The organism is Cohnella sp. CFH 77786, assembly GCF_019400745.1.
GTDB lineage: Bacteria > Bacillota > Bacilli > Paenibacillales > Paenibacillaceae > Cohnella.
The window spans coordinates 57,054-287,739 of sequence record NZ_WJIB01000003.1; the positions used below are offsets into that span (position 1 = coordinate 57,054).

At 58.3% G+C, this 230,686-nt stretch carries 195 protein-coding genes, 3 pseudogenes and 4 riboswitches (1 of these 202 running past the window's edge); of the genes and pseudogenes, 153 read left to right on the plus strand and 45 right to left on the minus strand.

Annotated elements, in window-relative coordinates:
• Positions 1–34 carry the end of a YcdB/YcdC domain-containing protein gene (locus GE107_RS05475; protein ID WP_219638640.1) on the plus strand. The gene continues 1,544 nt to the left of window position 1, outside the view, so the window shows 34 of its 1,578 coding nt (coding positions 1,545–1,578); the start codon falls outside the window, past its left edge; it ends in the stop codon at positions 32–34.
• Between the two features lie 151 nt (positions 35–185).
• Here GE107_RS05475 and GE107_RS05480 read toward each other — a convergent pair whose 3' ends face one another.
• Positions 186–647, minus strand: a complete 462-nt coding sequence (locus GE107_RS05480) for an MEKHLA domain-containing protein (protein WP_219638642.1) — start codon at positions 645–647, stop codon at positions 186–188.
• A 207-nt stretch (positions 648–854) separates the two neighbouring features.
• Here GE107_RS05480 and GE107_RS05485 point away from each other — a divergent pair, with 207 nt between their 5' ends.
• Positions 855–1,181: a hypothetical protein gene (locus GE107_RS05485; protein WP_219638644.1), complete on the plus strand. Its 327-nt coding sequence runs from the start codon at positions 855–857 to the stop codon at positions 1,179–1,181.
• Between the two features lie 123 nt (positions 1,182–1,304).
• Positions 1,305–1,991, plus strand: coding sequence for a class I adenylate-forming enzyme family protein (locus tag GE107_RS05490; protein ID WP_219638645.1), 687 nt, complete (start codon positions 1,305–1,307; stop codon positions 1,989–1,991).
• Positions 1,992–2,077: 86 nt separating this feature from the next.
• Here GE107_RS05490 and GE107_RS05495 read toward each other — a convergent pair whose 3' ends face one another.
• Positions 2,078–3,271: an acyltransferase gene (locus GE107_RS05495; protein ID WP_255570243.1), complete on the minus strand. Its 1,194-nt coding sequence runs from the start codon at positions 3,269–3,271 to the stop codon at positions 2,078–2,080.
• Between the two features lie 143 nt (positions 3,272–3,414).
• On the opposite strand from GE107_RS05495, the gene GE107_RS05500 reads away from it, so the two are divergent.
• Entirely contained in the window at positions 3,415–3,708 is a 294-nt protein-coding gene (locus tag GE107_RS05500) for a hypothetical protein (RefSeq protein ID WP_219638647.1), read from the plus strand.
• 122 nt (positions 3,709–3,830) lie between these two features.
• Here GE107_RS05500 and GE107_RS05505 read toward each other — a convergent pair whose 3' ends face one another.
• Genes GE107_RS05505 through GE107_RS05520 form a run of 4 tightly spaced genes read right to left on the minus strand, consistent with a single transcriptional unit; the run spans position 3,831 to position 6,523 of the window.
• Complete coding sequence (locus tag GE107_RS05505; protein ID WP_219638649.1) at positions 3,831–5,042, minus strand: glycosyltransferase family 39 protein; 1,212 nt, start codon at positions 5,040–5,042, stop codon at positions 3,831–3,833.
• Between the two features lie 25 nt (positions 5,043–5,067).
• On the minus strand, positions 5,068–5,412 hold the full coding sequence (locus GE107_RS05510; RefSeq protein ID WP_219638651.1) for an EamA family transporter: 345 nt from the start codon (positions 5,410–5,412) through the stop codon (positions 5,068–5,070).
• 3 nt (positions 5,413–5,415) lie between these two features.
• Complete coding sequence (locus tag GE107_RS05515; protein WP_370636269.1) at positions 5,416–5,772, minus strand: DUF2304 domain-containing protein; 357 nt, start codon at positions 5,770–5,772, stop codon at positions 5,416–5,418.
• Positions 5,773–5,821: 49 nt separating this feature from the next.
• Positions 5,822–6,523: a glycosyltransferase family 2 protein gene (locus GE107_RS05520; protein ID WP_255570244.1), complete on the minus strand. Its 702-nt coding sequence runs from the start codon at positions 6,521–6,523 to the stop codon at positions 5,822–5,824.
• Positions 6,524–7,026: 503 nt separating this feature from the next.
• On the opposite strand from GE107_RS05520, the gene GE107_RS05525 reads away from it, so the two are divergent.
• The 13 genes from GE107_RS05525 (at position 7,027) to ald (ending at position 22,292) form a co-directional block, all read left to right on the plus strand.
• Positions 7,027–8,325 (plus strand): PQQ-dependent sugar dehydrogenase, encoded by a 1,299-nt coding sequence (locus GE107_RS05525; protein WP_219638654.1) that lies wholly within the window; start codon positions 7,027–7,029, stop codon positions 8,323–8,325.
• A 97-nt stretch (positions 8,326–8,422) separates the two neighbouring features.
• Positions 8,423–9,427 carry a LacI family DNA-binding transcriptional regulator gene (locus GE107_RS05530; RefSeq protein ID WP_219638657.1) on the plus strand — a complete coding sequence of 335 codons (1,005 nt, stop codon included), beginning with the start codon at positions 8,423–8,425 and terminating at the stop codon, positions 9,425–9,427.
• Positions 9,428–9,717: 290 nt separating this feature from the next.
• Complete coding sequence (locus GE107_RS05535; RefSeq protein WP_219638659.1) at positions 9,718–11,115, plus strand: ABC transporter substrate-binding protein; 1,398 nt, start codon at positions 9,718–9,720, stop codon at positions 11,113–11,115.
• A 125-nt stretch (positions 11,116–11,240) separates the two neighbouring features.
• On the plus strand, positions 11,241–12,326 hold the full coding sequence (locus GE107_RS05540) for a carbohydrate ABC transporter permease (RefSeq protein ID WP_219638965.1): 1,086 nt from the start codon (positions 11,241–11,243) through the stop codon (positions 12,324–12,326).
• 1 nt (position 12,327) lies between these two features.
• Positions 12,328–13,422 (plus strand): carbohydrate ABC transporter permease, encoded by a 1,095-nt coding sequence (locus GE107_RS05545; RefSeq protein ID WP_219638661.1) that lies wholly within the window; start codon positions 12,328–12,330, stop codon positions 13,420–13,422.
• Between the two features lie 202 nt (positions 13,423–13,624).
• Positions 13,625–14,407, plus strand: coding sequence for an ABC transporter ATP-binding protein (locus tag GE107_RS05550; RefSeq protein WP_219638663.1), 783 nt, complete (start codon positions 13,625–13,627; stop codon positions 14,405–14,407).
• Between the two features lie 3 nt (positions 14,408–14,410).
• Positions 14,411–15,220 carry an ABC transporter permease gene (locus GE107_RS05555; protein WP_219638665.1) on the plus strand — a complete coding sequence of 270 codons (810 nt, stop codon included), beginning with the start codon at positions 14,411–14,413 and terminating at the stop codon, positions 15,218–15,220.
• A complete protein-coding gene (locus tag GE107_RS05560; protein WP_219638669.1) occupies positions 15,217–16,074 on the plus strand; it encodes an ABC transporter permease in 858 nt (285 codons plus the stop codon). Before GE107_RS05555 ends, GE107_RS05560 begins: the two co-directional genes overlap by 4 nt.
• A 133-nt stretch (positions 16,075–16,207) precedes the next feature.
• Complete coding sequence (locus tag GE107_RS05565) at positions 16,208–17,314, plus strand: ABC transporter substrate-binding protein (protein ID WP_255570246.1); 1,107 nt, start codon at positions 16,208–16,210, stop codon at positions 17,312–17,314.
• Positions 17,315–17,390: 76 nt separating this feature from the next.
• Positions 17,391–18,272 (plus strand): nitrilase-related carbon-nitrogen hydrolase, encoded by an 882-nt coding sequence (locus GE107_RS05570; protein ID WP_219638670.1) that lies wholly within the window; start codon positions 17,391–17,393, stop codon positions 18,270–18,272.
• A gap of 45 nt (positions 18,273–18,317) precedes the next feature.
• Positions 18,318–19,775, plus strand: coding sequence for a CoA-acylating methylmalonate-semialdehyde dehydrogenase (locus GE107_RS05575; RefSeq protein ID WP_304516584.1), 1,458 nt, complete (start codon positions 18,318–18,320; stop codon positions 19,773–19,775).
• Between the two features lie 19 nt (positions 19,776–19,794).
• The gene (locus GE107_RS05580) at positions 19,795–21,177 is read left to right on the plus strand and encodes an aspartate aminotransferase family protein (RefSeq protein WP_219638671.1); all 1,383 of its coding nucleotides are present in this window, start codon (positions 19,795–19,797) and stop codon (positions 21,175–21,177) included.
• On the plus strand, positions 21,174–22,292 hold the full coding sequence (ald, locus tag GE107_RS05585; protein ID WP_219638672.1) for an alanine dehydrogenase: 1,119 nt from the start codon (positions 21,174–21,176) through the stop codon (positions 22,290–22,292). The genes GE107_RS05580 and ald overlap by 4 nt, the downstream gene beginning before the upstream one ends.
• A gap of 29 nt (positions 22,293–22,321) precedes the next feature.
• Here the strand turns inward: ald and GE107_RS05590 are convergent, their stop codons facing one another.
• Positions 22,322–24,019, minus strand: a complete 1,698-nt coding sequence (locus GE107_RS05590; RefSeq protein WP_219638673.1) for a PucR family transcriptional regulator — start codon at positions 24,017–24,019, stop codon at positions 22,322–22,324.
• A 271-nt stretch (positions 24,020–24,290) separates the two neighbouring features.
• On the opposite strand from GE107_RS05590, the gene GE107_RS05595 reads away from it, so the two are divergent.
• From GE107_RS05595 to GE107_RS05615, 5 genes are read left to right on the plus strand one after another with little or no spacing between them, the layout of a single operon-like run.
• The gene (locus GE107_RS05595) at positions 24,291–25,556 is read left to right on the plus strand and encodes a M20 family metallo-hydrolase (RefSeq protein WP_219638675.1); all 1,266 of its coding nucleotides are present in this window, start codon (positions 24,291–24,293) and stop codon (positions 25,554–25,556) included.
• Positions 25,557–25,559: 3 nt separating this feature from the next.
• Positions 25,560–26,945, plus strand: a complete 1,386-nt coding sequence (locus tag GE107_RS05600) for an NAD(P)-dependent oxidoreductase (protein ID WP_219638677.1) — start codon at positions 25,560–25,562, stop codon at positions 26,943–26,945.
• 24 nt (positions 26,946–26,969) lie between these two features.
• The gene (preA, locus tag GE107_RS05605) at positions 26,970–28,259 is read left to right on the plus strand and encodes an NAD-dependent dihydropyrimidine dehydrogenase subunit PreA (RefSeq protein WP_219638679.1); all 1,290 of its coding nucleotides are present in this window, start codon (positions 26,970–26,972) and stop codon (positions 28,257–28,259) included.
• 3 nt (positions 28,260–28,262) lie between these two features.
• Positions 28,263–29,690: a dihydropyrimidinase gene (hydA, locus tag GE107_RS05610; RefSeq protein WP_219638681.1), complete on the plus strand. Its 1,428-nt coding sequence runs from the start codon at positions 28,263–28,265 to the stop codon at positions 29,688–29,690.
• Positions 29,690–29,920, plus strand: a complete 231-nt coding sequence (locus GE107_RS05615) for a hypothetical protein (RefSeq protein ID WP_219638683.1) — start codon at positions 29,690–29,692, stop codon at positions 29,918–29,920. The genes hydA and GE107_RS05615 overlap by 1 nt, the downstream gene beginning before the upstream one ends.
• Positions 29,921–30,400: 480 nt before the next feature.
• Here the strand turns inward: GE107_RS05615 and GE107_RS05620 are convergent, their stop codons facing one another.
• The 3 genes from GE107_RS05620 to GE107_RS05630 all read right to left on the minus strand — a co-directional run bounded on the left by GE107_RS05620 (position 30,401) and on the right by GE107_RS05630 (position 34,495).
• Positions 30,401–31,267: a hypothetical protein gene (locus GE107_RS05620; RefSeq protein WP_219638685.1), complete on the minus strand. Its 867-nt coding sequence runs from the start codon at positions 31,265–31,267 to the stop codon at positions 30,401–30,403.
• 605 nt (positions 31,268–31,872) lie between these two features.
• Positions 31,873–32,856: an RluA family pseudouridine synthase gene (locus GE107_RS05625; RefSeq protein WP_219638968.1), complete on the minus strand. Its 984-nt coding sequence runs from the start codon at positions 32,854–32,856 to the stop codon at positions 31,873–31,875.
• Between the two features lie 121 nt (positions 32,857–32,977).
• Positions 32,978–34,495 (minus strand): S-layer homology domain-containing protein, encoded by a 1,518-nt coding sequence (locus tag GE107_RS05630; protein ID WP_219638688.1) that lies wholly within the window; start codon positions 34,493–34,495, stop codon positions 32,978–32,980.
• Between the two features lie 216 nt (positions 34,496–34,711).
• Between GE107_RS05630 and GE107_RS05635 the strand changes: the two genes are divergently transcribed.
• From GE107_RS05635 to GE107_RS05655, 5 genes are read left to right on the plus strand one after another with little or no spacing between them, the layout of a single operon-like run.
• Positions 34,712–35,437: a hypothetical protein gene (locus GE107_RS05635; protein ID WP_219638690.1), complete on the plus strand. Its 726-nt coding sequence runs from the start codon at positions 34,712–34,714 to the stop codon at positions 35,435–35,437.
• 53 nt (positions 35,438–35,490) lie between these two features.
• Positions 35,491–35,901, plus strand: a complete 411-nt coding sequence (locus GE107_RS05640; protein WP_219638696.1) for a GntR family transcriptional regulator — start codon at positions 35,491–35,493, stop codon at positions 35,899–35,901.
• Complete coding sequence (locus tag GE107_RS05645) at positions 35,894–36,826, plus strand: ATP-binding cassette domain-containing protein (RefSeq protein WP_219638698.1); 933 nt, start codon at positions 35,894–35,896, stop codon at positions 36,824–36,826. The genes GE107_RS05640 and GE107_RS05645 overlap by 8 nt, the downstream gene beginning before the upstream one ends.
• Positions 36,813–37,715, plus strand: coding sequence for an ABC transporter ATP-binding protein (locus GE107_RS05650; RefSeq protein ID WP_219638700.1), 903 nt, complete (start codon positions 36,813–36,815; stop codon positions 37,713–37,715). The genes GE107_RS05645 and GE107_RS05650 overlap by 14 nt, the downstream gene beginning before the upstream one ends.
• On the plus strand, positions 37,708–38,964 hold the full coding sequence (locus GE107_RS05655; protein WP_219638702.1) for an ABC transporter permease: 1,257 nt from the start codon (positions 37,708–37,710) through the stop codon (positions 38,962–38,964). The genes GE107_RS05650 and GE107_RS05655 overlap by 8 nt, the downstream gene beginning before the upstream one ends.
• 25 nt (positions 38,965–38,989) lie before the next feature.
• Here the strand turns inward: GE107_RS05655 and GE107_RS05660 are convergent, their stop codons facing one another.
• Together GE107_RS05660 and GE107_RS05665 are read right to left on the minus strand one after the other, a co-directional pair.
• Complete coding sequence (locus GE107_RS05660) at positions 38,990–39,412, minus strand: hypothetical protein (RefSeq protein WP_219638704.1); 423 nt, start codon at positions 39,410–39,412, stop codon at positions 38,990–38,992.
• A gap of 220 nt (positions 39,413–39,632) precedes the next feature.
• The gene (locus GE107_RS05665; protein WP_219638706.1) at positions 39,633–40,580 is read right to left on the minus strand and encodes an aldo/keto reductase; all 948 of its coding nucleotides are present in this window, start codon (positions 40,578–40,580) and stop codon (positions 39,633–39,635) included.
• A 162-nt stretch (positions 40,581–40,742) separates the two neighbouring features.
• Here GE107_RS05665 and GE107_RS05670 point away from each other — a divergent pair, with 162 nt between their 5' ends.
• The 25 genes and pseudogenes from GE107_RS05670 (at position 40,743) to GE107_RS05790 (ending at position 75,571) form a co-directional block, all read left to right on the plus strand.
• The gene (locus GE107_RS05670; RefSeq protein ID WP_255570248.1) at positions 40,743–41,414 is read left to right on the plus strand and encodes a TetR/AcrR family transcriptional regulator; all 672 of its coding nucleotides are present in this window, start codon (positions 40,743–40,745) and stop codon (positions 41,412–41,414) included.
• A 725-nt stretch (positions 41,415–42,139) separates the two neighbouring features.
• Entirely contained in the window at positions 42,140–43,468 is a 1,329-nt protein-coding gene (locus GE107_RS05675; RefSeq protein WP_370636270.1) for an ABC transporter substrate-binding protein, read from the plus strand.
• A gap of 75 nt (positions 43,469–43,543) precedes the next feature.
• Entirely contained in the window at positions 43,544–44,470 is a 927-nt protein-coding gene (locus GE107_RS05680; protein WP_219638708.1) for a carbohydrate ABC transporter permease, read from the plus strand.
• Complete coding sequence (locus tag GE107_RS05685) at positions 44,470–45,282, plus strand: carbohydrate ABC transporter permease (RefSeq protein ID WP_219638710.1); 813 nt, start codon at positions 44,470–44,472, stop codon at positions 45,280–45,282. Before GE107_RS05680 ends, GE107_RS05685 begins: the two co-directional genes overlap by 1 nt.
• Positions 45,283–45,411: 129 nt before the next feature.
• Positions 45,412–47,139: a cache domain-containing sensor histidine kinase gene (locus tag GE107_RS05690; protein ID WP_219638712.1), complete on the plus strand. Its 1,728-nt coding sequence runs from the start codon at positions 45,412–45,414 to the stop codon at positions 47,137–47,139.
• Positions 47,136–48,632: a response regulator transcription factor gene (locus GE107_RS05695; RefSeq protein ID WP_219638714.1), complete on the plus strand. Its 1,497-nt coding sequence runs from the start codon at positions 47,136–47,138 to the stop codon at positions 48,630–48,632. Before GE107_RS05690 ends, GE107_RS05695 begins: the two co-directional genes overlap by 4 nt.
• 259 nt (positions 48,633–48,891) lie before the next feature.
• Positions 48,892–49,890 carry a LacI family DNA-binding transcriptional regulator gene (locus tag GE107_RS05700; protein WP_219638715.1) on the plus strand — a complete coding sequence of 333 codons (999 nt, stop codon included), beginning with the start codon at positions 48,892–48,894 and terminating at the stop codon, positions 49,888–49,890.
• Positions 49,891–50,053: 163 nt separating this feature from the next.
• A complete protein-coding gene (gene iolD / locus GE107_RS05705; protein WP_219638716.1) occupies positions 50,054–51,919 on the plus strand; it encodes a 3D-(3,5/4)-trihydroxycyclohexane-1,2-dione acylhydrolase (decyclizing) in 1,866 nt (621 codons plus the stop codon).
• A 21-nt stretch (positions 51,920–51,940) separates the two neighbouring features.
• A complete protein-coding gene (gene iolE / locus GE107_RS05710; protein ID WP_219638717.1) occupies positions 51,941–52,852 on the plus strand; it encodes a myo-inosose-2 dehydratase in 912 nt (303 codons plus the stop codon).
• 1 nt (position 52,853) lies between these two features.
• Positions 52,854–53,864 (plus strand): 5-dehydro-2-deoxygluconokinase, encoded by a 1,011-nt coding sequence (gene iolC / locus GE107_RS05715; protein WP_219638718.1) that lies wholly within the window; start codon positions 52,854–52,856, stop codon positions 53,862–53,864.
• 57 nt (positions 53,865–53,921) lie between these two features.
• Positions 53,922–55,367 (plus strand): CoA-acylating methylmalonate-semialdehyde dehydrogenase, encoded by a 1,446-nt coding sequence (locus GE107_RS05720; protein ID WP_219638719.1) that lies wholly within the window; start codon positions 53,922–53,924, stop codon positions 55,365–55,367.
• 48 nt (positions 55,368–55,415) lie between these two features.
• The gene (gene fba / locus GE107_RS05725; RefSeq protein ID WP_219638720.1) at positions 55,416–56,300 is read left to right on the plus strand and encodes a class II fructose-1,6-bisphosphate aldolase; all 885 of its coding nucleotides are present in this window, start codon (positions 55,416–55,418) and stop codon (positions 56,298–56,300) included.
• Positions 56,290–57,315 (plus strand): inositol 2-dehydrogenase, encoded by a 1,026-nt coding sequence (iolG, locus tag GE107_RS05730; RefSeq protein ID WP_219638721.1) that lies wholly within the window; start codon positions 56,290–56,292, stop codon positions 57,313–57,315. The genes fba (GE107_RS05725) and iolG overlap by 11 nt, the downstream gene beginning before the upstream one ends.
• 55 nt (positions 57,316–57,370) lie before the next feature.
• Positions 57,371–58,189, plus strand: coding sequence for a 5-deoxy-glucuronate isomerase (gene iolB / locus GE107_RS05735; protein WP_219638722.1), 819 nt, complete (start codon positions 57,371–57,373; stop codon positions 58,187–58,189).
• Between the two features lie 323 nt (positions 58,190–58,512).
• Positions 58,513–58,992, plus strand: a complete 480-nt coding sequence (locus GE107_RS05740; protein WP_219638723.1) for a DUF6530 family protein — start codon at positions 58,513–58,515, stop codon at positions 58,990–58,992.
• Between the two features lie 91 nt (positions 58,993–59,083).
• Positions 59,084–59,446 (plus strand): GIY-YIG nuclease family protein, encoded by a 363-nt coding sequence (locus tag GE107_RS05745; protein WP_219638724.1) that lies wholly within the window; start codon positions 59,084–59,086, stop codon positions 59,444–59,446.
• A 1,050-nt stretch (positions 59,447–60,496) separates the two neighbouring features.
• A complete protein-coding gene (locus tag GE107_RS05750; RefSeq protein ID WP_219638725.1) occupies positions 60,497–61,501 on the plus strand; it encodes a LacI family DNA-binding transcriptional regulator in 1,005 nt (334 codons plus the stop codon).
• 361 nt (positions 61,502–61,862) lie between these two features.
• Positions 61,863–62,822, plus strand: coding sequence for an ABC transporter permease (locus GE107_RS05755; protein WP_219638726.1), 960 nt, complete (start codon positions 61,863–61,865; stop codon positions 62,820–62,822).
• 16 nt (positions 62,823–62,838) lie between these two features.
• Positions 62,839–63,728: pseudogene (locus GE107_RS05760) on the plus strand (carbohydrate ABC transporter permease).
• A gap of 119 nt (positions 63,729–63,847) precedes the next feature.
• Positions 63,848–65,512, plus strand: a complete 1,665-nt coding sequence (locus GE107_RS05765; RefSeq protein ID WP_219638727.1) for an extracellular solute-binding protein — start codon at positions 63,848–63,850, stop codon at positions 65,510–65,512.
• 107 nt (positions 65,513–65,619) lie between these two features.
• Positions 65,620–67,881: a GH32 C-terminal domain-containing protein gene (locus tag GE107_RS05770; RefSeq protein WP_370636272.1), complete on the plus strand. Its 2,262-nt coding sequence runs from the start codon at positions 65,620–65,622 to the stop codon at positions 67,879–67,881.
• Positions 67,882–67,937: 56 nt separating this feature from the next.
• On the plus strand, positions 67,938–70,460 hold the full coding sequence (locus GE107_RS05775) for a PfkB family carbohydrate kinase (RefSeq protein ID WP_219638728.1): 2,523 nt from the start codon (positions 67,938–67,940) through the stop codon (positions 70,458–70,460).
• A gap of 74 nt (positions 70,461–70,534) precedes the next feature.
• Positions 70,535–70,855, plus strand: coding sequence for a hypothetical protein (locus GE107_RS05780; protein WP_219638729.1), 321 nt, complete (start codon positions 70,535–70,537; stop codon positions 70,853–70,855).
• Positions 70,856–70,949: 94 nt separating this feature from the next.
• Positions 70,950–71,399 (plus strand): hypothetical protein, encoded by a 450-nt coding sequence (locus GE107_RS05785; RefSeq protein WP_219638730.1) that lies wholly within the window; start codon positions 70,950–70,952, stop codon positions 71,397–71,399.
• Positions 71,400–71,616: 217 nt separating this feature from the next.
• Positions 71,617–75,571: pseudogene (locus tag GE107_RS05790) on the plus strand (GH32 C-terminal domain-containing protein).
• A 155-nt stretch (positions 75,572–75,726) separates the two neighbouring features.
• On the opposite strand, the gene GE107_RS05795 reads toward GE107_RS05790, so the two are convergent.
• Together GE107_RS05795 and GE107_RS05800 are read right to left on the minus strand one after the other, a co-directional pair.
• Positions 75,727–76,431, minus strand: coding sequence for a class I SAM-dependent methyltransferase (locus tag GE107_RS05795; protein WP_219638731.1), 705 nt, complete (start codon positions 76,429–76,431; stop codon positions 75,727–75,729).
• Between the two features lie 186 nt (positions 76,432–76,617).
• Positions 76,618–77,178 (minus strand): hypothetical protein, encoded by a 561-nt coding sequence (locus tag GE107_RS05800; RefSeq protein WP_219638732.1) that lies wholly within the window; start codon positions 77,176–77,178, stop codon positions 76,618–76,620.
• A 171-nt stretch (positions 77,179–77,349) separates the two neighbouring features.
• Here GE107_RS05800 and GE107_RS05805 point away from each other — a divergent pair, with 171 nt between their 5' ends.
• From GE107_RS05805 to GE107_RS05830, 6 genes are all read left to right on the plus strand, one after another.
• Entirely contained in the window at positions 77,350–79,491 is a 2,142-nt protein-coding gene (locus tag GE107_RS05805; protein ID WP_219638733.1) for a GAF domain-containing sensor histidine kinase, read from the plus strand.
• On the plus strand, positions 79,472–80,134 hold the full coding sequence (locus tag GE107_RS05810; protein ID WP_219638734.1) for a response regulator transcription factor: 663 nt from the start codon (positions 79,472–79,474) through the stop codon (positions 80,132–80,134). The genes GE107_RS05805 and GE107_RS05810 overlap by 20 nt, the downstream gene beginning before the upstream one ends.
• A 154-nt stretch (positions 80,135–80,288) precedes the next feature.
• Positions 80,289–81,416, plus strand: coding sequence for a Gfo/Idh/MocA family protein (locus GE107_RS05815; protein WP_219638735.1), 1,128 nt, complete (start codon positions 80,289–80,291; stop codon positions 81,414–81,416).
• A complete protein-coding gene (locus tag GE107_RS05820) occupies positions 81,413–82,501 on the plus strand; it encodes a Gfo/Idh/MocA family protein (RefSeq protein WP_219638736.1) in 1,089 nt (362 codons plus the stop codon). Before GE107_RS05815 ends, GE107_RS05820 begins: the two co-directional genes overlap by 4 nt.
• Positions 82,502–82,506: 5 nt before the next feature.
• On the plus strand, positions 82,507–83,370 hold the full coding sequence (locus GE107_RS05825) for a sugar phosphate isomerase/epimerase family protein (protein ID WP_219638972.1): 864 nt from the start codon (positions 82,507–82,509) through the stop codon (positions 83,368–83,370).
• Between the two features lie 37 nt (positions 83,371–83,407).
• Positions 83,408–84,256 (plus strand): helix-turn-helix transcriptional regulator, encoded by an 849-nt coding sequence (locus tag GE107_RS05830; RefSeq protein ID WP_219638737.1) that lies wholly within the window; start codon positions 83,408–83,410, stop codon positions 84,254–84,256.
• A 60-nt stretch (positions 84,257–84,316) separates the two neighbouring features.
• Here GE107_RS05830 and fabF read toward each other — a convergent pair whose 3' ends face one another.
• Positions 84,317–85,552 (minus strand): beta-ketoacyl-ACP synthase II, encoded by a 1,236-nt coding sequence (gene fabF, locus GE107_RS05835; RefSeq protein WP_219638738.1) that lies wholly within the window; start codon positions 85,550–85,552, stop codon positions 84,317–84,319.
• A gap of 136 nt (positions 85,553–85,688) precedes the next feature.
• Here fabF and GE107_RS05840 point away from each other — a divergent pair, with 136 nt between their 5' ends.
• Positions 85,689–86,525, plus strand: coding sequence for a helix-turn-helix transcriptional regulator (locus tag GE107_RS05840; RefSeq protein WP_219638739.1), 837 nt, complete (start codon positions 85,689–85,691; stop codon positions 86,523–86,525).
• A gap of 104 nt (positions 86,526–86,629) precedes the next feature.
• Here GE107_RS05840 and GE107_RS05845 read toward each other — a convergent pair whose 3' ends face one another.
• Positions 86,630–89,425, minus strand: coding sequence for an Ig-like domain-containing protein (locus GE107_RS05845; RefSeq protein ID WP_219638740.1), 2,796 nt, complete (start codon positions 89,423–89,425; stop codon positions 86,630–86,632).
• Positions 89,426–89,566: 141 nt separating this feature from the next.
• Positions 89,567–90,469 carry an aldo/keto reductase gene (locus GE107_RS05850; protein ID WP_219638741.1) on the minus strand — a complete coding sequence of 301 codons (903 nt, stop codon included), beginning with the start codon at positions 90,467–90,469 and terminating at the stop codon, positions 89,567–89,569.
• Positions 90,470–90,634: 165 nt separating this feature from the next.
• Here GE107_RS05850 and GE107_RS05855 point away from each other — a divergent pair, with 165 nt between their 5' ends.
• Positions 90,635–92,110 carry an amidase gene (locus GE107_RS05855; protein ID WP_219638973.1) on the plus strand — a complete coding sequence of 492 codons (1,476 nt, stop codon included), beginning with the start codon at positions 90,635–90,637 and terminating at the stop codon, positions 92,108–92,110.
• Between the two features lie 638 nt (positions 92,111–92,748).
• A complete protein-coding gene (locus GE107_RS05860; RefSeq protein WP_219638742.1) occupies positions 92,749–94,200 on the plus strand; it encodes a nicotinate phosphoribosyltransferase in 1,452 nt (483 codons plus the stop codon).
• A gap of 76 nt (positions 94,201–94,276) precedes the next feature.
• On the opposite strand, the gene GE107_RS05865 is transcribed toward GE107_RS05860, so the two are convergent.
• From GE107_RS05865 to GE107_RS05880, 4 genes are read right to left on the minus strand one after another with little or no spacing between them, the layout of a single operon-like run.
• Positions 94,277–95,038 carry a DeoR/GlpR family DNA-binding transcription regulator gene (locus GE107_RS05865; protein ID WP_370636294.1) on the minus strand — a complete coding sequence of 254 codons (762 nt, stop codon included), beginning with the start codon at positions 95,036–95,038 and terminating at the stop codon, positions 94,277–94,279.
• Between the two features lie 49 nt (positions 95,039–95,087).
• A complete protein-coding gene (locus tag GE107_RS05870) occupies positions 95,088–96,044 on the minus strand; it encodes a 1-phosphofructokinase family hexose kinase (RefSeq protein WP_219638744.1) in 957 nt (318 codons plus the stop codon).
• Positions 96,041–96,907 carry a class II fructose-1,6-bisphosphate aldolase gene (fba, locus tag GE107_RS05875; RefSeq protein ID WP_219638745.1) on the minus strand — a complete coding sequence of 289 codons (867 nt, stop codon included), beginning with the start codon at positions 96,905–96,907 and terminating at the stop codon, positions 96,041–96,043. Before fba (GE107_RS05875) ends, GE107_RS05870 begins: the two co-directional genes overlap by 4 nt.
• Before the next feature lie 25 nt (positions 96,908–96,932).
• On the minus strand, positions 96,933–97,991 hold the full coding sequence (locus GE107_RS05880) for an SIS domain-containing protein (protein ID WP_219638746.1): 1,059 nt from the start codon (positions 97,989–97,991) through the stop codon (positions 96,933–96,935).
• 205 nt (positions 97,992–98,196) lie between these two features.
• On the opposite strand from GE107_RS05880, the gene GE107_RS05885 reads away from it, so the two are divergent.
• The 5 genes from GE107_RS05885 (at position 98,197) to GE107_RS05905 (ending at position 104,122) form a co-directional block, all read left to right on the plus strand.
• Entirely contained in the window at positions 98,197–99,171 is a 975-nt protein-coding gene (locus GE107_RS05885) for an ROK family protein (RefSeq protein ID WP_219638747.1), read from the plus strand.
• Positions 99,172–99,316: 145 nt separating this feature from the next.
• A complete protein-coding gene (locus GE107_RS05890) occupies positions 99,317–100,714 on the plus strand; it encodes an MDR family MFS transporter (protein ID WP_370636275.1) in 1,398 nt (465 codons plus the stop codon).
• Positions 100,715–101,235: 521 nt separating this feature from the next.
• Entirely contained in the window at positions 101,236–102,273 is a 1,038-nt protein-coding gene (locus tag GE107_RS05895) for a LacI family DNA-binding transcriptional regulator (RefSeq protein WP_219638748.1), read from the plus strand.
• A 3-nt stretch (positions 102,274–102,276) separates the two neighbouring features.
• Positions 102,277–102,954, plus strand: a complete 678-nt coding sequence (locus GE107_RS05900; protein WP_219638749.1) for a ThuA domain-containing protein — start codon at positions 102,277–102,279, stop codon at positions 102,952–102,954.
• A 67-nt stretch (positions 102,955–103,021) separates the two neighbouring features.
• Entirely contained in the window at positions 103,022–104,122 is a 1,101-nt protein-coding gene (locus GE107_RS05905) for a Gfo/Idh/MocA family protein (RefSeq protein WP_219638750.1), read from the plus strand.
• Between the two features lie 62 nt (positions 104,123–104,184).
• Here GE107_RS05905 and GE107_RS05910 read toward each other — a convergent pair whose 3' ends face one another.
• Both GE107_RS05910 and GE107_RS05915 read right to left on the minus strand, forming a co-directional pair.
• Positions 104,185–106,194, minus strand: a complete 2,010-nt coding sequence (locus tag GE107_RS05910; RefSeq protein ID WP_219638751.1) for a glycoside hydrolase family 31 protein — start codon at positions 106,192–106,194, stop codon at positions 104,185–104,187.
• Between the two features lie 216 nt (positions 106,195–106,410).
• Entirely contained in the window at positions 106,411–107,481 is a 1,071-nt protein-coding gene (locus GE107_RS05915) for an HD-GYP domain-containing protein (protein ID WP_219638752.1), read from the minus strand.
• Positions 107,482–107,641: 160 nt separating this feature from the next.
• Positions 107,642–107,728: riboswitch (cyclic di-GMP riboswitch) on the minus strand.
• A 141-nt stretch (positions 107,729–107,869) separates the two neighbouring features.
• Positions 107,870–107,913, plus strand: a riboswitch (PreQ1 riboswitch).
• A gap of 144 nt (positions 107,914–108,057) precedes the next feature.
• On the opposite strand from GE107_RS05915, the gene queF reads away from it, so the two are divergent.
• From queF to GE107_RS05930, 3 genes are all read left to right on the plus strand, one after another.
• Complete coding sequence (gene queF, locus GE107_RS05920; RefSeq protein ID WP_219638753.1) at positions 108,058–108,561, plus strand: preQ(1) synthase; 504 nt, start codon at positions 108,058–108,060, stop codon at positions 108,559–108,561.
• A gap of 13 nt (positions 108,562–108,574) precedes the next feature.
• Complete coding sequence (locus GE107_RS05925; RefSeq protein ID WP_370636276.1) at positions 108,575–109,114, plus strand: VUT family protein; 540 nt, start codon at positions 108,575–108,577, stop codon at positions 109,112–109,114.
• A 237-nt stretch (positions 109,115–109,351) separates the two neighbouring features.
• A complete protein-coding gene (locus GE107_RS05930) occupies positions 109,352–110,281 on the plus strand; it encodes a DMT family transporter (protein WP_219638754.1) in 930 nt (309 codons plus the stop codon).
• Between the two features lie 428 nt (positions 110,282–110,709).
• Here GE107_RS05930 and GE107_RS05935 read toward each other — a convergent pair whose 3' ends face one another.
• Positions 110,710–111,963: a WD40/YVTN/BNR-like repeat-containing protein gene (locus GE107_RS05935; RefSeq protein ID WP_219638755.1), complete on the minus strand. Its 1,254-nt coding sequence runs from the start codon at positions 111,961–111,963 to the stop codon at positions 110,710–110,712.
• A 149-nt stretch (positions 111,964–112,112) separates the two neighbouring features.
• Here GE107_RS05935 and GE107_RS05940 point away from each other — a divergent pair, with 149 nt between their 5' ends.
• From GE107_RS05940 to GE107_RS05970, 7 genes are all read left to right on the plus strand, one after another.
• Positions 112,113–112,484 (plus strand): GntR family transcriptional regulator, encoded by a 372-nt coding sequence (locus GE107_RS05940; RefSeq protein WP_219638756.1) that lies wholly within the window; start codon positions 112,113–112,115, stop codon positions 112,482–112,484.
• Positions 112,481–113,377, plus strand: coding sequence for an ABC transporter ATP-binding protein (locus GE107_RS05945; RefSeq protein ID WP_219638757.1), 897 nt, complete (start codon positions 112,481–112,483; stop codon positions 113,375–113,377). Before GE107_RS05940 ends, GE107_RS05945 begins: the two co-directional genes overlap by 4 nt.
• Positions 113,374–114,069, plus strand: coding sequence for a hypothetical protein (locus GE107_RS05950; protein ID WP_219638758.1), 696 nt, complete (start codon positions 113,374–113,376; stop codon positions 114,067–114,069). The genes GE107_RS05945 and GE107_RS05950 overlap by 4 nt, the downstream gene beginning before the upstream one ends.
• 28 nt (positions 114,070–114,097) lie before the next feature.
• On the plus strand, positions 114,098–115,051 hold the full coding sequence (locus GE107_RS05955) for an ROK family protein (RefSeq protein WP_219638759.1): 954 nt from the start codon (positions 114,098–114,100) through the stop codon (positions 115,049–115,051).
• Between the two features lie 425 nt (positions 115,052–115,476).
• Complete coding sequence (locus GE107_RS05960; RefSeq protein WP_255570252.1) at positions 115,477–116,721, plus strand: MFS transporter; 1,245 nt, start codon at positions 115,477–115,479, stop codon at positions 116,719–116,721.
• Between the two features lie 97 nt (positions 116,722–116,818).
• Positions 116,819–117,784, plus strand: a complete 966-nt coding sequence (locus GE107_RS05965) for a DUF5667 domain-containing protein (protein WP_219638760.1) — start codon at positions 116,819–116,821, stop codon at positions 117,782–117,784.
• 1,072 nt (positions 117,785–118,856) lie between these two features.
• Complete coding sequence (locus GE107_RS05970) at positions 118,857–119,615, plus strand: hypothetical protein (RefSeq protein ID WP_219638761.1); 759 nt, start codon at positions 118,857–118,859, stop codon at positions 119,613–119,615.
• A 505-nt stretch (positions 119,616–120,120) separates the two neighbouring features.
• On the opposite strand, the gene GE107_RS05975 is transcribed toward GE107_RS05970, so the two are convergent.
• The 3 genes from GE107_RS05975 to GE107_RS05985 all read right to left on the minus strand — a co-directional run bounded on the left by GE107_RS05975 (position 120,121) and on the right by GE107_RS05985 (position 122,222).
• On the minus strand, positions 120,121–120,447 hold the full coding sequence (locus GE107_RS05975; protein WP_219638762.1) for an ArsR/SmtB family transcription factor: 327 nt from the start codon (positions 120,445–120,447) through the stop codon (positions 120,121–120,123).
• Positions 120,448–120,589: 142 nt separating this feature from the next.
• Positions 120,590–121,753, minus strand: a complete 1,164-nt coding sequence (locus tag GE107_RS05980; RefSeq protein WP_219638763.1) for an ROK family transcriptional regulator — start codon at positions 121,751–121,753, stop codon at positions 120,590–120,592.
• A gap of 232 nt (positions 121,754–121,985) precedes the next feature.
• A complete protein-coding gene (locus GE107_RS05985; RefSeq protein ID WP_219638977.1) occupies positions 121,986–122,222 on the minus strand; it encodes a PLD nuclease N-terminal domain-containing protein in 237 nt (78 codons plus the stop codon).
• 223 nt (positions 122,223–122,445) lie between these two features.
• On the opposite strand from GE107_RS05985, the gene xylA reads away from it, so the two are divergent.
• The 4 genes from xylA to GE107_RS06005 all read left to right on the plus strand — a co-directional run bounded on the left by xylA (position 122,446) and on the right by GE107_RS06005 (position 126,876).
• Complete coding sequence (gene xylA, locus GE107_RS05990) at positions 122,446–123,762, plus strand: xylose isomerase (protein ID WP_219638764.1); 1,317 nt, start codon at positions 122,446–122,448, stop codon at positions 123,760–123,762.
• 22 nt (positions 123,763–123,784) lie between these two features.
• Positions 123,785–125,281 carry a xylulokinase gene (gene xylB / locus GE107_RS05995; protein ID WP_219638765.1) on the plus strand — a complete coding sequence of 499 codons (1,497 nt, stop codon included), beginning with the start codon at positions 123,785–123,787 and terminating at the stop codon, positions 125,279–125,281.
• Between the two features lie 101 nt (positions 125,282–125,382).
• Positions 125,383–126,288 (plus strand): SDR family NAD(P)-dependent oxidoreductase, encoded by a 906-nt coding sequence (locus GE107_RS06000; protein ID WP_255570253.1) that lies wholly within the window; start codon positions 125,383–125,385, stop codon positions 126,286–126,288.
• A gap of 213 nt (positions 126,289–126,501) precedes the next feature.
• Complete coding sequence (locus GE107_RS06005) at positions 126,502–126,876, plus strand: hypothetical protein (RefSeq protein ID WP_219638766.1); 375 nt, start codon at positions 126,502–126,504, stop codon at positions 126,874–126,876.
• Between the two features lie 160 nt (positions 126,877–127,036).
• Here GE107_RS06005 and GE107_RS06010 read toward each other — a convergent pair whose 3' ends face one another.
• On the minus strand, positions 127,037–128,350 hold the full coding sequence (locus GE107_RS06010) for a BaiN/RdsA family NAD(P)/FAD-dependent oxidoreductase (RefSeq protein WP_219638767.1): 1,314 nt from the start codon (positions 128,348–128,350) through the stop codon (positions 127,037–127,039).
• A gap of 166 nt (positions 128,351–128,516) precedes the next feature.
• On the opposite strand from GE107_RS06010, the gene GE107_RS27035 reads away from it, so the two are divergent.
• The 8 genes from GE107_RS27035 (at position 128,517) to mutY (ending at position 134,869) form a co-directional block, all read left to right on the plus strand.
• Entirely contained in the window at positions 128,517–130,169 is a 1,653-nt protein-coding gene (locus GE107_RS27035) for an ATP-binding protein (RefSeq protein ID WP_219638768.1), read from the plus strand.
• Between the two features lie 102 nt (positions 130,170–130,271).
• Positions 130,272–130,400, plus strand: coding sequence for a hypothetical protein (locus tag GE107_RS26445; protein ID WP_255570254.1), 129 nt, complete (start codon positions 130,272–130,274; stop codon positions 130,398–130,400).
• 24 nt (positions 130,401–130,424) lie between these two features.
• Positions 130,425–130,877, plus strand: coding sequence for a DUF3905 domain-containing protein (locus GE107_RS06020; RefSeq protein ID WP_219638769.1), 453 nt, complete (start codon positions 130,425–130,427; stop codon positions 130,875–130,877).
• 104 nt (positions 130,878–130,981) lie between these two features.
• On the plus strand, positions 130,982–131,416 hold the full coding sequence (locus GE107_RS06025; RefSeq protein WP_219638770.1) for a BrxA/BrxB family bacilliredoxin: 435 nt from the start codon (positions 130,982–130,984) through the stop codon (positions 131,414–131,416).
• Between the two features lie 153 nt (positions 131,417–131,569).
• A complete protein-coding gene (gene nadE, locus GE107_RS06030; protein WP_219638771.1) occupies positions 131,570–132,379 on the plus strand; it encodes an ammonia-dependent NAD(+) synthetase in 810 nt (269 codons plus the stop codon).
• 12 nt (positions 132,380–132,391) lie between these two features.
• Positions 132,392–132,802, plus strand: a complete 411-nt coding sequence (gene acpS, locus GE107_RS06035) for a holo-ACP synthase (protein WP_219638772.1) — start codon at positions 132,392–132,394, stop codon at positions 132,800–132,802.
• A gap of 49 nt (positions 132,803–132,851) precedes the next feature.
• Entirely contained in the window at positions 132,852–133,739 is an 888-nt protein-coding gene (locus tag GE107_RS06040) for a helix-turn-helix domain-containing protein (RefSeq protein WP_219638773.1), read from the plus strand.
• Positions 133,739–134,869: an A/G-specific adenine glycosylase gene (mutY, locus tag GE107_RS06045; protein WP_219638774.1), complete on the plus strand. Its 1,131-nt coding sequence runs from the start codon at positions 133,739–133,741 to the stop codon at positions 134,867–134,869. The genes GE107_RS06040 and mutY overlap by 1 nt, the downstream gene beginning before the upstream one ends.
• A 102-nt stretch (positions 134,870–134,971) precedes the next feature.
• On the opposite strand, the gene GE107_RS06050 is transcribed toward mutY, so the two are convergent.
• Complete coding sequence (locus tag GE107_RS06050) at positions 134,972–135,583, minus strand: superoxide dismutase (protein ID WP_219638775.1); 612 nt, start codon at positions 135,581–135,583, stop codon at positions 134,972–134,974.
• A 340-nt stretch (positions 135,584–135,923) separates the two neighbouring features.
• On the opposite strand from GE107_RS06050, the gene GE107_RS06055 reads away from it, so the two are divergent.
• The 8 genes from GE107_RS06055 (at position 135,924) to GE107_RS06090 (ending at position 142,232) form a co-directional block, all read left to right on the plus strand.
• The gene (locus tag GE107_RS06055; protein ID WP_219638776.1) at positions 135,924–136,346 is read left to right on the plus strand and encodes a GNAT family N-acetyltransferase; all 423 of its coding nucleotides are present in this window, start codon (positions 135,924–135,926) and stop codon (positions 136,344–136,346) included.
• Positions 136,347–136,466: 120 nt separating this feature from the next.
• Complete coding sequence (locus GE107_RS06060; RefSeq protein WP_219638777.1) at positions 136,467–137,054, plus strand: DUF402 domain-containing protein; 588 nt, start codon at positions 136,467–136,469, stop codon at positions 137,052–137,054.
• Positions 137,051–137,647 (plus strand): signal peptidase I, encoded by a 597-nt coding sequence (gene lepB / locus GE107_RS06065; RefSeq protein ID WP_219638778.1) that lies wholly within the window; start codon positions 137,051–137,053, stop codon positions 137,645–137,647. The genes GE107_RS06060 and lepB overlap by 4 nt, the downstream gene beginning before the upstream one ends.
• Positions 137,648–137,667: 20 nt before the next feature.
• Positions 137,668–138,837, plus strand: coding sequence for a tRNA epoxyqueuosine(34) reductase QueG (gene queG / locus GE107_RS06070; protein ID WP_219638779.1), 1,170 nt, complete (start codon positions 137,668–137,670; stop codon positions 138,835–138,837).
• 90 nt (positions 138,838–138,927) lie between these two features.
• On the plus strand, positions 138,928–139,950 hold the full coding sequence (locus GE107_RS06075; RefSeq protein WP_219638780.1) for an HD-GYP domain-containing protein: 1,023 nt from the start codon (positions 138,928–138,930) through the stop codon (positions 139,948–139,950).
• A 135-nt stretch (positions 139,951–140,085) separates the two neighbouring features.
• The gene (locus tag GE107_RS06080) at positions 140,086–140,301 is read left to right on the plus strand and encodes a YneF family protein (protein WP_219638781.1); all 216 of its coding nucleotides are present in this window, start codon (positions 140,086–140,088) and stop codon (positions 140,299–140,301) included.
• 67 nt (positions 140,302–140,368) lie between these two features.
• Positions 140,369–140,962, plus strand: coding sequence for a GTP cyclohydrolase I FolE (gene folE / locus GE107_RS06085; RefSeq protein WP_219638782.1), 594 nt, complete (start codon positions 140,369–140,371; stop codon positions 140,960–140,962).
• A gap of 193 nt (positions 140,963–141,155) precedes the next feature.
• The gene (locus GE107_RS06090) at positions 141,156–142,232 is read left to right on the plus strand and encodes a Gfo/Idh/MocA family protein (protein WP_219638783.1); all 1,077 of its coding nucleotides are present in this window, start codon (positions 141,156–141,158) and stop codon (positions 142,230–142,232) included.
• Positions 142,233–142,279: 47 nt separating this feature from the next.
• Here GE107_RS06090 and GE107_RS06095 read toward each other — a convergent pair whose 3' ends face one another.
• The 7 genes from GE107_RS06095 to GE107_RS06125 form a co-directional block, all read right to left on the minus strand.
• Positions 142,280–143,206: a GGDEF domain-containing protein gene (locus tag GE107_RS06095; RefSeq protein ID WP_219638784.1), complete on the minus strand. Its 927-nt coding sequence runs from the start codon at positions 143,204–143,206 to the stop codon at positions 142,280–142,282.
• Positions 143,203–143,658: a response regulator gene (locus tag GE107_RS06100; protein ID WP_219638785.1), complete on the minus strand. Its 456-nt coding sequence runs from the start codon at positions 143,656–143,658 to the stop codon at positions 143,203–143,205. The genes GE107_RS06095 and GE107_RS06100 overlap by 4 nt, the downstream gene beginning before the upstream one ends.
• Positions 143,655–145,460, minus strand: coding sequence for a sensor histidine kinase (locus GE107_RS06105; protein ID WP_219638786.1), 1,806 nt, complete (start codon positions 145,458–145,460; stop codon positions 143,655–143,657). The genes GE107_RS06100 and GE107_RS06105 overlap by 4 nt, the downstream gene beginning before the upstream one ends.
• Before the next feature lie 13 nt (positions 145,461–145,473).
• The gene (locus GE107_RS06110; RefSeq protein ID WP_219638787.1) at positions 145,474–146,760 is read right to left on the minus strand and encodes an ABC transporter substrate-binding protein; all 1,287 of its coding nucleotides are present in this window, start codon (positions 146,758–146,760) and stop codon (positions 145,474–145,476) included.
• A 21-nt stretch (positions 146,761–146,781) separates the two neighbouring features.
• Positions 146,782–150,636 (minus strand): galactose-binding domain-containing protein, encoded by a 3,855-nt coding sequence (locus GE107_RS06115; protein ID WP_219638788.1) that lies wholly within the window; start codon positions 150,634–150,636, stop codon positions 146,782–146,784.
• A 187-nt stretch (positions 150,637–150,823) separates the two neighbouring features.
• Complete coding sequence (locus tag GE107_RS06120; RefSeq protein WP_219638789.1) at positions 150,824–151,966, minus strand: Fe-Mn family superoxide dismutase; 1,143 nt, start codon at positions 151,964–151,966, stop codon at positions 150,824–150,826.
• A gap of 86 nt (positions 151,967–152,052) precedes the next feature.
• Positions 152,053–153,087: an alpha/beta hydrolase gene (locus GE107_RS06125; RefSeq protein WP_219638790.1), complete on the minus strand. Its 1,035-nt coding sequence runs from the start codon at positions 153,085–153,087 to the stop codon at positions 152,053–152,055.
• Positions 153,088–153,289: 202 nt separating this feature from the next.
• Here GE107_RS06125 and GE107_RS06130 point away from each other — a divergent pair, with 202 nt between their 5' ends.
• The 3 genes from GE107_RS06130 to GE107_RS06140 all read left to right on the plus strand — a co-directional run bounded on the left by GE107_RS06130 (position 153,290) and on the right by GE107_RS06140 (position 158,075).
• The gene (locus GE107_RS06130) at positions 153,290–154,033 is read left to right on the plus strand and encodes an IclR family transcriptional regulator (RefSeq protein ID WP_219638791.1); all 744 of its coding nucleotides are present in this window, start codon (positions 153,290–153,292) and stop codon (positions 154,031–154,033) included.
• Positions 154,034–154,149: 116 nt separating this feature from the next.
• Complete coding sequence (locus GE107_RS06135; protein WP_219638792.1) at positions 154,150–155,646, plus strand: O-antigen ligase family protein; 1,497 nt, start codon at positions 154,150–154,152, stop codon at positions 155,644–155,646.
• Positions 155,647–155,701: 55 nt separating this feature from the next.
• Positions 155,702–155,776: riboswitch (cyclic di-GMP riboswitch) on the plus strand.
• A gap of 130 nt (positions 155,777–155,906) precedes the next feature.
• Positions 155,907–158,075, plus strand: a complete 2,169-nt coding sequence (locus GE107_RS06140) for an S-layer homology domain-containing protein (protein WP_219638793.1) — start codon at positions 155,907–155,909, stop codon at positions 158,073–158,075.
• Between the two features lie 90 nt (positions 158,076–158,165).
• Here the strand turns inward: GE107_RS06140 and GE107_RS06145 are convergent, their stop codons facing one another.
• Together GE107_RS06145 and GE107_RS06150 are read right to left on the minus strand one after the other, a co-directional pair.
• Entirely contained in the window at positions 158,166–159,035 is an 870-nt protein-coding gene (locus tag GE107_RS06145) for an IS3 family transposase (RefSeq protein ID WP_219638794.1), read from the minus strand.
• 27 nt (positions 159,036–159,062) lie between these two features.
• On the minus strand, positions 159,063–159,386 hold the full coding sequence (locus GE107_RS06150; RefSeq protein ID WP_219638795.1) for a transposase: 324 nt from the start codon (positions 159,384–159,386) through the stop codon (positions 159,063–159,065).
• 207 nt (positions 159,387–159,593) lie between these two features.
• Here GE107_RS06150 and GE107_RS06155 point away from each other — a divergent pair, with 207 nt between their 5' ends.
• On the plus strand, positions 159,594–160,886 hold the full coding sequence (locus GE107_RS06155; RefSeq protein WP_219638796.1) for a homocysteine synthase: 1,293 nt from the start codon (positions 159,594–159,596) through the stop codon (positions 160,884–160,886).
• A 424-nt stretch (positions 160,887–161,310) separates the two neighbouring features.
• On the opposite strand, the gene GE107_RS06160 is transcribed toward GE107_RS06155, so the two are convergent.
• A complete protein-coding gene (locus GE107_RS06160; RefSeq protein WP_219638797.1) occupies positions 161,311–162,462 on the minus strand; it encodes a tetratricopeptide repeat protein in 1,152 nt (383 codons plus the stop codon).
• Positions 162,463–163,521 (minus strand): YlbL family protein, encoded by a 1,059-nt coding sequence (locus tag GE107_RS06165; protein WP_219638798.1) that lies wholly within the window; start codon positions 163,519–163,521, stop codon positions 162,463–162,465.
• Positions 163,522–163,734: 213 nt separating this feature from the next.
• Here GE107_RS06165 and GE107_RS06170 point away from each other — a divergent pair, with 213 nt between their 5' ends.
• The 5 genes from GE107_RS06170 to GE107_RS06190 all read left to right on the plus strand — a co-directional run bounded on the left by GE107_RS06170 (position 163,735) and on the right by GE107_RS06190 (position 170,002).
• Positions 163,735–164,922, plus strand: coding sequence for a GntR family transcriptional regulator (locus GE107_RS06170; protein WP_219638799.1), 1,188 nt, complete (start codon positions 163,735–163,737; stop codon positions 164,920–164,922).
• A 322-nt stretch (positions 164,923–165,244) separates the two neighbouring features.
• On the plus strand, positions 165,245–166,567 hold the full coding sequence (locus GE107_RS06175; RefSeq protein WP_370636279.1) for a glycoside hydrolase family 125 protein: 1,323 nt from the start codon (positions 165,245–165,247) through the stop codon (positions 166,565–166,567).
• A 146-nt stretch (positions 166,568–166,713) separates the two neighbouring features.
• On the plus strand, positions 166,714–168,138 hold the full coding sequence (locus tag GE107_RS06180; protein ID WP_219638800.1) for an extracellular solute-binding protein: 1,425 nt from the start codon (positions 166,714–166,716) through the stop codon (positions 168,136–168,138).
• A 72-nt stretch (positions 168,139–168,210) separates the two neighbouring features.
• Entirely contained in the window at positions 168,211–169,125 is a 915-nt protein-coding gene (locus GE107_RS06185; RefSeq protein WP_219638801.1) for a carbohydrate ABC transporter permease, read from the plus strand.
• 19 nt (positions 169,126–169,144) lie between these two features.
• The gene (locus GE107_RS06190) at positions 169,145–170,002 is read left to right on the plus strand and encodes a carbohydrate ABC transporter permease (RefSeq protein WP_255570259.1); all 858 of its coding nucleotides are present in this window, start codon (positions 169,145–169,147) and stop codon (positions 170,000–170,002) included.
• A gap of 170 nt (positions 170,003–170,172) precedes the next feature.
• Here GE107_RS06190 and acnA read toward each other — a convergent pair whose 3' ends face one another.
• On the minus strand, positions 170,173–172,884 hold the full coding sequence (gene acnA / locus GE107_RS06195; RefSeq protein ID WP_219638802.1) for an aconitate hydratase AcnA: 2,712 nt from the start codon (positions 172,882–172,884) through the stop codon (positions 170,173–170,175).
• A 293-nt stretch (positions 172,885–173,177) separates the two neighbouring features.
• Between acnA and GE107_RS06200 the strand changes: the two genes are divergently transcribed.
• The gene (locus tag GE107_RS06200) at positions 173,178–174,260 is read left to right on the plus strand and encodes an amidase domain-containing protein (protein WP_370636281.1); all 1,083 of its coding nucleotides are present in this window, start codon (positions 173,178–173,180) and stop codon (positions 174,258–174,260) included.
• A gap of 59 nt (positions 174,261–174,319) precedes the next feature.
• Entirely contained in the window at positions 174,320–175,486 is a 1,167-nt protein-coding gene (locus tag GE107_RS06205; protein ID WP_219638803.1) for a D-alanine--D-alanine ligase, read from the plus strand.
• 664 nt (positions 175,487–176,150) lie between these two features.
• On the opposite strand, the gene GE107_RS06210 is transcribed toward GE107_RS06205, so the two are convergent.
• Positions 176,151–176,492: a hypothetical protein gene (locus tag GE107_RS06210; RefSeq protein WP_219638804.1), complete on the minus strand. Its 342-nt coding sequence runs from the start codon at positions 176,490–176,492 to the stop codon at positions 176,151–176,153.
• Between the two features lie 510 nt (positions 176,493–177,002).
• On the opposite strand from GE107_RS06210, the gene GE107_RS06215 reads away from it, so the two are divergent.
• The 12 genes from GE107_RS06215 to GE107_RS06270 all read left to right on the plus strand — a co-directional run bounded on the left by GE107_RS06215 (position 177,003) and on the right by GE107_RS06270 (position 189,346).
• Positions 177,003–177,320 carry a hypothetical protein gene (locus tag GE107_RS06215; protein ID WP_219638805.1) on the plus strand — a complete coding sequence of 106 codons (318 nt, stop codon included), beginning with the start codon at positions 177,003–177,005 and terminating at the stop codon, positions 177,318–177,320.
• A gap of 35 nt (positions 177,321–177,355) precedes the next feature.
• Positions 177,356–178,351, plus strand: a complete 996-nt coding sequence (uvsE, locus tag GE107_RS06220) for a UV DNA damage repair endonuclease UvsE (RefSeq protein ID WP_219638806.1) — start codon at positions 177,356–177,358, stop codon at positions 178,349–178,351.
• Between the two features lie 287 nt (positions 178,352–178,638).
• On the plus strand, positions 178,639–179,409 hold the full coding sequence (fabI, locus tag GE107_RS06225; RefSeq protein WP_219638807.1) for an enoyl-ACP reductase FabI: 771 nt from the start codon (positions 178,639–178,641) through the stop codon (positions 179,407–179,409).
• 227 nt (positions 179,410–179,636) lie between these two features.
• The gene (locus tag GE107_RS06230) at positions 179,637–180,665 is read left to right on the plus strand and encodes an NAD-dependent epimerase (RefSeq protein WP_219638808.1); all 1,029 of its coding nucleotides are present in this window, start codon (positions 179,637–179,639) and stop codon (positions 180,663–180,665) included.
• Complete coding sequence (locus GE107_RS06235) at positions 180,662–182,017, plus strand: UDP-glucose dehydrogenase family protein (protein ID WP_219638809.1); 1,356 nt, start codon at positions 180,662–180,664, stop codon at positions 182,015–182,017. The genes GE107_RS06230 and GE107_RS06235 overlap by 4 nt, the downstream gene beginning before the upstream one ends.
• 59 nt (positions 182,018–182,076) lie before the next feature.
• Positions 182,077–182,901 carry a sulfite exporter TauE/SafE family protein gene (locus GE107_RS06240; RefSeq protein WP_219638982.1) on the plus strand — a complete coding sequence of 275 codons (825 nt, stop codon included), beginning with the start codon at positions 182,077–182,079 and terminating at the stop codon, positions 182,899–182,901.
• 131 nt (positions 182,902–183,032) lie between these two features.
• Positions 183,033–183,875, plus strand: coding sequence for an inositol monophosphatase family protein (locus tag GE107_RS06245; RefSeq protein WP_219638810.1), 843 nt, complete (start codon positions 183,033–183,035; stop codon positions 183,873–183,875).
• 127 nt (positions 183,876–184,002) lie between these two features.
• Entirely contained in the window at positions 184,003–185,499 is a 1,497-nt protein-coding gene (gene glpK, locus GE107_RS06250) for a glycerol kinase GlpK (protein ID WP_219638811.1), read from the plus strand.
• A 187-nt stretch (positions 185,500–185,686) separates the two neighbouring features.
• Positions 185,687–187,420, plus strand: coding sequence for a glycerol-3-phosphate dehydrogenase/oxidase (locus tag GE107_RS06255; RefSeq protein WP_219638983.1), 1,734 nt, complete (start codon positions 185,687–185,689; stop codon positions 187,418–187,420).
• Positions 187,341–187,898, plus strand: a complete 558-nt coding sequence (locus GE107_RS06260) for a glycerol-3-phosphate responsive antiterminator (protein ID WP_219638812.1) — start codon at positions 187,341–187,343, stop codon at positions 187,896–187,898. The genes GE107_RS06255 and GE107_RS06260 overlap by 80 nt, the downstream gene beginning before the upstream one ends.
• A gap of 40 nt (positions 187,899–187,938) precedes the next feature.
• On the plus strand, positions 187,939–188,172 hold the full coding sequence (locus GE107_RS06265) for a hypothetical protein (protein WP_219638813.1): 234 nt from the start codon (positions 187,939–187,941) through the stop codon (positions 188,170–188,172).
• 373 nt (positions 188,173–188,545) lie between these two features.
• The gene (locus GE107_RS06270) at positions 188,546–189,346 is read left to right on the plus strand and encodes a glycerophosphodiester phosphodiesterase (RefSeq protein WP_255570293.1); all 801 of its coding nucleotides are present in this window, start codon (positions 188,546–188,548) and stop codon (positions 189,344–189,346) included.
• Positions 189,347–190,009: 663 nt separating this feature from the next.
• Here the strand turns inward: GE107_RS06270 and GE107_RS06275 are convergent.
• The gene (locus tag GE107_RS06275) at positions 190,010–191,329 is read right to left on the minus strand and encodes a glutamate-1-semialdehyde 2,1-aminomutase (RefSeq protein ID WP_219638814.1); all 1,320 of its coding nucleotides are present in this window, start codon (positions 191,327–191,329) and stop codon (positions 190,010–190,012) included.
• A gap of 4 nt (positions 191,330–191,333) precedes the next feature.
• Positions 191,334–192,386, minus strand: a complete 1,053-nt coding sequence (locus GE107_RS06280) for an LCP family protein (RefSeq protein WP_219638815.1) — start codon at positions 192,384–192,386, stop codon at positions 191,334–191,336.
• 123 nt (positions 192,387–192,509) lie between these two features.
• On the opposite strand from GE107_RS06280, the gene GE107_RS06285 reads away from it, so the two are divergent.
• The 34 genes from GE107_RS06285 (at position 192,510) to purD (ending at position 229,950) form a co-directional block, all read left to right on the plus strand.
• Positions 192,510–193,535 carry an ABC transporter ATP-binding protein gene (locus GE107_RS06285; protein WP_219638816.1) on the plus strand — a complete coding sequence of 342 codons (1,026 nt, stop codon included), beginning with the start codon at positions 192,510–192,512 and terminating at the stop codon, positions 193,533–193,535.
• Complete coding sequence (locus tag GE107_RS06290; RefSeq protein WP_219638817.1) at positions 193,532–194,326, plus strand: ABC transporter permease; 795 nt, start codon at positions 193,532–193,534, stop codon at positions 194,324–194,326. Before GE107_RS06285 ends, GE107_RS06290 begins: the two co-directional genes overlap by 4 nt.
• Positions 194,327–194,332: 6 nt before the next feature.
• Entirely contained in the window at positions 194,333–195,136 is an 804-nt protein-coding gene (locus tag GE107_RS06295) for an ABC transporter permease (protein ID WP_219638818.1), read from the plus strand.
• Between the two features lie 23 nt (positions 195,137–195,159).
• Positions 195,160–195,642 carry a thioredoxin-dependent thiol peroxidase gene (gene bcp / locus GE107_RS06300; protein WP_219638819.1) on the plus strand — a complete coding sequence of 161 codons (483 nt, stop codon included), beginning with the start codon at positions 195,160–195,162 and terminating at the stop codon, positions 195,640–195,642.
• Positions 195,643–195,755: 113 nt separating this feature from the next.
• Positions 195,756–197,024, plus strand: coding sequence for a zinc ribbon domain-containing protein (locus GE107_RS06305; RefSeq protein WP_219638820.1), 1,269 nt, complete (start codon positions 195,756–195,758; stop codon positions 197,022–197,024).
• A 156-nt stretch (positions 197,025–197,180) separates the two neighbouring features.
• Complete coding sequence (locus tag GE107_RS06310; protein ID WP_255570261.1) at positions 197,181–197,846, plus strand: hypothetical protein; 666 nt, start codon at positions 197,181–197,183, stop codon at positions 197,844–197,846.
• Complete coding sequence (locus GE107_RS06315; RefSeq protein ID WP_219638821.1) at positions 197,839–199,545, plus strand: GMC family oxidoreductase N-terminal domain-containing protein; 1,707 nt, start codon at positions 197,839–197,841, stop codon at positions 199,543–199,545. Before GE107_RS06310 ends, GE107_RS06315 begins: the two co-directional genes overlap by 8 nt.
• 283 nt (positions 199,546–199,828) lie before the next feature.
• Positions 199,829–201,358: a spore germination protein gene (locus tag GE107_RS06320; RefSeq protein ID WP_219638822.1), complete on the plus strand. Its 1,530-nt coding sequence runs from the start codon at positions 199,829–199,831 to the stop codon at positions 201,356–201,358.
• Positions 201,355–202,533, plus strand: a complete 1,179-nt coding sequence (locus GE107_RS06325; protein ID WP_219638823.1) for a Ger(x)C family spore germination protein — start codon at positions 201,355–201,357, stop codon at positions 202,531–202,533. The genes GE107_RS06320 and GE107_RS06325 overlap by 4 nt, the downstream gene beginning before the upstream one ends.
• A gap of 28 nt (positions 202,534–202,561) precedes the next feature.
• Positions 202,562–203,659 carry a GerAB/ArcD/ProY family transporter gene (locus tag GE107_RS06330; protein ID WP_219638824.1) on the plus strand — a complete coding sequence of 366 codons (1,098 nt, stop codon included), beginning with the start codon at positions 202,562–202,564 and terminating at the stop codon, positions 203,657–203,659.
• 81 nt (positions 203,660–203,740) lie between these two features.
• Positions 203,741–205,261, plus strand: a complete 1,521-nt coding sequence (guaA, locus tag GE107_RS06335; RefSeq protein WP_219638986.1) for a glutamine-hydrolyzing GMP synthase — start codon at positions 203,741–203,743, stop codon at positions 205,259–205,261.
• A gap of 157 nt (positions 205,262–205,418) precedes the next feature.
• On the plus strand, positions 205,419–207,020 hold the full coding sequence (locus GE107_RS06340) for a spore germination protein (RefSeq protein WP_219638825.1): 1,602 nt from the start codon (positions 205,419–205,421) through the stop codon (positions 207,018–207,020).
• A complete protein-coding gene (locus GE107_RS06345; protein ID WP_219638826.1) occupies positions 207,017–208,198 on the plus strand; it encodes a Ger(x)C family spore germination protein in 1,182 nt (393 codons plus the stop codon). The genes GE107_RS06340 and GE107_RS06345 overlap by 4 nt, the downstream gene beginning before the upstream one ends.
• 18 nt (positions 208,199–208,216) lie before the next feature.
• Positions 208,217–209,347: a GerAB/ArcD/ProY family transporter gene (locus GE107_RS06350; protein ID WP_219638827.1), complete on the plus strand. Its 1,131-nt coding sequence runs from the start codon at positions 208,217–208,219 to the stop codon at positions 209,345–209,347.
• Positions 209,344–209,583 (plus strand): hypothetical protein, encoded by a 240-nt coding sequence (locus GE107_RS06355; RefSeq protein WP_219638828.1) that lies wholly within the window; start codon positions 209,344–209,346, stop codon positions 209,581–209,583. The genes GE107_RS06350 and GE107_RS06355 overlap by 4 nt, the downstream gene beginning before the upstream one ends.
• Before the next feature lie 244 nt (positions 209,584–209,827).
• The gene (locus tag GE107_RS06360) at positions 209,828–210,907 is read left to right on the plus strand and encodes an ABC transporter substrate-binding protein (RefSeq protein ID WP_219638829.1); all 1,080 of its coding nucleotides are present in this window, start codon (positions 209,828–209,830) and stop codon (positions 210,905–210,907) included.
• Positions 210,908–210,938: 31 nt separating this feature from the next.
• Entirely contained in the window at positions 210,939–211,853 is a 915-nt protein-coding gene (locus GE107_RS06365; RefSeq protein WP_219638987.1) for an ABC transporter permease, read from the plus strand.
• Positions 211,853–212,647, plus strand: coding sequence for an ABC transporter ATP-binding protein (locus tag GE107_RS06370; protein ID WP_219638830.1), 795 nt, complete (start codon positions 211,853–211,855; stop codon positions 212,645–212,647). The genes GE107_RS06365 and GE107_RS06370 overlap by 1 nt, the downstream gene beginning before the upstream one ends.
• A gap of 235 nt (positions 212,648–212,882) precedes the next feature.
• A complete protein-coding gene (locus tag GE107_RS06375; RefSeq protein WP_219638831.1) occupies positions 212,883–214,292 on the plus strand; it encodes an NCS2 family permease in 1,410 nt (469 codons plus the stop codon).
• A gap of 108 nt (positions 214,293–214,400) precedes the next feature.
• Positions 214,401–214,664, plus strand: coding sequence for a hypothetical protein (locus GE107_RS06380; protein WP_219638832.1), 264 nt, complete (start codon positions 214,401–214,403; stop codon positions 214,662–214,664).
• On the plus strand, positions 214,648–214,893 hold the full coding sequence (locus tag GE107_RS06385; protein WP_219638833.1) for a hypothetical protein: 246 nt from the start codon (positions 214,648–214,650) through the stop codon (positions 214,891–214,893). Before GE107_RS06380 ends, GE107_RS06385 begins: the two co-directional genes overlap by 17 nt.
• 137 nt (positions 214,894–215,030) lie before the next feature.
• Positions 215,031–215,130: riboswitch (purine riboswitch) on the plus strand.
• A gap of 207 nt (positions 215,131–215,337) precedes the next feature.
• Positions 215,338–215,823, plus strand: a complete 486-nt coding sequence (gene purE / locus GE107_RS06390) for a 5-(carboxyamino)imidazole ribonucleotide mutase (protein WP_219638834.1) — start codon at positions 215,338–215,340, stop codon at positions 215,821–215,823.
• Positions 215,820–216,983 (plus strand): 5-(carboxyamino)imidazole ribonucleotide synthase, encoded by a 1,164-nt coding sequence (gene purK / locus GE107_RS06395; protein ID WP_219638835.1) that lies wholly within the window; start codon positions 215,820–215,822, stop codon positions 216,981–216,983. Before purE ends, purK begins: the two co-directional genes overlap by 4 nt.
• Positions 216,980–218,275 (plus strand): adenylosuccinate lyase, encoded by a 1,296-nt coding sequence (gene purB, locus GE107_RS06400; RefSeq protein WP_219638836.1) that lies wholly within the window; start codon positions 216,980–216,982, stop codon positions 218,273–218,275. The genes purK and purB overlap by 4 nt, the downstream gene beginning before the upstream one ends.
• Before the next feature lie 24 nt (positions 218,276–218,299).
• Entirely contained in the window at positions 218,300–219,196 is an 897-nt protein-coding gene (locus GE107_RS06405; protein ID WP_255570263.1) for a phosphoribosylaminoimidazolesuccinocarboxamide synthase, read from the plus strand.
• 699 nt (positions 219,197–219,895) lie between these two features.
• Positions 219,896–220,138 (plus strand): phosphoribosylformylglycinamidine synthase subunit PurS, encoded by a 243-nt coding sequence (gene purS / locus GE107_RS06410; protein ID WP_219638838.1) that lies wholly within the window; start codon positions 219,896–219,898, stop codon positions 220,136–220,138.
• A 7-nt stretch (positions 220,139–220,145) separates the two neighbouring features.
• A complete protein-coding gene (gene purQ, locus GE107_RS06415) occupies positions 220,146–220,865 on the plus strand; it encodes a phosphoribosylformylglycinamidine synthase subunit PurQ (protein ID WP_219638839.1) in 720 nt (239 codons plus the stop codon).
• A 34-nt stretch (positions 220,866–220,899) separates the two neighbouring features.
• On the plus strand, positions 220,900–223,143 hold the full coding sequence (purL, locus tag GE107_RS06420) for a phosphoribosylformylglycinamidine synthase subunit PurL (protein ID WP_219638840.1): 2,244 nt from the start codon (positions 220,900–220,902) through the stop codon (positions 223,141–223,143).
• A complete protein-coding gene (purF, locus tag GE107_RS06425; RefSeq protein ID WP_255570264.1) occupies positions 223,128–224,645 on the plus strand; it encodes an amidophosphoribosyltransferase in 1,518 nt (505 codons plus the stop codon). The genes purL and purF overlap by 16 nt, the downstream gene beginning before the upstream one ends.
• 386 nt (positions 224,646–225,031) lie before the next feature.
• Positions 225,032–226,078: a phosphoribosylformylglycinamidine cyclo-ligase gene (gene purM, locus GE107_RS06430; RefSeq protein ID WP_219638842.1), complete on the plus strand. Its 1,047-nt coding sequence runs from the start codon at positions 225,032–225,034 to the stop codon at positions 226,076–226,078.
• A complete protein-coding gene (purN, locus tag GE107_RS06435) occupies positions 226,075–226,737 on the plus strand; it encodes a phosphoribosylglycinamide formyltransferase (protein ID WP_219638843.1) in 663 nt (220 codons plus the stop codon). Before purM ends, purN begins: the two co-directional genes overlap by 4 nt.
• On the plus strand, positions 226,734–227,909 hold the full coding sequence (locus GE107_RS06440) for a phosphoribosylaminoimidazolecarboxamide formyltransferase (protein ID WP_219638844.1): 1,176 nt from the start codon (positions 226,734–226,736) through the stop codon (positions 227,907–227,909). The genes purN and GE107_RS06440 overlap by 4 nt, the downstream gene beginning before the upstream one ends.
• 20 nt (positions 227,910–227,929) lie before the next feature.
• On the plus strand, positions 227,930–228,676 hold the full coding sequence (locus tag GE107_RS06445) for an IMP cyclohydrolase (protein ID WP_219638845.1): 747 nt from the start codon (positions 227,930–227,932) through the stop codon (positions 228,674–228,676).
• 2 nt (positions 228,677–228,678) lie between these two features.
• Complete coding sequence (gene purD, locus GE107_RS06450; protein ID WP_219638846.1) at positions 228,679–229,950, plus strand: phosphoribosylamine--glycine ligase; 1,272 nt, start codon at positions 228,679–228,681, stop codon at positions 229,948–229,950.
• Between the two features lie 342 nt (positions 229,951–230,292).
• Here the strand turns inward: purD and GE107_RS06455 are convergent.
• A pseudogene (locus GE107_RS06455) lies at positions 230,293–230,637 on the minus strand (transposase); the annotation flags it as partial.
• Positions 230,638–230,686 lie beyond the last annotated feature (49 nt).

Below are 230,686 nucleotides of genomic sequence, written 5' to 3' on the forward strand. Positions count from 1 at the left end.
GCTGAACATGGACGGAGATCCGGTGAAAGGATAGAGATATCATGACTGTTGCGGGTTTTCTCGACAGTCTGAACAGGCGCCGGCGTTTACGGCGCCCTTTCTTTTGCGCCGTGTACCGATTCAATCAACACTTCCAATATGTGTTTATGGGAATTGGAGGGACCCGGAGGGTTGCCGTTCCATTGCTATACGTAACGGTGCTCCCGGAAAGCGGCGGCTTGGCCGCAAAACGCGCCAAACTCGTCAACGAGATTCCACACCGTTGCATTCACGATGTAAAATCGCCGACCGGTGCTGGATATCCGGATTCCCGTGAAGGGTTCGACGAATCCTTTTTCGCTTACCTCCTTCAATAATCGGTCGCGCTCTTCGCGCAACATGGGTTCTGCGGTCATCCTGGAAGGCGTGCGGGTAAACGTCTCCCAGTCCATTTCCCATAGCTTCAGCACCGTTTGGTTGCCGAAATTCAAAACCGGATCAGCCTCCGTCCCGTGGGACAACACCGCGAACGGGGCATGAAACAGCCGATCGAATTCGTCGCAGAAACCGTCAACGCCGTCCAACAGATTTTTCCCGGTCCATTTTTTGTAGCTATCGAGAATGATGCGGGCATGCTTAACCGTTGCTCCAACGCCGGTGTATGTCACGACTCTCAACCCTCTGAATGCAGATTTTATCCCGCTGCTAAACGGCTTCCATATATTTTCTCAGCAAAATAGAAGCAAAACAAGAGGATTTCGCGCGATGAATCAAGAGCCGGCATCGGCCGTTTTTTGCATGATTTCACCACTCGTTAATAAAAATCCCGCAAATTTGTAAATGCTAAACTCATAAACCAACGGGGGGCACACATCATGCCAATTTATTATTTTATGTTCGAGGCTATACCGAATCCAGATAATCCTGAACGTAACGAATTAGCGGGTGCGTTTGTTAACTGTTGGGTAAAAGGCGATGATGTTGATGTTGCTTTGAAGGAAGCAAGGAAGTACATCAATAATCAAGGCTGGAACGTGATTAACATAGAAGAACAGGATATCGCAAATCGCGACTGGTATGAGAATGATGTTGATAAAGCAGAATATCTTGAATGTTTCGAGCAGGCTGTAAATGTTGGAATTGCGGCGATCATTAACTCATGGCCAAATGAGGAAAATGATGAGCAAACCAATCCAGAGTAGTTTGAGGAATACTGCGCAATGGACAATGGGTCAAATCAGCCGTTTTAGATATGGAAACGTTAAACGATGAAGTGGTATTCTCTCTTTAATCCTAGTTTTCACATCAGATTAAGGGGTGACGAAATGCTTCTATCCGAACCGGGAGCGCTGATTGTCAACAACTACTCGCAAGCGGAATGCGGAATGTCGATCAGTCGATCGTTTCCCATTCATCATCTGGAGGATCCTATTCGTCTTCGCTCAGTAGGACGTCCAGCCGATCTAGCCGCCCACGGGGAACAGGCCTTTCAGGTTCGGATTTTGCTCGGGGACGGTCAGGAGGCAGGAGTCAACGAGCCCGGCGAAATCGTTGTTCGCGGTGCTCAGACGATGATAGGGTATTGGCGCCAGCCGGAGGCTTCAAGAGAAACAATGTGCGAGGGATGGATTCGAACGGGCGACGTAGGATATCTGGATCATGACGGCTATCTATATGTATTAGACCGCTTGAAGGATATGGTTATCGTAGGCGGTTCCAACGTGTTCTGCGCGGAAGTGGAGCAGGTGATCGCGGCTCATGAACGGGTTAGTGATGCGGCTGTTATCGGACTTCCACTTCCCGGCGAAGGCGAGGAGCTCGTTGCTTGCGTCGTACTGAGGAACGGCGGCCGTTTGGAACTGGCACAATTACGGGCATTTTGTGAACCTAGCCTCGCGCGGTACAAATGGCCGACTCAACTGTTTATTCTAGATACTCTGCCTCGAACGGCAGTGGATAAGGTAGACAAAAAATCGCTGCGCAAGCAACTATCCTTATCGGCGAAGGGCTAACGGAGACACTAGCTAAGTGATAAAAGGACTGCCTTGTGGCAGCCCTTTGCTCAACGCACTCGCGAAAGCGAACCGGGATAAACGAATTAGGCGGTGTCGGATAACGGGCTCGCGTTCGAATTCAATCGACGCCTTTCGGCTGCACGTCCGGGCAGCTTGCCGAAGAAGATCCATGCGCTGGGAACGAACTTGGCCGCGAAGGCAACCGTAAGCCAGGAAGCGCCCAACATGAGGATCCAGCTTCCCAAATAGCGGAAATGAGCCAGCCACGAAACTCCGGAATACGGTATATAACGATCGTAGAGGGTTAAAAAGAACAAATGGATCAAATATATGCCGAAGGAGTACTGTCCCAGCGGGTATAGCGTCTTCGATGCGAAAGAAGGCAATAAACGGGACAGGAGGAAAGCGGCTTGAATCAACACGAGCGATGCGAGAACGGATTGGAAGTTCCACAAAAACTCGTACCAAAGCGAATCGTACCTCGTTCCGAACGACCGCGCGTTGTAATAAAGCATCACGTGCGCGACGGAAAGTCCGAGCCATGTCGACCATAGGAGAAGCGACGCGGCGATTCGATATCCGCCGTTACTCCCTTTTCTAAGCTCGAACCATTGCTTCATTTTCGGATAATAAATGCCTAAAGCCGCTCCCACCGTAAACATCGAAAAATAAGAAAGCGACCAGCTTCCCTTGTTGGGAGCCTGCCAAACGTACTTGTTCACGAGTACGAAGCCCCATTGGACCAGGAAACCGAGCGGAATGAGCCAGCGGACGGATGCTTTCCATTTTTGCGTCATGGCAAGAAGAGCGGGAAACAACAAGTAGAATTGTATGCTGATCAATACGAAATAAAGATGGGCAAAAGCTTTCCCGGTGATCAATTGCTTCGCAAAGCTAAGCAGCGCGGCATGAGAAAGTATCGGAGCGTGATTAATACGCTGCACCAGCAGGAAGTAGAGCGCCGAGAAAACGATGTAGGGGACCACGATATACAGCAGCCTTCTCTTGTAAAAGCCCCCGATCCGCTTCAGATCGAAGGGGCGGGAATAGTAGCCGTAAAACAGCACGAAGCTGCTCAGCAGAATAAACGTGGGCGTTCCGATTTTCATGAAGATGTTCACGAAATTATAAAGGGGATAGTAGCTCGACTGTGTCATGGAGATCGTGGCGGATGCGCTCGCGTGAACGGAAAGAACGCAAAGGATCGCCATCGCGCGTACGATCTGCAATTCCGGAATAGGCTCGTTTTTCGTGATCGGGTACATCGACATTTTCATTCCCCTTGCAACCATGTCATTTAACCATTATGGAATTGCCGCATTAGGGGAGAATTAATAGGGAGGGGCTTTTGTGTAAACAAGCCCCCGGCTCAAAGGAGATGACGAGAGTAAACGCTTGCGGAAAGGGGAGTTCTCCGAAAATGGAAAAGACGATATACGAAATCAGTTATAACGGGCGGTTTACCGTCCGGATGATGTCGGAAGGCGAGCCGATGGAGGAAATCGAGTTCGACCAAGCGGCTCTGGAAGCGGTGCTGGCGGACATCGCGCTGAGGATGAAGGGGCGGCGGGACGGAATCGGCGAAACGGAGGCCGTGTGGAAACGGGTTTGTACCCAGGTCGGTCTTGCATTGCAGAACACGGAGCTGGCGCAGGACTCGGAACCGGATCCTCTAGACACGCTTAAACGCGTCGCGGACAGGTTGAAGGGGTAGCGTGCGGACAAGCCGGCCTTCAAGGAAATCATCGAGATAAACGCGATCGTGACCATAATAGCGATGCTCTCGTAGAGAATCAGAGAGGCGGAATCGCGGATTCGCCCGCCCCTTCCTCCCCCCTATTGAACCTGTCCTCTTGGAGCTGGCCTGGACCGGAACAACCGGGCGGTCAGCGGCCGGCAAACCCTATAGGCGGCATAGGAGCAGAACAGGATGATCAAGGGCATCACCGTGAAATTGTACCGGTAATCCGGAATGAACAGCAGCCGGACGGCGGACATGACCACGATGACCGTCCCCAGCAGCACGAGCGGATGTCTCCAACGCCTCAGGGACAAGAGCATGCCAAGCAGACCCGTCAGGACGATCGTGGCATGGAACGCGTTGGGGTTAGGGATGATGCGATACATCGGCTTGTGCCCCGCGCCCATGAAGATTTTCCCATACGTGTATTCCAGCTTGCCGATCGTGAACCATCGGAGGAACAGTCCCGTATGCTGCGTAAAGCCGACTTTCAGCCTCTCGTAGGCGACTTCCTTCTCGGTTTTGCCCTTCTGATCGACGAGGCCGTCGTTCCAATTCAAGTAGGGGAACGTGCCTGCGTAGAACGGATTCGTCTGCGTGGCGGTCAGGATCAGCCGGTCCATCACGACCAGGTTGCGGACCCACCAGGGCGACATGACGATTGCCAGTCCCGCTAGGGAGGCCAGCAGCGGTTTCCAGAAGGAGCGGTCTCGGGTCTGGAACCAATAGACCGCGTACAGCGGTACGCAAAGCGGCATGAACTCCGGCCGGATGAGGGCCGTAAGTCCAAGAAGGGCGCCGGCCAGTCCCGCATGAATCGGCTTGCGGGTTTCGAAAGCGATCAGCTGCGCGTACAGGTAGGCGGTCAGCATGAAGGCGGCGGGAACCTCGGTCAGAACGGCGCCGTTCGTCCACACGAACGAAGGATAGATCGCCGTCAGCAACGCGGTGAGCAGAGCAACGGCGTCGTTCGTCCACCGGCGGGCCATCAAGAACAGCAGCGTGAGGTTGCCCAAGCTAAGCAGCACGTTCAGGTAGCGCAAATACGGAAAGGGATCGCGCTTCGTATAATCGACCAGCTCGTAGACGGCGGTCATGATCAGCGGATAACCGGGCGTCACCAGCGCATTCGAGGTTTTCGATTTGTAGGCGTACACTCCGGTGTCGAGCCATTGGCGCACCATCTGGTCGTAATAGAAGGTGTCGTGCGGGATGAGATGGTTCACGGATCTTAGGAAGTCGACGCGCAAATAGACGGCCAGAACGACAATCGCGGCAAACGCGCCCCAAATCCATTTTTTCGACATGCGGATTCCTCCTTTCGGCAGTCGGTTATTTCCAGCTGACGACCGCGATGCCCGCCATGATGATGAAGGCGCCGATCCAGCGGGTCGGAGGAATGCTTTCCTTGAACATGGCAAAGGCAACCAGCAGCGCGAGCACGTATGCGAAGCTTTGAAGCGGGTAGGCGAAGCTGAGCGGCAGGCGGGAGAGCACGTACAGCCAGACCACGGTTGCCAAGCCGTAGATCAGGATGCCCAGCAGAATCAAGGGCGATAAAAGCACGTGCAGCGCGTTTTCAAGTTGAAATCCGCCGCTTTTTTCCAATCCGATTTTCCAAACGATTTGACCGGCGACGAGCAGGACGACATTGAAGAGGAGAGCCGCATAGACCATCGCTCACCGGGCCTCGCCTTGCTCGAGTTGTTCCAGCTGGTGCTTGGCCATGCCCATCTCCTGGGTGAGCCGGATCACGCGTTCGGTCAGCCGGGACACGACCACCGTCAAATGCAGGATCAGCATGAGGCAGACCATGATGCCGACGAGGAACAGCAGAGCGGGGGCGTATTTAACGCCGAGCAGCGCGGCCGTGCCTTCCAGCAGGCGGGTGTTGAGGGAGAACACGAAGAGCACCAGGCAGAACAGCAGCCACAGCAGCGAATATTGCTCCCTTAGGTAACGTTTTCTCATTAAGTGCAGCACGGCAAAGAGAAGGCCCAGGCTCAGGGCCATGGACAACGCTTGCACTCTCTCCACGCGAATTCCCCTCTCTAATAGGGAGTTTGACGGAGTCAAACTCTCTCCTCTAACGGAAGCTCTTGACCATGATGGACAGGGATACTTTGATCATGTAATACGCCGATTTCAAGGCGGTGATCGAGGATCGGCCCGCTTGGCGCTGCTCCATCTCCACCGGCACTTCGAGAATTCGGAAGTTTCTCTTCTTGACCATGACGAGCGAATCGACTTCCGGATAATCGGAAGAATAGTCTTCCGCGAACAAGTCGATGATGCGGCGATTGGCCGCCCGGAAGCCCGAAGTCACGTCCTTGAGCGGTTGACGCGTAATCAGCGTGATAAGGGCGGAGAGAAGCCGGATGCCCGTCCGGCGGCCGATGGTCGAGCGGTAGCCGGTCTTGTCCACGAAACGGGAGCCGATGACCATATCCGCAGCGCCTTGCCGGATCGGCTCCAGGATTTTGTTCAGCTCCCCGGGTTTATGCTGTCCGTCGGCATCGACCTGGATGGCGACGTCGAAGCCCTTCGCAGCCGCGTAACGATAGCCGGTCTGCACCGCCCCGCCGATCCCGAGGTTCTGGGGCAGCGTGATGACGTGCGCGCCGGCCGATTTGGCGGCTTGGGCAGTCCGGTCGGACGAGCCGTCGTTGACGACGAGAACGGAGAAGTCCGGATGGAGCTGCAGGATGTCCCGGATGACGGGATAGATGCTCTTCTCTTCGTTGAAGGCGGGGATGACGATGCATACCTTCATGGTGCTCTGATTCATGGAAACCGACCTTTCTAAACGTCTACTCTCCATCATGACCTTGGAAAGTTAAATTTTACGTAGAATCTTGTAAACGGATTGTATAAAAGTAAAGCCTTCTAAGTGGCCGTGAGACCATCCTCCTGGATTTACCTGCGATGTATAGACGATTTCGAAACCGGGAAGTTGTGCTCTGAGATTATTTTTTTCAAACAATTTTTGAGAATTTGCGCGGCTGGCAGACTCATCCCCGACAGCTTGCGACATTTGCACTCAAGGGCATAGGTGCGAAATTCGCAAGAAGCGGCACGAACATTCGGATATCATGATAATCACCACACGCGGCAAACGTATGGCTGCGGCCGTCGAACGGCTCTTCGGAGGCCGACAAACGTTCCGGATTATGAGATAATGGAAGCAAAAGGAAGGAGAGCGTCACGGGACGAGAAGCGTTCCAAAGCGAAAGTTATGCGGAAGTGTCATGTATGTGTCGTGAGCAATCGTTCGTGACGAAGGGGAGAAATATGAAAATCCATTCGAAACTTCTAACGGCAGCCGTGCTTCTCATCGCGTTAACGTCTGCTTGTACGTCAACTCCGGCCGGGGAATCTTCCGAGTCTGCCATAGCTCCAAGCCGTCCGGCGGCTTCTGGACCGTCCTCCCAAGCAACCTCCTCCGGGTCGGCATCCTTGCCGGGATCCGCGTCGCCGTCCGGCTCCGCGGGCGAATCCCCCTCCACGGCTCCAGCCGCCGGCAAGCCGGGTCCGGTCCGGCTGGAGGAAATCGCGCCGCAGGGCACTTACGACCGTCCGGTGGGCCTGGAGAGGCGTTCCGGGGAGCCGGACAAGCTGTACGTCGTGGAGCAGGCGGGCAAGATCCGGCTGCTTGATTTGGCCGACCCGGAAGCGAAACCCGCCGAAGTGCTCGATATCACGGACCGCGTGCAGGATGACGGCAACGAGCAGGGGCTGCTCGGCCTTGCCTTCGATCCGGCTCATCCCGCGGACGCCTACGTCAACTACACCACCGAAACGCATACGGTCATTTCCAGATTCTCCGCCGATCCTTCCGCGCCCGATCGGCTCATTCCGTCGAGCGAGCAAGTGATCCTGACGTTCGAGCAGCCTTACTCCAACCATAATGGAGGCCAGCTCGCCTTCGGGCCGGACGGCATGCTGTATATCGCGACGGGCGACGGCGGCGGCGCGGGCGATCCGCGCGGGAACGGCCAGAACAGGAAATCGCTGCTCGGCAAAATCCTCCGGATCGACGTCAGCCGCCAGGACGGCAGCCGCGCTTACGCGATTCCCGCCGACAATCCTTTTGCGGGAGGGGACGGCGCGCCGGAAATCTACGCATACGGACTCCGCAACCCTTGGCGGTTCAGCTTCGATTCGGAAACCGGGCGGCTGTGGGCGGCGGACGTCGGGCAGAACGAGTGGGAGGAAATCAACCTCATCGAGAAGGGCGGCAACTATGGATGGAACATCCGCGAAGGCAACGAATGCTACAAACCGGCCAAGGGATGCGCTTCCGAGGGATTACAGCCGCCCGTTTACGTGTACGACCACGACGCCGGAGTCTCCGTTACGGGCGGCTATGTTTACCGGGGCCGGCTTGTCCCGGGACTGACCGGCTGGTATCTGTTCTCCGATTATGCCTTCGGAACGGTGTGGGCGCTTAGGTTGAAGGAAGGCGGAGGCGTCTTGCATGAAACGCTGCTGCAAACCGGCAAGCAAATCACCTCGTTCGGAACCGACGAAGCGGGGGAAATCTACGTCGTGGCGCAGGACGGCGGCATTTTCAGAATCGGGAAGGGATAGCCTTCCCGATTTTCCTGTTGACAGGACAATATGAAAGCGATAACATGAGGTTACATCCTTTTTGAAAAGCTTTTCAAGAAAAGAGTTGGACTACCGCATGAAACCGACCATACGAGATGTCGCCAAATTGGCGAACGTATCCATCAGCACGGTTTCACGCGTCATGAATGCGCCGGAAACCGTAGTGGAGAGCAAGAAGAACCGTGTCCTGAACGCCATCGAGGAGCTTCAGTACAAGCCGAACGCGCTGGCAAGGGGGTTGATCTCCAAGAAAACCCATACGATCGGGGCCGTCATTCCGGACATCCGCAATCCTTACTATGCAGAAGTCATCCGGGGAATGGAGGACGCATCCAAGCGGAACGGGTACAGTCTTATCATCTGCAACACGGACCGTTCCCATAACCGGTTGTTCTCTTACCTGAACAATTTCTACGAGAAGCAAGTCGACGGCCTGCTCTACACGAGCGACTCCATGTACCCGGATTACTACAGCGAAGTTAAACGGCTGCGGCTGCCCGTCGTTCTCGTGTCGACCCACTCGATGGAATTCGAGCTCCCTTCCGTGAAGATCAACGACGAGCAAGCCGCATACGACGCCGCGAAAACGTTGATCGACCTCGGTCATCGCCGGATTGCGTTCATCGGCTTCGAGTTGACGGACAGCATCGCGGGGCAAACGCGTTACCAGGGTTTCGTGCGGGCCTTGCGGGAACACGGGCTCGAATCGTGCAAGGACAACGTCGTTTTCGTGGACGGTTGGAGCTACGATCCGATCCTGGCGGCCGAGTCGCTGGTCGCGAAGTGCCCGAACGTGTCGGCCGTGTTCACCGCGTCGGACGAACTCGCCATCGGGCTGATGTGCTACTTGAGCGAGAGGGGCATTCGCGTCCCGGACGATTTATCCGTCATCGGGTTCGATAACATCCGGATGTCGAGCATGACGATTCCCCGGCTGACGACGGTGGCGCAGCCCATGTACCAGATCGGGTATCGGGCGGTCGAGAAGCTGCACGCCCAAATCAACGGATTGAACGATCCGGTCCTGCGGGAGCAGCTGCCGCATGAAATTATCGTCCGGGCTTCTACCCGTCGAATCTAAAGGGTATGTTTTACGAAACGTTGAAAAGCTTTTCAGACCGTTCGCCCGTTTTCACGGCTTTTGGCTCGGTTCGTGATTCAGATGGTATAAAATCCGGCATACTATTCTGAATCACCTCCGATAAAACGTCTATCCGTCCGAAAAGGACGGCGTAGCCGTTTTACTTGTCGGATTAGATTAAGCAAGGAGGTGGGGGCGCAAACCCATTCCGTAAGCGTATACATGCACAGGGGTTTCATCCGTACTTGAGAAATCAACCATTTCCTAAAGAGGGGCTGAGTGGATTGGCGATGAAAAAGAGATTTACGTTGACCTTGGTATTCGTAATGGCGCTCTCCATGCTGCTTGCCGCATGCGGCGGCAAGAAGGAGAACGCGGAATCTTCCAAGGGCGCAAGCCCGAGCGCGCCCGCGAGTTCCGCGTCCGCTTCGCCGAGCGCAAGCGCCGCAAGCGGCAGCCCGCTGGCCGACGCGCTGGCCGGCAAGTTCAAGGGCACCAAAGTCACGATGTTCGGTCCATTCGTAGACGTAGACCAAGTGAAATTCGAAGAAGCGATCAAAGACTTCGAAACCAAAACCGGCATCGACATCGCGTACGAAGGCTCCAAGGAATTCGAAGCGACGATCTCCGTCCGCGTCAATGGCAACAACGCGCCGGACATCGCGGACTTCCCGCAGCCGGGCCTGCTGGCCAACATCGCCAAAACGGGCAAGGTCATCGACGTCTCCACGTTCCTCGACAAAGCGACGCTGGAGAAGAAATACAACAAGAGCTGGCTCGACATGGCCACGATGGACGGCGCGAACGGCAAAATCATGGCCGGCGTCTGGGCGCGCAGCAGCGTGAAGAGCCTGGTCTGGTACAACAAGAAAGAATTCGATGCCGCCGGCTACAAAATTCCAAAAACGTGGGATGAGCTGCTGGCGCTGACCGATCAGATCGCGAAAGACGGAGATCCGGCTTGGGCGATCGGCATCGAATCCGGCGCCGCCACCGGCTGGCCGGCCACCGACTGGGTCGAGGACATCATGCTGCGCACGACGTCCCCGGAGAACTATGACAAGTGGGTCAAAGGCGAGCTTCCGTTCACCGATCCGATCGTCAAGAACGCGGTTCAGAAAATGTCCGACATCTGGTTCAAGGACGGAGCCGTGTACGGCGGACGCAAATCCATCGTGACGACGGCGTTCGGCGACGCGCCGAAGGTGCTGTTCGACAATCCGCCGAAAGCCTGGCTGCACCGCCAAGCGAGCTTCATCACCAGCTTCTTCCCTGAAGGGCTGAAAGCCGGCGTGGACTACGACTGGTTCCCGTTCCCTTCGATCGACCCGCAATACGGCACCCCGGCTCTCGTCGCCGGCGACATCTACGCGATGTTTAACGACCGTCCGGAAGTGCGCGCCGTCATGGAATTCTTCACGACCGGCGAATCCCTTAAGACCTGGATCCAATCCGGCGGCGTCATCGCCCCGATGAACGACGCCGATCCGTCCTGGTATTCCTCGGATGTCGAGCGCCGCATGGCGGAATTCGTGAAGAACGCTCCTGCGATCCGTTTCGACGGCTCCGACCTGATGCCGGGCGCGGTAGGGGCGGGCACGTTCTGGAAAGGCATGACCGACTACGTCAGCGGTACGGTCGACTTGAACAAAGCGATGGAAGAAATCCAAGCCGGCTGGAAGAAGTAAGGCACCGCTAATCCCCAGTAAACGGAGGGCATCCCCGGGCATCCGATGCGCGCTGCCCTCCGTTTTCCATCCATGATTCAGAGAACGGCGGAAGCTGTTCATACTTGGAGAAAGGAAGATCCATGATGTCATCCGCTGCCGCTGCAAAGCGAAGTGTGCCCATAATCGCATTCTGGTCGGTTCTTGTACCGCTGCTCAACATCGCCGGGCATACCGCTATTTTCTTCCTTTTGCGCTCCAGCAGCCTGCATCCGGTCCTTTACGCGATTCTGGCCATTCTGTGGGGAGTGGCAGGCGTATATTCGATTTACTGGTCATTCAACCTGGTGATCGAGCTCTACCCGGACAAGTGGAAGCGGAGGATCCAGCCGTTCCTGTTCATCGGCCCCGCGATCGGGCTTCTGGGCTGGCTTCTGCTCATTCCGACCGTGCGGACGCTCGTCATGAGCTTCCAGGACGCCAGCTCCAGCAAATTCGTCGGATTCGCGAACTACGCGGCCGTTTTCACGAACCGGCTTCTGCTCACGGCGCTGCGCAACAACCTGCTGTGGGTCGTTTTCGGAGCGACGGCCTGCATCATCCTCGGTTTGTTGATTGCGGTCCTGGCGGACCGCAGCAGCTTCGAGCGCCTCGCCAAAACGATCATCTTCATGCCGATGGCGATTTCCTTCGTCGCCGCCGGCGTCATCTGGAAGTTCATCTATTACTACCAGCCCGGCGAAGAGCAAATCGGCTTGCTGAACGCCATCGTCGTGTGGTTCGGCGGGGAGCCGCAGGCGTGGACCAGCATGATGCAGCCCTGGAACAACCTGTTCTTGATCGTGATCCTGGTGTGGATGCAAACCGGTTTCGCGATGGTCATCCTGTCGGCCGCCTTGAAGGGCGTTCCGGAGGATATCCTGGAAGCCGCGCGGATGGACGGCGCCGGGGAGATCCGCGTTTTCTTCCGCATCATCATTCCGTACATCTCGACCACCCTGTTGTCCGTCACGACGACGATCATCGTGTTCACGCTGAAAATTTTCGACGTCGTCATGGTGATGACCGGCGGGCAGTACGACACCGAAGTCGTGGCGACGCAGTTCTACCGGCAGTTCTTCATGTACCAGAATTTCGGATACGGTTCGACGCTTGCCATCGTCCTCCTGATCGCCGTCATTCCGGTGATCGTGTTCAACCTGCGCCAGATCCGGAAACAGGGGGAGATCTGAGATGAGAAGGAATTCGCGCCGCACGGGCTCCAAGAAGCTCGTCAACACGATACTGGCCATCATCTGCCTCATCTGGCTCGTTCCGACGGTGGGATTGCTCGTTTCCTCCTTCCGGCCGGCCAGCGACATTCTCAAGACCGGATGGTGGACGGTCGCTCCCCACCGGGAGAATATCACGAAAGACCAGATCCAGCTGCCGAAGGATACGGATTTGAGGCAGCCTATCGAAGTGAACGGGAAAACGTACACGGACGCCGAGCTGCGCGCGGGCGTCAAGGCGCCGGACGGCTCCACGCTGATCTGGGAGAACCGCCGCGCCCGCCTCATCAACGTGCAGAAGCCGGGCTGGACGATGAACACCCGCTTTACGCTGGACAACTACGAGGGCGTTCTGACCGGGAAGACGTATGTACTCAAGCAGCCCGACGGCAGCGAACGGACGGAGAAGGGCAGCAACCTGTCGCGCGCGTTCCTGAATACGCTCGTCGTGTCGATTCCGGCCACCGTCATCCCGATCCTGATCGCGAGCTTCGCGGCGTACGCGTTCGCTTGGCTGAAATTCCCGCTGCGCAAAACGCTGTTCGTCCTCGTCATCATGCTGCTCGTCGTTCCGCTGCAGGTAGCGCTCATTCCGGTGTCCAAGGATTTCTCGGCTCTCGGGCTTAACGGCAATTTCCTCGGCATCTGGATCGCGCATGCCGGGTTCGGGCTTCCGCTCGCGACGTATTTCATGTATTCCTATATCAGCCAGCTGCCGAAGGATCTGTTCGAATCGGCCTACATGGACGGCGCGACGAACTTCACGATCTTCACCCGGCTGATTCTGCCGCTCGCCGTGCCTTCGATCGCTTCGATCAGCATCTTCCAGTTCCTGTGGGTGTGGAACGACTATCTCGTTTCCCTCATCTTCCTGGGCGGACAGGAAGACGTCCAGGTGCTGTCGATGAGGATCGCCAACATGGTCGGTTCCCGCGGAGATGCCTGGCATCTGCTCACCGCGGCGGCATTCGTGTCGATGCTCATGCCGCTCGCCGTATTCTTCAGCCTGCAGCGCTACTTCGTACGCGGATTGCTGGGCGGCTCGGTCAAGGGGTAAGGTTTGCGTAAGGGAAACGAACAAATCTAATAATCGAACAAGCAGAATGAAAACGGACGCATAGTCAATGTGTCCGTTTTTTTGCGCGTTCGTTTTACTCCGTGTCTAATGTCGGCCTCGAAGATGACCTATATCATGATAGTAAATGTAACGTCAGTTGTTTATTTGCTAACAAGAATCTGACGCAAATGGGGGTGCCGGAATGGCAATCGTGGATAGCGTGGTTCCGGAAATCGAGTTGGATCAGGTCGGCATGCGGTATCGGACGGATTCCGCGGAGGTCGTCGCCCTGCAGCAGGTGAGCTTGAGCATTGCCCGAGGAGAATTCGTTTCCTTGCTCGGACCTTCCGGCTGCGGGAAGACGACGCTTCTCCGGCTGATGGCCGATTTGCTCGATCCGACGGGCGGCACGGTGCGCGTCGCCGGGAAAACCGCGAAAGAAGCCCGCCTCTCCCGGAAATACGGAATCGTGTTCCAGAATCCCGTCCTCTACGACTGGCGCAAGGTGAAGCAGAACGTCGTGCTTCCCCTGGAGATGTTCGGGGTCAACAAAGCGGAACGCGACCGCCGGGCGGAGGAACTGCTGGAGCTGGTCGGTTTGCGGGGCTTCGGCGACAAGTATCCGTGGCAGCTCAGCGGCGGCATGCAGCAGCGGGCGGCGATCGCCCGCGCGCTCGCGATGGAACCGGAAATCCTGCTCATGGACGAACCGTTCTCGGCTTTGGACGAATTTTCGCGCGAACGGCTGAACGAAGAGTTGCTGTCGATTTGGAGCAAGGTGAAGAACACCGTCGTGTTCGTCACGCACAGCATTCCCGAAGCGGTTTTCCTGTCCGATAGGGTCTTCGTGCTTTCTCCCCATCCGGGGAGGCTGTCCGCCGTCGTCGACATTCCGCTGCCCCGGCCGCGCGCCAGGGAAATGCGGACCGATCCGGAATTCTACCGTCTGATTTCCCGAATTCGCGACAGCTTCGAAGGGGTGTAGCGGATGAAAAGCATGCTGCGGCAAGGTCGCTTGTTTCCCGCGGCGGCGTGGGTGCTGGGGCTCATGATCCTGTGGGAGGCGGTCTCCTGGTTTCTGCTCGAATGGGCCCGGGTGCCGCTCGCCCAATCCAAGTTGCCGTATCTCCACGAAATGGTCCGGTCTTTGGGCGGTTACGGCGCTGTGCTGCTGAAAGAAGGAGCGGCGACCCTGGGCAATGCCGGACTCGGCTTTCTGATGGGGACAGCCGCGGGCGCGCTGCTCGCCGTTCTGATGAGCGTTTCCCGCACGGTCGAGAACCTCGCCTTTCCCTACGCGGTCGCCTCCCAAATGATTCCGATCCTGGGGCTGGCGCCGATCATCTACGGGATCGTGCGCGACGAGCAGGTTTCCCGGATTCTCATATCGGGCTATATCACGTTCTTCCCCGTATCGCTGGGCCTGCTTCGGGGCTTGCGCAGCGTCCCGCCTTCCGCCCTTGAACTCATGCGGGCCTGCGCGGCCAAGCCTTGGGAGGTGTACTGGAAGCTGCGGTTGCCGGCTTCGCTGCCGAGTCTGTTCGCGGGGCTCAAGGTGGCCGCTCCGCTCGCGGTGACCGGCGCCATTCTGGTCGAACTGATGGGCGCACGGCACGGGATCGGCGTGCTTATGCTGCGCAACTTGTATTACGGACCGTCCCACGCCTACCTGTTCTGGTTAACCGTGATGACAGGAGCGCTGCTGGGCATTGCCGTCTCCTGGTTGATCGGCGCCGCGGAAAGGCTGGCGGTGCCGTGGCAGCCGGAATTCCGCGGGCGGGGAGGTGAGCGCGGATGAACGGCGATTCTCTGGTCGTCCCGTCCGAAACCGACAAGGTGTCCGAAGGCGGGGTTCGCGCGATGCGGGGGCGCACGCCGACTGCGGCGCTGCGCGCTTGGGCCCGGACCTTGTTGCCGCTGCTCGCGGGAGCGGTGTTCCTGCTGGCCTGGCAGGCCGAATGGTTCCACTCGCTTTTCCGCTTGAAAACCTACCAGCTTCCGCTTCCATCCGCGATTCTCCAAGCGATGTCCGAGAACGGGGGGATTCTGTTCGATTACGCCCGCTACACGCTGGCCGAAGCCGTGCTCGGCATGCTGGCGGGTTCGGCCGCCGGCTTCCTCGCGGCATGGGGGGCGGCCGCGCGGCCGCGCTGGGGAGCGGGCGGACTCTTGATGGTCGCGTCCCTGAACGCCGTGCCGATCGTTGCTTTGGCGCCCATTATGAACCTGTGGTTCGGGGACGGCATCGGTGCCAGGATCGCCATTGTCGCCGCGGGCACGACGGCCGCGATGGCGATCAACGCGCACAAGGGAATGACTTCGGTCGACCCGCTGGCGCTGGATCTCATGCACGCCTGCGCAGCGACGAAACGGGACATTTTCTTCAAGCTGCGTATGGTAAACAGCCTGCCTTACGTCTTTACGGCGCTGAAAATCAACGCGACTTCGGGCATGATCGGGGCGATCGTGGGCGAGTTCTTCTTCTCCTCGCGCGGTCTCGGCTACTTGCTGTCGGGCTCCATCAAAGTGGCCAAAATGCCGCTGGGCTGGGCCTGCATCGTCGTCGCGGCGGCGTCCGGCATCCTGCTGTACGGAGTGATGGAGGCGCTGGAGCGAACGTTCATCCGCTGGCATCCTTCCCGAAGACGCTGACCCGCAAAGCCGGTATCACAGCCGGTACGGCGCGAAGCCCGGACGGGCATTCCGCCGGACCGATCCCATATCCTTCAGCATGATCCGCCCGCTGTGCGCAAGTTCATTCAGAACGAAGAGGGAGAGAGAATGGATGGAGAAGAGAAACCGGATGTATCGCAAGACCGTTTTGTCGATGGCCCTGGTGCTGGTTTTGGCGATGTTGTACGCATGCGGGAAAAAAACGGAAGCGCCGGCGTCGTCGTCCGCTCCGGCTGCAAGCGGCGCCGCCGCCTCGGAAAGCGCAAGCGCGACTCCGCCGGCATCCGCCGCGGAACCGGTCAAGGTCAGACTGCAGCTCAAGTGGGTCCCGCAAGCGCAGTTTGCGGGGTACTACGTCGCCCTGGAAAAAGGCTACTACAAAGACGAAGGGCTCGACGTCGAGATTCTTCCCGGAGGCCCGGACATCGTGCCGGAGCAGCAGGTGGCGAACGGGGCGGCGGACATCGGGGTCGACTGGGTGGCGAGTCTTCTGGCACATCAGGAGCAAGGGCTTCCGCTCGTGGAGATCGCCCAGGTCTATCAGAAGAGCGGCCTCGTGCTCATCTCGAAGAAAACGGCGGGCATCCGCGGTCCGGCCGATCTGAAGGGCAAGAAGGTCGGCAACTGGATGGGCGGCAACGAGTTCGAAATTCTCGCGCTCTTCGACAAGTACAAACTCGACCCCAATAAGGACCTCCGGTTCACGAAGCAAGGCTTTACGATGGACCAGTTCCTCGGCGGAGAGCTGGACGCCGCTTCGGCGATGATTTACAACGAGTACCACGTGGCGCTGGAATCGGGGGTCGCGGCTTCCGACCTGAACGTCATCGACATGAACGCCGAAGGCGTGGCGATGCTCGAAGACAATCTGTTCGCAAATAAGGACTGGCTCGCCGCCAACAAGGAGACGGCTGCCAAGTTCGTGAAGGCTTCGCTGAAAGGCTGGAAGGACGCCATCGACAACAAGGAATCGGCCGTCGACATCGTCATGAAGCAGGCGGAAGCCGGCAGTACGACCAAGGAGCACCAGCTCACCATGATGGATGAAGTCGCGAAGCTCGTCCTGCCGGAAGGGTTCGACGCCGCGAAGATCGGCTACATCGACGACGCGCTCTTCAAGCAGACGGCCGATATCGCCTTCAAATTCGGCGTCATCAAGAAGGAAGCCGATTTGAAGGCGGCCTATACGAATGAAATCGTGGAAATGGCCATGAAGTAAGCGAATCGGCGGCGTGCGGACGGCTTGGGCTTGATCGGGGCCGTCCGTTGCGCCCGAGAAGGGGGTTGTCTCTACCATGGATCAGGTTACGATCGGACTCATTCAAACCCATCACGACGTCGACGGCGGCGAGCCGGTGGAGATCCACAAAAAAGCGGCGATCGACAAGCACCTCGCGCTCGTCCGCGAAGCGAAGCGGCGCGGCGCCCAAATCGTATCGCTGCAGGAAATTTTCTACGGCCCGTACTTCTGCGCGGAGCAGACGCCGAAGTGGTACGATGCCGCGGAGGAAATCCCGAACGGCCCGACGACGAAGCTGTTCCGGGAGGCGGCCAAGGAGCTCGGGATCGTCATCGTCCTGCCCATTTACGAACGGGAAGGCATTGCGACCTACTATAATACGGCTGCGGTGATCGATGCGGACGGAACGTATCTCGGCAAATACCGCAAGCACCACATCCCGCACGTGCAAGCGGGCGGAGGCGGCTGCGGGTTCTGGGAGAAGTATTATTTCAAGCCGGGCAACCTCGGTTACCCGGTGTTCGACACCGCGTTCGCCAAGGTCGGCGTGTACATCTGCTACGACCGGCATTTTCCGGAGGGGGCCCGATTGCTCGGGCTGAACGGGGCGGAAATCGTCTTCAACCCGTCGGCGACGGTGTCCGGCACTTCGGAGTACCTGTGGAAGCTGGAGCAACCGGCTCACGCCGTGGCCAACGGCTATTACGTGGGCGCCATCAACCGCGTCGGATTCGAGTCTCCTTGGAACATGGGCGAGTTTTACGGGCAATCGTATTTGGCCGACCCGCGGGGCAGCATCGTCGCCGTCGGAAGCCGCGACCAAGACGAGGTCGTCATCGGGGAAATGAACAAAAAGCTGATCCGCGAAGTGCGGGAAAGCTGGCAGTTCTACCGCGACCGGCGTCCGGAGACGTATCTGGAGTTAAGCAAGCTTTGACTTGACCAATCGAAGCATAAGTAGAAGACAGAGGGGGCTTGCGTGATGGCGATGCCGGCAACCGCGCAGAAGCTGCGCAACTATATCGGCGGGAAATGGGTCGAATCGGCCGCGTCCGCGTACGAGGAGGTGCTCAACCCGGCCACGGGCGAAGTCGCGGCTTACGTGCCGCTGTCGGGGCGGGAGGACGTGGACCGGGCGGTGGAAGCCGCAAACGCTGCGTTCCGGGAGTGGAGGAAGGTTCCCGTTCCCCGGCGCGCCCGGATCCTGTTCCGTTATCAGCAGCTGCTGATGGAGCGCCGCGATGAGCTTGCGGCGATCATTACGCGGGAGAACGGCAAGAACACCGAGGAAGCGCTCGGGGAAGTGCAGCGCGGCATCGAATGCGTCGAATTCGCCGCGGGGGCGCCGACGCTGATGATGGGAACGCAGCTGCCCGACATCGCGACCGACATCGAATCGGGCATGTACCGCTATCCGCTCGGTGTCGTGGGCGGCATCGCCCCGTTCAATTTTCCGATGATGGTCCCCTGCTGGATGTTCCCGCTGGCGATCGTTTGCGGCAACACGTTCGTGCTCAAGCCTTCGGAACGGACGCCGCTGCTGGCGAACCGGCTCGCGGAGCTGTTCGCGGAAGCGGGGCTGCCGCCCGGCGTATTCAACGTCGTTCACGGCGCGCGAGAGGTGGTAAACGGCATCTTGGGCCACGAAGACGTCAAAGCGGTATCGTTCGTGGGCTCGCAGCCGGTCGCGGAGTACGTGTACAGGACGGGGACGGCAAACGGCAAGCGGGTTCAAGCGCTGGCGGGCGCGAAGAACCACTCGATCGTCATGCCCGATGCGGATCTGGACTATGCGGTCAAGAACATCGTCGGCGCCGCTTTCGGCTCGGCGGGCGAGCGCTGCATGGCCTGCGCCGTCGTCGTTGCCGTCGGGGACATTGCCGACGAGCTGGTGGAAAGGCTCGCCGTGGCGGCGGAGCGAATCAAGATCGGCAACGGCGCGGAACCTGGCGTGTTTCTAGGACCGGTTATCCGTCCGGCAAGCAAGATGAGGGCGGTCCGGTATATCGAGAGCGGAGTTGCGGAAGGAGCTGCGCTCGTTCGGGACGGCCGGAGGGATCCGATCGCCGCGGAAGCGCGTTTCCTCGGCCCGACGATTTTCGACCGGGTGGAGCCGGGGATGGAGATCTGGCGGGACGAGATATTCGCGCCGGTGCTCTCCGTCGTCCGGGCAGCGGATCTTGCGGAAGCGATCGCGATCGCCAACCGCTCGGAGTTCGCGAACGGCGCCTGCATCTACACCGACAGCGCGAAGGCGGTCCGGCAGTTCCGCGAGGAGATCGACGCGGGCATGCTGGGCGTGAATCTGGGCGTTCCGGCGCCGATGGCCTTCTTTCCGTTTTCGGGCTACAAGAAGTCGTTCTACGGCGACCTCCACGCCAACGGCCGGGACGGCGTCGAGTTCTATACCCGCAAGAAAATGGTGACCGCCCGCTATTGATCGGAAAGGAGTGGAGCGCATGCTGGATTTGGAAAAGGTGACGAGCGGATTGCTCGAGAAAGACAGGCGGTATTTGTGGCACCACATGGCGTCCTACGGACCGGGGAAAGAACCGCTGATCGTGACCGGAGCGCAAGGCTCCTGGATTACCGATTCGAAGGGCAACCGGTATCTGGACGCGATGTCCGGATTGTATTGCGTGAACGCCGGGTACGGACGGGAGGAGCTGGCGAAAGCGGCCTATGAGCAATTGAAGGCGCTGGCCTATTACCCCCTTACCCAAAGTCATCTCCCGGCGATCAAATTGGCGGAGAAGCTGAACGAATGGCTGGAGGGCGAGTACGTCATCTTCTTCTCCAACAGCGGGTCGGAAGCGAACGAGACGGCTTTCAAGATCGCGCGCCAATTCCATCAGCAGAACGGCGAGTTCGGACGTTTCAAGTTCGTCTCGCGCTACCGCGCCTATCACGGCAATTCGATGGGGGCGCTCGCCGCGACGGGTCAGGCGCAGCGGAAATACAAATACGAGCCGTTAGCCGCCGGATTCCTGCACGTTCAACCGCCCGACAGCTACCGGAGACCCGCCGGGCAGACGGTGGAAGAGTTTAACCTCCGGTGCGCGCAGGCCATCGAGGACACGATCTTGTGGGAAGGGGCGGAGACGGTCGCCGCCGTCATCATGGAGCCGGTCATTACCGGCGGCGGCGTGATCGTGCCGCATCAGGCGTATCTGGACCGGGTTCAGGAAATTTGCCGCAGGCACGGCGTGCTGCTCATCATCGACGAGGTCATCTGCGGCTTCGGGCGCTCGGGGCGTAAGTTCGGACACCAGAATTTCGGGCTCAAGCCCGACATCGTCACGATGGCCAAAGGGCTGACCAGCGGTTATCTTCCGCTTTCCGCGACGGCGGTTCGCAGGGATATCTACGAGAAGTTCCACGACCGGGAGGCGTACAGCCATTTCCGCCATGTGAACACGTTCGGGGGCAATCCCGCGGCGTGTGCGCTCGCGGTGAAAAACCTCGAGATTTTCGAGAGGGAACGGCTCGTGGAACGCGGAAGGACGCTCGGAGAGCGGCTGGCGGAAGAGATGGCGGAGCTCGCCGGTCACCCGATGGTCGGCGACATCCGCAGCTTCGGCTTCCTGATGGGGATCGAGCTGGTGGCGGACCAAGCGACGAAGGAGCCGGCTCCGCTCGCCGAGGTCAACCGGATTATCGGGGAATGCAAGGCGCAAGGCCTCATCATCGGCAAGAACGGGGACACGGTCGCGGGCTTCAACAACGTGCTTGTGCTCTCGCCGCCGCTGTCTGCTACGGACGAAGATTTGGATTTCATCGTACGGACGTTCAAATCCGTCATGAAGGCGTCCGCAGCTGCCGGCACGGGGGTGTCTTCATGAGAATCGGCGTGCCTAAGGAAATCAAAAGTTTCGAAAGCCGGGTCGGCGTCACGCCGATGGCGGCGAAGGAATACGTCCAAGCGGGACACGCCGTCCTGGTGCAGGAGGGCGCGGGAGCCGGCAGCGGTTTCGCGGACCGGGAATACCGGGATGCCGGCGCGGTCGTGGTGGAATCGGCTGCGGAGGCGTGGGCGGCGGACATGGTGATCAAGGTCAAGGAGCCGCTGCGGGAGGAGTTCGCCTATTTTCGGGAGGATCTTATTCTCTACACGTATCTTCACCTCGCGCCGGATCCGGAATTGACCTTGGCTCTGATGGAACGGGGCGTTGTGGCGATCGCTTACGAAACCGTTCAGCAGGACAACGGGAGCCTTCCGCTGCTCACGCCGATGAGCGAAGTGGCGGGACGCATGTCGGTCCAGCTCGGGGCTCGGTTTCTAGAGAATGCCTGGGGCGGAAGGGGGATTCTGCTCGGCGGCGTTCCCGGGGTTCCGCCCGCCCGGGTCGTCATCGTCGGAGGGGGCATCGTCGGATCGAACGCCGCCAAGATGGCCGTCGGGATGGGGGCGGACGTCACGCTGCTCGACGTGAACGCCGAACGGCTTCGCGCGTTGGATGATCAGTTCGCGGGGCGGATCCGCACCGTCGTCTCGAACCCCCATACGATCGCCGAAGCGGTCAGGCAGGCGGATCTGCTCATCGGCGCGGTTCTCATCCCGGGAGCCCGCGCGCCCAAGCTCGTGAGCGAAGACATGGTGCGCGGCATGCAGCAAGGCTCGGTCATCGTCGACGTGGCGGTGGACCAGGGCGGTTCGGTCGAGACGATCGACCGGGTCACGACGCACGATCGCCCGACTTATGAGAAACATGGCGTCATCCATTACGCCGTAGCGAACATGCCCGGGGCGGTGGCCCGAACCTCGACGCTGGCCCTGACGCATATGACGACGCCCTTCGGCCTGCAGATCGCGAACCGGGGTTACCGCGAGGCGGCGGCCATGATCCCGGCAATCGCCAGGGGGATCAACGTGGCGGGCGGCAAGGTGACGCATCCGGCGGTTGCCGCCGCTCAGGCGCGGCCGCATTCGGACGTTCGGGCGGCGCTTCGCGTTTAGCGCGGCGCCCGCGCCGGCCGGGAGAACGTTCACCCTTGGCGCTCGAGTTTGTCCGGGGTTTCGCTCCGATCGCCTGATTTGCCGGGTTCAAGCATTTGGTAGGCCAGCAGGGCGACTTGGATGGCCATGCGGTTGTCCGGCGCCATGAAATCCCGGCCGAGCAGCTCCGCGATTTTCTCGAGACGGTAGTAGAGCGATTGCCGAACGATGTACAGCTTCTGGGCGGCGATTTGCTTGGAGCCGTCGTTGTCCAGAAACGCCTTGAGCGTAGGAAGCAGCTTGCTGCCCTTGGTTTCGTCGTGGTCGATCAGCGGGCCCAAATAATCGCGGATGAACGCCTGGAGCGTCCGTCCGTCGTTGAGGAGCAAGAGAAGCTGAAGAACGCCCAATTCCTCGTAAAAGAGAATCGGTTTGCGCAGGGAGGCATGCAGGGACAATGCCTGGACCGCTTCCTGATAGCCGGTATAGGCGTTTTTCAGTCCGCTGTACGGTTTTCCCGCGCCGATGATCAGCCGCAAATCCTTCAGCTTCTCGTCGCTGCGCATCGCCAAAAACGCCTCGAGCGATTGCCGCAATCGGGATTTGGCGTTCGGCTTGGCCTGGATGTCCAGAGCGATGATGGCCAGCCGGTTGTTTTTCAGCGTGATGTAGGGGCGGAAGCCGTGTTTCTCGAAGGCGGCGCGCAGAATCATGGTCAGATGAAGGCGCAAGGATTCCCAGTCGTAAGCGGGCAAGCGGGAATTCCCGTCATACCCATTTTCGATCTCGATCAGGCAGACCCTGTAGTTCCATTCGTTCAGCTTTTTGAAATCCGGTCCGATCAGCGCTTTGAGCTGCGTGTCATCTCGCTGGGGATTGCTTAGGAGTTCGTCCACCCACAGGTTTTCCGAAAACAGCCTGCGCTCTTCGAGATGGCGGGAACGCAGCAGTTCTTGCGCGATCGCCAGATAGGCCGAATCCAGCAGCAGGTGATCGTACTCGTTCGGTTTGCGGCGGCTGATCATGAGCAGATAGGCCCATGTCCGATCCAGCGCGACGATCGGCTTCCGGATCAGGTGCCAGCCGTCCGTCTCCGCGGCGGTAAACGATTCCGTCCCGCGCGCTTCCGGCTCTTCCGGGACCTGCAGCGTGAGCCGAAGCCATGCGGCTTGTTCTTCTTGCGGGGCGGCGGGGTAAAAGAGCGGTTTGCCGTCCGAGGGCAGGTACACGAACTGCGACTGCGTATGCTTATGGAGGAGCTTGAGGACGCCGGCCAAGCCGTGCGAGCCCAACGTGAGCCGCTGGAATTCGCGCGACAATCTCTCCAATTCCTTCAGCATCGCGTGGTGGCGGTCCAAAATGAGAGAGTGCAAATCCTGCGTGATATCGACGAACCGGACGGTATTCGGAAACAAGATCAGCGGGAAGGTGTGCCGCTCGGCCAACTCGATCCAGAGCGGAGGGACGGAGGGGAAATAGGCGCCGATTTCGATGCATAGGCACGCGGCCTTCTGCCGGATCAAATTTTCCAGGAACTTGACGGAAGAACCGGCGTCCGGATGGAATCCGACACCGGTCGTCAGGATCATTTCGTCGCCGTGAATCAGCGTTTCCGGGCTTGGCGTCTCCAGGATGTGCACCCAGCGGATTTCCCGGTTCAGTCCTTGTTCGCCCGCCGCTACTTGCGCCTCGCGGAAAAGCGGGCGCTTCAGCGCCTCCAGGACGGTTAACGTGCGTTCGGTTTCCATTCGAATCCCCCGTTTCGAAAGCCTGGCCGGCGCTAGTGCCGGCGCAGAGTAAAAGCGCCCGATTGGAAATGTGACATTCTGTCTAATGCGACGCTTACGTTCACGGATTATTATGTTAAATAATATAACACAAATGTAATGAGAAGTACGAAAGGAATGAGGTTAAGACGATAATCTATTGGAGAAGATGAATTTCCTTCAATTTTTTTTATTTATCCATCCTCATGAATGTAATATTATCTGACTTATATATGACTTGGGTGGTGGTCTCTTGAGCTCCTACACGATTAACGCAAATCGGGTGAACCGGAGAATCGAACAACTCTCCCGGATCGGAAAAATCAGCGAGACCGGTGTCTGCAGGCTCGCGCTTTCTCCGGAGGACCGCGAGGCTGTCGACTTGGTGCGGGCCTGGATGGAAGAGGCCGGCATGACGGCCCGCGTGGACGCATTCGGCAACCTGATCGGACGTCTGAAGGGACGCGATCCGGATGCTCCGGCGCTCATGCTCGGCTCCCACATCGATACGCAGCCCTATGCGGGCCGATTCGACGGCATCGTCGGCGTCATAGGAGCGCTGGAGACGGTGCAGACGATCGCCGAGAAAGGATGGGTGCCGGACGTTCCCGTCGAGGTCGTCTCCTTCTGCGACGAGGAAGGCTGCCGGTTCAACAAGGGATTGTTCGGGGTGCGGGGCATGCTTGGCAAGCTGGAAGACGGCGAGCTCGAACGGACCGACAAGAACGGCGTTACCCGGCGGCAGGCGCTGATCGAATTCGGCGGCGATCCGGAGCGGTTCGCGGAAGACACCCTTCCGCCCGGCCGGGTGAGCGCCTTCCTCGAGCTTCACATCGAGCAGGGACCGGTGCTCGAATCGCTCGGCGCGCCGGTCGGCCTCGTGACCGGCATATCCGGACCGCTCTGGTGGACCGTCGATCTGTACGGGTTCGCCGGACATGCCGGATCGGTGCCGATGACGATGCGGCGGGATGCGCTCGTCGGCGCTTCGAAGGTGGTAGTCGGCCTGCAGGAGCTGGCAATCGGGGAGGCGGGAGCGCCTACGGTCGGAACGGTCGGTTCCCTGCGGGTGTTTCCCGACTCGCGGAACATCATTCCGGAGCACGTCCAATTCACCGTCGATTTGCGGGATATCGATTTGGAGCGGAGGAACCGGCTGGAGAAGCGATTGCGTGCGCTGCTCGAAACGGTCTCCCGGGAGCACGGCCTGCGGTACGAAATCCGCGAGGATACGAACAGCGAGCCCCGATATTGCGCGGCCCCGATCATGGACGCCATCCGCAAATCGGCTCGGGAGATGGGACCAGGCGAGGTGCCGGAACTGATGAGCGGTCCCTTTCACGACTCGCTGGCCATGTCTTCCTACTGCGATTACGGAATGATCTTCGTCCGGTGCCGGGAAGGGATCAGCCATAATCCGAAGGAGTACGCCAGTCCGGAGGATATCGCGGAGGGAACCGAGCTTTTGTACCGGACGGCGCTTCGGCTGTGCGGATTATCGGGGAAAACGGAGGGATGACGAATGTGCGGACACAAAACGGTGACGACGATATCGCCCGATGCCTTCGCGCGAAACTTCTCGGAGGCGGTGCCTGGGCTGACGCGCAAAGCGGCGGCCGAAGAGGCGAACCGCTGCCTGTATTGTTACGATGCTCCCTGCATCAAGGCTTGCCCCACCGGAATCAACATTCCATCGTTCATTAAGCGGATCGCGACCGGCAACCTGAAGGGCGCGGCAACGACGATTCTGGATTCGAACCCCGTCGGGGCAAGCTGCGCGCGCGTTTGCCCGACGGAGGAGCTTTGCGAAGGGGCATGCGTGCTGAACGACGCGTCCGAGCCGATCCGGATCGGGCTTCTGCAGCGCTACGCCACGGATTGGGCGATGGAAAGCGGCAAAGCGCTGTTTCGCGCAGGTCCTTCGAACGGGAAGAAGGTGGCGGTCATCGGCGGCGGCCCCGCCGGTTTGTCTGCGGCCCGCGAGCTGGCGCGCGACGGATTTTCGGTCGTGATTTACGAGGCGCGGGAGCGCGCAGGCGGTCTCGACACGTACGGGATCGTTTCGTTCCGGCTTCCGCAGCGGGTTTCGCTCTGGGAAGCGGAACAAGTGGAGAAGCTGGGCGTGGAAATCCGCACCGGCGTGAAGGTCGGGGAGGACGTCCCGGTCTCGGAGCTTCTGGACGATTACGACGCCGTCGTGCTCGCGGCCGGCATGGGATACGTCCCGGGCCTCGGCATCGAAGGCGAGGAGCTGGACGGCGTCTTCGACGCGATTCGGTTCGTGGAGGCGACGAAGGACCGCGGAGGTTCTCTGCCTGCCCTGGCGGGGGCTAGAGTCGCCGTCATCGGCGCCGGCAATACGGCGGTCGACGCCGCCACTTGTTCGGTCCGGCTCGGCGCGGATAACGTGAAAATGGTGTACCGGCGAACGAAGGAAGAGATGACCGCTTACGAATTCGAGTACGAGTTCGCCAAGCAGGAGGGCGTAGAATTCGGTTGGCTCACGGCCCCTAAGCGTATCATCGGAGATGAAACCGGCAAAGTGACGCATTTGGAATGCATCAAGATGGAGTTGTCCGGGGAAGCGGGAAAGGACGGAAGGCGGTTGCCCGTGCCGATTGAAGGTTCCGAGTTTCGGATGCCGGCGGACGCCGTCATTCTGGCAATCGGTCAGACTCGGCATCAAAAGCTGATCGATTCGCTCGGCATCGAGCATAACCGCGGAGTCGTTCTCATCGACGAGGAGACCCGGCGAACCTCGCATCCGAAAATCTACGCCGCAGGCGACATCGTCTTTGGAGCCGGCGGAGGAGAAGCGATGGTCGTATCGGCGGCCGAGCAAGGCAAACGGGCGGCTCATGCGATCAGTCGGGCGCTGGCGCCGCGGGTAGAGTCGGAAGCAGTCTGATTCCAAGTACGGGGAGATGGGGAAATGGCGGATTTGCGCATCAACTTGGCGGGGATCGAGTCGCCCAATCCGTTCTGGCTGGCGTCCGCGCCTCCCACGAATACGGGCTACCAAGTTCAGCGTGCTTTCGAGGCGGGCTGGGGCGGAGCGGTTTGGAAAACGCTCGGGGAGCCGATCATCAATACGTCATCGCGATTTGCGGCCGTTCATTTCGGCGGACAGCGCGTGGCGGGATTCAACAACATCGAACTGATCACGGACCGGCCGCTCGAAGTGAATCTCAAGGAAATCTACGAGACGAAGAAGCGGTTTCCGAAGCACGCCCTCGTCGCGTCCCTGATGGTGGAGCCGAAGCGGGACAAATGGCACGAGATCGTCAAACGGGTGGAAGCGATCGGCGTCGACGGGCTGGAGCTGAACTTCGGCTGCCCGCACGGTATGGCGGAACGCGGGATGGGAGCGGCCTCCGGCCAGCAGCCCGACCTGGTGGAAAGGCAGACTTTCTGGGTCAAGGAAGTCGCCGCGACGCCGGTCATCGTTAAGCTCACGCCCAATATCACGGACATTACGGTGACGGCGAGGCACGCGGTGATGGGCGGGGCCGACGCCATCAGCCTGATCAATACGATCAACAGCCTGGCGGGCGTCGATCTCGACACCTGGAACACGATTCCGCATGTCGGCGGCAAAGGGGCCCACGGCGGTTATTGCGGACCGGCCGTGAAGCCGATCGCGCTGAATATGGTGGCGGAATGCGCAAGACACCCGCAGGTCGGCGTGCCGATCTCGGGCATCGGCGGGATTTCGAGCTGGCAGGACGCGGTCGAATTCATGCTGATGGGAGCGACGGGCGTCCAGATTTGCACGGCGGCCATGCACCACGGTTTCCGCATCGTGGAGGAGATGATCGACGGGTTGAACAACTACCTCGACGACAAGGGTCTCTCTTCCGTTACGGAATTGGTCGGCCAAAGCGTCCCCCGTTATTCCGAGTGGGGCAACCTGGATTTGAACTACGCGGTCGTGGCCCGCATCAACACCGAAACCTGCATCAATTGCAACAAGTGCCACATCGCTTGCGAGGATACGTCGCACCAGTGCATCGAGCGGCATACGGACAGCGATGGGAAGCCGTATTTGAAGGTGCGCGAAGAAGATTGCGTCGGATGCAACCTCTGTTCCATCGTCTGCCCGGTGGACGGCGCGATCGACATGGTGGAGGTGCCGGCCAAGCTGCCGGCCATGACCTGGAACGAGCGGCAGCGCGCGCTCGCTTTGCTGGATGCGCAATCTTCCGAAGCGGAGGTCGGTTGAGCGATGACAAAATTGATCAAAAACGGCACCATCGTGACCGCGTCGGATCAGTTTTACGGCGACATCCTGATCGACGACGGCATCATCGTCATGATCGGAGCGGACCTGGACGCGCAGGGGGCGGAGGTGGTGGACGCTTCCGGCTGTTACGTTTTCCCCGGGGGCATCGATCCGCATACCCATCTGGACATGCCGTTCGGCGGCACGGTGACGAAGGACGATTTCGAATCCGGCACGATCGCGGCCGCTTACGGAGGGACGACGACGATCATCGATTTCTGCCTCACCTCGAAGGGGGTGCCGCTGAAGAACGCGGTTGACGTGTGGCACGCCAAATCGAAGGGGAAAGCGGTGATCGATTACGGATTCCACCTCATGGTGGCCGAAGTGAACGACGACGTGCTGCTCGAGCTTCCCCGCATCATCGAGGAGGAAGGGATCACTTCGCTCAAAGTGTTCATGGCCTATAAGAACGTGTTCCAGGCGGATGACGGCACGCTGTTCCGGACGCTTCAGCTGGCGAAGGAACAGGGCGCCCTCGTCATGGTACACGCGGAGAACGGCGACGTTATCGCCTATCTGATCGAACAGGCGCTGCGGAACGGGCAGACCGATCCGATCTACCATGCGCTGACCCGCCCTCCGGAACTCGAAGGCGAGGCGACGGGACGCGCGGCGGAATTGACCGGGCTTGCGGATTCCCAGCTGTACGTCGTCCACGTCACCTGCGCCGAAGCGGTCCGCAAAATCGCCGAAGCCCGCGAGAGGGGGCTGCGCGTGTACGGGGAAACTTGCCCGCAATATCTGGTTCTCGATCAATCCTGTTTGGAGAAGCCGGACTTCGAAGGCGCCAAATACGTCTGGTCGCCGCCGCTCCGGGAAGCTTGGCACCAGCAGGTCCTGTGGGATGCCCTGTGGAACGGCCAGCTTCAGACGGTCGGGTCCGATCAATGCTCGTTCGATTTCAAGGGGCAGAAGGAGCTCGGACAGGGCGATTTCTCGAAAATCCCGAACGGCGGCCCCACGATCGAGGACCGCTTCAGCATCCTCTATTCGGAAGGCGTGCGCCAAGGGAGGATCTCGCTCCACAAATTCGTCGATATCGTCTCCACGGCCAGCGCCAAGCTGTTCGGTCTGTTCCCCCGCAAAGGAACGATCGCCATCGGCAGCGACGCGGACCTCGTCATTTTCGATCCGCACGTCGTCCGGACGATATCGGCCTCCACCCACCATATGAAGGTCGACTACAATGCCTTCGAGGGCATGGAGGTCACGGGGCAGCCCAGATCGGTCCTGGTTCGCGGGGAGTTCGTCATCCGCGACAATGCGTTCGTGGGCGTTCCGGGAAGCGGGCAGTATTTGCGCCGCCAGCGCTTCAACCGTCCCGACCGGCTGCCGGATAAGGAAAAAACGATCGGAGGCGTCTTCTGATGTCCGCTTACGAGGAATACGCGCAAGAGGTCCGCGAGGTGAACGCCCTTCTGGCGTCGGGATTCATGATCGTTGGCGTGACGGAAGGCCTGGAAGGCATGGACGTCCGGTTCCAGGGGCGGCCGCCGTCTTCCCGAACGGCGGAACTCCGCTTGCTCACTGCCGACGCGAGGAAGTACGTGTCCGCGCTCATTTTCGAATCATTGAGGGCTGGTTCCCCGTCTGTTTGAACAAGAGGTCAGATCCCTGTCCGCCTGAACATGAGGAGCAATCCCCCATCCGCATGATAAAGAGAGAAGCGAAACAGAGACGGGAGCGGAGAGATAGAAAAAAGCGGTTAAACCGGCTCTCGCCGGTTTAACCGCTTTTTCGCTGTTGACCTATGAAGTTCGTTATGCCTTCCCGCATCAAACGGGTATGGTTCGATTCCGGGAGCTGGAACCCATTTTGGTCCTGGCTTTGATGCTGCATGTGCAGCTATGGGAGCTATGGGATGGGCACAATCCTACTACTATGTCAGTGGAGACTCACCTGCTACAGCCGGTAATATTTTGATGAACTGGTATAATGATTATTTCTCTAATATTTCAAGCAGTTTGATTTACTCTTCCTGTACTGAATATCCTTCATGCTGTGGTTATCCTCTTCAGTGTTAATTGCCTTGACGAAAAGCCATCGCCCCTTGATGTGACGATGGCTTTTTAATATTATTACATCAAATCCAACGAAATTTTATTCCCATTATAGCGAATGACACCAGAGGGATCGTTACTATTATGCCGATCTTCTTTCGTTTCATTCGTTGACATGTCATAAACGTAATACTTATCTATTAGAGGATTGGGATCCTGTCCCGGGCTCTCCTGCCAATAAAAAATCTTCGTTTTATAAATGTTATAACCGTAATGGTAACCACCCGCATCATGGAGTGTAGCTACACGGCGGTCTTTTTTGGTTTGAAGATTATACACATGCAACTCGTACCACGCATTTTGTGGTACTTCTGTTGGTTTATAGGCAGTCGTATAAACCAACCATGATCCTGATGCATGTATACCCATCACATAAGCGTACGATGTTACCGTGACAGGTTTCTTAGTAACCGATAAGGGTAGTGAAAAAAGTTTAACTGATTTCTGTACGGTCAAATGCTCCTCTGATTTTGGACTTAAATAAAACGTAATGGGCGTTATCGGATGAATGTTCAGTACGGAATCCTTGTCGGCCAATTGCGGCGCAGGCGTCCAAACGACTCCTCGATCGGTCATTGTAGCAAATATAAAATGTTTCTCAGCTACATCAGAATATGAAACGGAGTACGATTTTCCGTCTAAGCTAATCGTGTATTGCTTCTTTGTTTCGGGTGTTGTTGACACAACTTGATTGTCTGGATGATTGCTGTTTGAAAATGAATCCGTGTGATTGTCGTCCTTTGGTGTCGAAGCTTGACTGGGTGGCGTTTTTGATGGCGAAGATTGACTTGCGTTATCTTTCGATTGTTTTGCAGATGCACTGCATCCTACCAGCACTACCGCGGTAATGATTCCACATAGAAGAAGATAAAATTGTTTTTTCACTTAAGTTTCTCCTCTTAAAAACTTGGTAAAGACTTATTGGATTTAATGTCACATTTAAAATCTATGCTTCCTTAACTAACACCACCTGACTATCGAAGTTTTATGACACTGGTGAAGTTCTCCTTTTCTTTCTTTCTCAAACATCTGCCACAATCTGGTCATATTCTTTTATAACTACTTCCTTTATCAAATGAATCTTCACAACGCCTCGTTTTTTATAGATTCACAAAATTGTTACTACTGAATCCGGATTTCTGCAGACGGATTCGGCATTGTGTGAACGAACTTGATCAAAAAAATTAGCCAACGGGCCTTAAACGCGGGGAGGTTACTATTTGATAAATCCATTCACAAATCATGCCAGAATTGCGGTTCGGAAGTCCTCGCATATTTCCGGAGGACAAAGCGATGGCTCTCGTCTTTTTTGACGGAACGATCGATACGGATACGATCGATCCAGAGTAAGCGTCAAACCCAGCACACCTTCGCCCCCAGCAATAGACGTGAGATAATCCTCCCAGAATCATATTCAAGGGAGGATTTTTCATGACCAGAGAAGATGTCCTGAAGAATCTCGTCGGAACGCCCGCCAATTCACCAACGCCTTACCTCGATTCCGGTTCCTTGAACACGCTAAGGAACGATTTCGGAATGTCCGCCTTGAACCGCAGCGTCTCGCCCGTCGTCGGATGCACGAACGCCAGTACGCTGGCGTGAAGGCCGAGCCTGCCGATCGGCTTCGTGCGCGCGCCATATTTCTTGTCCCCGGCGATCGGGTGGCCCAGATCCTGCATGTGGACGCGGATCTGGTTTTTGCGGCCGGTTTCCAGCCGGATTTCCAGCAGCGAGTATTGACGGTTCGACCGCAGCAGCCGGTAGTGCGTCACCGCGTGCAGACCTTCGCCTTCGCGCGGGCTGGAGTACATTTTCATCGCGGCATTCTCCTTGAGCCACGATTCCACCTTCCCCTCGGGTTCCCGAACCTGGCCCTCCACCAAAGCCGTATACGTCCGTTCCGTAACGACGTCCTTCCAGTTGTCCTGCATCGCCTTCTGTACGCGTTCGCTGCGGGCGAACATCATGACCCCGGACGTGTCGCGGTCGAGCCGATGCAGTACGAAGATCCGCTTACGGGGATCTGCTTTGCGTACATAATCGGTTAGCTGGCGGTACGCGGTCAGCTCCTTCTCTTCCTCTGTCGCCACGGACAGAAGCCCGGCCTCCTTGCGGATTACGATGACGTCCGCGTCCTCGTGCAGGATCGAGAGCCCGACAAATCGCACCGCCTCCGGCGGCCTGCCTTTCCGGATTTCCACCGTATCTCCCGGTTTAAGCGGATGGTTGAAGGCGGTGACGGTGATCCCGCCGACCGACACCTGCCCGCGGGACAGCATCGCCTTGACGGAGTTGCGACCTTGGCCCGGATGCTGGCTGAACAGGAAAGCCAGCAGCTCCGCCGGTTCCCGAACCGTGAAGGTACGGGAGGCTGAGGGGCTGACCGGCTGTGCCGCCCGTGCAGGGGGGGACTTTCGAGCCGGAGTTCGGGCATCGTGTTGAAGCTTGTCGGGTCCTTGGCTGCGGCTCTGGATCTGATTCCGGCTTTGGTTCCGGCTCTCGCTGTGACCCTGGCTCTGTCTATGGGTCCGGCTTTGGTTCCGGCTCTGGCTTTGGTTTTGGCGTTTCAAGGGGGTAAACTTCCTCTCCTTCGTTTCAATTAAGCTGCGTCGAGTAATTCGCGTCGACCGCGTTTTTGATGAATTGCACGGCTTCCGCCCGCGTCAAGGTGTCCTTTCCCAAGTAACCTGCCACCGTGGCCGACGTTTTTCCTTTGGAGTAACCATGGTCCAGCATGAAGCGGATCGCGTCTTCTCCGGCCAACTGCTGTCCGGCTGCGGAAGCGAACAGCTCGGCCACCGCCGTGCGGTTGATCGGCTTGGACTGCAGCGACGTGTCCCGCAACCCTCGCAAGGCGTAGCCGTGTTCGGACGCATAGGCGTAATAAGCGTCGGACCAACGTTGGGTCGGCGTGATTTGCGCGCCGATGGCCACCGTGAACATTTTGAGGAATTCCGCTTCCGTTACCGTGTTGCCCGGCCGGAAGGTGCCGTCCGGATAACCCGAAGCGATCTGGCGTTCCGCTGCCCAGTCGATCGTTTGGCTCGCCCAGTGACGGGCGGTGTCCGAAAATTTCACCGCCGGGTTCTTCGCGCTCATGAAGCTGACCGTGTAAAAGATGCTTTTCGCAGACCCTTCCAGGTCCTTCAATCCGTCGATTCTTACCTCATAAACGTCGCCGGGTTTGTATTCGCCGACCCCGTCCGGCCGGAAAATGATGGCGGGACCCGTGCCGTAGCCGTTGTTTTCGACGTTGAAATAAATGCCGGATTCGGACACCGGATACCGTCCCGCCCCGAAGCGCCAGGTGCGGCCGTCGCGGGTCCTTTTGAGCACGACTTTGACCGAAGAATAGGACGGCTCGGCATACTCGTCCGGATTCACGCTTACGGACCAAGCGGTCGTGGGCTTGAACACTTCGACGGGAAAAGCGCCGCGGGCAGGATAAGGGATGTACTGATAGCCAACCGGCTCGGTGCGGCTTCGGTCGAACACTTGCAGCACGGAGTAACTGAACTCGTCTTTGCCTTTGGCAAGGCCCATCCCGGTATACTTCAGAGGAGGGTTCAGGATCCAGCGCCGGTGCCCCAGACGGTCCAGATTGCTCGTATCGGAGTCTTCCATGTAAGCCTCGATGGAAGAGAACAAGATATGATTATCATATCCAAAAGACGCGAAGATATTGGCGCTGGAAGTGGAAGCGTATCCCTGCTTGTAGAAATCGTCCGGCATGTCGGACGGCTGCGGGGGCTCATGTCCGAACTTGCCCTGGGAGGCGAGCAATACGGCGCCGTACGCCGCGCTCCGGTTTAATTCGCCGGTCGTGGCGACGTCGCTCGGGAGCCCGCTGATGTAACGGTAGAAATTGAGGGCATTCAGCCCGTCCTGCAAATATTCCGCTTTCAAGGTGCCTGGAGCATAGGGAGCGGATACGGAAGGGGCGACGGCGAACGGTCGGCTGAAGTCGGATTTCGGATTCATGTGGGAACGCCACATGGCGGCGACTTCCAGGGCGGTTCGGACCGGGAGGCCGGTATCCGTCTCGGCCGCAGATTCGGCATGGACGGAGGGCACTTCGGGCAGGGCAGCGGCTAGCGACAGCAACAATGCCATGAGGACTGATTTTGCGAGAAACGGTCGAATCGGAGCTCACGCCTTTCCATCAAATCTACTCTATCACCAATATTGTCCTCTATTAAACCTGACAGGTCCATAGTTTCTTTGTCCGTTGACGATTAAAAATGTTTTATGTATAGTGTGTATAAACACATACACACTTGAACGGTTTCGCTTCGTCAATCGTTTAACCGGCAGGAGGAGGCCTAAGCGATGTCCGATTGGAAAACCGCGTGGAGGATGGCCCGGTTCGGGTGGAGACGGGAATGGCCGGGCATGGTCTTCACTTTGTTGTTCGCCCTCTATATCGGTTGGATCGTAGGGTTTACGTTGTATGCACTACTTCGGGAGCGGGCAAGCTTTTCGATGATGCACGCCGTCGTGGATTGGATGTACCTCATGATGTTCCCGGCGTTCGGGCTGCTCATGAACCGGACCGCTTTCGCGATCAGCCGCGACGACGTCTACACAAGGAAGCTTGCGCACTGGCGGACGATGCCGATTCCGCCGGAGACGATCGTGAAAGCCAGGATGCTGAACGCGCTGCTGCTCGTCCCGGCGATCGGCCTCGCTTTTCTCCTGCTGCAATACTTCATTTCCTCCACTCTCAGGGACCAGTTGACGATCATGGCATGGCTGGCGGTCGGATTCATATGGATATGCTACGCGCTCGGGATGAATGCCTTCCTGATCTGGATGGAGCTGGGGTGCAGCGGGAAACGCTACGTTTGGTTATACTGGGCGCTCATGGGCGTATGCATGATCGTGTCCGCGGGACTTGCGTTCGGAGGCGTTCATCTGGTCCGGGGAACGATCGGCGAGATCAAGACTGGGCATTACTATTGGTTGCCGGTCAGTCTTCTCTTCGCGGTGTCGGCCTTGTATGCCGGGTACCGTCTTACCCTTCAGAGGCTGCACCTTCGGCCATACAATCTTTAACGTCTCGAACCGCATGCCCCGGATGCATGCGGTTCAGGGAAGGAGGTGGTCCCGTGTGGCTGCCGATCAAAATTGACGAACAGCGTCCGGAGCCGCTGTACCACCAAATCGAGGTGCAGCTTCGCGGGTTGATTCTCGGCGGACAACTTCGGGAGGGGACCGCGCTTCCCTCCATCCGAGAGTTGGCCGTATCTCTCAAATGCAGCGCGATCACGATCCGGCGGGTGTATCAGGATCTGGAGGCGGAGGGGCTCATCCGCACCCGGCAGGGAGCCGGAACGTTCGTGGCCGGCGTCGACCTGACCGATCGGGAACAGCACCGGCTCAGGCGCGCATCCGAGGAGCTGGAGCGGGCGGTCGATGCGGGCCTGCAGCTGCAGTGTACGATAGAAGAGCTCGAGGGGCTGTTCCGGGACATCGTCCGGACCAAATCGGAGAACAAGGGGGACTCTCCTGATGGATAGACAAGAACAACCCGCGATCCGGCTGGACGGCGTGAAGGCCGGAAGGGAGGGGTTCCGGCTCGGGCCGCTTCACGCCGAGATCCCCCGGGGCTGGGTGACGGCCGTCGTGGGGGCGAACGGGTCGGGCAAAAGCACGCTGTTCCGCACGCTGCTCGGCTTGGAGCCGGTCACCGACGGGCGGCTGGAGGTATTGGGCACACCGGTGGTGCCGCACGGCGACGAAAGCTATAAAGCGAGAATCGGCTTCGTCGCGGAAAGCCCGAATGCTCATGAGAATCCAATGACGGTGGCTGAGAAAGCGGAGTTTGCCTCGTACTGGTATCCGGGATGGGACTGGCAGCGATACCGCCGCCTCGCGGCGAGGTTCGGCGTGGATGAGGGCGCCAAGCTCAAGAAGCTGTCCAAGGGAACGCGCAGAAAGGCGGAGCTGGCGATCGCGATGGCCCACGATCCGGACCTGCTGATTCTCGACGAGCCTTCTTCAGGTTTGGATCCTTTCATTTGGAAAATATGGATGGAAGAGTTGCAGAGTTACTTGGAGAACGGGGACAAAACGCTGCTGCTGGCCACCCACGTGACGGAGGAAGTCAAACGGCTCGCGGATAACGTCCTATTCCTGCACCAGGGGCGATGCCTCGGCTTGTACGAGAAGGACTTGCTGTTCGACGCCTGGCGTTCGCTGCTCGTCCGGGAGACATCCCCCGGAGCCGATGCCGGCAAGCTGCGGGGGGTTCCCGGGTTTTGCCAGATGGAGAGCGCCGGTCCGGGTCTGTACCGGATCGAGGTGGAGTTTGCGGCCGGCGGCGGGCTGGAAGCGTACTTGCAGGCTTGCGGATTCCAGGTGCTGGAGAGCCGGCGCCTGGAACTGGAAGATATTCTAGGCTGTCTGATTCAAAAGGAGGAAGCGAACGTTGAACCCGCTTAAAGTGGAACGCGTCGTCAAGCAATACGGCGACAAAACGGCCGTGAACGGCCTCAGCTTCGAAGTGTCCGAAGGCGAAATCTACGGGCTTCTCGGCGCGAACGGCGCAGGCAAAACGACGACGATGCGCATGGTGCTCGGACTCATTTTCCCCGACGGCGGGGACATCCGATACTTCGGCAAGCCCTACAGCAAAGAGCAATTGAGCATGCTCGGTTACCTGCCTGAGGAAAGAGGCATGTATCCGAAGATCAAGGTGAGCGACCAGATTGTCTACCTGGCCCAGCTTCGCGGCATGTCACGCAAAGACGCGGAAGCGAATTTGCGGAAGTGGCTCGACAAATTCCAGGTGCCGGAGTATTACGACAAGAAGGTCGAAGAGCTGTCCAAAGGCAACCAGCAGAAAATCCAATTTATCGCCGCAGTCATTCATAACCCTCGCATCGTTATTTTGGACGAAGCTTTCAGCGGTCTGGATCCGGTCAACGTCGAGCTGCTGAAGACGACGGTCAAGGAGCTTCGCGACAACGGCACGAGCATCGTGTTCTCTACGCACCGGATGGAGCATGTCGAAGAGCTGTGCCGCAACATCACGATCATGCATAAGTCGAATCCGGTCCTGCAGGGGCCGATCCGGGAGATCAAGAAGAAGTTCCCGCAGGAGCGGGTGATCCTCTCGGCGGACGCACCGATTTCGGGTCTCGAGACCGTCCCGGGAGTCGTCTCGGTCGTTCGCCACGAGCACGGATACGAGCTGAAGGTGCGCGAGCCCGAGACGGCGCAGGCGGTGTTGCGGCACGCGCTCGCCCAAGGCCCCGTCCGCCGGTTCGAGCTGATGGAGCCGACGCTGAACGAGATTTTCATCAAAACGGTAGGTGAAAACCATGAATAAACTGGGGACCGTCATTGCGTTCACGATGCGGAACAAGATGCGCAGCAAAGCCTTCCTGATTTCGACGCTCGTGCTGATCTTGCTGGTTGTCATAGGCGGAAATGTGCCTTATCTGATCAATAAATTCGGCGGCGACAAAACGCGGAGCGTAGGGTATGTGGAAGGGCAATATCCGGAAATCGTTCAAGGATTGAGGACTCTTTACGCCAAGCAGGAAAAACCGGACGTGAAGCTCGAAAACGGGGCCTCGGACGAGAAACAGCTCAAAGCATGGGTCGAGGACGGCACGATCTCCGGATACTTGACGTTCACTGACAATCCGGCCATCGGATTTCCGTCCGCCATCTATCATTCCAAAAGCGCGTTGGGCTCCGATACTTCGCAATCCTTGCAAATCGCGCTGCAAGAAATCAAAAACGATTTCGTCCTGAAGGACGCAAAATTATCCGATGAACAGAAATCGAGGCTGAATGCCCCGATTGCGTTCCAGAACGAGCAAGTGACCGACGGATCGGGCAAAACCGCCGAAGAGCAAGGCACTGCAATCGGCCTCACCTATGTGATCGTGATCCTGTTGTTCATGAGCGTCATGATCTCCGGGCAACTGATCGCCACCGAGATCACGGCCGAGAAAAGCTCGCGAGTCATGGAAATCATCGTGACCAGCGTCTCACCGCTCGCGCAGATGTTCGGCAAGGTGATCGGCACGTTCGTCGTGGCCATCCTCCAGATCGCGGGGATCGTCGGAGCGCTCGTCATCAACCTGAACCTGCCGCATAACGCGGACGCGCTTCAGGGCTTCGGCATCCGGCTGGATACGGTCGATCCCGCCATGATCGTGTACACGGTGGTGTTCTTTCTGACCGGCTTCTTCCTGTACGCGATGATGTTCGCCGCCGTCGGCTCCATCGTCAGCCGAACCGAGGACCTCGGCCAGGCGGTGCTGCCGATTACGATGCTGACGATCGTCGGCTTCTACGTCGCGATGTTCGGCCTCACGCATCCCGACAGCCCGCTCATCGTCGTCTGCTCGTTCATCCCGTTCTTCTCGCCGTTCCTCATGGTGCTGCGGGTCGGACTCGCCGAGCCCGGCTGGTGGGAGATCGCGCTGTCCATCGGCATCTTGCTCGTCTCGATCCTCGTGCTCGGATGGCTGTCGGCCAAGATCTACCGCACCGGCGTCCTCATGTACGGCAAGCGCCCTTCGGTGAAGGAGCTCGTGAAGGCGATGAAGGCTTATAAGGTTTGAATTCGATCCATGAGAACCAGTTAGATCAATCCCTTTGATCTGACTGGTTTTTTTGTTTTTCAAGGAGGTTACTGTCTTCCAGACACAGGTTCCGCGGTATGATCTCCGTCTGACGGATTCTGTCGTCGATTTCAAGCAGCAGCTTCATGAACTGCAATTGTTGTTCCATCTCGATCAGCTCCCGCACAACCGAAACCAATTGTTCTGAAAGTTCACTCAGCAGTATGTCATGCAGGTGTCGACTCTGCCATTGAACATGCCGGCATGTCGGTGAAATGGGATCCGCCGGATGAATCTCATTCGATTCGGGGTGAATCTTATCCGAAAGTGGATGAATCCCATCCGAAACTGCCTGTATCTCATCCGCTAGTTCAGTAGAAGGCGATTTCATGTGCCAAGGATTTGTCGATCGCTCCGGCATGCGTCGCCGATTTGTTCGACAAGTCAATCCAGCCTCCTTGAAGTGATGTTTGGGATCACCGCGCTGTCTATAGCGGCAAGTTTTAGGGCCATCGTATCCAAGCGTTCAAAGAATTCGTTGGCTTAATAATCCAAGAAAAAGAAGCAATCCTACTGCCATGCATTGGCCTGAAGGATTGCTTCTTTTATCGCTTTCTTTCAAAGAACCACTACAATGATGTTTGAGCCGACCCGAACAACCTGAACATTTATACCATACCGGGGTAACGTTCGCCGAATGCCTTTGGACTAACGGCGTCAATAGCGGCTAAATCATCAAGTGTAAGTTGAATATCGACTGCCTCAACATTTTCTTCTAGATATTTTCGGCGTTTCGTACCTGGAATCGGCAACGCGCCTTTCGTTATTGTCCAGGCTATGGCCAGTTGTGCAACCGTGCAGTTCTTCTCTTTGGCGATTTCCCCAAGTTTATACACGATGTCCACATTCTTTTGGAAGTTTTCGCCTTGGAAACGTGGCAAATATCTCCGAATATCATCCGCTTTAAAATCCTCGTATTTACGAAGTTCGCCGGTGATGAAGCCCCTGCTTAGAGGACTGTAAGCTACAAAAGTGATTCCAAGTTCTTTTACGGTAGGAAGAATTTCTTCTTCAACGTCACGACTCCAAAGGGAGTATTCCGTTTGTAAGGCGGAGATTGGATGTACCGTATGTGCTCGGCGAATGGCAGATGCATCTGCTTCAGAGAGTCCAAGATAACGTACCTTTCCTGCCTTAACTAGATCAGCCATCGCTCCAACCGTTTCCTCAATCGGGACATTAGGATCGACACGGTGCTGATAGTACAAGTCGATATAATCAAGGTCAAGACGCCGGAGGCTCTCATCGATTGCTTTCTTTACGTAGTCAGGATGCCCTCCGATGAACTCCCAATTCGGACCAAAGGTAAACTTGGTAGCAACAATGGCCTGCTCTCTTCTCCCTTTCAATGCTTTGCCTAACAATTCCTCATTGTGTCCGTTGCCATACGTATCTGCGGTATCCAGCAACGTTACTCCAAGATCCAGAGCTCGATGAATTGTTTTAATGGACTCTTCATCATCTATGGTGCCGTAAATGCCAGGAGACATTCCCATCATACCCAATCCAATAGAAGAAACGACAAGCTCACTGTGGCCAAGTTTGTGTGTTTTCATTAGATAACCTCATCTCCATTTCTTGACTTCGATGTCCATCATATCACACTAAAATTACATGGTAAACACTTTTTGTTATTTTTGTAAGTCTTGATCCCTTTGCATTTCGTGTATATGCTTTTCAGAATTCAGGGTATAATAAAAAAATAAGGAGGTTAAATCTTGAACAACAATATTAATAGATCGGATAAAATGAACGAGACTCGAGTCAAGCTAGTTACTAAGCTACTCCCTTATTTGCGAAAAAATGGCCTTCAATCCGTTCGGATGGATGAAATCGCAAAAGTGATGGAGATTAGCAGAGTGACTCTATATAAGTATTTTTCAACCAAAGAAGAAATAATCGGATTCATTGTAGATGGTTTTGTTGATTACATGAACGAACTGACTTCCGGCACCTTGGATTCAGATCAAAATTTCGGCACCCGATTCCAGCAAATATTCGTGCAGTCCGTTTCGCTTATTGAGTGTTTCACGGATATTTTCTTAAAGGAACTCGAAACCAGTTACCCGGATTGGTATGATCGATTGAATGAAGCCATGAAGAAGCGAGAACAGCTGGTATTGGCTTTCTACGGAGAAGGAATTCAAAAAGGGATTTTTAACGATATCAATGGCAAGCTGTTAATTATGCAGGATGAGCTTCTAAGGGGAATGTTCAATGTCAAATATTTAATGACGAATCAATTAACCGTTCAACAAATTTTATATGATTATTATCAATTAAAGAAAATTCAGTTATTTAAACCCGAAAAACTTTCAGCCATTGATGATGCTGCCATTATGCCGAGAATTGAGTATTTGGCTCAAAAGATTACCAAAAACCTTTTTTGACAAAAACACGCAGTTCGACTGCGTGTTTTTGTATTTATGCTTCTCAATCCGTTTCGATAGCCTTTTCGCGGGGTCATTTTCATGTTCAGGAGGGATTCAAGAATGAGGATCGTCAAGACGCAGCAGGACCTTGTCGTCCAGTGCTTTGCCGGGGCAACTGATGAATGATCTTGAGTACGACACGGAGAGCGAAATTCGCTTGGGCAGAAAACTATATCGCCGTTTTCGAAGCGGGAGACAACACAGGCTCCTGAGAGTTTCCCCCAAAGAACTTGCCGTTATTTGTGATATGGTTCACCGTAACTATTCTGTACGGAGCAAAAGATTCTTATGAGCAGAATAGCCGGAAACCGTTGGGGGGCCACCTTGAGCCTTCAACGCGTACGGTCAGGCTTTCCAAATGAGATCCATCTTATTGGACAGGGGAGCGAAAAGGGGAGAGAACGCGAGCCTGTTTTCCGTTCCGGCCCTGCATCAGCATAGACGATGACGGAAGGAGCAACAATACACCATAGCAAAGCGCATTTCCAGAATGGAACCGACTCAGCGGTTCCCGAATTGATAAATGGATACTTCAATCGTAGAAATGATACATTTGTAAGCGCAATCATCCATGCTACACTTGACATGTCGAACCGAATCCGCGAATGGAAGCGCTATCCGGAGAGCGCCGTTCCGCACGCGGCATTGCTTAAGCGAATTACAATCAGAGGGGGATTTAGACAGTGAAAAGAACGGCTCTGTTGTCTCTGGTTATCGTAATGATGTTTGCGGCGTTTCTCCTGGGATGTTCGAAGAGGGAAGGGACTTCCGGGGCTTCCGCAACGCCAAGCGCCGCGCCTCAGGAATCGACCGTAAAGGAGGACTCCGGAGCCAAGAGCTCCGGCGGAGAAAAAGTCAAGCTGACGGTTTACAGTACGACGAACGATAAGCCGGTGCAGGAAGTGTACAAGCAAATCGCCGCCGCTTTCACCAGCGAGAATCCGAACATCGAAGTGGATCTTCAATTTCCCGGATCCGAATATGAGAATATTCTGAAGGTCAAGATGGCGGCCAACGATCTTCCCGATGTATTCGATACCCACGGCTGGGCGGTAGTCCGGTACGGAAAGTACCTGGCGGATCTGAGGGACGAACCGTGGGTTCCGAATATGACCGACACGATCAAAGACGTCGTGACGGACAAGGACGGCAAAGTGCATGCGCTCGTCATGAGCGAAGCGAAAGACGGTCTGACTTATAACGTCGACATGCTGAAGCAATATAACATTGAGCCGCCCAAGACATTCGACGAACTGATGGCTGCGGCGGAAAAAATCAAAAAGGAAAGCAAAGGCGCGGTGACTCCGTTCTTCTTCTCGGGGATCGACGATTGGATGATCGGCCAATTTTTCGACTACTTCGCCACCTCCCAGTTGATCAGTCCGCAGCAAAACGAAGCCCAAAACTTGCTGAACAAGACGTTTGACTGGAAGAAGTGGACCCCGCTGCCGGAAAAATATTTGGAGATGTTCAAGAAAGGCTACATCAACAAAGATGTGCTGACGGCCAAGTACAGCGATTTGCCGCAGCAATTCGCCGAAGGAAAAGTCGCGTTCACGCTGCTCGGACCTTCTTTTGCGGATGAAGTGCATAAAATCAATCCCGATCTGAAGATCGGCTTTATGCCGGTGCCTTCCATGGTGAGCGGAGACGAGCCGAACTTCTCCGGAGGAGAGCGATATACCTTCGGCGCTTGGAAGGACGGCAAACATCTGAAAGAAGCGAAGCAGCTCATCGCGTTCTTCGCCAAGACGGAGAACATGGAGAAAATCGCCAATGTGACGAAGCTTCCGCCCGGACTGAAGGGAGTATCGGCCACTCACGAGTTTACCGAGTACTATGAGAAATATGCGAACATCCGCGTATTCCCGTATTTCGACCGGGTTTACCTGCCTAGCGGCATGTGGGACGTCATGTGCAAAACCGGCAGCGCGCTGCTGGGCGGATCCGTCACGCCGGAGCAGTTTTCCGAGAAAATGAAGCAGGAAGCGGAGCGTTTGAGCAACAAGTAAGCGGGAATAAGGTGAAGCGGGGGAAGCTTCCTCCGCTTCCTCGCTTTCCGCAAGGAAGGGGTTGGTAGAACCGTCATGCAAACGTCAACCGAACTTCGGCCGCCGGCTCCGAACCGAAGGCGTACCGGCAAGCTCGCCCATTCACCCTTATGGCTTAATCTTCTGTACGTGCCCGCGCTGGCCCTTTTCGCCGTTTTTATCTTTTATCCCTTTTACAAAGGCATTGTAATATCTTTTACGAACTGGGACGGTTTTTCCCAGGAGTACCGGCATATCGGAATCGCCAACTACAAACGGATGTTTTCCGATCCGGATATCGCCAATGTCATCAAGAACACGCTTATTTACGGAGTAGGCAGCACGCTGTTACAGAATCTGGCCGGTCTGGCTTACGCCTTGTTCCTGAACCAGAGCATCCGGACGCGGGGGCTTGCCCGCACCGTCATTTATTTGCCGGTTATCATCAGTCCGCTGATCATGGGCTACATCTGGTATTTCTTTTTCCAGTATCGGGGCGGCGCGCTGAACGATATCGTTCTGTTGTTCCGGAATGAACCGATCAACCTTCTTGGAGATCCGGGAATTAACGTCTGGATCATTACTTTCGTAAACACGTACCAGTTTCTTGGTATTTCGATGGTTATTTTTCTCGCCGGACTGCAGGTCATCCCGAAAGATTATTATGAAGCGGCTACCATTGACGGCGCGAACGCAGCCGGTAAATTCCGGTACGTTACATGGCCGATGCTGGCTCCTTCCTTGACGATCAGCGTCGTGCTGAATCTGATCGGGGGCTTGAAGCTGTTCGATGTGGTGACGGCCATGACGAACGGCGGTCCAGGCTACGCCTCGGCTTCCTTGTCGAGCATGATGTACCAGCTTTATTTCGGCCGGCAGGATGCCGGTTACGCGGCCTCGCTCGGCAATCTGATGTTTGTGCTCATTTCGATGGTCAGCATTACAGCGCTGGTATTCTTAAGACGGCGGGAGGTGAGCCCGTGATGCGGAATCGTTCAGGGAGAATCGCCCTCTCGTTGCTCATCTGCCTCATTCATGTGCTTCCGTTTTACGTTTTGCTGACCTCTTCGTTCAAGGCGATGGACGACCCGAGCTCCAAATGGGTCATGCCGGGCTATTTTTATCTCGACAACTTCACGAATGCCTGGAAAGAAGCGAATTTGGGCCGGGCTTTTACGAATAATATCGCCATTCTGGTCGGAGCGATCGTTCTCATCGTCATCATCGGTTCCATCGCCGCCTATCCGCTGGCCCGATACAAAACGTCCTGGAACAAATTCGTCTACGCGCTGTTCGTCTCCGCGATGATCGTGCCGCCGCTGACGATTCTCGTTCCGCTGTACAAATTCATGGTCGATATCGGCGGCATGAACTCGTTCTGGGGCATCATTTTGCTTCATGTTACGTTTAATTTGCCGGTCACGATCTTCTTGTACACGGGGTTCATCGACACGATTCCGAAAGAGCTGGATGAAGCCGCGATGATCGACGGTTCCGGCAAGCTGCGCATGTTCTATTCGGTCATCCTGCCGCTGCTCAAGCCGGTCACGGCGACGGTGATCATTCTGACCGGCGTTACGATCTGGAACGATTATCAGTTTTCCGTATTCTTCCTGCAGCAGCCGGATTCGCGAACGATCACGGTCGCGCTGTCGGCTTTCTTCGGCCAATACAACAACAACATCGGATGGGTGGCCGCCGGTTCGTTGATGGGAGCGGTTCCGGTCGCCGGCGTCTATTTGTTCCTGCAGAGGTACTTCATTCACGGATTGTCTTCGGGTGCGGTCAAAGGGTAGCACCGGATTCCGGCACATGCCTGGGGCGTCTTGCGGCGCTGCAGGCATTTTCCAGTTTTCAGGCGGCTTCCCGGCCGATAAGATGGAATTGAACATTCGCTATGCCCAGTATTCCGGAGGAGGGATCAAGTGAAGCTTCGAAGCAAATTATCGCTGCTTTTTCTTGCCACGATCATGATCCCGATTTCGGTGATCATCTTGGCCGTGCCTTCCTTTTATCTTCGTTCCATGAAAGAGCAAATGACGGAAACCGCCAAAGGGACCTTGACGGTTGCGACACAGAATATCGAGATGTACCTGGACGACTTGGATCGGCTGTCCATTACGCCTTACTTCCATTTGGACGTCATGGAAGCCTTGAAAATGAAAGCGAGCAAATCCTACTCGGAATACAGCCCTTATCGGAAAATGCTTGCGGAGAAGGCGCTCACGTTCGCGCTCCCCGCTCAAACCAAAAACATCCGCAAGGACATCATGGGAACGATTCTTCTGCCGTTTGACGGCTCCGTGTATGTCGTGACTCCGGACGGCATTCTGAACGCCGTGAAGGACTATCCCTACAAGGACCAGAGCTGGTACAAAAAAGCCGTCGAGGCGGACGGAGGCGTCGCTTTCATCGGAACGCATCCGCAAGATTATTTCCCTTCGGAGGCAACGAGGACGGCGTTCTCCATTGCGCGGTTGATCAAAGATCCGGACTCGGGCAAACCGCTCGCCGTCATGATGGCGGACGCCGATACCGTCGTATTGGAACGCATTACTCGGGAAATCCGGTTTCATGTCGGTTCCAAGGTGGTCATCCTCGACGATAAACGCAAATTGATTTACGCCAATCGCCCGCTTTCATCGGAGGCGGCCTCTCAAGTGTCGGACGGCCTTGAGACGGTGGAGGACGATAACGACACATTCGCTGCCGTATACAAGACGTTGGATCGGTCGGGATGGAAAATCGCCGTCCTGCTCTCCAATCATGACATCCAATCGCAAGTGCGATGGCTAAAAGAAGTTTGTTACCTTTTTGCGTTCGGGGGATTCGCCGTCACGCTGCTGCTTTATTTCACGCTCTCTTATTGGATGGTCGATCCGTTCAAGAGAATGATTCAGATGATGAAGAAGGTGCAGCGCGGCGATCTGCGCGGCAGGCTGAAGGTCCGGGGCAAGGATGAGGTGGCGCAGCTCGGACATGCCTTGAACACGATGATCGAACAATTGAACGACTTAATCGACAGGGAATACCGCGCCGAGCTTAACAAACGGAATGCGGAATACCGGGCGCTTCAGTCGCAGATTCAGCCGCATTTTCTGTACAACACGTTAAACGGTTTTCTCGCCTTGAACCGGATCGGGCAGACCGAGAGGCTGGAGCAAGCCATTTTCTCCCTTAGCGACATGCTTCGGTATACTCTGGGGCATACCGAATGGACGACGGTTCGGGAGGAGTTCGATTTTCTCCGCCGTTATTGCGAACTGCAGCGGATTCGTTTCGAGGAACGCTTGCAGGTATCCATCGACGCGCAGCCGCAAACGGAAGCATTCAAAATCCCGAAGCTGCTGCTGCAGCCACTGGTTGAAAACGCTATTATTCATGGAATCGAGCCGAAAGACAGCCCGGGACATTTGCAGGTGTCCGCTTGGCTTGACGAAGAGGCCGGAGGCCCGATGCTGCGGATCCGGGTTGCGGATGACGGCGTCGGATTTTCCGTCCGTCCTGAAAGCATCAAGCATAGCGTAGGTTTAACCAACGTCAAGGAAAGATTAAAGCTTGCTTTTGAGAATGCATCATGGGTATTGGAATCGGATCGCGGATCGGGAACCCGTATAACGATCGAAATTCCTGTGGAGGATGTGAAGCCATGAAAATCGTGATTGCAGACGATGAGCGGCTGTCGCGCGTCAATCTGGTGCAGATGATCGGAAAAATGTCCCAGCCCTGGGAACTCGCTGGCGAAGCCGCGAACGGCGAGGAGCTGGTCGAGCTTGTCCGCGAACAGATGCCGGACATCGCCATTGTCGATATCCGGATGCCGAAGATGAACGGCTTGACCGCCATCCAAACGGCCCGCGAAGTATCCCCGCTCACGCAATGGATTATCCTTAGCGGCTTCTCGGATTTTGAATACGCCAGGCAAGCCATTCAGCTGGGAGCTTCGGAATACCTGCTCAAACCGGTTCGGTCGGAGCAATTGGAACAAACCTTGAATCGGGTGTTCAAGGATAATGTCCGGTACAAGCTGTTGCTGAACAAGCAGTTCGAGAATGATTTGACGGCTCTGTACCACGGGCTTGCCTGCATCGATCAAGAGCCGGATGGCAGCATGATGAGAAACGGGAACTTCAGCGCTTTGCTGTTCTATATCGACGGATCCTGTACCGGGGCGGAAATGATGCGCCGGCAGTCCGAATTCAGCCGGGATGTCCGTACGCAATTGGACGATTTGACCCGGAATGGATTTTGCACCGCGCTTGTGGCCCTTTCCGGCGGAGAACTGGCCGCCGTGGCCGCGTCGGAAACCGAAAGAAGCGGTCGGACGGCAGCCATGCTGCGGACCAAGCTGGAAAAGCTGCTCGGGCAATACGGCAGTTCTTCCTTGAAAATAACGGCTTTGCAAACGGCGGAATGCGATTCGTTCCCTTCGTTGTTCGAGCAAACGGAGCTGCTGAGGGAAAAGGCCTGCCTTAGACCGGTCCTGGGCATCGGCCGCCTATGGACGATGGAGGAGATGGATCATTCGGCGAATAACGCAGCATGGACGGAAATCGGCAAGCACCTGATCGAACTGGCAGCGGCGTATAAAGCCAAGCAATATCTGCATTTTCAGAACGGGATCGGCAGCCTGGAGAAAAAGCTGGAACGATGCAAGGACGCTGAGCATCCGAAAGCGGTCGGCAACTGCGCCCGTTTCTTAGCATGTACGATGAATGGTGACGAAGGAGAAGCGCCGAATTTCCAAGCCATCATCGGGCAGTTGAAGAGGCGCGGGGAACGGCTGCTGGAGGAGAACCATAGCGATGACAACCGTCTGACCCGAATCGTGGATCAAGTCATTTCCATCATCGAAGAGAAATACATGGACGATATCAGCCTGGGCCAGATCGCCGCCGAGCTGGACATGACGCAAAATTATTTGAGCTTTTTATTTCACAAGCAGACAGGTACGACGTTCATGAAGTACCTCACCCGAATCCGGATGCTGAAAGCCAAGGAGCTGCTCAGCGGCTCGGATATGCAAGTTCAACAGGTTGCAAACAAGGTCGGTTATTATAGCACCCGCTATTTTTCCAAATTGTTCCGGGAAGCGGCAGGCTGCCAGCCTTCGGAATACCGCAAGAGATTCGAGAAGGTCAATTAGAGACAACTGGAGAAGGACTGCATAGTCGCGCTCGAGATCGCCTCCGCAGCCACAACCGCGATCCGAACCGGGCGCAAGGTTGAACTTGTAAGGAAGAGATCGCGTTTTTCCTGAGGGGGTGCTATTATGGCTATAAATTCGTATGATAGCCGCAGCCTGATATCGAAAGTGATCAGCAACTCGGCGAATTTATGCCCGAACTGGCGATCCGAAGATCGACCGGTCGTCCGAACAACAACCAAAGACTGGATGAAGAATGATGAAGCCAACGATTTACGATATCGCCAGAATCGCGGAAGTGTCGACAGCCACCGTCTCCAAGGTATTGAATAACAACGGGCGGATCAGCGAAAAAACAAGAAAAAGAATTTTGAAAATCATGGAGGACCTTCAGTATCAACCGAACGTGCTGGCGTCCGCCATGAAAGGCAAATTCACGTATCAGATCGCTCTCCTGATTCCCGATATCGACAATCCGATCTATGCCCAGTATTTGAAGCATATAGAAGAACGCGGCCAAGGGTTCGGTTTCAGCATCGTCATGTGCAGTACGGACAACAATCCCGAGAAGGAAGCCAGGCATGTCTCTTTAATGCTGCAGAAGCGGGTGGACGGGTTCATTATCGCTTCCAAGTTCAAAAACGAAGAATTGCTGAATAAGCTGCTGAAAGACAAGGTTCCGGTCGTTTTGTTCGCCTATGAAAAGCCTGAATTGCTGATCGACAGCGTCACGGCGGACGATTTTTTGGGCGGCATTGCGGCTACGGATCACTTGGTATCCCTGGGACATCGACGTATCGCCATGATTGCCGAGGATTCGTACAGCGGCAAAGAGCGGCTTCGAGGCTATATGACCGCTTTGCGGAGTGCGGGGATCGAACCGGACGAATCCCTCGTCATTTACAGCGGAGCCGGATTGGAAGACGCGGAGGAGACTGGCGGACGGCTGTTGGATGTAAAGGAAAGGCCGAGCGCAATATTCGGCTGCAACGACATTATGGCTGTAGGCGCCGTGCGGGCAGCGAGAAAACGGGGCCTAGCCGTGCCGGACGAGCTTTCCGTGATCGGATTTGACAATACGGCCTTGTGTACCGTCAGCCACCCGGAGTTGACCTCCATCTCGATGCCGGTAAGCGATTTGGGCCAGAAGGTGATGGAAGTGATCGTCGACAAAATCGAAGGCAAAGACAAGATCAAGCAGAGAATCCGGTTGTTCCCCGAGCTTGTCGTACGCGGCTCCACGGCGCAAAAGCGATAAACAAAGGAGTTGCAAAACCGGATACCCTGATATAATATAAGATCGACAGTGGGTAATCGATTAACCTACTCTGGCAATTCGCCTCGGTTGCCAACTAATCGCACGACAAATGAAGAATTTGCAAGCGCTTTCCAGAAAGCGATCCACCGATTGGAGGGTGAACATGAAAACGATCCGCTTGACGATGGCACAGGCACTTCTGAAGTTCCTGGATCGGCAATACGTCTCGATCGACGGAACGGAAACCAAGTTCGTGAAAGGCGTTATGGGCATTTTCGGGCATGGCAACGTGACGGGGCTCGGCGAGGCGCTAGAGCGAAGTGCCGGAGACCTGATCTATATCCAAGGCAAGAACGAACAAGGGATGGTTCACGCCGCAACCGCATACGCGAAGCAGATGAACCGCAGGCAAATTTGGGCCTGCACCTCTTCCATCGGCCCCGGGGCGCTCAATATGGTGACGGCGGCGGCGACGGCGACGGTGAACCGCATCCCCGTGCTGCTGCTTCCCGGAGACAACTTCGCGACCCGTCAGCCGGACCCGGTGCTTCAGCAGCTGGAAGTGGCCGGGGATTACACGGTCTCGGCGAACGATCCGTTCAAGCCGGTCAGCAAATATTGGGACCGGATCACGCGTCCCGAGCAGCTGATGACTGCCGCGCTGCAGGCCATGCGCGTGCTGACCCACCCTGCCGAGACGGGAGCCGTTACGCTGGCGCTGCCGCAGGATGTGCAAGCGGAGGCTTACGATTATCCGGAGGAGTTCTTCGAGAGGCGTGTCCATTACATCGATCGGCGTCCGGCGGCGGAGGAGGCGGTCAAGCGGGCGGCGGAGCTGGTCAAGGGCAAGAAGCGGCCGCTGCTGATCGCGGGCGGCGGGGTTCTGTACAGCGGCGCGGCGAACGAGCTGGCGGATTTCGCCGAAGCGTTCGGCTTTCCGGTCGCCGAGACTCAGGCGGGGAAGAGCTCGCTGCCCTGGAACCATCCGCTGAATGTCGGCGCGATCGGGGTCACCGGGTCGCTGGCGGCGAACAAGCTCGCCAAGGAAGCGGATCTGATCATCGGCGTAGGCACGCGGTATTCCGATTTTACGACAGCCTCGAAATCCGCGTTCGCCGATCCGGAAGTCCGCTTCGTCAACATCAACGTCAGCGGCTTCGACTCCGCGAAGCTGAGCGGGGCGGCCATTACGGCCGATGCGAAGGAAGGATTGAAGGCGCTGAAGGACGCGCTGGCCGCGGCCGGCTACCGGAGCGCATATGGGGATGGGGAAATCGCCGGGCTGAAGCAACAATGGGATGCGGAAGTGGACCGGCTGTACGGACTCGAAATCGAGGCCGGGCTGGCCCAAACCCGCGCGCTCGGCGTCATCAACGAGACGATCGATCCGAATGCCGTCGTCGTTTGCGCGGCCGGCAGCCTTCCGGGCGATTTGCACCGGCTGTGGAGGGCGCAAACGCCGAAGTCGTACCACATGGAGTATGGATTCTCCTGCATGGGCTACGAGGTCAGCGGGGCTTTCGGCGCGGCGCTCGCCGAACCGGGACGGGAAGTGTACGCGGTTGTCGGGGACGGCAGTTATTTGATGCTTCATTCCGAGCTGGTGACAAGCCTTCAAGAGGGCCGCAAATTCACGATTTTACTGTTCGACAACCATGGCTTCCAATGCATCCACAACTTGCAGAGAGGACATGGCAGCGACGGCTTCGGCAACGAATTCCGCTACCGCGAGAGCGGGACGGGACGTTTGACGGGCGGCTACCTGCCGATCGATTTCGCCGCGCATGCCCGCAGCTTGGGCGCGAAGTCATACAAGGCCCGCACGGCGGAAGAGCTGCGGGAAGCGCTGAAGCAAGCGAAAGCGGAGACGGTCACCACCCTGATCGAAATCCCGGTCGTGCCGGGCACGAATACGGGAGGCTACGAGTCCTGGTGGAACGTGGGCGTGCCCGAAGTGTCCGTCAGCGGCAAAGTCGTTACCGCGCATGAAGAGATGAAGAAGCGAATCGACGCGGCGAGGCCTTATTAAAGAGAAAGGGGGACGTTCGAGATGGCTAAACTGCCGTTCCGGCTCGGGGCGCACCCGATCAACTGGGTCGGGGAAGACGTGAAGGAGCACGGCGCCGATACGACGTTCGAACAAATCGTGGACGACATGCGGAAGCTGGGTCTCGAGGGCACCGAGATGGGGCGTAAATACCCGGTCGATCCCGCGGCACTGAAGCGGGAACTGTCCGATCGGGGCCTTACGCTCGTGTCGCAGTGGAAATCGGTGCTGTTTTCCGATCCCGCTTACCGGGAGCGGGAGCTGCAGGCGTACCGCAAGCACGCGGAGTTTTTGCAGGAAATGGGCGCCGCGGTCATCAGCACCTGCGAGGTCGGCGGCTCTCTGCATTTCGATCCCAGGCGGACGCCGAACGAGAAAGAAGTGCTTCGGCTGGACGATGCCGGCTGGAACAGCTTGGCCGAAGGGCTGAACGCCGCCGGAGCGATCGCCCGGGAGTATGGGCTTCAGCTCACCTACCACCATCACGGGGGAACCGCCGTGGAGCGGCCGGAGGAAATCGACCGCCTGATGGAGCTCACCGATCCCGAGCTCGTCTACCTGCTGTTCGATACCGGGCACGCGTATTACGGAGGAGCCGAACCGCTTGACGTGCTTCGCAAGCATTACGGTCGCATCGCTTACGTTCATCTCAAGGACGTCCGGAAGGCGGTGCTCGAGGAAGCGCGCGCGGAAGGCGCCGATTTCGTCACCTGCATCCGCAAGGGCGTCTTCACGGTGCCGGGAACCGGGGATTTGGACTTCCGCCCGATCGTCCGCGAACTCGTCGGCCGCGGGTACAGCGGTTGGGCGATGCTGGAAGGCGAGCAGGACCCTGCCGCGCATCCGGCTTACGAGTACGCCAAACGGGCGATTGAGTATTTGGACTCCCTTATTTCGACGAAGGCAGGCGATTGACATGACCTATCTCGCTTTTCCGGCTGGGAAGACGCTGGACTTTACCGCCGTCGGCAGGCTTTGCATCGATTTGAACGCCAACGAGATCAACCGCCCGATGGAAGAGACGGTGACGTTCACGAAGTATGTCGGAGGCTCTCCGGCCAATATCGCCATCGGCATGTCGCGGTTCGGAATGAAGACGGCTTTCGTCGGCAAAGTCGCGAACGATCAGATGGGCCGGTTCATCCAAGGTTACCTGGAGCGAAACGGCATCGAAACGGGCAATGTGGTGATCGACCATACGGGAGCGGTAACCGGGCTCGCATTCACCGAAATCAAGAGCCCGACCGACTGCAGCATCCTGATGTACAGGGACAATGTCGCGGATCTGAAGCTGGCTCCGGGCGAAGTGCAAGAAGAGCTGGTCGCGCGAACGAAGCTTCTGCTCATCTCGGGGACGGCTCTGGCCAAGAGCCCGTCGCGCGAGGCGGTGTTCCAGTCGCTCGCTTACGCCAAGAAGCATGGAGCCGTCATCGCCTTCGACCTCGATTACCGTCCGTACACCTGGACTTCGCCCGAGGAGACGGCCGTCTATTACAATCTGGCCGCGGAGAAGTGCGACATCATCATCGGCACGCGCGAAGAATTCGACATGATGGAGAAATTCGAGCGCAATCCGGAGCGCAATGACCGGATCACGGCCGCCAAGTGGTTCGACTACTCGGCCAAGATCGTCATCATCAAGCACGGCAAAGAGGGCTCCATCGCCTATACCAAGGACGGCGCCGCCCACCGCGCGAAGAGCTTCCCGGCCAAGGTCGTCAAGACGTTCGGGGCCGGCGATTCCTACGCCGCAGGCTTCCTGTACGGCATCATGCAAGGATGGACGCTGGAGAAAAGCATGGAGTTCGGAAGCGCCTCGGCCTGCATCGTCATTTCGAGCCACAGCTGCTCCGACGCGATGCCCTCGGCCGAACAGGTGCACGAATATATCGACCGCTGCAACCGAGGCGAAATTACGGCTTCTTGATCGGATCGACCGGTTTCGAAAATTCATGAGCGATAATGGGGAAAGGGGAACAGCACCATGACTACCGTCTTGAAAAACTGGATCGGCGGCGAGTGGATCGACTCGTCGGCAACCGGGACAGAACCCGTATTTAATCCGGCCACCGAAGAGGTATTGGCCCTCGTGCCGCTGTCTGTCCAAGAGGATGTGGACCGGGCGGTTCAAGCGGCGCAGAATGCGTTCCAGACCTGGAGCCGCACGCCGGTTCCGCGCCGCGCCCGCGTGATGTTCAAATACCAGCAGCTGCTGGTGGAGAATTGGGAAGAGCTCGCGAAGCTGGTCACCCTGGAGAACGGCAAGAGCTACAACGAAGCGTACGGCGAAGTCCAGCGCGGCATCGAGTGCGTCGAATTCGCGGCGGGCGCGCCGTCGCTCATGATGGGCAAGCAGCTCCCGGATATCGCAACGAACCTCGAATCCGGCATGTACCGCTATCCGATCGGGGTCGTCGGAGGCATTACGCCGTTCAATTTTCCGATGATGGTACCGTGCTGGATGTTCCCGCTGGCGATCGCGTGCGGCAACACCTTCGTGCTCAAGCCTTCGGAGCGCACCCCGCTGCTGGCGAACCGGCTGGCGGAGCTGTTCCACGAGGCGGGGCTTCCGGCGGGCGTCTTCAATATCGTACACGGGGCGCGAGATGTCGTGAACGGCATTCTGGAGCATCCCGGCATCAAGGCGGTTTCGTTCGTCGGCTCCCAACCCGTTGCCGAATACGTATACAAAACGGCTTCCGCGCACGGCAAACGAGTGCAAGCGCTGGCCGGCGCCAAGAACCACTCCATCGTCCTGCCGGATGCGGACCTCGATCTTGCGGTCAAAGAAATCACCAACGCCGCCTTCGGTTCGGCGGGCGAGCGCTGCATGGCTTGCTCCGTCGTCGTGGCGGTAGGCGAGGTCGCGGACGCGCTGGTGGGCAAGCTGGTGGAGGCGGCGAACAAAATCACGATCGGAAACGGCCTGACGGAGGGAGTCTTCCTCGGACCGGTCATTCGCGGACCGCACAAGGAACGGACGATCCAGTATATCGAAACCGGCGAGAAAGAAGGCGCGCTGCTCGTTCGCGACGGCCGCAAGGACGAGGCGGCCGGCGAATCCGGCTATTTCGTGGGCCCGACGATTTTCGACCAAGTGGAGTGCGGCATGAAAATTTGGGAAGACGAAATTTTCGCGCCGGTGCTCTCCATCGTTCGCGTCGGTACGCTGGAAGAGGCGATCGAACTGGCGAACCGCTCGGAATTCGCCAACGGCGCTTGCATCTTTACGAAGAGCGGCGGCAGCGTTAGGCAATTCCGCGAGACGATCGACGCCGGCATGCTCGGCGTGAACCTTGGCGTGCCGGCTCCGATGGCGTTTTTCCCGTTCTCCGGCTGGAAAAAATCGTTCTACGGCGATCTGCACGCCAACGGAACGGACGGCGTGGAGTTCTACACCCGCAAGAAAATGGTGACCACCCGCTGGTAAGCGGGGCAGGGGATTCGGGCGCAGCCGTCTTGGGAGGAAGAGAACGAAATGGCGCTTGTTTCGATGACTCGCATGCTGCAGGAAGCGGCAAACGGTCACTACGCGATCGGTCAATTTAATTTGAACAACCTGGAATTCACGCAAGCGATTCTGCAGGCGGCGCAAGAAGAACGGTCGCCGGTCATTCTTGGCGTCAGCGAGGCCTACATTCCCTATATGGGAGGATTGCCTTGCATTGCCGGAATGGTCCGGGCGCTGATCGAGCACTACGGCGTCACGGTACCCGTCGCCCTTCATCTGGATCACGGATCGACCTACGAGGTCTGCATCCGCGCGCTGCATGCGGGGTTCACCTCCGTGATGATCGACGCTTCGCATCATCCTCTGGAGGAAAACATCGCCGAGACGCGGCGGGTCACGGAGGCGGCCCATGTCCTGGGGGCATCGGTGGAAGCGGAGCTCGGACGCATTACGGGGCGCGAGGACGACCTGGTGGTGGACGAAGCGGAAGCGATGTACGCCGTGCCCGGGGAGTGCGTACGGCTCGTGCGGGAAACCGGAGTCGATTGCCTGGCTCCGGCGCTCGGATCGGTGCACGGTCCTTATCGCGGACAGCCCAAGCTCGGTTTCGGGCGGATGGCGGAAATCCGCAGGCTGACGGGCGTGCCGCTCGTGCTTCATGGAGGCAGCGGCTTGCCGGAAGAGGAAATCCGGCGGGCGATCGACCTCGGAACCGCCAAAATCAATGTCAACACGGACAACCAAATGGCCTGTACCTCCGCCATCCGCAGCTATCTGAACGAGCATCCGGAGGCGTACGATCCGAGACATTATTTGAATCCGGCGCGGGAAGCGATCAAGGCGTCGGTGAAAGCGAAAATGCGTTTGTTCGGCAGTACGGGAAAAGCGGGAGGAAACAAGGATGAAAATTAGGATCGGGATTATCGGCGCGGGCCGAATCGGCAAGATTCACGCCGACAACCTGCTGCGGCTGGCGCAAGCGGAAGTCGTCGCCGTAAGCGACCTGTATGCGGGTCCGGAACTGGAAGTCTGGGCCGCGGACCGGGGAATCTCCACCGTCACGAAGAACAGTGACGACATTATCGCAAGACCCGACATTGACGCCGTGTTCATCTGCTCGTCTACGGATACGCACGTGCCGCTCATCAAGCAGGCCGCGCGGGCAGGCAAGCACATTTTCTGCGAAAAGCCGGTGAGCATGGACATCGCGCAAACGGAGGAAGCGGTGGAGGCCGTGCGCCAGGCGGGCGTGAAGCTCCAGATCGGCTTCAACCGCCGTTTCGACCACAACTTCAAGCGGGTGCGCGAGCATGTGCAGGCGGGCACCATCGGCGACTTGCACATCGTGAAGATCACCTCGCGGGACCCGAATCCGCCGCATGAGGACTATATCAAGGTGTCGGGCGGCATTTTCATGGACATGATGATTCACGATTTCGACATGGCCCGATTCCTGTCCGGCAGCGAGGTCGAAGAAGTGTACGCGCAAGGCAACGTGCTGGTGGATCCGGTGTTCGCCAAATACGGTGACGTGGACACGGCGGTCGTCACGCTGCGATTCGCGAACGGCGCTCTCGGCGTCATCGACAACAGCCGCCAAGCCGTGTACGGTTACGACCAGCGGGTCGAGGTATTCGGCTCCAAAGGCAGCGTCGCCGTCGCCAACGACCACCCGAACACGGCGGTCGTCAGCACGGCCGAAGGCATCGTCTCGGACAAGCCGCTGCATTTCTTCCTGGAACGGTACAATGACGCCTATATCGAAGAAACGCAAATGTTCATCGATAGCCTTGCGAAGGGAGCGCCTCTGCCGGTCGAAGGCAACGACGGCTTGCAGGCGGAACGGATCGCTTTGGCCGCCAAGCTCTCCTCTCGCCTTAAGCGGCCGGTGAAGCTTAGCGAAATTCATGAATTGAGCAAGGCCTGAACGATCGTTGCCCAACCCGGGCGACAAAGCAGGAGAATCGAAGGGGTGTAATCCGATGTCTAACTTGATCGTCGCGCCGGAGCGGCATCCGGACAAGGACGGCCGGGTGCTGTCCATTACGCCGGAATCCGCCGGTTGGACCTATGTAGGGTTCGAGGTCGTTCGGCTTGCCGAAGGGCAGACCCTGAGCCGGGAAACCGGCGAGCGCGAAGTCTGCCTGGTGCTGATTGGCGGCAAAGCGGACATCTCGACGAAATCCAAGTCCTGGACGGGCATCGGACAGCGGATGAGCGTGTTCGAGAAGACCCCGCCGTATTCGGTTTATGTGCCCGACGGGGACCGGTACGAAGTGCTTGCTCTCACCGAGCTGGAATTGGGCGTGTGCACCGCTCCGGGCCGGGGGAATCACGAGGCGAGGCTGATCGCGCCGGACAACGTAGGCAAGGAAATCCGGGGATACGGCAACATCGAGCGCCAGATCCACAACATCCTTCCGGAACGGGAGCCGGCCGACAGCCTCCTCGTGGTGGAGGTATTCACGCCGAACGGCCATTGGTCCAGCTACCCGCCGCACAAGCATGACCGCGACGCGCTTCCGGAAGAGTCGCTGCTGGAGGAAACGTATTATTTCCGGGTGCAGCCGGGGCAAGGGTTCGCCATCCAGCGCGTCTATACGGACGACCGGTCCCTGGACGAAACGCTCGTCGTACGCGACGGCGAGGCCGTGCTGGTGCCCCGCGGATACCATCCGGTTTGCGCGCCGCCGGGATATGATGTTTATTATCTGAACGTAATGGCGGGACCCGTGCGTACGTGGAAATTCCATAACGATCCCGATCACGAATGGCTCATGCCCAAGCCGGCCGCTAAATAAGGCGAAATGCTTGTTGCAAACGAATAGCAGCGCCGAATGTCAGCCCGCCCTTACGGATGGAAGGAGCGGGCTATGTTCATGATTCGGAAAGGATAATACCCGCCATCCTTATCCGAATCACCTCCGATAAAACGTCTATCCGTCCGTAAGAACGGCGTAGCCGGTTTACTTGATGAACGCGAATAACGTCTTTTTCGGAGCAGGTCAAACGCCACGGATTGACAAACGACGAAGCAGCGGCTAATATGAACACGTAGTTTAGTAAATTAGTAATTTAGTAAAATACTGAACAAGAAACCTTGAAGCGAAAAGAGGAACCCCTGATGAAAATCCCGACAACCCTTAAACATAAGCCCGTCGTCGTATCGGAGAATTACGGGCAGGTGGACGGCCGGTTCGCCGGCAACACCGACGCCAAAGGGCTTTCCCTGGGACTGGCCCAATGGAACGACAGAGGCAAGGTCGACATTTCGGCCAAGGTGTGGAGGTACACCGGCGAGAAGTGGTCCCGGCAATCGGAGGAGCTGCCGCTCCATCGCGTGCTGGATTTGTCCATCCTGATCTGCCGCGCCATGGCGCATTTTCGGGAAGCTTACCGTTACGAGCATCTGTACGACCCGCAGAATCCCGTGATCGACCGGGTCGGCCTGCAAGGGGATGCCATGACCGTCGCAGTGTGCACGGACAACGAAAGAATCCAAGAGGACATCAAGCTGTTCAGCCAAGCCTTAAGCAACGACGACGAGCTGATCGGGGAGAGGCTTCGCACGTTATCGAGCATTCTCGAAGATATGGGGTATTGAGATGTTATCCAATCGGGGGCACGTTCGCCGACATGAATCAAGGTGGGGGCACTGCTGCAGGGCCTCATAACCGGCAAGAGAGGAGAACGACATGGACAAGAGCAGACGCAAAGAACTGCTTGAGCAGTATAAGGAGATCAAGATTTACATGGGCGTCGCCCAAATCAAGAATAACGTCAACGGCAAAATCTACATCGACAGCTACCCCAACCTGAAAAACAAATGGTTCACCCTGCGGATGCAGTTGGATATGGGAAGGTTCGCGAATGCCGGGCTGCAGAAGGATTGGAAGGAATTCGGAGCGGATGCGTTCACCTACGAAGTGTTGGAGCAGAAGGACACCGAGAAGATCGCCGACATGCGCTGGGAGCTCAAGCAAATCCTGAAGCCGTGGCTGGAGAAGCTGCAGCCCTATGGAGACAGGGGCTATCATAAGCCGCCCGCGGGCAAATGATCTTCCTCAATCCGGCCCTCAGGGGGCCGGATTTTCTTCGGGGCCGGATTCGTGTTCGCCGAAATAATGTCCCATAGTCACTAATAGTCCTGCCGTACCGTCTATTCGCCGAAATAATGTCCCTCCGCCACTAATTAGCCTGCCGCACCGTCTATTCGCCGAAATAATGTCCCTCCGCCACTAATAGTCCTGCCGCACCGTCTGTTCGTCGATATAATGTCCCTCCGCCACTAATTCGTCTGCCGTACCGTCTATTCGCCGAAATAATGTCCCTGCGCCACTAATAGCCTGCCGTACCGTTTATTCGCCGAAATAATGTCCCTGCGCCACGAATAGTCCTGCCGCACCGTTTATTCGCCGAAATAATGTCCCTGCGCCACTAATAGTCCTGCCGCACCGTCTATTCGCCGAAATAATGTCCCTCCGCCACTAATAGTCCTGTCGTACCGTCTTCTTGCCGAAATAATGTCCCTGCGCCACGAATAGTCCTGCCATACCGTCTTCTTGCCGAAATAATGTCCCTGCGCCACGAATAGTCCTGCCATACCGTCTATTCGCCGAAATAATGTCCCTCCGCCACTAATAGTCCTGTCGTACCGTCTTCTTGCCGAAATAATGTCCCTGCGCCACGAATAGTCCTGCCATACCGTCTATTCGCCGAAATAATGTCCCTGCGCCACTAATTCGTCTGCCGCACCGTCTATTCGCCGAAATAATGTCCCTTCGCCACTAATTCGTCTGCCGTACCGTCCGTTCGCCGAAATAATGTCCCAGCGCCACTAATAGTCCAGCCGTACCATCTGTTCGCCGAAATAATGTCCCTCCGCCACTAATTAGCCTGCCGCACCGTCTATTCGCCGAAATAATGTCCCTGCGCCACTAATTAGCCTGCCGCACCGTCTGTTCGCCGAAATAATGTCCCTCCGCCATTACAAAATCCGTTCCCTTTGTAAGCGCATCAAAAAAAGATTGACAACGGAGAAATAGGGGTTATAGAATAAAGAAAAACGATTACGTAAACGTTTTTTTAGGCGCATTCGAGGTGAAACCATGGCAGACATCAAGCAGGTAGCCGAAAGGGCCGGCGTATCCATCGCGACCGTTTCCCACGTCATCAACCATACGCGTTTCGTGTCCGAGAGCACGAAGAACAAGGTGCACCGGGCCATGGAGGAACTGGATTACCAGCCCAACTCCTTGGCTCGAAGCCTTCGGAATCAGAAGACGAAGACGATCGGCTTGATCGTTCCGATTTTGCCCTCGGATACTTCCAATTTCTTCTTCATGACGATTGCGCAGGGCATTCAGAAAGCGCTGAAACGTCACGGTTACCAGGTGTTGATGAGCAACAACTCGACCGAAGAGCTGGAGGAAGAGAAGGAGCAGATCAGGCTTTTCAATTCGAAGCAGATTGACGGACTCATCATTGCTTCCATTGCCGATGAAGTGAGCTACTTGAAGGACACGGTCCGTTCCCATTACCCGGTCGTGTTCATCGATCGCAAGCCGATAGGCTACAATGGCGACTTCGTGTTGGCGGACGGCTTCGGCGGTTCCTTGCAAGCGGTTCAGACGCTGATCGAGAGAGGGCACAGACGGATCGGATTCATTACCGGGGGACTTGGCATCTCCACCAGCAACGAGAGGTTGAACGGTTACAGGCAGGCGCTGGCCGAGCATGGCATCGCCTTCGACCCTTCTTTGGTGAAAGTAGCGCATTCCAATTACGAAAGCGGATACGAAAGCGCGAAAGAGCTGCTCGCCCAAAACGAAATCACGGCTTTGTTCGTGGCCAACAACGTATTGACGATGGGGGCGGTAGGATATCTTCAGGAACGCCAGATCCGAATTCCGGAGGAGCTCGCGGTCATCGGATTCGACGATTACGATTGGACCAAGATCACCACGCCGCCATTGACCGTGATTCGGCAGCCCTCTTTTGAAATCGGGGAGAAAGCGGCGGAAGTGATGCTGAAGAGAATCGAAAATCCGGATCAAGCGGATTTTCACGAATATCGTCTTCCGACGATGCTGGTGATGAGGGGCTCGTGTTAGCTGACCGGCGAAATGCGGGCTTTCTTTTTTAAGATTCATAAAAACGTTTACGTAAACGTTTTACAAAGAGAATTACCAGGGGCTCCCCCAAAAGTAATCGGAATTCGCTACAAAGGTATGCGTCACTTTTGGGGGATATTTTCCGCGGGGCTCCCCCAAAAGTAATCGGAATTCGCTACAAAGGTATGCGTCACTTTTGGGGGATATTTTCCGCGGGGCTCCCCCAAAAGTAATCGGAATTCGCTGCAAAGGTATGCATCACTTTTGGGGGATATTTTCCGCGGGGCTCCCCCAAAAGCAATCGGAATTCGCTGCAAAGCTTCGCGTCGCTTTTGGAGGAGTATGAGGAGGGGGAGACAGCATGATTCGTTCCGGGGAGTCCGCGATTCGGGTGAAGCCGGCGGCGACGAAAGTCAAAAGCAACCGGATGAAGAGAATTCTGGTCAATTGGGAATTGTATTTGCTCATATCGCTTCCGGTCGCATACTTTATCATTTTCCGGTACATGCCCATGTACGGGGTTCAGATCGCTTTCAAGGATTTCTCCGCCGGTTTGGGGATCTGGGACAGCCCGTGGGTAGGGTTCAAACACTTCGAACGATTCTTCCATTCCTACAACTTCGAGCAGGTTCTCACAAACACGATTTATTTGAGCCTTCTTCTGCTCGCCATCGCTTTTCCGATTCCGATCCTGATCGCCCTGATGCTGAATCAGGTGGGGAACAGGAAGCTCAAAAAATTCATGCAAACGTCGATCTACGCGCCCTACTTCATTTCGACCGTTGTTCTGATCGGCATGGTATTCGTGTTCCTGTCCCCGAACAGCGGCATCGTCAACCATATCATCAAGGCGTTCGGCGGGGAGCCGGTCATGTTCATGGCGACTTCCGAATGGTTTCGGCCGATCTACGTCTTCACCGATGTGTGGCAAAATACCGGCTTCGCCTCCATTATCTACTTGGCTGCTCTGGCCGCCATCGATCCTCATTTGCACGAAGCGGCCGTCGTTGACGGAGCCAGCAAGTGGCAGAGGGTCCGGCATATCGATATTCCGGGAATTACGCCTACCATCGTGGTGCTTTTCATCTTGGCCGTCGGCAATCTGATGAATATCGGCTTCGAAAAGGTGTTTCTGATGCAAACGGATATGAATGTGGACACATCCGAAGTCATTCCGACTTACGTATACAAGATCGGGATTCAGCGGGCGCAATACAGCTTCTCGGCGGCGATCGGCCTGTTTAATGCGGTCATCAACCTGGTCTTGCTGGTGTTCGTCAACCGGGCGGTGAAAAAAATGAGCGGCAACGGCTTGTTCTAAAAGGAGTGGACCGGACATGCTTACCTTCAAACGAAAATCGGCGAGCGACATTGCGTTCGACATCGTCAATTACACGCTTCTCATCGGGTTTACACTCCTGATCCTGTATCCGCTTTACTTTATTTTCATCGCTTCCTTCAGCGATCCGAACCGCGTCAGCTCCGGCGACATTTGGTTGATCCCCCGGGGAATCACGTTTGAAGGATACCAGCGGATCTTGGCGGACGGCTCGATCTGGCTCGGCTATCGGAATTCGCTTATATACGCGCTTTTGGCTGCCCTCATCGGCACGGCGCTTGCGATCATGGCGGCTTACCCCTTGTCTCGGAAGGATTTCTACGGCAGAAACGTATTGATGCTATTCTTCGCGATCACCTTGTTTTTTAACGGGGGACTCATCCCGACCTATCTGCTCGTTAAAGATTTACACATGATGAATACGATCTGGCCTGTCGTTCTCCTTACGGCTGTCGACGCTTTCGTCATCATCATTGCCAGAACCTTCTTCCAGGGTCTTCCCGAAGAAATCCGCGAATCGGCGAGCATGGACGGATGCTCGAACCTGAGATACGTCTGGAGCTTCGTTCTGCCGTTATCGAAACGATCATTGCCGTGCTTGTGCTGTTCGCGATCGTGAGGCAGTGGAACGGATTTTTCGACGCGCTCATTTACCTCAAGGACGCGAGCAAATTTCCGCTGCAGCTGATTCTGCGCAACATTCTGATCGCGAACCAACCGAGCGGTGCTATGGTGTCGGATACCCTTAATGCTGTCGAGCAGCAGCGGATTGTCGGATTGATCAAATACGGGGTCATTATCGTGGCTGCGCTTCCGCTCCTGATCCTGTATCCGTTCCTTCAGCGCTACTTCGTGCAAGGCGTGTTCATCGGTTCGGTCAAAGGCTGATCGATGACGCCGGCCGCCCGCTCATTAAAGGGGGTGATTCTTGCTCGTTCGAAAAAAACGAGTAAGAGGTACTAACGATTTTGCAAATGCAAGCAAGAATAAGGGAGGTTCACCAGCAGATGAAAAGAAAATCGACTTTCGCTTTGGCAACCCTCATGTCTTTGACCCTGGTATTGGCGGCATGCAGCGGCGGCAAGAACGAGGAGACGGCATCTCCTTCGGCAAGCGCTTCGGCAACCCCAAGTACGTCGGCAAGCGCATCGCCGGCCGAATCCGGCGGAGTATTCCCGCTCAAGGACAAATTGACGCTGAAAGCAGTCGCGCACAGACCGCCGCTCGGGCCCGCGGACTTCAACCAACAACCGCTGATTCAAGAGCTTGAGAAAAGCACGAACGTTCATGTCGAATGGGATACGACCATTGACAACGACTATATCGAGAAGCGCAACCTGCTGCTGGCGAGCGGCAACCTTCCCGACTTCTTCTTTAGCGGCCGTTTCTCGGATACCGAGCTGTTGAAATACGGCCAAGACGGCACGCTCATTCCGCTTAACGATCTGATCGAGAAACACATGCCGAATTTGAAGGCGATCTTGGACAGCCGGCCGGATATCAAAGCGTCGATTACGGCACCGGATGGCAATATCTACTCGCTGCCGCAAGGCGAAGAGCTTGGCTCCGGGCAGGAAGAGATCGGCGCGAATCCGGACTTCCTCTATATCAACAAAGATTGGCTGGACAAGCTGAAGCTGCAAATGCCGACGACGATGGACGAATTTACGGCCGTATTGAAGGCGTTCAAGACGCAAGATCCGAACGGCAACGGCAAGCCGGACGAAATTCCGCTGACGTACATCGACAATTTCTGGACCGGCGATATCGGCGTCCTGTTCGGAGCTTTCGGGGTGCCGGACAAAACGTATCGCCCGAACAACCCGACGTTTATCGATCACCTGAACGTGGTGAACGGGAAAGTCACCCTCTCCGCTCAGCAAGAAGGCTTCAAGCAAGCGGTGTCTTATTTGCACAACTGGTTCAAAGACGGTTTGGTAGACCTGGATGCCTTCACGCACGATTACGATTCCTACTTCGCAAGAGGCAAGACGCAAGACGAGACGATCGGCGCCCTGATCTGGTGGGACAAAAACGACGTGGTCGGTCCCGAAAGAGGCGAGCATTGGGTCATCGTGCCTCCGTTCAAAGACATGGTCGTCAAATGGAACAACGGCGGCGGTATCGGCCGCGACGGCGTGACGATCACCAAAGACAATAAAAACCCGGATATTACCGCGGCATGGCTGGACTCCTTCTACGAGCCCTCGATGGCGGCCCAAGCCCGCTTCGGTCCGATCGGCGTTTGGTTCGACAAAGACGCCGGCGGCAAGCTGATTCAGAAGACCGTAGAGAACCCGGGCGAGTTCAGACAGAAATCGGCCGTCACGAACGGCATCGGTCTTCTCCTGACCTCCATGAAGGACAAAGTCGACTATGTCGAGCCGCGCGCGCAGCAACGGATTGACGACAGCATCAAATATTACGTTCCGCAAATGGAAAAAGAAAAATTCCCGAACCTCTTCTTCAAACCGGAGGAGTTGGAAGTCATCGATCGTCTGAAACCGGATATTTCCAACTACATCAACAAAATGCGGGCCAAATGGCTGTTGAAAGGCGGCGTTGAAGAGGAGTGGGACGAATTCCAGAAGACCCTGGACAAAATGGGTGTCCAAGATCTGCTGAAAGCTCACCAATCCGCTTACGACCGTTATTTAGCGTCGACGAAATAAGCATCCGTACATGAGAAGTCTATCGAAGGCTGGCCGGAACAACGGGTATCGTCCGTTCCGGCTAGTCTCCTATTACTCGTGCAAAGACAAAGGATAGGAGGATAAGAGTGACGCGAGCAGCCCCAAACGAGCATTCTTTGATTGTCAGCTGGCCGTTCGACGAAGGGCAAGGAAACATGGCAAGAGACATTGTGTCCGGCAAGGATGACTGCATTGCATTTGCGCTGGGCAGGGGACGGTTTCAGCCGCCCCGGCATCCGGTTTGGCGTCCGGGAATATCCGGAACCGCCCTTTCGTTCGACGGGTATTCCACCTATATCCGCCGTTCGTCCGGCGAGGCAGGGAAACCGGCAGACGCATTGACGATCACCGCGTGGATTGCGCCTCGCACTTATGACATCGACCATGATCACCGGCTCTGCCCCATCGTGAACCAGCATAATCGAGAACTTCGGCAAGGCTACGCATTCGGGCTCTACAAACACGGTTCCTGGTCGTTGCAGCTGGGGCTCGGCGACGAATGGGTCGAAGTCTGGTGCCACGACCAGCCGATTCGGAAAAACCGGTGGTCGTTCGTGGCCGCCACCTATGATAAGGGAAACGGAACATTAAAGCTGTATCTCGACGGAGAAGAAGCGGCCCGTTTGACGCATCCGGCGCCGGCAAGCATTACGCCGTGCGAAGCCGATTTGCTCGTCGGGCGCCATAACGAAGAGGAGGTGCTCGTCGGGCCTTTCGTCAAGAATCACTTCGACGGGCTCATGGATGAAGTCCGAATCCATGCAAGGAGCCTGAGCGGGGAAGAGGTATTCCGCCTTTATCGGGAGGCTCTGGAACCGCACGGCGGACAAATTCCGGAAATCCCTTGGGAGGACTTGGTCCTCCCGCGCGAGCTCTTCAGCGGGGACCGGCATCGGCCCGGGTTCCATCTGGGCCCTCCGGGTCACTGGATGAACGAGCCCCATGCTCCGATCTATTTTAACGGACGCTATCATTTATTCTACCAATCCAATCCGAAAGGCCCTTTCTGGCAATCGATCCACTGGGGGCATTGGGTAAGCGAGGATTTGATCCGATGGCGGGACTTGCCGCCGGCGCTGGCTCCGGAACCGGGAATCGATCCTGACGGCATCTGGTCGGGGAGCGCGGCGCTGGACGAGAACGGGGTGCCGGCACTCTTTTATACGGCCGGGAACTTCAGCCTGAATCCGGATCAATGCGTCGCATTGGCCAGGAGCACGTATCCCGAAGACGGAGATGTGGACTTGGTCCGGTGGACGAAACGGCAGACGCCGCTCGCCACGTTGCCGCAAGACGACGAAGTGCTGCCCGGATTTTTCCGGGATCCGTTCGTTTGGAAGGAAGGCGGCCGCTGGATCATGTTGGTCGGCGGCGGCCTGCAGGGGCTGGGCGGAACGGCATTCGTCTATGTCTCGGAGAACATGGAAGATTGGGCTTACAAGGGCCTGTTCTGCGTCAGCGATTACGCGAAGTATCCGTTTCTGGGAACGGGCTGGGAATTGCCTGTGCTGCTGCCGTTGAAGCGGGATGGGGCCGATACCGGCAAGCATATTTTCCTGATCAGCCCGTGGGGCCCCGGAGCGAACAAGGTCGTTCATTATTGGATCGGTATGTTCGACGCCGCGAACCTCCGGTTCGTACCGGACGAGGAGGAGCCGCGGCAGATCGACGCCGGTGACTTCCATTTTTCGGGACCGAGCGGCATGGTCGATCCGGTCACGGGACGGACCTTGCTGTTCACGATCGCCCAAGGGGAACGAACGCTCGAAGGCGAATTCGACAGCGGTTGGGCGCATAGCGGGGGGTTGCCGCTCCAGCTCAGCCTGCGGGAAGACGGCCGGCTGGGGGTCGAGCCGATCCGGGAGATCGAGCAATTGCGCGACAGGCTGTTGCTTCAGCTTGCGGATGTATCGCTGGAAGAGGCGAATCGGCGGCTTCAGGATATTCGCGGGGATATGCTGGAAATCGAAGTAGCCTTCCATTTCGGTTCCGCTAACGCTAACCGTTATGGCGTTTCGGTTCGGCGTTCGCCGGGGGGAGAAGAAGCGACGGATCTCTATTACGATCGGCTTCGGGAACGGCTCGGCGCAGACCGAAACCGCTCGACAATGGATGCTAAGGAACGGACGACCGGCATTCAGGAAGGCGCACTAGAATTGCGGGGCGTGCCGCTGCGTCTGCGGATCTTCGTCGACCGCTCCCTTATCGAAGCCTACGCGAACGGATTGAAAAGCCTCACGACACGAACCTATCCTTCCCGTATCGATGCAGATGGCATCCGGCTGTTCGCGGACGGGGATCTGCGGATCGAATCCCTTCGGGTTTGGAGCATGCAGCCGATTTTTTGAACCGTAAAACATAGAGAAATTAAACCTATACCCGAGATCATAGGTGGTGGAGAGAGTTGTTTGATGTCGCGTCGCTTGGAGAAGTATTGATCGATTTTACGCCGGACGGTTCGTCCGGTAGCGGAAACGCGCGGTTCGAGCAAAATGCGGGAGGAGCGCCTGCCAACGTGCTGGCGGCGTTGTCGAAATGGGGAAAACGGACGGCTTTTATAGGCAAAGTAGGCCGGGATGCGTTCGGCCGCTTCCTGACCGATACGCTGGAGGCTTGCGGCATTCATACAACGGGCGTTGTCCGCACCGATGAGGCGAGCACCACGCTGGCTTTCGTTCATTTGGACGAAAGCGGAGACAGATCGTTCAGCTTCGTGCGCAATCCCGGCGCGGATATGCTTCTGACCGAATCGGACGTCGATTATTCGATCGTGGAGAGGTCGAAAATCTTTCACTTTGGCTCCATATCCATGACGCATGAACCGGCAGCCTCCGCGACGATCAAGGCGGCCATGATCGCCAAAGCGGGCGGGACGGTGGTTTCGTTCGATCCCAATCTGAGAATCCCGTTATGGAAAAATCTCGAACATGCCAAGGAAAAGTTCCGAATCGGATTAACATATGCCGACGTTCTTAAGATTTCGGAAGAAGAGCTTGCATTCATTACCGGAACGCAAGATCTTGTTCAGGGTTCCCAATCTATCTTCCTCCATTACGGCGTGCGCATTGTTCTGGTCACGCGGGCGGAAAAAGGCTGCTTCGTGAGAAAAGGAGACATCGCTTTTTCCGTTCCCGGATTTCCGGCGGAAGCGGTGGATACGACGGGATCCGGGGACGCTTTTTTGGGCGGTTTTTTGTATCAGCTGTTGGAAAGAGACTGCCGGATCGACGATCTGGGCGAAGACGAACTGTACGCCATGGTTCGTTTTTCCAACGCGGTCGGAGCCCTTGTCACGACAAAAAAAGGCGCAATTCCGGCGATGCCCGCATTAACGGAAATAGGAGAGATTATGATGATTGCGAATCCGCAAACGAAACAAGATAAATACCGGCCTCAATTCCATTTCAGTCCTTCGTCGGGTTGGCTGAACGATCCGAACGGGCTCGTCTATTTCGAAGGAGAATATCATTTGTTCTACCAGCATTATCCCGACAAGAGCGAATGGGGGCCGATGCATTGGGGACATGCGGTAAGCAAGGATCTGGCTCGTTGGGAACATCTCCCGATCGCGATGGCCCCGGATCGCAACGGGATGATTTTCTCCGGCAGCGTCGTTGTGGATCGGAACGATACAAGCGGCTTCTTCGGCGGCGGGGCCGGGCTTGTCGCCGTCTTCACGCATGCGGATACGTACCCGGGGACCGTGTATACCGGGCCGGGCGCTTACGTTATTGACGGGAAGACGATCACCGAACGGCCGAGGCAGCGCCAGAGTCTCGCTTACAGCAAGGACAAAGGTCGAACGTGGACGATGTACGAGGGCAATCCGGTGCTTGCCGACGTCGAGATCACGGACTTCCGGGATCCGAAGGTGTTTTGGCACGAGGCCGATCAGAAGTGGGTGATGGTGCTGGTAGCAGGCGACCATGTTCGATTCTATGCGTCCGCGAATTTGAAAGAGTGGACGTTCACCGGCAAATTCGGAGCGGAGGAAGGTTCGCATGCGGGCGTTTGGGAATGTCCCGATCTGTTCGAGCTGCCCGTCGACGGCGAAACCGGCCATACGAAATGGGTGCTGCTCGTCAGCATCGGCGATAACCCGGAATACCCGGAAGGCTCTCGAACCCAATATTTCATCGGCCATTTCGACGGCCGTACGTTCACGAGCGATCTGGAGCCTGCGGAGATCCTATGGATGGACTTCGGACGGGACAACTATGCCGCCGTCACATGGTCCGACGTGCCCGAGCAGGATGGACGCCGTCTTCTCATCGGCTGGATGAGCAACTGGAAGTACGCGAACCAAACGCCGACCGTGGAATGGCGCAGCGCGATGACGATCCCGCGTTCGCTCTCTCTGACGAGAACGGCGGAAGGCATTCGTCTGATCTCGCAGCCGGTCGAAGAGCTGAGCGAATTGCGGGGCGAGCCGGTGCCGCTTCCTTCCGGTACCGTCGTGTCGGGAGAGCGCGCGCTGTCCGGCCTGAGCGGGAACGGGTACGAAATCGAAGCGGAATTCTCTTGGGAAGATACGGCGGAGTTCGGGTTGATCTTGTGCCGGTCCGACCGGGAGGAGACGGTGATCGGTTTCGAGACGGAAACGGGCTTCCTGTATATCGACCGGACCCGTTCGGGCGAGTCCGGCTTCCACGAGGCGTTCCCTTGCAAACACGGAGCTGCCCTCCAATCGGCGGGGAATCGGTTGAAACTGCGCGTTTTCGTCGATCAATCTTCCGTCGAAGTGTTTGCCGATGACGGGCGTCTCGTACTGACCGATCTGATTTTCCCCGATCCATCCAGCGATGGGGTGGCGCTGTACAGCAAAGGCGGGGATGTCAAGGTGAGCCGCTTCGTCTATTATCCGCTTAATTCCATCTATGCGGATTCAAGCAAGAGGCCGCTTGCCGAGAGCAGGGGAACGATTTAGCCTTTGGGAGGCCGTCACTGAAGCAGGCGAATGCATGATTAGGGGGCGGCCTCCCATTCGGAAGGAGATGATGAATGTTGCGGAAGGAAGAACCTTTATTGAAAGAGCTTCCCGATTTGCATTATGCAACGTGGGGCAATTGCGCCGACGCGCTGGCATGTTCCGTGCTTCAAGCGTACAATATGCCGTTCCAATGGGTCTTCTCCAACACCTGGAATTTCTATTATCATTCCTTGGAGCAAATCACCGGGTATGAATCCAACCACATGAACAATCCCGTGCTTTGGAATGCCCACGAGCTGTTTGGAATGAACCTTATCGTGCTCCGGGAAAAAAAACTTCGACCGCCTGATCGAGAAGCTGTCCCGGTACAATTGTCTGCTGATTTCCGGTGAAACCTACTTCCTTCCATGGTGCTACGGCTACCAATTGAGCCGCAATCACTATCATTTGTTTGCCGTTCAACAGTACGATGAGGCGAACCGTCAAATGCTCGTTTGGAGCATTCATCATCGAGGAGCGATTCCCGCGGACATCATCAAGCAATCGTTTGAAAGACCCGGCGCATCCGCATTTGCTTTTACGCCGCCTGCCAAATCCTTGAAGGACAGCGTTCTGACGCGCCAATTGCAAATCACCCGCGACAAAATCATCGGTACGACGACCCCAAACTATATCAGCGGCTTGAAAGGACTCGCAGCATTCAAAGAGCATCTGGAACGAGCCCCGGCCCCTTCATCCGCCTACGCAGCACTTTGGTTCGCGCAATTCAAAGACATTATCCGGTTGAAAGTATCCTACATCAATTTTTTGCAATATTTGCAGCATGACGAGTCTTCGCCGCTGCGCCATGCGGTTCCGCCGGAATTGATCCTTCCTTTCATGAAAGCCGTCTCTCATTTTACCGCTTTTCGAAACATCCTTGCGAAAACCGTATAAGAATGGCGAGGCCAGTACAGGGAAGCTGCGTTCCAGTACGTTTCAGTTAAGCGGCAGCGGCTGGATCAGCTTCCGGCTGGGCGGGGCCAAAAATGCAAGCAAAGTATTTGTCAATATTGTGGATGCGGACTCAGGTGAAGTCGTGGCCAGATACGGAAACAGCAAATTTTCGGATGCAGGGTTTCCGGATCCGGCCCAAGGCATGCGTTTGGCGAACATGGAACCCTACAAGGCGGATCTGTCGGCGCATCTTGGCCAAAAGCTGTACGTCGAAATTGTCGACAACGCGACGTCGGACTGGGGATTGATTTTTGCGGATGCCTTCCACATGTACCATGCAACCGAGCCGTCGGAAGGGACCGTAGCGGTAGATATCAAGCCTGATTTCGACCGTTACCGAATCCAGAATCCTAGCTTTGAAACCGGGGATTTGACGGGATGGACGATCGTTGAAGGTCAGGCATTCCATACCGGCAGCGTATCGGATGAAACGTCCTACTGGGCGGAAAACATCCCCTACAATCAAGAAGGCGAGTATCACCTGAACGGCTGGAAAAGCGCGGAATCAGCAACCGGCAAGCTTCGTTCGTCAACGTTCGAGCTGGGCGGCACCGGCTGGATCAGCTTCAGGCTGGGCGGCGGCAAGCATACGGACCAAGTCTATGTCGATGTCATTGACGCAGACACCGGCAAATTGGTGGCGAGATACGGAAATACCGAATTCGCCGACGTGAACTTCCCGAATCCGGACCAAGGATTGCGTCTGGCGAACATGGAGCAGTATAGAGCCGATTTGTCTAAGTATAGGCAAGAATCTGTACCTTGAAATCGTCGACAACGCGACATCGGATTGGGGATTGATTTTTGCTGATGCTTTCCATACCTTCCATGAAGTCGTGCCGGAAGATGGGGTCTTCGCCGTTAATAATATCCCGAATGAGATTGCAAATCCCGGCTTTGAAACCGGGGACTTCACTAGCTGGACGGTGGAAGGGGACGCCTTCCGGGTTACGAACGATCATCATGCCTCAAAAGAAGGGACTTTCTTTGCAGCATCCAGTGAAGAAGGTGAAGGCTCGATCACTTCCAACACCTTTACGCTGCAAGGCGCAGGCGTGATAAACTTCCGCGTTCTGGAAGTCCATAATCCTGCAATGGCCTATGTTGCCCTGTTCGATGCGGACGACAACTCGATGGTTAAGAAAACGGGGACCATCAGCGTGAATGACCAAATTTCATGGGGAGTTCAGGAGTATTTCGGCAAAACGTTATATATGAAGGTTATTGACGCTTCCAATCAAGCAAGCATTGCGGTCGATGCGTTCCAATCGCTTACTACGGGTACCATCGCCTATTTCCCTCTCGATGAAGGGTCCGGGAAGAAAACGGTGGAACAAGTGCGCAGCACTGAGCATGATGTGAATTATGTATTTAATCATGCAAGATACATGGCATCCAAAGATCCCCGTTGGACACCGAATGGGGTAAAAGGCGGCGCCTTATTGTTTGACGGATACTCCAACTCTATCGAAATGGATGCCAAGGATGTCGTCCCCCTGAGCGATGCCTTCACGATCCAAGCATGGGTTGCTCCACGCAGCTATGAGTACGGCGACGGCGGCAAACTGTCCGCGATCGTCAATCAATACAATCAGGATAAATCCGAAGGCCTTGCGCTCGGCATGTACCGGCATGGCACATGGTCGGTGCAAGTCGGCATCGGAGGGAAATGGGTAGAGGTATGGGTCAAAGACAAACCGCTCCAAAAATACAAATGGAATTATGTTGTCGCAACTTTCGATAAGGAAGCCGGAATGATCAAGTTATATCTGAACGGCGAAGAAGTCGCGTCGCGGGCTACGCCTAAAAATGTTCCGATTACGCCGTCTTCGGAAAATTTGATGATCGGCAAAAATACTCATGCGGTTGAATTTGCGGGATTGTTTTCCTTCAATATGTTCAGCGGGCTCATCGATGAAGTGAAGCTGAGCAATGCCGCCCTTCCGGCGGAAGACGTGCTGGCGCAATATGAAGCCGTGAAGGCAGCGCACAGCGGTGCAATCCCCGCAATTCAAGATGCGGATATTGATGAAGATCCAAGCGTGTTCGACGGCGATCAGCATCGTCCGCAATATCATGGCATCCCGCCGCAAAACTGGATGAATGAAAGCCATGCGCCGATTTACTTCAACGGCAAATATCACTTGTTCTATCAGCACAATCCGCAAGGGCCATACTGGCATCAAATTCATTGGGGACATTGGGTCAGCGATGATATGGTGCATTGGGAAAACGTAAGGCCGGCCCTGGCGCCGGAAGCCGGCGATCTTGATCCGGACGGCGTCTGGTCGGGAAGCGCGGCATACGATCGGAACGGCAATCCCGTTTTGTTCTATACCGCCGGCAACGACCAAGCTAAACCAAACCAGAGAACGGCACTCGCAACGCCAGCCGATCTATCCGATCCTACGTTAAGAGATTGGGTGAAACACCCGGTTCCTGTCACGGAGCAAAACGGTAACGGCATTTACAATGAATTTAGAGATCCGTTCGTCTGGTACGACGGGGAAACGGATAAATGGTATCAACTCGTCACTTCCGGACTTCAAGATTTCAGCAGCGGCACGGCGCTCGTATACGTGTCGGATGATATGTACAACTGGCAATATAAGGGGCCACTATATGTCAGCGACAGAACCAAGTATCCGGAGCTCGGAACGGTGTGGGAATTGCCGGTATTGCTGCCGTTAGGCAAAGACAGCAAGGGAAATCAAAAGCATATTTTCATCATTAATCCGCATGAGAAACCCGAGCACATTCCGCCGAGCGACGATTTGCTGAGAGACGTGGAGGTGTTCTATTGGATCGGAACCTGGGATCGGGACAGCTTCAGATTCATCCCGGACCAGGAGGCGCCTCAAAAGCTGGATGCAGGCGACGGCTATCTTACTGCGGAAAGCGGCTTGGTCACGCCTGACGGCAGGACGGTTCTGTTCTCCATGGTTCAGAATGTCAGAACGCCGCAAGCTGAATATCAGTCCGGCTGGGCTCACAATTTGGCGCTTCCGATTGCCTTGAGTCTGGACAATAACGATAAGCTGAAAGTGGAACCGATCCAGGAATTGCAAAGTCTAAGAAGAAATAAAATCGTCGATTTCAAAAATAAAAAATTAGCGAGCGCGAACGCGCATATTCAAAACGTGAAGGGCGACATGCTGGAGATCATGATGGAGATCGATCCCGGCAATGCCAAGAAATTCGGCCTCAAGGTGCGCCGCTCCGAGAAAGGCGAAGAAGAGACGCTCCTCTACTACGATAAGACGAATCAAACGTTTAACGTAGACCGAACGAAGAGCAGCATCGATCCGGACGTCAGGGTCGGCGGCATCCAAGGAGACGATGTGGATCTGGACGGTCAAAACCTGAAGCTCCATATCTTCCTGGATCGCTCCGTGATCGAAGCCTTTGCAAACGACAAGAAGAAGCTGACAACCAGAGTCTACGTGGGCAGATATGATTCATTAGGATTGCAAGTATATGCCGACGGCGATATAACCGTGAAGTCAATGCAAGTATGGGACATGAATGCCTCGACAGGCAAACCTGCGGCTCCGGTATACGTGCCGGACAACTGGGACAACTCCGTGTATAAGGATATTACCGAATTGCCGAACCACGATTTTGAAACAGGGGATTTAACAGGCTGGATCACGGAAGGAGACGCGTTCCAGAATCTTCATGTCACCGATGCCAAGTTCTTCTGGGGGAACATCTACTTCAATCCTGCTCGGAATGGCGGTTATCACCTATGGGGATATAATGAAGCAGCCGGGGGCGACAGCTTAACGGGCACGCTCAGGTCGCAAAACTTTATTCTCGTCGGCAACGGCAAGTTGAACTTCCTTGTCAGCGGGGGGCGCGATATCGATAAGCTCTATGTTGCTCTCGTCCGGGCATCCGACGGTAAAGAATTGTTCAAAGCGACCGCCACCAATTACGAGGAGTATCAACGAGTCATTTGGGACGCATCGGCGTACCTTGGAGAGGAACTATACATCAAGGTCGTTGACCATTCAACCGCCGGCTTTGGACATCTTAACGTGGATGATTTCAATGTGCCGGTTCAAATGACGAAAACAAAGGTCCCTACTCAAACGAAGAAGCAACAATAACGTTTAAAGAAGCAAAGCAGGGAGGCAAGCTGCAGGGGCAGCTTGCCTCTTCGACGAGGAAGTCAAACAACGGCTTGGCGCTCAACGCCGGAATCGCGTCTTCCCAAGCCGGCGCTCACGGCAAATCCTTCAAGGTCATCCACGGAGGAGCAGCCTCATGAGAGGGACAAGCCGGAATCGGCCAGAATCTTCTTCATCATCCGATCGTTATCGGGGCTGTCCTGAACCAGGATGCCCAGCCCGTGATGCGGAAGGGCCCGGTAGAAACCGAGATTCAGATCCGTTTCCTTCAGGAAATCTTCGATGGCGGTCAGAACGCCGTTTCTCGGACCGTTCTCGAAGACGGCATGGCACGACCCGTCGTTGAAGCCGCCGTCCGCCAATCCGGACCGGCCCGGAACCACGCCCTTCCGTTCGTAAGGATGCCGGAACGCTTCCGGGATCGATTCCGGAAAATAATACAAATCCCTTCTGCCGTACGGCCATTCGATATCGTGAACGAGAACCGCCGGAAACTTCCCCGTTCTCTTGGCCATCGCTTCGATCGTCTTCAGTTCATGGTAAACCGTGTACCAGTTATGGTCACCGTCAATGAGCACGAAATCATATTGATCGATGAGGTGAAGCACCTGCAGACTGTATTTCAGAAGCAAATGGAAACACCGTCCGTACGCCTCCCGGAAGGCCTGGATGTCGAAGGTGGGAGCGGGATCGATGACATAGAGTTCGGCGCCGGCATTCAGGCAATAGCTCAGCAAATGCGTTGTCGTATGTCCGTGCAGCGCTCCGATCTCAATGATCGTTTTGGGACGAACTCCGTTCAACATCGGCTGAATGATCGGGTGCCAAAAGACGTTCATCTCGCCGCCTCCTTGATTTCCGGATATATATAGTAGATGCAGAATCGCGGCAGGCGAAGATGGACAAACGTTCGAAGTCGGCAAAAAGATCCTTGTTGTCGTACGGAAGGCTGAGGACGAGGGACACGGCAACGGCCCTATCGCTTCCGATCCGGAAGCGATAGGGCCGTTCTGCTTTCTCGACGCTTATTCCCTTGGAACCGCGTATTTGCCGGTGATCATGACCCAACCCATGCCTACGTAAGAGAGTCCCCAGAAAGCGGCTCCTATTTTCTCCATGCCCGGCAGCATCGGACCGATCATCGCGAGCAAGAGCAGCCAGACGATCCAACGAGGGAATACTTTCGCCCGGAAAGTCGCGTAGGCGAACGCGGGCGTTCCGAGGAACATGCCCGCCATGATCAGGATCCGCGTCATCAGGACGACCGGATTGTCGCCGAACGGCGCGTTCCCGTCACCGGACATGCCGGCCGCCAGAATGGCCCAAACCATGCATCCGGTTACGGCATTGAATAGGACGAGCGACAAGGCCGAAACGAACCCCAGCTTGCCCGATTCGCGCTGGACGAGGAACAAGCCGAACGAACCGAGCGCCATCAAGACGCAGGCGGCGAATCCGAAGCTCAGCTCCTGCGTGCTGTCGGTTCCCCAGACCAAGGAGGTCGGCGTCATGCCGATCCGGGCGATGCCGGCAACCAGAACGATAGAGCCGAACCATTTTCCGATTTTCGTTAAAGACATTTCCAAAGTGAATCCATCCCTTCGTTTTTCGATGCCTTCATCATAGCGGGGGACCGTTCCCGTCCCGTAGAGTCGGGCATTCCTTTTTTTCGGGAACGGGGCGGGAAAAAACGGGAACCGGGCTTCCCCGTTTGTCTGTTATAATCGAAGAAACGGACGGACGGTGGACGGTGTACGATGATGATGCGTTTTCTTGCCGCGAACGGGCGCTGGCTGCTGTATCCTCTGACCGCGCTCCTTTCCTTGACATGCATAATCCTCTATTTCCGCAGCGTGCCCGCCTATTACGAGATCCTTCGGTCAGACTGCGTTTATCAAGCCTGCGCCTTCGCGCCCGCTCCGCCGACGACCCCGGAGGCCTTGCGCGACATCGGCTTGTCCGCGGATTCCTATGCGTTTCTTTACGTGCTCATGGATGTTGCGCTCACGCTTATTTTCTATGCGGCGGCAGCCCTCACGCTGTGGAAAAGCCGCCGGGAACCGATGGGCCTTCTCGCCGTCATGATGCTGGTCAGTTTCGGCACCGCGTTTCCCTCGGTCTTGGGAGTGGCCGGGGCTGGATCGTCATTCGTGTTCGCCGCCGGCTGGAGCACGTTTATTTTATTTTTCCTGTTGTTTCCGAACGGACGGTTCGTTCCGAAATGGACCGCCGCGGCTGCCATTCTGTTTGCCGTATTGCAGCTTGCGAGCTTGGCGGATCCGGGCGGACCGGCAGACGTTTGGACGGGACCGGTGTGGGTGAAAGCGGTCGTTTTGCTTCTTCCTTTGTCGGTGATGGCGTTCTCGCAGATTTACCGCTACCGGCGTACGGAAAGCGGGGCGGAGAGGCAGCAGACGAAATGGGTCGTTTACGGTTTTACAATGGCTTTGGTTCTGTTCGCCGCGGCTAACGTCTTTTACGTCCCCGAAGTGACGACGGGCGCGCTGTCCTATTTGTATTTGAACGGTTTCGTCAATCTTTCGGTTTCCTTCGTGCCGATTACGCTGACGATCGCGCTGCTGCGCCACCGGCTGTGGGATATCGATCCGCTCGTCAACCGCACGATCGTGTACGGGATTCTTACCATATGCATCATCGGCATCTACGTCGCCGCCGTCTCGTATCTCGGGGGATTGTTTCAAGCCCGGAACAGCCTGGGCGTATCCTTGGCCGCGACGGCCATCGTCGCCGTATGCTTCGCCCCGATCAAGGAGCGGCTGCAGAAGCTCGTGAACCGGCTTCTCTACGGCCGGAAACGAGAGCCGTTCGCCGTTCTCGCCGAATTGAGCCGAGGGTGGGAACAACCGATGCCGGCCGAGGGAGTCCTCTCCGCCATGACCGGAACGATACGCCAAACCTTGAAAGTCCCCTACACGGCCATCTCTTTCACGGTGAACGGAGCGGAGTCGATCGCCGCGGAATCCGGGGAGCGTTCGGGGAAGCTTGCCGCGTTTCCGATCATCCATCGGGGGGAACGGCTGGGGGATTTGCTCGTGGGCTCCCGCGAATCGGACGAATCCTTCTCCAAGGACGACCGGGAGCTGCTCGAGGTGCTGATCAGGCAAGCGGGGCCCCTTCTGCAGGGAGTCAAATTGACGGTGGGACTTAAGCTTCTGGCGGAGGATGCCCAATCTTCCCGCGAGAAACTCGTTCTGGCGCGGGAGGAGGAACGAAGGAGGCTCCGGCGCAACCTGCACGACGATCTGGCTCCGAGGCTTGCGGCCCTGGCCCTCAACGTGGCGGCGGCGGAGCGTTATCTGGGCAAGGATCCCGACAGAGCCGCGGGTTTGTTGTCGGAATTGCGGCGGACGATCCGTTCCTCCGTCGAGGAGATCCGAAATCTCGTTCATGGCTTGAGACCGCCCGCTCTGGATGAGCTCGGCCTTGTCGGCGCCGTTCGCGAAAGGATCCACGAGCTGACGCAGCCGGTGAAGCGGCTGTCGGAGTCAATGACCGATCCGGGACTGCAAGTTCTGCTCGAAACGAATGGAGAATTGCCTTCTTTGCCGGCCGCGGTGGAGGTGGCCGCTTACCGGATCGTCACGGAAGCTCTCGTGAACGTCATCCGCCACGCCGGGGCTTCCCGCTGTTGGATTCGCATCCGCCTCGATCGCGAATGGCTTCATGTGGTCATCGAGGATGACGGCTCGGGAATGGAGAAGGAACGCGCGCCTGCGGCCAATGGAGGCATCGGCACGTTGTCCATGCGGGAACAAACGGCGGAGCTGGGTGGCCGCTGCACGTTCGGAAGAAGCGTGCATGGCGGGTTAAGGGTCCATGCCGCGCTGCCGTGCGAAGCGAGGGAGGGGAGGAATCGCGATGAGAATCATGCTGGCTGACGACCATACGCTCTTCCGCGCGGGCATCCGCAATTTGCTCGCCGCGGAAGGCGGCATTGAGATCGTGGGGGAAGTCGCGACGGGGGAAGAGGCGATTTCGAAAGCGAGAGAACTGCGGCCGGACGTGATCCTGATGGATATCCGAATGCCGGGACGGAACGGCATAGAAGCGACGAGAGCCATTCTGGAAACCTGTCCGGACATTAAAATCCTCATTCTTACGATGTTCCGGGACGATCAGTCCGTGTTTACGGCGATGCGTGCCGGAGCGCGGGGCTATATGCTGAAAGACGCGGACGAGGAAGAGCTGCTGACGGCGATCCGGGTCATCGCGGGTGGAGGAGCCGTGTTCGGCGCCGATATCGCCGCCCGCATGATGCAATTCTTCTCCGCGGTCAAACCGGCCGAACCGGAGGATCCCGCCTATGCGGAGCTGTCCTCGCGGGAGAAGGAGATCTTGGCGTTAATCGCGGAAGGTTGCGGAAACGCGGACATCGGGGCCAAGCTTCACCTCAGCGTCAAGACGGTCGCGAATTACGTCACGAGCATTCTAAGCAAGCTCCAGGTGCAAGACCGGACGGAGGCCAGGAAGCTGGCGCGGCAATGGAAGTTGGACGGGAAGCCCGCGGATGGGCTCGAGTAGGGCAGCCGGCCGATCGACAGAACTTTTCCGTATTCGTGCAATGAGAGTCAAATTTTCTTCAAAATGCAGTATAGGCAATCAAGTGCGGATCCTCCGGCTCGTGTACAATGGCGATAGAGAATGTGGCCATTACAGACGCTGAGGAGGCGCCCGCATGGAGAAGATTCGCGTAGGCGTGATCGGGCAAGGCAATATGGGCGCGGCTCACGCCGGATACTTGAGCAGGGGCGAGGTAGAAGGAGCCGTACTGACGGCCGTTTGCGACGAGAGTCCGGAGCGGCTCCGCCGGGCAATAGGGAAATACGGCGAGGATGTCAAAGCCTTCGATGACGCGTCGGCATTCTTGTCGTCCGGTTCGATCGACGGAGTGCTCATTTGCACGCCTCATTACAGCCACCCGAAGTTGGCGATCGAAGCGTTCCGCAACGGGCTTCACGTCCTGATCGAGAAACCCGCGGGGGTCTATACGCGGCAAGTCCGGGAAATGAACGAGGCCGCGTCGTCGTCGGACCGGGTGTTCGGCATCATGTACAACCAGCGGACGAATCCGATGTACCGCAAGCTCAGGGACATGATCCGGGCAGGCGAACTCGGGGAGATCCGGCGCCTGAACTGGATCATTACCGACTGGTACCGGCCGCAGTGTTACTACGATTCCGGCGGCTGGCGGGCAACGTGGGCCGGCGAAGGCGGCGGCGTGCTGCTCAACCAGTGCCCCCACCAGCTGGATTTGTGGCAATGGATCAGCGGCATGATGCCGCAGCGGATCCGGGCGTTCTGCGCCTTCGGCCAACACCGCGACATCGAGGTCGAGAACGAAGTGACGGCTTTCGCCGAATACGCGAACGGGGCGACCGCCGTATTCATCACCTCCACCTGCGAGACGCCGGGCACGAACCGCTTCGAGGTGACGGGAGACCGCGGCAAAGCCGTGGTCGAAGGCGGCCGCCTGCACGTGTGGAAGCTTGACGTCTCCGAGGGGGAGTTCAACAGAACGACCCGAGAAAGCTTCGCTCATCCGCCGAGCCGCAAGGTCGAGATCGAGCTGGAGCCCGGGGAAGGGGAGCAGCATGCCGGCATCACCCGCGACTGGGTGCGCGCGATTCGGCACGGAACGCCGCTGCTGGCTCCCGGTGAAGAAGGAATTCACGGGCTGACCTTGTCCAACGCGATGCTGCTGTCCGCCTGGACGGACGGTTGGGCGGAGCTGCCTCTGGACGAAGAACGGTTTTATCACCTGCTGCAGCAACGAATCGAAACGTCGCGGGGGGTTCGCTCATGAGCCGGGGGGACGGCATGAATTACGCGCCGCAGGGCAAACCGCGTCCCGTCGTGGAGAAGGGGGAGTTCGTCTTCGCGGCGGCATGCCTGGATCACGGGCATATTTACGGCATGTGCAACGGTCTTCTCGAAGCCGGGGGGACGCTCAAATGGGTGTACGACCCCGATCCGCGCAAGGTGGGCGATTTCCTGCGGGCTTATCCGGATACGCGGCCGGCTTCCTCGCTGGAGCAGATTCTGGAGGATCCCGAGGTGAAGCTCGTCGCCGCCGCGGCCATTCCGAACGAACGGGGGCCGCTCGGCGTCCGGGTGATGCGGAACGGAAAAGATTATTTTACGGATAAAACGCCCTTCACCTCTCTGGCGCAATTGGACGAGGCGAAGGCGGTTTGCGCCCGGACGGGACGCAAGTACATGGTGTACTTCAGCGAACGCCTCCATGTGGAAAGCGCCGTCTTCGCGGGCCAGCTGATCAGGGACGGGGCGATCGGCCGCGTCGTGCAGGTGCTGGGGCTCGGGCCGCATCGGCTCAACGCTTCGTCCCGGCCGTCCTGGTTTTTCGAGAAGGAGCGGTACGGCGGCATCCTGTGCGATATCGGGAGCCATCAGATCGAACAGTTTCTCTATTATGCGGATTGCCGGGACGCGAAAGTGCTGCACAGCAAGGCAGGGAACTACCGCAGTCCGGAATATCCGGAGCTCGAGGACTACGGGGATGCGACGCTGCTGGGCGATAACGGGGCGACGATGTATTTCCGCGTCGATTGGCTGACGCCCGACGGATTGTCGACCTGGGGGGACGGCCGGACGGTCATCCTCGGAACGGAAGGGTACGTGGAGCTGAGAAAATACGTCGACATCGCCCGGGATAAGGGGGGCGACCACTTGTACTTGGTCAACGGCGAAGGCGAGCGGCACCTGCATCTTGCCGGCCAAGTCGGGTTCCCCTTCTTCGGGGAGCTGATCCTGGACGTGCTGAACGGAACCGAGACGGCGATGACGCAGGAGCATGCGTTCAAGGCCGCCGAGCTGTGCCTTCTGGCGCAAGCCCAGGCGATTCGGATCGATGGAGGCTGGCGGGGATGAGCGGGATCAAACTGTCCGTGTTCACGGTGGCAACGCCCGACTTGAGCCCGGCGCAGCTTGCGGCGGCAGCCGGAAGGGCCGGCCTGCACGGCATCGAATGGCGCTATCAGGACGTGCCGGAGCATTTGAAAGACGCGCCGCCCTCTTTCTGGGGGAACAACCGATGCTCCATTCCGACGCGCTGGCGGGAGGAGGATCTCGAAGCGTTCCGCGAGGCGGCGGAGACGAACGGCTTGGCGTCGGCGGCGGTGGTGCCGTATTTGGCGCCGGGCGATGTGGCAGAGGCCGAGCGGGTGCTTCAGGCGGCCCGGTATCTCGGAGCGCCGTTCATCCGGCTCGGCGTTCATCGCTATGACCGGACGCGGCGGTTTGGGGAATTGTTCGAAGAGCAGCGCCGTTATTTGCAGGAAGCGGAGGAGCTCTGCCGGGCATACGGAGTCAAGGGTTTGATCGAAACCCACCACGAGACGATTGCCGCAAGCGCGTCCGCCTCCTATCGGCTCGTAGAGGGCTGCGACCCGGCGCACGTCGGCGTATTGTACGATCCCGGCAATATGGTCTACGAAGGATACGAGAATTACCGGATGGGCTTGGAGCTTCTTGGGCCTTATCTGGCGCACGTCCATGCGAAGAACGCGGGATGGGAACCGAATCCGGAAGCGGCAGGGGCGGCAAGGGAAAACACGATCTCCTGGCGTGCCGGTTGGCGGGGGCTTACCCGCGGGATCGTGGACTGGTCGCAGGTAATCGCCGATCTGAAGGCGGTCGGTTATGCGGGTTATATCGGAATCGAAGACTTCAGCGGCGAATTCGGAACGGAAGGACTTCTCGATCATTTCGCGGCGACGATGAAGCGGCTGCTCGGCTAATATCGGGCAAGCACGGCAAGGAAAGGGGGCGGGACCCATGTGGGGAAACGGCGGGTCCGAGCATCTGCAGTTCGGCTACCGGGTGGATACGCCGATCGAGCCGGAATTCCATTCGCATCCCTGGTACGAGGTTTATTACTTCCACGAAGGGGTCTGCAATTATTTGATCGGCGACCGGATTTACAGCTTGTCTCCGGGCGATTTGATCCTCATGAACGGGATGACCCTGCATTGCCCCAAAATGGATCCGCGATATCCCTACGTCCGCAGCGTGATCCATTTCGAGCCGTCGCTGCTGAAGCCGTTTCTGGAGCTGCCCCAAGGCGTGCCGTTCCTGCAGCCGTTCCAGACGCCGACCAACTTCAAGCTCTCGCTGCAGCCGCGGGAGAAGGAAGAGGTCGAACGGCTGCTCGCCGCCATGGACGAACGCCTGCGCCATGGCGGTACGGCCGCGCAGAGCCGGATGCTGCTCGTGTTCGCCGATCTGCTGCATTTGATCTACGAGTTGTGCCGGAATCCGATGAGCGAGCGTCCGGAATTGCCTTCGGAGAAGGAGAGCACCGTGCAGCGAGTCGTTTCCTACATCGAGGAACGGTTTACCGAGGATCTCGATATGGAACGGCTGCAGGCGGATCTGCATGTGAGCAAGTTCTACCTGTCCCGGTTGTTCAAGGAAGTGACGGGCGTCACGATCTTCGATTTCGTGTTCCAGAGGCGGATCAACGAGGCGAAAATATCGTTTCTCCTCGATCCCGGGCGATCCGTGACGGACGTCTGTTTTCAAACCGGTTTCAAGCATCTCGCGCATTTCAGCCGGCTGTTCAAGAGGCAAGTCGGGATGACGCCCGAGACATACCGGAAAAGGATCCGGATGCGGCAAGGCTAACTTGGCTGATTCCGATCGCGGCGGCGCTGGCCGTGCAGGCATAAGATTCGCCCGGTCGGTTCACGGCCGGCTTCGGAGCACGATGACCGCATTATGGCCGCCGAACCCGAAGGAGTTGGAGATGCCGATGCTCAAATCCGCGTACCGGGCTTGATTCGGTACGCAATCCAGGTCGAATGCCGGATCCTTGTCCTCCTGATTGATCGTCGGCGGGATGACCCCTTCCCGCAAGGTCCGGACCAAGGCGACGGCTTCCACCGCGCTGGCGGCGCCGAGCATATGCCCGGTCATCGATTTGTTCGCGGTGACCGGAATCCGATAGGCGTCTTCCGCGAACAGTCTTTTGATCGCCATCGTTTCCGAGCGGTCTCCGACCTCGGTGCTGGTGGCGTGCGCGCTGATCACGTCCACTTCGTCCGGACGGATGCCGGCTTCCCGAAGCGCCGCTTTCATCGCGCGGTAAGCGCCGTCTCCGTCCGAAGGGGTGGCCACCATATGGTATGCGTCGGAAGTGGCGCCGTAGCCGATCACCTCGGCGTAGATCCGGGCGTCCCTCCGCTTCGCGTGCGCGAGGGATTCCAGCACGACGATGCCGGCGCCCTCCGCGATGACGAACCCGTCCCTCCCGGCATCGAACGGCCTGCTGGCGCGGGACGGTTCGTCGTTGCGGGCGGACAGGGCGGTCGCGTTGCCGAAGCTCGCCAGCGAGGTTTCCGTCACCGCGGCTTCCGCGCCTCCTGCGATGACGACGTCGGCCAAGCCCGCCCGGATGAGGCGAAACGCTTCGCCGATGGACGTGTTGCCGATCGAGCATGCCGTGACCGGCGACAGGGTGGGACCTAGAGCGCCGAATCGGATGCTGATCATCGCCGCCGCCATGTTGGAGATCATCATCGGAACGAGCAGCGGACTGATCCGCTCCGGGCCCCGTTCCTGCCGCAGCTTCTCCTGCTCGAGGAGCGTCTGAATCCCCCCGGTGCCGGATCCCACGTAGACGCCCATCCGTTCTCTGTCCGCTTTTTCCGCATCCAACCCCGCATCCTCCCACGCCTGTTCGGCTGCCGCCAAGGCAAACTGGCAGAACCGGTCCATGCGCCGCGCCTCTTTGCGCCCGAAACGAGCTTCGGCGTCGAAATCCCGGACCAATCCCGCGATTTTCGACTTATGCCTGGAAACGTCGAACGTATCGATCCGGGTAATTCCCGATTCCCCGCGGACCAAACGATCCCAAAAGCGATCCACCTCGTTGCCCAGCGGAGTTATGACGCCCATCCCGGTAATAACCGCTCTCTCCATTCCCGTGATTCTCCTTCCATTCGGATTTGGTGTGCTTATCGTGCCATAGGGAATATCCTATTACAAGTAAGAGTTTATTATAGTATAATTAGCACCACCTTACCGATAAAGAGTGATCAAGCGAGGGAGAGAACCGTTGAATCAGCAGACCCGATTGGAGGCATTATCCGCCTTCTTGAAGGCGCAGCGGGCCAAGCTTCAGCCGGAGACCGCCGGCTTGCCCGCCGGCACGCGAAGAAGAACGCCCGGCCTTCGGAGGGAAGAAGTCGCCCAGCTCGCGGGAGTCAGCACGACTTGGTACACTTGGCTCGAGCAGGGCCGTGACATCCAGGTTTCGGCGTCCGTGCTGGACAGCGTCGCTGCGGCTCTAAGACTGACGGCCGACGAGCGCAGGTACTTGTACGCTTTGGCCATGGACGCCGGCCACGGAACGGCTCCGCTCCGCGAGGACATGCCGGAAATCAGCCCTTCCATGGCCAGAATCCTGCAGGAGCTTCGTACCTGTCCGACGATCATTTCCGACCGGAGATGCCGAATCGTGGGATGGAACCGGGCGGCATCCCATGTTTTCCTCGATTTCGAGCAAATTCCCGTGGAAAGCCGGAATATGATTCGCTTGCTGTTCGAAAGGAAAGAGTTTCGGAGACTTGCCGTCAATTGGGAGCATTTCGTGCGGGGATTCCTCGCCATCTTCCGCGCTTATTACGGACAATACGTGGAAGATGAATGGTATGGAGAGTTTCTGAGAGAGATGAAGGAGGCTTATCCCGATTTCGGCCGGCTGTGGGAACAGAGCGAAGTGAGCTCCGCCCCTCAGGTTCTGATTGAATTCCGGCATGCGAAGGCCGGCAAGATGCTGTTTCATTTGACCTCGCTGCAGGTGCAGGGAGAAGCCGATCTGCGGTGCAGCATCTATACGCCGGCCCCCGATTCCAATACGGAGCACAAATTGAAGCAACTGATGGAGCGCTGATTATCGGTGTCTCCAAAGGGTCATTATTTGCGCAGGCCCTCAGAATGTTACGATAGGGAAGTGTGAATGCAACAAAACAGGCTGCCGCGGCAGCCTGCTCTGCTTTATGAATGCGGGTCTGCCTCAGTCTCCCGGCCCGACCGTGACCTCGAAGCATTGCTTACGGAATCGTCGTTAGATACTCCCACTGTCGCCGTATGGGCGGGATAAACGTTGACCTCAAAGGTATCGCTGATCTTGTGGCCATGCCGGTCGTCCGCGGTCACCGTAATGACGGCCGTTCCGGCCGCTTTCGGATGGACGTTGATTTTCCCGCACTTGACGCATACCGTCGCCACTGCCGTGTCGCTCGATTGAACGGAGTACGTAAGCTGATCGCCATCCGGGTCCTTAAAGACGCCGGCCAAGGGGGTTTTGATGTCCGCGCCGCCCAGTTGGGCGTTTTGGTCCTCAATCGGGGCGATAAGGACGGGCGCCCGGTTATCGTCGCTGACCGTGACCTCGAACACATCCCTCGCATAGCCGCCCCGTCCGTCATGGGCTGAGACCATCATGGCAAACGTTCCCGCACGATATCCGGTAATCTTCCAGACGGATCCGTCGAAGCTGATGTAAGCATAGTTCTCAGCTTCACGGGAAGCGAAGGCCCAAACGGTCAACTCGTCTCCATCGGGGTCCGTGAATACCTCCGTCAGCGGTAACTCGAAAGGCTTATGGATGAATACGGTTTGATCGGGGATCAGGGCGGCGATTTCGGGCAACCGATTGCCGGGACCGTTCGATGCCGGGCCGATGGTCACCTCGAATGTATCGCTTACGGAGGCGCCATTGTAGTCTTGCGCAGTCACCGTGATCGCGGCGGTGCCGGCGGCAAGGGGGTGAATCTTCACAACGTCGCCGGAGGTGCTGACGAACGCGACTTCCCGGGCGCTCGATGCGGCCCGGAACCTCATGCCGAACACCGGATCCGCAGGATCCAAATCCGGATCCCGGAAGACATCGTTCAACTTGATCGTCAACTCTTCGCCGCGCACGTTAATCGATTGATCAGGGATTGGATGCTCCACCACCGGCGGTGCCCAGATTAGCAGATAGAAACGGGCGGTAACGGTACCTCCGCGACCGTCGTGGGCGGTCACCTTAACGAATGTGGATCCGAGCGCGACGGGCCGGATGGTTACTGCATCGTCGGTGACGCTGACCGTGGCGATATTTTCATCGTCTGAGTGCGCGGAATAGGTGAGAGCGTCGCCATCGGGATCGATGAAGTAGCCGGACAGAGATACCGTCCGTTCCTCCTGGCTGATGGGCGTGGACAGGTCAGGCGATTCATTGGAGACATATGGAGCCCCATTGAGGGGAACAACCTCCACTTCGAACGAAAGCTGGACCGAATGGCCATCTCCGTCATGCGCCACAACCGTAATCGTGGCGTGTCCGGGCGCGATCGGAGTCACGGTCAAATATTCGTCGGTCGGACCCAATACCGCCACGGTTTCGTCGCCGGAATATCCCGTGTAGGTCAACATATCCCCGTCCGGATCCGAGAACACGTAAGAAAAATGCCGGGAAAAAGGCGTTCCGAGCATCAGGGTCATATCCTTAATCGGATTAAACACCATCGGCGTATGGGCGGGATAAACCGTAACCGCGAAGGTATCGCTGACTGTGTGACCGTGGCCGTCGTCCGCGGTCACCGTGATGGCCGTTCTTCCGGCGCCGACCGGGTGCACGCTAAGCTCGCCGCATTGGGCGCATACCGTCGCCACCGCCGAGTCGCTTGATTGAAAGGCATAGGTGAGCGTATCGAAATCCGGATCCTTGAACACGCCGGTCAAGCGAATGGTTACGTCCCCGCTCTCCAGTTCAATGAATTTGTCCTGAATCGGGGAGAGGAGGGTTGGTGCCCGGTTTTCATAGCTGACGGTGACCTCGAACGCATCCCTGGCATAGCCTCCCCGTCCGTCATGGGCTGTGACGATGACGGTGCCCGTTCCCGGAGGAGTTTGCGGAGTTATCTTCAAGCGGGAGTCCGCCACGATGACGGATACTGCGCCGGAGGAGAAAGCCTTAAACGTCAGCTCATCGCCGTCCGGGTCCGTGAACACCCTTGCCAACGGCAGCTCGAGAACGGTAGGAATGAAAGCGGCTTGATCGGGAATCGGAGCGGCGATCTTGGGCAGCCGGTTTCCGGGATTGTTCGCGGCGGGACCGATTGTAATCTCGAAGGTATCGTTTACGGTGGCGCCATTGTCGTCTTTGGCGGTCACTGTGATCGAGGCAATTCCGACGGAAAAGGGGTGAACCTTCAATTCGTTGTCATCGATGCTGACTGAGGCGACTTGAGGGGCGCTGGATGAGGCTGCGTAAATCATCCTGCTCTCCGGATCCGCATCCGGGTCCCGGAAGACTCCGGATAACCCGATCGTCAACTCTGGACCGCCCACTTTCACCGTTTGGTCGGAAATCGGATTCTCCACCACCGGCGGCGCATAGATCAACAGATTGAAATAAGCGGTAAAGGTACCTCCGAGACCGTCGTCAGCGGTCACGTTAACAGCTGTGTATCCTAACGCGACGGGCCGGATGGTCATCGTGTCGCCGGCCACGCTGGCCGTCGCCATATTATCGTTAATGGGGTTAGCGGAGTAAGTAAGGGGGTCACCGTCGGGATCGTCGAAGTATCTGGGCAGATCCAGCGTCTGTTCCGCCTGCGTGATGGGTATGGAAAAGCCGATAAACTCTTCCGTGACGAATGGAGCTCGATTTTGCAGCATGACTTCGCTTGACGGTTTGCTTTCTTTCGAGAAAGCCGCGCCATTCGGGAACAATAAATACCAAAGCGATAATGCCGCGATGGCCAACAATCCCTTTTTTCCGAACAAACAGGCGTATTTCAACAAAGGCTCCCTCCCCCCAAAAAAGATACGTTTTGTATCCAGGCAATTGGATTATACTTCCAAAAACGCGAAAAGAAAAGAAATAAAAACCGCGTCTGCTGACGCGGTCCGTTCATTTATCATCTTCGATTGCCAGTCTGATTAGCGATGCTCCGTGTAAACGTTGGACTTGGTGATCACGCGGATGGCCGCGATTTCATCACCGGTGAGCGGCTGCACATCGGCTGCGCCGAGATTGTGGTCCAACTGCTCCTCGGAGCTGGCGCCGGGTATGGCGACGGATACGGCCGGATGGGAGAGGGAGTATCGGATGGCGAGCTGTGCCATGCTCCGCGCGGGGGAGACGAGCCGCTCCAGCCGTTCCCGCAACGCGAGCAATTCTTCGACTCCGTAGTCCAGGTATCCCTTGTCGATCGATCTGCCGTCCGCCAGACGCCCGCTCGCCACAGGCCCCCGGACGATGACGCCGATCCCGCGATCGTGAAGCAGCGGCAGCACTGCCTCTTCCGCCCGCCGGTCCAGGATACTGTATTGATTCATTACGCTGACGATCGAGGAACGTTCAGCATACTCCCGGATCACGTTAGGCCGGATCGAAGAGATCCCGTACTCCCGTATGAGCCCCTCCTGCTTGAGCTGCTCGAACGCCTCGATCGTTTCGCCGATCGGATCGCCGATCGTTCCCCCGTGCAGCTGATAGAGATCGATATAGTCGGTCTGCAGCCTGCGCAAGCTTTCCTTAACGGCCGACAGGATGTAAGCCTTCGACGGATCCCATACCCAGCCTTCCTGACCGGGAATCCGCCGGTTGCCGACCTTGGTCGCGATGATGACGCGATCCCGCCGTCCTTTGACGGCTTTTCCCACCAATTCCTCGTTACGCCCGGCATCGTACAAATCCGCCGTATCCAGCAGGTTGACCCCGCGGTCAAGGGCCTTGTGGATGATGGAGACGGCTTTTCCTTCCTCCGTCCCGAGCGACATGCATCCCAGCCCGATTTCGCCGACCGTCAGATCGGAATCGCCTAGCCGGTTCCTTTTCATCCTATCCGTATCCTTTCGAAAAATCCTGTTTTTTGCGTACCTGTAATCAGAAAATCATATTCCGTTGCCGGGTGCAACCCGAGTGCCATGGCGGCTGAAAAAACGAAATGTTGAGAAATCGCTGGAAAACCTCGACAATAGAGGTGAAGAACATGCTTGAAATGGATGACGGAGGCTGACTCCCGGAAGAGAGGGGTTCCGAATATGACATTCCGAATCGAAGAGGCGACAATTCGCCAGATGCAAGCCGCCATGACGGCGGGGGAGATCTCTTCCCGACAGCTGACCGTTCTGTACCTGGAGCGGATCGCGGCCTATGACAAATCCGGGATCACGCTGAACAGCGTGCTGGAAATCAACCCGGACGCTTTGTACATCGCCGAAAACCTGGATCTGGAGAGGGCCGAAGGCCATGTCCGCGGCCCTCTCCACGGCATTCCGGTCCTGCTCAAGGACAATATCGACACGGCGGACAAAATGCATACGAGCGCGGGATCGCAAGCGCTGGCGGATTCTTTCGCGCCGGAAGACGCCTTCCTCGCGAAGCGGCTGCGGGAGGAAGGGGCCGTTCCGCTCGGCAAAGCGAACATGACCGAGTGGGCCAACTTCATGACGACGGACATGCCGAGCGGTTACAGTTCCCGGGGCGGGCAGGTTCTTAATCCGTACGGTCCGGGCTTGCATACGCCCGGCGGCTCGAGCTCCGGCTCTGCCGTGGCGGTCGCGGCCAACCTGTGCGCCGCCGCGGTGGGCACCGAAACGTCGGGGTCCATCCTGCATCCCGCCTGCCACAACAGTCTCGTGGGGATCAAGCCGACGCTCGGCCTTATCAGCCGGACAGGCCTCATCCCGATCACGTACACCCAGGACACGGCAGGGCCTCTCGCGCGGACGGTAGAGGACGCGGCCATCCTTCTCGGAGCCCTGGCTGGCGAAGATCCGCGGGATCCGGCGACCCGCCCGTCGCGGGGGCGAGCCTATTCCGATTATACGAAATTCCTCGACCGGGAAGGGCTGAAGGGAGCCCGAATCGGCATTAACCGCGGGTACCAGGGAGATTTCACGAAGGAAGAGAAGGGGCTCATCGACCGGGCGATCCGGGCGATGAAACAAGCCGGCGCCGAAATCGTCGAGGAGACGAACCTGCATCACGTGGCCGATCACTCGTCCGTGCTGCTGAACGAATTCAAGTCCGCTTTGAACCGGTATTTCGCTTCGCTCGGTCCGCAGGCGCCTGTCAAGTCGCTCAAGGACGTCATCGATTTCAACAACCGCAACCCCCGGAAAATGCTGAAATACGGGCAGACCTGGCTGCTGCGGGCGGAGTATGAAACGTCGGGCACGATGACCGAACCCGAATACATCCGCGACAGGCTGAAGGACTGGCGGATGTCCCGCGAGGAAGGCATCGACAAGCTGATGGACAAGCATCGGCTGGATGCCCTGTTCTGTCCGGGCGTCACCGATTCGCCGGCCGTGGCCGGATACCCGGCAGTGATGGTTCCGGCCGGCTGCCGCGCGGACGGCCTTCCGTTCGGCGTCTCTTTCGTCGGCAAACCGTATGAAGAGCCTGCGCTGCTTCGCTTCGCGTACGCGTTCGAACAAGCTCATCCGGCTCGCGTTGCGCCCAAGCTGGATTGAGCGGTCTGCGGATGCTTTTCGAATCACTTCGATATAACGCCAATCCGTCCGGATAGGACGGCGCAAAGAGTGCTGCTGGGGACGCGCGCAGCGTCAAACGTATCTGATTTCGGCAGGTCTCCGATCCGGGTGCCTCAGACGGGTCGGCTGTCCCGCAGTCAAGGCGATGAAAGGGAAAACTGCCCTCTATTTTTGCGTAGTGGCCACACGCGGGAGATTAGAAGGAAAACTGCCCTTTAATTCCGGATATATCCCCTCAATTGCCGTTTTTTACCGAAATTAGAGGGGGGTTTCCCTCTAAATATCCCAAATCCTCGAAATGATCGGAATTAGTGGGAGTCCCTCTAAAGTTGACCGCGGGGGGATTCCGGCATACGGTTTCGAGAAACTGCCATATCCGCACGGTATCCGACAAAGGTATCCTGTCGTGAAGACTTTTCCAGGAATTCATGACTGGGCGGAATGGATTTGGTCGGTCCCCTTTACACGCCGGATACCGGTCGGGACGCCGTCAGGCAGGCGTTTTTCTCATCATTGCCCTTCAGTGGAAGACTGGATTCCGGTGAGAGGATTCCGAAAATAGGATTAGGTATTCGTGCGACATGGATTGACAATAGTGGAACTATGGAGTGATGACGTTGAATTACGGGAACTTGACCTTGCATACCGACAAATACCAGATCAATATGATGTACGCGCATTGGAAGCAAGGCTCCTTGAACAACAAGGCCGTGTTCGAGGCGTACTTCCGCAAGCTGCCGTTCGGCAACGGATACGCGGTATTCGCCGGGCTCCAGAGGATCATCGAATACGTACGCCATCTGCGATTCGCGGAAGATGACATCGCGTTTCTCAGAGAGCAAGAAGAACGGTATGACGAAGGGTTTCTGGACGAGCTTCGGAGGTTCGAGTTCCGGGGACACCTCCACGCGGTTCCGGAAGGGACGCTCGTGTTCCCGAACGAGCCGCTGGTCCGGGTTGAGGCGCGGATCTTCGAGGCCCAGCTGCTCGAAACGGCCATCCTGAACTTCATGAATTATCAAACGCTGATCGCCACGAAAGCGTCCCGGATCAAACGGGTCGCGCCGAACGACACCCTGCTCGAATTCGGGACGAGAAGGGCCCAGGAAGCCGATGCGGCGGTGTGGGGGGCCCGTGCGGCTTATTTGGCGGGCTTTCATGCGACGTCCAATCTGCGGGCGGGACAACTCTTCGGGATTCCGGTCAAAGGGACGCACGCGCACTCCTGGGTGCAGGACCACGATACGGAGGAAGAAGCTTTCCGGAAATTCGCGGAGGCGCTGCCCGATCAGGTTTCCCTTCTCGTCGACACTTACGACACGCTGAAGAGCGGCGTCCCGAACGCGATCCGGACCGCCAAACGCCTGGAGCTTGCCGGCAAGAGGCTGCAGTCCATCCGGATCGACAGCGGCGACCTGGCTTACACTTCGCAGAAAGCGCGGGAGATGCTCGACAAAGCGGGCTTAGCTTACGTCAAAATCATCGCTTCGAACGACCTGGACGAGAATATCATCCTCGATTTGAAAGCCCAGAACGCGAAAATCGACGTTTGGGGCGTCGGCACCCAGCTCATTACGGCAGCCGACCAGCCTTCCCTGGGCGGAATCTATAAACTGGTCGCCAGGGAAGACCGCGGGGTCTACGAGCCCGTCATCAAGATTTCGGGCAATCCGGAAAAAGTGTCCAATCCGGGCGTCAAGGAGCTTTACCGGATCGTGGACCGCAATTCCGGCAAAGCGGAGGCGGATTACATCGTCCTGAGGGAAGAAGAGGACGTCCGGCAGGGCAAACCGCTGAAGCTGTTCGATCCGGTCCATCCGTACCGCAGCAAAGTCGTAAAGGACTACGAAGCCGTGCCGCTCCTGCAGGCGATCTTCGCAAGCGGCGAATTCGTCTATCGCCAGCCCGCTCTGGAGGATATTCGCCGGTATCACGAGGAGCAGCTGAAGCTGTTCTGGCCGGAGTTTCTTCGCAAGCTCAATCCCGAGTTTTATAAGGTCAATTTAAGCCAGGCGGCCTGGGATCTGAAGATGGACCTGATCAAGAAGTTCCAGGAAGAAGGACAATAAACGAAAGGCAAGCCCCTTCATGCGAAGGGGCTTGCCCGATAATATCCCTGTGTACGGCACTCCGCGTTCGCGGGTTCTAAAGCAGCCGGACGCCAGCCTCGGCGAACGTCTGGAACAGGCGGCGGTCCAGCCGGGAGTCGGTGATCAGCGCCGTGACGGTGGCGATACCGTCGATGAGGAAAACCGAGTCTCGGCCTATTTTCGTATGGTCGGCAACGACGTAGGTTTCGAGAGAACGCTGCATCATGACGCGGTTCGTGTGCGCCTCGAGCTCGTCGAACGTCGTGATTCCCCGCGCGAGGGAAACGCCGTCCGCTCCGACGAACGTTTTCTGGATCGTAAGCTGCCCGAGCGTTCCGTCGGCCAGCGGCCCGGACAGCTCGAAGCTTTGCGTCCGGATGACGCCGCCGGTTACGATCAGCTGAAGCCCGGGCTGCCCGGACAGCTCGAACGCGATATTGATCGCGTTGGTCACCAGCGTTAACCGTTCGAACGGGTGCTGGCGGATTTTCTTGGCGATCTCCATGTTCGTGCTGCCGCCGGTCAGTCCGATGACATCGCCGTCCCGGATCAGCGAAAGCGCCTTGCCCGCGATTTCCCGCTTCTCCTCCGCGTTCATTTCCGTTTTGCGGTAGAAGGGGATCTCCGTCCGCACCGTCTCCAGAACCGCTCCGCCGAACGTCCGGATGAGCTTCTTCTCTTGCTCCAGCGTCTCGAGATCGCGGCGGGCGGTCGCCTCGGATACGCCGAACGTTTCCATGATGGCGCCCACCGTAATCGAGCCGATCTCCCGCAGGCTTCTCATAATGGCTTCCTGTCTTGCATCGGTCTTTCCGATCGCCTTTCATCCTTTCTTCACGCCGCATAACGGTATCTTCCTTACCATTCTACCATAACCGTTCAACCCGGACGGCCTCGGCATAAGCATCCACCTGCGCCGGATCGACCCATCCGGCCGACAGGTGCAGGGCGTTGGAGGCGCCGCAGGCGGAGGCCAGCTTGAACCATTCGGTCTCCGGCAGGCCGCGGTGCAGCCCGACGGCCGCCCCCGCAAGGAAGGCGTCCCCGCATCCCACGGTGTTGACCGCTTTCACGGGGTACGATTCGACGCGGTAGGTACCGTCCGTGCCCGCCACGAGCGAGCCTCTGTCCCCCAGCGATACGGCGACGTAACGGATTCCTTGACGGACGAGGGCGGCCGCGGCCGACGCCAGCTCCGGCTCGTTCGCGGAGATTGCGGAGGCGCCGGTCAGTTGGGCGATCTCCTCTTCGTTCGGCTTGATCAGGAACGGCGGCGGCGAGGCAGCCAGCCCATGCTTCAGCGCGGCGCCGCTCGTATCCAGGAGAACCGGGACGCCGAAGGGCTTCAACCGTCCGAGGATCTCCCGGTAAATCTCCGAAGGTCCGCCGGAGGGGATGCTGCCGGAGAGAACGATGACGGACGAGGTTTCGGCCAGCCGCTCCAGGGTCAGAGCCAGCCGGCCGTAATCCTCCGGCCGCGTCTCCAAGCCGGGCTCCAGCAGCTCCACCGGTCCGCCGGAGTCCGGAATGACGTTCAGGCAGACGCGGGATTCGCCGCTCTCCGCTTGAACGAACTGGTGGCGCAGGCCATGCTTGGTCAGCTCCGTTTCGATGAAGCGGCCGGCGCTTCCGCCTACGATGCCTGTGGCGACGACGTTCTCGCCGAGCAGATGGGCGACTCGCGCCACGTTGATTCCCTTGCCGCCCGGCTGGGCGATCATGCGGCTGACCCGGTTCGCCTTGCCCGGGGTCAGAGCGGGCACGAAATAGGTTTTGTCGACGGCGGCATTGAGCGTCACCGTCGTGATATGCTTGCCGGTCATGCGCGATCTCCGGCTTTGCCGGCGGACCCGCAGAGCCGGATCTTGGCGGCGGCGGCTTCGCGGAGCGCGTTTTTGGCGGGCACCATGTATTTGCGCGGATCGTTCTCGTCCGGGCTTGCGGCGAATACCGCTTTGATGGCGTCCGTGAAGACGATCCGCAGCTCGGTCGCCACGTTCATTTTCGACATGCCGAGCGAAATGCAGGTTCTCACCTGAGCGTCGGGGATACCGGAGCCGCCGTGCAGGACGAGCGGCACCGCCACCTTGGAGGCGATGCGTCCGATCCGGTCGAAATCGATGTTCGGGTCTCCCTTATAAATGCCGTGCGCGGTGCCGATAGCCGGCGCGAGCGTCGGCACGCCGGTCAGCTCCACGAACCGGGCGCACTCGTCCGGGTCCGCGAGCAGCGCGTCCTTGTCCTCGACGACGATGTCGTCCTCCACGCCGCCCACTTTGCCCAGCTCCGCCTCGACGTTCACGCCGGCCGCGCGCGCGACTTCGACGACCTTGGCCGTCTGCCGGACGTTCTCGTCGAAGGGCGAATGGGAGGCGTCGATCATGACCGACGTATAGCCGGCGCGGATGCACCGGACGATGAGATCGAAGTCGGTGCAGTGGTCCAGGTGAAGCGCGATCGGCACCGAGCTGCGATTCGCGGCCACGGTCGCCGCGGCCGCGATGTAATCGGGACCGAGATGTTTGACCGTGCCGACCGTCGATTGGAGGATGAGCGGAGAACGCAGCTCCTCCGCCGCTTCGACGACCGCTTGAAGCATTTCCAGGGTATGGACGTTAAACGCTCCTACGCAGTAACCGCCCGCCCGGGCCGCCTGCAGCATCGATGTGGATGAGACCAACGGCATAACGAATCCTCCTCGCGGATGCGGGTTATTGGATTTTCACGACCTGCGTCAAATTGCGGGGTTCGTCGGGGTTGACGTTCCGCTTGAGCGCCGTGTAGTAGCCGATGAATTGCAGCAGCGGCAGCGTCAGCGCGGCACGGGCATCGTCGCTCAGCGCCCTGCCTCCGGTGACGAACGCAAAGTCGGCGATCGCGGTATCTTCCCCCGTCTCGCTCGCTGCGACCAGCACCTTCGCCCCATAGGCCTTCATCTCTTCCGCGACCTTCAATTCATACGCGCGGGCCTGCTCGGAGAGGATCAGGACGACGAGCGATCCCGGCTCGATAATCGACTTCGGTCCGTGTCGGAACTCCAGCGTGCCGAAGCTCTCCGTCCACACGTTGGCCATTTCCTTGATTTTGAGGCACGCTTCCTGGGCGATCCCGAACAACGGCCCCATTCCGAGGTAAATATAATTGCGGAACAGGTCATGGCCGTCCACGATCTGCTTGGCCAGCGCATCCGCCGCGGGCACGAGCGAGGCCCCCAAGGTCAAAGCCTCGTCCATCTGCTCCAAGAGGCCGGTCGAACCGGAAGCTAGCGCGATCGCCGCCTGCATGAGAAACGTCATGCTGCTGAACGATTTCGTCATCACTGTGCTCCGTTCCGCACCGAGCGGCGAAACCAGGCAGGGCGCCAGCCGGGCCATCGAGCTGTTCGGGTAACAGGTGATGCCGCAGACGGTCCAATCCGGCAAATCCATGACGGACCGGATCGCGAGCACGACTTCGGACGATTCGCCGGAGCGGGACACGCCGACCAGCAGCTTGCGTCCCGGGGTCGACGAATGGCCGCGGAACAGCAAGATGTCGGAAGACGGATACGCGTATGCTTTCCTGCCCAGCCAGCTGCGGAAGGTGGCGGCCATGATTTGCGCTTGGTAGTACGAAGAGCCGGAGCCGATAAAGATCGTTTCGTCGTAGCCTCCGTCCCGCAAATGGTCCTCAATCCAGTCCCGCTGTTGTTCGAGTTGCTGCCTGGCTGCTGCCCATGCCTCATGCTGCCCGGCAATTTCCGGGTACGTCAACGTGCCGTAAGCGGCCATGCGAATCTCTCCTTTACGATCCATGGTGGTCATCTTCGCTCCCACTATATCGCAATAAAATGATTTATTCAATCACAAAAATGACCATTACAATCATTTTAAAGATTGATTTTTGATAGCAAGAGACCTATAGTGAAGGGAAAGCGCGGCAACAAGGAAAAGTGCCGGTCGTCCCGTAATGGCGGGAAAAGAGGAGGCAGCGGCGATGGGAAGGTATGCGTTCGGTGTTGACGTCGGAGGTACGAATATCGAGTGCGGAATCGTCCGTCCGGAAGGCACGCCTATATGGCGGAGCCGCGTCCGCACCGAACCGCGGAAGGGCAACGAACACGTCATGGCGCTGATCGCCGGCCAGGTGCGGGAAGGGTTGCGGGAGACGGGGATTCCGGCGGAGGACGTTCTTGCCGTCGGGGTCGGCATGCCGGGACTGGTCGAGCCGCTGCGAGGGGTTTCAATCCGATCGACGAACCTGTTTTTCCGCGATTATCCGGTTGCGGCGAAGCTGATGGAGCTGACGGGACTGCCGGTTTATATCGAAAACGACGTAAAACTGTACGTATACGGGGAATCGTGCTATGGCGCCGGGAGGGGCTATCGGCACGTGCTCGGCTTGACGCTGGGCACCGGACTCGCGGCAGCGCTCGTGAACGACGGCCGCCTCTATAACGGCAGCGGGTGTCCGGGCGAGATCGGGCACATTCCGATCGACGAGATCCCTTATCCGTGCGGATGCGGGCTGACCGGCTGCCTGGAGACGGCGGTGTCCGCCACCGGCCTCGTACGGCAAGCGGTCTCAGCTCTGGCGGACGGAAGCGGCGATCATGCGGACAGCTTGCTGGCCAAGCTATACCCCGACCTGGGACAGCTGACGGCCAAAGACATCTCGGACGCTTACGATCAGGGAGACGCGCTGGCCGTCGCGATCATGGAGCGGTCGGGCCGGCTGCTGGGGAGGACGCTCTCCTACATCGTCCCGATGGTCAGCCCGGACGTCATCCTCGTCGGAGGCGGAGCGGCGCAAGCCGGAGACCGGCTGCTCGGTCCGGCCAAAGAAACGCTGTACGCGAGCATAATGCCCGTTTACCGGGAGAACTTGGCATTCGTTACGGGGGAGCTGGGCAGCGACGCCGGCGTTCTCGGGAGCGCCAAGTGGGCGTTCGACCGGTCGGCAGGCGAGTGATCTCCGGGGGGGTGAAGCAAGGCCTAAAGCGGTTGCCGGGCAGGATTGACAAGTTTTGGGGCCTTGGCCATAATGGGAAAGCATACATTGAGGTTTAGAAAGTATCCTCTCCCATTTCTTAACCGGAAAGAAGGCTTCCCTTCCCGTGTCCAAGTCCACCAACATCGCGATGGTCACCGCCGGCCTGCTTGCGGCGCTCTTCATCGGAGCGCTGGACGTCACCGTCGTGGCCACGGCCATGCCCCGAATCTCCGAGGATTTGCAAGGCATGAGCCTAATGAGCTGGGTATTCTCGATTTATACGCTGACCACGTGCGTGACCACCCCGATTTTCGGAAAATTGACCGATCTGTTCGGCCGCAAGCTCGTGTTCGCGATCGGAGTCGTCTTATTCGTGCTCGGATCGGTTCTTTGCGGACTGGCGGAGTCGATGACGGCGCTCGTTCTGTTCCGAGCCGTGCAGGGAATCGGCGCGGGGGCGCTGAATCCCGTGTGCTTCACCATCGTGGGCGATATCTTTCCCGGGGAGAAGCGCGCCCGCATGATGGGCGTCTTCGGTTCCGTCTGGTCGGTCGCGGGCCTCCTGGGTCCGCTGGTCGGGGGGTATTTCGTCGATTACGTCAACTGGCGGTGGATTTTCTTCATCAACGTTCCGATCGGCATCGCCGCCCTCGTACTGGTCGTCATTTTCCTGCATGAGCGTTTCGAGAGGAAACGGAAATCCATCGACTACCTCGGCGCCCTCACGTTCACCGTCTCGCTTTCCACGCTGATGTACGCGCTGCTCAGCGGCGGAGAGCAGCATCCATGGGATTCGCCGCTGATCGTCGTGCTTATGGCTGCGGCGGTTTTGTTCCTCGTTCTGTTCCTGTGGGTGGAGAGGAGGGCGGAAGAGCCGATGATGCCGCCGGCCATCTTCAAGATTCGCGTCATGAACGTGGCGAACGTCAGCGGTTTCCTCGCGTTCAGCGTCACGACGGGCATGATGGTTTACGCTCCGGTCTGGATCCAGTCGGTGCTCGGCCACTCGGCGACGGGCTCCGGCTTTACCGTCATGCCGATGTCGCTCGCTTGGCCGCTGGCCGCCACGATCGTGGGAAGAATCATGTACCGCGTCGGCATCAAGGCGTCCGTCGTGTTCGGCTCGCTCGTCGTGCTGGCCGCGGGCGTTTGGCTCGCCGCGATGACCGCGGATTCCCCGTACGCCTATTGGGTAGGGGTCATGGTCCTGTTCGGCTTCGGCATGGGATTCGTATCCACTCCGTCCGCGGTCATCATCCAATCCGTCGTCGGTTGGGAAATGCGCGGGGTGGCCAACGCAACGAACTCGCTGATGCGTTCGCTGGGACAAACCGTCGGTGTCGCCGTTTTCGGCACGATCTTCAACCATTACGTCACGACCGACCCCGGGACGAAGCCGGAGCTCGCGGCGGGCATGCACGCGATATTCGTCCTGCTTGCCGCGATCACGGCGGCCAATCTGATCGCCGTCCTGTTCCTGCCCGGTCACGCCAAAGTAATGGCGCAGCAGAAATCGCATTGACGGCAAACGTCAGAGGAGCGGAATCAAGGCGGAGCTTCGGTTTTGCCTTTTTTCTGCGATTGACCATTTAATGAACAACGATCAAGTAAACTCCATCGGCGAATTCGAATGCATCGAGTGAATCAAGCCAGATGAAGGGCTTGCCGGTAAATCTGTATGAAATTTCGAATAGAATGGCGGGAATGCTGGGGAAAAGAGTACATTCCATTATGAATTTTCATACAGATTTATCGAAAATACTGCTTTCATGAATTTTCTATATGATTATTCATACAGAATTGAACGTGCCGAATCATGGAAAGTGTTCGAGGAACGTTACTGGATAAGGCACGCCTGAGTCTAACCGGGTATGGCCCCGACAAAACGAGCTGCTTATCATAGTTGGGTGTTAATGCGTGTTGAATGCGAATGGGTAAGCGGTAGTTTTTTTCGCACTTTCTCAATTGACTTTCGGACTTCCCCGATGAGATAATGTACGCGCGTACATTTGGAAGGACAACATTACGGAACGGAATGATCCGATGACCACACGCAAAGAGGTGGCCGAGCTCGCCGGCGTGTCCGAGGCGACCGTATCCCGGGTGCTGAACGGAGTCGGTCCGATCAAGGAATCGACCCGGCGGCGGGTCATGGAAGCGGCGCAGCGGCTGGGCTACCACCTGAACGCGGTCGCTTCGAGCTTCGCCCGGGGCCGGAGCGGCAACCTCGGCGTCGTCCTGCCGCATGTGCCCAAGGTCCACTTGTTCTCGACGTATTACTTCTCCGAAATCCTGAGCGGCATCGGGGAAGCGGTGCACGGGCGAGGGTACGGCTTGCTGCTGCTGTTCCGGAACCCGGCCGAGCCGTACGACTACGTGTCGCTGTTCCGGACGCTTCGGATCGATGCCGGCATCGTCCTCGGAGCCAGCTCCTTGCCGTCGGAGATGGCGGGAATCCGGCAGATGTCGGAGGCGAACCTCCCCTGCTGCGTCATGGATCAGCATTTCGCCGACATCCGCATCGGCACGGTCGCCGCCGACCATGTGGAGGGCGCCTACCGGGCGGTGAGGCATTTGCTCGGCAGGGGGTATCGGCGAATCGGGTTCCTCAACGGTTCCCCGCAATATTCCAACAGCGCCGACCGGTTGGCAGGTTACCGCAAGGCGCTGAAGGAAGCGGGCATCGAGCCGGACGATTCCTTGCTCTATGCCGGGAACTACAGCTGGACGAGCGGGAATAAGGCGGCGGCTGCGGTATTTGCCGATCTGGGCCGGCTGGACGCCTTGTTCGTGGCGAACGACCGGATGGCGATCGGCCTGATCCAAGGCTTGCGGGATCAGGGCTGCTCGTTGCCGGACGATCTGCCGATCGTCGCTTACGACGATTCGGACGCCGCGCGGATGAGCGAGCCCCCTCTGACGACGGTGCGCGTGCCGTTCTACGAAATGGGCAAGCTGGCGGCGGAGCGGGTGCTGGACCTCGCAGCGCCGTCTTCCGGCGGAGACGGCGCGTTTTTCGAGGACATGCTGCGGCCCGAGCTGGTGGTGCGAAGATCTTGCGGAACGCCGAAGGAGGTTTAGGACATGAAGAAAGCGCTAATCGTATGGGGCGGCTGGGACGGCCATCAGCCGAAAGAGGTCGCGGCCCATTTCCGGGACATCCTGGAGCGGGAACGGTTCGAGGTGGAAGTGTCGGACACCCTGCAGGCATTCGCGGATGCCGGCAAGCTGAAGGCGCTCGACCTGATCGTCCCGATCTGGACGATGGGCAAAATCGAGCAGGAGCTCGTGAACAACGTATCGGAAGCGGTGCAGGGAGGCGTCGGTCTCGCCGGCTGCCATGGCGGCATGTGCGACGCGTTCCGCGAGAACGTGGACTGGCAGTTCATGACCGGCGGCCAATGGGTGGCTCACCCGGGCAACGACGGCGTAGAGTACGTAGTGAACATCGCGAACAGCACCAGTCCGCTGGTGGACGGCATCGAAGACTTCGCCGTGAAGAGCGAGCAGTACTACATGCATATCGATCCTGCGGTCGAGGTGCTCGCGACGACGCGTTTCCCGGTCGTGCCGGGACCGCATTCGCTGAACAAAGCCGTCGACATGCCGGTCGTGTGGACGAAGCGGTGGGGGATCGGCAGGGTCTATTACAATTCCCTCGGCCATCAGGCGGACATCGTCCGGATGCCCGAGGTGTCGGAGCTCATGAGGCGCGGATTCCTCTGGGCCGCGCAAGGCAAGCCGCAATCATCCGCTCAATGAAGGCAAGCCTAGATACGCCAACTTGGCACGAGTATACGCGATTACGCACAAGAGGAGACAGAGAAGCATGGAAAAGCTGAAAGTAGGCATTATCGGAACCGGCAACATCAGCGGCATTTATTTTCAGAACGGCAAACGCTTCGAATCGATGGAAGTGGTCGCCTGCGCGGACATCGACGTCGAGCGGGCGAAGGCGAAAGCCGCCGAGCACGGGGTGCGCGGCTGCTCGGTGGAGGAGTTGCTTGCCGACCCGGACATCCAAATGGTGATCAACCTGACGATTCCGCAGGCCCATGCCTCCGTGTGCATGAAGGCGCTCGAAGCGGGCAAGCACGTCTACGTGGAGAAGCCCCTGTCCGTCACCCGCGAGGAAGGCAAGCAGCTGCTCGAGCTCGCCGACCGCAAAGGGCTGCGCGTCGGCTGCGCCCCGGACACGTTCCTCGGAGCCGGCATCCAGACAAGCGTGAAGTTGATCGAAGACGGCTGGATCGGCACGCCGATCGGCGCGACGGCCTTCATGATCAGCGGAGGTCCCGAGAGCTGGCATCCGTCGCCGGAGTTCTTCTACCAAATCGGCGGCGGCCCGATGTTCGATATGGGTCCCTACTATTTGACCGCCATGGTCGCGATGCTGGGACCGATCACCCGGGTGACGGGTTCGGCGCGCATTTCCCATCCCGAACGCACGATCACGAGCCAGCCCAAATTCGGGCAAGTCATGAAAGTGGAGACGCCGACCCATATCGCGGGCGTCATCGACTTCGCTTCCGGCCCGATCGGGACGCTGCTCACGACCTTCGACGTGCCGGGCGGCTCCACGCTTCCCCGGATCGAAGTCTACGGCAGCCAGGGTACGCTGTCGGTCCCAGACCCCAACACCTTCGGCGGTCCGGTCAAGGTGTATCGCGCGGGCTCCCGCGAATGGTCGGAAATTCCGCTCACGCACGGCAAAGCCGAGAACGCCCGCGGCGTCGGGGCGGCGGATATGGCCAAAGCCATCCTCACCGGGCGCAAGCACCGCGCCAGCGGCGCCATGGCCTACCATGTGCTGGAGGCGATGCACGGCTTCCATGACGCGGCCGCGCAAGGCGCGCATTACGTCATGAAGAGCACCTGCGACAAGCCGGCTCCGCTGCCGCTCGGCCTGCACGACCACGCGCTGGATTGAGTCATTTCAAATCAGGAAAGCTCCTCTCTTGCCGGACAGGCAGGGAAGGAGCTTTTGCTATCTTACCGAAAGTTCATGTTCGCGATTAACCTCGAATCGTATCTTGTGAACAAAGGAAGGGTATCCATCGGGGCATCGCACTTCATCAGGACTCCTCCCTCCAGGATTCGTCCCGTATGCGCTTCTTTCCAAACAACCCCTGAGGGCAAGTAGACGGTTCTTTCTCTTGCACCTTCATACAAGATGGGAGCGACGAGCAAATCCGGGCCGAACATGTATTCGTCCTCGACGTTCCATGATTCGCTGTCGTGCGGGAAGTCGTAGAAAAGCGGACGCATGGGAGGGGTTCCCTTTTCATGTGCGGCCTTCATGATTTCGGCAATATACGGGCGAAGCCGCTCGCGGATGAACAAGTATTTCTTGAAAATCCGGTACGCTTCTTCTCCGTAGCTCCAAAGCTCATTGCCTGCGCCGCTGTCCATCAAACCGCCTCCTTTGTCGCTGAGAGGCGGGGAATGAGGCTCGCGATAACCATGCATCCGTAAAACCGGACAGAACGTGCTGTACTGGAACCAGCGAATGATGACCTCGCGATAGGCGGGATCGTTCGGATTGCCTCCTTGGAACCCCCCGGTATCGGTCGTCCACCAGGGAATGCCGGCCAATCCCATGTTCAAGCCCGCCTGCAGTTGATTCCTGAGCGCGGCGAAGCTCGGATCAATATCTCCCGACCAGACAAGGGCCCCGTAACGCTGGCTGCCGGCCCAGGCGCACCGGAGCAGATTGATCACCTGATTCTGACCCGCTTCCGTCATGCCGTCGAAGAACGTCTTGGCGTACATGGCGGGATATAGATTTCCAATCTGCACGTTCGGCCCGATATGATAACGATAATTATCGAAATCGTACACCGTGTATTCCGGCTCCGCCAAGTCCAGCCAAAAGATCCGGATCCCCAGATCGTAGTAGTTTCTTTTGGCAACCTTCCACACGAACTCGCGCGTTCCGGGATTCGTCGGATCGAAGAAAACCATATCCCCCATAAACTCCATGGTGATCCGAACACCCCGTTCCGTTCTAACGAGATATCCCTTTTGCAGCATCGCCGGGTAATTTTCGCTGGTCTTATCGACGGTAGGCCAGAAAGAAACCATCAGTTCGATACCCATTTCTTTCAATTCGCGCACCATGGCGGCGGGGTCTGGCCAATAATCAGGATCGAATTTCCACTCGCCCTGCTTCGTCCAGTGAAAGAAATCGACGACGATCACCGAGAGAGGAAGCCCTCTCCGCTTATATTCGCGCGCTACGTTCAGCAGCTCCTCTTGCGTCCGATACCGGTATTTGCTTTGCCAGAGCCCCATCGCGTAATCCGGCATCATCGGAACCGTTCCCGTTGCCCTTGCATAAGCCTCCAGGATCCGAGCCGGCGTATCCCCGGCGGTAATCCAATAGTCTAACTGCTTCGTGTACGGGGCATGCCACTCCGTGATATTTTTCCCGAATGTCACATGGCCGATAGCCGGATTGTTCCACAGAAAGCCGTAGCCCAAGCTGGAGAGAGCGAAGGGAACGCTGGCCTGCGAATTGCGTTGTGCCAGCTCCAGCCGGCAGTTTTTCAAATTCAAATGGGGCTGCTGATATTGCCCCATCCCATAAATCTTTTCCTCCGGAACGGACTCGAAACGCATGGTCAATTGATAATCGCCGCCAAGTATCGGCTTGAATTCACGGGGTTCGATGTTGAGCGCGCTTTTGAAGGCTTGCGTTTCTTTCCTGTTCCGGACGTATTCTTGGAGCAGAACGGCCCCGTCCCGGTTATAAAAAGTAATCTTGCCGTCCGTGGAGATCCCCGCGCTAATATTTCCATTTTGAATGAAGGCGGTTTGTCCCACGATGCTGATTTGGGCGTCGCATGGTTGGGGTAACAGCGCCCAATCTTCCTCCATCATGGTTGATCGATGGGTTGCACGCACGCGCAGGCTATCGATGCCCCATGGCTCCAGCCACAGCTGTTCCGAGTCGTATTGGCGAATCAGACGAGTTCCTTCTACCCGAAAAGAACTCTCCATTGCCATCCCTCCGTTCGCTTCCTGCTCTCGCCTACCAGCCGGCGCACCGGCAATCATTTCATCCTATTTCGCGATCATGATTCCAATGCCTCGCGAGAGGACGTCCCATCCGCTGATCGGGCCCGGCGGCTTGGAATGAAAAAACGCGCGATCCGAGGTCGCGCGTCAGCAGGGTAAGCCCGGTGAATCCGGCTTTTCCTTATAGAGGCAAGGGGATTAACCGACGATTTCTTGAATCCGCAGGGAATCCGTTTTGCTCAGATCGATGAATTCCTCTTCCACGGCAATCAGCGGTTCAGTCGGATAGTTCGGGTTGACGAGCAGGATCTTGCCTCCGCGACCGTCGGACAGGATCACGTCGCTGCCGATTTGCGCGGCCATGAGCCCGTTCAGGAACGTCAGGCCGATTGCGGAGTCGAAGCGGCCCCGGATGATCCCCCCGTGGATCTCTCGGACGACTTGGTAGAAAGGGATCGCCGCCCGATAGGGCCGGTCGGAGGTCATGGCCACGTACGCGTCGGCCAAAGCCACGATTTTGGCGAGGCGGTCGATTTCGCCGCCTTTCAGCCCGCGCGGATATCCGCTGCCGTCCTCCCGTTCGTGATGCTGCAGCGCGACCGAGGCGACCCGCGGGTCCACCCCGGATTCCAGCAAGAGCCGGTGTCCCATGACGGTATGTTCTTTCATGATTTCGAATTCGCTCGGCTGGTACCGGTCCGGCTTGCTGAGCAAGTAGGAGGGGAGCTTCACCGAGCCGATGTCGTACAAGCTGGCGGCCGTCGTGAGCAGGGACAGCTCCTGTTCTTCCAACCGGAGCCATTTGCCCAGCATGGCGGACATGACGACGACTCCGATGGTCTGCTTGTACCGGTAATCCCCCATCGATTTGAGATCCGCGAACAGCTGGAACAGGTTCCGCTTGCGGGCGGCTTCCATGATGACCGGGAGCACTTTATCCTCCAGCTCCGCCACGGGAACCGTACCGTTCGCCTGTACGAAATGCTCGACGTCTTGCAGACGGGCGCCCGTCTTGCGGACGAGCTCCTTTGCATCCGCCGGTGCGGCTTGCGGTTCCGGCTCCGGTTCCGTTTCCGCTTCCTGCTTTCCGGATTCGGGCGAGACCGGTTCGGCATGGATGTCCGCGAGATCGATTTTGAACTTCCGCATCTTCTCGACTTGGCTCTCCGAAAGAAGCGTACCTTCCGGAACGAGCAACAGGCCATGGGCGTCCGTGAGGTGGTGGAGCAAGCGTTTTCCAATGAGATCTTCGTATTTGTCGTACAGCATGGCAACCTCCCCGGGATGGATCCTGACGCGTGGCAACCGACGAAGCGCGGACAAGGGGAAGCGTTATCTTTCCGACCGCCGGACGGTAACAAAAAAACATCCAACCTTCATAAGGAAAGATAGGATGTTCCGTCGGTTCAAGAAGTAGGCGTTCCTATGCTTCGGCAACCCAGCCGCCATGAGGCGCGAGCCTGTTAGGCCTGCAGTTTTGCGTCCTTACCTTTCGATAAGTTTGCCTTTATCGCAGTCGGACAGATTATAAGGGATTTCACGGCCGAAGTCCAGACACATCTTGGAAAAAGGAAGAGACGCTGGTCAGCAGCACGGAACTGTGCTATTCTATCGGGTGACAACCGAAGAAGAAAATCCAGCAGCGCCGCTCGGCGGGCCGGGAGAGGTTCGCGAACTCCCTCTATAAAAAACTAAGATACGGTCGCATGTTTTCCATCGCGGGGCGTTTTTGCTCGGCATGGGACGTGCGTATCTTGTTTTGGCTGCGGCCAAGTTTCAGCGAATCTCTTTCTTCTTTCTCGTCAGCGGCGCGAACGCCGCGAGAAACAAGGAGGAGATTTTTTGATGTCCCATGCCGGACGCAACGCGGAAGAAATGAAGGACCTCACGCTTCTGGGCAACCAGGGAACGAAGTACCCGTTCCAGTACGCTCCGGAAGTGCTCGAGACGTTCGATAACAAGCACCCGTACCGGGATTACTTCGTGAAATTCAACTGTCCCGAGTTCACCAGCCTGTGCCCGATCACCGGGCAGCCCGATTTCGCCACGATCTACATTTCCTACATTCCGGACGCGAAAATGGTGGAGAGCAAATCCCTGAAGCTGTATCTGTTCAGCTTCCGCAACCACGGGGATTTCCACGAGGATTGCATGAACGTGATCATGAACGACCTGATCAAGCTGATGAATCCCCGCTACATCGAGGTGTGGGGCAAATTCACGCCGCGCGGCGGCATCTCGATCGACCCCTATTGCAACTGGGGCCGGCCCGGCACGAAATACGAGGCGATGGCCGAGCACCGTCTGATGAATCACGATATGTATCCGGAGAAAGTGGACAACCGGTGAAGGAGACGAGCGGATGATGAAAACGGTACTGCTGTTCCTGTATTTGCTGGCGATCGTGCTCGCGAACGTCATTACGGCAAGCAACGATCCCGTGTTATGGGGCAAGCTGATCATCCCGGCCGGCTCCTTCCTCATCGGGGCTACGTTTATCCTGCGGGATCTGGTGCAGAACGCGATCGGGCGCGCTTATACCTATATCGCGATCGGGGCGGCCATGCTCTTGTCGGCGGTCACGTCGTACTTGCTCGGCGACACGCTGTGGATTACGGCTGCTTCCGCGCTGTCCTTCCTCTGCTCGGAGACGGCCGATACGGAAATCTACAGCCGGCTGCGGCTCCCGATGGCGCTGCGGGTCCTGTACAGCGGCGTCGTCGGCGGGGTGCTGGACAGCGCTCTCTTCGTCGTGATCGGCCTGTCGCCGATCGGCGCCGGATTCCTGCCGTGGAATCTGGTCGGCTACGCGATCGCGGGTCAGATCGTGGTCAAGATCGCCATGCAATGCGCCGGCGCTCTGGTCGTTCAGCTGGTGCCGAGAACCCGCCGCACAGCCTAAACTTACAAAAGGATGACTCCAAGTCAAAACGACTTCTTCGTCCTCCGGGAACGGAGAATGAGTTTTTATCGATTCAAGAACAGGCGTGAACTTATCCATTCAGAAGGATGAACGAAAGCCTTCCCCGCACCGTCGTGAAGAAAAACGTTGAAAATCGCGGCGGTATCCTTCAAACTTAAAGCTTGTACAATACATTATTCGGATTTCCGCCTGCGATTGGAGATTGTAAGCGACTTGATGAACAAACGTTGGACGAATTATTTGGGACTCGTACTCGTTGCAGCACTCTGGGGGGCCAATTTCGGCGTGTCGAGAAAGGCGATGGAGACGTTCGATCCGATCCTGTTCGCTTTCTTGCGCTTCGGATTGGCCGTTCCGTTTTTCTTCTTGTTCGTCCGGATGCGGGAAGGAAGCGTCGGCATCCCGTGGCGGGCGGCGCTCCAGCTTGCGGGCATCGGGCTTGTCGGCGTCACCGCGCTGGAAATCGCCGTCATGTACTCGATCAAGTATACGACGCTGGCCAACGCGTCGCTGCTGAACGTAGCGCCGTGGCCGATCTTCGCCGCGCTGTTCGCTCCTCTCTTCCTGCGCGAGAAAATCACTTCCCGCCTTCTGTGGGGAGGGGCGGCCGCGATCGCCGGCGTCAGCTTCGTCATACTCGGAGGCGCGGACGGATTCAGCCTGTCTTCCGAGCATTTGATCGGCGATCTGCTGGCTTTCGGCGTCAGCGTGATCGGCGGGCTGTACAACGTCGTGTGCATGCCGCTGATGGCGCGCTATTCCGCGCTGCGCATCAGCGCGTGGTTCATTCTGTTCGGCGCGGCCTTCATGTTTCCGTTTACGCTCGGGTCTTGGAGCAAGGTGGATTGGACGGGGCTGTCGGCATCTCATTATTCCGCGATCGGTTACAACGTGCTGATCTGCACCGTCTTCTCCTTCGTCGTCTGGAACGCCTGCATGTATCGGGTCGGCGCGGCCCGGTCGAACTTTTTCCGGTACGTGGTGCCGGCTTCCGCCGTCGCCGCCGGGTATTTGTTTTTCGGCGAAACGGTTTCCGGCTGGCAGCTGGCCGGCACGGTGCTGATGGCCGCGGGGCTCATCTGGATCAGTCTGGAACGGGCAAAACCGGCTCCTCATCCCAAGGGCCAACCGGAAATCTCCGGCTGACCCGATCCCGCGCAAAAGCCTTCTTCCGATCCTCGTAATCGGGAGAAGGCTTTTTCCGATGAAGAACGATACGTTTGCATTCAGGAGTTCGAACGCCCTTGGTTCCAACGCAGCTGCTGCAGTTGCCGCAACGATCTACTAACCTGATTTCATCCTTCTGACGGTGCTGCGAAGCGGCAGGGTTGTCTGCCTATATGAAATTTCAAACAGAATCGTGGTGCCTGATGATGGAAAGCGTTCAATGAACGTGCCACTACCCCAGGATGGGATAGCGGCGACGGAATTGCCCGATGAATCTTGCAATGGAGCCAGGACGGAGTTCTGACGTGGAAACTGGTACAAATCGAGCTGGAGAATCTGGACGGGAGATCAATCGGATAGCGGTTGACATGCGGTACTATGCGAATTGTTCAACCGAGGTTTTTTGATCAGGTCTTCGGCTTGTCGAACGTGTGGACGAGGGTCCATTGCTCGCCGCCGTCGGACGTGACGTACATGCGCGAAGGCTCCTGCTCGTCGGTCGTGATCCACCATACGTGCTTGGCATCGGCCGCGGCGAGCTGCTGCGGACCGTACCCGGGGAACTCCGCTTCCAAATTGATCCAGGATTTTCCGCCGTCGGTCGTTTTGCCCAGCGTGTTGCCATTGTCGCACGCCATGCATTGGCCGCCCATGAACGCGACCTTCGGATTCACGACATAGAGAGTACCCGGCGAAGCTCCCTTGTTCCGAGGGACCTTCTTCTCGTCCATGGCAAACCCGGGAGCGGGCCCCGAGCCGGCGCCGGAATGGGCGAGGACCGGCTGCCAGCTCTTGCCCCCGTCCATCGTATGGAACAGGGAATACGAGGTCTGACTCATGCCGGAATCGCCGATCAGCTCCACCCAAGCGTCATCCTTGCCCGCGGAGCGGATGACCGCGTTCGTCGGCAGCACCTCCGAGCCCCGGGTGAACACCGCCGGCCACGTTTTCCCGCCGTCCGTCGTCCGGCGGATCGAGAAGCCGCGGTGCCCATTCGTTACCGCCCAGCCGTTCTTGGCATCGTGAAAGTAGACGTCCCCCACCGTCTTCTCGGGCGCCGGAAGCGCGGTCCACGTCTTACCGCCGTCGGTCGTATACGCGCTGCCGCTGAACGCTTCGTTCTCCGAGACGAAATGGAAGAACGAGAAGTTCGGGACCGTTCCCGCGTCTTTCCACCGCTTGCCCCCGTCCGTCGTCCGGATCAGCTTCGTGCCCCGCTTGTCCCCGAGATCCAAACTCGTCCACGCCCGGTCGGCGTCCAAAGCGAATATTTGCAATACGAGATAAGGGGGCCGCAATTGCACGTTCCAGTGCTTGCCGCCGTCCGTCGTGCGCGCGATCCATCCGTCTCCGCCCGCCCATCCGGTCTGGGGGTCGGCCAGCCGCACCGCCGTGACTTTGCCTGTCGCCTGATCTCCCGCATCCGGATACGTGGAAACGGAAGGCGGATTCACGGGGGTGGGCAAAGACGGGGACGTTTCCGTCGGAGCAGCGGATGGCGATGCGGCAGGAGCCGGCGAAGCCTCGGCGGGGGGTGCCGTACTTGCGGGCGATGTTGCGGGACTCGCGCCGCCGCCAACTCCCGAACAACCGATCACAGCCAGCAGAAGAGCCGCACTAAGCAGGAAGCCTCCGAATCCGCGTCGTCTTTTTGGGGTCATGCTGCCATCTCCTTTTTTGCGAGTACCTGTTAGACGATAGGGTGCTCGTTAAAGTTGAATCCTAGCATTTCCCAATTGTCCCTTGACTTTGCATGAGTAATGTTCTATGGTTAGTTACATGAGTAATTAACCGATGTGGTGGTGAAGCAATGACTTTCCCGATGGATGACAGCCGCCCGATTTTCATGCAGATCGCGGAGCGGATCGAGGACGACATCATCGAAGGAGCGCTTCCGGAAGAGTCTCAGGTTCCCTCCACGAACCAGTTCGCGGCGCTCTACCGGATCAATCCGGCGACGGCGGCCAAAGGCGTCAACCTGCTCGTGGATGAGGGCATTTTGTATAAGAAGAGAGGGATCGGCATGTTCGTGAAAACGGGCGCGCGCGAGGAGCTGCGGGAGAAGAGGAAGGGGCAGTTTTACGAGCAATACGTGGTGACGATGGTCCGTGAAGCGGCGAAGCTGGGCATCACGGCCGAACAGCTGATCGAAATGATCCGGAAAGGGGATAAGGCCCGATGAGCGTTGTCGTATCCGCGAAGGGGTTAACCAAAACCTACGGGAGCTTCAAGGCGGTAGACGACGTCAGCTTCTCGCTCGAAGAGAACCGCATTTACGGGCTTCTCGGGCGGAACGGCGCCGGCAAAACCACGATCATGCACTTGCTTACCGCGCAGTTGTTTCCGACGGGCGGGGAATTGAAGGTATTCGGGGAAGAGCCGTACGAGAATAACCGGGTGCTGAGCAGACTGTGCTTCATCAAGGAAAGCCAGAAATATCCGGAAACGTTCCGAATCCGTGACGTTCTGGAGACGGCGGGGACGTTCTTTCCGAACTGGGACCGGGAATACGCGTTGGCGCTGTCGGAACAGTTCCGGCTTCCGTTGAAGCGCAAGATGAAAAAGCTGTCGCGCGGCATGCTTTCTTCCGTCGGCATCGTCATCGGGCTTGCGAGCCGCGCTCCGCTTACCATTTTCGACGAGCCGTACATCGGCCTGGACGCCGTGGCCCGGTCGCTGTTCTATGACCGGTTGCTGGAGGACTACGCGGAGCATCCGCGAACGGTTATCCTGTCCTCCCACCTGATCGACGAGGTCAGCGGGATGCTCGAGCACGTGCTGCTCATCGACAACGGCCGCCTGCTGCTGGACGAAGACGCGGATGCCCTTCGGGGAGGCGCTTATTCCGTGGCCGGAACCGGCGCCAGGGTCGAGGAGTTCGCCCGGGGGCGCCGCGTGATCCGCCGGGATTCGTTCGGCTCGCTCGCTTCGGCGACGGTCATGGGCACCTTGGACGGGGAAGCCCGCGGACACGCGGACTCCTTGGGACTTGAAACCGCGGCCGTATCGCTGCAGCAATTGATCGTCCATTTGACCGGAGGAACATCCGAACGGAAGGAGGCGGGCGGCCGATGAACCGCGTCGCTGGCGTCGTGCGCATGCATGGGAGAGACAAATGGACATGGCTTTATCTTCCCTGGGCCATCTGCTTGGTTAATTTCGCCGCTACCTTGATTCTTGGCGTCTTCATAGGCGAGCCTGACCGTTTCAATACGGGAGGGGTTTTCTCTATCTTCGTCTATGTGTTCATCTCGGGAATGATCACGCTGAAGCAAACGTTCCCGTTCGCGCTAGGCATGGGCATCCGCCGGGCGGATTACTTCCTGGGCACGTCGGCGATGAGCGTGTTCGTCAGCGCGATCACGGCCGCCTTGCTTATTCTGCTCTCCGCGGCGGAAGCGCGTTGGACGGACGGTTGGGGCATTCGGCTGCATTATTTCCATTTGCCCTTCTTCCACGAGGGACCCGAATGGCAGCAAACCGTTACGTTTTTCCTGTTGCTGCAGTCCCTATTTTTTGCCGGTTTCATCATCGCCAGCATCCACCGGAGATTCGGACGCGCGGGAATGTATGTGTTTTTCTCCCTTCTCTTTCTGATTTTCGCCTTTACGCCGCTGCTCCTCTCCTATTATGATCGATGGGACGACATCGGACGGTGGGTACAGGCGAACATCCGCTCCCTGAACGATTTGGCGCCTTGGATGGTGCCGCTGATCGGACTCTGCGGGCTCGGATCCTACGCCATGCTCCGCAGATCGACCGTCTGAAAGGCGGATAAAGGAGAGTCGTAAGGAAATGGTTTTCGAGAAGGCGTATGCGGGCATCGATCTGGGCGGTACCAAAATGCTGGCGGTGATTGCGGATGCGCAGGGAAAGGTGCTTGCTTCGGAAGAACAGCCGACGCTCGCGGACGAAGGCGCGGAGAGCGTCATGTCGAGAATGGCCGGCATGGTGAGGCGCCTGATCGCGCTAGGCGGCAGGCAAGTTTCAGGTTTGGGCGTAGCCACCGCCGGAACGCTGGATCCCGAGGACGGTACGGTCCGGTACGCCGGCAACCTGGGATGGACGCAGGTTCCGCTCGGGCGGACCCTGGAACGCGAATTGGGACTGAAGGTCACGGTGGAGAACGACGCCAATGCCGCCGCTTACGGAGAGTGGAAAGCCGGTGCGGGTCGAGGAACGAGGAATTGCGTTTTCGTCACCGTCTCGACCGGCATCGGGGGCGGCATCGTGGAGGGCGGCAGGCTGATCCGCGGATGGACGGCGAGCGCGGGAGAGATCGGACACCTCACGATCGATTGGAACGGACCCGCGTGCGGATGCGGCAACGTCGGCTGCCTCGAGCTGTACGCTTCCGGCACGGCGATCGGCAAAGCCGGAGCCGCGGCCGCAGCGGCGGATCCAGCCGCGGGGCGCGCAATGCTGGACCTCGCGGGAGGCGACGCGGCGCGCATCACGTCCCGCGAGGTCGCGGCCGCCGCGGAGGGCGGAAACCCGCTGGCGCTGAAGCTGCTGCGGAACGCGGGACGCGCGCTCGGCGCCGGATTGGCCAGCGTGGTCCATTTGGCCAATCCGGAGCTGATCGTCTTGGGGGGCGGCGCCTCCAAGATCGGGGCCCCTCTGCTGGGCCCGATGGAAGAAGAGTTCCGCCGCCGCGTCATTCCGTCGCTCGGCGAGAAGGTCCGTATCGTACCGCCCGAGCTTGGGGTGCCGGCGGGCGCGATTGGCGCGGCTCTGATGGCGGAATAGCAAGAATATGCAGTAAGGAAGCTCTCAAGCCCAGGACCGGCTTGGAGCTTTCTTGTTCTTATGGGAAGGGGGGCTTCGCCATTATAGGCGATTGATCTCTCGGCACCGGCTGTTCCGAGAGAAGGGGAATGGACTTCCGGAACCAAGTCACCCCCGCGAGTCCGTGAATGACGACTATGGGCTCGCCATGGCCATCTCGGACGCGCTGCCGCTCGCCTTGTTCATCCGCAAGCAGCCGAAACGCGCGGGCGCCAAGCGGCGACAGCCGCGGTGTAACCGGCCTGACGAAAGAATCCGAATGCGGGAGAACCGCATGGGAAATTCATCCTTCCGGTACGAAAATCAGCCGGAAAACAGCGGGTTTTTGCCTTGACGGGGGAGGAAATGGCTTCTACACTGAGGGACATATGTGAGGAGGGACACCTTTGCCATCGATCGCGGATTCCCGCAAAACCGTGCTGGCCACGGCCGCCGTAATCCCCGTGCTGCTCGCCGTCAGTCTCGTGCACCTGCTCAACGACTCCATGCAGGCCGTCGTGCCCGCCATGTTTACCATTTTGGAAGAGTCGCTGCATTTGTCCTACACCCAGGTTGGATGGATTCTGTTCGCGCTGAACATGACTTCCTCCGTCATGCAGCCCGTCGTCGGCTCCTACACCGACAAGCGTTCGTCCCCGTATATGCTCCCGGTCGGCATGGGGCTTAGCCTGCTCGGCATGCTCGGCATCGCGTATGCTCCGAACTTCTGGTACGTGCTGCTCTCCGTCGTTTTCATCGGGCTCGGCTCCGCGATCTTCCATCCGGAAGGCTCCCGGATCGTCTATCTGGCCGCCGGAGGACGACGCGGCTTCGCCCAGTCGGTCTATCAGGTCGGGGGGAACGCGGGAAGCTCTCTGGCTCCGCTGATGACCGTTTATATTTTCGCGCCGCTCGGACAGATCGGGGCGGTCTGGGGGACGGTGCTGGCTGGACTCGCGATCGCCGTCTTGCTGGCGCTTGCGCCTTGGTACAGGCGTCAGCTGAAAGCGTGGGAGGAAATTCGGGAGCAACGCCGCGCCGCCGCCGCGATTACGGGGTCGACGTTGGCACCGGAGGCCAGCCATCCCCGCGTGAAGTTCGCCATGGGACTGCTCATATTCCTCGTTTTCGCGAGGTCCTGGTATCACGCTTCGATCAGCAGCTTCTATCAATTTTTCCTGAAGAAGGATTACGGATTGACGACGGAGCAGGCGCAGATTCCGCTGTTCCTCTTTCTCGCGGCGGGCGTGCTGGGCACGTTCTTCGGGGGCGTGCTGTCCGATCGATTCGGCATGAAGAACACGATCGTATTCTCGATCGTCGGCGGCGCACCGCTCGCGTTGATTCTCCCTTACCTGCCGCTCGTCTGGATTTATCCCGTCATCGCCGTTCTCGGATTCATCATTCTGTCCGGGTTTTCCGTGACGGTCGTGTACGCGCAGCATCTGATGCCGTCCAAAGTCGGCATGGCTTCCGGTTTGACAACGGGGCTGGCGTTCGGCATGGGCGCGATCGGAGCCGTGGCCCTCGGCAAAGCGTCGGACGTCTTCGGTTTGACGGAGGTCATGCGGGTCTGCAGCGCGCTGCCCGTCGTGGGACTGCTGTCGCTGCTGCTCCCTTCGGACCGGGAGGGGCAGCGCGCGAAATCCTGATTGTCCTTCTTGCGTACCCTCGTAAAAAGAAACCTCTTTCCGAATGATATGGACAGGTACCTAATCCTGCACCGTTAACATCAAGAGGAGGCTTCTTATGAAGTTTGTGAAAACGAAATCCGTTTCGAAATGGATCATGACGAGTGTGTTGGGCGGCGCATTGACGATGGGGTTCGGCGCGGCAAGCGCGTTTGCCGATGACGGCGTTACGTTCGCGCCCGCGACCGGCTCCGCGGAAACCGCCGCGACCGATGCGGGAGCAGCCGTGACGGCTCCCCCCGTTGCAGCCGAACAAAGCCCGGAATCCTGGATGACTCCGAGCGAATTCATCGCCTTTCTGAAAACGGTCGTTCAAAAAATCGAGATCACGCTGACCGTTGACGATGCCGATCGAGCCAAACTTCTAACCGCCATCACGCAAGAGCGGATTCGGGAATCCGACGAAATGCTGGCCGAAGGGAAAACGGAGCAAGCGGCGGAAGCGCTGCAGAAGGCGCTCTCCGACCACGAGCTGGCCATTGAAATCACGGTTCGGGGCGAAGATGCCAAAGGCGAGGACTCGGAATCGGATCAAAAGGAACTTACGGAACAGTACCGGCACAATATCGAGGCGTTAACCAAGGCTCTGGAGAAGGTCAAAAATCCGACGGCGAAAGCCGCGATCGCGCGCAACATCGCCAAAACCAAAGCCAAGCTGTCCGCCAAGCTCGGATTGCCGGCGGAGGTCGCGGTTTCCGCGGTTCCGGCTTCGCAGCCTTCGGCCGATGCGGAGTCCGCGCACCAAGAAGCCGTGCATGAAGCTGAGCATGAAGTCGAATTTGAAGCGGAACATGAAGGCGATGATCATGAAGATGCGGATCATGATGATGCCGATCATGAAGATGCGGATCATCAAGATGCAGATCATCAAGATGCGGATCATGAAGGCGGCGATCATAAACATGCCGATAAAGAAGCTGCCAAAGAACTTCGCGAGAAAATCAAGGAAGAGCGAAAGGCGGCGCATGAGAAGGGGAAAGAGGAACGCGAATCTTCTCACGGGCATGGCCGGAAGAATCATTGATGGCCGCCAAAGAAGCTAAGAAGCTGCCGAGCAGCTTCTTTTTTTAGTGAAACTATAAATCCGCCATCCTTTGCTGAATCACCTCCGATCAAACGTCTATCCGTGAGTAAAGGACGGCGTAGCCGTTTACTTGACATGTTAGAATTTATAAGTTTCCAGAGAGTGGTTTTGAGGAAGCGAGAGGGGAGCCGTTTTCGGTATTGGCGCTCCCGTTCTTGTTCTGCTCGTCTTTCTGCGAAATCCCCGACTGCGGGCGCTGTAGTGACCTCCGGAGACGTTATTTTTGCGAAATCCCCGACTGCGGGCGCCGTAGTGACTTCCGGAGACGTTATTTTTGCGAAATCCCCGACTACGAGCGCAGTAGTGACTTCCGGAGGCGTTATTTTTGCGAAATCCCCGACTACGAGCGCAGTAGTGACTTCCGGAGACATTATTTTTGCGAAATCCCCGACTACGGGCGCCGTAGTGACTTCCGGAGACGTTATTTTTGCGAAATCCCCGACTACGAGCGCAGTAGTGACTTCCGGAGACGTTATTTTTGCGAAATCCCCGACTACGAGCGCTGTAGTGACTTCCGGAGACGTTATTTTTGCGAAATCCCCGACTACGAGCGCTGTAGTGACCTTAGTGACTTCCGGAGACGTTATTTCTGCGAAACCCTTAGGTGTGCTGTAGGTATAATTGAGGAAGCAGAGCCGCGTAAGCGGTCTTTCTTGTTTCATTCCGCGTTTACAAGTTTCACGCCCATTCCATGTCCGAATGATCATCGATCATAACGACCTTCTCAATTCCTGAGGACGTCGACGCCGTTCATGATGACCGAATCGCGTCACCCCCAACCGTTAGATTTTCAAAAGCAGGCATTTCCCTGCAATAACCACTGTGGAAACCGTTGCAAGGTTATGTTATCGAATCGGATTCACGTTATCCTAGATGGTCGGTAAGTACGAAATCCGTTGTTTTTCATTTTGCCAAACATTCAGTGGATCTTCAGCGGAGGCTAATCCCCATTTAAGCCTGGGCGACCATAATGTACCTTGTAATGCCATTTAAACAAGCAGGAGGTCGTGAAATGAAAAAAGCGGTAAAAGCGATCGGGATGACGGCGGCACTGGCGGTAATGATTCCGTTCAGCGCCTATGCGGCAACGACAACGAGCGGCAGCGATACATCCGCGCAGTCGAGTGCGGCCCAAACGGATAAGGCGCCGCCGGCAAGAGAATTCCATATCGGCAAGGGGGCCGTGGACCAAACGGTGCTCGACCTGCTGAAGCTGGATCAAGCCACCTTGAAAACGAAGCTTTCCGAAGGCAAGACGCTAGCGGAAATCGCCGCCGAGCAAGGCGTTTCGCGGGACGCGCTGAAGCAAGCGCTGACGGATGCGTTCAATAAGAAGCTGGAGGAACAGAAGCAGGAATTCTCCGCCAATCTCGACAACATGATCGACGCGAAGGGGAATGCGTTCCCCGATAGGGGATTTGGGGGAATGAAGGGCTTCGCGGCGCGCGACCTGACCTCGGCGGCCACGATTCTCGGGCTGTCCGAGACGGACCTGAAAACGGCGCTTCAATCCGGCAAGTCGCTGGCGGACTTGGCGAAGGAGAAGAACGTGGACGTGCAGAAGCTGATCGACGCCCAGAAGGAAGCCATCACGGCCGCGATCAACCAAGCGGTGAAGAATGGCAAACTGACCCAGGCTCAAGCCGATAAGCAGCTTGCGAAAGTAGCGACATTGGCCGAGAAAATCGTCAACTCGGCCGGTTTTCCTGGCGGCCACGGCGGCCACGGCGACCATGGCGGCCATAGCGGCCACGGCGGCAAGTGGCGCTAATGGGCCGATGCCCTGAACATAGGATTTGAAAGGAAAAAGCGGCTGCTCAGGCCGCTTTTTCCTTTCGTCGCCGCACTCCCCCGAATTGAGGCCCTCCAACCCCCGAATCAAGGCGGAGTAAAGGAACAAAATGCCTCAACTCGCGTCGAAACCCCGAACCGAGCGCGGAGTAAAGAAAATGCCTTAACTCTTCTCGAAACCCCGAATCAAGGCGGAGTAAAGGAACAAAATGCCTCAACTCGCGTCGAAACCCCGAACCGAGCGCGGAATAAAGAAAATGCCTTAACTCTCCTCGAAACCCCGAACCGAGCGCGGAGTAAAGGAACAAAATGCCTTAACTCTCCTCGAAACCCTGAATCGAGGCGGAGTAAAGGAACAAAATGCCGTAACTCGCGTCGAAACCCATCGCAAGCCGCTAGTCGGTCTAGCGACGTATCCGTCGCGTTCGCGATGCTGCTGATCTTTCTCTTCCGGGTGCCGATCGAGAAGATGAAGTGACGGCGGCCTATTCGAGCCGGGACAGCTCCAGCCGCCGCTTCTCCCGTCCCGGCAGCTGGGAGAGAAAGACGCGGAGGTCCGGATATTCCTCCAGATTCAGCGAGTAGTACACCCATTGTCCGCGCTTCGTTTCCCGGATCAGTCCCGCGCTTCTTAGCTTGCGCAGATGCTGGCTTGTATTCGGCTGGCTGGCGCGCAGCAGGGCGGTGATTTCCGTCACGCTCAAGACCTTCTCCTGGAGCAGCGCCAGAATCGCCAGGCGCATCGGTTCTCCGAGCAGCTTAAGCAGCTCGGCCATCTCCCTCAGCTCGTCTACGGTGCCTTCCTCGTTCATCCTCCATGTCCTCCTCATTCGCCGTTGCCGCCGGTCAAGCGGGCACTTCATTTCGACATATGATTACATAATTATACATGACATCAACCATTTGCGCCGCATAAGAAAAGCCGCCGAAGCCGGCGGCAGCAAGGGCAACGCTTCAAGCAGCTTTCAATCGGTCGAAAAATCCCGCGATGGCCATCTGCGCCGCGCCGAGCATCGCCGAGCTTTCGCCCAGCTCCGCGAACAGCAGCTGGACGTTCCGGAGATGGAACCCGAGCGACCGCTGCACGACCGTGCGGCGGAGGGTGGCTTCGATCCAGGGTCGGGCCTGACTGATCCGGTTGCCGATGATGACCGCGTCCGGATTGAACACATTCACGATGTTCGCGATGCCGATGCCGAGGTATTCGCCGGTCTCTTCGAACAGGGAGAGCACGTCTTCCCGGCCGGCCGAAGCCGCTGCCAACATTCCCTCCAGATTCTCGAAGCCCCGGCCGGAGGCTTTGTCGAGCAGCGCCCGTTCGGAAGCGTACATCTCCCAGCACCCCCGGTTGCCGCAGGCGCAAGGTTTGCCGAACGCTTCGACCGACAGATGCCCCATTTCGCCGGAAAAACCCGAGGCGCCTTTGTAAAGCATTTTATGCAAAATAAGCCCCGTGCCGATCCCGATCCCTACGCTGACGTACACGAGGTTGGCGATGCTGCGGCCGGCCCCGAAGATTTGCTCGCCCAGCGCCCCGGCGTTGGCTTCGTTGTCGATCGTGACGGGTACCCCGTACCTCTCGGACAGCTGCCGTTTCAGAGGTACGTCGCGCCACTGCAGGTTGGGAGCGAACAGGACCGTCCCGGACTCGTCCACGAGACCGGGCACGCCGACGCCGATCCCCACGATGCCGTACGAGGAAGCGGGGGCTTGCTCGATCAATCCGTCGATGCAGCGGCCGATTTCCTCCAGTACCGAATCGGGTTCGTGCCGTTTTAAGGTCAGATTGGCTTCCGCGACGACGCCGCCCTGAAGATCGGCGAGCACCCCGCGGATGTAGTTGACGCCAAGATCGACCCCTACCGCGTAACCGGCGGAGGCGACGAATTCCAGCATCACGGGTTTGCGCCCGCCGCTCGAGACGCCCGTCCCGATTTCGCGAACGACCGAACCTTCGATCAAGTCCTGCACGAGGCTCGAAACCGTCGCTTTGTTCAGGCCCGTCCGTTCGGAAATCTGCGCCCGCGAGAGCGGGGCCCCGCGCAAAATCGACTCCAGCACGATCGCCGTGTTGATCCTTTTGATGAGTGCCTGATCTCCGGTGGGGGTGGTCGTCATCTAAGCCTGCAAGCTCCTTCTCGAAAATAGGATGTTCCCATCATACCACAAACGGGTGTCCCGGAAATTAGGTTGCCGGATAGACATCATGCGGAAAGGCTGTAATCGCACGGAATATAGGGAGTGTTAGTTGCCGGGGCGGCACGATTTGCCGGACGAACCAGAGGATCCCGCGGGGAGACATGCGGGTCTCATCCTTCGGAGAAGCGGTCGCTGGAAGCCTTCCGTACAATCAATATCTTCCGTATCGCCGACCATCGTCATTGCGAATCAGCAAGTAAACGATCAATCCCAATAAGGGAAAGAAGAACAGCGCCACAAGAACAATAAGGGCAAATTCAGGGCTTCTTCCCCTTTTTCTGGCATCGCGATACGCCCACACGCAAAGCAAGATATGGATCACAAAAAAGAAGATGGATATGAAAAAGAATACAGCAATGATTCCGCCTGCATTTAAAGCGATATCCATTGGCGACATGGTTAAGATCTCCTCCTGATGTCAATGTTTCCATTAATACGCAGGACGAAAGAGGAAGTTGCACGACCCACGAAGCCCACGGAGATGAAGCCCACGGAAATGAAGCCCACGGAAAGATCGCGATCACTTAGTTTATCCAATAGACAAACTAAGTCGGAAATGGTATGCTGGAATCATCGCAAGCACAAAAACGCTTTCAAGGAGGATTCATTCGATGAGCTTATTCCCGAACGTCCCGAAAGTCCAATACGAAGGACGCGGCTCGAAAAACCCGTTTGCTTTCAAGCACTACAATCCGCAAGAGGTCGTGCTCGGCAAAACGATGGAGGAGCACCTCCGTTTCGCCGTTGCCTATTGGCACACTTTCGTAGGCTCCGGCTCCGACCCGTTCGGCGTCGGCACCGCGGTCCGCAGCTGGGACTCGCTGTCCCCGCTCGACAAGGCGAAGGCGCGCGTGGAAGCCAATTTCGAGCTCATGGAGAAGCTGAACATTCCGTTCTACTGCTTCCATGACGTGGACGTCGCCCCGGAAGGCGCGACGCTCGCCGAATCGTTCAAAAACCTGGATACGATCGTCGCCCTGCTCAAGGACCACATGAAATCGACCGGCAAAAAGCTGCTGTGGAACACGGCGAATCTGTTCACGAACCCGCGTTTCGTGCATGGCGCCGGAACGAGCAACAACGCGGACGTATTCGCTTATTCCGCCGCCACGATCAAGAAGGGGCTGGAAGTCGGCAAGGAGCTGGGCGCGGAGAACTACGTGTTCTGGGGCGGCCGCGAGGGCTACGAATCGCTGCTGAACACGGACATGAAGCTGGAGCTCGACAACCTGGCGCGCCTGCTGCACATGGCGGTCGACTATGCCCGCGAAATCGGCTTCGACGCGCAGTTCCTGATCGAGCCGAAACCGAAGGAGCCGACCAAGCACCAGTACGATTTCGACACGGCCACCACGCTCGCGTTCCTGCAAAACTACGGCCTCAAGGAACATTTCAAAATGAACATCGAAGCGAACCATGCGACGCTGGCCGGACACACGTTCGAGCATGAGCTGCGCGTCGCGCGGATCAACGGCGTGCTCGGCTCCATCGACGCCAACCAGGGAGACATGCTGCTCGGCTGGGATACCGACGAATTCCCGACCGACCTGTACTCGACGACGCTGGCCATGTACGAGATCCTGAAGAACGGCGGCCTCGGCCGCGGCGGCGTCAACTTCGACGCCAAAGTTCGGCGCTCCTCCTTCGAGGACGAAGATTTGTTTTACGCCCACATCGCCGGGATGGATGCCTATGCGCGCGGCCTGAAGGCTGCCGCCAAGCTGGTCGAGGAGCGCGTGCTGGACGAGATCGTCGAAAACCGCTACCGCAGCTTCCGCGAAGGCATCGGGGCCGACATCGTGTCCGGCAAGGCGACGCTCAAATCCCTCGAAGCCTACGCGCTTCAGCTGAACCAACCGATCAAGAACGAATCGGGCCGCCTGGAGCAGATTCGGGCAACCTTGAACGAGATCATTTTCAGCGTTTGATCGCCGGAGGGAGGTTAGCCGGATGAAATACGTCATCGGAGTCGACCTGGGAACGAGCGCGGTCAAGACGCTGCTCGTTTCCCGCGAGGGAACGGTCGCGGGCGAAGCGTCCCGCGAATACCCCCTGTATCACGAGCACTCCGGCTGGAGCGAGCAGGAGCCGGAGGACTGGGTGAGGGGAACGCTGGACGCGCTAAGCGAGCTGGTCCGGCAATCGGGCGTCTCGCCCGAGGACATCGAAGGGATCAGCTTCTCGGGCCAGATGCACGGGCTCGTGCTGCTGGACGAAGGGAACCGCCCGGTCAGGCGGGCTATCCTGTGGAACGACACCCGAACGACGGAGCAGTGCCGCGAGATCGAGCGGACGCTCGGCGACCGCCTGCTGGCGGTGACGCGGAATCCGGCGCTCGAAGGGTTTACTCTGCCGAAGATTCTATGGGTGCGTCATCATGAGACTGCGGCGTTTGCAGCTTCGCGGAAGTTCCTTCTTCCCAAGGACTATTTGCGGTTCCGCCTGACCGGTGAGTTCCATATGGACCTCTCCGACGCCGCGGGAACGTTGTTGCTCGACGTGGCGAACCGATGGTGGAGCGGAGAAGTGCTGGAAGCGTTCGGGCTCCCCGCGGACTTCTGCGCTCCGCTGGTCGAAGCGGGCGGACTCGTCGGCACGCTGAACGCGGAAGCCGCGCAAGCGACGGGCTTGTCGCCGGCCACCAAAGTGTTCGCGGGCGGCGCGGACAACGCCTGCGGCGCGATCGGCGCGGGCATACTGGCGGACGGCTTGACGTTGTGCAGCATCGGAACGTCCGGCGTCATCCTGACCTATGAGGACAACCCGGACGCGGACTACGGCGGCAAGGTCCATTTCTTCAACCACGGCAAGCCGGGGGCCTTCTATTCGATGGGCGTCACGCTGGCTGCCGGTTACTCGCTCAGCTGGTTCCGGAATACGTTCGCCGCGGGCGAATCGTACGACAGCCTGCTGGCGGGCGTGGAGAACGTTCCGGCCGGGTCCGGCGGCCTGCTGTTCACGCCTTATCTGGTCGGAGAACGCACGCCCCATGCGGATCCGGACATCCGCGCCAGCTTCATCGGCATGGACGGCAGCCACACGAGGGCGCATTTTGCTCGAGCGGTGATGGAGGGCATCACGTTCTCCCTGAACGAGTCGGTCGATCTTTTCCGGGCGGCCGGCAAGAGGGCGGACACGATCGTCTCGATCGGCGGCGGCGCGAAGAACCCGGTCTGGCTCCAGATGCAGGCGGACATCTTCAACGCCGAAGTCGTCGCGCTGGAGAACGAGCAGGGTCCGGGCCTCGGCGCGGCTATGCTGGCCGCGGCCGGCTGCGGCTGGTTCGCGAGCCTGGACGAGTGCGCCGCCGTGTTCGTCAAGCGGTCGAAGCGCTTCAAGCCGAACGCGGAAACGGCCGAGCGGTATGCCGGATTGTTCCGGATCTACCAAGCCGTGTATGGCCAGACCCGCGATTTGAACCGTTCCCTCGCCACTTTCCGAAACTGATTTTGTGCGATAAGATAAGAGCAGGAATGAGGGTTGCCTCCCTTATCCTATGTTAGAGCCTCCAGTATTCCCGGCCGGTAACCGGGTGGGGGCTCTTTATCATGGACGGGTCTTCGGCTTTGAAGGAAGAGGAGGGAAACGCGCGGATGGAAGGGCAAAGAGAGGAACGGACGGCGCTTCTCACGGGCGCATCCAGCGGATTCGGGCTTCGGACGGCGCTGTTGCTCGCGAGGCAAGGGTGGACGGTATACGCCGGTTTCCGTGACCCGGCGGCGGGGGGCGAATTGACGGCGGAAGCGGAGAGAGCCGGCGCGCGCTCCCGGATCCGGCCGATCCGGCTCGACGTGACCGCAGAGAATGAGGTTCGGGAAGCGGTGCGGACGGTGGAAGGGGAAGCGGGTAGGTTGGACGCGCTGGTCAACAACGCGGGATTCGCCGCAGGCGGGTTCGTGGAGGAGCTGCCCTTGTCCGCATGGAGAGGCCAGTTCGAGACGAACCTGTTCGGGGTGGTGTCGGTCACCCGGGAAGCATTGCCGCTTTTGAGGAGAAGCGGGGGCGGCCGCATCGTGCTGGTCAGCAGCGTCAGCGGAAGGATCGGCTTTCCGAGCCTCGGTCCTTATTGTGCTTCGAAGCACGCACTGGAAGGGCTGGGGGAATCGCTGCGGCTGGAGGTGGCGGCTTTCGGTACCGCGGTCAGCATCGTCGAGCCCGGCCCGTACCGCACGCCCATCTGGCGCAAGAGCTTCGCGGGCGATACGCCTCCGGCGCCGGATTCGCCTTATGCCGCATTGCATGCGAAAATCAAACCGATGCTCGAGCGGAGCGCGGCGCGCGGCGGGGATCCGGAACGCGTGGCGGAGGCGATATACCGGGCATTGACGGATAAGAAGCCCAAGCTGCGTTACTTTCCGGGGTGGGGAGAACGCTGGACGGTCGGCGCCAAAACGTTCCTGCCTTGGAGCTGGATCGAACGTGCGGCGCTGCGCGCGCTCGGAGTCAAACGGTAATGAGGCGAGTGATGGCTTCGTGCCCGATCCTCATCGTCATGACTTAGCGCAGTAACGGAGATCCGCCCTTATTCCGTTATAGATGCTGCCGGCCGCCGCATTTGCGATTTAGGGAAGAATTTCAGGCATATCCGAAAACGCATAGGAGGATTCCATTTCCGGGAATCCTATCCGTTGGGATTAAGGTACATTCAAGGAACGGAGTGGAAGCCGATGAACCACGATGCCCTGATGATGGAATTTCGGGATAAAGCGACGGCGAAGCTTGCCGCGGACACGTTTGAAGAGCTGGGCTACGAGCCCCGGGTCCATGAAGGCGGAAGGCTGCACATTCACGTGCGCAACGAGGATTTGACCTCCGCGCTTGAAATCATGCAATGCCACGGCGGAAATCTCGTCGAACGGGCGCCGGCTGAGGCGCTCTCGCTTGCGGAAGATGCCTATCGCCTCGACGCCATTCCCATTCCGGCCCATACGGTGAACGAGGATTGGCCGGAAGCCTACGGCTCGGTCGAACCGGAAGCCTGGGCCCGTGACGAAGGGTTTCGTACGGATGACGGTTCCTACGACCATTTCGAGGCGACTTGAGCGGACATCCCTCGGCGGATTTCCGCCAGACCTTCTTGGCAGCAGTCCGCTGAGCGGCTTCAATGGGCCGTTATCGCGTCTGTCCGACGGAAGAAGCGCCGAGCGGTATAGAAGAGCGGTTTGTTTCGGGGATGGATGCCGGTCGCGTTGTGCCGGAGTCTTACTTGGGCTGCCGGATCTGCGCCGGACAGTCCGCGTTCCTTGATCCCGGCTCCTTGACCGCCCGTTGCGCCGCGGCCGTTCCGGCGGCGTGTCCGGTGGCGAATGCCGCCGTAATATTATACCCGCCGGTGTACCCGTGGATGTCCAGCAGCTCCCCGCAGAAGTACAAACCCGTCATCCGCTTCGAACCCATCGTCTTGGGATCGACCTCCCGGACGCTTACACCCCCGCCGGTGATGAACGCTTCCTCGATCGACAGCGTGCCTGTCGCGGGTACCGGCAGCCCTTTGCACAGCTCGGTCAGCTTCAGCCAGATCCGCTTGGACACGTTGGCCGCTTCCGTATCTCCGTCCGCGCCTGCCAGCCGAAGCAGCAGGGGGACGGCCCGTTCCGGCAGCTTCTGCCGGACAAGCGTTTTGAGCGACTTTCGGGGTTCGGACCTGGCCTGTGCCGTCCATTCCGCGGTTAATGCTTCGCCGGCAACGTCCGGAAACCAGTCGATGGCGATCGTGACGGGGCCTTTGCCGTCTCTGAGCGCCAGCACGACGAAACCGCTGCACCGCAGCGCCGCCGGACCCGACAGCCCGAAGTGGGTGAAGATCATGTCTCCCCGGTGCGAGACGATCTCCTTGCCTCGGCCGTCCAGAACGGAGAGCGTAACGTCCCGCAAGGATAAGCCCTGCAGCTCGCGTTCCCGGATCCAAGACGCATCGGAAGTGACCGGCACCTCCGTAGGATAGAGATCGGTGATCGTGTGTCCCGCCTCGGCCGCCCAAGCGTATCCGTCGCCGGTGGAGCCCGTGTGGGGCACCGATTTGCCCCCGGTGGCCAGGATCACGCAGCGCGACTCAAGTTTCTCCCCCTCCTCCAGAAGGACGCCCGCCGCATGGCCTTCCTCGTAAATCACTTTTCTTACTTTCCTGTTCACGATCATTTCCGCGCCGGAGCGCCGGACCTCCCGGACGAGGGCGTCCACGACCGTTTTCGCCTTATCCGAAACCGGGAACATCCTGCCGTGGTCTTCTTCTTTGAGCGGGATGCCGAGGCTTTCGAAATACGCGGCGATCTCCCGGCTGCCGAACCGGGTCAAAGCGCTGTACAGGAACCGCCCGTTGCCCGGAACGAATCGGATCAGCTCCGCCGGCTCCTTGTTGTTCGTCACGTTGCATCTGCCGCCTCCGGAAATGCCGAGCTTGCGTCCCAGCTTGTCCCCTTTGTCGAGGAGCAGCGTCCGGGCTCCGCCCCGAGCCGAAGCGATGGCCGCCATTAATCCCGACGGTCCTCCGCCGACTACGATTACGTCCCATTTCATCCGCTTGTTTCCGCGCCTTTCCGGTTCATTTTCCCCAAATGCCGCTTTTCAGCCGCTCTTTCTATTATACACGCTTCTGGATTGTAACTTAATGGGAGATGTGTTTTAATTCACTTACGAATAGGCAAACGTCCGGACTACCGTTACCCCACAGGAGGCCGCAGGTGTGTGGAAGAATGCGCTGCTGCAAGGGTTGATCGCGCTATTGCCGGTGTTCCTTTTTCTGGTATGGTATAACCGTCCCAAACGCACCCGGTTCGTGCCTCTCTTCCTCGCTGCCGCCTGCGGAATCGCGCTTTTCCTGAACGCAAGACTTTCGGTCGCCGCTCTGAGCGGCATTCATTTGGATTTCCGATATTTGCCGCTTCTGATCGGGTCTCTCTACGGAGGATTGCCCGTCGCGGTATTCCTTGTTTGTGTGTATCTCGTTTACCGTCTCTTGCATATCCAAGCCTCGATCGAATATTTGTATTTCGGGGCCGTCGTGTTGCTGCTCCATGTCCCGCTCATCCGAATTTCTACGAAATTCCGTCTAGGCCCGCGAGCCAAACGGTTCAAAATCGCGTTCGTGTGTTTGTTCGTCATGTCCCTGGATTACTGTGCGTTCATTATGATTAAAAACCGCGGAGAGCTGTTGCCGCCATTCCGCGATGATCCGGGTCTTTTGGCCAACTGGGCGGTTTTTCTTCTGGTGGCGGTGTTGGCCGTGCATTTTATGGAGCTCGGGTTCGAACGGGTGAATCTTCAAAACGCACTGCAGGAGATGTCGCGGAAATATCGGGGAGAGGTGCGTCGGCTGCAGCAGTTCATCGATCAGGCTCCCTTGGTCGTGGTGATCCTGGATGCCTCGGGCAGAATCGTTCACGTCAACGAGTTTGCCCTTCGTTTGATTCACCCGGTCAGCGGTAAAGACGTCATAGACCAACATTATCGGGTTCTTCGGCAGTTGATGGACATCGATTCCCCTTCGCCGATCGAACGGGTGATGCAGGGGGACGAACGGGCCGTCGAAATGGTCCGTTTTCGGGCCCATACGATCTATACGATCGCATGCGTCATCAAGGGGTCGCCGGGACAGTCGTCGGACGGCATCCTGCTCATCGGACAAGACGTGACCGAGCTGCAGCAGCTGAAGGACGAATTGGGACGGATGGAGCGCCTCAGCCTCGTCGGTCAGATGGCGGCCAGCATTACGCATGAAATTCGCAACCCGATGGCGGTCATCCGGGGATTCGTCCAATTGCTGAACGAACGGAGCTCCGCGGAGCAGCAGTCTTATTTTCGCATCGTCATGGAGGAGCTCGACCGCGCGAACGGCATCATCAACGATTTTCTCTCCCTGGCCCAGAACCGCATCGTGGAAAAACAGCCCGGCAGCCTCCACGACGTCCTGAACGAGATGATGCCGCTCATTTACGCGGATGCCAATATGCGCGGTCAAGTCGTGGAGCTTCGCCTGACGGACGACATCGGCCCGCTGGAGATCAACAGCAAGGAAATCAAGCAGCTGGTGCTGAATCTGGCCCGCAACGGGATGGAGGCGATGCCGGGGGGCGGCGTCCTGCGGATCGAGACCGTCGATTTGCCGGAAACGGTGCAGCTCCGGGTGACGGACAGCGGAGTCGGCATTCCTCAAGAGAAGCTGGAGCGGTTGTTCGAGCCCTTCTATACGACCAAAACAAACGGAACGGGTCTTGGGCTTGCCCTCTGCCTAAGCATCGTGGAGCGCCACAACGGTATCATCCGAGTGGAGTCCAAGGTGGGGGAAGGAACGACCTTCATCGTCAACTTCTCCAAGCCGGGCTCCCGGAATGTGTAAAAAGATGGCCGTGCGCCGGATAAGAGGACGGGCATGGGACACAATAAGGGAGAATCAGCCATCGAGCCATCGAGCCATCGAGCCATCGAGGAGGATCCTTCCATGACCAAACCGCCGCAAGGCCCTTCTTCGGACGGACGGAAGTCGCCGCGCAACCCGCAGCGCGAACGTTCGCCCTTGTCCCCGGGATTCGACAAGAAACTGGACGGTCCGAACCGTCCCTCCACTTGAGAGAGGGACCTCGGTATTTCCGACATGGACAACCAGCCGACTGGGTCCTATGAAGGAGTCAGGCCCGCGCCGGGACGGGACGACTCCCGATTGGATCCGTTCGAAATCCAGTTCAAGCCGGAGTTCCGCGGGAACCGGGGGCCGCGGGAGCCGTTCGTCAACGCGCACGGAGTCGTGATCGGGGACCATGAGTACGCTTCGCCCCAATCGCCGCTCGAGCAATGGAGCAAGGATACGGATCCGTCCGTCATGGCGGGGGAACAGTGGGTGCACCCGTATAAGGACATCGGATTCCGCACCCGGGAAAACCGGGATTTGTTCGAACGGGGGATCCCGCCGCGTGCGGTTCCGTTCATGCATCCTTCGATCCAGGCTTCCGCCGCGGACGAGCCTGATTCGGCACGTTGGAATTCGGAGGAGCCGGAAATCTACGACTGGCTGGACCCGGACGAAGAATACGTAATGGACGAACCCTGACGACCGTCGGGGTTTTCTTTCTGGCCGGTCTCGCGTTATAATGTAAGCACTGGCAACTCCGTTTGGATGAAGCAAGCGTCAATAGGGAAAGCGAGGGGTTTTACATGTCGATGTCTTTTGAAAGATACATGCTGGACATGGTCCAGCCGATGCGGGACGAATTGACCCGTCTGGGCATCAAGGAGCTGAGAACGCCGGAGGAAGTCGAAGAGAACCTTCCGGACGCCGAAGGTACCGTGCTCGTCGTCGTCAACTCCGTGTGCGGCTGCGCGGCCGGCCAAGCGCGTCCCGGCGTCGCGAAGGCGCTGGCTCATGACGTCACGCCGGATCATCTGTTCACCGTGTTCGCGGGCCAGGATAAGGAAGCGACGGCCAAAGCGCGGGAATACTTCGCGCCGTATCCTCCGTCGTCTCCGTCGATCGCCCTGCTCAAGAACGGGGAGCTGGTCCATTTCATCGAGCGCCATCAAATCGAGAATCGCAGCGCCGCCGAAATCGCGGGCGACCTGACGGCGGCTTTCGACCGCCATTGCCGGTAAGAAAACGACCATCCCGGGGGTTCGGATCATCGAACCTCCGGGTTATTTGTGTGATTCGGAACTGATCATAAGGATGGCGGCAGCCGTTCATACCAGGTCATCGTCCATAATGGGATACATAAGAACGATTACGAGTCCGGGAGGCATGAATCTATGAGCTTGCAGCAGCAAATCATCGCGGAACTCCGCGTGAAGCCGTCCATCGACGCCGACGAAGAGATCGCCCGCAGGGTCGGGTTTCTGAAAGATTACGTAACGAAGGCCGGCGCCGCGGGCCTGCTCATCGCGATCAGCGGCGGCATCGACAGCGCGGTCACGACGGGGCTCTGCAAAAGGGCGACGGACGAGCTGTCGCGCGAGAGCGGCAAGGAATATATCACGCTTGGCGTCTTCCAGCCGTACGGAGAGCAGGAAGACATCGCCCACAGCTACGCGGTGGCCGAGGCATTCGGGCTGACGCACAAAGTGGAGACGAATATTCGGGAAGCCGTGGACGAGATCGTTCTGGAAACCGAGTACGCTTTCAAATCGCTGGGCATGTCCCGCCATATCAGCCGCGGAGGCAAGGGGAACGTCAAGGCCAGAACCCGCATGGTCGTGCAGTACGCCCTGGCGTTCGACCTCAATCTGCTCGTCGTGGGCACGGACCACGCTTCGGAAGCGCTTACCGGCTTCTTCACCAAGTGGGGGGACGGCGCCGTCGACGTCACTCCGCTCAGCAGCTTGAACAAACGCCAAATCCGCCAAATCGCCAAAACGCTCGGCGTTCCGGCCGCGATTCTGGACAAAGCGCCGACGGCCGGATTGTGGGAAGGCCAGACGGACGAAGGGGAGCTCGGGGTTTCGTACGAGGACAACAGCGATTATCTGGAGGGCAAGGAGATCGATCCCAAAGCCCGCGAGATTTTGGAGAAGCATTATCTCCGGACGCAACACAAACGGCAGCCCATCCCGGGCATCTGATCTCTGCCCGACATGATCATCGGAGTGGGATTGGACGTGGTGGAGCTGGAACGGATCGACCGGATCGTGAAGCAGCCGTCGGGTGCGCGTTTTGCGGAGAAAGTGCTCACGCCAGGGGAAAGGGAGCGCTGGAACCGACTGCCCGCACGGCGCGCCCTGGAGTTCATCGCGGGGCGGTTCGCCGCCAAAGAGGCGGTCGTCAAAGCGCTGGGCTGCGGAATCGGCGGGGCGGCCGGGTTTCATGACGTGGAAATTCTCCCGGACAGCGCGGGCAAGCCGGTATGCCGGCTTTCGAAGGCATGCCGGGAACGGCTCGGCTTGCGGGACGGATCGTACGCGATTCATGTGGCCATTACCCACGAGAGGAATCTCGCGGCTTCCACGGCCGTTGTCGAACGCATCCAACACGCACCAGATAAATGAGCGCGCCGTCGACGGTACACCAATTGCAGCGATCGAGTGGGGAGCCAACATGACAACGACTTATTTTACCATCTTGATGAAGCAGCTGGAGCAAATGCAAATCGAGGTCGCCTCCGCGTCCGAGACCGAAGTGGGGGCGAATTCCGTCAAACCCCGCGAGTCGGTATTCGACTGCAACCGCTTTTTATATATCCGGTCCGGCAGAGGCCGGCTATGGGCATTGGGCCGCGAAATGGAGCTCATCCCGGGAACGCTGTGCATCCTGCTGTCCGGAACGCCCCACCGCATCGCGGTGGACCCGGGGGACGTGCTGAACATCCAATGGTGCCATTTCCACGCGAGCTATGGAGACCGGGACATCTACCGGACGCTGAGTCTCCCGATGACCGTCCTGGTGGACAACAAGTCCGCCGTGAGCTCGCTGTTCGACAAGCTGATCCGGGAGCTGAACCAGGACCGGATCACCTCCCGGCTGCGTATCAAAGCCATGATGCTGGAGCTGGTCAGCCTTTATTTGGAGGAGCTGCCCCGGGGAATCGGGCGAATCCATCCGACGCAGGAGCTCCAAAAAATCGACACCGTCCTCCAATATATCGACGAGCATTTGGCCGACAACGTCACGGTGGAGGAGCTGGCACGCCAAGTATACCTTCACCCGAACTATTTCATCGTTTTCTTCAAGGCCATGATGGGCTATTCTCCGATCCAGTACGTGAACCACAGACGGATGGAGATTGCCAAGACGCTGCTGCTGCAGCCCGACTGCAACGTGTCCGACGTCGCCGCCCGCGTCGGCATGCAGATCTATTATTTTTCCAGGATGTTCAAGGCCCATACCGGGCTCACGCCGAGCCGCTACCGCAAACAGGCCTTGGGCGTGGCGGCGGCAGGCACCGACATGGATACGGAGACGGATGCGGACGGAGGTATGGGGTAATGGACCGGGCGGCGATCAACCGGTTTTTCGGCACGGAGCTGCTGGCCTGGTACAAGAGGGAACGGCGGGATTTACCCTGGAGGAGAAGCCGGGATCCCTATCGGATCTGGGTGTCCGAAATCATGCTGCAGCAAACGCGGGTGGAAACGGTCATCCCTTATTACCACCGTTTCATGGAGCGGTTCCCGACGATCGGCGATTTGGCTGCCGCGCCCGAGCCGGACGTGCTGAAGGCTTGGGAAGGACTCGGCTATTATTCCCGGGCGCGCAATCTGCAGGCAGCCGCCCGTCAGGTGGTCGAGCTGCACGGAGGCACGGTGCCGCGCGACAAGGCTTCGGTTTCCGCCCTCAAGGGCGTCGGACCCTACACGGCGGGGGCCATACTCAGCATCGCGTTCGACCAGCCCGAGCCGGCGGTCGACGGCAACGTGATGAGGGTGCTGTCGCGATTTTATAATTTAGACGACGATATCGCCCGGCCTTCGGTGCGAGGGGCGATGGAAGACCTGGCGCGCGAGCTGATTCCGCAAGGGGAGGCCGCCAGCTTCAACCAGGCCTTGATGGAACTCGGAGCGCTCGTGTGCACCCCGCGTTCGCCCGGGTGCCTCTCCTGTCCCGTCATGGAGCACTGCGCCGGCCGTTTGGCCGGGCGGGAGCGGGAGCTGCCGGTCAAGACGAAGGCGAAGCCGCCCAAACCCGTGCACCGGCTGGCCGTCCTCATCGAGGGCGAGGGTCCGCATGCGGGACGCGTGCTCGTCCGCCAGCGCTCCGGGGAGGGGCTGCTCGCAAGCATGTGGGAGCTGCCTCATGTGGAAGCGCCGAACGAGTCGGTGTGGGCGTCGGCTGCCGCCGCCTCGGACTGGCTCGCGGGCGCATTGGCCGCGGAAGGGCTTAGCGTGCGTCCGATCCGCGCTGTCGCGGATGCCGAGCACGTCTTCACGCACCTTCACTGGTTCGTGAAATTATGGTCCGCCAAGCTGGCCGACGCCGGCGGCGCGGGGGCGGACGCGGACGGGGCCTACCGCTGGATCGACCGGCGGGAATTCGGCGAACTGGCGTGGCCGAACGTGTTCCGGAAGCTGCTGGGCGCATACTTCGAAGCTCCGGAGGCGTACTCGCTCTCCCGATGAGAAGCGGGGAGCGGCGGAGTAGAGGTACGAAGAGACGTTTTCATCGTTGCAAAAAAGCTGTCCTCCCGTTACCGGAAGGACAGCTTTCGCGTTCCCCGCTGCTTATTTCGCTGCTTCGTACAGCTGGCCGACTTTGTTCCAGTCGACGACGTTCCAGAACGCCGCGATGTAGTCCGGGCGTTTGTTCTGGTATTTCAGGTAGTAAGCGTGCTCCCACACGTCCAGGCCGAGGATCGGCTTGTCGCCTTCCATGATCGGGCTGTCTTGGTTCGGGAGGCTGTATACTTTCAGCTTGCCGTCTTTGCCGACGGCGAGCCATGCCCAGCCGGATCCGAAACGGGTCGTTGCCGCGGCCGCGAACGTTTCCTTGAATTTCTCGAAGCCGCCGAGCTCGCTGTCGATCGCTTGCGCCAGCGCGCCCGTCGGAGCTCCGCCGCCGTTCGGGGAGATGGTCCCCCAGAACAGGGAGTGGTTGGCATGGCCGCCGCCGTTGTTGCGAACGGCGGTGCGGATGCTTTCCGGCACGGCGTTCAGGTCGGCGATCAGATCTTCAACCGACTTGTCGGCCAGCTCCGGAGCCGATTCGAGTGCCTTGTTCAGGTTCGTGACGTACGTGTTGTGGTGGCGGCCGTGATGGATCTCCATCGTCATCGCGTCGATGTGGGGCTCCAGCGCGTCCTTCGCGTAGGGCAGTTCGGGCAGTTGGTGTGCCATGTGAAATACCTCCTGTAATGGTGTGGCATATGTAGCTCTCGTTTATTATTATCCTAGATTTCCCGGAGTAAATCAACATGGATGTTTGGAAAGTCGAAACGTGGGGACATTTCACCAAAAAAACGCATAAACGGACGTCCTTCGCCGAATTCATCCATTTTGCCGCATAAATTCATGGCAATCGATCTCTATAAAGCGTTTTCATGCCGATTTCTCTATGTTTCCCAAAAATAAATTATGTTTTTTTCACAAAAAGGAATGAAATCTTCATATTATTGTCGTAAAATTAATAAGGCGTTAGCTGGACGTAAAATCATATGCCCCGGGGAGATTGTGCACCATGCAGATCCGTTCTTTCCAACTGTCGGACTACCGTTCCGTTGCCGAGTTGCTCAACGAAGTGCTTTCGGAAGAATGCTGTGAGGAAACGATGGGCGCATTTGCCCGGCAGCTGTCGTTGGACAGCGATCTGGTTCTCGTCGCATCGGTCGAGGATGCCGTCATCGGCGTCTTGATCGGGACGATCGACCAGCAGAAGGGCTATTTGTACCGCGTCGCGGTCCATAAGGATTACCAGCGTCAAGGGATTGGCAAGGCATTGGTCGAGGCGATGAACGCCCGATTCCGCCAGCGTAATGTCTTGAAGGTACTTATCGCGGGGGACAAGCATAATGAGCTGCTGCGCCCGTTCTACGAAGCGCTTGGCGTCAGCCCGGTCGATTTCAGGTCGCCGGCCCGACCGCTCGCCATCGTCGCGGGGTAACGCGCAATAGAGATAGAATCCAAAATCCTTTTCCTTTGAAAGCATATCCGATGCGCCATTGCATTTGGCGGGTGGATATGCTTTTCTTGAATTATCGAAGAGATGCGGCGGAGGGCGTGCATGGAACAGAACGGGACAGAGAGGTCGGACTATCGCCGCGGCATCATCAAAAGCTTCAAGCATGACGGCTCCTTGCACCGGATTTGGCTCGAGAATTGGCTGGTTCCGGCGGAGCGGCTGCACCCGGACCACGTGAAGGCATCCCTGCAAGTGCTTCTGAACGAGGGGACGCCGATCCGCGAAGCGGACGGAAGAACGTGGATCAGCCGGGTGCCGGCGGCGGCGTTCTTCCTGCCGGGGGAATGGTTCAACGTGGTCGCCTTGCTGGAAGAGCGGGGAGTCCGTTATTATTGCAACGCGGCGTCCCCTTATTATCATTATCGCGACGTATGGACCTATATCGACTACGATTTGGATCTCGTTATGCATCCCGACGGGTCCTTGCAAGAGCTCGATCGCGACGAGTTCAACCGGCATCGGGCGGAGTACCGTTACGACGCGAAAGTGCTGTCCCGGATCGAGTGGGGGCTGGGGCGCCTCCGGAACCGGATGGCCGGACGGTCCGTCCCGTTCGGGGACGAGCTGGTGCGCCGATATTATGAGGATTGGAAATCGACGATGACGCAAAGGAGACGCGACCGTCCATGATGCAACCGTCCGAAACCACCCCGCTTTCCACGCGCAGGAGAAAAAGCGATCAACGCCGGCGGCTCGTCGGTTGGCGCAAGGAGCTTTGGGATTGGACCAAGGCGCTGGTCGTCGCCTTCGCGGTCGTGTTGTTGCTGAGGGCGTACGTGTTTCAGCTTTCCACCGTCAAGATGCACTCGATGCAGCCGACCCTGCAGGAGAAAGAATGGCTGTTCGTCAACAAAATCGTTTATTCTTTCGGACATCCAGGGCGGGGGGACGTCGTTATCCTCAAGGATCCGAGCGGCGGTCCGGATCGCAAGGACTATCTGGTCAAGCGGATCGTCGGGATGCCCGGAGACCGGCTGGAAATCCGCCGGGGGCAGCTGTACCTGAACGGACAGCTGACGGTGGAGCCGTATACCGACTCGGTCATCGAGGACGGAGATTTCGGGCCGACGCAGGTCAGCGCGGGCCATTATTTCGTCATGGGCGATAACCGCCATTTGGGAGGAAGCAAGGACAGCCGCGCGTTTAAAGAAGTGCCGGAGGACATGATTATAGGGAAGGCCGAATTCATCGTCTGGCCGATCGTACGCTGGGCGAAATTGTAGGAAGCAAGGAGGGATGCGGGATGGCGCCGTCTGTAGAGGACGCCGGATTCTGGCAACGGTTGAAGGAAGAGATGGTTTCCGCCGCGCCCGGCCTTGGGATCGACAAGATCGGGGTGGCGTCGGCCGATCCTTTTACCGCGCTCAAGGAGCGGTTGGTGAAACACCGCGAATTGGGGTACGAATCGGGGTTCGAAGAGCCGGATCTGGACAAGCGGACGGATCCGGCCTTGCTGTTCCCGGAGCCCCGTACGATTCTGTCCATTGCCGTCGCCTATCCTTCCAAGCTCAAGGGGGCGCCGGCCTCGGAGCCGGGAAAGCGGCGGGGGATTCTGTCGCGTTCCGCATGGGGAGAGGATTACCACCCTGTGCTGCGCCGCCGGCTGGAGAGGCTCGCGGCTTGGCTGAAGGAGCGCGTCCCGAAAGCTCGGTTTCTGTCGATGGTCGACACGGGGGCGCTGGCGGACCGCGCGGTGGCCGAACGGGCCGGTATCGGCTGGAGCGGGAAAAACTGCTCCATCATCACGCCCGAGTTCGGCTCCTGGGTGTATTTGGGCGAGATGATCACGGATTTGCCGCTGCCCCCCGACCGGGCGGTCGAGGACGGATGCGGGGACTGCACCATTTGCATCGATGCCTGTCCGACCGGAGCGCTCGTCGGCCCCGGTCAGCTCAACGCCCAGCGCTGCATCTCTTACGTCACCCAGACGAAAGGGATCGTCGAGGAAGAGATGATGCTCAAAATCGGGAACCGGCTGTACGGCTGCGACACTTGCCAAATCGTCTGTCCGGTGAACAAAGGCGTCGATTTCCGGCATCACGAGGAGCTGCTTCCCGATCCGGAGGTGGCCAAGCCGCTGCTTCGGCCGCTGCTCCGCATGGGCAACCGGGAGTTCAAGGAGAAATTCGGGGCCAGCGCGGCGGCATGGCGGGGGCGCAAGCCGATCCAGCGGAACGCGCTCATCGGTCTCGGCAACTTCCGCGATGCCGAATCCGTGCCGGACGTGGCGCGCGTGCTCCAAGAGGATCCGCGGCCGGAGCTGCGGGCGACGGCCGCTTGGGCTCTGGGCCGCATCGGGGGGGAAGAGGCGGCCGAAGCGGTGGAGCGTGCGCTGGCATCGGAAACGGACGCTTCCGTACGTGAGGCGCTGGAGCGCGCGGCCGCCCGAAACGGGACGGCTTACGCCCCGTAATGTCGAATGCGGTAAAGGACTGTCGAAGTTCCCCCGATTACGCTAGAATAGAATCATCAGACCCTGCGGGGATCGGGAGAGAAGAGTTCAATGAGACTGATTGACATTGAGTCGGTAGAGCCGGGGCAGCATTTGGGGAAAACGATCTTTTCCGCGAACGGAACGGTGCTGCTTTCCTCGGGGGTGCAACTGACCGTTTTCATGATCAGTACCTTGAAACGTCTCGGCGTGACGGCGATCTATATCGACGATCCGCAATTCCGCGACGTCGAGATCGAGGACCTGCTGTCCGAGGAAACCAAACGCGCCGTCATCAACCAAATGTCGGAGACGTTCGAGGCGCTGCGTTCCGGCAAGGAGTTCAGCACGAAAGCGATCAGCCAGACGATCGACCAGCTGCTGGACGACGTCATGCGCAATTCGGGCGTGGCGGTGCATCTATCCGATATCCGGACGGCGGACAATGCCGCGTACGTGCACGCGATGAACGTGTGCATGCTGTCCACGCTGATCGGCCTGAACATGGGACTAAACATGATCCAGCTCAAAGAACTCAGCATCGGAGCGCTGCTGCACGACATCGGCAAGCTGAACGCCCCGGAGATCCAGGAGGGGCGGATGCATCATGCATGGCGCGGCTTCGAAATGATCAAAATGAAGCGGGAATTCAGCCTCCTCATTGCCCACGTGGCGTTCCAGCATCACGAAGCCGTCGACGGAACCGGCCTCCCGAGGGGCATTACCGGCGACGAGATCCATCCGTACGCCAAGATCGTAGCCGTTGCGAACGCCTATGACAACCTGCTCTCCCGGTCAGAGTCCGGCCGCCCGATGCTTCCGCACGAAGCATGCGAGCATCTCAACGCCTTGTCCGGAACGAAGCTGGACCACGAAGCGCTGACTCAGTTCATGAGGATCGTGTCGATCTATCCCAACGGCATTTCGGTCAAGCTCTCCAACCGCAAAATCGGCGTCGTCGTGGGTCAGCACCGCGGGCTGCCGGGCAGGCCGGTCGTGAGGGTCTTGAGCCGGGAAGACGAGGATAACGTCGACGCGAAGGAAATCGATTTGGCACAGCATCCGACCCTGTTCATCGAAGCCGTGTTGAACTGATTCCGGCCCGTTGCCCCGGAGGCGGGGTCTCGTTTGCCAGTGGCCGGTTGCCATGCTATCATGTATGCACGTACCCTGCGGACTCGTGCCTGAGGCGGCAGGGCTTTATTTTGATTCGGCAGGGGGAAGTTCGAAATGTGGAGTTACATCATCCCGATCATTACGCTGATCGTAGGCGCGGTGATCGGATTCATCGTCGGCGTCTTCTACTTGCGGAGCCAGCTGACCAAGATGCAGAACGATCCGGAAATGCTGGCCAAGATGGCCAAACAGATGGGCTACAACATGAACAAGCAGCAGCTTCAGAAAGCCCAGCAAATGATGAAAAACCAAGGCCAGAAACGCCGGTAAGACGGCGGGTTCGGGCCGGCCGGGTCCGGAGGCATAGAGAGGATCCCGGCGCGAAGGGGGAACGGTCGTGGCTGGCGCCAAAGATTACTTGAACGATTACGTTGGAAGAAACCGGGAGAAAATCGAGTCCCATGTGCGCGAAATTCTGAAGCTGATCGGCGAGGACGTCGAGCGAGAAGGGCTGCTGGAAACGCCGGCTCGCGTGGCGCGGATGTACGAGGAAATATTCGCCGGCTACTCCGTCGATCCGCGCGACGTGCTCGGCGTCACATTCGACGAACAGCACGAAGAGCTGGTGATCGTGAAGGACATCGTCTATTACAGCCAGTGCGAGCACCATATGGCGCCTTTTTTCGGGAAAGCGCACATCGGGTACATCCCGAGCGGCAAAATCGCGGGGCTCAGCAAGCTCGCGCGGCTCGTCGAGGCCGTCACCCGGCGGCTCCAGGTTCAGGAGCGGATCACCTCCCAGATCGCCGACACTTTGGACGAGGTGCTGCAGCCCCACGGGGTGATGGTCGTCGTCGAAGGAGAGCATCTGTGCATGTGCGCGCGGGGGGTCAAAAAGCCGGGAAGCCAGACGGTCACGTCCGCGGTTCGCGGCCAATTCCGGCACAGCGCGGCATTGCGGTCGGAATTCCTGGAGTTGTTGAAGCGTTGAATCCAAGGCATTCTCCGTTCGGGAGGGTGCCTTTATTCGTATGCGAGCGGGGACAGGCGTAGAGGTCCATCATTGCGGGAATACCAAATTAGCGGAGAAACAGGACGATTCCGGGTATCACGCTCTTGAGGGGGAATCGTCTATGATGGGCATATGCAACGGATACGATTGTACAGAACTGGAGGCCCTTAGAATGAGTACCGCGAATAAAATCCGCCTCGGCTTGATCGGAGCGGGGAATATCGGCAACGTGCATCTGCAGGAATTCGGCAAATTGCAGGACCAATGCGAGTTTACGGCGATTACCGACGCGTATTTGCCCTTGGCGGGGGAACGCGCGGCCCAATACGGGATCCCCTGCGTGGCGTCAACGCCCGAGGAGTTGATCATGCGGGACGATGTGGACGCCGTCATCGTGGCGGTGCCGAATCAGGCCCATGCGCCTCTGACGATATTCGCCTTGGAAACGGGCAAACACGTGCTGGTCGAGAAGCCGATGGGCCTGAACGCCGAAGCGGCGAAGGAGATCGTGCGGGCGCAGAAGCGGACCGGGCTGACGGTGATGGTGGCGCATCAGATGCGATGGGAGTGGCTGCCTCTCAAAGTCAAGGAGCAAGTTGAGCAGGGGCAGCTGGGCCGCATCTATACGGCCAAAGCAGGCTACATTCGCCGTAAAGGCATTCCGGGCTGGGGAACCTGGTTTACGCAGCAAGCCCAATCCGGAGGCGGTCCCCTGATCGACATCGGCGTTCACATGCTGGACCTCGCGTTCTTCCTGATGGGAGAGCCCAAGCCGGTGTCCGTGTATGGCTCGACTTACGCCGAATTCGGTCCCCGCAAGAAAGGAATCGGAACGTGGGGCAAACCGGACTGGAACGGCATCTATGACGTGGAGGATTTGGCGACGGCGATCATCAAGATGGAGGACGGCAGCACGCTTACGCTTGAAGTGAGCTGGGCGGTACATACGGATACCGACGACGTGCCTTTCGTGCGGCTGATGGGCTCCGAAGGAGGCGCCGTTCTTCGAGGGGCGCAAGGCAAGTTCCTGACCGAGAAGTTCGACCAGCCGCTGGAAGCGACGCTCGTCGAACCGGCCGGCGACGAAGGCTCCCGCGTCCGTCTCAGCCGCCACTTCCTCGAATGCGTGCGGGAAGGCAAGCAGCCTTGGACGTCCGCCGAGACGGGGCTGCGCAGCAACTTGATCATCGACGCGATTTACGAATCTTCCCGCACCGGCGGCGAAGTCAAGCTGGATTGGAGCTTGTAGAGGAAAGCAATGACGCTGCCCGGGCGGAACCAGAGGGCAGCGTTTTTTTATCGGATCGACCGGGTCTTTTTTTCTCTTTTGTCGGCATACATCCGTTGATCCGCGTCGATGATCAGTTCATTCAAATTCAGAGGGCTGTCGGGATTGAAATACGACAGGCCCAAGCTTAACGAGAGATGGTAGCTTCGACCGGCGGACTGGTTAAAATCGTCCAGCTTATGCTTCATTCTCGCGGCGATTTCCTGCTCCAGCGTTTCCGGATTCATCGGAATGAGGGAGTTTTGCGGGAAGATGACCATGAACTCATCCCCGCCCATGCGGCCGATCATGTCCGTGCCGTGAAAGACTTCCTTCAGGATACGGGCGGTATCGACCAAAGCCTGATCTCCCGCATGATGGCCGAAGGAATCGTTGATCTGCTTCATGCCGTCCATATCCGCGACGACGATGAAATATCCTTTCGTTCCGAGCGTTCCGGCATCGTTCTCCAACAAGGAATAGATGCCCCTCCGGTTGTACAGCCCCGTCAGCTCGTCGATAATCGACAGGTTATACAGCTTGTCCTGAAGGCGGTTCCGCTCAATCGCATATCGCATCGCGCGCATGATCGTCCCGCCGTTCACCTGTCCCTTGATCAAATAATCCTGCGCTCCGTACTGCACCGCGCGGATGGCGGTTTGTTCGTCATCGAGCCCGGTCAGGACGACGATCGGAACGACCTTCGCCTGGTCGCGCAAAGCTTTGATCGTCTCCAGCCCCTGACTGTCCGGCAGAGAAAGGTCCAGGAGGACGACGTCGAACGTGCTTTCCGACAAGCGTTCGATTCCGTCTTCCAGCGAATCGGCCCATAGAACGTCAAAATCGGCATGATCCGTTTCGGACATAGCTTCCCGAATCAACCGCGCATCTCCGGGGTTATCTTCGATCAATAAAACTTTGATGGAAGTGAAGCTCGTTTGTCGGACGTCTCTCATTCGACCCATCTCCCTGGAAGCTTGACAATCGTAAGCCAAAAATTTTCCAACGATCTTACAACGCCCAAGAACTGCTCCAAGTCGACCGGTTTGGTGATGTAGCAATTCGCGTGGTGCTCGTAAGCTTTGAGAATATCCTGATCCGCTTCGGAGGTCGTCAGGACGATGACCGGAATATGCCTCAGCGCCGGATCCTCCTTGATGACGGCAAGCACTCCGTGGCCGTCGATTTTGGGCAAGTTCAAATCCAGCAAGATAATGTCCGGCTGAACCGCGCCCTGATACTCGCCTTCGCGCCGAAGATAAGCCAACGCCTGTTCGCCGTCGAGGGCGACGTTCAGCCGATTGCGGATTTTTCCTTCTTTCAACACCTCGACGATCAGCCTGACATCGCCCGGATTATCCTCCACCAAGAGAATCTCCACGATTTGGTCTAACTTTCTGTCGGTCATTGATCCATGCTCCTTCTATCCGGAAGAGTGAAGTAGAAAGTCGTGAAAACTCCCGGCACCGACTCCACCCATATTTTCCCTCCATGACGTTCCACGATTTTTTTGCATATCGATAAACCGATTCCGGTGCCCGGGTATTTCGTTTTGTTGTGCAGCCTCTGGAAGATTTGAAAAATTTTATCCCGATACTTCGGATCCAAGCCGATACCGTTGTCGCGAACCGAAAATAACCATTCTTCCTCCCGGAGCTCGGCTGCGATATGGATGACAGGCGCGCGGGCCGGATCGCAAAACTTGATCGCGTTGCCGATCAGGTTCTGAAGCAGCTGGGCGACCTGCGTGGAGTCGGCCGTAATCGTCGGCATCGGGTCATGCGTGATCGTCGCGCCGTTCTCCTTCGCGGCCTGCTGCAGATTAGCCAGAACGTGCTGCAGGACGACCTCGGAATCGACGGGTTTGAATGCTTTTCCCTTCGTTCCGACTCTGGAGAAGGCCAATAAATCGTTGATCAGATTTTGCATCCGGTGCGCGCCGTCCGAGGCGTAGTGAATAAAATCATCCGCATCCTGATCCAAGCGCCCCTTATACCGTTTTTCGAGCAACTGAACGTAACTGGCGACCATCCGCAGCGGCTCCTGCAAATCGTGAGAGGCCACGTAAGCGAATTGCTCCAGCTCCGCGTTCGAACGGCTGAGCTCCTCCGACTGCAGGGTGAGCGCTTCGTTTTTGTTTCGGATCGTTTGAGACATCCGATTAAATGCCTCGCAGAGTCTTACTAGTTCGACAGGAGCCGACGCAATTCCTTCGTATTCGACTTTGAAATCGTAGTCTCCCCATTCCAACCGATGAACTCCCTTTAGCAAATGCTGAATGGGGCGTTCGATGCTCGAAGAGATTCTCAGCATGAGAAAGGCCCCGAGAGCCAGAACAAGGAACGTAATCAGGCTAACGATCACGAGTTGCGTATAGAAGGGGCGAAAAACCTCATTGACCTCGATTTCGCTGACCGCGATCCATTTTTTATGGAAGACGAACTGATAAGTTCCGAGTACCTTCTTGCCGTGGTAATTCGTATACACCGAAGTCGAGAGATCTTCAAGAAGCGCCCGATTCAAAATTTCGCTGTTCACTTTCGATTCCAAGCGCTTTCGGCTTTCCGAAAATCTCGATTCCGTGATCATTTGGCCGCCGCGGTCGATCAAGTAAGATTCGCCGCTTGCGCCGTTGCGGAATTGCGCCATCAGTTGGTCGATCGAGCGGAGCGAAACGGAGCCGAATACGACGCCCGAGAATCTTCCTGCCGAGTCCCGCACGGGAGATGAAAACAGAATGGTAGGTTGTCCGGAAACCTTCCCGATCACGACGTCGGAGATGTATTCTTTTCCTTTGGCCGCTTCTTCGAAATAGGTCCGGTCCGAGAAATACGCGCCGAGCTGGTTCCCCGTGCTGAATTCGACGATTCCGTCCCCGCCCGCGAACGAAACCGATTCAAACTCCCTTTGATTGGAGGCGAAGAAGGCAAGGTCCTTCTCCAGATCAGGGAGATCCCCTTGCTCGGCCGACTGAAGATTCGCCAGATTCCGAATTTCCGCCGCACGCGCGGAAAACCAGTTATCGATGACCGTTTGCTGAACCGCACCGTTCTTCCTCATCGAACCGATGACGTTTTGCTCGGTCTGGCTGTACTCCGCCAAGATGTAGGAGCCGGTGATCAGCAGTCCGACCATCAGCACCAGGAAAATGCCGAAAAACCGCAACCGCGCTTTTAACGTCTTAAGCACAAACCATCGCGAGATCCACACGGGGCGTCCGTCCTCAATCCAAGATTAGGGTCGATTTGTCTTTGGTGTAGTTTTGATCCGCTTCCTTCAGTTCGTCCTCCAACGTTTTTCCTTCGAGAATCCGCTGAAGCGCGGCATTGATGGAGGCGTTCGCGGAATCCGTGAACAGATGGCCCGGATTGATGGAAGTCGGGTGAACCTGCAAGGCCTTCTGCACGTCCTTCATCGCCGGATTCGTATACTCCGCGATCACGTCTTTGAAGGCGGACAGAGCGAGGTTCCGGCTGTAAATGGCCAGCATGTCTTTATCCAGCAGAAGGGACAACAGGTATTTCGACTGCGCCCGGTATGCGGTCTTGGCATTGATCGCGACCTGCTTGTCCGGCGCCGCGGCCATGACCGATTTGCCGTTCCGGTCGGGCAAGGCGAAGAAGCCGAGGCGGAAGCCGGTCGTCTTGCTGTCCACCACGCCGGGCGTCCAGCTGCCCATCAGCTGCATCGCGCCTTTTCCTTCGATGAATTGCAGGGTGGATTGGTCGTAACCGATTTGAAGGGCATCGGGATTGAAATAGCCGCCATGCGCGAGCTGCGCGAATTTCTCGATGGCGTCGCGGACTTCGGGACCGTCGATCTTCGTTTTCCCTTCATACAGATCCGTTTCGAAGTTCGGGTTGCTCAGAAACTCCGACGTCGCGGCGATCGGCAGATAAACCCCCTGAATGGTCCACGTATCCTTGAACCCGCCCGTGATCGGCGACAGGCCCGCCTTCTTGATCGCTTGGCAGACGGCGATGAATTCGTCCCAGGTTTGGGGGACTTGCAGGTTCAGGTTTTCGAAGATTTGCTTGTTGTAATACACCCCGAAGGTGCTGACGTCTAAAGCGGCGCCGTACGTTTTCCCTTTGTACGCGACCGCCTGCCTGGCGGAATCGATCATCCGGTCCACCCATGGCTGATCCGATAAATCGAGCAAATAACCCTCTTTGGCATAGGTCTTGATCTTCTGGTTGAAAATGATATCCGCCGCTTTCCCCGATTTCAGCTGCTGATCCGTCGTTTCGGCAAACGATTTCTCATCGAGCTTATCCCACTGGATCGAAGCGTTCGGATACTTCTCCTTGAACTTCCGTTCTACCGCGGCAAAGTAACCGTTCTTGTCCTCGGCCCAATAGGAGACGCGCAAGTGGAAGGGTTCGTCCGTTCGCTCTGCCTGCGTGCCGCCGTTCGGCGAGGCGGGCTGCTTATCCGTCTTAGCGCATCCTGCGGCGGCGGTTAAGACGCTTAACAGAACCAATATAGAAACCCATTTGAATGTTTTCATGCTCGCTGCACCATCTTCCCGCTAGTTGTAAACTTCGAGCTCATAGATTCTGGCGTAACCGTCGGAGCCGGTCTGCGTGCCCTGCGTGATATACAGCCTTACGTATCTTCCCGTGGCATTGACGTTGCGGTCCGTCACGTTGGCGGCGTTGCCCGTCACCGTATCCGCATCGGTGAATGTCGTCCCGTCGCTGCTGACCTGGAGCTTGAAATCTCTGGTGTTGAAGCTGGCCGATTCTCCGTTCACGCCCGCGTGCTTCACGACCCAGCGGCTGATGTTCGTTTGGTAGCCCAGATCGATCTTCAGCCAGTTCGGCGCCGCCGCGACCGATGCCCATTTGGTCCCCGCCGATCCGTCCGCGGCATATTGCGGAGCCTCGTTCGGCAGGTTGTAGGCGTTCGCCGTCGCCGTCTTGCCGGAAGCGGCGTTGGCGCTTGGGGTGCCGTAGGCTTCAAATTCGTAGATTCTGGCGAAGCCGTCATATCCGGTTTGCGTTCCTTGCGTGATATACAGTCTAACATACCGGCCGTGCGCATTAATATTGCGATCCGTAGAATTTGACGAATTTCCGGTTACGGTGTCGACATCGGCGAAGTTCGTGCCGTCGTTGCTGACCTGCAGCTTGTAATCCCGCGTATTGTAGATGGCCGCTTCCCCGCCCGCGCCCGCATGTTTCACCACCCAGCGCTTCAGATGATACGGCTGGCCGAGGTCGAGAGTCAGCCAGTGGGGCGACGCCGCCGTAGAAGCCCATTTGGTGCCGAGGGAGCCGTCGTTGGCATATGGAGGGGCTTCGCTCGGCAAATTGTAGGCGTTCGCCGACGCCGTTCGGTTCATCGCGATGTCGGTTAAGCCGTAGACTTCGAAATCGACGATCCGCGCCGTGCTCCCTCCATCCTGCTGTCCTGCTGTGACGTAGAGCCGTACGTATCTTCCGGTTGCCGATACGTTGCGGTCCGTCAGGTTCGCCGTATTGCCGGTCACCGCGTCCGCGTCGATGAAGTTAACCCCGTCCGTGCTGATTTGAAGCTTATAGTCCTTCGTATTGTAGGAAGAGTTTTCCCCATTGAACCCGGCGTGTTTGACGACCCATCTGCTGATGTCGTAGGAGGCGCCCAAGTCCACCTGCAGCCAATTCGGCGCCGCCGCCGTCGACACCCATTTGGAGGTACCCATGCCGTCCACGGCGCGGTCGGCCGTATCGCCGCCGGCGGAGCTGTTCGCGGTTGCCGGCTTGTTCTGCGTCAGGGGAAGCGAGTAGACGCTTAGGTCTTTGTCGTATACGTTGACCGTACCGCCGCCGTTTGCGACGTTTTTGACGATGTTCCCCCACAGCAGGGAATCGTAGATATTCAGGGTGCCGGCGAAGGCCGACGTCGTTCTCGCGTAGTTCTGAGCCGCCGCGCTGCCGGCCTGCAAGCCGACCATGTCGATCGTTCCGCCGCCTTCGATGGATACGTTCGGGCCGGATGACGTATCGACGGAAGGCAAATAGAGCAGCAAATTTTGCGGACCGGCACCGGCGCCTTCTTTGATCGTGCGGATCCCGGATTTGACGCCGAAGGAATCGACGGCGAACGTCTTGAGATCGCTGGCGTTTCCGACGGTCAGGACATCCGTGTTGGCCAGCGTGTAATTTTTGGCGTGCGCGAAGCCGTACGTATGCGGGCTGTTCGCATGCTTCGATTGAAAATGGATGCCGAAGGTGGCGATCGTCCGTTCGACCCAGCCGCGCTGCGTGCCGCCGCCGACGTACACCGCTTTCTTCGCCGCGTTGATCCAATTGCCGGACACGACGAAATCGTTCGAGGCGTACGTCGCGAAGTCCGCGCCAAGATAACCGTTTTCGATTTCGATGTACTTCATCCAAGTGCCGGCGCCTGCGCTGCGAACCGTGTAGGGGTACGTCCGGATCGGATACAACGCTCTCAGATCCGCAGGGACGCTCATATCGCTTCCGTCGACGAAGCCCTGCTCGGGGTAGAAGACCGTGAACCCGCGAATGCCGGCATTCGCGTTCAAGGTAAGGAAGGCCGTCGCCGTGTCGGGAGAAGCGGTATCCTTGCCGTCATAGGCAAGCAGCACCGTCGTGTCCAAATTCTCGTGCGCGTGCAGGTAGTCGTAGCTTCCTCTAAGTTCCACTCCGGAAGGCACGCTCAGCGTCGTCGAGATTTTATAGGAGCCCGGAGGCAGGAAGACGGTGCCGCCGCCTGCATTGCCGGCATCGGTCAACGCGCTTTGGATCGCGGCCCGATCGTCGGTTCGTCCGTCTCCTTTGGCGTTATAAGGCGCGGCCTTCACGTTGTAGAAATTCGTATCGCTGGCCGGTTTCTTGGCGGGCGCGAACGTATAGTGCTTCGTTCGGGCTTGCCATACTTCATCGGTACTGATGAACTCTCCGACGTCCGCGCGCAAATAATCCCGCTGTACCGTCGAATTGATTTTGGACATCGCTCCGTAGGAGCCGTTCGAAGCCGGGGGGCCTTGTTCCATCAGAATCCCCGTCTTCGCGTCGTTGACGCTGATGCCGTATAACGTTATGCCGTCGTTTTTCCAGAGCTTGATTCCGTATAGGTAAGCGTTCGTGTAATTTTTGATGAGTCCGGTTTGTGTGCTGTCGGGTTTGTTGGCGATCGCGGCGGGGGCGTTTTTCCAGATGGCGGTGTCCATGAAGACGTTCGTTACATAAGAATATTCGTAATTGCCGTCCAGCGTAATGCCTTGAAAGAGGAAAGTGCCGTAGATGTTGCTGAGATTCGATCCGCTGGCCGATGAGAAGTTGATTCCCTTGAAAGAATTGTAGAACGTCACGTTGGCCACATTGGCGGCGAAGGAGTTCGAATCGATCGTATACGGGTAGGCCGTCGGCGTGAAGATGCCTCCGGCGTAACTGCCCTGGTTTGGATACCAGATGCTCAGGTTGCGGACCGTCGTATTCGGGGCGTTCATCGAAATCGCGGGGACCGACGTGCTGTACGCGGCCAATACCGTGCCCGCCTCGGGCGCGCCGTCGACGGGGCTTTTCCAATCGCCGCGCAGCGTAACGCCCGCGGGAATGCTGAGCCCGCCGTTCAGCCGGTAAATTCCCGCGGGGAGAAATACGACGCCGCCGCCCATCTCCCGGGCCAGGTCGAGGGCGGCCTGGATCGCCGCGGTCGCGTCGTTCGTGCCGGTCGCATCGGCGCTCGCCGTCACGTTGGCCACGACCACTTCGTCGGAGGACAGCAATCCGGTCTTGATGGAGGGAGATGGATAGGCGGGTGCCGTCCCTCTCTTCACGAACGCGATCGAGTCCAAATACGTCCCCGGATCCGGGCCGCTGAATTCGATCGTCAGCACGTGCGTTCCGGCGCTTAGATTGGCGGGCATCGGCAGTGTGTAATCCTGAAAGCTTGTCCCGGCGATGGCTGGCGTTGCCCCCAGCTGGATTCCGTCGATCAGGGCGGTAATCGTGGATTTGGCCGAAGCGCCGCCCATCTTGGCCCGGAATTTGACGTCGAACCAGCCGGCATTGGCGGAGCTTACGCTCAGGGTGTATTTCAGATATTCGCTCACGTACCCCGCGGTGGGCGAGCCGCTGGCCTGATCGTTCGAGCTCACGACGTAACGGTAGGCCGCCTGACCGATCGTTTCCTTGAATAGATCGACGTTCATGACGTCCCGGTAGGTCGTGTCCCGCGTCACTTGGGAGGAGGGATGGGCGAAATAAACGTCGTTCATGGCGCCCGTGTTGAAATCCTCGGCCTCGATCGTTCCCGGGACGCTATGCGTGGCGAAAGGCGTCCCGTCCGATGCATGAACCTCCGGCAGCGCTTTCGGAAACATAGGGGAGATGAGGCATAGCATCAAAATCGCGAGGCCTATTTTACTTTTCATTTTCAAATGGATTTCCGCCCTTTTCATATCGATATAGGTATAGGTTATATATCGACATTTCTCGACACTTTTTCATCCTTTAATTGGCTGTTTTTTCGGGCGATTCCTTGATGTCCGCTGCTGTCCGATAGGAAGAGGGTGTCCCGCAGGCCGGTACCGACCTTACGAAACACCCTCGGGAAATCGTTCAATAAGGCACCCACTGCAGCGTCCGCGCTTTCGCGTAGCGGTCCGCCGCGAAGGGCCAGTTCACGACGTTCCACCAATCCTTGACGTACGCCGCGCGGTCGTTCTGATGCTTCAAATAATACGCGTGCTCCCACACGTCCAGCGGCAAGAGCGGCACGACGTCCCACTGGGACAGGTTCTGGTGCTTCTCCGCCGTGAGGATTTCCAGCCGGCGGCTGCGCGGGCTCCAGACGAGGATGGCCCAGCCTCCGCCTTCGACTTTGTTCGCCGCTTCGGAGAACTGTTTCTTGAACGCTTCGAAGCTCCCGAAGCTTCGGTTGATTTCGGCGGCGAGCGCGCCGCCGGGCTGGCCGCCGCCCCTGGGGGTCATGGCGTCCCAGAAGATCGTATGCAAATAGTGGCCCGCGCCGTTGAACGCAAGCTCTCTCTCCCAGTGCTTGACGAGGTCGAAATCGCCGGACTTGCGGGCTTCCTCCAGTTTTTTCTCCGCTTTGTTCAATCCGTCCACGTAGGACTGATGGTGTTTGTCGTGATGGATGCGCATCGTCCGCTCGTCGATCCAGGGCTCCAGGGCATTATAGGCGTATGGGAGGGGCGGCAGCGTATGGCCCCCGATCGGTACGGTTTTGTTGGCGGTCCCCGCAGCCCCCGCGGCGCCGACCGGATTGGACCAGGTCCCTTCCGGGCGGAACGGTCCGTCTGCCGGTTGCGGCCCGTCCAAGTCTTCGAGATCTCCGTTCTCTCCGCGCCAATTTTCCGATTCCCTTCGGACGTACGAGAGCAAAGCGGGTGCCGCCGGCATCCGTCGGACGGCGGCGCTGTGCTCTTGAAGGAGGCCGAGCTGGCGGACGAATTCGCGCGATTGGCAATGCGAATCCTCGAGCAGCTTCGACACTTGGGCTTCCCATTCGGAGAGCTCCGATTCGCCGCGGTTTTCCAGAGCGGCCCTCAGGGTGCCCCGGGCATGTTCGGCCATTTGCCCAAAGACGTTCTCCCAATCCTGCAACAGCCGGATATAAGGCCATTCCAAGCCCGGCACGATTTCCCGGATCACCGCCGCGTGATCTTTTTCGCGCCTTTTCCAATACACGATTTCCTCCAGTATGCGGACAGGCATCTGCTCTCCGTAGACCCGAAGCATGAAGCAAACCCCTCCCAGGATCCGAATCGGTACCTTACGTACCCAACGTATGACCGGGAGGGGCCGAATATGCCTGAAGAGGACGGTTACACGTGAACCGCTTCGTTGCCGAAGGCTTTGTTGACCGTCAGGACGTGCACTTCGCCGAGAAACGCCGTGATCCGTTTCACGTATTCTTGCTTATGGGTGCGGTAGATCATTTCGTGTATGGCTCCTTGGACGGTCCAGAGCTGCGTGTAGGGATTGGTTTGCGCTTTGGCCACGTTCTCCGCCAGGTAAACCGGGGCTTTGTCGTCCGCGGTTCCGTGGATCAGCAGCATCGGAAAATCGAACGTGGTATGTTGCGCGCGCTCCGAAGGGATCCGATCGAGCGACGTTCCGCCCATGATCGGAAGAAACTGCTTGATGAGCTGCAAAGTCGGAAGCTTCGGCAGCTCGAACGGGATCCGATTGAGGTTGTACGCCAACGTGTCGTCATCCGGCAGGAAGGTGCTGTCCAAAATCATGGCGTCCACTGGCGCGTGCTGCAAGGCCGCCTGGAGCGCCGTTCCGGCACCCATCGAGAACCCCCAGACGATCAGCTCCCGGGTTCCTTGCTCACGCGCGTAATGAATGGCTCCGAGCAGCTGCTGGGATTCCAGGATTCCGCCGGTCGCGGGGAGGCGGTGTTTGGCGCTGGCGAAACCGTAATCGAACATGAGCACGTTGTAGCCCAAGCGATGGAGCAGATCCGCCAAATCGTACATCGGCACCCAGCTTTCTTCCCGGTTCGCGCCGTAACCGTGGCTGAGCACGACGCTTTGCCTGCTGCCCGTCACGGGAATCCACCAGCCGTCCACTACCGTTTGACCGTCGGCGCTGGGGAAGTGGACGTCGGAGTAGGGGAGGTTTTTGGCTTGCATCGGATTCGAGACGAGCGGGGATACGTAAGGGTGCGTCAATTTCCAGGCGATATAAGCTTGGACGCCTGCATAAAGAACGGTGAGGGCGAAGACGCCGGAGAGAAGGAGATAGCCAAAAAGGCGGACAAGGCGTCGGACGACGGACGTGCCCCCGGTTTCCGGAGCGAGCGGAAGGGGAACGTTGCTCTGGAGGGAAAGGGAAGCGTGCAGTGTCGTCATGGGATCGCCTCTTTTTGTAAGCGTTTTATCGTATTGGTTGTTACCATCGTAGATCGCGGGGCCTTATGCGTCAATGGACCTACGCGATTTGTAAACCCGGTGTAATCAAAATGTAACGCAAGCTGGAAGGCGTTTACTCAGGGGGTTCGCTGCGTTATACTAGGCATTACACAGTTTCATAGAATGAAACGAGGGAATAGGGATGGAAGAAGAAAAAAGAACCGTCCGCGCGGTCGAACGAGCGCTGGACGTCCTGTCATGTTTTACGGGGAAATCCGAATGGGGGCTGTCGGAAATCGCCGCTCAGATCGGCCTGCATAAGAGCACCGTTCACCGATTGCTGGCGACTTTGGAGGACCGGGGTTTCGTGATTCGGGACGAAGCGACGGAGAAGTACCGGCTCGGGCTTCGCATCCTGGAGCTGTCGGCCAACCTCTCGAGGGAGGACGACCCGTCCGTCGTGCTGCTGCCGGATATGGAACGGCTACGGGACGAGATCGGCGAAACGGTCAGCCTTTACGTGCGGGACCGCAACGAGAGGGTCCGCATTCAAGCCGTGCAGAGTAGCCAGGCGATCCGGCGGGTCGCCACCGTGGGCGTCAGGCTGCCGCTGTCCGTCGGGGCGTCGAGCAAGGTGCTTCTCGCGTTCGACGACCCTTCCGTGAGAAACGCGGCCATGGCGGATCCGTCCTGGCCGGCTTCCGTCGAGAAGGACAAGTTCATCCGGCAGCTCGATGAAATCCGCGAGCGCGGCTACGCGACGAGCTTCGAGGAACGCGAGCCGGGCGCCGCGGCGGTGTCCGCTCCGATCATAGGCCGCTCGGGCAAGCTGGTCGCCGCCCTGGCGGTCTCGGGGCCGTCCAACCGGCTGACCCCGGACGTCATGCACGACCATGCTGCCGCCATCATGGAAGCGGCGAGGCGGATGGGGCAGCGGCTCGGGTAGCGGGGAACGTTGAGGATGGAAGGAAGCGCCCAGTGGGGCGCTTTTCGCATTTTGCACCAAAATATTTGGACAGCGGATTTCCTCATCCGATACAATACAACAAACGGAGGGGTACTATGTCCAACGGTTTCATGTACATTTTTCTTTCATTCTACTTCTGGATCGGTGCGCTCTGGCAAGGGTATTTCGCGGATATGGCGTATTTAACCTCGAATCTGGTTCTCTTTGCCGGGCTTCTGGTGCTGATCGGTCGGAAACGGGAGTTGGTGTTTTCCCGAATCCATCTCTTCGTTTTCTTGATTATAGGCGGATACTGGGTTAGCGTGTTTTATTCAGTGGATGTCGAGCAAGCAGTGCTTGAGGCCTCGCGCGTCTCCGGGTTGATTCCGCTCGTCTTGTTGATCGGTATGCTGCCGGACGATCGGTTGCAACGGCTGTACCGGTCATGGCCCTGGATCGGCGCTGCCTTGACGGTGGCCGGGATTCTCTTGGATATGGAGCGAAACGGCCGGCTGGAATCCACGATTGAATACGCGAATGCGCTGGCGATTTTTTTGCTGGTCAATATCGGGATTTGCCTGGTGTCCTACCTGCAGGAACGACGTGCGGCGTTGATGGGGCTGATGGCCGTGAATGCCGTCGGCTTGCTGCTCACGTTCTCCAGATCGGTATGGGTATTGTGGCTGGCGATGATGATCGCGGCGGTGATCTGGTTTCCGGAATTACGGAAGCGGGCAGCGTGGCTTCCCGTCGGGATTGTCCATGTGTGCAGTTTGATTCTTGCCCTGCTCCTCAAGGGGGACGCGTTCTTCTTCTGGCAGCGGGTATCTTCGATACAGAGCAAAACGTCCGAATTCCAGATCCGGCTTGTCTACTGGAAGGACAGCTTGGATATGATCCGCGATTACTGGCTCGGCGGAACTGGCGGGGGAGGATGGAACGTTCTGGTTCCGCTGTACCGTTCCCAGGATTATTTCGTACGTTACGTACATAATCATTACGTTCAAATTGCTTTGGACATCGGTATATTCGGTCTGCTCTCGTTTGTGGCTTGGATTGGGGTGATTTGCTGGCTGGGCGTCAAACGGCTGAGACAAGCGAAGAACGAGGCTCGATTATGGGGAAAAGGTTCCTTGTTTCTCGTAATGGTCATCATTCTGCACGCGGGTTTTGACTTCGATTTGACGTTTCCGTTTTTATTCGCGATTTTAGCATGCCTGGCAGTTCAGATGGACGTAAAAAGATTTCGCTTGCGTGTGACGAAGGGTGCTTTCGTATTTGCGCTCCCGGCAACGGTAGCCGTTATCGGTTTCTGGGGATGGCTTGCGGTCGGTTACGGATATAAGCAAGCTGCCGATTTCCAGGCAAATACAGGACGATATGCGAAAGCTCAGAAGATGTATCAGGCTGCGGAATATATGTTGCCTTGGTCGTCCAACGCGCTTTATGGCTCTGCCAAAGGATACGTGTTGCAAGGCAACGCGACGGGTGACGGATCTTATTACCAAATGGCACGGGAAAAGCTAAAGATGGCGCATAATAAAGTGCCCGAGCAGACGCTCTATACGGACCTCTTAAAGCAGTTGCCAGTAAATTCGACAAAAATAGATTGAAACTTTTCCCATTCGAAGTTACTATAGTCATAGCATGAAGGTCCTACTATATCATCTCCGATAAAGGCAACCACGTCGCAAGGCGTGCACGCAAAGTCATGGGTCCCCCGCGGATCGCCAGACCGCCGAAGCGATGCGAATAGAGAAGCCGCATCCTTTAGTGGGATGCGGTTTCTTGCTTTTATTGGACAAGGGGGTATGGAGCGGGAACCCGCATCAAACAGTTATTTTCACGACAAAATGGTGGAGAGTGAAAAGGAATGACTCCAAGGTTGCTCAGGAAAACCAGCGTTCTCTTGTTAGTATCCCTCGTGGTTACCATGTTGGCTCCGATCGCCGCTTACGCGACGAGTTTAATGTACTTCATCTACACTCCTGCATCCAAGTATGTGTATGGACAAGACGACAACCGACTAAGCGGGTACGTATATACCAAAGACCCCGGCTCGGTCTCGGTACGCGCCAGCAAAGGCGGTACGGTTACGGACGTTACTTACAAAGAAGCGTACCACTGGTATTGGTATGATGACAATAATACGCCATATTATAACGTGGATTATAATTTTACGGATTTGCAAGAGGCTCCCGACAGTCTTTCGGTTTTATTAGAAGGGAAAACGTATAACTTGATGGGGATTCCGTATCCTGGATATTCCGGTACATACATGTATAAGTCCAGCGCGTCAGCGAATCTTGGTTCTTATCGCATGCAGGGAGAATACCGAATTTCAACCGTTACGGCGGCCACCTATTTGCCTGCCGGTTCGGAAATTGTCCGTTTCAAGCCGAATTCGTCCGATCTCAACGGGGAAGGATTTATCATTAATCTTCCTTACAATGACTCGGCGAACGCGACCATCAATGAGGATCCGGGTGCCATTACGACAGGGGATTTTGAGATTATCGACGAAACGTTAAGCTCGGAAACGGTAACCTCCGCCGTATATCTCTATGGCTTGGCAAGCAGTAGTAACAGCGGGGAGCTTGCCTTTAATCTCAAGACGAAGCTCATTAAAGATCACCAGTATCTCGTGAAATTATCTTCGAAGAGCTCCGGCAACGAAATCATGCTTCCACCGGACGGGATTTACACGGCGAGTGTGAGAGTAGGTTTTTGGGGCAGCGGCTGGCCGCCGCGCTCTTACGACTTTGAAGATCAGAATAGCATCTATTTCCGCAACTTGATAATCGGTAATCCGGTTGTCGATTCGCCTTCGGGTGGCGGGGATTCGGGAGGAGGTTCTGACAACGGTTCGGGGACTCCGGCATCCCCTTCGCCAAGTCCAAGTCCGAGTCCGAGTCCGGTCACTCCTTCCGAACCGGGTAAGGTCATCGTGAATGAGGAAAGCCTCAAGAACGGAGCGAAGGACAAAGTGGCGGTCGATATCGCGGACGGAAGCAAACAAGTGCTGCTGCCGGCCAAAGCTGCCGAAATCGTAGGCGATCGCAATCTTGAGATCAAGGGCGACAAACTGACAGTGGCCATCCCTCCGGGAATACTGAAGAAGCTTCAAGGGTTGGTTTCTGCAGACCAATTGGCCGGTGCGCAGTTTTCTTTGTCCATGGATCCCGTGAGCGAAGCGGACAAAACCAACCTACTGGATAAGGCCAAAGGCAAATCGAATGCGAAGTTGAAAGCGGCGGGAGAGGTATACGAATTCAAGCTCTCCGTGATCACCGCCGACGGCAAGACGACGTCCCTAAGCCAATTTGACCAGCCGCTGACGTTGAGGCTTAAGGTGAACGGAAACGCTAATCCGGCACTACTGGGGATCTATTACATCGCGGATGACGGAACGTTGGAATATGTCGGAGGAGAGCTTGTAGACGGGGAAATCGTGGCGCAAGTGAGCCATTTCAGTAAATACGCGGTACTGGAATACGATAAGACGTTTGACGATGTATCCGATCAATTCTGGGCTTCCAAGGCGATCAAAGAACTTTCGGCCAAGCATATCATCAGCGGGGAAAGCGATAGAAAGTTCGCTCCGCAAAAACAGATGACGAGAGCCGAATTCGCCGCCCTGATCGCCCGCGCGCTCGGTCTGAAAGCGGGCAAAGCGGCAACGTTTACCGACGTCGACAGCCGGAACGTCCATGCCGAGGCCATTGCGGCGGCAAGCGAAGCGGGGATTATTCACGGACGGGACGAGCATACGTTCGCGCCGAATGACCGCATCACCCGCGAAGAAATGGCCACGATGATCGTCAAGGCGTATGAATACAAGTATGGCAAATCGGTTCCATCCACCGCGACAGCGTCTTACGCCGATCTCCAATCGGCCGAGGAATGGGCGAAGCCATACATCGAGTCGGCGACGGGGATCGGGTTCGTGAAGGGACGCAGCAATGGAACGTTTGCGCCGAAGCAGTACATGACCCGCGCCGAAGGGGCGCAAATCATTTACCAGCTGCTGAAGAGCAAGTAAGAAAGCCGGCTCACGCCGGCGGTTTTAGAAGAAAGCCGTCCGTCCATCGATGAACTGGTCAAGGGTTTGTAGACACAATAAATAAAGCCGTTATGAGCACTCATTCCGATAAGGAATGGGTGCTTTGTTTTTCAGTCTTCTTTGTGGCCGTTCATGGTTATGGAAAAGTGCGTGTAGAATTACTGCTTTCCTGAGTTCTTCCGGTGATGTTGGCTTGTAGTCCGCGTAAACCTCATCTTTAAACCAACCAAAGAAGCTTTCTACAGGTGCGTTATCGAGTGGTGTACCTTTGCGTGACATGCTCTGCCGGATGCCATGTGATTTCAGCAAAAGGCCATAAGCTACGGAGGTGTATTGGTTGCCTTGATCCGAATGGATGATAGTTGAAGAAGTAATCTCCTTGCTTCGTTTTTCGAGGATTCTCTGGAGTGGGCGCATGACTAATTCCAGATCGTTATGGTGGCTTACTTCAAGGTCCAAAATTTCGTTATTGTGCAGATCCAAAAATACGGACATGTACTGTACCGTCCCTCGGCTAAACATATATGTAACATCGGAGACGATTTTCTCCATGGGCTTCTTTGTCTTGAAATCGCGGTTAAGCAGATTCTTTACCACATTATGCTCGCTTCCTACTCCAAAGTTCTTTTTGCGACGCACCTTGGATTGTATGTCCAGCTTCTGCATACACGTAAGAACCCGGCGGTCGCTGCCCTCCCAAGTACCTTGTTTACGAAGACGATCCGCGATTCGCCTGTAACCAAAGCTCGGCCGGATTCCGTGTACAGCGTTAACTAGCAGCATAAGATCCGTTTCGGCACGCTGCCACTGATTGAGCTTACCTCTTCGAGCTAGCCATTTATAGTAACCAGATCGTGACACGCCAGCCAACTGGCATAGCAGCTGTGTATTAAATTCATTCTTCAGCTGGTTTATGCACTCGAATACAATGGCCTTCATGGCCTTCTCTGAAAGCCGGAACTCCCCTTATAACTCTTGGAGCTTTTTTAGACGAGCTACCTCTAACTTTAACCTGGCGTTCTCATGCTGCAGTCTTTCCATTTCAGAAACATACTCCTTCTTTGGTCGGCCAATCGCCGGCGATCCTTTAGGGCGTCCCTTTGGCTTAGGCTTAAGCCCGTCTTCTCCATCCTTTACATACAAAGAACGCCATGTCCGAATCAACCGTGGCTCTAATTGATTTTCTTTCGCGAGGATTTCAACCGAAACACCCTCAAGCAGATGGCGTTTCACGATCTCAACCTTAAACTCGGGTGTACGCTTTTGATATTTACTGCCCTTCTTGGCCATAAAAAAATTCCCCCCATGCGACATATTTCGGCTTTTTAGTGCCGTGTCTACATAGAGGGTACCAGTTCATCCATCGACTGGCGGCTTTTTCCTTGGTATTTCCATTTTATCGTTGACACGACCCTGACATAGGTATAAACTTCCATTTAAACCGACTTATTTTGTCGGAATAAATGCGTGTCCTTATCGCATTGGAGGATGATCCCCGTGTCGGAAGAAAGAAAGCTGCAGCCCGAAACGTTGGCCGTTCATGCCGGACAGCAACTGGATCCGGCTACTTTGTCCCGAGCAGTGCCGATCTACCAGACGACCTCTTACGGCTTCCGGGATACGGAGCATGCCGCCAACCTGTTCGCGCTGAAAGAGTTCGGCAACATTTACACGCGCATCATGAATCCGACCTCCGACGTATTCGAGCAGCGCCTCGCGGCGCTCGAAGGCGGCGTCGGCGCGCTTGCCGTAGCGTCCGGACAGGCGGCCATCAGCTATTCGATTCTGAACATCGCGGGCAGCGGAGACGAGATCGTCTCCTCCTCCAGCTTGTATGGCGGCACCTACAACCTCTTCTCCACCACGCTGCCCAAACTCGGGATAACCGTCCGTTTCGTCGACCCCGGCAACCCCGAGAACTTCCGCAGCGCGATTAACGAGAAGACGAAAGCGATTTTCGCGGAATCGATCGGAAATCCGAAAGGCGACGTGCTCGACATCGTCGCGGTCGCGGCCGTCGCACACGAGAATGGCATCCCCCTGATCGTGGACAACACGTTCCCGAGCCCGTATTTGCTTCGTCCGATCGAGCACGGCGCCGATATCGTCATTCATTCCGCCACCAAATTCATCGGCGGCCACGGTACATCAATCGGCGGCGTCGTGGTCGACGGCGGCAAGTTCGATTGGGCAGCCAGCGGCAAATTCCCGGGCCTGACCGAGCCGGATCCGAGCTACCACGGCGTCGTGTACACGGCGGCGCTCGGACCGCTGGCCTATATCGTCAAAATGCGGGTGCAGCTCCTCCGCGACCTGGGCGCCGCGCTGTCGCCGTTTAACTCGTTCTTGCTGCTGCAGGGCCTCGAGACGCTTCATCTGCGGATGGAGCGCCACAGCGAGAACGCGCTCAAGGTCGCGAAGTTCCTCGAAGGGAACCCGGCCGTCGAGTGGGTCAGCTACGCCGGGCTTGAGAGCCATCCGTCCTACGGATTGGCGAAGAAATACTTGCCCAAAGGCCAAGGCGCGATCCTGACTTTCGAAATCAAGGGAGGCGTTGCGGCGGGCCGAAAGCTGATCGACTCCGTGAAGCTGTTCTCCCACCTGGCCAACGTCGGGGATTCCAAGTCTCTCATTATCCATCCGGCCAGCACGACGCACCAGCAACTGTCCGAATCCGAACGAGCCGCCGCTGGCGTGACGCCGGGACTCATCCGACTCTCCGTGGGTACCGAGGCGATCGACGACATTCTGCATGACCTGCAGCAGGCGATCCAAGCCAGCCAGTCTTAATCCTACGGGAGATAAGCTTGCCAGACGAGCTTAACGTGCCGGCATAGGGTTGAGAAGGCAGAGATAAGCTTGCCAGACGAGCTTAACGTGCCGGCATGGGGTTGAGAAGGCAGAGATAAGCTTGCCAGACGAGCTTAACGTGCCGGCATGGGGGTGAGACGTGGAGATAAGCTTGCCAGACGAGCTTAACGTGCTGGTATGGGGTTGAGACGTAGAGATAAGCTTGCCAGACGAGCTTAACGTGCTGGTATGGGGTTGAGACGTAGAGATAAGCTTGCCAGACGAGCTTAACGTGCCGGCATGGGGTTGAGAAGGTAGAGATAAGCTTGCCATTAAAGGAAGAAAGGACGTTTCCGGCGATCTAACGCAGGAGAACGTCCTTCTTTCAATTCAACGAATAGATCCCCGGCGAGGAACCGCCTGTTCATTTCGCGTTGATGCGCTGCTGCACCCGTTTCGGGGCTTTGGAAGCGTTTTTGCCGAGCAGCTTCAGATACTGCTTGTAATGCGCTTGGGCGGCCTTCTTCTCGCCGAGCGCCCATTCGGTGTCCGCCGCGTTCAGGTACGCGACCGCCCGGCTCGGGGAGAGCTTGATCACGTTCAGCAGGATCGGTTTCGCTTCTTTGTAGCGTTTGGTTTCCGAGAGGAAGAAGGCGTAATCGTTCAGCATGGGAATAAACTCGGATGCCTTCAGCCGGCCTTCGGGGTGGAAATCGTTCGCGTCGCTCTTCAGATCGTCCGCGGTCAGCTTGCCGGTCTCCCAATCCCACAAGCCGTAGGGCTCGGTATATTGCTGCAGCCCGTAATGAAGATAGGTTGCGGCGGTTTTGGCATCGCCCTTCTTGTAGGCCTCCAGCGCGTTCTTATAAGCAAGCCGAAGCGTGGGAGCCGCCAGGGCGAAGTAATCCTCGTAAAAGGCCGGATACATGACATAGGTACCTTCAGGTTGATCCTCCAGCTTAAGGAGACCCGCCAAATCCCCTTTTTTCAACAACTCGGCTTTCTCGGCGAAGAAATCAAGCGTCGGATCCGAATACTCGTGGGAAAGGACCTTCAGCTTGCTGCCGTCCCACTGGAGCTTCGCCTCGGATTGGAAGGCGCGGAAAGGCGCCTGGCTCCATACGGAAATCGTGCTGCCGTCTACGCCGACGTCGATTTTGGCCGAATTGATCACCAAGTCGCCCCGATCGTCGCCAGTCACCTTATCCAACGTCCGAATGTCGGCCGCGTTGCGGTCGGAAGCCAGGAGAAGCAGGTAGAAGTGCTCGCCGTGATACGTCACGGCCAGGAACTGCCGGGTGTAGCCGGCCGGCATGCCGCCCAGGTTCAGTTCGTAGAAAGGATCTCCGTCCAGGTAGCCTGCTTCGTCTTCCGTGAGGGAGAGCTCTTTCTTCACCTGTTGCCGCAGGGCGGGCAGCACCCCCTCGGAATCGTTCTCCTCGTGCAGCAGGACCGGCCAGACAGGCTGCGAAACCTCGGCCGCTCTCGCGGATGAAGGACGGACACCGGCTTCCACCCCTGCCGCAACGATCAGACATAACGCCAGCCATGCGGATACCCGTAAGGCGCGCTTCATTCATTCAACCTCCGTTGATTTGGGCTTCAGCTTGCGGACGAAATCCAGCGCCTCGGACAAGGTGGAGACCGGCACGAGCTTCAGGCTGAGATCCAAGTCCTTCACGGTTTGCTCCGCGGCTTTCCAGTTGGAAAGGCCGGCTTCCTTGTCGTAGGGAACGAGGAAATAGTCGGCCTTCTCCTTGTCCGCCGCCATCAACTTATACTGGATGCCGCCGATTTGGCCGACGCGGCCCTTCGCATCGATCGTGCCGGTGCCCGCGATGCGGTAGCCCCGGGTCAAGTCTTCGCCGGTGAGCTGCGCCACGATTTCGAGCGTCATCATCAGCCCGGCTGAAGGGCCGCCTACGTCGTTGAAGTCGAATTTGACCGGGTCCGGAGGGGTGACCTGGATTACGCTGTCTTGCTGGAAGCCGATCCCGGTCCGTTCCGTTCCGGGCATTTTGATCAGGGGGACCGTCGCCTCGAACGGTTTGCCTCCCCGCGTGCCGGCCAGCCGGACTTTGTCGCCGGGCCGGCGGGAAGTAAGCGCGGCGACAAGATCCTCGGCTTTCGGCGTCGGCTCGCCGTCCACCGAGGTGATGATATCCCCTTCCTGGAGACCGTTTTGGGCGGCCTTGGAATCCTTGAGAAAGCGGACCACAATAACGCCCTTCTCATCTACTTCGATATGGCGATTCATCGCTCCGTAAGCCGCGAGCAAGGCGGTCGCCTCCGAGCTGTCCCGCATCCAGGCGAGCAGGTTGCGGTAAGCGGCCAGGTTGGTCGTGCCGCCCGTCGCTTCTTCTTCGGTATGGATATCCATCCTCGGATTCAGCCAAGCGTAAGCGAGCGAGAACGCGCTCGGTTTGGAATACGTGGACACCGTGGTGAAGAGGAAGGCTCCTTTCTCGTCGAGCTTGCGCCCCGTCTCCACGCGGGGATGCACGGGTTCGGCCGATCCGGGACCGTAGATGACGTAAGGCCAAGACACGTATTGCGCGGCGCCGAGCACAAGCAGAAAGGTACTGATGATGATCGCCGCTCGGTAGCGGCGCAGGATAGAGCGGCGCGCAGGCAAACCGGGCACCTCCGTTCGGTCATGAAGTTGAATGAATGGGAATGCTCCCATTATACCGTATTTGGAACCCGTATCCTAATGATGGACCGACAGTACCTTCAGATGAAAGGATATCCTTGCTTCACAAATGACATGACATAGTATATTATATTTACCATAACGTTTCGATCCTGTCCTTCGGCAGCGTCAATCTTGAAACAGGGGTGGGATACGATGTCGCGCCATCCGTTTTTGAAACCGAGATACGAGCAAATGTATCTGGCATTGCGTGAAAGGATACAGAACGGCGAGTACAAGCCGGGCGATCGCATTCCGTCCGAGAAGGAATTGATGGACGAGTTCGAAGTGAGCCGGATCACTTCCAAGAAGGCGTTGGACATGCTGGCCGGTGAAGGGTTGATTCTTCGGCAGCCCGGAAGGGGTTCCTTCGTGCTCGAGCGGAAGAACGGGGCAGCCGAGTCCGTCGCGGCGACAGACGAGAAGTCCGGGCGATTCGGCCGCGCCGACTCCACGGTCATCGGTTTGATTATGGAGGATTTCGCCGACAGCTACGGGAAGGAAATGCTGGCGGAAATGGAACGGACGGCGCAGGAACGGGGCGTGTACCTGATGCTGCGGCTTTCGTTTTCCCAATCCGACGTAGAGGAGCAGGCGATTCAAATGCTGCGCGCTTTCGGAGTGGACGGCTTCATCATTTACCCGACGCGCGGCAAGCATTTCAGTCCGGAAATCCTGAAGCTGGTGATCGATCAGTTCCCCCACGTGCTCGTAGACCGTTATTTGAAAGGAACGGCGACAACCGCGATCGGCACGGACCATACGGAGGCCGCCCGGATCGGAACGGAGCATCTTCTGGATCTCGGCCATCGGCATATCGGTTTGCTCGCGACCAAAGTGACCGACAACGCGGCGGTTGAAGAGCGGATCGAGGGTTTCGTTCAGGCTCACGCCGAGCGCGGGGTACTATTGGACCGCGCCCATTGGGTTACGGACCTGCTTGGGGGAGCGGACGAAGAAACGCCGAAGGGGCCGGACAATGTGGAGAGGATCCGGAGGCTGCTCTCGGACAATCCCCATATTACGGCTCTGTTCGCCTTGGAATACGACTTGGCGTTAAGCGCCAAGGAGGCGGCGGATCAACTGGGCCGGCAAATTCCTCAGCAGATTTCGATCCTGTGCTTCGACAGCCCGCGGCATAGCTCGGCTCTGTATCCGTTCACCCATCTGCTCCAGGATGAGCGCCGGCTGGGAAGACTGGCGGTGGACAGCGTGCTTGATTTGATACGAGGAGCGCCGGTGCCGAGCAAAATATCGCTGAAGGCGGAGCTGGTCCAAGGCAAATCCACGGGCCCGGCCCGGGCAACAAACGCCCCGTCGGCCGGTTTCGGAAGTTTACCGTAACCCGTTCCGCTCCACAAGCCGGATTCGCGCGATGCGGGTCCGAAGAATCGGATTCCTCTGCGATCCGATGACGTCTGTTTCGGCAGGCGTCTTTTTTGTTCTCATCAACGCATAATTTGTTATTATATGATATATAAATATTACAAACATATTGACAATGATATAACATGAATCTTATTATCTAGGTACAGCAGAATGAAAGCGCTTAAGCAAAGCGTCTACGCCGTCCTTTAAGGACGGATAGACGTTTTATCGGCGGAGATTCAGTAAAGTAAGGCGGATTTTATACTTGCTGAATCAATAAGAAGGGAGGAGGCATGGCGTGAATTCCTTGCCCGCAGAGTTGCCGGCATCCGTGACGCAATTGATTCGGGAAGTCGGGCTCAAGCTTGAGCGCCGTCCCAAGCTGGCCCGCATGTTTGCCAACTGTTTCAGCAACACGCTGAGAACAACGGTAAAACCGATGCAGGACGGAACCGTGTTCATCATTACCGGGGATATTCCGGCCATGTGGCTGAGGGATTCGGCAGCTCAAGTCCGTCCTTATCTGGTGCCTGCGCGGCACGATAGGGAGTTGGCCGACTTGATCGAAGGGGTCGTGAAGCGGCAATTCCGCATGATCGGCCTTGATCCCTATGCAAACGCTTTTAACGAAGGTCCGAGCGGCAAGGGCCATCAGGACGATCTGACGGAGATGAGCGATTGGATTTGGGAGCGCAAATATGAAGTCGATTCGCTGTGCTATCCGATCCAACTGGCGTATCTGTTCTGGAAAACGACCGGCAGGACCTCGCATTTTGACGATTCATTTTCCGAGGCGGCGTGGTCCATTCTGCGCGTATGGCGAACCGAGCAGCGGCACGAAAGCGAATCGGCCTACCGCTTCGAGCGCATGAACTGTCCGCCATCGGACACGCTTCCGCGCGGAGGCTTGGGTTCTCCCGTGGCCGAGACGGGGATGACCTGGTCGGGGTTTCGCCCGAGCGACGACGCTTGCGTTTACGGATACTTGATTCCGTCCAACATGTTTGCCGTCGTCGCGCTTGCGTATTTGCGCGAAATCGCCTTTGAAGTATTGAAAGACGGTCCCATGGCCGAGGAAGCGGAAAAGCTGCGGGGCGAAATCGAATCCGGTCTCCGGTCTCACGCACAATTCGATCATCCCGTGTTCGGTTCGATTTACGCTTACGAAACGGACGGCATGGGCCGCTATCATCTCATGGACGACGCCAACATTCCGAGCTTGTTGTCCCTCCCTTACCTGGGCTGCGTATCCGCGGATGATGCGGTTTATCTCAATACCCGCCGATTCGCGTTAAGCGAGCACAACCCTTACTTTTACCGGGGAAAGGCGGCTGAGGGGATCGGAAGCCCTCATACGCCGGATCGCTACATTTGGCATCTGTCTCTGGTCATGCAAGCGCTCACGTCCCGGGACCTCGAGGAAACGGAACGGCTGCTGGACACCCTCGAACGGACGGACGCCGGTACGGAATTGCTGCACGAGGGATTTTCGGCCGACGATCCCCGGCAATACACGCGCGAATGGTTTTCCTGGGCGAACTCCTTGTTCAGCGAGCTGATCCTGCAATATTGCGGTTACTCCGTCCTTACGCTCGCGCCGGATGAGAAGACGCAAGCCTGAACTGGGTTGGGGAACGGGTTCGGGCTGCCGGATCCGTGGTGATATACCCAATGAAAGCTTCGAAAAAAGGAGGGCAGAGGAGCTTTTTCAGACTCATTACGGAGTACGGAGCAACGATGAAGCGATGTCAAAGGGGAGCGATGAACGTGATCAAAAAAACCAATCTGGCCATGATTCTTCTGAGCTTGACGGTCGTATTCGTAACGGCATGCGGAGGCAAATCTTCCAACGCCGGCTCTTCCGCAAGCCCGGCTGCCGCTTACTCCTCGAGCCCGTCCGCCAGCCCATCGGCCAGCCCCTCCGCCGGCGGGCAAGATCAGCAAGCCAAAACGATCAGGGTCGCTTACGGAAAATGGAACGAGACGGACAATTGGGGCAAATGGCTCGCAGCCGTCAAACAGGAATTCGAAGCCGCCCATCCGGGCGTGACGGTGGAGCTGCAGCCGATCGAAGGCGCTCAATTCGCGACGAAAGCGCCGCTGCTCATGATGGATCCAAGCACCGCTCCGGAGGTGCTGACGGAAGACTCTTTCATGATCAACGCGGACAGCGCCGCCGGCTATCTCGAGCCGCTCGATACCGCGTCCTGGGACGACTGGAAGCAGTTCAACGACGGGATCAAGGCCGCCGTGACCGCGGCGGACGGCAAAACGTACGGCGTTCCGATCTCGACCGACGTACGGGGACTGTACTACAACAAAGTGCTGTTCAAGCAAGCGGGTCTTCCCGTGCCGTGGCAGCCGAAGAATTGGCAGGAAATCATCGATGCGGCCAAGACGATCAAGGAGAAGCTTCCGGACATCATTCCGTTCTGGATGAACTCGGGCAAAGCCGGCCAGGAAGCGACCACGATGCAGACGTTCGAAATGCTGCTTTACGGCACGCAGGACACGTTGTACGAGAACGGCAAGTGGGTCGTGCAAAGCCCGGGCATCCTCAGCTCGCTGCAGTTCATCCATGACATTTATTCCGGAGGCTTGGGACCGAAGCTGTCCCAAGTGTTGACCGCGCAAGCGGGGCAAGTGCTGGAGACGGACCTGATGCCGAATCAGAAAGTGGCGATCGTGCTCAACGGCAACTGGATGACCGGCACCTGGGCGCCGACCGGCAGCAAGCCGTGGCCGGATGCGCTGAACGTTTACGATTTCGTCAAGATGCCTACGCAGAACGGACAGCCGCCGGGCTTCACGTCGATGTCGGGGGGCTGGACGCTGGCCGTCGGCGCGAAATCCAAAGAGAAGGAGCTTGGCTGGGAATTCGTCAAGCTGGCCGTGAATAAGGAGAACAACAAGAAATTCGTGCTCGCGGACGGCGCTCTGACCCCTCGGGTGGACGTGGCGGGGGATCCCGAATACGCGGATCAGCCCGGAACGCTGTTCAAGGTGGCGGCGGAATTCATCACCTATACGCATGTTCGACCGGCCAACAGCGAATATCCCGGCGTATCGACGCAAATTCAGGATGCCGTCGAGAAGACGGCGGCCGGCGCCCTGAGTCCGGAAGAAGCCATGAAGGCCTATGCGCGCAATGTAGAAAGAACGGTCGGCAAAGACAAAGTCACGACCAAGTAAGGGCGAATCGGAGCCGGTTGCCGCCTCCGCAAGGGCGGCGATCGGCTTGTCCCGTCCGTGAGGAGGAGACCGATGGAGGCGCTTAACCAACCCGTTCCCCGAGGCCGCGGCAGAGGATTCGGCGGCGGAGAGCAATGGCGGGCGGTCCTGTTCCTGTCGCCGAGCTGGCTGCTCCTGCTTCTGTTTTTTTTCGTTCCGACCGCGCTTACGTTTTATTTCGCATTCACCAATATGGCGCTGACGGGAGAAGCCGCCATGGCTTCGGAATTCGTCGGGTTTCATAATTTTGCGGACATGTTCCGCGACCCGGGCTTCCGGACGGCTGTCTACAATACGATGGTTTACCTCGTTTTTTCAGCGGTGATCGGGCAGCAGGCCGTCGGGTTCCTGCTTGCTTTCCTGATGAACGGCCGCAGCCGCGCGTTCCGCAGTATCATCGGCTCCATCGTGCTGGCGGGATGGGTGGCGCCGGAAGTGGTTTGCGCTTTCGTGTGGTTCGCTTTTCTGAACGACTCCGGCACGGTCAACATGGCGCTCGAAGCGGCGGGGCTGAAGCCGGTCGCTTGGCTGTACAGCTTTCCCATGGTTTCCGTAGTCATCGCCAACATCTGGCACGGCACGGCATTTTCCATGATGGTGTTTCAAGCTGCGCTGGGCGATGTCCCCAAAGAGGTGGAAGAAGCCGCGATGATCGACGGAGCATCCGCTTGGCAGCGTCTCGTCAGGGTCGTTCTCCCGATGATCGGCGGGTCGGTCGTGACCAACATGGTGCTGGTTACGCTACAAACGCTGGGCTCTTTTACGATGATCTACGCTTTGACGGGAGGAGGTCCCGGCAATGCGACGGAGACGCTCCCCGTCTACATGTACCACCAAGCGTTCGTCAATTATCAGCTGGGATACGGTACCGCCATTTCCTTGACGCTGCTCGTCATCGGCGCGGCCGCCAGCCTTATCTATATGAAGGTTTTGAAGGTCAAGATCTGAGAGGGAAACGAGGCGACGAATGATGAACGCTCAAACGTGGAAGCCGGGACGCTGGAATTATTTCGCGCTCTCCAGGATGCTGCCCAATGTCGTGCTCACGTTGATCGGCCTGCTGTTTCTGATTCCGCTGCTCTGGATGGTGTTCGCTTCGGTCGATCCGGGGGCTACGCTGTCGCTCCGAGTGCCCGACCGGCCGACGGCAGACCATTTCATTCAGACGCTGTCCGATTCCGATACCCGGCGGTCGTTTCTGAACGGTCTCGTGCTGGCCTTCGGCCAAGCCTTGCTGGTCGTGGCCGTCGCCGGCCTCGCTTCCTATCCGTTGTCCCGATACCAGCTGCGTTATAAGCGTTCCTTCATGTACGTCATTTTGTTCTCGACCGGATTGCCCATCACCGCGGTCATGGTTCCGGTGTATCAGTTTTTCCTGTACTTCCATCTTCAGGATTCCTTGTTGTTTACCATTGTGTTCCTGGCCGCATCCGCGCTCCCCTATTCGATCTGGATGATGAAAAATTTCATGGATTCCGTTCCCACGGAGCTGGAGGAAGCGGCCTGGGTCGACGGCGCGTCCGTCTGGACATCGCTGCGTCTGGTCGTCCTTCCGCTCATGCTTCCGGGCGTCTTCACCGTAGGCATCTTCGCGTTCGCGGGCGCGTGGGGCAATTTTCTCGTTCCGTTCATTCTGCTGCAAAGCCCGGATAAAATGCCGGCGGCGGTTACGATCTACCAGTATTTCGGCCAGAACGGCATGGTGCAGTACGGGAAGCTGGCGGCATTCTCCATTCTCTACACGTTTCCGGCGGTTGCCTTGTACGTGCTGGGACAGCGGTTCATGTCGCAGGGATTCAGCTTCGGCGGAGCGAGCAAGGGGTGAAGGGCGGAGTTGTGCAACATGCTATAATTCCACGTTAAAGCCTCGGCCATCGGCCGAGGCTCATTGAGACGGTTCATGAAAAAACAGAACGGGCTCGGCAGCGGTTTAGCTGCGAGCCCGTTGTTGCATAGATCTATGCTGATCTGGATTTCACAGGGGGCCGCAGTCCGTTACTTCTGGCCCGCGAGCATCTGGCGCAGCACCGTTTGCAGGATGCCGCTGTTGCGGTAGTAGTCGACGTCGACGAGCGAGTCGAGGCGGACGACGGCCGGGAAGTCGAACGTCGAGCCGTCTTCGCGGGTCGCGGTTACGGTAACGGTTTGGCCCGGCTGCACATCGTTCGACAGACCTTTGATGTCGAACGTTTCGCGGCCGGTGATGCCGAGCGATTTCCAGCTCGTGCCCGCTTGGAAGCAGAGCGGCAGAACGCCCATGCCGACGAGGTTGGCGCGGTGGATCCGCTCGAAGCTTTCGGCGATGACCGCCTTGATGCCGAGCAGGAACGTGCCTTTGGCCGCCCAGTCGCGGGAGCTTCCGGTGCCGTACTCTTTGCCGGCGATGACGACGAGGTTCGTATCGCCCGCTTGGTATTTCATCGAAGCGTCGTAGATGGACATGACTTCGCCCGTAGGCAAGTACGTCGTAACGCCGCCTTCGGTGCCCGGAGCGACCTGGTTCCGGATCCGGATGTTGGCGAACGTACCGCGCATCATGACCTCATGGTGACCGCGGCGGGAGCCGTAGGAGTTGAAGTCTTTCTTGTCGACGCCGTGCTCGATCAAGTATTTGCCCGCAGGGCTGTCGGCTTTGATGTTGCCGGCCGGCGAGATGTGGTCCGTCGTGACGGAATCGCCCATGAGCGCCAGCACTTTCGCGCCGCCAATGTCGCCGATATCGCCCGGCGTCGGGCCGAGATCGGTGAAGAACGGCGGGTTGGCAATGTAGGTCGATTTCTCGTCCCACTCGTACAGCTCGCCTTGCGGAACCGGGATTTCGTTCCATTGCTTGTTCTGCGTGAAGACGTTCGCGTACTTGGCGCGGAACATATCCGGGTTCAGCGACTGGCGAACCGCCTCTTGAATCTCTTCGTTCGTCGGCCAGATATCCTTGAGGTATACCGGCTGGCCTTTGTCGTCATGGCCGATCGGATCGTTCGCCAGGTCGATGTTGACCGTGCCCGCGAGGGCGTAAGCGACGACGAGCGGCGGGGAAGCCAGATAGTTCGCTTTCACTTGCGCGTGGACGCGGCCTTCGAAGTTCCGGTTGCCGGACAGGACGGCGGCGACCGTCATATCGTTGTCGGCAATCGCCTGGCTTACTTCGTCCGGCAGCGGGCCGGAGTTGCCGATACAGGTCGCGCAGCCGTAACCGGCGACGTAGAATCCGAGCTTCTCCAGGTACGGAAGCAGGCCGGCTTTGGTCAAGTAGTCGGTGACGACGAGCGAGCCCGGCGTCAGGGAGCTCTTGACGTAGCCCGGTTTCTTCAGGCCGCGCTCGACCGCCTTCTTGGCGACGAGGCCGGCGCCGAGCATGACGCTCGGGTTGGACGTGTTCGTGCAGCTCGTGATCGCCGCGATGACGACGGCGCCCGTGCCCATCGTGCTCGTGGAACCGTTCGGGTGCTTCACGTCTACCGATTGCGCGATCTTGTCGTCGGTCAGGCCGTAGCCGCCTTTGTCGATCGGCGTGCGGATGATTTCGTTAAACGACTGCTTCATGGCGGTCAGCTCAACCCGGTCTTGCGGGCGCTTCGGGCCGGCGAGGCTCGGAACGATCGTCGACAGGTCGAGTTCCAGGACGTCGCTGAACACCGGATCCGGCGTCGCGTCCGTACGGAACATATCTTGCGCCTTGTAATAATCGGCGACCAACTGGATTTGCTTCTCATCGCGGCCGGTGAGGCGCATGTAGTTGAGCGCTTCTTCGTCGACCGGGAAGAAGCCGATCGTCGCGCCGTATTCCGGCGCCATGTTGGCCACCGTCGCGCGGTCCGCGAGGCTGATGTTCGTCAGGCCGGGGCCGAAAAACTCGACGAATTTGCCGACGACGCCTTTTTTGCGAAGCATTTGCGTGACGGTGAGCGCAAGGTCGGTCGCCGTGGCGCCTTCCGCGAGCTTGCCGGTCAGCTTGAAGCCGATGACTTCCGGCATGACGAAATAGAGCGGCTGGCCGAGCATGCACGCCTCGGCTTCGATGCCGCCGACGCCCCATCCGACGACGCCGATCCCGTTAATCATCGTCGTGTGGGAGTCGGTTCCGACGAGAGAGTCCGGATACACTTCGGTGACGCCGTCTTTGTTCTTCGTGGCGGCAACGGATGCCAGATATTCCAGGTTCACCTGGTGAACGATACCCGTTCCGGGAGGAACCGCGCGGAAGTTGTCGAACGCGGTTTGCGCCCAGCGCAGGAAGCGGTAGCGCTCCGCGTTGCGCTCGAATTCGATGTCGGTGTTCGTCTGGAGCGCTTCCGGCGTGCCGAAGGCGTCGACCATGACGGAGTGGTCGATGACGAGATCGACCGGCACGAGCGGGTTGATCCGTTTCGGATCGCCGCCGGCTTTTTTGACCGTTTCGCGCATGGCAGCCAAGTCGACGACAACCGGAACGCCGGTGAAATCCTGCAGCACGATGCGCGCGGGGATGAGCGGAACTTCCTTGTCCTCGCGTCCGTTGGCCCAAGAGGCCAATTGCTTGACGTGGTCGAGCGTGATGCCGCGGCCGTCGAATTGGCGGATGGCGGCTTCGAGCAGCACTTTGATCGAGAAAGGCAGTTTGGAAACGGGGCCCAATCCTTGCTCTTCCAGAGCCTGCAGGCGGTAGTACCGGAACGATTGGCCGGACGACTGCAGATCGGCTTGGACTTGATAAGGCAGTTTGGACAAGTGGGTCAGCCTCCTTGCGAAACGATTGAGTTGTTTCACTCCGTGAAACGTGATTTCAAAAAAACATTTCCGATATCTAGTATACTCTGTCGGTCTTGCGCCGTAAAGCTTTTTTGCCCATTCCCGCTTAGAATCCGCCTGCTTTCGGGGTTTCATCCAGCGAAATCCGGAACAAGAGGTTTCATCCTGCGTCTATGTGCCGTATATTGCTTTCGGTCATCCTTCAACGGCTTCGCGAATAAAATGAAACGACGCCATTCGAGTGATGCGGCGAGCGGGAAGGGGGAAGTCCGGTGCCGGAAACGAAAATCGCGCAGGCGGACTGGAAGGAAACTTTGTTCGGTTATGTGAACACGGTGAACGAGGCGGGGTTGCGGGGAGACGATTCCCTGCTGCGCGACGTGCCGGACGCCCTCCATCGGAACCGCTTGGCGGCGCGTTTGGCGGAGACGGCACGCAGGGATGCTTCGCTGGGCATCAAGACGGCGCGAAGCGAAGTGAGGGCGAAGATCGAACGCCATTCCGGAGGCGGCAAGGAAGTGCTGGCAGACGTCGCGCTGCATGTGGTTCGCTCATGCGAGCAGCAGGGGGTCACTTGGCAGGAAGAGCGCGTGGAGCGGGAGCGGATCCGCTTCGTCTCGTCGGGGAAATCATGGAAGCTGGACACGGTCCAGCCTCTCGCCGTCGAGGGACGTTATTCCGCCAACGTTCCCCAGCCGGACGACGATCCGGAAGGCTTGTTCGAGCGCAGGGACGCCATGCCATCCGTTCCTTATATCAACACTCGACCCCGTGGAAGCTTGACATCGAAGGTGTTCGCGGGTGCCGGAGCGTACGGGAGCTACGGGGACGATCCTTTCCGGCGCGGCATTGGGTACCGGCGGGAAGAAGCCGTCGCCTATGCCGAAAGATGGTGGAGCGAGCCGAATCCCTCGTACGAAAATTTCGAGGTCAACTGCACCAATTATGTCTCCCAGTGTCTCTTTGCAGGCCATGCGCCGATGAACTATACTGGGAGAAGGGAATCGGGCTGGTGGTACAAAGGGCGCGCGGGCGGCCGCGAAATGTGGAGCTACAGCTGGGCGGTCGCCGACAGCCTGCAGCGGTATTTGTCGCGTTCCCGCGGATTCGGGTTCCGCGCGGAAGCTTTGGGTTCTCCCGACGGTCTGAATTTGGGGGACGTGATTTGCTACGACTGGGACGGCACGGGCCGGTTCGGACATAACACGATCGTGACCGCTTTCGCGCCTGACGGTTCGCCGCTGGTGAACGCCAATACGGTCAGCAGCCGCCATCGCTACTGGGATTACCGCGATTCGTACGCATGGACGGCAAGAACCCGGTACCGCTTTTTCCATATCGCCGACGAATTCTGAACGCGCAAGGGAAGATTGCGTCGCCCGTTTTATCTAAGGACAGCATACGGAGGTAAGTCATGGGAGACAAAATCCGCGTCGGCCTCGTTTACGGCGGGAGATCGGGCGAACACGAGGTGTCGCTGCAAACCGCGCTTGCGGTTTTGAAAGCTTTCGATTACGACAAATACGAACTCATTCCGTTTTATATTACCCATTCGGGACAATGGCGGTCGGGGCCGCTGCTGAGCGCGCCTCCGGCGGCGGTGGCGGAATTGCAATTCGGGAACGCGGCAAGCGGAGGGCCGGATTCGGATTCGAATGCGGCTTCAGGTACGCAAGCGGGCTCGGCCGGATATGCGCTTCAGCCGGTTTTGCGCGGGATGTCGGAGAGCGTACTGGCGGAAGGCGGACCGGCCGATGACGGCAAACCCGTCGACGTGATGTTCCCGCTGCTGCACGGAACGTTCGGGGAAGACGGTACGATCCAGGGGTTGTTCGAAATGGCCGGGCTGCCGTACGTCGGGGCGGGAGTCCTCGCGTCGGCCGTCGGGATGGACAAGGTCGCGATGAAAACGATGTTCGCGCAAGCCGGCCTGCCGCAGGTGCAATATCGGTTTTTCACCCGGTTCGGGTGGAAGGAGGACCGCGAGGCGCGTTTGGCGGAGGTCGAAGAGCTCGGCTATCCGTGTTTCGTGAAGCCGGCCAACCTCGGTTCGAGCGTCGGGGTGTCGAAGGCGCGGAACCGGGCAGAGCTGATCGCCGCGGTGGAAGCGGCGCTGCGTTACGACCGCAAGGTCATCGTGGAAGAGTTCGTGGACGCCCGCGAGATCGAAGTGAGCGTGCTCGGCAACGACGAGCCCCGCGCCTCGGTGCCGGGAGAGATCCGCAGCTCCAACGAGTTCTACGATTACAAGGCGAAGTATATCGACGGCAAATCGGTCATGGAGATTCCGGCGAACATCCCAACGGAAACGGCGGAAGCCGTCCGGTCGATGGCGGTTCGCGCATTCCGTGCGATCGACGGCTCAGGCTTGTGCCGCGCCGACTTTTTCCTCCGCCGCAGCGATGGCGCGCTGTTCGTCAACGAAGTGAACACGATGCCCGGCTTCACGCCGTTCAGCATGTATCCGCTCATGTGGAAGGAAACCGGACTCTCGTACCGGGAGCTGCTCGATGAGCTTATCCGGCTCGCGCTCGAGCGATACGAGGAGAAGCAAGCGCTCGACTACGGCGGCGGGGCGTAAATTAAATAAATAAGCCTAATAGCGGCTGGTTCAGCCGCTAATTTTTTTGGCGAGCGCGAGGCGACGTTATTTAGGCTGAAACCCTGGGTCCGAGCGCTGTAGTGACTCCAGGAGACGTTATTTTGGCTGAACCCCGGGGTGCGAGCACTGTAGTGACTTCAGGAGACGTTATTTTGGCTGAAACGCCGGGTCCGAGCGCTGTAGTGACTTCAGGAGACGTTATTTTGGCTAAAACGCCGGGTCCGAGCGCTGTAGTGACTCCAGGAGACGTTATTTTGGCTGACCCCGGGGTGCGAGCGTTGTAGTGACTCCAGAAGACGTTAATTATCTCGGTAGGTTAAAACCTGGACTTACTCATGGAAAGACGGTAATGATGGATTCTTTCGTCACCCGAAGAAGCAGGTTCTAGCCATCCGTCCTTCACCAACTGCTGAAGCTGTCTCCGGGCAAAAGCGGTACCAGTTCCTAGATTCGACGCTACTTCAGAGGCGCGGAGCGAGGCCGTCGACCGAATGGCCATTCTCACAATCTCCCTCTGATACAATGGTAAACTCGACCATTCCTGGCGATCTAGGCCGTACCACCTTTCCAACATGCGCCTGATCGTTTTCCGGCCATGTTCTGGATCGTCCTTGAGATCGTCCGTGGAATAACGGAGAATGTTCTAACCGGCCAGCAAGAGGGCGTTCTGACGCCTTCTGCTTTTTTTGAAGGTGCTGCGGTCGGCATCCCGCGCGTGCGGATTGAACCCATCCGACTCGATTGCGGTGGGTTTCGTGTGCCGTACATAAGCAATGTCTATGTAGTAGTAATTGCCGTCCTCGTCTAAGACTTCATATTCCGGGTGAAGAAAATCGAAGTTCCCCACAACCGGCCGCCACAATTGCTCCAAAAGCAGCTTTTCCCCATAGCCGTGTTGTTCTTTCAACATTCGCAGCCGCTCGCCTTTACGCTTGCTTAGATGCATGTCCAGCCATTTGCGGTATTCCGTTTCAAAATCCTTCATCCTATCATCCCCCGTCAAAAAAATAACCGCCCCGAGCCGCCAACTCAGGGCGGCTTGGAGCGGTGTGCTTCACGCGCTAACTACGACAATCATAAAACATACGGAATAATATGTCTATATATAGATGATTATTACATAATGAGGTAGAACAGTCTGAGCGAAGGGGATATTGGCATAAGGGGCGATTCCCAAGAGGATGGATTCGCAGCCTCCGCAACCGCTCTGAGCGAAGGAGATATTGGCATAAGGGGCGATTCCCGGGAGAGGATGGATTCGCAGCCCCACCGCAACCGCTCTGAGCGACGGGGATATTGGCATAAGGGGCGATTCCCGGGAGAGGATGGATTCGCAGCCCGCCAACCGCTCTGAGCGACGGGAATACCCCCCAGCAAGCCGATAAGCGCACATGCGGCGAGGATACGCAACAACCCCTCCATCCGAAATCCCAAGCTTCCTTTTCCCCCGCCCGCAAGTTTATAATGATGCAAATAGCTGTAGGAGGGACTCGCCATGGGCTTCCAGACGGAGTTCAATTCGGTGTGCAAATTCAAATCGGACCGCGAACTGTACGAGCTGCTGGAGTACGGCCGGGGCAAGATGGTCAAGAAGCAATTCCGCGTTTTCCCCACCGGGCAGAAAGTGATCGCCTACGCGCCCGATAACCGGGCGGTCGCCATCGTCCGCATCGTCGCGTCGATCGCGGAGATCAACTTCGCCGGCGAAGAAGTGACCGAGGTCGAAATGGAGCTGATCCGCAAGCTGACGGAGGAAGAGTCGCGCGTGCAGACGGCTTTGGCGCATGAAATGTTTTTCGGAGACCAACAGTAACCCTATCGCCGCAAGCGAAAGGGGAATCCGCGTCCATGATCGTCCGGTTCGGTTACGTCGCCATGTCCGTCCAGCTCGAGAACGCCTCGCCATCGAGGACGATGACGATGTCGAACTTCTCCAAGCTGCCCGACCGGGAAGCAGGCTTGCGCCGGCTCGAGCAGCTGGCGCGGGAGAATCTGCGCAATACGCTGCGCCTTCTGAAGCATAACCGTTACATGGACGTGCGCGTCTACCGGTTCTCGTCCAAGCTGATTCCCCTCGCCACCCATCCCTCGCTTAGCGATTGGGATCCATATGCCGCGCTCGCAGAAGATTTTGCCGAAGTGGGAGCGTTCGTTCGGGAGCACGGAATGAGGGTATCGTTCCACCCGGACCACTTTACCGTGCTCAGCACGCCACGCCAAGACGTTTTCGAGAAATCGGTGAACGATCTCCGCCATCACGTGAAGATGTTCGAGCTGATGGGCCTGGACGAACGGGCCGCCAACAACATCCACGTCGGCGGAACGTACGGCGACAAGGAAGCCGCGGGCCGGCGTTTCGTTGAACAATTCCAACGCCTTGAAGACCGGATCGCTCGGCGCATGACGCTGGAGAACGACGACAAGACGTTTACGGCGTCCGAGACGCTCGTCATTTGCGAGCGGGTCGGCGTTCCGATGGTGCTGGACCTGCATCATCATGCGGTCAACAATCCCTCCGGCGACCAGGCGGAGCGGCTATGGCCGCGCATTCTCCGCACGTGGGAACGCCGCTACGGAACGGCCCTCCCGCCCAAAATCCACGTCTCCAGTCCCAAAAGCGAATCCGACCCCCGCGGCCATGCCGATTATGTCGAGGCCGGCCCGCTGATTCGTTTCCTTCGGGACGTCGCCTCAGACACGCCAGCTCTCGACGTGATGATCGAAGCGAAGCGGAAGGACGAATCGCTGTTTCGCCTGCTGGACGAGCTGCGCGCCATGGAGGCGGAGGGAGCTCCGCTCTCCGTAACGGGAGGCGCCAGCATCGAGGTGCCTTCTTCTGTTTGAATTGCTCGCCGACGAGCCAAGGCGGTTTAGACCAGCCGCATTCCGGCACGCCGCACGCTGCGCTCGACCCCCGCCGAATCCCGCGGTTGCAATCCCGCCCGAAATGCGTTACGTTGGACAAGGAGGCGGCTGATGGCAGAAACGGCAGCCGTCCCCATTTCGGAAGAGGAGAGAGTTTGACGAAGTCAAACTCCCGATTACAGTGGAGAGTTTGAGCAGGGAGAGTTTGCGCTTGCAAACTCCCTATTAGACGTCAAACTCCCGATTAGAGGAGGAGAACCACTTTGGTGAGCGGACTCTTGCAAGGCAAGAACATCGTGGTCATGGGCGTGGCGAACGAACGAAGCATCGCGTGGGCGATCGCGCAGTCGCTTTCGTCCCAAGGCGCGCGATTGATTTTTACATACGAGAGCGAACGCGTGGAAGAGCGCGTGAAGAAGCTGGCCGACTCGATTCCCGGTTCGCTGACGCTGCTGTGCAATGTGACTTCGGACGAGGATATCGATGCCCTGGCCGCCAGCCTGAAGGAGGAAGTCGGGGTGCTGCACGGTCTGGCGCACTGTATCGCTTTCGCCAAGACCGAGGAGCTGGACGGCGACTACGTCAATACCTCCCGCGCCGGCTTCGCCCTTGCTCACGACATCAGCGTGTACTCGCTGACCGCGGTCGTTCAGCGGCTCTACCCCTTGATGACCGAAGGCGGCAGCATCGTGACGATGACGTACCTCGGAGCCGACCGCGCATTGCCGAACTACAACGTCATGGGCGTCGCCAAAGCGGCGTTGGAAGCTTCCGTCCGTTATATCGCGTCCGATCTTGGGAAGCACAACATCCGCGTTAACGCCATTTCCGCCGGCCCGATCCGCACGCTGGCGGCCAAAGGAATCGCAGGCTTCAACACCATCCTCAAGCAGGTTGAGGAGAAGGCGCCGCTCCGGCGGACAACGGAGGCCGCCGAGGTCGGCGACACCGCCCTGTTCCTGATGAGCCCGTGGGCGCGCGGCATCACCGGCGAAGTCATCTTCGTGGACAACGGCTATAATATCGTGGGGATATAATGCTGGCATTGCCCGCAACCCAAGTAAAACGGCTACGCCGTCCTTTTCGGACGGATAGACGTTTTATCGGAGGTGATTCAATAAAGTATGGCGAATTTTATACTTTCTGAATCACGAAGAGAAAACAGCGGCCGTTCGGCCTGCTGTTTTTTTTCGCGGTCCGGTCCAAGCCGCACCCCAAACCGATGCCCGAGCACACGGATATGGATGGATGAAGGAGGGGTCCGATGGAACGGGTCATGGTGACGGGCAGCGCGGGATTCATCGGGTACCATACGGCGGCTCGGCTCTTGCGGGATGGATACGAGGTCGTCGGAGTCGACAATCTGAACGCCTACTACGACGTCGGGCTTAAGGAAGCCAGGCTGGCGAGGCTTCAGGCGTTGCCGTCCTTCTCGTTCGAGAAGGTCTCGATCGCCGATCGGGAGGCGCTTCAACGGGTTTTCGACCGGTATCGGCCAATCCGCGTCATCCATCTGGCGGCGCAGGCCGGGGTGCGGCATAGCCTCCGACAGCCGCATGATTACGCGGACGCGAACCTCACCGGCTTTGTGAACATGCTCGAGGGGTGCCGCATCCATGAGGTCCGGCACCTGCTGTTCGCCTCCTCCAGCTCGGTATACGGGGCGAACGCCAACCTGCCCTATTCCGAACACGACCCCGCGGATCATCCGATCAGCCTGTACGCCGCCACGAAGAAAGCGAACGAGCTGATAGCCCACGCCTACGCCCATCTGTACGGAATTCCGGCGACCGGCTTGCGGTTTTTCACGGTGTACGGTCCGTGGGGAAGGCCGGACATGGCTTATTTCTCGTTTGCCCGAGCGATCGCGGAAAGGCGGCCGATCACGGTCTTTAACAGTGGCCTAATGAAACGGGATTACACTTACATTGACGACGTCGCGGAAGGCATCGTCCGGCTGCTGGACCGTCCGGCCGTTCCGAATCCCGAGTGGAGCGCGGAGAACCCGGACCCGGCGACCAGCGCCGCACCTTATCGCATTTACAATATCGGAAACCATGAGCCGGTCGCTTTGCTCGACTTTATCGCCATTTTGGAACGGTACATGGGGATCGAGGCGATCAAAGAGTTCGCGGACATACAGAGCGGAGACATGCTCGAAACGTTCGCGGATACGTCGGATCTTCGGCGGGATGTCGGGTTTGCGCCGGGCACCCCGCTGGAAACGGGGCTTGCCCGGTTCGTGGAATGGTTCAAAGATTTCTACTCGTTCTCCGGGAGGGAGAAGCGGTGAAGAGAATCGTCATGATCGGATCGGGATACGTCGGCCTGGTTACCGGTACGTGCCTGGCAGAGCTCGGACATGCGGTCGTCTGCTGCGATTGCGATGAGGCTAAAATCGCAGGCTTAACGAGAGGGGAAGTCCCGTTCTATGAGCCGGGGCTTCCGGAGCTGCTGCGCAAGAACGCGGCGGAAGGCAGGCTGGCGTTTACCTCGGACGTCCCGGCCGCGATCTCCCAAGCCGAATTGATTTTCATCGCGGTCGGCACCCCGATGGCGCCGGGCGGCGAGGCCGATCTGTCGGCCGTCCGCGCGGCCGCTTCCGCGATCGGACAAGCGATCCGGCCCCATGCGATCGTCGTCATCAAAAGCACGGTTCCCGCGGGAACCGCCCGCATGGTGCGCGACCGGATCCGGGCGTCGACCGACGCGCCGTTCGAAGTGGTGTCCAACCCGGAATTTCTGCGCGAAGGGACGGCGATTTCCGATTTCACCCGGATGGAGCGCGCGGTCATTGGCTCAACGAGCGCAGCGGCGGCCGACGCGGTGGAGCAATTGTACGCCCCTTTGGGAACCCGCATCGTGCGTACCGGATGGGAAACGGCCGAGCTGATCAAATACGCAAGCAATGCCTTTCTGGCGGTGAAAATTTCGTTCATCAACAACATGGCGAACCTGTGCGAAAAGTTGGGAGCGGACGTAACGGAGCTGGCGGAGGGCGTCGGATTGGACAGCCGGATCGGGACGTCGTATTTAAGGGCCGGCATCGGATACGGGGGTTCGTGTTTTCCGAAGGACGTAACCGCTCTGCTGAAAATGTCGGAGACGGCGGGCCACGATTTCGAAATGCTGAAATCCGTGATCGAGACGAACCGGGAGCAACCGATCCGGTTCATGGAGAAAGTCAAGGCGGTGCTTGGAGATTTGCGCGGAATGCGGCTGGCCGTGCTCGGCTTGTCTTTCAAACCGGGCACCGATGACATGCGTTCGGCGCCGTCGGTTCCGATCGTCCGGTACTTGCTGGCGGAAGGCGCGTCGGTGAGGGCCTACGATCCGCAGGCGGTTCGGGCCGCAAGGGAAATCATCGGCGAAGGACCGGCTTATACGGATGATCTCGAATCGGCGGTCACCGGCTGCGACGCATGCGTCGTCGTGACCGAATGGCCGGAAATCGCCCGCATGGATCTCGCCCGATTGAGGAAAACCATGGCAACGCCGGTCGTCTTCGACGGGAGGAACGTATTCTCTCCGGGAGCTATGCTGGAAGCGGGGTTCGAATATTATTCCGTCGGACGCCCGAAGGCAGACCCGGAAGATAAGGCAGACGTGGAAGATAAGGCAGACGTGGAAGATTGGAATCGTTGAACTGAAACCTTGCCCATGTTATGGTTAAGGAAAGGATGGCCGGGAGCGTGGCGTGGCTTATGGGCGTCAGTCTGCTGATCTTATTCGTCATCGGCGCCATCTCGGCCGTTTTCGGAAGCATTGTCGGTCTCGGCGGCGGAATCATCACGGTTCCGGTGCTGGTCCTGCTCGGCCCTTCCTTGTTGGGGGAGCCGGTTTCTTCGCAAACGGCGGTCGGAACCTCGCTCGCGGTGCTCATTTTCACGGCTTTGTCGGCGACCTGGACTTACCGCAAGCAAGGGAAGGTCGATTATCGCAGCGGCTGGCTGTTCTTCATCACGGGCGGACCCGCGGCCATGGCCGGGGCCCAGCTGACCAATGCGATTTCGCAAGGGCCTTTTCAACTCGCGTTCGGGATCTTCATGTTCGTGATGTTCGCGCTCATGGTAGCCCGGGAAAGAATGAAACCGCTACACTTCGATTGGAAAATCAAACGCGAATTCACGGACGGAGCCGGCAACCGCTACGAGTTCGGCTACAACATCGGACTTGCCCTGCTCATCGGCTGCGGGGTCGGCATGGCGTCCGGCCTGTTCGGCATCGGAGGGGGGTCGTTGTTCGTGCCCCTCATGGTGCTGCTGTTCCGGTTCCCGCCCCATGTTGCGACGGCCACTTCGATGTTCGTCATTCTGTTGTCTTCCGCGCTCGGATCCGGCGTCCATGCCTGGAACGGCAACGTCGATTGGCGCCTGTTTGCGGCACTCGCTCCGGGAGCCCTCGCCGGCGGGCGGGCGGGAGCCGTGATCGCCGGAAGGCTAAGCGGACGTCAGCTGTTGTGGCTCCTTCGCGCTACGCTGCTGGCGGTGGCCTTATATCTAATTTACAAAGGCATTCGCGAAATGTGAGAGCCTTATCGGCTATCGGCGCAACCGGGCCGCTCGCAAAACGTATATCCTAAGGTTGGAGCGTTCGAAATCGAATTCTTCGGAAACGGATTCATAGGAACCTAATTATCGATCGATTAGAGGGATGGATCATGGACGATAACAGCCCCGAGAGCGTCATCGGCGGCAAAAGCTTCACGGCGGTCGCGATCAATTGCGCGGCCAAGGCCGGGGAATGGATCAAAAGCAAAAGCGGCAGCTTCAGCCAGCTGAATCTCAAATATTCGCAGCACGACCTCGTCACCGAAGTGGACAAAGGGTGCGAGCGGCTGATCCGGAACTTGATCGGCACCCATTTCCCCCATCATTCTTTCCTGGGGGAAGAAGGCGTCGAGCCGGGGCCGGAGGCGTCCGCGAAAGCGTTGGAAGAAGCATCGGATGCGGAGTACCTGTGGATCGTCGATCCGATCGACGGAACGACGAACTATGTGCACGGTTTTCCGTTCTATTCCGTGTCGATCGCGCTGGCCCGCCGCGGACAAGTCATCGTCGGCGTCATATACGACCCTTCGCGGGATGAGCTGTTCGTAGCGGAAAGGGGCAAAGGCGCGTACGTGCACGGACGCAAAATGCAGGTGTCCGGGGAAACGGCGCTATCCCAAAGCCTAATCGCCACCGGCTTCCCCGCAGACCATCTGGAGGCTCTGCCGCAGAATCTGCAAGGCGTTCAAGAGCTCGCGCCGAAAGTCCGCAATTTGCGAGTCGCCGGGTCTGCCGCGCTTCACCTTGCGTACGTGGCGGCAGGAAGGCTCAGCGGGTTCTGGGAAATCGGGCTGAACGCGTGGGACATCGCCGCCGGCTCGCTGCTCGTGGAGGAATCGGGCGGACGGATCACGGACACGCGAGGAGAGCCGTACCACTTGGGGGTCCGCAACGTGGCCGCCAGCAACGGTCAGATTCACGGCGAATTCGTCGGGGCGCTGAAAACGCATTGACTTTCCACCTGCTCCGGAGCTATAGTTAAACTAAGTTAATCATGTGTCGGAGAAACGGAGAACACGACGCCCTGCGTATAAGGGTACGTCTGTGTTCTTTTTGTTTCCGGAGGGGGAGAGAGCGTCTGTGACAACCGGTTACGTGCTGGCCATCGATCAAGGCACGACCAGCTCGAGGGCCATCCTGTTCGACAAGGCGGGCCGCATCGCGGCGTCGTCCCAGCGGGAGATCAAGCAGCATTATCCGCAGCCGGGATGGGTGGAGCACGATGCGAACGAAATCTGGCTGTCCGTGCTGGGCGTGATCGCGGGGGCTCTGTCGAACGGCGGAATCAAGCCCGAAGAGGTCGCGGCGATCGGCATTACGAACCAGCGGGAAACGACGGTCGTGTGGGATCGCGCGACCGGATTGCCGATCCACCGCGCGATCGTGTGGCAGTCGAGGCAGACCGCCGGCATTTGCGAGGAATTGAAAGCCCGCGGGCATGAGGACATATTCCGCCGCAAAACGGGCCTCTTGCTCGATCCGTATTTCTCGGGAACGAAGGTGAAGTGGATCCTGGACCACGTGGAAGGCGCGAGGGAGAGAGCGGAGCGCGGGGAGCTGCTCTTCGGTACGATCGACACGTGGCTCGTATGGAAAATGACGGGCGGAGCGGCGCACGTGACGGACTACACGAACGCTTCCCGCACGCTGTTGTATAACATTTACGAGTTGAAATGGGACGAAGAACTGCTAAGCCTTCTCGGCATTCCGGCCTCCATGCTGCCGGAAGTTCGCTCGTCTTCGGAAGTGTATGGGCGGGCGGTTCCCCGCCATTTCTTCGGAAGCGGAGTCCCGATCGCCGGCATGGCGGGGGACCAGCAGGCCGCCCTGTTCGGGCAAGCGTGCTATGGCAAAGGGATGGCCAAAAACACGTACGGCACCGGTTGCTTCATGATGATGAACACCGGGACCACCTCCGTAACCTCCGGGCATGGCCTGTTGACGACGATAGCCTGGGGAATCGGCGGCCGGGTTGAATATGCATTGGAAGGGAGCATTTTCGTCGCGGGTTCCGCTATCCAATGGCTTCGCGACGGTCTGCGGATGATCGGGTCGGCGGAAGAGAGCGAATCGTTCGCCGCCCAGGTGGATTCGAGCGACGGCGTATACGTCGTGCCGGCTTTCGTCGGCCTGGGGACGCCGTATTGGGACAGCGACGTGAGGGGGGCGGTGTTCGGTCTTACCCGTGGCACGACCAAAGAGCATTTCGTCCGGGCGACGCTCGATTCGCTGGCCTATCAGACAAGGGACGTGCTGGACGTGATGGAGCGAGACTCGGGTCTTAAGCTGCAAACGCTCCGGGTGGACGGAGGAGCGGTGCGGAACGATCTGCTGATGCAGTTTCAGAGCGATCTTCTGGACGTTCCGGTAGAGCGTCCGGTCGTGAGCGAGACGACGGCGCTCGGGGCGGCCTATTTGGCCGGCCTGGCCGTAGGTTATTGGCAGGACACCGCGGAAATCGAGCGTCAGCGGGAGATCGCCGCGCGTTACGTTCCGGCGATGCCGCCAGAGCGCCGGGAGAAGCTGATTGCCGGTTGGAAAGCCGCCGTGAAAGCGGCTCAGGCTTTCCGCCCCTGAACTCATACAACATCATACATGGACGGAGTTTCGGAGAAGCCGCATGCATCCGCCTGCCCGGAAGGGCAGGGGGCTGTTTGCGGCTTCATCGTTATAAACGAGGCGAATCGGCCGTCCGAAGTGGAGGAACTTGCTGATGAACGATAGAACGAACGCGAGAACGAATGAGAGAACGAACGAGAAAGCGATGCAACCGCTGTCCGGAAAGCATCGCGCAGAGTCGATCAAGCAGCTGGGGGAGGAGACCTTCGACGTATTGGTCATCGGGGGCGGCATCACGGGTGCCGGCATCGCGCTGGACGCCGCGACGCGCGGCATGCATACGGCACTGATCGACATGCAAGATTTCGCCGCGGGCACATCCAGCCGGTCGACGAAGCTCGTGCACGGCGGCTTGCGGTACCTCAAGCAGCTCGAAGTGAAAATGGTGGCCGAGGTCGGCAAGGAAAGAGCCGTCGTTTACGGCAACGCGCCTCACGTGACGACACCCGAATGGATGCTGCTGCCCATCTATCAAGGAGGCACGTTCGGCCGCTTTTCGACCTCTCTGGGGCTCATGTTGTATGATTTTCTGGCCGGCGTTAAACGGGAAGAGCGGAGAAGCATGCTCAGCGCGCGGGAAACGCTCCTGAAGGAGCCGCTGCTGCGTTCCGAAGGTCTGCTTGGGGGCGGTTACTACGTCGAATACCGCACCGACGACGCGAGGCTGACGATTGAGGTCGTCAAGAAAGCGGCCGAGCGGGGAGCTGTCGCTCTGAACTATGTGAGGGCAGCCGAATTGTTGTACGATGGGAAAGGGCAATTAAGCGGGGTTACGGGTCGGGACATGTTAAGCGGGGAAACGTTTCCGATCCGGGCCCGGCAAGTGGTGAACGCTTCGGGTCCTTGGGTAGACGAAATCCGCGAAATGGATCGGTCGCGCAAGGGGAAGACGCTGCGGCTGACCAAGGGCGTGCACCTCGTGTTCGACCAAAGCCGTTTTCCGCTTCGCCAAGCGATCTATTTCGACGTGGACGACGGCCGGATGATGTTCGCGATTCCACGCGACGGCAAAACGTATATCGGCACGACCGATACCGATTATGCCGGTGATCCGGCAGAACCCGGCGTCACGGCGGAAGATCGGGAATATATCGTGAAGGCCGCCAATTCCATGTTCCCCGGACTTCGGCTGAGCCTCGCCGACATCGAATCGGAATGGTCGGGCGTTCGTCCGTTGATCTACGAGGAAGGCAAATCCCCCTCGGAAATTTCCCGCAAAGACGAGATTTTCCGTTCGCCTTCCGGTTTGATCACGATCGCGGGAGGCAAATTGACGGGATACCGGAAAATGGCGGAGACCGTGACGGATCTGCTGGCGCGGGAACTTGGCCATGCGGGCTGCGGGCCTTACGGACCCTGCATCACGAAAACCCTTCCGCTCGCGGGCGGCGATTTCGGAGGTCCGGCGTCGTTCCCCGCCTTCATCCGGGAGCAGACCGTTGCCGGCATCGCGCTGGGCCTTGGCGAGCTAGCCGCAGAGCGGCTGGCCCGGCGGTACGGCACGAACGTTGCCGCCGTCTATGCCGTGATCCCGGAGATTCGGGAAGACGCGAACCTGCGGCAAATTCCGCTGGACCTTTACGCGGCATTGCGATACGGTATGGACGAGGAGATGGCGATGCGTCCGGACGATTTCCTGATTCGCCGAACCGGCGCCCTTTTCTTCGAGATGGATACGGTTATCCGTCATTACCGGCAGATTATCGACATCATGGCCGTTCATTACGGCTGGAACGAAGAACAGACCCGTTCCTATGTTCGCGTTGTGGAACGGGAAATCCAGGAGAGGGGCAGGTCGCATGAATGGATTCCGCCAGAAGGTCATCCCCGCCGTCCGGCATTTGAAGGACTTGGAGGCCGCCTTCCGCACGGAATATGAATTCGTGGTGTTGATGAACGTCCATGTGGCGATGGCCCGATCGATCGTCTCCCAAGCCGCCGTGCACGGCAAGAAAATCCTGCTGCACGCCGATTTGATCGACGGGCTGAAGAGCGACGAATACGCGGCCGAATTCCTCGCCCAGGAAGTCAAGCCGGCCGGCATCATTTCCACGAGGAACAACGTGCTCCTCACCGCGAAGAAGAAAGGACTCCTCACCATCCAGCGCTTCTTCCTGCTCGACTCGCTGGCGCTCGAGAACAGTTACGTACAGATCGGGAAAACGAAGCCGGACTACGTCGAGCTGCTGCCCGGGATCATGCCGGTCATTATCAAGCAGTTCGCGGAGGCGACATCCGTCCCGGTGATCGCCGGGGGGTTGATCCGGACGGAAGAAGACATCCGGCTTGCGCTGGGTGCCGGCGCCGTGGCCGTCACGACTTCGCGGAAGCCGCTTTGGAATGCGGCGGCGGAGTGAGAGCGGATCAAAATGACCATCCTACCGGAATAGGGGGGCGATGGACATCGAACGACGCGATAAGGAAGGCGAAGCGGAGCGCTTGCTGGCGGAACGCTTGACCGAAGGAGGTCCGGACCGGACGGATCCCGAGGCCGAAGCCGTGAGAAAGCTCCCGCCGCGATGGGAAATCCGCATTCAGTCCGAGCGCGATCCGGTGGCGGAAGAGACGAAGCTGTACCGCTCGATGGCGAAAGAAGTGGACGACCGGTACGACGGCCGGGAGGGGAAATGAGCGTCCCCGGAGATTCGCCGGCACAAGATTGCGCGAGCGGTCCGATCCGCCGGAGGGAACCGCCCCTCCGGTTATTTACCGGATTCATCCTGAAGAACCAATTTGCATTTACGCTCGGCAAGGAGTTTACGCGCCGTTAACGGGAATCGGGTTCCGGAGGCCCGGAAACGAACGATCTTTTGGGGCGATAGTCGGGGCCTCGACGAAAATCGACGGATTTCTACCCTGAAAAATTTAAAAACCGCATGAAAAAACCTCCAATTCCTTTTACAACCCCGCCCTATACTGCAAGGGAGAATCTGGGCTCCAGATTCCAATTCGGGTATAGGGGAGCTGACGGGTGTTGAAAAAGATGGCGTTGTTGCTGATCGCGATGTTGACGGCTGGGCTCACGATTCCGACGGTCATTTCGAGTGCTTCGGCAGGGACGCGCGAGGTGCTCGCGGTGGCCCATCGCGGCGCTTCCGGTTATGCGCCGGAAAACACGATCGCCGCGTTCGACAAGGCCGTGGAGATGAAGGCCGATTTCATCGAATTGGACGTGCAGCTGAGCAAAGACGGGGAATTGGCGATCATCCACGATACGACGGTCGATCGGACGACGGACGGAACCGGAGCCGTGAAGGATCTGACGTTCGAACAACTGCGGAGTTTGGACGCGGGGACCTGGTTCTCGCCCGCTTACGCCGGCGAGCGGATTCCGACGCTTGGAGAAGTGTTGGACCGCTATCGGGGGAAAATCGGCATTCTGATCGAAATCAAAGCGCCGTGGCTGTATCCGGGCATCGAGCGCAAGGTGGCGGACGAACTCGTCAAGCGGCAGATGGATGTTCCGAACAACGGCAAAATCATGATTCAATCCTTCGACCACGGATCCGTGCAGCGTTTCCACGCGATCTTGCCGGACATCCCGGTAGGCGTGCTGACGTATCTTCCTGAGCAACTCACGGAAGCGAAGCTGCGGGAATACGCCGCTTACGCGGATTACGTGAACCCGAGCTTGAACCTGGTCACGGAACAACTGGTTGACCAAGTCCACTCTCTCGGCATGGAGATTCACGCGTGGACGGTACGCAACGCAGCCTTGGTCGAGCCTCTGATCGAATCGGGCGTCGATGGCATCATCACGGATTATCCGGATTACGTACCAAGGAATGCGAAAAGCGGCAAATGAGGATGGAAAAGGTCCCGGCGTCGGGACCTTTTTTTGAGTGTTTCGGAAAGGATAAAATCCGCCATCCCTTTCCGAATCACCTCCGATAAAACGTCTATCCGTCCGACAAGGACGGCGTCAGCCGTTTTGCCTGATCATTCAGAATTTAAAAGGTTCACGCCTATTTATTTCTGAATGATCTTCGATAAAAACGACATTCTATGTCCCTACAAGGACGACGAAGTCGTTTTTACTTGACGTTACAGAATGCGTAAGTTCGATACATTGTCAAAGCGTTAGAAAACTTTCTGTACTTGGAAAAGCTTCCGCTGAACGCGGTCGCTGATCTTCGAAAGACTTCGATCCCCTCATATCATGAGGGGACGAAGTCGTTGTTCATGTGCCAGCTGTTTCTTACGAATAGTAGGAAAACCTCCTATTATTTCTACGAAAATACGGCCCCGCGCGGTATAGTGGGAAAACCTCCAACTAATCATGGTCCTTTTGAAGAAACGAAGGGAATGGGTCGAATATAATGGGAGGATTTCCAACTATTTCGCTTAAAACGGCCAAAATCGGAAAAATAGTGGGAGGTTTTCCCATTAAACGGGTTCAGGTGTTCACCAAGTTTTTCGACCGGTCACGGGATCCGTTTATTGATTCATGTGTCCGATTGCACCGAGTCTAGCGGCCTTCCGCCATAGCCTTGAAACTGGCTTCCGCCGCCTCCAGCGTCATGTCGATGTCGGGCTCGGTATGGGCGGTCGTCAGGAACCAAGCTTCATACTTGGAAGGAGCCAAGTAAATCCCGCGGCCCAGCATGAGTCGGAAAAACCGGGCGAACGCTTCCCCGTCGGTATCCTGGGCTTCGTCGTAATTGGTGACGGGATGCGAGCAAAAATGGGTGGACAGCGCTCCGACGATCCGGTTAACGGTGAGCGGCACGCCGTATCGACCGGCAGAGGCCTGCAGCCCTTCTGCCAGTCGGGCGGCGAGAGCGTCCATCCGGTCATAGACGCCCGGCTCGCGAAGCACCTCCAAACAGGCAAGACCGGCGAGGACGGAGGCCGGATTGCCCGCCATCGTGCCGGCTTGATAAGCAGGACCCAGCGGCGCCACCCGGTCCATCACATCGGCGCGGCCGCCGTAAGCGCCGATGGGCAGCCCGCCGCCGATGATTTTGCCGAGCGCCGTCAGGTCGGGGCGGATCGCCTCGTGATCGGGGAAGGCGCGGAACGTTTGCGAGGATCCGTAATGGAAACGGAACGCGCTGATGACCTCGTCGTAGATGACGAGTGCGCCGGCTTCCCTCGCCATCCGGCACAAGCCCTCGAGAAAGCCGGGCTCCGGCATCACCATGCCGAAATTGCCCACGATCGGCTCCACCATGACGGCCGCGACGTCGCTGCCCCACCGCTCGAGGGCGGCGCGCAAGCCGTCAAGGTCGTTGTAAGGAACGGTGATCACTTCGCTGGCGATGCCGGAAGGAACTCCGGCGCTGTCCGGAATGCCGAGCGTCGAAGGTCCGGACCCGGCCGCGACGAGGACCAGGTCGGAGTGCCCGTGGTAACAGCCCGCGAACTTCACGATTTTGGTGCGGCCGGTCGCCGCGCGCGCGACCCGGATCGTCGTCATGACAGCTTCCGTGCCGGAATTCACGAACCGTACCTTGTCCATGGAAGGGATGGCGGATTTCAGCATCTCGGCCAGACGGATTTCATGCTCGGTCGGTGTTCCGTACAAGGTGCCCGATTCCGCGGCGCGAACGATGGCTTTCGTGACATGGGGATGGGCATGTCCGGTAATGATGGGGCCGAATGCGGCCAGATAGTCGAGATAACGGTTGCCGTCGACGTCCCAGAAGCAGGCCCCCTGGGCGCGCTCGACGAAAACGGGGGCGCCGCCGCCTACCGCCTTGAACGAGCGGGAGGGGCTGTTCACTCCTCCGACGATATGCCGTTGCGCTTCTTCATACAAACGTTCCGAGCGGGTGCGCGAGAACATGGATTCAATTTCCTTCTTTCTTTTCGATCGACGACGGAGCTGGAGGCGCTGCGGCGTCGCCGGAAGTCGGCGATGCGGACGCGGACGGAGAAGGAGACGGCTGCGTGGTGTCTTGAGCGAGCGTCGCCTGCACGTAGCCTTTGAGCGCGTCCGTATCCTTGATGCCGATCATGGCGGATCCGTCTACGTTCTTGTCGTAGACGAGCTCCATCGGCGGAATTTGAGCGGAGCCGGCCTGATGCGATTTGTAGCCGAGGCTGGCCAACCGGATCATGTCTTCCGGCGACATATTGGTTTCGACGTAAGGGGTCATTTTCGACAGGATGTCCGGCAAGCGGATCAAATTCCAACCGCTCTGGAGCTTGTCGGCCACGGCCTTGAGAAAATTGCGCTGGCGCTCCGTCCGCGTGAAATCGCTCATGGCGTCATGCCGGAAACGGACGTACTGCAGCGCTTTTTCGCCGTCGAGATGCTGCTGCCCCTTTTTCAAATCGATATCGAACTTGTGGTCGTCCGCCGCACTCGTGTAGTGCATGTCCTTCTCCACGTAAAAGTCGATGCCGCCGATCGCGTCCACCAGTTGAATGAATCCTTGAAAATCCACATAGGCGTAGTATTGGATATCGAGGCCGAGGAGATTGCCGACCGTCTTCATCGCGAGTTCGGGTCCGCCCAGCGTGATCGCCGTGTTGATGCGTCCTTGCCGGTGGTCCGGGATGTCTACGTACGTATCGCGGAGGACGGAGAACAGGTGAACCCGTTTCGTTCCCGGATCGAACGAAACGACCATGATGGAGTCGGATCTGGCGACCTCGCCTTTCTGCAGCCCCCGCTCATCCCCGCCGAGCAACAGGACGTTGACCCGCTCGGAGCCGGTCCATTCCAAAGGCTTATACTCCGGTTTCCGCTCGAATTGCCGGAAGCGGGACTGATCCTGCGGTTTGCTCATTTGGTCAAGCTGGTCGTACGTCTGGTAGCCTTTCCAGACCGCAAGGCCGATCACGGCGATCACCACGGTAAGCGTTCCGGTCAATATCCATTTCCATTTCTTGCGCATGGACGACTTCCTTTCCGACAAGTTCCCGCATTTACGCTAATCCGTTCGTGAGGTAAGATAACTTATAAAATTATAAAGTTTCGACAGGCGGCGAAGCAAGTTTCGTCGAATCGGGAGGCAAACATGCTGGCAATCGATGTGTCCGACCTGCGCAAGCAGTTCAAGGTGCAGAAAAACCGCGAAGGCCTGAAAGGCGCGCTGAAAGATTTGTTTAAACGGGAGCATACCGAAGTGGCCGCGGTGAAGGATATCAGCTTCCAAATCCCCCAGGGGGAAATTTGCGGCTATATCGGAGAGAACGGGGCCGGGAAATCGACGACGATCAAAATGCTGACGGGGATTCTCGTCCCCACGTCCGGCAAAATCCTCGTCAACGGCTACGTTCCCTACAAGGAAAGAGAGGAGTTCGTCCGCGGCATTGGGGTCGTGTTCGGCCAACGAAGCCAGCTCTGGTGGGATATCGGCGTCATCGAATCGTTCCGGCTCCTCCGCAAGGTGTATCGCGTGAGCGAGGCCGATTTCCGCGCAAGGCTGGACGAACTCGTCGAGACGCTTCAACTGCAGGAGCTGCTGAACCGTCCGGTCCGGAAGCTGAGCCTGGGGCAGCGGATGAGATGCGAGCTGGTCGCGGCTCTGCTCCATCAGCCGTCCATCCTGTTTCTGGACGAGCCGACGATCGGCCTCGACATCGTGGTGAAAACGGAAATCCGCGAGTTCCTGAAAAAGCTGAACCGGGAGCACGGGACGACCATCTTGCTGACGACGCACGATCTGCAGGATATCGAGGCCTTATGCTCGCGGGTCATCATGCTGGACGACGGGAGAATCATCTATGACGGCGGTTTGGACGAACTCAAGGACCGTTGGGGCAAAGGACGCGAGGTGCAGTTCCAGTTCAACGATCCGGTCGCGATCGCGGATTTGTCCCGGCTGACGGAAGGACTCGAGGTCCGCTGGTCCAAGGAGAACGAGCTGACCGCGAAAGTCTGGATCCCGCGCGAGCTGAACGTCTCCGAAGTGCTGTCCCGCGTCGTGGGCACGAAGGATATCAGCGACATCAAAATTTTCGAGACGAACACGGACGAGATCGTGCGGGAGATCTACCAGTCGGGAAGCGCGGCGGCGCCGGTCGGGAGCGTGTCGCCGTGACCTCCGCGTACTTCGACCTCATCCGCATCCGGTTTCTCATGATGCTCGCTTACCGGGTCAACTATTACAGCGGCATTATTATTTATGCGATCAACATCGGCGCGTACTACTTCACCTGGAAAGCAATCTACGGTAACGCGCAGACGCTGGCCGGCTTCACCGTCGACCAAATGACGACTTACGTTGCGGTGTCGTGGATGGCCCGCGCGTTTTATTTCAACAACCTGGACCGGGAGATCGCGAACGATATCCGCGACGGCAGCGTCGCGGTGCAGATGACGCGGCCCTACAACTATTTGCTGGTCAAAATGATGCAGGGCTTCGGGGAGGGCTTGTTCCGCCTGACCCTGTTCATGTTCCCGGGAATGGTCGTCGTGTCGCTGATCTTCCCGGTGGAGCTGCCGACCGATCCGCTCCGATGGGTTCTGTTTTTCGTCATGATCTGGTTCAGTTTCCTCATCAATTCGCAGCTCAACATTCTCACCGGCCTGTTCGCCTTCTTCGTGGAAAACAACGAAGGGCTCATGCGCATGAAACGGGTGGCCGTCGACCTGCTGTCGGGCGTCGTCATCCCGGTCGCTTTCTTTCCCTTCTGGGCGAGAACGGTGCTGGAGTGGACGCCGTTCCCGGCCATCACGTATTTGCCCAGCTCCGTGTTCACCGGGCGGATGGCCGGGGCGGAGGCCTGGCAGGCGCTGCTGGTGCAAGCGGTCTGGTTCGCCGTGTTGATCGTGCCCATTCTCGTCATGTGGCGTGCGTCCAGGCGCCGCTTGTTCGTGCAGGGAGGTTGATTCGGGATGAGCGCAAGCAAATGGGCGTATAACCTGTCGCTGTTCCGGGAGTATCTCGGCAATTACATCAAGACGAGGCTCACGTACCGGGCCGATTTCTGGGTCGAAGTGCTGTCGGACCTGCTGTTCTCTGCGATGAACCTGGTCTTTATTTTCGTCGTGTTCGGGCATACGCCCTCCCTGGCGGGCTGGAGCGAGGCGGAGGTCGTGTTCGTCTACGGATATTTTATGATCCCTTTCGGCGTTTTCGGCACGTTCTTTAACTTGTGGAATTTCAGTGAACGCTACATCGTGAAAGGGGAGATGGACCGCGTGCTCACGCGTCCGGCCCATTCCCTCGTGCAAATCATGCTGGAAAACGTGGATCCGGCGTCGCTCATCGGATCGCTTGTCGGTCTGGCCATCATGGGCTCGGCTTGGGCGACGTTAGGGCTTCCGTTCGATTGGTACGATCCGCTCGCGCTGCTCGCCATGGTGATCGGCTCGGTGCTCATTTATGCCGGTCTGTACACGGCTCTCGCCGCGATCTCGTTCTACTCGGACGCGCCGACCGGCATCGTGCCGCTCATGTTCAACATCCAGAACTACGGGCGTTATCCGATCCAAATTTACAACAAGGGCATCCGCTTCCTGCTCACCTGGGTACTGCCGTTCGCTTTCGTCGGCGTCTACCCCGCGTCCTTCTTCCTGGACCGGCACGGCGATCTGGAGATGTCGCTGCTGACCCCCGCCGTCGGCGTCGTCGTCTTCGCCTTCGGGTTGTTCGTCTGGAACCGGGGCGTCAAGCGTTATCGGGGGGCAGGCAGCTAATTCGAGAAAGGAGGCGGCTAAGCATGGCGGATACGAGAACTTCACCCGAAATCGGCAAAGCCGCACCCGGCTTCAAATTACCCGCTTCGAACGGGGAGACGGTCAAGCTCGGCGATTTTCGGGGGCGCAAGGTCGTCCTGTTTTTCTACCCGCAGGACAACACGCCGACTTGCACGCAGGAAGCGTGCGATTTCCGGGACGCGAACGCGGACTTCGAACAATCGGATACGGTTCTGATCGGCATCAGCCCGGATCCGGTGAAGTCGCATTTGAAATTCATCGAAAAGCAAAGCCTGCCGTTTCTTCTCTTGTCCGACGAGAAGTTGAAAGCGGCGAACGCTTACGGCGTCTGGCAAGAGAAGCAATTGTACGGGCGCAAGTACATGGGCATCGTCAGGTCCACCTTCCTGATCGACCGCAAGGGCAAGCTGGTCCGGGAGTGGCGGAACGTCCGGCTCAAGGGGCATATCGAGGCCGTGCTGGAGGCGGCGAGGTTGTTGAAATAGCCCGATTTCAGCCGAATGGCCTAAATAATTTGGACGCAAAGACACCTGCGGGTGTCTTTTTCTTTCGATAATCTTGAAAGGGAGCAGGAAAAGGATGGGGAGGCGGAGATCGCGTGTTGGTCTTCTTGAAGAAGCGCGCTGGCCGGGCGGCCTTGGCCGTCTTGCTCTTGGCGGCTTTGTGCGGATTGTACGTTGTCGGAACGCAAATCGCAAGCGAATCGAACGAAACCGGTACGATCCTGGATTTCGAAATGGCCCTGCGCGACGGAGACGCGGCGCGCGTAGCCGAGCTGCTGCATGCGGACGATGACAAGGTAGCCATCGATGAACCGAAAGCCGAACGATTAATGGCCTTCTTAAACCAGAAGGGCCGCCTGGAGGAAGCGTTGAAAGGCTTGCGCGGGGAGAGCGGCGATACCGGATCCGTTGGCCGTATTTTTGCCATCGAGAAGGATGGCAAGCGGTTCGGGATTTTCGACCGTTACCGGATTGTCGTGCGCACCTCGGCGATCGAGGTCCGCACGAATTACAAGGGCGCGACGGTCAAGCTGGACGGTCAGCCGGTCGCGACGGCCGACTCCTCCGATTACCGGACGGAGGTTGGACCGCTCGTTCCCGGCAGCTACAGATTGGAAGCCGAATATATCGGGAAATTCGCGACTCTCAAAGCCGAACGGGACGTATCGGTCGGAGGCGGCCGAACAGGCGACCCGGTCGACCTCTCGCTGAACGGGGAGATGGTTACGGTCGAAGCGAACTACGACGGGGCCGCGATTTATATCGACGGCAAGGATACGGGGGCGCGTACCGGCGGGAAAGACCTTCTGGGACCTGTGCCTCTGGACGGCACGAATCGGGTGCATGCCGAGAAGGAGTTTCCTTGGGGCATCGCCAAAAGCGAACCGGTCCCGATTCGGGAGCGGACGGTGCGGGTCGTGATCGATCCGAACACCGAGGCCCTTAAGGAAGCCGTCATGGACGCGGCTTCGGGGTTCATCCAAAGCTACATGGACGCTTACAACAAGCTGGATCCTTCGGCCGTGCGGCATTCGGTACCGGATAAGATCGCGGAGCTGGCTTCGGGAATCCACGATTACAAAGCGAGCGGGCTCATCTATGAGGCGCATTTGAAGAAGCTGGTGTTCGATACCGACAGCATTTATATCCAGCAAGAGCCGGACGGTTCGTACCGGACGGCCGTTTCCCTTCAAAGCACGTACGACCAGCGGTTCTACGCGGCGGGCGAAACGCCGCCGGAGCCTGACGAATACACGGATACGATGACGTACCGCCTCGTTTTGAAGAACGGGGAATGGCTGGTGACGGACTGGTATCAGGACTACGATTTCAACGGCAAGCATACGAAGGTAAAGACGTTTTGACCTGCATGTTGAATGAGACGCCGGGGCCGCCCGGCGTTTTTTCGTATGATCATTCAGCATGCATTCGTTTCGCGCTTATTCGTTGTTCCGAATATCGGACCGGCCCTGCCGAATATACTCCAATGATCGAGTATTATCGGGAACGGGAGGAATTGGATGATGCAAACGCCAGAGTTGTACGCTTCTCGCGCCGACCCGCATACGGTCGCGACGTTTCGGGCGCTTGTCGACGCGATTGTCCCTTATACGCCTGAGCTCGCCGCTTACGGGGCAGAGCAGCCGATCGGCGCCGTCCAGCAGCACGTTCACGAGTATATGATTTGGTCTTTGGACCACACCCTTACGCTCGTGCTCGATTATTACCCGGAGATCGTGCCGCTGGCGGCCCCGACCGCCGGGCTTCTTAACGCGGGCGCGGCTCAGCTCGTCGCTTCGGGCCAAGCGAAGTACGCGGCGCAAGGCGCGATCGCCGGGAGCCCCGTCCCTTTCGCCGCTTTATCGCCCGCAGACCGTATTCGCACCATGGCCATTTTGGAAAAATTGCAGATCGATCTTGGGTTGCTCCCTCCTCCTTACCGCGACGATGGCGGACTCGTGAAATTCATCATCGATTATCTGAACAGGGGTACGATGTTCGGGAATTATTCGGAGTGGCCCGGCTACGGAACGACGCGGCTGAATACGCCGACGCGGCGGAGGCTGGAGTTCTTCCCCATCGGCTGGCGGCAAACCGGGTATCCGGGAGTATCCAAAGGGTATCGGGCCGTGAGGGGAATCCTGATGACGATCGTGCGCGAAGGGGGGAAGTCCACCATTGTATGACGCGGATGTGATCGTAATCGGTTCCGGCGGCGGCGGCGCGGTCGCCGCCAAGGAGCTCGGAGAAGCCGGCTTGAAGGTATTGGTGTTGGAAGCGGGTCCGTTTTACGGAAATAAAAAATGGGAAAATCCGAACAGCGAGCGGGGCGGGGAGTGGAGCTCCAGCTATGACGATCTGGATGTGGGAATATACAAAAAGATCTATACCCGTTATGAAAACAACATGAATGACGTCGTGTCCGGCACGTTCCGGTTCGGACCGGCGGACCGGAGGCGCACGCCTTGGCACCGGGTCATGCGGCAGAAGGGAGACATCTGGCAGCTGGCCGGCGTTGGGGGGACGACGCAGCACTATTGGTCGCAGTCGCCGCGCGCGTTTCCTTCCGCCGTCGACGGCGTCTGGCCGATCAGCTACGAGGAACTGGTACCCTATTACGAGAAAGCGGAAGCCACCTTGCCCGTGCAATTCTCGCCGACGGCCCCGAAAGAGGAGTTGTTTTACTTCGCCGTACAGAAGGCGGGTTGGCAGAAAAATCCGACCCTGAACGTGACGAAGCCGGGCTATCGGCCCAATCCGAACGCCATCTTGCCGCCCAATCCGCATTTGATGGATCCCAAGTATCCGATCGATCAATTATGGAATATGGACGGCTGCACGATGCAGGGGCATTGCGTGAACGGGTGCACGGCCGGTTCGAGGGTGGACACGATCGCCAAGCGCGGCACGCTGGTGAGTTACGTTCCGCTGGCGCTGAAGACCGGCAACGTCGCCATCCGTCCGAATTCGTTCACGATCCGAATCCTGACGGAACACGATCCGAAGGAAGGATTGCGGGCCGCGGGCGTCCGGTTTCGGGATACGTGGACGGGCGAAATCGGCGAACTGACGGCCAAAGCGGTCGTGGTGGCCGCCGGCTGCATCGAAACTCCCCGCCTATGGTTCAATTCCGATCTTCCTTTCAACTCGTGGGTCGGCAGAGGACTGACGAACCATTGCTTCGACTGGGTTGGGGGAGTCTTCGACGAGAAGGATCTCATGGGCATCATGGGGCTCCCTGCCGTCTATCCGTATATGGGGCATACGTCGGGAGCCAGGGTCGACATTCCGGGTATCGGAATCTTCCAAGTTTCCTGTCTCAGTCCCGGACTCATGGCTTTCCTGACCTACGGTTTCAGCGAAGCGGGCTTCGACGCCTTGAAACCGCCCGAGCCGGGGGCGCCGTGGAACATTCACGGACGCGTCGTCGGTCCGGCGCTCAAAGAGCTGATGATGAACTACAACCGGACGATGACGTATTTGCTTCTGACCGACGACGAAACGCTGTACCGGAACCGAGTGGAGGTCGATCCGATCCTCAAAGACGAGAACGGCCCGATCCCGGTCGTCCACTATGTGCCGAGCAAAAAAACGCTCCAAAGGCGCGACCAATTGGTCAAATATTCCTGCGAATCGCTCAAGGCGGCGGGAGCCAAAGCGATCATCCGCTCGGATACTCCGTTTGCCTTCATGCTCCATCTGGAAAGCACGATGCGAATGGGGTACGTCGTGGATACGAACTGCGAGGCTTACCAAGTCAAACGGCTGTTCCTTGCCGACAACAGCGTGCACTTCAACGGGATCGGAGGGCCGAACCCGACGCTGACGACGCAGGCGCTCGCCACCCGGACCTCGGAGAAGCTGGCGCAGAAATATTTCGCTTAACCGGTGGAAACGGCCCAATACAATACCGCACCCGAAAGGGCGACGATAAACAAGAATCCGGCGGCTTTCCAAAACTTGTCGATGCGGCATCCCTCCCGTCACCATCAGTTTGTTCGCCGGGAAGCTCCGTTAATCCCGAATCCCCTAAATTGTCTGAAGCCGAGGGCCAACCCGATGGGGTTTGCCCTTCTTTTGCTAAGAACCCTGCATAAATCAGGAAGGAAAGGAAATATTACTTCAGACCTCTCTATTCTTATTCTGAGCGGAGACCTTGGTGAAACCTATGAATAGAAAGACAAGAAAAATCAGAGGCATCGGACAGCAGATCGAAGAACTGTCCTACACGGCCGATACGGTCATTTCGGACAAGCTCGCGGATAATGAAGCGGAAATCGTCGCGATTTTCGACAAATGCTCCGATCTTGTCGTGCGGAAGATGGAATTGCCCGGTTCCGTCCCGTGTTTAGTGGTTTATTTGAACGTGCTGGTCGAGGATGTTTCGTGGGATGGCGGATTGCTGGAGCCGCTGAGCAGTTTCAAGGCGGACCCTTCCGCAGGACCGGATGCTTACATCGATCAGTTAACCGCCAAGCTGGCATCTACCCTCCAACCGATGATTCTCGGCAGCATGAAGGAAGTCGTCGAAAGTATCGTGCACGGAAGCGTCGTTTTGTTCCTGGAATCCCAAAAACGGGCGGTCCTCTTTCCATTCAAAGACCAAAAGCAGAGGGAGCTGCAGGAACCGAGTACGGAAGCGGTCATCCGCGGACCGCGCCTCGGGTTTATCGAGAATATCGATGTCAATATGGCCCTTCTCCGGCAATATCTTCGCACTCCCCGGCTCAAAATGGAGAGGATGTCCGTCGGCAAGCTCAGCCGCACCGACGTGACGCTGGCCTACTTGGACAGCTACGCGCCGCCAAGCGTCATTCAGGACGTAAAAACACGCCTTTCGCAAATCCAATTCGACAGCGTGATCTCGTCCGGCTACGTGGAGGAGTTGATCAGCGACCATCCTTACTCCCCTTTTCCGGTTATCCAGGCGACCGAGCGGCCCGATAGCGTCGCGGCATCCTTCATCACGGGCAAAGTGGCCGTGATCGTCAACGGCACGCCGATGGTGCTTTTGCTTCCCGTCACGTTCTGGTTCGGTTTTCAATCGGCCGAGGATTACTTCATGAATTTCATATTCGCGACGATGCTGCGGTGGCTCAGGTACCTGTTCGCTTTCATGGCCATGGCCCTCCCGTCCATCTTCGTCGCCATTACGACCTATCATCCGGAAATGATTCCGACGAGTCTTGCGCTCAGCCTCGCCGCGGCGAGGGAGGTCGTTCCCTTCCCGGCGATGGCGGAGACGCTGATCATGGAAATCACCTTCGAAGCGCTGCGCGAGGCCGGCGTGCGCCTGCCTCGCCCGGTCGGACAGACGATCAGCATCGTCGGAGCGCTCGTCATTGGACAGGCCGCGGTGCAGGCAGGCATCATCTCCGCGCCGATCATCATCGTCGTCTCCATGACGGGGATCGCTTCTTTCCTCATTCCCCATGCGGCCATGAGCCAGGCGGTCAGCATGATGCGGTTCCCGATGGTCGTCTTGGCAGGTACGTTCGGCTTATATGGGGTGAGCGCGGGGCTCCTTGCGATCCTGGTCCATCTGACGACGCTGCGGTCCTACGGCGTACCTTATTTGTGGCCGATTGCGCCGTTTAATCGTCCCGGAATGATGGATGTCATCGTGCGCTCGCCTTGGCGGTACATGCATAAACGCCAGCAGCACATTCAGCAGATGTTGGAGCTGCAGAAGCAATGAAGGGACTCGGAACGCTGAAACGTTGTGCGGTGCTGGCCATCTCCTGCACGCTGCTCGCGGGTTGCTGGGATCGCAAGGAAATGGACGACATCGCGCTCGTCATGGCAAGCGCCATCGATCAGCTGGGGGACGGTCAGATCGAATTGTCGCTGCAAATCGCGCTGCCTACCGGAATTCCGGGTACTTTGCAAACCGGGGGCAAAGGCCAGAAGCCCGTGCTCGTGGTCGCGGTGAAGGGGAAGAACGCGCACGAATTGATCGGCCAAGCGCAGCAGCAGCTGTCACGCAAGCTTTTTTTCGGCCACCGGGGCGTGATCATCTTCGGCGAGGAATATGCCAGAAGAGGCATTACCGAGGTGCTGGACACGCTTCTCCGGTTCCCCGACAGCCGGTATAACAGTTTTTTTCTGACCGCCCGGGGGGCTTCGGCCAAGGAAATTTTGACTACCCCTTACCACCTGGAACTGATCCCGGCCATCGGAATGAAAATCATGCAGAACAGCCAGTACACCGTGGGGGTCAAAATCGACCGGTTTCTGGACCATTTGGCCGCCGACGGGACCATGCCCTACAGCGGGGCGATCCGGATCGTCAAGGACGCGCAAGGCGAACCTACCTTCCAAATCGACCAAGTCGCGGTTTACCGGGAAAACAAGCTGGCCGGCTACTTGTCGGGGAAATCTTTGCAAGCGTTCAAAATGATCAAGGGCATGGGCAAAGGAATGAAACTGACCGCGGAAGTGGAACCGAAAGGGCCGGAAACGCAAGGCACGATCACGGCCGACGTGCTGTCGGTCCGTTCGAAGATCCGCGCGTTCTACGTCAAGGGAACGCCTTCCTTCGATTTGACCGTCAACGTGGATTCGAGGGGACTCGCCAACGATTCCACTTTGGATATTAGTAAAACCCCGAATCTCCTTCGGGCGGAGAAAGCATTGACCGACGAGCTGAACGAGCGGTTGACCGATCTGCTCACCTTAACCCAGAGGGAGTTTAAATCGGATGTGGTCGGATTCGGCAGGGAACTCCATATCGAGCATCCCAAAGCCTGGAAGAAGCTGAAAAAAAGATGGACGGACCTGTACCCGGAAGTGCCGGTTCGGGTCCGCGCCCGCGTGCATCTCGAGCGGATCGGCAGAACCCAAGCGCCGGGACACCTCGAATTGCCGGAATAAGCCGGTTCGACGGAAAGGAGGAGAACGGATGAAAGTGACCGGCCTGCAGGTTTTCTGGATGATTTTCACGATGGAAGTCGGCATGACGCTGGTCATGACCCTGACCCCGGGCGTACAGGCGGCGAAGCAGGACTTGTGGATTTCGCTCCTGCTTGCCGGCTGTATGACCCTGGGGATTACGGCGCTGGTGACGAATGTCGCTCAACTGTATCCCGGGCAGGATTTGATCCGGTTCAGCCAGGCGATCCTGGGGAAATGGATCGGCGGCATTGTCGTGATCGTCTATTTGGTCCAATGGTACACGATCCTCCCGATCGTGCTGAGGCAATTCACCGACGCGATCCAAATCATGATTCTCCCCTTGACGCCCAAGACCGCGATCATGCTCATCATGATCCTCCTGATTTGTTACGCGACTTATGCCGGCGGGATCGTCTCGATCGCCCGATGCAGCGAGGTGCTTGGACCGGTGGTCATCCTAATGATCGTGCTTGTGCTCGCGGCGAGCGTGAACAACGTTGATGCGAAAAATCTGCTGCCGGTCTATGCGGATACGGGCGCGATGAAGATATTCAAAGGCTCGCTGCCCTCCGCATCCTACCTTGGACATTCGGTGGAGTACATGATGCTCGCGGCTTTTCTGTACCAGCCGGCCAGCGGAAAGAGGTATGCTTACTGGGCGGCCGCTGCTGCTGCTTTCACGGTGCTGATCGCCATGACGATGACCCTCATGACGATCGGCGTCAATCTCAGTCCGAAGCTATGGTATCCTTTTTTCGAAATGAGCCGCAAAATATCGGTATTGGGCTTCGTCGAGAACCTCGATCCGCTGACCGTCATTACGTGGGTAACCAGCGTGTTCGTCAAATTGGCCATCTATCTGTTCATCACGGCCTACGGCACGGCGGAATTCCTGGGCATCAAAAACTGGCGGAACCTCGTGTGGTGGATCGCCCCGGTGATTATCGGCTTTGCCTTGATCCCGCAAAACATCTCGCAGGCGACGGCGAATTATTTGCTGAATTATTGGGTCCCCATCGCGCTTCCCGTCAACATGATCGGTCTTCCTTTGCTGCTGCTGGTCGTCGGCAAGATCAAAAACAGAGGCTCCCAAGCCTCCGGTTGACGCTGTGGGCGGGCAAGTCTATAATAGCGTCAATCGATTGAGGGAGGCTCGGCATAACCGGTGAACAATTCTACGCATGAAATGATCGTCGTCCTCGACTTCGGAGGCCAATACAACCAATTGATCGCGAGGCGGATCCGCGACCTCGGGGTCTACAGCGAACTTCTTCCTTTCAACACGCCGATCGCGAAGCTCCGCGAGCTACAGCCGAAGGGCATCGTGTTCTCCGGCGGACCCGCCAACGTATTCGAAGAGGAGGCGCCGAAGGTCGACCCGGCCGTATACGAGCTCGGCATTCCGGTGCTCGGCATTTGCTACGGCATGCAGCTGATGTCCCATCAGCTCTCCGGCAAGGTCGGCCGCGCGGAGAAGCGGGAATACGGCAAAGCGTCGGTCGAATTCCAGCCGCATTGCCGGTTGACCCAAGGGCTCGAACCTTCCCAGCAGGTGTGGATGAGCCACAGCAACCTCGTGACCGAGCTGCCGGAAGGCTTCGTGGTGGACGCCTCTACCTTGCACGCGCCGGTGGCGGCGATGAGCCATCCCGGGAAGCGGCTGTTCGCGGTGCAATTCCACCCCGAAGTGCGCCATACGGTCCGCGGGAACGACATGATCAAAAACTTCCTGTTCGACGTTTGCGGCTGCAAAGGCGACTGGAGCATGGAGACGTTCATCGAAGACACGATCCGCGAAATCCGGAACCAAGTCGGGGATCGCAAAGTGCTGTGCGCCCTGTCGGGCGGTGTCGATTCCTCCGTCGTGGCGGCGCTGATCCACCGGGCGATCGGCGATCAGCTGACGTGCATGTTCATCGACCACGGTTTGCTTCGCAAAGGAGAAGCCGAGGGCGTCATGGAGACGTTCGTCGGCAAGTTCGACATGCACGTGGTCAAGATCGACGCGCAGGAGCGCTTCCTCGGCAAGCTGCGCGGCGTGAGCGATCCGGAGCGGAAGCGCAAGATCATCGGGGGCGAATTCATTTACGCGTTCGACGAAGAGTCGCGCAAGCTGGGCGAGTTCGATTTCCTCGCGCAGGGGACGCTGTACACGGACATTATCGAGAGCGGCACGGCGACGGCGCAAACGATCAAGTCGCACCACAACGTGGGCGGCCTGCCGGAGGACATGAAGTTCAAGCTTGTCGAACCTCTCAAGGCGCTGTTCAAGGACGAAGTCCGCAAAGTCGGCGAGGAGCTCGGCCTGCCGGATGCCATCGTCTGGCGCCAGCCGTTCCCGGGTCCGGGTCTCGCGATCCGCGTGCTGGGCGAAGTGACCGAGGACAAGCTGGAGATCGTCCGCGAGTCGGACGCCATCCTGCGCGACGAGATCGCCAAGGCCGGGCTGGACCGCGAGATTTGGCAGTACTTCACGGCGCTGCCGGACATGAAGAGCGTCGGCGTCATGGGCGACGAGCGCACGTATTCGTACACCGTCGGCATCCGCGCCGTGACCTCGATCGACGGAATGACCGCCGACTGGGCGCGCATTCCGTACGAAGTGCTGGAGAAGATCTCTAACCGGATCGTCAATGAAGTCCATAACGTAAACCGCGTCGTTTACGACATTACCTCCAAACCTCCTGCCACCATCGAGTGGGAGTAAAAGAGCGTTTCGCATCGCAAATCACCTGCCACGGACGAAGTCCCGGCAGGTGATTTGCGTTCAGGGCAAAACCGGCGCCACTCCATGCATAAATTTGGATATTATTCCAGAAGCTAAACCCGTGCGCTCATTACGTTCGATTCGGGGGCGGCAGAACATGTTCGTTTTTCGGCGATGGTTAAGAAAGCGTTCCGGCAAGCTGCCGGCGGCAATGCGAGATTGGACCGAGCCCGGGACGGAGTTTGCCCAAGATCCGCAGGCGAACCTGAAACTGTTGGAAAAAACGTTCGAGAATTGCTCTGACGTCGTGTTCCAGAACGTGAAGCTGCCCGGCGAGCGCGAAGCGCTGTTGATCTACTTGGACGGCATGGTCGACCGTCAACTGCTGGACCAGCAAATGCGGCTGGGCGCCGTGGCTCGGGATCGCGGCGGCGCGCCAGCATCTCCAGGGAAACTCGCCGAAGAGTTGGACAGCCGGCTCGGGACCGGCGGAACGCGAACGGTGAATACGCTCGGCGAGTTCGCGAAGGGCGTAATGGGCGGCCAAGTCGGGGTCGTCCTGGACGGCGAGCCGTGCATTCTGATCGTCGGCGCAGGCCGGCCGCCTTCGCGTAGCGTCGAGGAGCCGCAGGCGGAAACGCTGATCCGCGGACCGCGGGAAGGGTTCATCGAGCAGATCCAGACCAACATGGCGCTGCTGCGCAAGCGGTTTCCGACGACCAGGCTCAAGATGGAGCCCTTTACGGTCGGAGAGCTCTCCGATACGAAAGTCGTCGTCGCGTACCTCGAAGGGATTGCGACGGACTCCGTCGTTCTGGAGGTTCGTAACCGGATCGCCCGAATCCGGATCGACGGGATCGTGGAATCGGGATACGTCGAAGAATTCATCGAAGATTTGCCGTTCTCGCCGTTTCCCCAAGTGCTGAACACGGAGCGGCCGGACGTCGTCGCCGCTCATCTGCTGGAAGGAAGGGTTGCGATCCTGATCGGGGGCACGCCTTTCGCGCTGTTGGTGCCCATGACGTTCTGGTCCGGGCTGCAAAGCGCGGAAGATTATTACGAGCGGTTCCCGATCGGCACGTTTCTCCGTTGGATTCGGTTCGCCCATCTGCTGATCGCCCTTTTCCTTCCTTCGGTTTACGTAGCGATATCCACTTTCCACCAGGAGATGATCCCGACCAATTTGCTCATGAGCATCGCCGGGGCGCGCGAAGCGAACCCGTTTCCGGCATTGGTGGAAGTGCTCCTCATGGAGATTACGTTCGAAGCGCTGCGCGAAGCCGGCGTGCGTCTGCCTAAACAGGTTGGAGCCGCGGTCAGCATCGTCGGGGCTCTCGTCATCGGACAGGCGGCGGTGCAGGCGGGCATCATCTCCGCCCCGATGGTGATCGTGGTTGCGGTTACCGGGATCGCGAATTTCTCGATCCCCCGGTTCAATTTCGCGGCCAGCATCCGCCTGCTTCGCTTTCCCATGATTCTGCTCGCCGGGACGCTCGGCCTATTCGGCATCGGTATCGGCCTGCTCGGCATTTTGATCCATCTCTGTTCCCTGCGTTCTTTCGGAATCCCGTATTTCTCTCCGGTGGCGCCGTTGTCGTTCGGAGGGTTGAAAGACGTCGTCATCCGCAGTCCCCATTGGGCAATGAAGCTTCGTCCCCGCTTGACGGGATATCAAGATCCCGTGCGCGTGCCCGAGGGACAGATGCCGCGGCCGGGCGCTTCCGGGAAGCAGGGAAATCAAGGCGGCGGCGCGCCATGAAAGGCAAAGGAGGGGCATGCGCCGCACTCGTTGCCGCCGCACTCCTGTGCACGGGCTGTTGGGACCGCACGGAGATTAACGATATTGCGCTCGTGATGGCGTCTTCTCTCGACCTGACGGCCGACGGCCGCTACGAGGGGACGACGCAAATCGCGATACCGGCCCGCCAAATCGGAAACATTCCGCAAAGAGCGAAGAAATATTTTTCCGTCTCGGGAAAAGGGTACAACATCCATCAACTGATTCAAGACGAGCAGCCCAAGTTGTCCCGGAGGCTGTTCGTCGGGCATCGGCGCGTGCTTCTCATCGGGGAGAAGCTGGCGAGGCACGGGCTTGGAGACGTGATCGAATATTATGGCCGCAATCCTCAGACGCGGCTTCGCGTTTACGTGCTGGTGGTCAAAGGAAGACAGGGCAAAGAAGCGCTGAAGGTGGACTATCCGCTTGAGTTTGTCCCGACGGAAGCCGTGCGCGAAATGGAGAATTTGACCGGCGGCATGCTGACAACGATGCGCGATCTGCTGAACGCATCGTCCGCGGAGGGGGTTCAGCCCGTGACGGGGGTCATCGAGCTCACGCCTATCGGGGGGGAAGACAAAGGCGAACAAGGATCGGAGGAAACGTTCAAGCTGACCGGTTCGGCGGTGTTCAACGGGTTGAAACTGGCGGGTTATTTGAACGCCGGTCAAACGCAGTTGCAGCAATGGGTGACGGGCAAGCTGAAGAGGGCCATATTCACGGTGGAGCTGCCGGACCAACAAGGCAATGCCGCCATCGTTCTGACCGCCGCGAAGCGGACCATCGTCCCCAAAGTGGTGAACGGCATGCCCCGGTTCTCCATCCGTCTGCAGGGAAAGGGAACCGTGGACGAAAACAACAGCCGGTTGGATTTCTCCAATCCGAAGCATGTGCGGACGGTGCAGAGACTGCTCGAACGGTCGCTCCGCCGAGACACGGAGAAGTTGATCGCCGAAGTGCAGCAGAAATACGGCGCCGACGTATTCGGGTTGGGAGAAGCGCTCCACCGGAAGGACAATCGGAGCTGGAGCCGTTACAAGAACAATTGGAACACCTGGTTCGAGCGGGCGGATATCAAGGTGGACGCGGAGTTCACCGTGACGCGCTCGGGTTTGACGGGGCCGCCCCTGCAGCTGCGGGAGAAGGAAATCGTGAAATAACGGATGGAGGGAACCCAGGTGGAGAAGAGCGCCGAAAGCATTTCGAGCACCGGTCTTGGGGCGCTCCTGTTCATGTTCCTGATGGGAAGTTCGATGACCGTCCCGCTCGCCGCAATCGCCGGTCACGACGCCTGGATATCGATCATCCTGGCCCTTGCCGTCTCCAGCGGCATCGTCTGGATCTATACCCGCCTATGCCTGCACTACCCGGGAAAGTCCCTCGTGGAGATCGCGCGGGAATTGCTGGGCGCATGGGGAGGAGGGATCATGGCCCTGTTATACGCTTGGTACGCTCTGCACCTCGGTTCGCTGGTTCTGCGCAACTTCACCGAACTGATCAACACGGTCGCGCTTCAGAGGACCCCGCCCTTCGTCGTTTCGGCCGTGATGATCGGCATGGTGCTGTGGGCGGCTTACGGGGGGATCGAAGTCATCGCCCGTTGCGCGCTCGCCCTGATCTGGTTCGTTTTGTCGGAAGGAATCGTATCGATGCTGCTTATGAGCAAGGATTTTCAAGCCGCAAATCTGCTGCCGGTCGTTGACCGGGGGTGGATGCCGATCCTTGAAGGCATGACGGAGCTGGTCGGGTTTCCTTTCGGCGAGTCGGTCCTGTTCGCCATGATCATTCCCGCGTTGAACCGGATCGGCCAAGCGAACAAAACGATGCTCCGGACGCTGTTTGCAGCCGGCGCTCTCCTGATCATGGTCAACATACGCAATTTTTTGATTCTGGGGGACATGGCCTCGAAGCTCGTTTTTCCGAGCTATACGGCCTATCAGTACATTTCCCTTGCCGATTTCATCGAGCGCGTAGAACCGATCCTGATTATCACCTGGCTCATGGGGGGATTCTCGAAAATCAGCGTCTGCCTGTATGTGTGCGCGAAATCGTTGTCCGCAGGCATGGCATCGACGCATTACCGCCCGTATCTCGTGCCGATGGGATTGTTGATGCTGGAGTTCTCCCTGTTCGTTCACCGGAACAATGCGGAGCAGATCCAATTCGCGGTCCGGGTTTGGCAGTGGTACTCCTTTCCGTTTCAAATCGCCGTTCCGCTTGCGCTTCTGATGCTGGCGTCATTCGCGAAACGCAAACGGGAGCCGCCGCCTGACGGATTAGCCGCAGCCGGTGGTGTGAAGGGAGAATGAGCGCTGCGTACGTCATCCTATTCGTGCTCTTGTCCGCAAGTTTGGCCCGCTGGCAGGTTCGCGGCTTGTTGGCCAAAGGGGAAACCAAGGATGCGGCGTGTTACGCCCTCCTGATGGCCGCCGCCGCGGCGATCGGGGCGCTTCTTCTTGCCGGCGTTCAACTGCCGAGTCCGAACGAGCCGCTTCGCGCCGTTTTCGAGCCGGTCGGAAAATGGATTTTTCCCGGCTTGGGGTAAACGATCCGCCAAGATTCCGCCCGCTTGACCGGACCGCCGCCGGGGCAGCCTGGCGGTATTGTTTTGTACGGAGGCTTATCTTTGCAACATTGACGAATGCCGGGATGGCCCGTAAGATAGGAAAAAGCGTGTAATTTGCAGGTCGTGGAAGATTTGCGTCGTTTTTGCTTTTATGCTTTTACGGGGCGAAGCGTTGCAGGGACTCCGCGCCTAATGCACCGAACCATGGGAGGAGATAGATCCGATGAAGAAATTAACCTGGCTTGCACTCGTCATGTCCATCGTGTTGCTTGTCGCCGCGTGCGGCAAGAAGAATGAGAACGCAGGCGGCGCCAGTCCGTCCGCTTCGGCCAGCCCGAGCGCCAGCGAAAGCGCAGGCGAGAGCCCGAGTCCGAGCGAAAGCGCCGGCAAAACGTACAAAATCGCCATTTCCCAAATCGTCGAGCATCCGTCGCTCGACGCCACGCGCGAAGGCTTCCTGGCCGCGCTTAAGGATGCGGGACTGGAAGAAGGCAAAAACCTGACGGTCGATTTCAACTCCGCGCAAGGCGATCCGTCGAACAACACGGCGATCGCGCAGAAAATCGCCAGCGGCAAGTTCGATCTTGCCCTCGGCATCGCGACGCCTTCCGCCCAGGCGCTGGTGCAGAACGTCAAGGACACCCCGATCGTATTCGCGGCGGTGACCGATCCGGTCGCGGCCCAAATCGTCAGCGATCTCAAGGCTCCGGGCGGCAACGTGACCGGCGCTTCCGACACGAACCCGGAAGCGACGACGAAGCTGGTCGAATTCATCGCCGCCAACTTCCCGAACGTCAAGACGGTCGGCCTCGTCATCAACGAAGGCGAGACGAACGCCGTCGTCATGGCGAAGAAAGCGGAGGAAGAGCTGACCAAGAAGGGCATCAAGCTGATCAAGGCTCCGGTGACGAACTCTTCGGAAGTGAAGCAAGCCGCGGAATCGCTCGTCGGCCGCGCCGACGCCTTCTACATCACGCTCGACAACATGGTGGTCAGCGGCGTCGACTCCATTATCCAAGTGGCGAAGGAGAACAAAATCCCGTTCTTCTCCAGCGACCGCGACACCGTCGAGAAAGGCGCGTTCGCGACCGTCGGCTTCAAATACTACGACCACGGCTACCAAGCCGGCCAAATGGCGGCCGACATTCTGCTGAACGGCAAGAAGCCGGGCGACCTGCCCGTTCTGATGCAAGAAAAGCTGGATTTGATTTTGAACCTGAAAGTGGCCAAAGACTATGGCATTGAAGTGACGGATGCCATGAAGAGCGCGGTGCAGGATCAAACGCAAAACCTGATCCAGTGATCGGAGGCGTTCCATGTCCACTTTCGAATCCATGCTGCACTCGATCCCCGGAGCGATCCAGCTGGGCTTGCTGTACGCCTTCATGTCGCTCGGGGTTTACATCACGTACCGGATTCTCGATTTTCCCGACCTGACCGTGGACGGCAGCTTCACGACCGGCGGCGCCATCGCCGCCGTGATGATTACGCACGGCTATTCCCCTTGGATCGCGACCGCCTGCGCTTTTCTGGGCGGGCTCGCGGCCGGGGCCGTGACGGGGCTGCTGCATACCAAAGGCAAAATCAACGCGCTGCTGTCCGGAATTCTGATGATGATCGCGCTCTATTCGATCAACCTTCGGATTTCCCGCGTTCCCAACGTTCCGCTGCTTAACGCGGAAACCGTCTTTACGTCCATTGCGCCTTGGGCTCTGATGCTCGTAGCCGTCATCGCGATCAAGCTGCTGCTGGATGCGTTCTTTCACACGGATCTGGGGCTCAGCCTGCGCGCGACGGGCGACAACGCCCGGATGATCCGCAGCTTCGGCGCCCATACCGACAACACGAAGATCATCGGCGTCAGCCTGTCCAACGGCTTGGTCGCTTTGTCCGGCGCGTTCGTCGCGCAGGATCAAGGATACTCGGACCAATCGATGGGCATCGGGATGATCGTGATCGGCCTGGCCGCGGTCATCATCGGCGAAGCGATTCTCGGCGCCCGCACGATTTTTTGGGCGACGCTCTCCGCGGTCGTCGGGATGATCGTTTACCGGATCATTATCGCCCTGGCCCTCCAGGTTCCCGGGTTCAAGGCTTCCGACCTTAAAGTCATTACGGCCGTCATCGTCATTATCGCGCTCGTTGTGCCAACCCTTCAACGCTCATGGAGGATGAAGAATGCGGCGCGCAGGCGTACGGCCGAATTGGCCGCCGCGACGTCGGGCAAGGGATCGGGGGGTGCGCGCTGATGCTGCAGCTAAACGGCGTGTCGAAGCTGTTCTTCCCCGGATCGCCCGATGAGAAGGTGGCGCTGGCCGGCATCAACCTGTCGCTGAAGCCGGGCGATTTCGTCACCGTGATCGGCAGCAACGGAGCGGGCAAGTCGACGCTGATGAACATCATCTCCGGCGTCCTTACCCCGGATGCCGGCGAAGTGCGGATTGAAGGGAATGCCGTGCAGCACTTGCCGGAATACCGGAGAAGCCGCTGGATCGGGCGGGTGTTCCAGGATCCGATGGCCGGCACGGCGCCGAACATGACGATTGAAGAGAACCTCGCCATGGCGTTCGCCCGCGGCAAGTCCCGCGGCCTGAGCTTCGGCGTGAACCGCGCCAAACGCGCCTTCTTCCAGGAGCAGCTGAGACGCCTGAATCTCGGGCTGGATACCCGGCTCAAGGCGAAGGTCGGCCAGCTGTCCGGGGGCGAACGGCAGGCGCTGAGCCTGCTCATGGCGACGTTCACGAAGCCGCAGATCCTGCTGCTGGACGAGCATACGGCGGCGCTGGACCCGGCCCGCGCGGATCTCGTTACCGCGCTGACCGAGAGCATCGTGCGCGAGATGAAGCTGACGACGCTGATGGTCACCCATAACATGGAGCAGGCGATCCGCCTCGGCAACCGCCTCATCATGATGGACAAGGGACGGATCATCCTCGACGTGAACGAGGAACGCAAGAAGGAGCTGACGGTGGAGCGGCTGCTGCGCGAGTTCGAGAGCATCAGCGGACGCAAGCTGGCGGATGACCGGGTCGTGCTTGGTTAACCAGGAAGCCGGATCGACGGAAATGTCGGTCCGGTTTTTTTTGATCGAAAATCGCCGAATTGGCCGTTAATTCCGAACATTACTCACGAATATGGGCGGGCAAGTTCGTAATAAACATTGACAACATCAGGTACCTGGTCCTAGAATGAGAACGAAAAATACAATCGAATAGGTCTTTTCGTATAATCCCGGGAATCGGCCCGGAAGTCTCTAACAAACGAAGGAGTCGAATCCATTGGAGCGTTTCTTTAAGTTGAAGGAACTCGGAACGAACGTCCGTACGGAGATCATGGCCGGTCTGACGACATTTATGACGATGGCGTACATATTGGCGGTGAATCCGAATACGCTGAGCGCATTCGGGTCGGGCGCAACGGGCGGGGAATGGTATCCGATCTTCCTGGCTACCGCGCTTGCGGCTGGCATATTCACGATCGCTATGGGAATCTTCGTCAACTTCCCGGTTGCCCTCGCGCCCGGTATGGGGCTGAATGCTTATTTTGCGTCTGTCATCCTCAGCTCTTCCGCCACGGGCAAACCGATCACGTTCGAAATCGCGCTGACCGCCGTTTTCATTTCGGGGATCATTTTCATTCTCCTTACGGTAACCAAAGTGCGCCAAATGCTGCTGACGGCGGTCCCGGACAGTTTGAAACATGCGATTACGGTGGGAATCGGGCTTTTCATCACGATCATCGGATTGAAAAACAGCGGGCTGCTGACCGTAGGCGTCGAAGCGTTAAACGACATCCCGAAAGGGAAATTCACGGACGTCGCTTTCTTCGAGACCGTGTTCCACATGGGTTCCCTTGAAAGCCCGAGCGTCCAGCTGGCGCTGATCGGCCTTGCGCTGATCGCCATCCTGATGGTTCTGCGGGTAAAAGGAGCGATCCTGTTCGGCATTCTCGGCACCACGTTAATCGGGATCCTGCTCGGCGCGGATTATGTGCCCACGACGATCAATACCGGCACCACTCCGTGGATTCCGGATCTGACCCAGCTGCAATTCATGAACTTCGACTGGGAAGGCGTATTCCGGGCGGGGATCATCTCGATCGTCGCGACATTCACGTTCGTCGAGTTGTTCGATACGTTCGGCACGCTTGTCGGAACGGCGAATCGCGCCGGGATCATGAAAAATAAAGTGGAAGGCGAGAAACGGGTTGGCAAAGCGATGATGGTCGATGCGATCGCCGTAAGCGGCGGCGCCATGCTCGGAACGAGCACGACGACGGCTTACATCGAAAGCTCCGCGGGTATCGCCGAAGGCGGACGAAGCGGACTTACGGCCGTTTCCACCGGCGTATTGTTCCTGGCCGCCTTGTTCCTCGCTCCGGTCGTGAGCTTGATTCCGGGTTCGGCGACGGCTGCCGCTTTGATCGTCGTCGGTCTCCTGATGATGCAGTCGGTCAAAGAAATCGATTTCCAGGACTACGCGATCGCCATTCCGTCATTCCTGACGATTGTGTTCATGCCGTTCACGTACAACATCGCCAACGGGATATCTTTCGGTATTGTGTCCTACGTTGTGCTGGCTGCGGCGGCCAATCTTCTCGGCAAAGGCAAGCACAAGATCCATTGGCTCATGTGGGTGCTGGCCGTGCTCGTCATCGCGCGATACGCGTTCATCGGCTCCCAGGGTTGATCGAATATTTCCCTCGGTGTCCCAACCCCGTTTCGCTTCCGGCTTTCGGAGGCGGAGCGGGGTTTTCTATCCGTTTGCGGCGAAGGGGATGCGAGAGGCGACGCTTCGGTGCCGTATCCGTATGCGGCGGATTTCGACGCTATCGATCCGAACGCCGCGCTGGTCCGGAACTTCGCTCCTTCCGGCTGGAACGTCTGGCAGTTCTATTCTATTACGGTTCCCGTCACGTCCGGAACGGTAACGGTCGGCGTGAACTTTTACGGCGCGGCGGGAGCATGGGGCGACGCGGACGATTTCTACTTCGGCCTCGCCGGCGCCGACACCGACATCTCGGCGATACAAGTGAAGCCGGTATTTGTCCGCTTCGACTAGCGCGGGGGACAAAAGCGCAAACGTCATCAACCAGGGCTGGAACGTCTGGCAGCCGTTCAGCGTGGAAGGCATTGCCGTGACGGACGGCACGATTTCGATCGCGTTCTGCCGGTTACTGGGGTTATCTCGATCACGTCGCGTTGACGCGAACGGGACCTCTGGGCTCGAATGCGAACGTAACTCCTTGAATTTTACGCCTCTGACAGGTGAAGTCGCGACTCCGGCTTAATATGCCGGGGTCGTTTTTTCTCTTTTCGCTAAAACCGAACATTAACATTTTGATGATTAAAAAGCGTTCGTCTTTGTTTGACATTCCACGACATGTAAGGTACACTGAATAAGCATCATTTCGGAATTAGCTTTTATGGCTGCGACTCGCATCACCCGCGTATATACTCGGGAATCGGCCCGAATGTCTCTACCCGGAAACCTTAATTTCCGGACTACGCGGCAGTCCGCCCCAGAACCGGCATGCCTTGAACCTCGAACTTTTCCCTGCGCGCGGGGATTCGATTTCGAGGTTTGTGTCGTCGCCGGCAGGAGCGAAATGCCTCGAATAGAGAATACTAGGGCCGATGGGGTAAAATGCAAAAAGACACCCCTCGCCCTTTTTTTGCTTATTTGCTTATATGGGGATCGAAGACAAAACATCGGACAGGGGAAGTGGGAAAGCATGTCGGTTAAGGTCGGCGTCATCATGGGGAGCACTTCGGATTGGGAAACGATGAAGAAGGCGTGCGACGTGCTCGATGAGCTGGGCGTTCCTTACGAGAAGAAGGTCGTCTCGGCGCATCGGACTCCGGACCTGATGTTCGAATACGCGGAGACGGCCGTTGCCCGCGGCCTCAAGGCGATCATCGCCGGGGCCGGGGGAGCCGCGCACCTGCCGGGAATGGTAGCCGCCAAAACCGTCCTGCCCGTCATCGGGGTACCGGTGCAATCGAAAGCGCTGAACGGACTGGACTCGCTGCTGTCGATCGTGCAGATGCCAGGCGGCATCCCGGTCGCGACGGTCGCGATCGGACAGGCCGGGGCGACGAACGCCGGCCTGCTCGCCGCGCAGATCGTCGGCGCCTTCGAGCCGGACGTGCAGAGCCGTTTAATCGCCCGCCGGGAGAGAATCACGCGGGAAGTGCTGGAGGGCGGTGAACTCCCATGACCGCCCGCACCATCCTTCCCGGCGCCACGGTCGGCGTGCTTGGCGGGGGTCAGTTGGGGCGTATGCTTGCGCATGCCGGGGGCCGGCTGGGATACCGATTCGTGACGCTGGATCCGACGCCGGATTCGCCTTGCGGCCAGACGGCCCGGCAAATCGTAGCCGGTTACGGAGACCGCGAAGCCGCGCGCGAGCTTGCCCGTCAATCGGACGTCATCACGTACGAGTTCGAGAACGTCGATGCCGGCGTGGCGGCGATGCTGGAGACGGAATCGTACGTGCCGCAAGGCAGTTCGCTCCTGTATACGACCCAACATCGGCTGCGGGAGAAACGCGCGCTCGAAGCCGCGGGCGCCCGGGTGGCGCCGTACGCGGAAATCGTAAGCCTGGACGGGTTGCGCGCAGCGGCGGAGAAGCTGGGGCTGCCGGTCGTGTTGAAGACGGCGACGGGGGGTTACGACGGCAAAGGCCAATGGGTGCTGCGGACGGAAGGCGATCTCGCCCCGGCGTGGGCGGAAGCGTCCCGGACGGGGACCGGGCTCGTGCTGGAGAAGTTCGTGAAGTTCGTGAAGGAAATATCGGTCATCGCGGCCCGCCGGCCTTCGGGCGAAGTCCGGACGTTCCCGCCGGCCGAGAACTTGCACGTTCGGAACATCCTGCACTTATCCATCGTTCCGGCCCGCATTTCCGATGCCGTCAGGGCGGAAGCGGAAAGGCTGGCGATCTCGATCGCCGAGTCGCTGAACGTCGTCGGATTGATCGCGGTCGAAATGTTCCTTGACGCTGACGGAACTTTATTCGTGAACGAATTGGCACCGAGGCCCCACAATTCCGGCCACTACACGATGGACGCCTGCCGGACGTCGCAGTTCGAGCAGCACATCCGCGCCATCTGCGATTTGCCGCTCGGCGATACCGCCCTCCTGACGCCCGTCGTCATGGTGAACTTGCTTGGCGAGCATATGGAGCCGCTGATGAAATGGCTGCCTGCCTGCGACATGGAAGCGGAGAAGCTCGGCGTCGAACCGAAGCTTCACTTGTACGGCAAAGCCGAGGCGAAGCCGGGACGCAAAATGGGCCATATCAACGTGCTTGCTCCCCAGACGGGGGCCGCGCTCGCTTGGATCTCGCAATCAGACATTTGGAGGGTTCACGAAGCATGATCGAACGCTACAGCCGCCCGGAGATGCGGGCCATTTGGACGGAACAGAACAAGTTTCAGGCTTGGCTGGAGGTGGAGCTTTGCGCGTGCGAGGCTTGGGCCGAGCTCGGGCATATCCCGAAGGAAGATACCGTGGAGCTGCGCAAGAACGCCCGCTTCGACATCGACCGGATCTACGAGATCGAGCAGGAAACGCGCCACGATGTCATCGCCTTTACGCGCGCGGTATCGGAGAGTCTCGGGGCGGAACGCAAATGGGTGCATTACGGGCTGACCTCCACGGACGTCGTCGACACGGCGCTTGGATATCTTCTGCTGCAGGCGAACCGCATTTTGCGCCGGGATATCGAGAACTTCATCGCCATTCTGCGCGAACAGGCGATCCGCTATAAAGACACCCCGATGATGGGCCGCACGCACGGCGTCCACGCGGAGCCGACGACGTTCGGGCTGAAGCTGGCGCTGTGGCACGAAGAGATGAAGCGCAACCTGGAGCGCTTCGACCGGGCGGCGGACGGCGTCCAGTTCGGCAAAATGTCCGGCGCGGTCGGCACGTACGCCAACATCGATCCGTTCGTCGAGCAATTCGTTTGCGAGAAGCTCGGCATCAAGCCGGCGCCGATTTCGACCCAGACGCTGCAGCGCGACCGACACGCGGAATACATGGCGACGCTGGCTCTCATCGCGACGTCCGTCGACAAATTCGCGACGGAAATCCGCGGCCTGCAGAAGAGCGAGTTCCGCGAAGTCGAGGAGCCGTTCGCCAAGGGCCAGAAGGGCTCCTCCGCGATGCCCCACAAGCGCAACCCGATCGGCTGCGAGAACATGAGCGGGCTTTCGCGGGTGATCCGCGGCCACATGCTGACGGCATACGAAAACGTCACGCTGTGGCACGAACGGGACATTTCGCACTCCTCGGCCGAACGGGTGATTTTGCCGGACGCGACCATGCTGCTCAATTACATGTTGAACCGGTTCGGCAACATCGTGAAGAATCTGACCGTGTTCCCGGAGAACATGAAGCGGAACATGCGCAGCACGTACAACGTGCCGTTCTCCGGCCGCGTCATGACGAAGCTGATCGACAAGGGGTTCAGCCGCGAACAGGCATACGACACCGTGCAGCCCCGCGCGATGCAGGCCTGGGAGGAGCAGCGGGATTTCCGCTCGATCGTGGAAAGCACGCCGGAGATCACGGAGCGGCTCAGCCCGGAGGAAATCGCGGACTGCTTCGATCCTTCCTGGCATTTGAAGCACGTGGACACCATATTCGAACGGCTCGGCTTGAAATAATACATGGACGGGGAGGCGGCCAGGTTGTCGATTTCCGAAGCATTATCCACCGCGGAAGGGCTCGTGAAGGCTCCGCTCCTGCATAAAGGCAAGGTCCGGGAGCTGTACGACATCGGCGAGTTTCTGCTGATCGTCGTGACGGACCGCATCAGCGCTTTCGATTACGTGCTCGATCCTCCCGTGCCGGACAAAGGTCGCGTGCTGAACGGCCTCAGCGCCTATTGGTTCGAGCGCACGGCCGGGATCCAGAAGAACCATGTCGTGCATACCGACGCAGAGTTGCTGGGCGATCTGGTGAAGGAACCGGAGAAGCTGGCCGGACGCATCATGGTGTGCCGGAAAGCGAAGCGGATCGACATCGAATGCGTCGTCCGCGGCTACATTACCGGGGGAGGCTGGCGTCAGTATACAGCGACCGGCGAGGTCAACGGCATCGCGCTTCCGGAGGGGCTGCGCAAGAACGGCAAGCTGGAGCAGCCGATCTTCACGCCCGCGGGCAAGAACGACGTCGGCCATGACGAGGACATCCCGTTCGAAGAAATGGCTCGGCGCGTAGGGCGCGAGCTGGCGGAGGAATTGCGGGAACGCAGTTTGCGGTTGTACGAAGCGGGACGGGATTTCTGCGCGGAGCGCGGCATCATCCTCGCGGACTGCAAGTTCGAGTTCGGTTTGCTGGAGGGCGGCGAGGTCATTCTGATCGACGAGCTGTTCACGCCGGATTCCTCGCGGTTCTGGGCGAAAGAGAAATACGCGCTCGATGTGGAGATCGACAGCATGGACAAAGAGCCGGTGCGCACGTATTTGTCGGGCTCCGATTGGGACAAGAACAGCCCGCCGCCCCGGCTGCCGGATTCCGTTGTCGAAGAAACCTCGGCCCGCTATAAGGAAATTTACCGTCGATTGACGGAGCAACGCGTCTAAGTTTGCCGTTGAGTGGTGTTCGGGGTTCAGCGGACGGCGACTCCTCTATGCGGTTGGGAAGGATGGTTGTCTATTTTTACCCTCGACCCAGGGTATCCCTTTCGCTCAGGACCGCCCCAAGCCGGAAAAACCGGGCTACAGTGTCGCGATTGGCGAAAAAGCGCGCTGCAAGACGGAAAAACCGGGTTACAGAGCCTTGGTCGGTGAAAAAGCGCGCTGCAAGCCGGAAAAACCGGGTTATACAGTGTCGCGATTGGCGAAAAGTCGCGCTGCAAGCCGGAAAAACCGGGTTACGGTGTCGCGTTTGGCGAAAAAGCGTGCTGCAAGCCGGAAAAACCGGGTTACAGTGTCGCGATTGGCGAAAAGTCGCGCTGCAAGCCGGAAAAACCGGGTTACAGTGTCGCGATTGGCGAAAAGTCGCGCTGCAAGCCGGAAAAACCGGGTTACAGTGTCGCGATTGGCGAAAAGTCGCGCTGCAAGCCGGAAAAACCGAAGCTAAGTGAAAGGGATAACCCCTTCACTCAGGGCTACGAGCAGACACTGAGCGCAGGGGATACCCCGGGTCAAGCAAGCCAAGAGAATAGGGCCTATTCCAAGCGAGGCAAGAGATCGGGAAGTCCCACCGCAATGGATTAAAAAGATCACAAGCGCATGCAGCCAGCCAAAGGGCACAGGAGCCCATTCAAGGAGGAGCAACCGATGAAAGCCAAAGTTTACGTGACGATCAAGGAAAACGTGCTCGACCCTCAAGGCAATGCCGTCCAAGGAGCGCTCCACTCGCTGGGATTCGGAGAAGTTTCCAAAGTCCGCATCGGAAAATTCATGGAAGTGGAGCTCGCGACGTCCGACCGCGCCCAGGCGGAGCAGCAGCTGAAATCGATGTGCGAGAAGCTCCTTGCCAACACCGTCGTCGAAGATTACCGCTTCGAACTGGAGGGCTGATCTCCCCATGAAATTCGCGGTTCTCGTTTTCCCGGGCTCCAACTGCGACCTGGACATGTACCATGCCGTCGAAGACACGGTACAGCAACCGGTCGATTACGTATGGCACACCGCCACCGACCTCTCCGCGTACGACGCCATTCTCGTGCCGGGAGGCTTCTCCTACGGCGATTACCTCCGCTGCGGTGCCATTGCCCAATTCGCTCCCGTCATGGAGGAAGTGCGCAAAGCGGCGGAGGCCGGCAAATTCGTGCTCGGCGTCTGCAACGGCTTCCAGATTCTGACCGAGGCTGGGCTGCTGCCCGGCGCTCTCATCCGGAACAACAGCCTGAAATTCCGCTGCCACCCGGTGGATCTCGTCGTGGAGAACAACAAGACGGCATTCACGAACGACTACGCGCCGGGAGAGACGGTCCGCATCCCGATCGCGCACGGAGAAGGCAACTACTATGTCGACGAACAAACGCTGCTAACGCTCAAAGCGAACAATCAGATCGTCTTCCGCTACGCCGGCGAGAATCCGAACGGTTCCACGGACAACATTGCCGGCGTGTCCAACGAACGCGGCAACGTCGTCGGCATGATGCCGCATCCCGAACGCGCAGTCAAAGAGCTGCTCGGCTCGAAGGACGGCGCCCGCATGTTCACGTCAGTACTCAACGCTTTTTTATCGCGGGTCAATTCCGGCGCAGTACACGGCGCTCAGGCCCAAAGCGAGAGAGTTTGACTTCGTCAAACTCCCTATTATAGGAGGGAACGCAATGGCGCAGCAATTGGCCGCTAAGGAGCCGACGGTCGACCAAATCGCGGATCAGAAAATTTACAAGCAATTCGGCGTGTCCGACAGCGAGTTCGAGCTCATTTGCGGGTTTCTCGGACGGAAACCGAACTACACCGAAATCGGCGTGTTCAGCGTCATGTGGTCGGAACATTGCGCGTATAAGAACTCCAAGCCGCTGCTCCGGCGTTTCCCGACGACCGGCCCGCGCGTCCTGATGGGACCCGGCGAAGGCGCCGGCATCGTGGACATCGGGGACAATCAGGCCGTCGTTTTCAAAATCGAATCGCACAACCACCCGTCCGCGGTCGAACCTTATCAAGGCGCCGCAACGGGCGTAGGCGGCATTATCCGCGACATTTTCTCGATGGGCGCGCGGCCGGTGGCGCTGCTCAACTCGCTTCGGTTCGGCAAGCTCGATAACGAACGCGTGCGCTACCTGTTCTCCCACGTCGTCGCGGGGATTGCCGGCTACGGCAACTGCATCGGCATCCCGACGGTCGCGGGAGAAGTCATGTTCGATGAAGCCTACGAGGGCAACCCGCTCGTCAACGCGATGTGCGTCGGACTCATCGACCACGACAAAATCCAGCGCGGCGTCGCCAAGGGCGTCGGCAACCCCGTGTTCTACGTCGGACCGGCCACGGGCCGCGACGGCATCCACGGCGCGACGTTCGCCTCCGAGGATCTCACCGCCGAATCGGAAGCCAAACGCTCTGCCGTGCAGGTCGGCGATCCGTTCATGGAGAAGCTGGTCATGGAGGCGACGCTCGAGCTGATCGACTCCGGCATCGTGCTCGGCATCCAGGACATGGGCGCGGCCGGACTCACTTGCTCGAGCGCGGAAATGGCGAGCAAAGCGGGCAACGGCATGGAGCTTTATCTCGACGAAGTACCGCAGCGCGAAGAAGGCATGACCGCCTACGAAATGATGCTCTCCGAGTCGCAGGAACGCATGCTGTTCGTCACGGAGCCGCAGCACGAGGAGCAGGCGAAAGCCATTTTCGAGCGTTGGGGCCTGCACTGCGCCAAGGTCGGCAAGGTGACGGATGACGGCCGGCTGCGCCTGTTCCACAAAGGCGAGCAAGTCGCCGACATGCCGGTCAAGGCGCTGGTCGACGACTGCCCGGTGTACAACAAGCCTTCCAAAGTGCCGGAATATTATCTGAAAAACGAATCGGTCGACACGAACGCGTACGAGGAAGTAACGGACCTGACGGGCGCGCTCAAAAAGGTGCTCGGCTCCCCCTCGCTGGCGAGCAAGGAGTGGGTGTACAGCCAGTACGACTACCAGGTCCGCACTTCGACCGCGGTCGTGCCGGGCTCCGACGCGGCCGTCGTCGCGATCCGCGGCACTCGCAAGGCGCTCGCGATGACGACGGACTGCAACGGCCGGTACGTCTATCTCGATCCCGAAATCGGCGGCAAAATCGCCGTCGCGGAAGCGGCCCGCAACATCGTCTGCTCCGGCGGGGAGCCGCTGGCGATCACGGACAACCTGAATTTCGGCAGCCCCGAGAAGCCGGAAGTGTTCTGGCAGATGGAGAAAGCGGTCGACGGCATGGCCGAGGCCTGCCGCCTGCTCGACACGCCGGTCATCGGCGGCAATGTTTCTCTCTATAACGAGAACGTCAAAGGCGCGATTTATCCGACGCCCGTCGTCGGCATGGTCGGCCTCGTCCAAGATCTCGACCATATCACCACGCAGGAATTCAAAGCGGAAGGCGACGTCATCTTCCTGCTCGGCGAGACGAAGGCGGAAATCGGCGGCAGCGAATTCCAATACGCCGTACACGGCGTGACGGAAGGACGCCCGCCGGAGATCGACCTTGCCCTTGAGCAACGCGTGCAGCAAGCGGTGTTGGGTGCGATCCGGCAAGGCCTGGTCGCTTCGGCGCACGACTTGTCCGAAGGCGGACTCGCCGCAGCGCTCGCGGAATGCTGCTTCGGCCGCGGCCTCGGCGCGACGGTGGAATGGACGCCGAACCTGCGCCCCGACCTGGCTCTGTTCAGCGAGTCGCAGTCGCGGATTCTCCTGTCCGCGAAGCCGGACAAAGCGGACGCCCTCGCATCGTTCCTCGCGGGACGGGGCGTCCCCGCCGCCCGCCTCGGCACGGCCCGCGGAGACCGCCTCACGATCACGGTGGGGGGACGGACAGCCGTCGACGCCACGGTAGAAGAGCTGAGCAAGGAATGGAAGGAAGCCATCCCATGCCGGATGAAATAAATCCGGCCGGAACCCCGGGAAACGAACAGATCGGAGGGACAACGGTGCAGCGCCTCTGGACAGGTGACTACTACAACGAAGGCAACGGACGCGATGACATTTTCGACAAGTTGAAGGAAGAGTGCGGCGTATTCGGGGTGTTCGGACATCCCGAAGCCGCGGCCCTGTCCTATTACGGCCTGCACGCGCTGCAGCACCGCGGCGAGGAAAGCGCCGGCATCTGCACCTCCGACAATGGGGTGTTCCATTACCACCGCGGAATGGGGCTCGTGAAGGAAGTGTTCGACCAGGACCGGATCGCTTCGCTTCCCGGCGACCGGTCAATCGGTCACGTGCGTTATTCGACCGCGGGAGAGAGCAAGCTGGCGAATGCCCAGCCGCTCGTGTTCAAGTACCGGGGAGGCGATCTCGCGGTGGCGACGAACGGCAACATCGTCAATGCCCCGCAAATCCGGCGGGAACTCGAATCGCAAGGCTCGATTTTCCAGACGTCCAGCGACACCGAGGTCATCGCCCACCTCATCGCCCGTTCGCCGAAGAACCTGGTGGACGCGGTGAAGGACGCCTTCGACCGGCTGGTTGGAGGGTTCGCGTTCCTGATCATGACGAACGACACCTTGATTGCCGCATCCGATCCGCACGGCCTGCGGCCGATGGTGTTGGGCAGGCTGGGAGAGGGGCACGTGTTCTCCTCCGAGTCCTGCGCTCTGGAGACGATCGGCGCGACCTACCTGCGCGACGTGCAGCCGGGCGAGCTGCTGATCCTGGACAAGGACGGCGTGCGCGAGGACCGTTTCGCGTCGCTCGAACGCCGCGCGGTCTGCGCGATGGAGTACATTTACTTCGCCCGTCCGGACAGCGACATCAACGGCATCAACCTGCACTCGTCCCGCAAACGGATGGGGCGGCAGCTGGCGATCGAGGCGTTCGCCGACGCCGACGTCGTCACCGGCGTGCCGGATTCCAGCATCAGTGCCGCCATCGGGTACGCGGAGCAGACGGGCATCCCTTACGAGCTCGGACTGATCAAAAACAAATACACGGGCCGAACGTTTATCCAGCCGTCCCAGGAGCTGCGCGAGAAAGGCGTCAAAATGAAGCTGTCCGCCGTCCGCAAGGTGGTCGAAGGGAAACGGGTCATCATGATCGACGACTCCATCGTGCGGGGCACGACGTCCCGCCGGATCGTCAATCTGCTGCGGGAAGCCGGCGCGCTTGAGGTGCACGTGCGGATCACTTCACCGCCTTTCGCCAATCCGTGCTTTTACGGAATCGATACGCCGGACCGGCGGGATCTGATCGCGTCCAGCAAAACGATCGAGGAAATCCGCCAGGCGATCAACGCGGATTCGCTGTATTTCCTCAGCAAAGAGGGGCTTATCGAGGCGATCGGGGGGCACGAAGGGGAGCGGGACCGCGGGCTCTGCCTCGGCTGCTTTAGCAACGATTACCCGACGCTGGTCGATTTCGAAGAGGCTCAAATCGGCTGCGGTTGCGATTAAATGGATTTCGCCAACCCCCTAAGAGATTCGCCAACCCCCTATGTCCCCCTTCCCCGGAAGGGGGATTCCGAGGCGCTGCGCCCTCTGGACACCCGCATGACGGCTTTGGGAGCGTAGATGGAGCTGTGGAGGTTGGAGGGGCATGGGCGGAAGAACGGTGAACAAGCACTGGAATGGGAAGTTCATCGGAGTGAACTCGAATTTGAGCCAGAGCGGCGGTCGCCCGGGAACCGTGAGAGGGAATCGCCAGTGACCAAACGGAGTGAACTCGAATTTGGGCCAGAGCGGCGGTCGCCCGCAGCCGTGAGAGGGAATCTGGCGATTTCCCGGCAACGGCGGATTGGGCGTACTGAACGACATTGGCGAACATATAAGGAGTGAACGGAGTGTCCGAAGCATACAAGCAAGCCGGAGTCGACATCGCCGCGGGCAACGAGGCCGTCGAGCGGATGAAGAAACACGTGAAGAAAACCTTCCGGCCCGAGGTGCTGACGGGGCTCGGCGGCTTCGGCGGGCTGTTCGGGCTGAACAAGGACAAGTACGAGGAGCCGGTGCTCGTGTCCGGGACCGACGGCGTCGGCACGAAGCTGAAGCTCGCGTTCCAGATGGACAAGCACGACACGATCGGCATCGACGCCGTCGCCATGTGCGTGAACGACGTCGTGGTGACCGGCGCGGAGCCGCTGTTCTTCCTCGACTACCTGGCCACGGGCAAGCTGGTGCCGGAGAAAATCGAAGCGATCGTGAAGGGCGTGGCCGACGGTTGCGCCCAAGCCGGATGCGCCCTGATCGGCGGCGAGACGGCGGAGATGCCGGGCATGTACCAGGACGGGGAATACGACATTGCCGGCTTCACCGTGGGCATCGTAGACAAGCGGAAAATCGTCGACGGCTCCTTCATCAAGCCGGGCGACGCCGTGATCGGACTGGGGTCGAGCGGCGTCCATTCCAACGGCTTCTCCCTCGTCCGCAGCCTGCTTCTGGAGCAGAAGGGCTATTCGCTGTCGGACAAGCTGCCCGAACTGGAGGGCAGAACGCTTGGCGACACGCTGCTGGAACCGACGCGGATTTACGTCAAGCCGATTCTGAAGCTGCTGGAATCCGTGCAAGTGAAAGGCATGGCCCACATTACCGGGGGCGGCTTCATCGAAAACATTCCGCGCGTTCTTCCCGAAGGCGTAAACGTGGACATCAAGCGCGGCTCTTGGCCGGTGCTGCCGATCTTCGGACTGATGCAGCGGGACGGAGGCATCTCCGACCGCGACATGTACACGACGTTCAACATGGGCATCGGCATGGTGCTGGTTATCCCTTCGGATCAGGCGGATCAAGCGCTGGCTCTCGCGGCGGAGCTCGGAGAGAAAGCGTATCGGATCGGCGAAATAACGGCTGGGAACAAAATCGTAACGTTCGACGGGGCCGAGTGGAAATGAGCGAATTTCGGATTGCCGTGATGGCTTCAGGCAGCGGCAGCAACTTCCAGATGCTGGCGGAGGCGGCCCGTGACGGCCGCATTCCCGCCTCCATCGAGCTTCTCGTGTGCGATAAGCCTTCGGCGCAAGTCGTTCGGCGCGCCGAATCTTTCGGTATCGGCACGTTCGTGTTCAACCCGAAGGATTATCCCTCCCGGGAAGCTTATGAGCAAGAAATTTTGCGGGAGCTGCAGGAGCGCGCCATTGACCTCGTGGTCATGGCCGGATACATGCGGCTCATCACCCCCGTTCTGGTGGAACCCTATTACGGTCGGCTCATCAATATTCACCCCGCGCTCTTGCCGGCTTTTCCCGGACTGCACGCCGCGAGGCAAGCGCTCGATTACGGCGTGAAGATCGCCGGGGCCACGGTGCATTACGTGGACGGAGGAATGGATTCCGGTCCGATCATCGCGCAGCGTGCCGTCGAGGTTCGGGACGACGATACGGAAGAGTCGCTGAACGCCCGCATCCAGCGGGTCGAGCACGAGCTGCTGCCGGAGACGGTCCGCCTGATCGCGGAAGGTCGTGTGACGTTGAACGATCGAAAAGTAAACGTTCGTCTCGGCGATGAATGCCGAATGGCGATGCGCATAGGAAAGGATGAGAAAGATTCATGAGCGAGATCTACGAGATTGCCCTGCGATACGGCATGAACCCGCATCAGAAAGAAGCGAAGCTGAAGGCGGACGGGCCGCTTCCGCTGACCGTCGTTAACGGAGAGCCCGGCTTCATCAATCTATTGGACGCGCTGAATGCTTTCCAGCTCGTGCGCGAGCTTCGTCAAGCGACGGGTCTTCCCGCTGCGGCTTCTTTCAAACACGTAAGCCCGGCCGGAGCAGCCGTCTATGCGCCGATGACGCCTGAATTGGCGAAGGCTTATTTCGTCGACGGCGCGGAGCTTTCACCGCTGGCGACCGCATACGCGCGCGCGCGCGGAGCCGACCGCATGTCCTCCTTCGGGGACGCCGCTGCGCTCAGCGATGTCGTGGATGCGTCCACCGCGCACCTTCTGAAGCGCGAAGTTTCCGACCTTGTCGTGGCGCCGGGCTACACGCCCGAAGCCCTGGAGATTCTGAAGCAGAAGAAGGGCGGCAAGTACCTCATTCTGCAGATCGATCCGGAATATGTGCCCGATCCGATCGAGACCCGCACCCTATTCGGGATGAAGCTGCAGCAGGAGCGTAACAGTGCCGTACCGGACGCGTCCGTGTTCGACCGCATCGTGACGGAGAACAAGGACCTTCCGGCAGGCGCGAAACGCGATCTGCTCGTGGCTCTCATCACGCTGAAATATACGCAATCCAACTCCATCTGCTACGCGCTCGACGGCCAGACGATCGGCATCGGCGCGGGGCAGCAGTCCCGCATTCACTGCACGCGCCTCGCCGGAGACAAGGCGGACCGCTGGTACCTGCGGCAGCACCCGGCCGCGCTGAACATGAAGTTCCGCGAAGGGCTGGCGCGCGCCGAGCAGAACAACGCGATCGACCTGTGGCTCGAGGACGAAGTGACGCCGGTCGAGCAAGCGGCTTGGGAGAGCTGCTTCGAGGAAGTGCCGGCCCGTTTGACGCGGGAAGAGAAACGCGAATGGCTCAAGGGATTGACCGGCGTCTCGTATGGCTCCGATGCCTTTCTTCCGTTCCGCGACAACCTCGACCGGGCCAGCCGCAGCGGCGTCAAGTACGTCATACAAGCCGGCAGCTCCCTTCGGGATGAAGAAGTGGTTCAAGCCGCGAACGATTACGGAATGGTCATGGTGTACTCGGGCGTGCGCCTGTTCCATCACTGACGGGAGAAGGGACGACGAACATGTCAACGAAATGGCAGGAGCTGGCGGATCGAACGGTCCGGCAATTGAAGGCGAACGCTTACCCTGGCCGCGGTATTGTAATCGGTTTGACGCCGGACGCCTCGCGGTATGTGCAAGTGTACTGGATTATGGGAAGAAGCGAGAACAGCCGCAATCGCATTTTTGTACCGGAAGAGAACGGATATCTGCGCACGGAAGCGCGCGATCCGGCGAAGCTGTCCGATCCTTCTCTGATCATCTATTATCCGCTTCGGCATGAAGGCGGAGCGCACATCGTTACGAACGGCGATCAGACCGACACGATTTGGGAATCGCTGAAGCAAGGCGGAACCTTCGAGCAGGCGTTGGCGCAGCGCACCTATGAGCCGGACCCGCCGAACTTCACCCCGCGCATCTCGGGCATCGTCGATCTGAACGATCGGCGGAACGCCTACAAGTTGTCCATCCTGAAGACGAACGAGAACGACGAGTCCCAGACGAAGCGCCAATTTTTCCACTATGAAAAAGCGATTGCAGGATTTGGCCATTTCATCTCGACGTACCAGGGAGACGGGAACCCGTTGCCGTCATTCGCAGGCGAGCCTCAGCTGGCTCCGCTGTTCGACGACGATAACGAGACGGCCCGGTTCTATTGGAACCTGCTGAACGAGGACAACAAAATTTCCTTGTTGGTCAAGACGATCCGCATCGGGGACGGAGCGGTCTCTCTCACCGTAATCAACAAGGATTCCGAAGGAGGGGTCTGATCGTGCGCATTCTCGTAATCGGACGGGGCGGGCGCGAGCACGCCATCGTCTGGGCGCTTAAGCGCCATGACCGCGATAACACCCGCCGGATCTACTGCGCGCCGGGCAATGCGGGCATCGCTCAGCTGGCCGAAACGGTTGACATCGGCGAGCTGGAGTTCGACCGATTGGTCGAATTCGCCCGGGAAAAGGCCATCGATCTCGTCGTCGTCGGACCGGATGATCCGCTCGCAGCAGGGATCGTGGACGCGCTCGAAGCCGGCGGGCTTCGCGTGTACGGTCCGCGCCGGAACGCGGCGGAAATCGAGGGCAGCAAAATCTTCATGAAAAACCTGCTGCACAAGCACGGCATCCCGACCGCGAAGTACGAAACGTTCACGGATTATGAGAGTGCCAAAGCCTATCTGGACGCCCAGCCCGTGCCAATCGTCATCAAGGCGGACGGGCTCGCGGCGGGCAAAGGCGTCACCGTCTGCTTTAACCGCGAGGAAGCGGACGCGGCGCTGCGCGAGACGATGCTGAGCAAGGCGTTCGGTGCGGCGGGCGACAAGGTCGTCATCGAGGAGTTCCTCGAAGGCCAGGAAATGTCGATCCTCGCGTTCGTCGACGGCGAGACGGTGCGGCCGATGCCGGCGGCGCAGGACCATAAGCCGGTATACGACGGCGACAAAGGCCCGAATACGGGCGGCATGGGCACCTATTCGCCGCTGCCGCACATTCCGCCATCCATCATCGACGTGGCGATCGAGACGATCGTACGCCCGACGGCTCGGGCCTTGGTCGCCGAAGGCCGGCCGTTCCGCGGCGTCCTGTTCGCGGGGCTCATGATCACGAAGGACGGGCCGAAAACGATCGAATTCAACGCCCGTTTCGGCGACCCGGAGACGCAGGTCGTGCTCCCGCGGTTGCAGACCGACCTGCTCGACATCTTCCTCGCTTCCTTGGACGGACGCCTGAACGATATCGAGATCTCCTGGAGCGACGAAGCGGCCGTTTGCGTCATTCTCGCGTCGGGCGGTTATCCGGGAGCGTATCCGAAAGGCTTGCCGATCGAAGGACTCGAGAGCGTCGCGGATCAAGACGCGCTCGTTTTCCACGCCGGGACGGCACTCAAAGAAGGCCGATTCGTCACGAACGGCGGCAGGGTGCTCGGCGTCGTCGGCCGGGGACGCGGCATCGCGGAAGCGCGCGACCGCGCTTACGCGGCGGCGGACCGCATCCGATTCGAGGGCAAGATCAACCGCACGGACATCGCCGCCAAGGCGCTGGTCTGAAGCGATTTTTCCCGATAAAACCTCCGAAACCTGTCCTTCCGTGGACCGGAATCGGAGGTTTTATTTGATTGGTGGAAAAGCTCCGACGGGCGACAGCGGACCAACAGCGGACCAAAAACGGACCAAAAACGGACCAAAAACGGACCAAAAACGGACCAAAAACGGACCAAAAACGGACCAAAAACGGACCAAAAACGGACCAAAAACGGACCAAAAACGGACCAAAAACGGACCAACTAATTCCTTTTTTCATTCACAAGGTGAGGCTAAGCGCAAAAATACAACTCATTTTACGGAATTCGGTCAAGTCCAATATTGTGTGTAAAATCCCCGGCGGGTTGTCTAACGGATAGATACAACCTTGCTGGTTTGTTTTTCCTTAGCTCTCTTTTGTTCGTAGTAGTCGTTCATTTCAATGTACTTCTTCTGAGAAGCCCACTTCTCGTCCATATCCATCAGTAGAGCTCCGAATAGTCGAAACACCGATGCTCGGTTAGGAAAAATACGGACGACACGTTCTCTACGACGAAGCTCGGCATTCAACCGCTCAACGGCGTTGGTCGTTCTTGTGCGCTTTCGGCAAACAGCAGGCAGCGCCAATACCGCTGTCGCGTCTTCAAAGCCTTCCTCAAGCACTTTCATGGCCTTTGAGGCTGTGTCCTGAAAGGTACCTAGCGTCCGCTCCAGAAAGGAATAACGGCGGTTGTCAACCGCCCCACTCCCCCACCCGTGCGGA

Excerpts from the sequence above, each read along its gene's own strand:
- GE107_RS06205 (WP_219638803.1), top strand. The coding sequence starts at position 174,320 with ATGGGAGACAAAATCCGCGTCGGCCTCGTTTACGGCGGGAGATCGGGC.
- GE107_RS06090 (WP_219638783.1), top strand. The coding sequence starts at position 141,156 with ATGAGTACCGCGAATAAAATCCGCCTCGGCTTGATCGGAGCGGGGAAT.
- GE107_RS06285 (WP_219638816.1), top strand. The coding sequence starts at position 192,510 with ATGCTGGCAATCGATGTGTCCGACCTGCGCAAGCAGTTCAAGGTGCAG.
- GE107_RS05850 (WP_219638741.1), bottom strand. The coding sequence starts at position 90,469 with ATGAAAAGGAACCGGCTAGGCGATTCCGATCTGACGGTCGGCGAAATC.
- GE107_RS06355 (WP_219638828.1), top strand. The coding sequence starts at position 209,344 with ATGAGCGCTGCGTACGTCATCCTATTCGTGCTCTTGTCCGCAAGTTTG.
- purL (WP_219638840.1), top strand. The coding sequence starts at position 220,900 with ATGGCGCAGCAATTGGCCGCTAAGGAGCCGACGGTCGACCAAATCGCG.
- GE107_RS06215 (WP_219638805.1), top strand. The coding sequence starts at position 177,003 with ATGGGCTTCCAGACGGAGTTCAATTCGGTGTGCAAATTCAAATCGGAC.
- GE107_RS06080 (WP_219638781.1), top strand. The coding sequence starts at position 140,086 with ATGTGGAGTTACATCATCCCGATCATTACGCTGATCGTAGGCGCGGTG.
- xylB (WP_219638765.1), top strand. The coding sequence starts at position 123,785 with ATGAAATACGTCATCGGAGTCGACCTGGGAACGAGCGCGGTCAAGACG.
- GE107_RS05490 (WP_219638645.1), top strand. The coding sequence starts at position 1,305 with ATGCTTCTATCCGAACCGGGAGCGCTGATTGTCAACAACTACTCGCAA.
- GE107_RS05750 (WP_219638725.1), top strand. The coding sequence starts at position 60,497 with ATGGCAGACATCAAGCAGGTAGCCGAAAGGGCCGGCGTATCCATCGCG.
- GE107_RS06160 (WP_219638797.1), bottom strand. The coding sequence starts at position 162,462 with ATGAAGCGCGCCTTACGGGTATCCGCATGGCTGGCGTTATGTCTGATC.
- GE107_RS06245 (WP_219638810.1), top strand. The coding sequence starts at position 183,033 with ATGGACGATAACAGCCCCGAGAGCGTCATCGGCGGCAAAAGCTTCACG.
- purE (WP_219638834.1), top strand. The coding sequence starts at position 215,338 with ATGTCGGTTAAGGTCGGCGTCATCATGGGGAGCACTTCGGATTGGGAA.
- GE107_RS06060 (WP_219638777.1), top strand. The coding sequence starts at position 136,467 with ATGGAACAGAACGGGACAGAGAGGTCGGACTATCGCCGCGGCATCATC.
- GE107_RS05945 (WP_219638757.1), top strand. The coding sequence starts at position 112,481 with ATGAGCGTTGTCGTATCCGCGAAGGGGTTAACCAAAACCTACGGGAGC.
- hydA (WP_219638681.1), top strand. The coding sequence starts at position 28,263 with ATGACAAAATTGATCAAAAACGGCACCATCGTGACCGCGTCGGATCAG.
- GE107_RS05645 (WP_219638698.1), top strand. The coding sequence starts at position 35,894 with ATGGATAGACAAGAACAACCCGCGATCCGGCTGGACGGCGTGAAGGCC.
- GE107_RS06190 (WP_255570259.1), top strand. The coding sequence starts at position 169,145 with ATGATGAACGCTCAAACGTGGAAGCCGGGACGCTGGAATTATTTCGCG.
- xylA (WP_219638764.1), top strand. The coding sequence starts at position 122,446 with ATGAGCTTATTCCCGAACGTCCCGAAAGTCCAATACGAAGGACGCGGC.
- GE107_RS06095 (WP_219638784.1), bottom strand. The coding sequence starts at position 143,206 with ATGAGAGACGTCCGACAAACGAGCTTCACTTCCATCAAAGTTTTATTG.
- GE107_RS06040 (WP_219638773.1), top strand. The coding sequence starts at position 132,852 with ATGACAACGACTTATTTTACCATCTTGATGAAGCAGCTGGAGCAAATG.
- GE107_RS05560 (WP_219638669.1), top strand. The coding sequence starts at position 15,217 with ATGAACGGCGATTCTCTGGTCGTCCCGTCCGAAACCGACAAGGTGTCC.
- GE107_RS06010 (WP_219638767.1), bottom strand. The coding sequence starts at position 128,350 with ATGAAATGGGACGTAATCGTAGTCGGCGGAGGACCGTCGGGATTAATG.
- GE107_RS06440 (WP_219638844.1), top strand. The coding sequence starts at position 226,734 with ATGAGCGAGATCTACGAGATTGCCCTGCGATACGGCATGAACCCGCAT.
- GE107_RS05900 (WP_219638749.1), top strand. The coding sequence starts at position 102,277 with ATGAAGAAAGCGCTAATCGTATGGGGCGGCTGGGACGGCCATCAGCCG.
- fba (WP_219638745.1), bottom strand. The coding sequence starts at position 96,907 with ATGCCGTTGGTCTCATCCACATCGATGCTGCAGGCGGCCCGGGCGGGC.
- GE107_RS06320 (WP_219638822.1), top strand. The coding sequence starts at position 199,829 with ATGAATAGAAAGACAAGAAAAATCAGAGGCATCGGACAGCAGATCGAA.
- purS (WP_219638838.1), top strand. The coding sequence starts at position 219,896 with ATGAAAGCCAAAGTTTACGTGACGATCAAGGAAAACGTGCTCGACCCT.
- bcp (WP_219638819.1), top strand. The coding sequence starts at position 195,160 with ATGGCGGATACGAGAACTTCACCCGAAATCGGCAAAGCCGCACCCGGC.
- purF (WP_255570264.1), top strand. The coding sequence starts at position 223,128 with ATGCCGGATGAAATAAATCCGGCCGGAACCCCGGGAAACGAACAGATC.
- GE107_RS06295 (WP_219638818.1), top strand. The coding sequence starts at position 194,333 with ATGAGCGCAAGCAAATGGGCGTATAACCTGTCGCTGTTCCGGGAGTAT.
- GE107_RS05955 (WP_219638759.1), top strand. The coding sequence starts at position 114,098 with ATGGTTTTCGAGAAGGCGTATGCGGGCATCGATCTGGGCGGTACCAAA.
- GE107_RS06265 (WP_219638813.1), top strand. The coding sequence starts at position 187,939 with ATGGACATCGAACGACGCGATAAGGAAGGCGAAGCGGAGCGCTTGCTG.
- mutY (WP_219638774.1), top strand. The coding sequence starts at position 133,739 with ATGGACCGGGCGGCGATCAACCGGTTTTTCGGCACGGAGCTGCTGGCC.
- GE107_RS05555 (WP_219638665.1), top strand. The coding sequence starts at position 14,411 with ATGAAAAGCATGCTGCGGCAAGGTCGCTTGTTTCCCGCGGCGGCGTGG.
- GE107_RS06270 (WP_255570293.1), top strand. The coding sequence starts at position 188,546 with ATGTTGACGGCTGGGCTCACGATTCCGACGGTCATTTCGAGTGCTTCG.
- GE107_RS05535 (WP_219638659.1), top strand. The coding sequence starts at position 9,718 with ATGAAAAAGAGATTTACGTTGACCTTGGTATTCGTAATGGCGCTCTCC.
- GE107_RS05570 (WP_219638670.1), top strand. The coding sequence starts at position 17,391 with ATGGATCAGGTTACGATCGGACTCATTCAAACCCATCACGACGTCGAC.
- GE107_RS05600 (WP_219638677.1), top strand. The coding sequence starts at position 25,560 with ATGTGCGGACACAAAACGGTGACGACGATATCGCCCGATGCCTTCGCG.
- GE107_RS06275 (WP_219638814.1), bottom strand. The coding sequence starts at position 191,329 with ATGTTCTCGCGCACCCGCTCGGAACGTTTGTATGAAGAAGCGCAACGG.
- GE107_RS05855 (WP_219638973.1), top strand. The coding sequence starts at position 90,635 with ATGACGGAGGCTGACTCCCGGAAGAGAGGGGTTCCGAATATGACATTC.
- GE107_RS05985 (WP_219638977.1), bottom strand. The coding sequence starts at position 122,222 with ATGGATATCGCTTTAAATGCAGGCGGAATCATTGCTGTATTCTTTTTC.
- GE107_RS05785 (WP_219638730.1), top strand. The coding sequence starts at position 70,950 with ATGCTCGTTTGGAGCATTCATCATCGAGGAGCGATTCCCGCGGACATC.
- GE107_RS06055 (WP_219638776.1), top strand. The coding sequence starts at position 135,924 with ATGCAGATCCGTTCTTTCCAACTGTCGGACTACCGTTCCGTTGCCGAG.
- GE107_RS05635 (WP_219638690.1), top strand. The coding sequence starts at position 34,712 with ATGTCCGATTGGAAAACCGCGTGGAGGATGGCCCGGTTCGGGTGGAGA.
- GE107_RS06110 (WP_219638787.1), bottom strand. The coding sequence starts at position 146,760 with ATGAAAACATTCAAATGGGTTTCTATATTGGTTCTGTTAAGCGTCTTA.
- GE107_RS05580 (WP_219638671.1), top strand. The coding sequence starts at position 19,795 with ATGCTGGATTTGGAAAAGGTGACGAGCGGATTGCTCGAGAAAGACAGG.
- GE107_RS05745 (WP_219638724.1), top strand. The coding sequence starts at position 59,084 with ATGGACAAGAGCAGACGCAAAGAACTGCTTGAGCAGTATAAGGAGATC.
- GE107_RS05815 (WP_219638735.1), top strand. The coding sequence starts at position 80,289 with ATGGAGAAGATTCGCGTAGGCGTGATCGGGCAAGGCAATATGGGCGCG.
- GE107_RS05525 (WP_219638654.1), top strand. The coding sequence starts at position 7,027 with ATGAAAATCCATTCGAAACTTCTAACGGCAGCCGTGCTTCTCATCGCG.
- GE107_RS06135 (WP_219638792.1), top strand. The coding sequence starts at position 154,150 with ATGTCCAACGGTTTCATGTACATTTTTCTTTCATTCTACTTCTGGATC.
- GE107_RS06365 (WP_219638987.1), top strand. The coding sequence starts at position 210,939 with ATGCTGCACTCGATCCCCGGAGCGATCCAGCTGGGCTTGCTGTACGCC.
- GE107_RS06120 (WP_219638789.1), bottom strand. The coding sequence starts at position 151,966 with ATGCTTCGGGTCTACGGAGAGCAGATGCCTGTCCGCATACTGGAGGAA.
- GE107_RS05880 (WP_219638746.1), bottom strand. The coding sequence starts at position 97,991 with ATGGCCGCTTACGGCACGTTGACGTACCCGGAAATTGCCGGGCAGCAT.
- GE107_RS06260 (WP_219638812.1), top strand. The coding sequence starts at position 187,341 with ATGAATGGATTCCGCCAGAAGGTCATCCCCGCCGTCCGGCATTTGAAG.
- GE107_RS05720 (WP_219638719.1), top strand. The coding sequence starts at position 53,922 with ATGACTACCGTCTTGAAAAACTGGATCGGCGGCGAGTGGATCGACTCG.
- GE107_RS06150 (WP_219638795.1), bottom strand. The coding sequence starts at position 159,386 with ATGGCCAAGAAGGGCAGTAAATATCAAAAGCGTACACCCGAGTTTAAG.
- preA (WP_219638679.1), top strand. The coding sequence starts at position 26,970 with ATGGCGGATTTGCGCATCAACTTGGCGGGGATCGAGTCGCCCAATCCG.
- GE107_RS05520 (WP_255570244.1), bottom strand. The coding sequence starts at position 6,523 with ATGAATCAGAGCACCATGAAGGTATGCATCGTCATCCCCGCCTTCAAC.
- GE107_RS06370 (WP_219638830.1), top strand. The coding sequence starts at position 211,853 with ATGCTGCAGCTAAACGGCGTGTCGAAGCTGTTCTTCCCCGGATCGCCC.
- GE107_RS06240 (WP_219638982.1), top strand. The coding sequence starts at position 182,077 with ATGGGCGTCAGTCTGCTGATCTTATTCGTCATCGGCGCCATCTCGGCC.
- GE107_RS05700 (WP_219638715.1), top strand. The coding sequence starts at position 48,892 with ATGAAGCCAACGATTTACGATATCGCCAGAATCGCGGAAGTGTCGACA.
- GE107_RS06345 (WP_219638826.1), top strand. The coding sequence starts at position 207,017 with ATGAAAGGCAAAGGAGGGGCATGCGCCGCACTCGTTGCCGCCGCACTC.
- GE107_RS05780 (WP_219638729.1), top strand. The coding sequence starts at position 70,535 with ATGTTGCGGAAGGAAGAACCTTTATTGAAAGAGCTTCCCGATTTGCAT.
- ald (WP_219638672.1), top strand. The coding sequence starts at position 21,174 with ATGAGAATCGGCGTGCCTAAGGAAATCAAAAGTTTCGAAAGCCGGGTC.
- acpS (WP_219638772.1), top strand. The coding sequence starts at position 132,392 with ATGATCATCGGAGTGGGATTGGACGTGGTGGAGCTGGAACGGATCGAC.
- iolE (WP_219638717.1), top strand. The coding sequence starts at position 51,941 with ATGGCTAAACTGCCGTTCCGGCTCGGGGCGCACCCGATCAACTGGGTC.
- GE107_RS05925 (WP_370636276.1), top strand. The coding sequence starts at position 108,575 with ATGATGAAAACGGTACTGCTGTTCCTGTATTTGCTGGCGATCGTGCTC.
- GE107_RS06145 (WP_219638794.1), bottom strand. The coding sequence starts at position 159,035 with ATGAAGGCCATTGTATTCGAGTGCATAAACCAGCTGAAGAATGAATTT.
- GE107_RS05485 (WP_219638644.1), top strand. The coding sequence starts at position 855 with ATGCCAATTTATTATTTTATGTTCGAGGCTATACCGAATCCAGATAAT.
- GE107_RS06280 (WP_219638815.1), bottom strand. The coding sequence starts at position 192,386 with ATGCGCAAGAAATGGAAATGGATATTGACCGGAACGCTTACCGTGGTG.
- GE107_RS06140 (WP_219638793.1), top strand. The coding sequence starts at position 155,907 with ATGACTCCAAGGTTGCTCAGGAAAACCAGCGTTCTCTTGTTAGTATCC.
- GE107_RS06185 (WP_219638801.1), top strand. The coding sequence starts at position 168,211 with ATGGAGGCGCTTAACCAACCCGTTCCCCGAGGCCGCGGCAGAGGATTC.
- GE107_RS05615 (WP_219638683.1), top strand. The coding sequence starts at position 29,690 with ATGTCCGCTTACGAGGAATACGCGCAAGAGGTCCGCGAGGTGAACGCC.
- GE107_RS06020 (WP_219638769.1), top strand. The coding sequence starts at position 130,425 with ATGGACAACCAGCCGACTGGGTCCTATGAAGGAGTCAGGCCCGCGCCG.
- GE107_RS05510 (WP_219638651.1), bottom strand. The coding sequence starts at position 5,412 with ATGGTCTATGCGGCTCTCCTCTTCAATGTCGTCCTGCTCGTCGCCGGT.
- GE107_RS05910 (WP_219638751.1), bottom strand. The coding sequence starts at position 106,194 with ATGGAGAGTTCTTTTCGGGTAGAAGGAACTCGTCTGATTCGCCAATAC.
- GE107_RS05935 (WP_219638755.1), bottom strand. The coding sequence starts at position 111,963 with ATGACCCCAAAAAGACGACGCGGATTCGGAGGCTTCCTGCTTAGTGCG.
- GE107_RS05500 (WP_219638647.1), top strand. The coding sequence starts at position 3,415 with ATGGAAAAGACGATATACGAAATCAGTTATAACGGGCGGTTTACCGTC.
- queG (WP_219638779.1), top strand. The coding sequence starts at position 137,668 with ATGGCGCCGTCTGTAGAGGACGCCGGATTCTGGCAACGGTTGAAGGAA.
- GE107_RS05885 (WP_219638747.1), top strand. The coding sequence starts at position 98,197 with ATGGGAAGGTATGCGTTCGGTGTTGACGTCGGAGGTACGAATATCGAG.
- GE107_RS05765 (WP_219638727.1), top strand. The coding sequence starts at position 63,848 with ATGAAAAGAAAATCGACTTTCGCTTTGGCAACCCTCATGTCTTTGACC.
- GE107_RS06005 (WP_219638766.1), top strand. The coding sequence starts at position 126,502 with ATGAACCACGATGCCCTGATGATGGAATTTCGGGATAAAGCGACGGCG.
- GE107_RS06325 (WP_219638823.1), top strand. The coding sequence starts at position 201,355 with ATGAAGGGACTCGGAACGCTGAAACGTTGTGCGGTGCTGGCCATCTCC.
- GE107_RS06050 (WP_219638775.1), bottom strand. The coding sequence starts at position 135,583 with ATGGCACACCAACTGCCCGAACTGCCCTACGCGAAGGACGCGCTGGAG.
- GE107_RS05970 (WP_219638761.1), top strand. The coding sequence starts at position 118,857 with ATGAAAAAAGCGGTAAAAGCGATCGGGATGACGGCGGCACTGGCGGTA.
- GE107_RS06125 (WP_219638790.1), bottom strand. The coding sequence starts at position 153,087 with ATGACGACACTGCACGCTTCCCTTTCCCTCCAGAGCAACGTTCCCCTT.
- guaA (WP_219638986.1), top strand. The coding sequence starts at position 203,741 with ATGATCGTCGTCCTCGACTTCGGAGGCCAATACAACCAATTGATCGCG.
- GE107_RS05905 (WP_219638750.1), top strand. The coding sequence starts at position 103,022 with ATGGAAAAGCTGAAAGTAGGCATTATCGGAACCGGCAACATCAGCGGC.
- GE107_RS05870 (WP_219638744.1), bottom strand. The coding sequence starts at position 96,044 with ATGACCGGCAAGCATATCACGACGGTGACGCTCAATGCCGCCGTCGAC.
- GE107_RS06445 (WP_219638845.1), top strand. The coding sequence starts at position 227,930 with ATGTCAACGAAATGGCAGGAGCTGGCGGATCGAACGGTCCGGCAATTG.
- fba (WP_219638720.1), top strand. The coding sequence starts at position 55,416 with ATGGCGCTTGTTTCGATGACTCGCATGCTGCAGGAAGCGGCAAACGGT.
- GE107_RS06130 (WP_219638791.1), top strand. The coding sequence starts at position 153,290 with ATGGAAGAAGAAAAAAGAACCGTCCGCGCGGTCGAACGAGCGCTGGAC.
- GE107_RS05975 (WP_219638762.1), bottom strand. The coding sequence starts at position 120,447 with ATGAACGAGGAAGGCACCGTAGACGAGCTGAGGGAGATGGCCGAGCTG.
- GE107_RS06170 (WP_219638799.1), top strand. The coding sequence starts at position 163,735 with ATGTCGCGCCATCCGTTTTTGAAACCGAGATACGAGCAAATGTATCTG.
- GE107_RS05830 (WP_219638737.1), top strand. The coding sequence starts at position 83,408 with ATGTGGGGAAACGGCGGGTCCGAGCATCTGCAGTTCGGCTACCGGGTG.
- GE107_RS05795 (WP_219638731.1), bottom strand. The coding sequence starts at position 76,431 with ATGAACGTCTTTTGGCACCCGATCATTCAGCCGATGTTGAACGGAGTT.
- GE107_RS05950 (WP_219638758.1), top strand. The coding sequence starts at position 113,374 with ATGAACCGCGTCGCTGGCGTCGTGCGCATGCATGGGAGAGACAAATGG.
- GE107_RS05940 (WP_219638756.1), top strand. The coding sequence starts at position 112,113 with ATGACTTTCCCGATGGATGACAGCCGCCCGATTTTCATGCAGATCGCG.
- lepB (WP_219638778.1), top strand. The coding sequence starts at position 137,051 with ATGATGCAACCGTCCGAAACCACCCCGCTTTCCACGCGCAGGAGAAAA.
- GE107_RS05495 (WP_255570243.1), bottom strand. The coding sequence starts at position 3,271 with ATGAAAATGTCGATGTACCCGATCACGAAAAACGAGCCTATTCCGGAA.
- GE107_RS06330 (WP_219638824.1), top strand. The coding sequence starts at position 202,562 with ATGAAAGTGACCGGCCTGCAGGTTTTCTGGATGATTTTCACGATGGAA.
- iolD (WP_219638716.1), top strand. The coding sequence starts at position 50,054 with ATGAAAACGATCCGCTTGACGATGGCACAGGCACTTCTGAAGTTCCTG.
- nadE (WP_219638771.1), top strand. The coding sequence starts at position 131,570 with ATGAGCTTGCAGCAGCAAATCATCGCGGAACTCCGCGTGAAGCCGTCC.
- GE107_RS05980 (WP_219638763.1), bottom strand. The coding sequence starts at position 121,753 with ATGACGACCACCCCCACCGGAGATCAGGCACTCATCAAAAGGATCAAC.
- iolC (WP_219638718.1), top strand. The coding sequence starts at position 52,854 with ATGACCTATCTCGCTTTTCCGGCTGGGAAGACGCTGGACTTTACCGCC.
- GE107_RS05530 (WP_219638657.1), top strand. The coding sequence starts at position 8,423 with ATGAAACCGACCATACGAGATGTCGCCAAATTGGCGAACGTATCCATC.
- GE107_RS05680 (WP_219638708.1), top strand. The coding sequence starts at position 43,544 with ATGCAAACGTCAACCGAACTTCGGCCGCCGGCTCCGAACCGAAGGCGT.
- GE107_RS05505 (WP_219638649.1), bottom strand. The coding sequence starts at position 5,042 with ATGTCGAAAAAATGGATTTGGGGCGCGTTTGCCGCGATTGTCGTTCTG.
- GE107_RS06255 (WP_219638983.1), top strand. The coding sequence starts at position 185,687 with ATGCAACCGCTGTCCGGAAAGCATCGCGCAGAGTCGATCAAGCAGCTG.
- queF (WP_219638753.1), top strand. The coding sequence starts at position 108,058 with ATGTCCCATGCCGGACGCAACGCGGAAGAAATGAAGGACCTCACGCTT.
- GE107_RS05895 (WP_219638748.1), top strand. The coding sequence starts at position 101,236 with ATGACCACACGCAAAGAGGTGGCCGAGCTCGCCGGCGTGTCCGAGGCG.
- fabF (WP_219638738.1), bottom strand. The coding sequence starts at position 85,552 with ATGGAGAGAGCGGTTATTACCGGGATGGGCGTCATAACTCCGCTGGGC.
- GE107_RS26445 (WP_255570254.1), top strand. The coding sequence starts at position 130,272 with ATGACCAAACCGCCGCAAGGCCCTTCTTCGGACGGACGGAAGTCGCCG.
- GE107_RS05545 (WP_219638661.1), top strand. The coding sequence starts at position 12,328 with ATGAGAAGGAATTCGCGCCGCACGGGCTCCAAGAAGCTCGTCAACACG.
- GE107_RS06025 (WP_219638770.1), top strand. The coding sequence starts at position 130,982 with ATGTCGATGTCTTTTGAAAGATACATGCTGGACATGGTCCAGCCGATG.
- GE107_RS06340 (WP_219638825.1), top strand. The coding sequence starts at position 205,419 with ATGTTCGTTTTTCGGCGATGGTTAAGAAAGCGTTCCGGCAAGCTGCCG.
- GE107_RS06210 (WP_219638804.1), bottom strand. The coding sequence starts at position 176,492 with ATGAAGGATTTTGAAACGGAATACCGCAAATGGCTGGACATGCATCTA.
- GE107_RS06360 (WP_219638829.1), top strand. The coding sequence starts at position 209,828 with ATGAAGAAATTAACCTGGCTTGCACTCGTCATGTCCATCGTGTTGCTT.
- GE107_RS06000 (WP_255570253.1), top strand. The coding sequence starts at position 125,383 with ATGGACGGGTCTTCGGCTTTGAAGGAAGAGGAGGGAAACGCGCGGATG.
- GE107_RS05695 (WP_219638714.1), top strand. The coding sequence starts at position 47,136 with ATGAAAATCGTGATTGCAGACGATGAGCGGCTGTCGCGCGTCAATCTG.
- GE107_RS05810 (WP_219638734.1), top strand. The coding sequence starts at position 79,472 with ATGAGAATCATGCTGGCTGACGACCATACGCTCTTCCGCGCGGGCATC.
- GE107_RS05655 (WP_219638702.1), top strand. The coding sequence starts at position 37,708 with ATGAATAAACTGGGGACCGTCATTGCGTTCACGATGCGGAACAAGATG.
- purB (WP_219638836.1), top strand. The coding sequence starts at position 216,980 with ATGATCGAACGCTACAGCCGCCCGGAGATGCGGGCCATTTGGACGGAA.
- GE107_RS05565 (WP_255570246.1), top strand. The coding sequence starts at position 16,208 with ATGGAGAAGAGAAACCGGATGTATCGCAAGACCGTTTTGTCGATGGCC.
- GE107_RS05820 (WP_219638736.1), top strand. The coding sequence starts at position 81,413 with ATGAGCCGGGGGGACGGCATGAATTACGCGCCGCAGGGCAAACCGCGT.
- purQ (WP_219638839.1), top strand. The coding sequence starts at position 220,146 with ATGAAATTCGCGGTTCTCGTTTTCCCGGGCTCCAACTGCGACCTGGAC.
- GE107_RS05665 (WP_219638706.1), bottom strand. The coding sequence starts at position 40,580 with ATGAAAACACACAAACTTGGCCACAGTGAGCTTGTCGTTTCTTCTATT.
- GE107_RS05630 (WP_219638688.1), bottom strand. The coding sequence starts at position 34,495 with ATGGCATTGTTGCTGTCGCTAGCCGCTGCCCTGCCCGAAGTGCCCTCC.
- GE107_RS06075 (WP_219638780.1), top strand. The coding sequence starts at position 138,928 with ATGAGACTGATTGACATTGAGTCGGTAGAGCCGGGGCAGCATTTGGGG.
- uvsE (WP_219638806.1), top strand. The coding sequence starts at position 177,356 with ATGATCGTCCGGTTCGGTTACGTCGCCATGTCCGTCCAGCTCGAGAAC.
- GE107_RS06100 (WP_219638785.1), bottom strand. The coding sequence starts at position 143,658 with ATGACCGACAGAAAGTTAGACCAAATCGTGGAGATTCTCTTGGTGGAG.
- GE107_RS05915 (WP_219638752.1), bottom strand. The coding sequence starts at position 107,481 with ATGCTGTACGACAAATACGAAGATCTCATTGGAAAACGCTTGCTCCAC.
- purK (WP_219638835.1), top strand. The coding sequence starts at position 215,820 with ATGACCGCCCGCACCATCCTTCCCGGCGCCACGGTCGGCGTGCTTGGC.
- GE107_RS05755 (WP_219638726.1), top strand. The coding sequence starts at position 61,863 with ATGATTCGTTCCGGGGAGTCCGCGATTCGGGTGAAGCCGGCGGCGACG.
- GE107_RS05930 (WP_219638754.1), top strand. The coding sequence starts at position 109,352 with ATGAACAAACGTTGGACGAATTATTTGGGACTCGTACTCGTTGCAGCA.
- GE107_RS05540 (WP_219638965.1), top strand. The coding sequence starts at position 11,241 with ATGTCATCCGCTGCCGCTGCAAAGCGAAGTGTGCCCATAATCGCATTC.
- GE107_RS06310 (WP_255570261.1), top strand. The coding sequence starts at position 197,181 with ATGATGCAAACGCCAGAGTTGTACGCTTCTCGCGCCGACCCGCATACG.
- iolB (WP_219638722.1), top strand. The coding sequence starts at position 57,371 with ATGTCTAACTTGATCGTCGCGCCGGAGCGGCATCCGGACAAGGACGGC.
- GE107_RS05685 (WP_219638710.1), top strand. The coding sequence starts at position 44,470 with ATGCGGAATCGTTCAGGGAGAATCGCCCTCTCGTTGCTCATCTGCCTC.
- iolG (WP_219638721.1), top strand. The coding sequence starts at position 56,290 with ATGAAAATTAGGATCGGGATTATCGGCGCGGGCCGAATCGGCAAGATT.
- GE107_RS05590 (WP_219638673.1), bottom strand. The coding sequence starts at position 24,019 with ATGGAAACCGAACGCACGTTAACCGTCCTGGAGGCGCTGAAGCGCCCG.
- GE107_RS05550 (WP_219638663.1), top strand. The coding sequence starts at position 13,625 with ATGGCAATCGTGGATAGCGTGGTTCCGGAAATCGAGTTGGATCAGGTC.
- purN (WP_219638843.1), top strand. The coding sequence starts at position 226,075 with ATGAGCGAATTTCGGATTGCCGTGATGGCTTCAGGCAGCGGCAGCAAC.
- GE107_RS05965 (WP_219638760.1), top strand. The coding sequence starts at position 116,819 with ATGAAGTTTGTGAAAACGAAATCCGTTTCGAAATGGATCATGACGAGT.
- GE107_RS05575 (WP_304516584.1), top strand. The coding sequence starts at position 18,318 with ATGGCGATGCCGGCAACCGCGCAGAAGCTGCGCAACTATATCGGCGGG.
- GE107_RS05740 (WP_219638723.1), top strand. The coding sequence starts at position 58,513 with ATGAAAATCCCGACAACCCTTAAACATAAGCCCGTCGTCGTATCGGAG.
- GE107_RS05805 (WP_219638733.1), top strand. The coding sequence starts at position 77,350 with ATGATGATGCGTTTTCTTGCCGCGAACGGGCGCTGGCTGCTGTATCCT.
- GE107_RS06230 (WP_219638808.1), top strand. The coding sequence starts at position 179,637 with ATGGAACGGGTCATGGTGACGGGCAGCGCGGGATTCATCGGGTACCAT.
- GE107_RS06115 (WP_219638788.1), bottom strand. The coding sequence starts at position 150,636 with ATGAAAAGTAAAATAGGCCTCGCGATTTTGATGCTATGCCTCATCTCC.